The sequence below is a fragment of the Vitreimonas flagellata genome (assembly GCF_004634425.1).
GTDB lineage: Bacteria > Pseudomonadota > Alphaproteobacteria > Caulobacterales > Aquidulcibacteraceae > Vitreimonas > Vitreimonas flagellata.
Genome location: NZ_SBJL01000001.1, coordinates 481865 through 704701, shown reverse-complemented (window position 1 = coordinate 704701; position 222837 = coordinate 481865). Strand labels below are relative to the sequence as shown.

The 222837-nt window shown below is 63.1% G+C and carries 230 protein-coding genes, 7 tRNA genes, 1 pseudogene and 1 riboswitch (2 of these 239 only partly in view); of the genes and pseudogenes, 151 read left to right on the top strand and 87 right to left on the bottom strand.

Annotated elements, in window-relative coordinates:
* Positions 1-300, top strand: partial view of an endonuclease gene (locus tag EPJ54_RS03605; RefSeq protein ID WP_167755553.1) — the final stretch only. 540 nt of this gene lie to the left of the window's left edge; only the last 300 of its 840 coding nucleotides appear in the window; the start codon falls outside the window, past its left edge; the stop codon is at positions 298-300.
* A gap of 244 nt (positions 301-544) precedes the next feature.
* Here EPJ54_RS03605 and EPJ54_RS03600 read toward each other — a convergent pair whose 3' ends face one another.
* From EPJ54_RS03600 to EPJ54_RS03580, 5 genes are all read right to left on the bottom strand, one after another.
* Positions 545-1234, bottom strand: a complete 690-nt coding sequence (locus EPJ54_RS03600; protein WP_135210290.1) for a hypothetical protein — start codon at positions 1232-1234, stop codon at positions 545-547.
* Between the two features lie 93 nt (positions 1235-1327).
* Positions 1328-2704, bottom strand: a complete 1377-nt coding sequence (locus EPJ54_RS03595; RefSeq protein ID WP_135210289.1) for a hypothetical protein — start codon at positions 2702-2704, stop codon at positions 1328-1330.
* Positions 2705-2714: 10 nt separating this feature from the next.
* Entirely contained in the window at positions 2715-3437 is a 723-nt protein-coding gene (locus tag EPJ54_RS03590; RefSeq protein ID WP_135210288.1) for a hypothetical protein, read from the bottom strand.
* A gap of 238 nt (positions 3438-3675) precedes the next feature.
* Complete coding sequence (locus tag EPJ54_RS03585) at positions 3676-4644, bottom strand: hypothetical protein (protein WP_135210287.1); 969 nt, start codon at positions 4642-4644, stop codon at positions 3676-3678.
* 331 nt (positions 4645-4975) lie between these two features.
* On the bottom strand, positions 4976-8233 hold the full coding sequence (locus EPJ54_RS03580; protein WP_135210286.1) for a hypothetical protein: 3258 nt from the start codon (positions 8231-8233) through the stop codon (positions 4976-4978).
* Between the two features lie 150 nt (positions 8234-8383).
* On the opposite strand from EPJ54_RS03580, the gene EPJ54_RS03575 reads away from it, so the two are divergent.
* The gene (locus EPJ54_RS03575) at positions 8384-8608 is read left to right on the top strand and encodes a hypothetical protein (RefSeq protein WP_135210285.1); all 225 of its coding nucleotides are present in this window, start codon (positions 8384-8386) and stop codon (positions 8606-8608) included.
* 171 nt (positions 8609-8779) lie between these two features.
* Here EPJ54_RS03575 and EPJ54_RS03570 read toward each other — a convergent pair whose 3' ends face one another.
* Together EPJ54_RS03570 and EPJ54_RS03565 are read right to left on the bottom strand one after the other, a co-directional pair.
* Positions 8780-9718, bottom strand: a complete 939-nt coding sequence (locus tag EPJ54_RS03570; protein WP_135210284.1) for a nucleotidyl transferase AbiEii/AbiGii toxin family protein — start codon at positions 9716-9718, stop codon at positions 8780-8782.
* Positions 9715-10311 (bottom strand): hypothetical protein, encoded by a 597-nt coding sequence (locus tag EPJ54_RS03565; RefSeq protein WP_135210283.1) that lies wholly within the window; start codon positions 10309-10311, stop codon positions 9715-9717. The genes EPJ54_RS03570 and EPJ54_RS03565 overlap by 4 nt, the downstream gene beginning before the upstream one ends.
* Before the next feature lie 563 nt (positions 10312-10874).
* Here EPJ54_RS03565 and EPJ54_RS03560 point away from each other — a divergent pair.
* The 12 genes from EPJ54_RS03560 to EPJ54_RS03505 all read left to right on the top strand — a co-directional run bounded on the left by EPJ54_RS03560 (position 10875) and on the right by EPJ54_RS03505 (position 18278).
* The gene (locus tag EPJ54_RS03560) at positions 10875-11846 is read left to right on the top strand and encodes a 2OG-Fe(II) oxygenase (protein WP_135210282.1); all 972 of its coding nucleotides are present in this window, start codon (positions 10875-10877) and stop codon (positions 11844-11846) included.
* A 137-nt stretch (positions 11847-11983) separates the two neighbouring features.
* The gene (locus tag EPJ54_RS03555) at positions 11984-12361 is read left to right on the top strand and encodes an NADH-quinone oxidoreductase subunit A (RefSeq protein ID WP_135210281.1); all 378 of its coding nucleotides are present in this window, start codon (positions 11984-11986) and stop codon (positions 12359-12361) included.
* A complete protein-coding gene (locus EPJ54_RS03550; protein WP_135210280.1) occupies positions 12331-12915 on the top strand; it encodes a NuoB/complex I 20 kDa subunit family protein in 585 nt (194 codons plus the stop codon). Before EPJ54_RS03555 ends, EPJ54_RS03550 begins: the two co-directional genes overlap by 31 nt.
* A complete protein-coding gene (locus tag EPJ54_RS03545) occupies positions 12912-13508 on the top strand; it encodes an NADH-quinone oxidoreductase subunit C (RefSeq protein WP_135210279.1) in 597 nt (198 codons plus the stop codon). Before EPJ54_RS03550 ends, EPJ54_RS03545 begins: the two co-directional genes overlap by 4 nt.
* Positions 13501-14706: an NADH-quinone oxidoreductase subunit D gene (locus EPJ54_RS03540; RefSeq protein WP_135210278.1), complete on the top strand. Its 1206-nt coding sequence runs from the start codon at positions 13501-13503 to the stop codon at positions 14704-14706. Before EPJ54_RS03545 ends, EPJ54_RS03540 begins: the two co-directional genes overlap by 8 nt.
* Positions 14703-15137 (top strand): hypothetical protein, encoded by a 435-nt coding sequence (locus EPJ54_RS03535; protein ID WP_167755552.1) that lies wholly within the window; start codon positions 14703-14705, stop codon positions 15135-15137. The genes EPJ54_RS03540 and EPJ54_RS03535 overlap by 4 nt, the downstream gene beginning before the upstream one ends.
* Entirely contained in the window at positions 15134-15466 is a 333-nt protein-coding gene (locus EPJ54_RS03530) for a nuclear transport factor 2 family protein (protein ID WP_135210276.1), read from the top strand. Before EPJ54_RS03535 ends, EPJ54_RS03530 begins: the two co-directional genes overlap by 4 nt.
* A 7-nt stretch (positions 15467-15473) precedes the next feature.
* Complete coding sequence (gene nuoE, locus EPJ54_RS03525; RefSeq protein ID WP_135210275.1) at positions 15474-16127, top strand: NADH-quinone oxidoreductase subunit NuoE; 654 nt, start codon at positions 15474-15476, stop codon at positions 16125-16127.
* Positions 16124-16390, top strand: coding sequence for a hypothetical protein (locus EPJ54_RS03520; RefSeq protein ID WP_135210274.1), 267 nt, complete (start codon positions 16124-16126; stop codon positions 16388-16390). The genes nuoE and EPJ54_RS03520 overlap by 4 nt, the downstream gene beginning before the upstream one ends.
* A complete protein-coding gene (locus tag EPJ54_RS03515; RefSeq protein WP_135210273.1) occupies positions 16387-16662 on the top strand; it encodes a hypothetical protein in 276 nt (91 codons plus the stop codon). Before EPJ54_RS03520 ends, EPJ54_RS03515 begins: the two co-directional genes overlap by 4 nt.
* 3 nt (positions 16663-16665) lie before the next feature.
* Positions 16666-17979, top strand: coding sequence for an NADH-quinone oxidoreductase subunit NuoF (gene nuoF / locus EPJ54_RS03510; protein WP_135210272.1), 1314 nt, complete (start codon positions 16666-16668; stop codon positions 17977-17979).
* Positions 17979-18278 (top strand): YciI-like protein, encoded by a 300-nt coding sequence (locus EPJ54_RS03505; RefSeq protein WP_135210271.1) that lies wholly within the window; start codon positions 17979-17981, stop codon positions 18276-18278. The genes nuoF and EPJ54_RS03505 overlap by 1 nt, the downstream gene beginning before the upstream one ends.
* 6 nt (positions 18279-18284) lie before the next feature.
* Here EPJ54_RS03505 and EPJ54_RS03500 read toward each other — a convergent pair whose 3' ends face one another.
* Together EPJ54_RS03500 and EPJ54_RS03495 are read right to left on the bottom strand one after the other, a co-directional pair.
* Positions 18285-18776 (bottom strand): Hpt domain-containing protein, encoded by a 492-nt coding sequence (locus EPJ54_RS03500; protein ID WP_135210270.1) that lies wholly within the window; start codon positions 18774-18776, stop codon positions 18285-18287.
* A 61-nt stretch (positions 18777-18837) separates the two neighbouring features.
* A complete protein-coding gene (locus tag EPJ54_RS03495; protein ID WP_135210269.1) occupies positions 18838-19593 on the bottom strand; it encodes an NAD kinase in 756 nt (251 codons plus the stop codon).
* 125 nt (positions 19594-19718) lie between these two features.
* On the opposite strand from EPJ54_RS03495, the gene EPJ54_RS03490 reads away from it, so the two are divergent.
* The 4 genes from EPJ54_RS03490 to EPJ54_RS03475 all read left to right on the top strand — a co-directional run bounded on the left by EPJ54_RS03490 (position 19719) and on the right by EPJ54_RS03475 (position 25526).
* Entirely contained in the window at positions 19719-20483 is a 765-nt protein-coding gene (locus EPJ54_RS03490; RefSeq protein WP_135210268.1) for a class II aldolase/adducin family protein, read from the top strand.
* The gene (locus tag EPJ54_RS03485) at positions 20429-20878 is read left to right on the top strand and encodes a hypothetical protein (RefSeq protein ID WP_135210267.1); all 450 of its coding nucleotides are present in this window, start codon (positions 20429-20431) and stop codon (positions 20876-20878) included. The genes EPJ54_RS03490 and EPJ54_RS03485 overlap by 55 nt, the downstream gene beginning before the upstream one ends.
* A gap of 337 nt (positions 20879-21215) precedes the next feature.
* Entirely contained in the window at positions 21216-22373 is a 1158-nt protein-coding gene (locus EPJ54_RS03480) for an efflux RND transporter periplasmic adaptor subunit (protein WP_167755551.1), read from the top strand.
* 6 nt (positions 22374-22379) lie between these two features.
* Positions 22380-25526, top strand: a complete 3147-nt coding sequence (locus EPJ54_RS03475) for an efflux RND transporter permease subunit (RefSeq protein WP_135210265.1) — start codon at positions 22380-22382, stop codon at positions 25524-25526.
* A 14-nt stretch (positions 25527-25540) separates the two neighbouring features.
* Here EPJ54_RS03475 and EPJ54_RS03470 read toward each other — a convergent pair whose 3' ends face one another.
* Together EPJ54_RS03470 and EPJ54_RS03465 are read right to left on the bottom strand one after the other, a co-directional pair.
* Positions 25541-26038, bottom strand: coding sequence for a c-type cytochrome (locus EPJ54_RS03470; protein ID WP_135210264.1), 498 nt, complete (start codon positions 26036-26038; stop codon positions 25541-25543).
* 101 nt (positions 26039-26139) lie between these two features.
* Positions 26140-26212: transfer RNA gene (locus EPJ54_RS03465), tRNA-Thr, on the bottom strand.
* 189 nt (positions 26213-26401) lie between these two features.
* Between EPJ54_RS03465 and EPJ54_RS03460 the strand changes: the two genes are divergently transcribed.
* From EPJ54_RS03460 to EPJ54_RS03440, 5 genes are all read left to right on the top strand, one after another.
* The gene (locus tag EPJ54_RS03460) at positions 26402-27889 is read left to right on the top strand and encodes an N-acetylmuramidase family protein (RefSeq protein WP_135210263.1); all 1488 of its coding nucleotides are present in this window, start codon (positions 26402-26404) and stop codon (positions 27887-27889) included.
* A gap of 19 nt (positions 27890-27908) precedes the next feature.
* On the top strand, positions 27909-28721 hold the full coding sequence (locus tag EPJ54_RS03455) for an N-acetylmuramidase family protein (protein WP_135210262.1): 813 nt from the start codon (positions 27909-27911) through the stop codon (positions 28719-28721).
* 50 nt (positions 28722-28771) lie between these two features.
* Positions 28772-30484, top strand: a complete 1713-nt coding sequence (gene metG / locus EPJ54_RS03450) for a methionine--tRNA ligase (protein ID WP_135210261.1) — start codon at positions 28772-28774, stop codon at positions 30482-30484.
* Complete coding sequence (locus EPJ54_RS03445; protein WP_135210260.1) at positions 30481-31221, top strand: 2OG-Fe(II) oxygenase; 741 nt, start codon at positions 30481-30483, stop codon at positions 31219-31221. The genes metG and EPJ54_RS03445 overlap by 4 nt, the downstream gene beginning before the upstream one ends.
* Positions 31222-31300: 79 nt before the next feature.
* On the top strand, positions 31301-31636 hold the full coding sequence (locus EPJ54_RS03440; RefSeq protein WP_135210259.1) for a hypothetical protein: 336 nt from the start codon (positions 31301-31303) through the stop codon (positions 31634-31636).
* Here the strand turns inward: EPJ54_RS03440 and EPJ54_RS03435 are convergent.
* Positions 31633-32424: a TrmH family RNA methyltransferase gene (locus tag EPJ54_RS03435; protein ID WP_135210258.1), complete on the bottom strand. Its 792-nt coding sequence runs from the start codon at positions 32422-32424 to the stop codon at positions 31633-31635. The genes EPJ54_RS03440 and EPJ54_RS03435 overlap by 4 nt on opposite strands.
* A 120-nt stretch (positions 32425-32544) precedes the next feature.
* A tRNA-Tyr gene (locus EPJ54_RS03430) sits at positions 32545-32630 on the bottom strand.
* Positions 32631-32736: 106 nt separating this feature from the next.
* On the opposite strand from EPJ54_RS03430, the gene EPJ54_RS03425 reads away from it, so the two are divergent.
* Together EPJ54_RS03425 and EPJ54_RS03420 are read left to right on the top strand one after the other, a co-directional pair.
* Positions 32737-32810, top strand: a tRNA-Gly gene (locus EPJ54_RS03425).
* Positions 32811-32958: 148 nt separating this feature from the next.
* Positions 32959-33768, top strand: a complete 810-nt coding sequence (locus tag EPJ54_RS03420) for a hypothetical protein (RefSeq protein ID WP_167755550.1) — start codon at positions 32959-32961, stop codon at positions 33766-33768.
* Positions 33769-33798: 30 nt separating this feature from the next.
* Here the strand turns inward: EPJ54_RS03420 and EPJ54_RS03415 are convergent, their stop codons facing one another.
* Entirely contained in the window at positions 33799-35673 is a 1875-nt protein-coding gene (locus tag EPJ54_RS03415) for a TonB-dependent receptor domain-containing protein (protein WP_135210256.1), read from the bottom strand.
* 140 nt (positions 35674-35813) lie between these two features.
* A riboswitch (cobalamin riboswitch) is annotated at positions 35814-36015 on the bottom strand.
* Positions 36016-36157: 142 nt separating this feature from the next.
* Between EPJ54_RS03415 and tuf the strand changes: the two genes are divergently transcribed.
* The 26 genes from tuf to EPJ54_RS03285 all read left to right on the top strand — a co-directional run bounded on the left by tuf (position 36158) and on the right by EPJ54_RS03285 (position 50667).
* Positions 36158-37348 carry an elongation factor Tu gene (gene tuf, locus EPJ54_RS03410; RefSeq protein WP_135210255.1) on the top strand — a complete coding sequence of 397 codons (1191 nt, stop codon included), beginning with the start codon at positions 36158-36160 and terminating at the stop codon, positions 37346-37348.
* 122 nt (positions 37349-37470) lie between these two features.
* A complete protein-coding gene (locus tag EPJ54_RS03405; protein WP_135210254.1) occupies positions 37471-37701 on the top strand; it encodes a hypothetical protein in 231 nt (76 codons plus the stop codon).
* Positions 37702-37797: 96 nt separating this feature from the next.
* Positions 37798-38781: a GIN domain-containing protein gene (locus EPJ54_RS03400; RefSeq protein WP_135210253.1), complete on the top strand. Its 984-nt coding sequence runs from the start codon at positions 37798-37800 to the stop codon at positions 38779-38781.
* 301 nt (positions 38782-39082) lie between these two features.
* Positions 39083-39397, top strand: a complete 315-nt coding sequence (gene rpsJ / locus EPJ54_RS03395; protein ID WP_066774278.1) for a 30S ribosomal protein S10 — start codon at positions 39083-39085, stop codon at positions 39395-39397.
* Between the two features lie 5 nt (positions 39398-39402).
* Entirely contained in the window at positions 39403-40212 is an 810-nt protein-coding gene (gene rplC / locus EPJ54_RS03390; protein WP_239590739.1) for a 50S ribosomal protein L3, read from the top strand.
* Positions 40213-40219: 7 nt separating this feature from the next.
* Positions 40220-40870 (top strand): 50S ribosomal protein L4, encoded by a 651-nt coding sequence (rplD, locus tag EPJ54_RS03385; protein WP_135210252.1) that lies wholly within the window; start codon positions 40220-40222, stop codon positions 40868-40870.
* Positions 40867-41163, top strand: coding sequence for a 50S ribosomal protein L23 (locus EPJ54_RS03380; protein WP_135210251.1), 297 nt, complete (start codon positions 40867-40869; stop codon positions 41161-41163). Before rplD ends, EPJ54_RS03380 begins: the two co-directional genes overlap by 4 nt.
* Position 41164: 1 nt before the next feature.
* The gene (gene rplB / locus EPJ54_RS03375) at positions 41165-42001 is read left to right on the top strand and encodes a 50S ribosomal protein L2 (RefSeq protein ID WP_135210250.1); all 837 of its coding nucleotides are present in this window, start codon (positions 41165-41167) and stop codon (positions 41999-42001) included.
* A gap of 5 nt (positions 42002-42006) precedes the next feature.
* Entirely contained in the window at positions 42007-42285 is a 279-nt protein-coding gene (rpsS, locus tag EPJ54_RS03370; RefSeq protein ID WP_135210249.1) for a 30S ribosomal protein S19, read from the top strand.
* A gap of 1 nt (position 42286) precedes the next feature.
* Positions 42287-42685 carry a 50S ribosomal protein L22 gene (gene rplV / locus EPJ54_RS03365; protein ID WP_135210248.1) on the top strand — a complete coding sequence of 133 codons (399 nt, stop codon included), beginning with the start codon at positions 42287-42289 and terminating at the stop codon, positions 42683-42685.
* Positions 42685-43494: a 30S ribosomal protein S3 gene (gene rpsC, locus EPJ54_RS03360; protein WP_135210247.1), complete on the top strand. Its 810-nt coding sequence runs from the start codon at positions 42685-42687 to the stop codon at positions 43492-43494. The genes rplV and rpsC overlap by 1 nt, the downstream gene beginning before the upstream one ends.
* Before the next feature lie 6 nt (positions 43495-43500).
* Positions 43501-43917, top strand: coding sequence for a 50S ribosomal protein L16 (gene rplP, locus EPJ54_RS03355; RefSeq protein WP_135210246.1), 417 nt, complete (start codon positions 43501-43503; stop codon positions 43915-43917).
* On the top strand, positions 43917-44126 hold the full coding sequence (gene rpmC, locus EPJ54_RS03350) for a 50S ribosomal protein L29 (protein ID WP_167755549.1): 210 nt from the start codon (positions 43917-43919) through the stop codon (positions 44124-44126). The genes rplP and rpmC overlap by 1 nt, the downstream gene beginning before the upstream one ends.
* 3 nt (positions 44127-44129) lie before the next feature.
* Positions 44130-44369 carry a 30S ribosomal protein S17 gene (rpsQ, locus tag EPJ54_RS03345; protein ID WP_135210245.1) on the top strand — a complete coding sequence of 80 codons (240 nt, stop codon included), beginning with the start codon at positions 44130-44132 and terminating at the stop codon, positions 44367-44369.
* A 3-nt stretch (positions 44370-44372) separates the two neighbouring features.
* Positions 44373-44741: a 50S ribosomal protein L14 gene (gene rplN, locus EPJ54_RS03340; protein WP_135210244.1), complete on the top strand. Its 369-nt coding sequence runs from the start codon at positions 44373-44375 to the stop codon at positions 44739-44741.
* Entirely contained in the window at positions 44741-45070 is a 330-nt protein-coding gene (rplX, locus tag EPJ54_RS03335) for a 50S ribosomal protein L24 (protein ID WP_135210243.1), read from the top strand. The genes rplN and rplX overlap by 1 nt, the downstream gene beginning before the upstream one ends.
* Entirely contained in the window at positions 45063-45617 is a 555-nt protein-coding gene (rplE, locus tag EPJ54_RS03330) for a 50S ribosomal protein L5 (protein WP_135210242.1), read from the top strand. Before rplX ends, rplE begins: the two co-directional genes overlap by 8 nt.
* Positions 45618-45667: 50 nt before the next feature.
* Positions 45668-45973 (top strand): 30S ribosomal protein S14, encoded by a 306-nt coding sequence (gene rpsN / locus EPJ54_RS03325; protein WP_135210241.1) that lies wholly within the window; start codon positions 45668-45670, stop codon positions 45971-45973.
* A 12-nt stretch (positions 45974-45985) separates the two neighbouring features.
* Complete coding sequence (gene rpsH, locus EPJ54_RS03320; RefSeq protein WP_135210240.1) at positions 45986-46381, top strand: 30S ribosomal protein S8; 396 nt, start codon at positions 45986-45988, stop codon at positions 46379-46381.
* Positions 46381-46914, top strand: a complete 534-nt coding sequence (gene rplF / locus EPJ54_RS03315; RefSeq protein ID WP_135210239.1) for a 50S ribosomal protein L6 — start codon at positions 46381-46383, stop codon at positions 46912-46914. Before rpsH ends, rplF begins: the two co-directional genes overlap by 1 nt.
* A gap of 3 nt (positions 46915-46917) precedes the next feature.
* Entirely contained in the window at positions 46918-47283 is a 366-nt protein-coding gene (gene rplR, locus EPJ54_RS03310) for a 50S ribosomal protein L18 (RefSeq protein ID WP_135210238.1), read from the top strand.
* Positions 47284-47293: 10 nt separating this feature from the next.
* The gene (gene rpsE, locus EPJ54_RS03305) at positions 47294-47995 is read left to right on the top strand and encodes a 30S ribosomal protein S5 (protein WP_135210237.1); all 702 of its coding nucleotides are present in this window, start codon (positions 47294-47296) and stop codon (positions 47993-47995) included.
* A gap of 3 nt (positions 47996-47998) precedes the next feature.
* Positions 47999-48184 carry a 50S ribosomal protein L30 gene (rpmD, locus tag EPJ54_RS03300; protein WP_135210236.1) on the top strand — a complete coding sequence of 62 codons (186 nt, stop codon included), beginning with the start codon at positions 47999-48001 and terminating at the stop codon, positions 48182-48184.
* A 27-nt stretch (positions 48185-48211) separates the two neighbouring features.
* On the top strand, positions 48212-48697 hold the full coding sequence (rplO, locus tag EPJ54_RS03295) for a 50S ribosomal protein L15 (RefSeq protein ID WP_135210235.1): 486 nt from the start codon (positions 48212-48214) through the stop codon (positions 48695-48697).
* Between the two features lie 63 nt (positions 48698-48760).
* Complete coding sequence (gene secY, locus EPJ54_RS03290; RefSeq protein ID WP_135210234.1) at positions 48761-50113, top strand: preprotein translocase subunit SecY; 1353 nt, start codon at positions 48761-48763, stop codon at positions 50111-50113.
* Positions 50110-50667 carry an adenylate kinase gene (locus EPJ54_RS03285; RefSeq protein WP_135210233.1) on the top strand — a complete coding sequence of 186 codons (558 nt, stop codon included), beginning with the start codon at positions 50110-50112 and terminating at the stop codon, positions 50665-50667. The genes secY and EPJ54_RS03285 overlap by 4 nt, the downstream gene beginning before the upstream one ends.
* A 105-nt stretch (positions 50668-50772) precedes the next feature.
* On the opposite strand, the gene EPJ54_RS03280 is transcribed toward EPJ54_RS03285, so the two are convergent.
* Entirely contained in the window at positions 50773-51339 is a 567-nt protein-coding gene (locus tag EPJ54_RS03280; RefSeq protein WP_135210232.1) for an NADPH-dependent FMN reductase, read from the bottom strand.
* A gap of 75 nt (positions 51340-51414) precedes the next feature.
* Here EPJ54_RS03280 and EPJ54_RS03275 point away from each other — a divergent pair, with 75 nt between their 5' ends.
* The 10 genes from EPJ54_RS03275 (at position 51415) to EPJ54_RS03230 (ending at position 58441) form a co-directional block, all read left to right on the top strand.
* A complete protein-coding gene (locus tag EPJ54_RS03275; protein WP_135210231.1) occupies positions 51415-51831 on the top strand; it encodes a winged helix-turn-helix transcriptional regulator in 417 nt (138 codons plus the stop codon).
* A 111-nt stretch (positions 51832-51942) separates the two neighbouring features.
* Positions 51943-52323, top strand: a complete 381-nt coding sequence (gene rpsM, locus EPJ54_RS03270; RefSeq protein ID WP_135210230.1) for a 30S ribosomal protein S13 — start codon at positions 51943-51945, stop codon at positions 52321-52323.
* Positions 52324-52335: 12 nt separating this feature from the next.
* Positions 52336-52725, top strand: coding sequence for a 30S ribosomal protein S11 (rpsK, locus tag EPJ54_RS03265; RefSeq protein WP_135210229.1), 390 nt, complete (start codon positions 52336-52338; stop codon positions 52723-52725).
* Between the two features lie 65 nt (positions 52726-52790).
* A complete protein-coding gene (locus EPJ54_RS03260; protein ID WP_135211175.1) occupies positions 52791-53810 on the top strand; it encodes a DNA-directed RNA polymerase subunit alpha in 1020 nt (339 codons plus the stop codon).
* Positions 53811-53845: 35 nt separating this feature from the next.
* The gene (gene rplQ, locus EPJ54_RS03255; protein WP_135210228.1) at positions 53846-54265 is read left to right on the top strand and encodes a 50S ribosomal protein L17; all 420 of its coding nucleotides are present in this window, start codon (positions 53846-53848) and stop codon (positions 54263-54265) included.
* A gap of 43 nt (positions 54266-54308) precedes the next feature.
* Positions 54309-55550: an alkaline phosphatase family protein gene (locus tag EPJ54_RS03250; protein ID WP_135210227.1), complete on the top strand. Its 1242-nt coding sequence runs from the start codon at positions 54309-54311 to the stop codon at positions 55548-55550.
* A gap of 96 nt (positions 55551-55646) precedes the next feature.
* Positions 55647-56120, top strand: coding sequence for a VOC family protein (locus tag EPJ54_RS03245; RefSeq protein ID WP_135210226.1), 474 nt, complete (start codon positions 55647-55649; stop codon positions 56118-56120).
* Positions 56117-56455: an ArsR/SmtB family transcription factor gene (locus tag EPJ54_RS03240; protein WP_135210225.1), complete on the top strand. Its 339-nt coding sequence runs from the start codon at positions 56117-56119 to the stop codon at positions 56453-56455. Before EPJ54_RS03245 ends, EPJ54_RS03240 begins: the two co-directional genes overlap by 4 nt.
* A complete protein-coding gene (locus EPJ54_RS03235; protein ID WP_239590737.1) occupies positions 56452-56916 on the top strand; it encodes an SRPBCC domain-containing protein in 465 nt (154 codons plus the stop codon). The genes EPJ54_RS03240 and EPJ54_RS03235 overlap by 4 nt, the downstream gene beginning before the upstream one ends.
* 61 nt (positions 56917-56977) lie before the next feature.
* Positions 56978-58441, top strand: coding sequence for a Do family serine endopeptidase (locus tag EPJ54_RS03230; protein WP_239590736.1), 1464 nt, complete (start codon positions 56978-56980; stop codon positions 58439-58441).
* A 7-nt stretch (positions 58442-58448) separates the two neighbouring features.
* Here the strand turns inward: EPJ54_RS03230 and EPJ54_RS03225 are convergent, their stop codons facing one another.
* Positions 58449-58745, bottom strand: a complete 297-nt coding sequence (locus EPJ54_RS03225) for a hypothetical protein (protein ID WP_135210223.1) — start codon at positions 58743-58745, stop codon at positions 58449-58451.
* 138 nt (positions 58746-58883) lie between these two features.
* Here EPJ54_RS03225 and EPJ54_RS03220 point away from each other — a divergent pair, with 138 nt between their 5' ends.
* The 12 genes from EPJ54_RS03220 (at position 58884) to EPJ54_RS03165 (ending at position 69167) form a co-directional block, all read left to right on the top strand.
* A complete protein-coding gene (locus EPJ54_RS03220) occupies positions 58884-60188 on the top strand; it encodes a replication-associated recombination protein A (RefSeq protein WP_135210222.1) in 1305 nt (434 codons plus the stop codon).
* A complete protein-coding gene (locus EPJ54_RS03215) occupies positions 60185-60931 on the top strand; it encodes an SIR2 family NAD-dependent protein deacylase (protein WP_135210221.1) in 747 nt (248 codons plus the stop codon). Before EPJ54_RS03220 ends, EPJ54_RS03215 begins: the two co-directional genes overlap by 4 nt.
* Before the next feature lie 15 nt (positions 60932-60946).
* The gene (locus EPJ54_RS03210; protein ID WP_135210220.1) at positions 60947-61237 is read left to right on the top strand and encodes a DUF6958 family protein; all 291 of its coding nucleotides are present in this window, start codon (positions 60947-60949) and stop codon (positions 61235-61237) included.
* Complete coding sequence (locus EPJ54_RS03205) at positions 61234-61947, top strand: RluA family pseudouridine synthase (protein WP_239590735.1); 714 nt, start codon at positions 61234-61236, stop codon at positions 61945-61947. The genes EPJ54_RS03210 and EPJ54_RS03205 overlap by 4 nt, the downstream gene beginning before the upstream one ends.
* Before the next feature lie 47 nt (positions 61948-61994).
* Positions 61995-62510, top strand: a complete 516-nt coding sequence (locus EPJ54_RS03200) for a CC0125/CC1285 family lipoprotein (RefSeq protein ID WP_135210218.1) — start codon at positions 61995-61997, stop codon at positions 62508-62510.
* Positions 62507-62866 carry a fluoride efflux transporter CrcB gene (crcB, locus tag EPJ54_RS03195; RefSeq protein ID WP_135210217.1) on the top strand — a complete coding sequence of 120 codons (360 nt, stop codon included), beginning with the start codon at positions 62507-62509 and terminating at the stop codon, positions 62864-62866. The genes EPJ54_RS03200 and crcB overlap by 4 nt, the downstream gene beginning before the upstream one ends.
* Positions 62863-63858, top strand: coding sequence for an RluA family pseudouridine synthase (locus EPJ54_RS03190; RefSeq protein ID WP_135210216.1), 996 nt, complete (start codon positions 62863-62865; stop codon positions 63856-63858). Before crcB ends, EPJ54_RS03190 begins: the two co-directional genes overlap by 4 nt.
* Positions 63855-65657: a tetratricopeptide repeat protein gene (locus EPJ54_RS03185; RefSeq protein ID WP_135210215.1), complete on the top strand. Its 1803-nt coding sequence runs from the start codon at positions 63855-63857 to the stop codon at positions 65655-65657. Before EPJ54_RS03190 ends, EPJ54_RS03185 begins: the two co-directional genes overlap by 4 nt.
* 4 nt (positions 65658-65661) lie before the next feature.
* Positions 65662-66378 (top strand): ATP12 family chaperone protein, encoded by a 717-nt coding sequence (locus tag EPJ54_RS03180; protein WP_135210214.1) that lies wholly within the window; start codon positions 65662-65664, stop codon positions 66376-66378.
* Between the two features lie 82 nt (positions 66379-66460).
* The gene (locus EPJ54_RS03175; RefSeq protein ID WP_135210213.1) at positions 66461-67993 is read left to right on the top strand and encodes an acyl-CoA carboxylase subunit beta; all 1533 of its coding nucleotides are present in this window, start codon (positions 66461-66463) and stop codon (positions 67991-67993) included.
* 68 nt (positions 67994-68061) lie between these two features.
* Positions 68062-68571, top strand: coding sequence for a hypothetical protein (locus EPJ54_RS03170; protein ID WP_135210212.1), 510 nt, complete (start codon positions 68062-68064; stop codon positions 68569-68571).
* Positions 68572-68642: 71 nt separating this feature from the next.
* Positions 68643-69167 (top strand): hypothetical protein, encoded by a 525-nt coding sequence (locus EPJ54_RS03165; RefSeq protein WP_135210211.1) that lies wholly within the window; start codon positions 68643-68645, stop codon positions 69165-69167.
* Here EPJ54_RS03165 and EPJ54_RS03160 read toward each other — a convergent pair.
* A complete protein-coding gene (locus EPJ54_RS03160; RefSeq protein ID WP_135210210.1) occupies positions 69164-69655 on the bottom strand; it encodes a cupin domain-containing protein in 492 nt (163 codons plus the stop codon). The genes EPJ54_RS03165 and EPJ54_RS03160 overlap by 4 nt on opposite strands.
* Positions 69656-69690: 35 nt before the next feature.
* Positions 69691-70434, bottom strand: coding sequence for an arginyltransferase (locus tag EPJ54_RS03155; RefSeq protein WP_135210209.1), 744 nt, complete (start codon positions 70432-70434; stop codon positions 69691-69693).
* Positions 70435-70656: 222 nt separating this feature from the next.
* Here EPJ54_RS03155 and EPJ54_RS03150 point away from each other — a divergent pair, with 222 nt between their 5' ends.
* Entirely contained in the window at positions 70657-70881 is a 225-nt protein-coding gene (locus EPJ54_RS03150; RefSeq protein ID WP_135210208.1) for a hypothetical protein, read from the top strand.
* On the opposite strand, the gene msrB is transcribed toward EPJ54_RS03150, so the two are convergent.
* The 3 genes from msrB to EPJ54_RS03135 are packed head-to-tail and all read right to left on the bottom strand — an operon-like array spanning position 70878 to position 73068.
* Positions 70878-71342, bottom strand: a complete 465-nt coding sequence (gene msrB, locus EPJ54_RS03145) for a peptide-methionine (R)-S-oxide reductase MsrB (protein ID WP_135210207.1) — start codon at positions 71340-71342, stop codon at positions 70878-70880. The genes EPJ54_RS03150 and msrB overlap by 4 nt on opposite strands.
* Positions 71343-71392: 50 nt before the next feature.
* Positions 71393-71806, bottom strand: a complete 414-nt coding sequence (locus EPJ54_RS03140) for a hypothetical protein (RefSeq protein WP_135210206.1) — start codon at positions 71804-71806, stop codon at positions 71393-71395.
* Positions 71803-73068, bottom strand: a complete 1266-nt coding sequence (locus EPJ54_RS03135; protein ID WP_135210205.1) for an AAA family ATPase — start codon at positions 73066-73068, stop codon at positions 71803-71805. The genes EPJ54_RS03140 and EPJ54_RS03135 overlap by 4 nt, the downstream gene beginning before the upstream one ends.
* Positions 73069-73184: 116 nt before the next feature.
* Between EPJ54_RS03135 and EPJ54_RS03130 the strand changes: the two genes are divergently transcribed.
* From EPJ54_RS03130 to gshB, 3 genes are read left to right on the top strand one after another with little or no spacing between them, the layout of a single operon-like run.
* Entirely contained in the window at positions 73185-74477 is a 1293-nt protein-coding gene (locus EPJ54_RS03130) for an MgtC/SapB family protein (RefSeq protein WP_135210204.1), read from the top strand.
* Positions 74478-74518: 41 nt separating this feature from the next.
* Positions 74519-75898, top strand: coding sequence for a class II 3-deoxy-7-phosphoheptulonate synthase (locus EPJ54_RS03125; protein WP_420823031.1), 1380 nt, complete (start codon positions 74519-74521; stop codon positions 75896-75898).
* Positions 75898-76836, top strand: coding sequence for a glutathione synthase (gshB, locus tag EPJ54_RS03120; RefSeq protein ID WP_167755548.1), 939 nt, complete (start codon positions 75898-75900; stop codon positions 76834-76836). Before EPJ54_RS03125 ends, gshB begins: the two co-directional genes overlap by 1 nt.
* Here the strand turns inward: gshB and EPJ54_RS03115 are convergent.
* Both EPJ54_RS03115 and EPJ54_RS03110 read right to left on the bottom strand, forming a co-directional pair.
* Positions 76833-78281, bottom strand: coding sequence for an SLC13 family permease (locus EPJ54_RS03115; RefSeq protein ID WP_167755547.1), 1449 nt, complete (start codon positions 78279-78281; stop codon positions 76833-76835). The genes gshB and EPJ54_RS03115 overlap by 4 nt on opposite strands.
* 74 nt (positions 78282-78355) lie before the next feature.
* Positions 78356-78442 (bottom strand) — tRNA-Leu (locus tag EPJ54_RS03110).
* 154 nt (positions 78443-78596) lie between these two features.
* Between EPJ54_RS03110 and EPJ54_RS03105 the strand changes: the two genes are divergently transcribed.
* The 4 genes from EPJ54_RS03105 to EPJ54_RS03090 are packed head-to-tail and all read left to right on the top strand — an operon-like array spanning position 78597 to position 80965.
* A complete protein-coding gene (locus EPJ54_RS03105) occupies positions 78597-79259 on the top strand; it encodes an exopolysaccharide biosynthesis protein (RefSeq protein ID WP_135210200.1) in 663 nt (220 codons plus the stop codon).
* A 52-nt stretch (positions 79260-79311) separates the two neighbouring features.
* Positions 79312-79800: a disulfide bond formation protein B gene (locus tag EPJ54_RS03100; RefSeq protein WP_167755546.1), complete on the top strand. Its 489-nt coding sequence runs from the start codon at positions 79312-79314 to the stop codon at positions 79798-79800.
* The gene (locus tag EPJ54_RS03095; protein ID WP_135210198.1) at positions 79797-80354 is read left to right on the top strand and encodes a demethoxyubiquinone hydroxylase family protein; all 558 of its coding nucleotides are present in this window, start codon (positions 79797-79799) and stop codon (positions 80352-80354) included. The genes EPJ54_RS03100 and EPJ54_RS03095 overlap by 4 nt, the downstream gene beginning before the upstream one ends.
* Positions 80355-80362: 8 nt before the next feature.
* Positions 80363-80965 (top strand): GNAT family N-acetyltransferase, encoded by a 603-nt coding sequence (locus tag EPJ54_RS03090; RefSeq protein WP_167755545.1) that lies wholly within the window; start codon positions 80363-80365, stop codon positions 80963-80965.
* Here the strand turns inward: EPJ54_RS03090 and EPJ54_RS03085 are convergent.
* Positions 80962-81837: a methyltransferase domain-containing protein gene (locus EPJ54_RS03085; protein ID WP_135210196.1), complete on the bottom strand. Its 876-nt coding sequence runs from the start codon at positions 81835-81837 to the stop codon at positions 80962-80964. The two genes, EPJ54_RS03090 and EPJ54_RS03085, sit on opposite strands and share 4 nt — an antisense overlap.
* Here EPJ54_RS03085 and EPJ54_RS03080 point away from each other — a divergent pair.
* From EPJ54_RS03080 to lpxB, 20 genes are all read left to right on the top strand, one after another.
* Positions 81837-82595 (top strand): ComF family protein, encoded by a 759-nt coding sequence (locus EPJ54_RS03080; protein WP_239590734.1) that lies wholly within the window; start codon positions 81837-81839, stop codon positions 82593-82595. The genes EPJ54_RS03085 and EPJ54_RS03080 overlap by 1 nt on opposite strands.
* Positions 82596-82612: 17 nt before the next feature.
* Positions 82613-82870: a glutaredoxin 3 gene (gene grxC / locus EPJ54_RS03075; RefSeq protein WP_135210194.1), complete on the top strand. Its 258-nt coding sequence runs from the start codon at positions 82613-82615 to the stop codon at positions 82868-82870.
* Entirely contained in the window at positions 82870-83697 is an 828-nt protein-coding gene (locus EPJ54_RS03070; RefSeq protein WP_135210193.1) for a carbon-nitrogen hydrolase family protein, read from the top strand. The genes grxC and EPJ54_RS03070 overlap by 1 nt, the downstream gene beginning before the upstream one ends.
* A complete protein-coding gene (locus EPJ54_RS03065) occupies positions 83694-84119 on the top strand; it encodes a DUF1178 family protein (RefSeq protein WP_135210192.1) in 426 nt (141 codons plus the stop codon). The genes EPJ54_RS03070 and EPJ54_RS03065 overlap by 4 nt, the downstream gene beginning before the upstream one ends.
* 61 nt (positions 84120-84180) lie before the next feature.
* Positions 84181-85512, top strand: coding sequence for an oxygen-independent coproporphyrinogen III oxidase (gene hemN / locus EPJ54_RS03060; RefSeq protein ID WP_135210191.1), 1332 nt, complete (start codon positions 84181-84183; stop codon positions 85510-85512).
* Positions 85513-85665: 153 nt separating this feature from the next.
* Positions 85666-86478 (top strand): 30S ribosomal protein S2, encoded by an 813-nt coding sequence (gene rpsB, locus EPJ54_RS03055; RefSeq protein WP_135210190.1) that lies wholly within the window; start codon positions 85666-85668, stop codon positions 86476-86478.
* 63 nt (positions 86479-86541) lie between these two features.
* Complete coding sequence (tsf, locus tag EPJ54_RS03050) at positions 86542-87483, top strand: translation elongation factor Ts (RefSeq protein WP_135210189.1); 942 nt, start codon at positions 86542-86544, stop codon at positions 87481-87483.
* A gap of 141 nt (positions 87484-87624) precedes the next feature.
* Positions 87625-88365, top strand: coding sequence for a UMP kinase (gene pyrH, locus EPJ54_RS03045; protein WP_135210188.1), 741 nt, complete (start codon positions 87625-87627; stop codon positions 88363-88365).
* Positions 88366-88376: 11 nt separating this feature from the next.
* Entirely contained in the window at positions 88377-88943 is a 567-nt protein-coding gene (gene frr, locus EPJ54_RS03040) for a ribosome recycling factor (protein WP_135210187.1), read from the top strand.
* A gap of 17 nt (positions 88944-88960) precedes the next feature.
* Positions 88961-89701: an isoprenyl transferase gene (locus tag EPJ54_RS03035; protein WP_135210186.1), complete on the top strand. Its 741-nt coding sequence runs from the start codon at positions 88961-88963 to the stop codon at positions 89699-89701.
* Positions 89702-89756: 55 nt separating this feature from the next.
* Complete coding sequence (locus tag EPJ54_RS03030) at positions 89757-90548, top strand: phosphatidate cytidylyltransferase (RefSeq protein ID WP_167755544.1); 792 nt, start codon at positions 89757-89759, stop codon at positions 90546-90548.
* The gene (gene dxr / locus EPJ54_RS03025) at positions 90545-91732 is read left to right on the top strand and encodes a 1-deoxy-D-xylulose-5-phosphate reductoisomerase (protein ID WP_135210184.1); all 1188 of its coding nucleotides are present in this window, start codon (positions 90545-90547) and stop codon (positions 91730-91732) included. Before EPJ54_RS03030 ends, dxr begins: the two co-directional genes overlap by 4 nt.
* Before the next feature lie 48 nt (positions 91733-91780).
* Positions 91781-92968, top strand: coding sequence for an RIP metalloprotease RseP (gene rseP, locus EPJ54_RS03020; RefSeq protein WP_135210183.1), 1188 nt, complete (start codon positions 91781-91783; stop codon positions 92966-92968).
* Positions 92969-93053: 85 nt separating this feature from the next.
* Complete coding sequence (bamA, locus tag EPJ54_RS03015; protein ID WP_135210182.1) at positions 93054-95510, top strand: outer membrane protein assembly factor BamA; 2457 nt, start codon at positions 93054-93056, stop codon at positions 95508-95510.
* A gap of 14 nt (positions 95511-95524) precedes the next feature.
* Positions 95525-96157 (top strand): OmpH family outer membrane protein, encoded by a 633-nt coding sequence (locus EPJ54_RS03010; protein WP_135210181.1) that lies wholly within the window; start codon positions 95525-95527, stop codon positions 96155-96157.
* 40 nt (positions 96158-96197) lie between these two features.
* Positions 96198-97190, top strand: coding sequence for a UDP-3-O-(3-hydroxymyristoyl)glucosamine N-acyltransferase (gene lpxD / locus EPJ54_RS03005; protein ID WP_135210180.1), 993 nt, complete (start codon positions 96198-96200; stop codon positions 97188-97190).
* A gap of 1 nt (position 97191) precedes the next feature.
* Entirely contained in the window at positions 97192-97662 is a 471-nt protein-coding gene (fabZ, locus tag EPJ54_RS03000) for a 3-hydroxyacyl-ACP dehydratase FabZ (RefSeq protein ID WP_135210179.1), read from the top strand.
* Positions 97659-98450 (top strand): acyl-ACP--UDP-N-acetylglucosamine O-acyltransferase, encoded by a 792-nt coding sequence (lpxA, locus tag EPJ54_RS02995; protein ID WP_135210178.1) that lies wholly within the window; start codon positions 97659-97661, stop codon positions 98448-98450. Before fabZ ends, lpxA begins: the two co-directional genes overlap by 4 nt.
* 5 nt (positions 98451-98455) lie before the next feature.
* Positions 98456-99313, top strand: coding sequence for an LpxI family protein (locus EPJ54_RS02990; RefSeq protein WP_135210177.1), 858 nt, complete (start codon positions 98456-98458; stop codon positions 99311-99313).
* A complete protein-coding gene (lpxB, locus tag EPJ54_RS02985; RefSeq protein ID WP_135210176.1) occupies positions 99310-100449 on the top strand; it encodes a lipid-A-disaccharide synthase in 1140 nt (379 codons plus the stop codon). Before EPJ54_RS02990 ends, lpxB begins: the two co-directional genes overlap by 4 nt.
* Positions 100450-100503: 54 nt before the next feature.
* On the opposite strand, the gene gltA is transcribed toward lpxB, so the two are convergent.
* Both gltA and gltX read right to left on the bottom strand, forming a co-directional pair.
* Complete coding sequence (gltA, locus tag EPJ54_RS02980; RefSeq protein WP_135210175.1) at positions 100504-101811, bottom strand: citrate synthase; 1308 nt, start codon at positions 101809-101811, stop codon at positions 100504-100506.
* A gap of 12 nt (positions 101812-101823) precedes the next feature.
* On the bottom strand, positions 101824-103212 hold the full coding sequence (gltX, locus tag EPJ54_RS02975; protein WP_135210174.1) for a glutamate--tRNA ligase: 1389 nt from the start codon (positions 103210-103212) through the stop codon (positions 101824-101826).
* On the opposite strand from gltX, the gene EPJ54_RS02970 reads away from it, so the two are divergent.
* The 3 genes and pseudogenes from EPJ54_RS02970 to EPJ54_RS02960 all read left to right on the top strand — a co-directional run bounded on the left by EPJ54_RS02970 (position 103199) and on the right by EPJ54_RS02960 (position 104583).
* Positions 103199-103741, top strand: coding sequence for a hypothetical protein (locus tag EPJ54_RS02970; RefSeq protein WP_135210173.1), 543 nt, complete (start codon positions 103199-103201; stop codon positions 103739-103741). The genes gltX and EPJ54_RS02970 overlap by 14 nt on opposite strands.
* A gap of 286 nt (positions 103742-104027) precedes the next feature.
* Positions 104028-104378: pseudogene (locus EPJ54_RS02965) on the top strand (ComEC/Rec2 family competence protein); the annotation flags it as partial.
* On the top strand, positions 104329-104583 hold the full coding sequence (locus EPJ54_RS02960; protein ID WP_420823024.1) for a ComEC/Rec2 family competence protein: 255 nt from the start codon (positions 104329-104331) through the stop codon (positions 104581-104583). The pseudogene EPJ54_RS02965 and the gene EPJ54_RS02960, both read left to right, overlap by 50 nt.
* Here the strand turns inward: EPJ54_RS02960 and lexA are convergent.
* The 6 genes from lexA to EPJ54_RS02930 all read right to left on the bottom strand — a co-directional run bounded on the left by lexA (position 104574) and on the right by EPJ54_RS02930 (position 111291).
* Positions 104574-105245 carry a transcriptional repressor LexA gene (lexA, locus tag EPJ54_RS02955; protein ID WP_135210171.1) on the bottom strand — a complete coding sequence of 224 codons (672 nt, stop codon included), beginning with the start codon at positions 105243-105245 and terminating at the stop codon, positions 104574-104576. The genes EPJ54_RS02960 and lexA overlap by 10 nt on opposite strands.
* A 69-nt stretch (positions 105246-105314) precedes the next feature.
* Entirely contained in the window at positions 105315-106097 is a 783-nt protein-coding gene (gene trpC / locus EPJ54_RS02950; protein ID WP_135210170.1) for an indole-3-glycerol phosphate synthase TrpC, read from the bottom strand.
* On the bottom strand, positions 106094-107140 hold the full coding sequence (trpD, locus tag EPJ54_RS20010) for an anthranilate phosphoribosyltransferase (RefSeq protein WP_135210169.1): 1047 nt from the start codon (positions 107138-107140) through the stop codon (positions 106094-106096). Before trpD ends, trpC begins: the two co-directional genes overlap by 4 nt.
* Positions 107137-107712: an anthranilate synthase component II gene (locus EPJ54_RS20005; protein WP_135210168.1), complete on the bottom strand. Its 576-nt coding sequence runs from the start codon at positions 107710-107712 to the stop codon at positions 107137-107139. The genes trpD and EPJ54_RS20005 overlap by 4 nt, the downstream gene beginning before the upstream one ends.
* Before the next feature lie 127 nt (positions 107713-107839).
* Complete coding sequence (gene trpE / locus EPJ54_RS02935; protein ID WP_135211173.1) at positions 107840-109372, bottom strand: anthranilate synthase component I; 1533 nt, start codon at positions 109370-109372, stop codon at positions 107840-107842.
* Between the two features lie 11 nt (positions 109373-109383).
* The gene (locus tag EPJ54_RS02930; protein ID WP_135210167.1) at positions 109384-111291 is read right to left on the bottom strand and encodes a peptidylprolyl isomerase; all 1908 of its coding nucleotides are present in this window, start codon (positions 111289-111291) and stop codon (positions 109384-109386) included.
* A gap of 96 nt (positions 111292-111387) precedes the next feature.
* On the opposite strand from EPJ54_RS02930, the gene tpiA reads away from it, so the two are divergent.
* The 3 genes from tpiA to EPJ54_RS02915 all read left to right on the top strand — a co-directional run bounded on the left by tpiA (position 111388) and on the right by EPJ54_RS02915 (position 114651).
* Complete coding sequence (gene tpiA, locus EPJ54_RS02925) at positions 111388-112143, top strand: triose-phosphate isomerase (protein WP_135210166.1); 756 nt, start codon at positions 111388-111390, stop codon at positions 112141-112143.
* A 109-nt stretch (positions 112144-112252) separates the two neighbouring features.
* Entirely contained in the window at positions 112253-112954 is a 702-nt protein-coding gene (gene secG / locus EPJ54_RS02920) for a preprotein translocase subunit SecG (protein ID WP_135210165.1), read from the top strand.
* 62 nt (positions 112955-113016) lie between these two features.
* Positions 113017-114651 carry a CTP synthase gene (locus tag EPJ54_RS02915; RefSeq protein ID WP_135210164.1) on the top strand — a complete coding sequence of 545 codons (1635 nt, stop codon included), beginning with the start codon at positions 113017-113019 and terminating at the stop codon, positions 114649-114651.
* Between the two features lie 33 nt (positions 114652-114684).
* Here EPJ54_RS02915 and EPJ54_RS02910 read toward each other — a convergent pair whose 3' ends face one another.
* Positions 114685-115539, bottom strand: a complete 855-nt coding sequence (locus EPJ54_RS02910; RefSeq protein WP_135210163.1) for an alpha/beta hydrolase — start codon at positions 115537-115539, stop codon at positions 114685-114687.
* Positions 115540-115659: 120 nt separating this feature from the next.
* On the opposite strand from EPJ54_RS02910, the gene EPJ54_RS02905 reads away from it, so the two are divergent.
* The 17 genes from EPJ54_RS02905 (at position 115660) to EPJ54_RS02825 (ending at position 129999) form a co-directional block, all read left to right on the top strand.
* Complete coding sequence (locus tag EPJ54_RS02905; protein ID WP_135210162.1) at positions 115660-116277, top strand: head GIN domain-containing protein; 618 nt, start codon at positions 115660-115662, stop codon at positions 116275-116277.
* 88 nt (positions 116278-116365) lie between these two features.
* Entirely contained in the window at positions 116366-116977 is a 612-nt protein-coding gene (locus EPJ54_RS02900) for a GIN domain-containing protein (RefSeq protein WP_135210161.1), read from the top strand.
* A gap of 111 nt (positions 116978-117088) precedes the next feature.
* On the top strand, positions 117089-117916 hold the full coding sequence (locus tag EPJ54_RS02895) for a diacylglycerol/lipid kinase family protein (RefSeq protein WP_167755542.1): 828 nt from the start codon (positions 117089-117091) through the stop codon (positions 117914-117916).
* The gene (locus EPJ54_RS02890; protein ID WP_135210159.1) at positions 117916-118731 is read left to right on the top strand and encodes a metallophosphoesterase family protein; all 816 of its coding nucleotides are present in this window, start codon (positions 117916-117918) and stop codon (positions 118729-118731) included. The genes EPJ54_RS02895 and EPJ54_RS02890 overlap by 1 nt, the downstream gene beginning before the upstream one ends.
* Before the next feature lie 102 nt (positions 118732-118833).
* On the top strand, positions 118834-119016 hold the full coding sequence (rpmF, locus tag EPJ54_RS02885; protein ID WP_135210158.1) for a 50S ribosomal protein L32: 183 nt from the start codon (positions 118834-118836) through the stop codon (positions 119014-119016).
* A gap of 80 nt (positions 119017-119096) precedes the next feature.
* A complete protein-coding gene (gene eno / locus EPJ54_RS02880; protein ID WP_135210157.1) occupies positions 119097-120377 on the top strand; it encodes a phosphopyruvate hydratase in 1281 nt (426 codons plus the stop codon).
* A 943-nt stretch (positions 120378-121320) separates the two neighbouring features.
* Complete coding sequence (locus EPJ54_RS02875) at positions 121321-121611, top strand: hypothetical protein (RefSeq protein WP_135210156.1); 291 nt, start codon at positions 121321-121323, stop codon at positions 121609-121611.
* Between the two features lie 407 nt (positions 121612-122018).
* Complete coding sequence (locus EPJ54_RS02870) at positions 122019-122312, top strand: FtsB family cell division protein (RefSeq protein WP_135210155.1); 294 nt, start codon at positions 122019-122021, stop codon at positions 122310-122312.
* 159 nt (positions 122313-122471) lie between these two features.
* Entirely contained in the window at positions 122472-123482 is a 1011-nt protein-coding gene (gene pdhA / locus EPJ54_RS02865; protein WP_135210154.1) for a pyruvate dehydrogenase (acetyl-transferring) E1 component subunit alpha, read from the top strand.
* 27 nt (positions 123483-123509) lie between these two features.
* Complete coding sequence (locus tag EPJ54_RS02860) at positions 123510-123908, top strand: MAPEG family protein (protein WP_135210153.1); 399 nt, start codon at positions 123510-123512, stop codon at positions 123906-123908.
* Positions 123908-125269, top strand: coding sequence for a pyruvate dehydrogenase complex E1 component subunit beta (locus EPJ54_RS02855; protein ID WP_135210152.1), 1362 nt, complete (start codon positions 123908-123910; stop codon positions 125267-125269). Before EPJ54_RS02860 ends, EPJ54_RS02855 begins: the two co-directional genes overlap by 1 nt.
* On the top strand, positions 125266-125679 hold the full coding sequence (locus EPJ54_RS02850; RefSeq protein WP_135210151.1) for a GFA family protein: 414 nt from the start codon (positions 125266-125268) through the stop codon (positions 125677-125679). Before EPJ54_RS02855 ends, EPJ54_RS02850 begins: the two co-directional genes overlap by 4 nt.
* Positions 125676-126119 carry a hypothetical protein gene (locus EPJ54_RS02845; RefSeq protein ID WP_135210150.1) on the top strand — a complete coding sequence of 148 codons (444 nt, stop codon included), beginning with the start codon at positions 125676-125678 and terminating at the stop codon, positions 126117-126119. Before EPJ54_RS02850 ends, EPJ54_RS02845 begins: the two co-directional genes overlap by 4 nt.
* Complete coding sequence (locus tag EPJ54_RS02840) at positions 126116-127459, top strand: pyruvate dehydrogenase complex dihydrolipoamide acetyltransferase (protein WP_135210149.1); 1344 nt, start codon at positions 126116-126118, stop codon at positions 127457-127459. Before EPJ54_RS02845 ends, EPJ54_RS02840 begins: the two co-directional genes overlap by 4 nt.
* A 3-nt stretch (positions 127460-127462) precedes the next feature.
* Entirely contained in the window at positions 127463-128107 is a 645-nt protein-coding gene (locus EPJ54_RS20000) for a MarC family protein (RefSeq protein ID WP_135210148.1), read from the top strand.
* A complete protein-coding gene (gene lpdA, locus EPJ54_RS02830) occupies positions 128104-129513 on the top strand; it encodes a dihydrolipoyl dehydrogenase (RefSeq protein ID WP_135210147.1) in 1410 nt (469 codons plus the stop codon). Before EPJ54_RS20000 ends, lpdA begins: the two co-directional genes overlap by 4 nt.
* 9 nt (positions 129514-129522) lie before the next feature.
* Positions 129523-129999, top strand: a complete 477-nt coding sequence (locus EPJ54_RS02825) for a hypothetical protein (protein ID WP_135210146.1) — start codon at positions 129523-129525, stop codon at positions 129997-129999.
* Here the strand turns inward: EPJ54_RS02825 and EPJ54_RS02820 are convergent.
* Complete coding sequence (locus EPJ54_RS02820; RefSeq protein WP_135210145.1) at positions 129996-131564, bottom strand: AMP-binding protein; 1569 nt, start codon at positions 131562-131564, stop codon at positions 129996-129998. The two genes, EPJ54_RS02825 and EPJ54_RS02820, sit on opposite strands and share 4 nt — an antisense overlap.
* A gap of 207 nt (positions 131565-131771) precedes the next feature.
* Between EPJ54_RS02820 and lipA the strand changes: the two genes are divergently transcribed.
* Both lipA and EPJ54_RS02810 read left to right on the top strand, forming a co-directional pair.
* A complete protein-coding gene (lipA, locus tag EPJ54_RS02815) occupies positions 131772-132743 on the top strand; it encodes a lipoyl synthase (RefSeq protein ID WP_135210144.1) in 972 nt (323 codons plus the stop codon).
* Positions 132744-132888: 145 nt separating this feature from the next.
* On the top strand, positions 132889-133344 hold the full coding sequence (locus EPJ54_RS02810; RefSeq protein WP_239590731.1) for a type II toxin-antitoxin system RatA family toxin: 456 nt from the start codon (positions 132889-132891) through the stop codon (positions 133342-133344).
* Here the strand turns inward: EPJ54_RS02810 and EPJ54_RS02805 are convergent.
* Complete coding sequence (locus tag EPJ54_RS02805; RefSeq protein WP_135210143.1) at positions 133341-133826, bottom strand: CinA family protein; 486 nt, start codon at positions 133824-133826, stop codon at positions 133341-133343. The genes EPJ54_RS02810 and EPJ54_RS02805 overlap by 4 nt on opposite strands.
* A gap of 87 nt (positions 133827-133913) precedes the next feature.
* Here EPJ54_RS02805 and EPJ54_RS02800 point away from each other — a divergent pair, with 87 nt between their 5' ends.
* The gene (locus EPJ54_RS02800; protein WP_135210142.1) at positions 133914-136622 is read left to right on the top strand and encodes a fused MFS/spermidine synthase; all 2709 of its coding nucleotides are present in this window, start codon (positions 133914-133916) and stop codon (positions 136620-136622) included.
* 3 nt (positions 136623-136625) lie between these two features.
* Here the strand turns inward: EPJ54_RS02800 and EPJ54_RS02795 are convergent, their stop codons facing one another.
* On the bottom strand, positions 136626-137762 hold the full coding sequence (locus EPJ54_RS02795) for a bifunctional 2-C-methyl-D-erythritol 4-phosphate cytidylyltransferase/2-C-methyl-D-erythritol 2,4-cyclodiphosphate synthase (RefSeq protein ID WP_135210141.1): 1137 nt from the start codon (positions 137760-137762) through the stop codon (positions 136626-136628).
* Positions 137763-137964: 202 nt separating this feature from the next.
* On the opposite strand from EPJ54_RS02795, the gene EPJ54_RS02790 reads away from it, so the two are divergent.
* The 7 genes from EPJ54_RS02790 (at position 137965) to hflX (ending at position 146627) form a co-directional block, all read left to right on the top strand.
* Positions 137965-139011 (top strand): two-component system sensor histidine kinase NtrB, encoded by a 1047-nt coding sequence (locus tag EPJ54_RS02790; protein WP_167755541.1) that lies wholly within the window; start codon positions 137965-137967, stop codon positions 139009-139011.
* Positions 139008-140387 (top strand): sigma 54-interacting transcriptional regulator, encoded by a 1380-nt coding sequence (locus EPJ54_RS02785; protein ID WP_135210139.1) that lies wholly within the window; start codon positions 139008-139010, stop codon positions 140385-140387. The genes EPJ54_RS02790 and EPJ54_RS02785 overlap by 4 nt, the downstream gene beginning before the upstream one ends.
* A gap of 60 nt (positions 140388-140447) precedes the next feature.
* Positions 140448-142679 (top strand): sensor histidine kinase NtrY-like, encoded by a 2232-nt coding sequence (locus EPJ54_RS02780; protein ID WP_135210138.1) that lies wholly within the window; start codon positions 140448-140450, stop codon positions 142677-142679.
* Entirely contained in the window at positions 142679-144070 is a 1392-nt protein-coding gene (ntrX, locus tag EPJ54_RS02775; RefSeq protein WP_135210137.1) for a nitrogen assimilation response regulator NtrX, read from the top strand. The genes EPJ54_RS02780 and ntrX overlap by 1 nt, the downstream gene beginning before the upstream one ends.
* A complete protein-coding gene (locus EPJ54_RS02770) occupies positions 144067-144915 on the top strand; it encodes a D-amino-acid transaminase (protein WP_135210136.1) in 849 nt (282 codons plus the stop codon). The genes ntrX and EPJ54_RS02770 overlap by 4 nt, the downstream gene beginning before the upstream one ends.
* Positions 144916-145033: 118 nt before the next feature.
* A complete protein-coding gene (gene hfq / locus EPJ54_RS02765) occupies positions 145034-145285 on the top strand; it encodes an RNA chaperone Hfq (RefSeq protein ID WP_135210135.1) in 252 nt (83 codons plus the stop codon).
* Complete coding sequence (gene hflX, locus EPJ54_RS02760) at positions 145269-146627, top strand: GTPase HflX (protein WP_135210134.1); 1359 nt, start codon at positions 145269-145271, stop codon at positions 146625-146627. Before hfq ends, hflX begins: the two co-directional genes overlap by 17 nt.
* Positions 146628-146636: 9 nt before the next feature.
* On the opposite strand, the gene EPJ54_RS02755 is transcribed toward hflX, so the two are convergent.
* A complete protein-coding gene (locus EPJ54_RS02755) occupies positions 146637-148040 on the bottom strand; it encodes a UDP-N-acetylmuramate--L-alanine ligase (RefSeq protein WP_135210133.1) in 1404 nt (467 codons plus the stop codon).
* A gap of 54 nt (positions 148041-148094) precedes the next feature.
* On the opposite strand from EPJ54_RS02755, the gene EPJ54_RS02750 reads away from it, so the two are divergent.
* A complete protein-coding gene (locus tag EPJ54_RS02750; RefSeq protein ID WP_239590730.1) occupies positions 148095-148937 on the top strand; it encodes an LD-carboxypeptidase in 843 nt (280 codons plus the stop codon).
* Positions 148938-149074: 137 nt separating this feature from the next.
* On the opposite strand, the gene mazG is transcribed toward EPJ54_RS02750, so the two are convergent.
* From mazG to EPJ54_RS02690, 12 genes are all read right to left on the bottom strand, one after another.
* Entirely contained in the window at positions 149075-149839 is a 765-nt protein-coding gene (mazG, locus tag EPJ54_RS02745) for a nucleoside triphosphate pyrophosphohydrolase (protein WP_420823030.1), read from the bottom strand.
* Between the two features lie 135 nt (positions 149840-149974).
* Positions 149975-150793 carry an MBL fold metallo-hydrolase gene (locus tag EPJ54_RS02740; protein WP_135210131.1) on the bottom strand — a complete coding sequence of 273 codons (819 nt, stop codon included), beginning with the start codon at positions 150791-150793 and terminating at the stop codon, positions 149975-149977.
* A complete protein-coding gene (locus EPJ54_RS02735) occupies positions 150790-151581 on the bottom strand; it encodes a TatD family hydrolase (RefSeq protein ID WP_135210130.1) in 792 nt (263 codons plus the stop codon). Before EPJ54_RS02735 ends, EPJ54_RS02740 begins: the two co-directional genes overlap by 4 nt.
* A complete protein-coding gene (locus EPJ54_RS02730; RefSeq protein WP_135210129.1) occupies positions 151578-152564 on the bottom strand; it encodes a DNA polymerase III subunit delta' in 987 nt (328 codons plus the stop codon). The genes EPJ54_RS02735 and EPJ54_RS02730 overlap by 4 nt, the downstream gene beginning before the upstream one ends.
* On the bottom strand, positions 152561-153178 hold the full coding sequence (gene tmk / locus EPJ54_RS02725; RefSeq protein WP_135210128.1) for a dTMP kinase: 618 nt from the start codon (positions 153176-153178) through the stop codon (positions 152561-152563). The genes EPJ54_RS02730 and tmk overlap by 4 nt, the downstream gene beginning before the upstream one ends.
* Before the next feature lie 7 nt (positions 153179-153185).
* Positions 153186-154340 carry a D-alanyl-D-alanine carboxypeptidase family protein gene (locus EPJ54_RS02720; protein WP_135210127.1) on the bottom strand — a complete coding sequence of 385 codons (1155 nt, stop codon included), beginning with the start codon at positions 154338-154340 and terminating at the stop codon, positions 153186-153188.
* An 84-nt stretch (positions 154341-154424) separates the two neighbouring features.
* Positions 154425-155582, bottom strand: a complete 1158-nt coding sequence (locus tag EPJ54_RS02715) for a septal ring lytic transglycosylase RlpA family protein (protein ID WP_167755540.1) — start codon at positions 155580-155582, stop codon at positions 154425-154427.
* A 102-nt stretch (positions 155583-155684) separates the two neighbouring features.
* Positions 155685-156461 carry an NUDIX hydrolase gene (locus EPJ54_RS02710; protein ID WP_135210125.1) on the bottom strand — a complete coding sequence of 259 codons (777 nt, stop codon included), beginning with the start codon at positions 156459-156461 and terminating at the stop codon, positions 155685-155687.
* 57 nt (positions 156462-156518) lie between these two features.
* Positions 156519-156608: transfer RNA gene (locus EPJ54_RS02705), tRNA-Ser, on the bottom strand.
* 61 nt (positions 156609-156669) lie between these two features.
* Entirely contained in the window at positions 156670-157317 is a 648-nt protein-coding gene (locus EPJ54_RS02700) for a 3-oxoacid CoA-transferase subunit B (protein WP_135210124.1), read from the bottom strand.
* Positions 157317-158024 carry a CoA transferase subunit A gene (locus EPJ54_RS02695; protein ID WP_135210123.1) on the bottom strand — a complete coding sequence of 236 codons (708 nt, stop codon included), beginning with the start codon at positions 158022-158024 and terminating at the stop codon, positions 157317-157319. The genes EPJ54_RS02700 and EPJ54_RS02695 overlap by 1 nt, the downstream gene beginning before the upstream one ends.
* A 247-nt stretch (positions 158025-158271) precedes the next feature.
* Complete coding sequence (locus EPJ54_RS02690; protein WP_135210122.1) at positions 158272-159378, bottom strand: CaiB/BaiF CoA transferase family protein; 1107 nt, start codon at positions 159376-159378, stop codon at positions 158272-158274.
* A 98-nt stretch (positions 159379-159476) separates the two neighbouring features.
* Here EPJ54_RS02690 and EPJ54_RS02685 point away from each other — a divergent pair, with 98 nt between their 5' ends.
* Entirely contained in the window at positions 159477-160793 is a 1317-nt protein-coding gene (locus EPJ54_RS02685) for a PleD family two-component system response regulator (RefSeq protein ID WP_135210121.1), read from the top strand.
* Here the strand turns inward: EPJ54_RS02685 and mfd are convergent.
* Positions 160790-164284, bottom strand: a complete 3495-nt coding sequence (gene mfd / locus EPJ54_RS02680; protein WP_135210120.1) for a transcription-repair coupling factor — start codon at positions 164282-164284, stop codon at positions 160790-160792. The two genes, EPJ54_RS02685 and mfd, sit on opposite strands and share 4 nt — an antisense overlap.
* Complete coding sequence (locus EPJ54_RS02675; RefSeq protein ID WP_135210119.1) at positions 164277-164546, bottom strand: FAD assembly factor SdhE; 270 nt, start codon at positions 164544-164546, stop codon at positions 164277-164279. Before EPJ54_RS02675 ends, mfd begins: the two co-directional genes overlap by 8 nt.
* Before the next feature lie 97 nt (positions 164547-164643).
* On the opposite strand from EPJ54_RS02675, the gene recG reads away from it, so the two are divergent.
* The 6 genes from recG to metC all read left to right on the top strand — a co-directional run bounded on the left by recG (position 164644) and on the right by metC (position 172396).
* Complete coding sequence (recG, locus tag EPJ54_RS02670; protein WP_167755539.1) at positions 164644-166734, top strand: ATP-dependent DNA helicase RecG; 2091 nt, start codon at positions 164644-164646, stop codon at positions 166732-166734.
* A 30-nt stretch (positions 166735-166764) separates the two neighbouring features.
* Positions 166765-167553 (top strand): glycosyltransferase family 2 protein, encoded by a 789-nt coding sequence (locus EPJ54_RS02665; RefSeq protein ID WP_135210117.1) that lies wholly within the window; start codon positions 166765-166767, stop codon positions 167551-167553.
* Positions 167546-168994: a cryptochrome/photolyase family protein gene (locus EPJ54_RS02660; protein WP_135210116.1), complete on the top strand. Its 1449-nt coding sequence runs from the start codon at positions 167546-167548 to the stop codon at positions 168992-168994. The genes EPJ54_RS02665 and EPJ54_RS02660 overlap by 8 nt, the downstream gene beginning before the upstream one ends.
* A 72-nt stretch (positions 168995-169066) precedes the next feature.
* Positions 169067-170311, top strand: coding sequence for an SAM-dependent methyltransferase (locus EPJ54_RS02655; protein ID WP_135210115.1), 1245 nt, complete (start codon positions 169067-169069; stop codon positions 170309-170311).
* A 58-nt stretch (positions 170312-170369) separates the two neighbouring features.
* On the top strand, positions 170370-171221 hold the full coding sequence (gene sseA / locus EPJ54_RS02650; protein WP_135210114.1) for a 3-mercaptopyruvate sulfurtransferase: 852 nt from the start codon (positions 170370-170372) through the stop codon (positions 171219-171221).
* Complete coding sequence (gene metC / locus EPJ54_RS02645; RefSeq protein WP_135210113.1) at positions 171221-172396, top strand: cystathionine beta-lyase; 1176 nt, start codon at positions 171221-171223, stop codon at positions 172394-172396. Before sseA ends, metC begins: the two co-directional genes overlap by 1 nt.
* Here metC and EPJ54_RS02640 read toward each other — a convergent pair.
* The 10 genes from EPJ54_RS02640 to EPJ54_RS02595 form a co-directional block, all read right to left on the bottom strand.
* Positions 172397-172473: transfer RNA gene (locus EPJ54_RS02640), tRNA-Arg, on the bottom strand.
* Positions 172474-172560: 87 nt separating this feature from the next.
* On the bottom strand, positions 172561-172866 hold the full coding sequence (locus tag EPJ54_RS02635) for an ETC complex I subunit (RefSeq protein WP_135210112.1): 306 nt from the start codon (positions 172864-172866) through the stop codon (positions 172561-172563).
* 94 nt (positions 172867-172960) lie between these two features.
* The gene (locus EPJ54_RS02630) at positions 172961-173233 is read right to left on the bottom strand and encodes an HU family DNA-binding protein (RefSeq protein WP_135210111.1); all 273 of its coding nucleotides are present in this window, start codon (positions 173231-173233) and stop codon (positions 172961-172963) included.
* Positions 173234-173398: 165 nt separating this feature from the next.
* Positions 173399-175801, bottom strand: a complete 2403-nt coding sequence (gene lon, locus EPJ54_RS02625; protein WP_135210110.1) for an endopeptidase La — start codon at positions 175799-175801, stop codon at positions 173399-173401.
* A 188-nt stretch (positions 175802-175989) separates the two neighbouring features.
* Positions 175990-177258, bottom strand: coding sequence for an ATP-dependent Clp protease ATP-binding subunit ClpX (clpX, locus tag EPJ54_RS02620; RefSeq protein WP_135210109.1), 1269 nt, complete (start codon positions 177256-177258; stop codon positions 175990-175992).
* A gap of 304 nt (positions 177259-177562) precedes the next feature.
* Positions 177563-178189, bottom strand: coding sequence for an ATP-dependent Clp protease proteolytic subunit (locus tag EPJ54_RS02615; protein WP_135210108.1), 627 nt, complete (start codon positions 178187-178189; stop codon positions 177563-177565).
* 129 nt (positions 178190-178318) lie between these two features.
* Positions 178319-179686: a trigger factor gene (gene tig / locus EPJ54_RS02610; RefSeq protein WP_239590729.1), complete on the bottom strand. Its 1368-nt coding sequence runs from the start codon at positions 179684-179686 to the stop codon at positions 178319-178321.
* 132 nt (positions 179687-179818) lie between these two features.
* Positions 179819-179903, bottom strand: a tRNA-Leu gene (locus EPJ54_RS02605).
* Between the two features lie 55 nt (positions 179904-179958).
* Positions 179959-180642, bottom strand: a complete 684-nt coding sequence (locus EPJ54_RS02600; protein ID WP_135210107.1) for a hypothetical protein — start codon at positions 180640-180642, stop codon at positions 179959-179961.
* A gap of 68 nt (positions 180643-180710) precedes the next feature.
* Positions 180711-182177 carry an NAD(P)H-hydrate dehydratase gene (locus EPJ54_RS02595; protein ID WP_135210106.1) on the bottom strand — a complete coding sequence of 489 codons (1467 nt, stop codon included), beginning with the start codon at positions 182175-182177 and terminating at the stop codon, positions 180711-180713.
* 209 nt (positions 182178-182386) lie between these two features.
* On the opposite strand from EPJ54_RS02595, the gene EPJ54_RS02590 reads away from it, so the two are divergent.
* From EPJ54_RS02590 to EPJ54_RS02580, 3 genes are all read left to right on the top strand, one after another.
* Positions 182387-182725: a P-II family nitrogen regulator gene (locus tag EPJ54_RS02590; protein ID WP_135210105.1), complete on the top strand. Its 339-nt coding sequence runs from the start codon at positions 182387-182389 to the stop codon at positions 182723-182725.
* Positions 182726-182818: 93 nt separating this feature from the next.
* Positions 182819-184222, top strand: a complete 1404-nt coding sequence (gene glnA / locus EPJ54_RS02585; RefSeq protein ID WP_135210104.1) for a type I glutamate--ammonia ligase — start codon at positions 182819-182821, stop codon at positions 184220-184222.
* 299 nt (positions 184223-184521) lie between these two features.
* The gene (locus EPJ54_RS02580) at positions 184522-186282 is read left to right on the top strand and encodes a methyl-accepting chemotaxis protein (protein WP_135210103.1); all 1761 of its coding nucleotides are present in this window, start codon (positions 184522-184524) and stop codon (positions 186280-186282) included.
* Between the two features lie 48 nt (positions 186283-186330).
* Here EPJ54_RS02580 and EPJ54_RS02575 read toward each other — a convergent pair whose 3' ends face one another.
* Both EPJ54_RS02575 and EPJ54_RS02570 read right to left on the bottom strand, forming a co-directional pair.
* The gene (locus EPJ54_RS02575) at positions 186331-188997 is read right to left on the bottom strand and encodes an AAA family ATPase (RefSeq protein ID WP_135210102.1); all 2667 of its coding nucleotides are present in this window, start codon (positions 188995-188997) and stop codon (positions 186331-186333) included.
* Positions 188998-189213: 216 nt separating this feature from the next.
* Positions 189214-189687: an outer membrane beta-barrel protein gene (locus tag EPJ54_RS02570; RefSeq protein ID WP_167755538.1), complete on the bottom strand. Its 474-nt coding sequence runs from the start codon at positions 189685-189687 to the stop codon at positions 189214-189216.
* Between the two features lie 248 nt (positions 189688-189935).
* Between EPJ54_RS02570 and parE the strand changes: the two genes are divergently transcribed.
* Positions 189936-191966, top strand: coding sequence for a DNA topoisomerase IV subunit B (gene parE, locus EPJ54_RS02565; protein WP_135210100.1), 2031 nt, complete (start codon positions 189936-189938; stop codon positions 191964-191966).
* Between the two features lie 217 nt (positions 191967-192183).
* Positions 192184-193707 (top strand): DEAD/DEAH box helicase, encoded by a 1524-nt coding sequence (locus EPJ54_RS02560; RefSeq protein WP_135210099.1) that lies wholly within the window; start codon positions 192184-192186, stop codon positions 193705-193707.
* A 46-nt stretch (positions 193708-193753) separates the two neighbouring features.
* On the opposite strand, the gene EPJ54_RS02555 is transcribed toward EPJ54_RS02560, so the two are convergent.
* Entirely contained in the window at positions 193754-195205 is a 1452-nt protein-coding gene (locus tag EPJ54_RS02555; protein WP_135210098.1) for a coniferyl aldehyde dehydrogenase, read from the bottom strand.
* A gap of 176 nt (positions 195206-195381) precedes the next feature.
* On the opposite strand from EPJ54_RS02555, the gene EPJ54_RS02550 reads away from it, so the two are divergent.
* Together EPJ54_RS02550 and EPJ54_RS02545 are read left to right on the top strand one after the other, a co-directional pair.
* Positions 195382-196416 (top strand): GGDEF domain-containing protein, encoded by a 1035-nt coding sequence (locus EPJ54_RS02550; RefSeq protein ID WP_135210097.1) that lies wholly within the window; start codon positions 195382-195384, stop codon positions 196414-196416.
* A gap of 55 nt (positions 196417-196471) precedes the next feature.
* Entirely contained in the window at positions 196472-197260 is a 789-nt protein-coding gene (locus EPJ54_RS02545; RefSeq protein ID WP_135210096.1) for an enoyl-CoA hydratase/isomerase, read from the top strand.
* On the opposite strand, the gene EPJ54_RS02540 is transcribed toward EPJ54_RS02545, so the two are convergent.
* Genes EPJ54_RS02540 through EPJ54_RS02485 form a run of 12 tightly spaced genes read right to left on the bottom strand, consistent with a single transcriptional unit; the run spans position 197257 to position 205736 of the window.
* Positions 197257-197631 carry a TfoX/Sxy family protein gene (locus EPJ54_RS02540; protein ID WP_135210095.1) on the bottom strand — a complete coding sequence of 125 codons (375 nt, stop codon included), beginning with the start codon at positions 197629-197631 and terminating at the stop codon, positions 197257-197259. The genes EPJ54_RS02545 and EPJ54_RS02540 overlap by 4 nt on opposite strands.
* Before the next feature lie 6 nt (positions 197632-197637).
* On the bottom strand, positions 197638-198000 hold the full coding sequence (locus EPJ54_RS02535; protein ID WP_135210094.1) for a HesB/IscA family protein: 363 nt from the start codon (positions 197998-198000) through the stop codon (positions 197638-197640).
* A gap of 4 nt (positions 198001-198004) precedes the next feature.
* Positions 198005-198352 carry an SUF system Fe-S cluster assembly protein gene (locus EPJ54_RS02530; RefSeq protein ID WP_135210093.1) on the bottom strand — a complete coding sequence of 116 codons (348 nt, stop codon included), beginning with the start codon at positions 198350-198352 and terminating at the stop codon, positions 198005-198007.
* Between the two features lie 4 nt (positions 198353-198356).
* Positions 198357-199589 carry an aminotransferase class V-fold PLP-dependent enzyme gene (locus tag EPJ54_RS02525; protein ID WP_239590728.1) on the bottom strand — a complete coding sequence of 411 codons (1233 nt, stop codon included), beginning with the start codon at positions 199587-199589 and terminating at the stop codon, positions 198357-198359.
* Positions 199586-200461, bottom strand: coding sequence for a SufB/SufD family protein (locus EPJ54_RS02520; RefSeq protein WP_135210092.1), 876 nt, complete (start codon positions 200459-200461; stop codon positions 199586-199588). The genes EPJ54_RS02525 and EPJ54_RS02520 overlap by 4 nt, the downstream gene beginning before the upstream one ends.
* A complete protein-coding gene (gene sufC, locus EPJ54_RS02515) occupies positions 200458-201207 on the bottom strand; it encodes a Fe-S cluster assembly ATPase SufC (RefSeq protein WP_135210091.1) in 750 nt (249 codons plus the stop codon). The genes EPJ54_RS02520 and sufC overlap by 4 nt, the downstream gene beginning before the upstream one ends.
* Entirely contained in the window at positions 201200-201502 is a 303-nt protein-coding gene (locus EPJ54_RS02510; protein ID WP_135210090.1) for a hypothetical protein, read from the bottom strand. Before EPJ54_RS02510 ends, sufC begins: the two co-directional genes overlap by 8 nt.
* Entirely contained in the window at positions 201499-202179 is a 681-nt protein-coding gene (locus EPJ54_RS02505; protein ID WP_135210089.1) for an FG-GAP repeat domain-containing protein, read from the bottom strand. Before EPJ54_RS02505 ends, EPJ54_RS02510 begins: the two co-directional genes overlap by 4 nt.
* Positions 202176-202676 (bottom strand): hypothetical protein, encoded by a 501-nt coding sequence (locus EPJ54_RS02500; protein ID WP_135210088.1) that lies wholly within the window; start codon positions 202674-202676, stop codon positions 202176-202178. The genes EPJ54_RS02505 and EPJ54_RS02500 overlap by 4 nt, the downstream gene beginning before the upstream one ends.
* The gene (sufB, locus tag EPJ54_RS02495) at positions 202676-204163 is read right to left on the bottom strand and encodes a Fe-S cluster assembly protein SufB (protein ID WP_135210087.1); all 1488 of its coding nucleotides are present in this window, start codon (positions 204161-204163) and stop codon (positions 202676-202678) included. The genes EPJ54_RS02500 and sufB overlap by 1 nt, the downstream gene beginning before the upstream one ends.
* Complete coding sequence (locus EPJ54_RS02490) at positions 204163-205290, bottom strand: cysteine desulfurase family protein (protein ID WP_239590727.1); 1128 nt, start codon at positions 205288-205290, stop codon at positions 204163-204165. The genes sufB and EPJ54_RS02490 overlap by 1 nt, the downstream gene beginning before the upstream one ends.
* Positions 205291-205292: 2 nt before the next feature.
* Complete coding sequence (locus EPJ54_RS02485; RefSeq protein ID WP_135210086.1) at positions 205293-205736, bottom strand: Rrf2 family transcriptional regulator; 444 nt, start codon at positions 205734-205736, stop codon at positions 205293-205295.
* Between the two features lie 180 nt (positions 205737-205916).
* Between EPJ54_RS02485 and EPJ54_RS02480 the strand changes: the two genes are divergently transcribed.
* Positions 205917-206603 (top strand): alpha/beta hydrolase, encoded by a 687-nt coding sequence (locus EPJ54_RS02480; protein ID WP_135210085.1) that lies wholly within the window; start codon positions 205917-205919, stop codon positions 206601-206603.
* 58 nt (positions 206604-206661) lie between these two features.
* Here EPJ54_RS02480 and EPJ54_RS02475 read toward each other — a convergent pair whose 3' ends face one another.
* From EPJ54_RS02475 to EPJ54_RS02440, 8 genes are all read right to left on the bottom strand, one after another.
* Positions 206662-207459, bottom strand: coding sequence for a DUF4167 domain-containing protein (locus EPJ54_RS02475; RefSeq protein ID WP_135210084.1), 798 nt, complete (start codon positions 207457-207459; stop codon positions 206662-206664).
* A 280-nt stretch (positions 207460-207739) separates the two neighbouring features.
* A complete protein-coding gene (gene prmC / locus EPJ54_RS02470) occupies positions 207740-208591 on the bottom strand; it encodes a peptide chain release factor N(5)-glutamine methyltransferase (protein ID WP_135210083.1) in 852 nt (283 codons plus the stop codon).
* Positions 208588-209667, bottom strand: a complete 1080-nt coding sequence (prfA, locus tag EPJ54_RS02465) for a peptide chain release factor 1 (RefSeq protein ID WP_135210082.1) — start codon at positions 209665-209667, stop codon at positions 208588-208590. The genes prmC and prfA overlap by 4 nt, the downstream gene beginning before the upstream one ends.
* 9 nt (positions 209668-209676) lie before the next feature.
* Complete coding sequence (locus EPJ54_RS02460; protein WP_135210081.1) at positions 209677-210090, bottom strand: hypothetical protein; 414 nt, start codon at positions 210088-210090, stop codon at positions 209677-209679.
* Between the two features lie 3 nt (positions 210091-210093).
* On the bottom strand, positions 210094-211230 hold the full coding sequence (gene ispG, locus EPJ54_RS02455; protein ID WP_135210080.1) for a flavodoxin-dependent (E)-4-hydroxy-3-methylbut-2-enyl-diphosphate synthase: 1137 nt from the start codon (positions 211228-211230) through the stop codon (positions 210094-210096).
* 69 nt (positions 211231-211299) lie between these two features.
* The gene (locus EPJ54_RS02450) at positions 211300-212130 is read right to left on the bottom strand and encodes a helix-turn-helix domain-containing protein (protein ID WP_135210079.1); all 831 of its coding nucleotides are present in this window, start codon (positions 212128-212130) and stop codon (positions 211300-211302) included.
* A 108-nt stretch (positions 212131-212238) separates the two neighbouring features.
* Entirely contained in the window at positions 212239-214503 is a 2265-nt protein-coding gene (gene ptsP / locus EPJ54_RS02445) for a phosphoenolpyruvate--protein phosphotransferase (RefSeq protein ID WP_135210078.1), read from the bottom strand.
* 37 nt (positions 214504-214540) lie between these two features.
* Positions 214541-215803 carry an aspartate kinase gene (locus tag EPJ54_RS02440; protein ID WP_135210077.1) on the bottom strand — a complete coding sequence of 421 codons (1263 nt, stop codon included), beginning with the start codon at positions 215801-215803 and terminating at the stop codon, positions 214541-214543.
* Between the two features lie 131 nt (positions 215804-215934).
* Here EPJ54_RS02440 and ubiG point away from each other — a divergent pair, with 131 nt between their 5' ends.
* Positions 215935-216657, top strand: a complete 723-nt coding sequence (gene ubiG / locus EPJ54_RS02435) for a bifunctional 2-polyprenyl-6-hydroxyphenol methylase/3-demethylubiquinol 3-O-methyltransferase UbiG (protein ID WP_135210076.1) — start codon at positions 215935-215937, stop codon at positions 216655-216657.
* 40 nt (positions 216658-216697) lie between these two features.
* On the opposite strand, the gene EPJ54_RS02430 is transcribed toward ubiG, so the two are convergent.
* The 3 genes from EPJ54_RS02430 to dnaE all read right to left on the bottom strand — a co-directional run.
* Positions 216698-217948 (bottom strand): amidohydrolase family protein, encoded by a 1251-nt coding sequence (locus EPJ54_RS02430; RefSeq protein ID WP_135210075.1) that lies wholly within the window; start codon positions 217946-217948, stop codon positions 216698-216700.
* The gene (locus EPJ54_RS02425; protein WP_135210074.1) at positions 217945-219330 is read right to left on the bottom strand and encodes an amidohydrolase; all 1386 of its coding nucleotides are present in this window, start codon (positions 219328-219330) and stop codon (positions 217945-217947) included. Before EPJ54_RS02425 ends, EPJ54_RS02430 begins: the two co-directional genes overlap by 4 nt.
* Before the next feature lie 101 nt (positions 219331-219431).
* Positions 219432-222837 carry the 3' portion of a DNA polymerase III subunit alpha gene (dnaE, locus tag EPJ54_RS02420; protein ID WP_135210073.1) on the bottom strand. Its footprint extends 5 nt past the window's final position, so 3406 of the gene's 3411 nt are visible here — the last part of the coding sequence; its start codon lies off the right edge, out of view — the gene reads right to left on this strand; its stop codon occupies positions 219432-219434.

Here is a 222837-nt window from a genome sequence, read left to right as displayed (position 1 = left end):
GGCACGACCAATCCGAACTATTCCGACATCTGCGATGATTTCGAACGCGGCCGCATCGATGAGGAAACCTATGTCGAGCCGGCCGACAGCGCGCGCGGCGATATCGCCCGCGCCATTCTCTACATGCATTACGTCTACGGTCTGCCGTTTGAGTATGTGATCGCCGACCAAGAACTTCTTCTGCGATGGGCCAACGACGATCCGCCCGATCAGCAGGAGCTGCGCCGTGAGCAGCGCATCCGTCGTCACCAGACGGAATCTTGGAACCCGTTGGTGGCGCCGCGCGACGTCGCGTCATGAAATCCTAAGCTTGGCGCCGTCGACGACGAGGTCGCAACGACGGAGAAATGGCATCTACCCTCATTCGACGAGGCGCGTTGTCGGCTTTACACCGGCTTGAAATGACGGGTCTCGGTCTCATGTGTGGCAGCAAGAGTCGTCGCCCTCACTTCGAAGTCTTGCCAAGCTCGAAGCGGTTGATGATCGAAGCCGCTCGCCTCATCGACGACGTCGTCACTGAGGGCAGCCGAAGGCCATATCCCGTTCAATCCTTGCGCGCCCAATCGGCGTAACCTTCGCCGTCGATGACGTTGCCTGGCGCGCGGACCCGACCACGGAAACCGAAGCGCTCGAGGCGTATGCCCGCCGATGAAGGCGGCGGCGGGCTGCGCACCGGTTGATAGGCGCGCGCGATGTCATAGCGCGCCACCAACAAGCCGCGTTCGGGCATGTCCAGGTGCACATGCATGAAAGCGGCGCCTGCGGCGTCCATCAATGCCTGATCAATGGCGTGATCCTCGAAGAAGCGGCCGCTCTTGCGCAAAAAGAGGTCGTCATCGATCCGACCCGGCGCCATCACCGCGATGATGATTGTGGCGCCCAGATTGGCGAGGGCGTGCGCGACTTGGCAGCGCATCGCGCGCACATAGGTGGCGGGCGCATCCGACGCCAAGACGGGCGGTCCGAGGACATAGATGCCCTCGCTGATTTCTGCGATCAGCATGGTTGCCTTCCGGCTTGTCGTCAGCCGATCGCCACCCAACTTAAAGTGCGTGAGCGCAAACGCGGAGACAGGATAGTCGCCAAAGAACGCGTTCCAGCTGGCGTCCGCGCGCACGTCGCGGTCAAGGCGACGCTCGATGTGCAGGCGGGTTTCCAGATCGGCGCGCGCATTGTCGATATAGTCAAAGCGGTATCCGTTCTTCACGGCGGACACCGGCACCAAAGCGTTCATCTCGTCTCTCCAAGCCAAGCGGTCTGCGCCGCGTTTGAAAAAGAGACGCACGGCGACGCAGGTGCTTGAAGCTCACGATGAGATTATTTCACTTTAAGCGATTGCGATGACTTCACGCGGCAATTGCGCGTGCGCGCCGCCTTCTTCGAAGCCGAAGCCGAACACAGGTGCGTTCTCTAGCGCAGAGATCGGCGCCGTTGGCGTGCGCGCTTCCCACGCCGCGACCGCGTCGCTGAGTTTACGCAGACGCATCGAGGTCCAGATTGCACCTTCTTCGGGAATGTTGTCGTTCACACATTGCGCCGCCGCCGCTTGGCTGAGGCGCAGCAATGGTCCGAAGGCAGGCGTCCATTGCTCGTCGTCGCCGGCGAGCGTTGGGAAGAGAGCAAGATTCTGGACCATGTCGCGTGCGGCCAACGCGCCCGTGTCCATGCAATAGCTGCGATGGACGCTCAATTGCAGCAGGTTGAACAAGGAAAAGGATTTAGGAGTGCGCCGACTCTTGTCGCTCGACCAAAGCGCTTGGCACGCGTCGATGGTGCTGGGCAGGGGCGAGAGGTTAGCCAGACCCGGCAATTCACCGAGCGGCGTGCGCGAACGCAATTGATAGAAGGCGGGCTCGCACGAGAGCGGCAGCAGAAATTGTAGCCAAGGACTGGAAGGAAAGGTGCGACGGGCGCCGGAGGCCTGAAGCGCCAGACTATCGGTGCGTGCAGCGCCATCGGCGATATAGAAGACCGATTTTTTCTCGGAATAGAAATCGGCGCGTGCGATCAATTCGATCGCCCGCGTGCGGGCCTGCATGTCAAGTCGGCGCGACGACACGAACGGCGCCACAAGTCCCATGCCCTCGAAATTGTCGACCAGGTCGCCCACGACGCTCGCCCCGTGGATGGTGGCCCGGCCGAGCGGATCGAGTTTGGTGACGATGATGGCGCGGGGGCAGGAGGCGCGGCGCAGCAACGCCATGTTGATAGAGGCGCTGTCGCGATCCTGGGCGCGCGCGAAGAATGTCGCCAATTGATCGTAATCGGCAATGTGATCGTAGCGATAGACAAAGAACCGTGTCTTCGGCGTGCTCGCATACGACGCATAAGCGACACGCGACGCTGCCGAAGGCGCGGTCCTGACGCGCGGCGCGTCGGTCGACGGCATCGGCACCACGACGAGATCGTTCTCCGCCGTCAGATGCATCGCCAGCGCGCACGCCGGCTGCGGCTCAGGCTTCACGGCTGCGCGCGGCGCCCGCGAGCGCGCGCGCGCAATCGCATTTGCAGCGTCCGCGCAGATGCGCGCATCGTCGACGCCGGACGTGCTCTCAAACAGCGTCAGCGCGTCGTCCAATTGGGCGGCGATCTCTTCATCGGGCGCTTCAGGGGGGGCATCTTTGTCGAGAAAATGAGGATCCTTGCCGGCTTCTGCGTGTCGCCGCAGTCCGTCGACGAAGTCGTCGATAGGGTTCTTGCTCATGATGTGCTCTTCATTCGGATTTGCTGTTTAAGGGCGTCGGCGCGGTCATAAGCGCGGATTTAAGTTGAGAGCTGTGGCGGGCCTTTAGGCGGCGCACCAGCAGCGCCCGCAGCGTCTCTACGTCTGAATCGGAGAGCGGCGGGTCGCGGTCGGAGAAGGTGGGGTGATTGCGCAGCGTATCGCGTTCGATGCGGACGCTCTGCGATCCTTCTAGACGCCACAGATCCGCGAGTGCTGCGGCGTCTGGACGGTCGGAGATGTCGATGGAAGTCAAAAGCCCCTGAACGTCCGTAAAGGACAATTCGCGTTCTTCGGTGTGGCGCACCTGTGGCGGGTATCGGTCTTCTGCCTTCGCGGCGATATCGGCTTCTTGTGCTGCGGCGTCTTGGTATTTTTTTGCGGCGACGGCTTTTCTGCCTGCGGACTTTACGCCGCGATATCCGGACGTCCGCAAATACCCCAGCAGGGAATCTGGTGCGAACGGCGCCGCCAAATTCATACCGGGGAAACGGCGTTCGAGAAAGGTCTCGCCGATTTGCGCGGCGATAGCGTAGCGCTCGGCCGGGTCATTGCCGCACATTGTGTTGGAGTCGCCTAGATAAGTGTAGGCGAAGGCGACGACCGTCGCCCAGCAGCCAAAAGCGACGTCTTCCGATACGGGCCCTGCAGGTATCCCGCGTCGGGGATCGTGCAGAATTGTCTGAAACTCCGGATGGAGAATCATGGTGCGCAACGCCTCGCCCGGGACGTTACGGAGCGCCTTCGCGAGCGCCGCATTGATTTTATCTGACGATGAACCCATCGCACTATTCCATTTTAGCGTGACCGCCGAGAGCCCTCACCACCCCAAGGACGCGCCCCAAAGCTGCTGCTTGAAGGCGACGCAAAAAAATTGTCGGTAGGGCGGGCGCCAGTGATCGAGGTTGAGACGATCCGCGCCGCGCGCCTTAGCGCGCGACGCGGATGACGGACTATTCCTCCTTGGGATCAAGACCTTCGCGATAGCGCGCGGATGACCCCTTCAGCGAAACGTCGAACGAGCCCAAAAATGGCTTCAGCCATTTCGACACCTCGGCGGAGACGTCGAGCTGCACTTCATGGCGGCTGAACTCGCGCGGCTGCGAGAGGTTTGCGCTCTGGTCGAGCGGCGAGAGCACGGTGATCTCCTTGGCGGGATCCACCGGCGCCAGCTCGCCGCCGACGAAATCTGTCGTCGTCGGCTCCTCCGCAGGCGCAGCGTTGGCTTCCGCGGCCTCACTCATGGTCGACGCGAGCACCGAGAGAAGTGCAGCGCTCGCGGTGCGCAACGCGCGATCTGAGAGCGTCGCCGCTAGACCACTGTCATTTGCGGGCGTTGGCGTTGTCGAGGCGCGTTCGGCCTTTGTCGCCGTCGCGCGCGGCGCCATCGGTTTGGGCACAATTACGCCGGCGGTGGTATCGCGCCATTCATCGCCCGTATAAAGATATGGCGTTTCGCCAGCGGTGGCGTCGAGCAATTCGAGATAAAGGTCGCCGCCGACGAATTTGATCCGCTTCATGCGCACGCGGTTTTGCACATCGTCGGCGATGGGGCGGCGTACGCCGAGCACGCCGCGCGCTTTGTCCTGCCCGACCGTGCGGCCGTGAAAAGCGGTGCGCTCGTGCTTGCTGACTCCGTTCAACACGACGGTCAGCGCCAACAGGCGCCCTGGTGCGGATTCTGGCGTGAACAGCACGCTGGCGCCTTTGATGATTTCACGGTCGTCGCGGCGCACTTGCGCCAGGAGCTTCAGCTTCGCGGCGCCCTCGGGTGCGTAAGTCTTAAACGTGCGCTCGATCGCGCGCAGATAAGCGCGAACCTGTTCACCGTCCTCGATGAGCGCGAGGCTTTTGCGGTGATGCAGGATTTGGAATTGGTCATCGTCAGTCGATGCGCTGACGATATCACGATACGCCGTCATGTGAGCCTCCCGACAGGGTGTCCTGTGCCAGTACGAGTGCAAGCCGAAGCGCGAGATCGAGCGCTGTTGTCAGGTGCAGGTTCATTGAAGGCATCCTCGCATTGTTGTTGACGATGGAGGCAGTCTGAGACGCGTTGCGCGCATTTGAAAAGCGCACCGCTCGGAAGGCGTCGGATTTCTGCGCGGGCGCAAACGCGCGCCGTCGATCAGATCATTTTGAAATCGCGCTTATCGAAAATCGCGGTCGTTTCGCTGTCGTGCGCAAGCGTGTGCGCCGTTTGCAAAGCGCAGACGCACGCGCGTGAATCCGGGGAAAATCGGGCGCAACGTCTCAGTCGAGGATTGATTCAAGACCAGTTTTCATCAGCGCCAGACGCGGCGCCAAGAGCAGGACGCCATGCTCGTTCGTAGCGTCAATCGCCTCAAGGAGGCGCTCGTGGGCGTTTACCAAGTGCTGGCGTGATTCCGGCGAAACCGGTGCAAAGAGGCGGCTGAAAGCAATGTACGCGTTGGTCTCAGCGCTGAGCAGGATGCATTCCGCGAGTGGGGTATGCGCCAGCTTACGCAGGTGCTGCAGCGCGGTTTCGATGGCGAGGCGCATCTGAGTCGCGCGCTCGGCATCCATAATTTGTGCGTGGGTGTCGCGCATCGCCTGTTCGATCAACACCGCCAGCCGCAATTCATCGAGTTCGAGCACGGTTTCGAACGCGGCGCCGCCTTGTTCGGCGAGTTTTTCGGCGATGGCGACCGCGGCGCAGGCTGCGGAATATTTGCCGGTGTGCAAAAGGATGCGTGCGTCGTCGAGTTTGGCCAAGAGTCGATCGCGCACCGCCCCGCCGCGCGCCCGTCGTTTGTTGATTTCCGCGAAGCTGCGCACCAGCCGGAGTGTTGCGTCGTCATGTGTGGCCCCGAGCGCAGGCCAGGCGAGTTTGTCTTCAAACTCTAGCACTTCATAGGGTGTGGGACTGCGCGAAAGCAGATACCGCACTGCGGTACGGATGCCGCGCCCGGGCGTTACTTTCAACGCATCGATACCGCCGTCGCCGCCCAACGCGCGTTCAGCCCGATACCCTTCCATATAGGCCAAACCCGCGCCGCCGCGCCTGCCGAGCCAGTGACGGATTTCGCCGATGCGCATATTGAGCTTTCCGCGCGCGATGATCGAATCCACATCATCGCGGCCGCTCAAATCGTTCAGCAAAGATTGCGCAAGGCTTTCCGCCCATTCCAGCTTGTAGCGCTTAACCTCGTCGGGAAGTTTCTCCTCGCTTCTGCGCAGTGTGCGCGCCTTGATCGCGGGATCGCCGCAATGCAGCAGACTTAACGTCAAGCGTATGCGCTGGAGGCGAACCCAATCGGCGCGTTGCAGCGTATCGCGCGGCAAGCCTTCAGCCAGTTTGAGAATATTTAACAGCAGCGCAAACCGCTGCGCGCGCAACGCCGCGACCGCGATCTCGGTGAGCAGCGCCAATTGGTGCGGCGGACGCAATACAATGGCGGCCACCGGCATGCCTTGGGGATAAAGCGGTTCGCTGAACCAGGTGTCGCTTGTTTCAAACGCCGCCCAGGGTTTGTCCGGTGTCAGGAAAACAAGCAGCGCCGCCAATTGCGTCGCGGGTCCGCCATAACGTTCGTCAATGGCGCGCCCGCCGCCGCGCAATTCGTGACAATAGAGTTCGGCCCATGCGTACTGATAGGACGTGCGCGGGCAAGGGCGTTGCGTCGCCGGTGAGTCGAGTGGGGGTAATATCGCGAACGCAGGACCCGGCGCGGCCGATGGCGGTGCGTGTGCGAGGCCCGCTGGGTCGATGGAGGACAGCAGGGCGTGCAATGCCTGCAAATAGCGGCCGAACGCGGTGTCTTCAGCGTCGCCGCCGCCGCTGAATTGGTGCTGATGCGCCTGGTCCAGCGCTTCGCGGGCGATACACCAGAAACCATCGCGTGCTTGATTGGCATCTTCACGCATCCAGGTCTTCAAGACGAGACGACGGATCTGGTCGCGGAAATAGACCGAGGGGTCCTCGGCGTCGTCGTCGCGCACCCGCACAAACGAGCCGTGGCGGCGCGCCCATGCGGTCAAGGCAGCAGGACTGCAATCGAACGCGTCGATCGCGTCATGCATAGCTGTCGTGGAATCCAGCGCGCGCATTGCGGTCAGCAGCCGCACGAAGGTGGAACAGCGCAGTCCGTCATGGCTTGCAGCAATTAAGCCGAACGCCAACCGATCCATGGGGGTCAGCAAAGCCTCCCAGGCGCAATCGAAAACGTCTTGGGCGGAATTGTTGCGTAGGGCAGCGCTCAACCGACCGGCTTCGACCGCGAGCTTACCGGGCTTGCTCTGTTCAAAAATGCCGATAGCCAAGCGCATCGTCAAAGCGTCGAGAAGAAAGTCGTTCGCGCCCGGCGTGTCGGGAGAGGCAAGCTCCGCTGAGACGTGGCGGGCAAATCGCTTGGTGAGCGTGGGGCCAAGAATCTGCAGCGCGCGCAAATATTCGTCGGGCGAGGCGTGCACTTGGATAGGAACGGCCGCCGTGCGCCAGAACGCGGTCGGCAGGCTTTCCCCATTGGGCGGGTGTACGTTCTCACCTCCGGCAATCACAACGCGTGTGTCGGGATGCCCCTCGATGACGGCTTGCAGAACGTCGCCGATGCGATCACCGCGCAGGCGCCGGATCATGGCGTCAGCGTCGAACGGCTCGATATCGGCCACGATAAACAGCACCGGTGTCGCTTTGGCGCTTGCACGGATGAAGGCGATCTTGCCGTCAGTGTCGAGGCTCTCGCGCAGCGTATCGGCGGCTGGAATGTTTGCGGCGAAGAACTGAAAAACACGATCGACGAACACTTTGGTGCTGACCGCTTCGGCGGCGAGCGCCAGAGCAGGCATGCGTTTTCGATCCGAGCGCACGAGGAATCCGTCTTCCAGACCGCGCACGACAGATTTGAGGATTTCCCGCTTGGCCGAGAAGGGCGCGCCATGAATGTAGAAGATGCGTTCGGCGTCATCACGCAGCGCGGTGCGGACCCGTTCGGCCAACAATTTTGCCGGCGGTGCTGGCGTATCGTCGTCGCGCCCCTCCCAATAAGCCGGCAATGAAAGCGGCGAAGCGATCAAGGGTCGAAGCGGAACATCGGTGTCGGTGCCAAAGAAAAACGCGGCGTTGACGCATTCTTTCAGCGAAGATTGCGGCGTGCGGATCGCCGCCATTAAAGCGGGGGCGTCTTCAGTTTTGTATTTCAACGCCACGGCCGCTTCGATCAGCAAGCCGCGATGCAGCAATTGGTAATCCGGGATCTTCTGCTTGCCTTTGATCACGCTGCAGATGGTACTGGCGTTGATGATTTTGCCGCCGCGTTTGACGGGCCAAGCGCGCGCCACATCATATTGGGTGAACATTGCGCGGCCGAGGCCCTCGACGGTGGTCAAGCGTGCATTTGGCGCTGTCACGATAATGCAGCGAAGGATGTGCACAATCTCGTCGTCGCTGGGCTCCACCTTCGATCCTTGGGCCCGTTGTTCGAACTCGCGCACGAACGGACTACGCACGGAAAGTTTGGCTATGGCGTGCTTGCGATGGAGATCGGACATCGCGCGTTATCGGCGCTGCGTTGAAATCAAAGCGTGAGCGTAAGCGCTCGCAGCCCAGGTCGACCTAGCCATGCGATCCCCCCCGGAACCCGCCCCGTTGTGCAGACTTCGACCGCTTTGAGGCGTTGAAAGTCTAGGTTGCGGTCCAAAATGCGCAAGTCCTCGACCGGTTTCATCGATCGAGCCAATGGCCGAGACGCGCATCGCGGTCTCTATTGCCGCCTCAATGGCCGCGTCTTTCAGCTGGTCAAAGGCGGCGACAAGAAATTCCACATGTTCCGGCCGAAGGCGCTCGCTGGTCCGGGCGCGCTTGTCGGGCGCTACACTTCTCGTGGTGATGCGACTTCAGCGCTCGAGACGATCGCCTACGCCTGACCCAATGACAGCGAATGATCCAGCCGCAGGGTGCGCTGGCGCGAGATCGTTCCGCATACGTTCCACATGAAACACGCGCGACGGCAGCCTCAGGTGGGCGCCGCATCATCACGGGCGATCGCCGGGCGCCAGTTGTTCGCGCTCAAGAAACGCAAGCGCTAAGTCCCGCGCTTATAGGCGAGGCGCATCGCGATGAATCCGTTCAAGCAGCTCGCCAAAAGTCGGTTGCCCACGGAAATACAGCGCTGAGGTCGAAACGTAAGCGGCCTCGTACGCGCTTCGGATCGAGGTGTCGGAGAGCACGAACGCATCATTGGCGGCAATGTCCTGATTATCCGCAGCTGGAAATCGTTTGGCTTTGTGCGCCACATAGAGTGCGGTCCCGATGAAACTTTGCACGTCGCGATCGGCTAGCAAGCAATAGACGTCATAATAGTGCCGCATGAAGTTCTGCGGCATCTTCCCAGTCGCTTGGTGTTGGCGGTGCTTGGTGGAAATCGTCTGCAGCTTTTCAACGAGCGTGTAGCCTGGCTCGTAGCAGGGGACGCCCAGGGCTCTGTTATCAATGATGTCGGTGACGCCGGCACGCGACGCAGCGTCGTAGGCCCATGATGAAATGTCACGCGGACGATTGGGCGCTACCTGATCGAACCCGGCTTCTAGCAGCACGCCTTGTTTGATGCCCGCGGGCAGTGGGAAAGCGCTTTGGTAGAGGAGCCGCACGCCGCCGCTTCGATAGCGTGTGTCATCGAACGCAGTGTCGCGCTCGACCTTGCCAAACCCCGAGATGACGATGGATTGCGCCAACCCGTCATAGAAGGCGCGTCGCGCCTCAGCATGGTGTTCTTTGTCGTGATTGGCCCCAACGGGCAGGTCTGCCGGCGGCTCGATACGGATATCGATGTCTTCAGAGAAGCGATCGATAATGCCGTAGCCTTTGGAAAGCGATGTCCCGCCCTTGAGTTCAAACCGTCTGCCAAGCTGCTGTAGACCCCAAAGCGCATGCATGATCCAATAATCCTTCTCCACGAGGCTTGGATCGGTGCCGAGGCTCCGACCGGTGACGGCCAAAAGATCGGCGAAGTCCGGCTCCTCGTGGAGAAGTCTCATGCCGCGAGACCTGCGTTGTCGTCCTCGAGCACCGGCGCAAGCAATCGACGAACCCTTGCGGAGTCGTAGTCGTGAACAGCCTTCGACAAACGCGTTGCGTCCATCTCCGCAGCACGCGCCAACGCACGCTCTCGAACGGCGTCGGTGTCTTCTGCCAACCGGTCGAGGTTGTGGAGGAGGTCGACCAACAGGAATTCCGCGCTGACCGTCTTTGGGAAAGACATCCGGCGCCGGAATTCATAAGGCCGCCCATCGAGGTCGAGCCGGCCATGGCGCTTGCGATTATAGACGACCGGCGCGTTGTAGAGTTGCGTCGTACCCACCCCGAGACCGTTATAAGCATTGGGTGAGACGAGCAGATAGCGATCGTCGCCGAGGAAGGCGCCGACCAGCTCCTCATCCGCCGCGGCTGCTTTGCCAAACCGCGTTTCGCGCGGGACCATATAAAGACCGCCTGACACCTTCTCGAGCCGGCCTTCTTCGACCAGCTGCGCCAGATGGCGATCGACAGCCTTTGACCACCGCGCAAGCTCCTTGCGGCGGTAGACCTGACCTGGACGCAGGTGCTTTCGGAGAGGGTTCAGAGCGGACATGCTTTTCCTACTCGGCGAAGATAGTAAGGCCGCATCACATTGCAAGAAACGTTATTAAAATATCATGCAATAGGGACGAGGACCGTTGCAAGCGTCCCGTATTCGCTCCACGCGATGCGCATAAGGGTGTGGGGGGCCACGAAGGGCAACTTTGGGCGCCAAAAACGGCGTCACAATTTGATGGAATTTCCCATAATAGCGTTCCATCGCTTAGCGCTAAGTCATTGATTTATATAGGCGCCAGAATTCGGTCATTTGATGGAACAGTGCTTGATTTTGTTCAGTTTTTTCAGTCCTGTCACGCCGGAGGTCGCGGGTTCGAGCCCCGTCACTCGCGCCATTGCGGATTAGATCAATCCCAACTTTGGTCAACACGCTCGGCGCGTGTGCCTGCATCAACTTACCGCTCGCGCACGACGACGAATGGCGCTTGTCGAAAAGGCCGGTCAGCCATCGTACGCGAAAGCGTAATTATCGTTTCACATTAGCTTTGTCACTGCGTGAGTGGCCCTGATGCGGGAGGCCGAGCCTTTGTTTGAGCTCGGCGCATCGGGGCATTTCAGATGGTGCGGGCACTGGGCCTGGAGGCGCGCGTACGCGAGGCCGACAACGTTCTCGTTGGCGCTACTGATTGCGACCCCGATCCGCAATTGGCCGCGGCGCTTTACAAGGACGCCGCCGAGAAAGGCGCTGGCGCTGCTGCTGCGCGACTTGCAATGCTGACCGCTGTCGGCGTGGGCGGCGCCCCGCACTGGCCGGACGCACTCGACTGGTTGGCGTTGGCCGCCCAGCTGGGGGACGCGCCCGCACAATTTCAGATGGCGGTCTTGGCGCCGCGGCGCCGCGCCGTCCCGCGCGATCCATCGGGCCGAAACATTTGGCATCGGCTTCGCAACGAGATCGAGATTCGCTTCTTGTTTGCGCCGCCACGCGTGAAAGTGGTCTCGGACGAGCCGCGCGTGCTGCTGGTGGAGGGCTTCTTGACGACGCGCTGCGCCAATTGGCTCAAACGGCGCGCGCAGGGGCGGCTGGCCCGCGGCATGATCAACGACGCGATGACCGGTGAGACGCATGAACATCCGATGCGCACCGCAAAGGTCGCCGCCTTTCCAATCCTCGAACGCGATGTGGTGGTGGCGCTTTGCCAGGCGCGCGCAGAAATGGTGACGGGCGTGCCGGTGGCGCTGCACGAGCCGCCGAATGTGATCAGCTACCTACCGGGGCAACAATTCGAGCCACATTTCGACTTCTTCGACCCACTCTCGGGACATTTCGACGAGGAAGTCGCGCTTTTCGGGCAGCGCGTGCTGACCTGCGTGACCTATCTCAGCGACGATTTCGATGGCGGCGAGACCGCGTTTCCGGAATTGGGCCTCAAGGTAAAGGGACGCCCAGGCGATTGCGTCTTATTCGCAAATGTGGACGCGCGCGGCGAACCGGAGCGGCGTAGTTTGCATGCCGGCTTGCCGCCGACGCGCGGGCGTAAATGGGTGCTGTCGCAATGGCTGCGCAACAAGCCGCAGGCGCTGGTTTAAGGGCGGTAATTGCTGCCCAATTTTGCTGTCAGATCGCGCATGGACATAACGAACGGGCGCCCCTAGCTTCCGCGCGATTTCGCGGCTGCGGCGCCAATGCTCTGGCGAGGCGGCCCGACGCGGCATAGGTGGGGGACATGGGCCTCGAACTTCTAGATTATCTGCCGATCCTGATCTTCTTCGCCATCGCTCTGGTGATGGGCGCGGGCTTCCTCATCGCGGCGTGGGTGGTCGCGCCGAAGAGCCCGGACAAAGAAAAAGTGTCGGCCTACGAGTGCGGCTTCAACGCGTTCGACGACGCACGCATGAAGTTTGACGTGCGCTTCTATCTCGTGTCGATCCTCTTTATCATTTTCGACCTTGAGGTCGCGTTCCTGTTTCCGTGGGCGATCACGCTCGGTGGCATGGACCCAGCGCTCGGTCAGTTCGCATTCTGGTCGATGATGGCGTTCCTCGGCGTGTTGACCGTTGGCTTTATCTACGAATGGAAGAAGGGCGCGCTCGAATGGGAGTGATTACGCCAGCAGGCGCGGCTGCGCGCGCCGGTGTCGAAGGCGGCTTCCCGGTCAAGGAAGACGATCCGTTCTACACGGGGCTTTCGAACCAGCTTGCCGATAAGGGCTTTCTCGTTGCTGCGGCCGACGATCTCGTCACTTGGGCGCGCACGGGCTCGCTGATGTGGATGACGTTCGGCCTCGCCTGCTGCGCGGTCGAGATGATGCAGGCGTCGATGCCGCGTTACGACGTCGAGCGTTTTGGCTTTGCGCCCCGCGCTTCTCCGCGTCAGTCCGACGTCATGATCGTGGCCGGTACGCTCACGAACAAAATGGCGCCGGCTCTGCGCAAGGTTTACGACCAGATGCCGAACCCGCGTTACGTGATCTCGATGGGATCATGCGCGAATGGCGGCGGCTATTATCACTATAGCTACGCCGTGGTGCGCGGCTGCGATCGCGTCGTGCCGGTCGACATCTACATTCCTGGCTGCCCACCAACGGCGGAAGCGCTCGTGTACGGCATCCTTCAGCTGCAGCGTAAAATCCGCCGCGAAGGGAATATCGTGCGATGAGCCAATCCCTGGACGATCTCGGCGCGCACATCGCAGCGTCCATGACGAGCGCGATCACCGGCGAAACTATTGCTGCCGGTGAACTCACGCTGACGGCCAAGGCCGAGCAAATCCACCCGGTGATGATGTTCCTGCGCGATGATCCGCGCTGCCGTTTCACGACGTTGATCGACATTTGCGGCGTGGATTACCCGGAGCGCGGCAAGCGCTTCGACGTCGTCTATCATCTGCTGTCGATGCACTTGAACCAGCGCATCCGCATCAAGATCGAGACGGACGAAGAAGCCGCCGTGCCGAGCGTGGCCAGCATCTTCCCGTGCGCGGACTGGTTCGAGCGCGAAGCGTTCGACATGTACGGCATTCTGTTTTCGAATCACCCGGATCTGCGTCGTTTGCTCACCGATTACGGCTTCCAAGGCTGGCCGTTGCGCAAGGATTTCCCGCTCTCCGGTCACGTCGAGGTTCGCTACGACGCCGAACAGCAACGCGTGGTCTATGAGCCGGTGAAGCTCACGCAAGCATTCCGCAATTTCGACTTCCTCTCTCCGTGGGAAGGCATGACCCTGCCGGGTGATGAGAAGGCCAATGGCTGACGATCTCTCCAACGCGCCGAACGAAGAGAAGCGCACCTTCACGATCAATTTCGGGCCGCAGCACCCGGCTGCGCACGGCGTGTTGCGCCTTGTGCTCGAGCTAGACGGCGAAGTGGTCGAGCGCGTCGATCCGCATATCGGTCTGCTCCATCGCGGCACCGAGAAGCTGATCGAATACAAAACCTATCTGCAAGCGATCCCGTATTTCGATCGTCTCGATTACGTCGCGCCGATGAACCAAGAGCATGCGTTCTGTATGGCGATCGAGCGGCTCGCGGGCATCGAAGTGCCGCGCCGCGCCTCGATCATCCGTGTGCTCTATTCCGAAATTGGCCGCGTGCTGAACCATCTGCTGAACGTCACGACGCAGGCGATGGACGTCGGCGCACTGACGCCGCCGCTCTGGGGCTTCGAAGAGCGCGAAAAACTGATGGTGTTCTATGAGCGCGCCTCTGGCTCGCGCATGCACGCCAATTATGTGCGCCCAGGCGGCGTGCACCAAGATTTGTCGCCGCAATTGGTCGACGACATCGAGGCTTGGGCAGAGCAATTCCCGCAAAAAGTGCGCGACATCGAAACGCTGCTCACCAACAACCGCATCTTCAAGCAGCGTAACGTCGATATCGGCGTCGTCAGCCAGGAAGACGCGCTGAAGTGGGGCTTCTCGGGCGTGATGGTGCGCGGCTCGGGCATGGCCTGGGATTTGCGTCGCTCGCAGCCCTACGAAATCTACAACGAGCTCGATTTCAGAATTCCGCTCGGCAAGAACGGCGATTGCTACGATCGCTACCTCTGCCGCGTCGAGGAAATGTACGAGTCGACGAAGATCATTCAGCAATGCGTGAAGTTGCTGCGTAAAACTTCGGGGCCGGTGCTGCCGGAAAAATCCAAGTTCGCGCCGCCGCGTCGGGCGGAGATGAAGCAATCGATGGAAGCGTTGATCCATCACTTCAAGCTCTACACCGAAGGCTTCCACGTGCCCGCTGGCGAGGCTTACGCCGCCGTCGAGGCGCCGAAGGGCGAGTTCGGTGTTTATCTCGTGAGCGACGGCACCAATAAGCCTTACCGCCTGAAAATCCGCGCGCCGGGTTTCCCGCACCTCTCGGCGATGGATTATCTATGCAAGGGCCACATGTTGGCGGACGTCTCGGCTGTGCTGGGCTCGCTCGACATCGTGTTCGGGGAAGTCGATCGGTGAACCCGGAGCATGGACCGCTGATGCTGTGGATCGAGGGCATTGTCGCCCTCGTGATCGCGCTCGCGTTCGTGCTGCACGCGTTTATTGCGTTTAAGCCGGAGCATGTGGAGCACCATCCCGCACGCGTGCGCATCGGCGCTGCGATCCAGGGACTTACGATTGGCCTAATGATCGGCTTCGTCGTCGTTCCGCTGCGCATGCAATATATGGACGTGATTGATCCACGCGCCGCGCCGGGATTGTCGACGCTTTCGTTTCTGCCGGCTCTGCTGATGTTGATCGCGATCCGCCGCGGCGCCTTGCTGAAAGCGCCGGTGCTGAAAACGTATCTGCGCGCCTATCGCCGCGCCTCGCTGCTGAAGGCGCGCGACGACGCTGAGAAGGCGCTCGCGAAGCTCGACAAAATAGAAGGCCGGGGAGCGGCGGCATGAGTGCGGTAGAAGTCGTCCAACGCCAGCTTGAAGCCTACAACGCCCAAGACATGGGCGCGTTTCTCGCGACCTATGCGCCGGATTGCCAGATCTGCGATCTGAACGGCGCCGTCACGCAGAACGGCCGCGACGAAATCCGCGCGCGTTACGCGGCGATGTTCGCGCAGTTTCCTGAAAACAAAGCGCGGCTTGTGCATCGTATGAGCCTGGGTGACGTCGTCATCGATCATGAGGACGTGGTGCGCGGCCCGAGCGGTCCGCGCCTTGAAGCCATCGCGATTTACACTGTCAAAAACGGGCAGATCGCCCGCGTCGATTTCGTGAAGTGAGAAGAGCATGAGCGTCCGTCGTCTCGCAGCCGAACAACCCGCCAGCTTCGCCTTCTCTGACGCGACGATGGAGCAGGCGCGTTGGTGGATCGCCAAGTATCCGCCCGAGCGGAAGCAATCGGCTGTGATCCCGATCCTGTGGCTGGTGCAGAAGCAAGAGGGATGGGTGAGCGAGCCGGCGATCCAGGCGATTTCGCAATTGCTGGAAATGCCGCTGATCCGCGTGCTGGAAGTCGCGACCTTCTACACGATGTTCCACCTTTCGCCGGTCGGCAAGCATCACTTCCAGCTCTGCGGCACGACGCCATGCGCGCTGCGCGGCGCGGAGGATTTGAAGGACGTCTGCAAGCGCCGCATCGGCCCAAAGCACAGCGTCAGCGCAGACGGCTTGTTCTCTTGGGAAGAGGTCGAGTGTGTCGGCGCTTGCGTGAATGCGCCGGTGATCGCGATCGACGATTATTATCACGAAGACCTGACGCCCGACGCGCTGGAGGCGCTGTTCGACAAGCTCGCGCGCGGCGAGAAGATTACGCCGGGCTCAGCGATCGGCCGCGATGCGTCCGCGCCCGCTGGCGGCACGAGCGCGCTGACGGATCCCGCGATGTATGACGGCTCGCTTGGTCAAAAGATCACGCTGCCGAACTTGCCGGAGAAGGTGTGAGCGAAAGCCAACCGCCTCCGCCGTTGCCGCGCACCAAAGGCCGGTTGCCGTTCGATCCGAACGCATTTTCGCGCGCGCCGCAGAAGGGCGCTGCGGTCGCCGTCTATGGCGTGCTGACGTTGGGGCTGATCGGTTTGGCCGCGTACATGGCGCTGGTTGAGCAACGCCCGTTGGCCAGCAGCTACGTCGCCGGCCCCGCCATTGGTGCGGCGTGGTTTGCGCTGCGGCTTTTCATGTCGCTTGCGCCGCGAGGCGGGCGATGAGCGAGCCCGATCTTGAAACGCCCGAAGCGCGCGACGCCTATCGCGCTGAGCTGCGTGCGATTGCGCGCGGGCCGCGCATGATCGGATTTATCGTTGTGATCGCCGGCGCTGGCTTGCTGATCACGGCGAAGTCGGCTGAAGCGCCGGCGCCATGGCTTTTGAATTTGGGTTGGGTCGTGCTCGGGGCGGGGTGGCTTATCCTGCTCTACGCCATGATTCAGCGCACACTTTATCACCGCCGCCGTATGCGCGGCGCTGACACGCAGGACTGAGATATGCTCGCGGATAAGGATCGCATTTTCCTCAATCTCTACGGGACGCACGGCGCGGACCTGGAGAGCGCGAAGAAGCGTGGCGCCTGGAATGGCACCAAAGACATGCTCGACGCCGGGCGTGACTGGATCATTCAGCAAGTGAAGGATTCTGGTCTGCGCGGCCGCGGCGGCGCAGGTTTCCCGACGGGGTTGAAGTGGTCCTTCATGCCGAAGGAAGTGAAGGATCGTCCGCATTATCTGGTTGTGAACGCCGACGAGTCCGAGCCGGGCACGTGCAAAGACCGCGATATTATGCGCCACGATCCGCATCTGCTGATCGAAGGGTGCTTGGTCGCCTCGTTCGCTATGCAGGCGCACGCTTGCTACATCTATGTGCGCGGCGAGTACGTCGCTGAACGCGAAGCGATGGAGCGCGCGATCAAGGAAGCCTACGAGGCCAAGCTCGTGGGCAAGAACAACGTGCATGGCTGGGATTTCGACATCTACATGCACCACGGCGCAGGCGCGTACATTTGCGGCGAAGAGACTGCGTTGCTCGAAAGCCTTGAAGGCAAGAAGGGCCAGCCACGCCTGAAGCCGCCATTCCCGGCCAATGTCGGCCTCTATGGCTGTCCGACCACGGTGAACAATGTGGAATCGATCGCGGTGGCGCCGACGATCATCCGCCGCGGCGCCAAGTGGTTCGCCAGCATCGGCCGCGCCAACAACACTGGCACCAAAGTCTTCTGCGTCTCAGGCCACGTGAACAAGCCGCTCAACATCGAAGAGGCGATGAGCATTCCGCTGAAGACGCTGCTTGAGGAGCATGCCGGCGGCGTGCGCGGCGGCTGGGGTAATCTGAAAGCGGTGATCCCTGGCGGCTCGTCGGTGCGGATGCTGAAGGCAGAAGAGTGCGAGACCATGCTGATGGATTTCGACTCGCTCTCAGCCGCGCCGCATCGTTCGGGCCTCGGCACTGCGGCTGTGATCGTGATGGATCAATCGACCGACATGATCCGTGCGATCGCGCGCATCGCTTATTTCTACAAGCACGAAAGCTGCGGCCAGTGCACGCCGTGCCGTGAAGGCACCGGCTGGATGTGGCGCGTGCTGGAGCGCATGGCCAAGGGCGAAGCCGATCACAGTGAGATCGATCTGCTGCTCGACGTGGCCGGCCAGGTCGAGGGCCACACGATCTGTGCTTTGGGCGACGCCGCCGCATGGCCGATCCAAGGCCTCATCCGATGCTTCCGCAGTGAAATCGAACAGCGCATCGATCGCTATCGCGCCGCCAAGGGTATCCATCAAGTGCGCACGCCGGTGGCGGCGGAGTGATGAAACACTTCCTGCTCATCTACACCTACGCGCCGGACTATCTGGAAAAGCGCGCCGCGCATCGGGCGGTGCATTTGGAAAAGGCGCGCGCGTCGGCGGCGCGCGATGAGCTGCAACTCGGCGGCGCAGTGCCGAGCGATGAGCCGCCGTTTGGACTATTGCTGTTCAAATCAGAAACGTCGGCCGTCGCCGAAGAGTTCGCGAAGACCGATCCCTACGTCACCCAGGGCGTGGTCACGGCTTGGCGCGTGCGCGAATGGATCACCGTCGTCGGCAAGGACGCGCTGACGCAAGTGTAAGCGCGTTTAGCGCGGCGCCACGCCCAGGCGTTCGACTTGCGCTTCCAGCGCGCGTAGAAGCGCGCGGCCGACGGGGTGCTGGTCGTCCTTCACCTGGTCGCGGACGGCGGCCTTCAACGCATCCACGTGCGCGATCACCAACGTTGGGTCATGTTGTGCGAGCGCTTTGCCGCTTTCGGTTTCGATCAGACGGCACATTGAGGCGCCGATCTGGGTGACCAACGGATAGCCGTAGGTCGTACCCATGCCTTTGAGCTCGTGTGCGACGCCGGCGAGTTTCGCGAGCGCCGCAAAGCTCCATTTCGCCGCCTCGGCTTCTTGGCGCGCGGCGCTCAGGCGCTCGATATCGGCGTCGAGCCATTCTTGCATCGAACCGCTCAGCTCTTTCAGCGCGCTGTCGGCGCGCTCAACCGCTTCGGGGCTGAACACGGGCTGGCGAAGCGTCAGGCCGCGGAGGCCCTTGGTGCGCGGATCGATGAACTCGGCCGGTTTGCTCATAGCGCGGAGAGCTTCATGCGCGGTGGTGAACAGAGCGTTGACGACGCTGCCGAGACGGCCGTCAGACGTTGAATTGTTCGCGCAGGATACGTTCGTCCAGCGCATGGCCCTGGTCGAACAAAAGCGTCAGCGAGGTGCTGGAATCCTCGCGGATGTCGACGGCGCTGACATTGCGGGTTTCCAGATTGTCGGCCGAGCAGCTGACCGGACGGCGCTCGGGATCGATCACTTCGATCCGAACCTGCGCCGAGTGGGGCAGAAGCGCGCCGCGCCAGCGGCGAGGACGGAAGGCGCTGATCGGGGTCAGCGCCAGCAGGCGCGCATTGATCGGCAGGATCGGGCCGTGGGCGGAGTAATTGTAGGCGGTCGAGCCTGCAGGCGTGGCCACCATGATGCCGTCGCAGGAGAGCTCGGGCATGCGCACGGCGCCATCGACGATGATTTTGAGCCACGCCGATTGCGCCGATTGGCGCAGCAGCGAGACTTCGTTGAAAGCGCGTTCGACGACTTGCCCGTCCGTCGTTTCGCTGCGCGCGATCAGCGGCCGGATGCGGATCGGTGAGGCTTTCTCCAGCCGCTCGACCAGACCGTCCTCAGCATATTCGTTCATGAGGAAGCCGACCGTGCCGCGGTTCATGCCGTACACGGGTTTCTTGTCTTTGAGACGCTTGCGCAGCGCGTCCAACATGTGGCCGTCGCCGCCCAGCGCCACGATGACATCGGCCTCGGCTTCGCCGCTCTCGCCATAGGTGTGGCGGAGCCGGCGGAGGGCCTCTTGCGCTTCTGGACGGGCGCTGGCGGTGAAAGCGAGCTTCATTCCGACTTGATCCTACTCAGCACGGCGGCGTTCGTCTCTGGCGCAATATGGTTAGCCGAAGACGATCGTGCAGGTTGAGCGTGCGAAAAGCTGGGTCTAGGCTAGCGGGGAATTAGGAGGAACACATGGCCGACGACGCTGGTACGTCACTTAAGGGCAGGGTGAGCGCTGAAGAATGGCAGGCGCGGGTCGATCTGGCCGCGCTCTATCGGCTCGTCGCGCTGCACGGCTGGGACGATATGATTTTTACGCATATCTCGATGCGCGTGCCGGGGCCCGAGCACCACTTCCTGATCAATCCATACGGGATGTTCTTTGAAGAGATCACCGCGTCATCGTTGGTGAAGGTCGATCTCGACGGCAATATCGTCGCGCCGACGCCGTACTACATCAATCCGGCCGGCTTCACGATCCACTCGGCGATCCATGCCGCGCGCGAAGATGCGTTGTGCGTGATCCATCTGCACACGGATGCGGGCGTTGGTGTCTCGGCGCAGAAGGATGGCCTTCTGCCGCTCACACAGAATTCGCTCCTGGTGCTGCCGAACCTTGCGTACCACGGCTACGAGGGCGTCGCGCTCAACCTTGATGAACGCGAGCGTTTGGTGGCCGACATCGGCGACAAGAAACTCATGCTGCTGCGCAATCACGGCACGCTCTCCGTTGGCGTGAACGCGGCGGATGCTTTCATTGGCATCTTCTTCCTGGAGCGGGCATGCGCACAGCAGGTAAACGCGCTGAGCGCGGGGCGCGACAATGTTCTGATCGCGCCGGATGCGGCGCAGGAAGAAACCCGCGGTCAGAGCAAAGGCCTGGGCATGGTGTCAGGGCTCGCTTGGCCCGGCCTGCTGCGGAAACTGGACCGCGCATTGCCTGGTTACGATACCTAAGCGTTCTCGCCGCCTTCGCGCCGGCGCCCGCTGCGGCGGGCGCGTGGATCGCGCCCGAAGGCGGGCAAGAGATTTGGACCAATGTCGTTGGCGAACGCGACGAGGTCACGTTTTACGAGACGTCCGCCTATTGGGAATTGCCGGTCGGCGAGAACAATTCGTTCGTCGCCGCGCCCTGGTTTGAGCAGAACTTTGACACTGACGACGGCTGGCGTGGCGAAGCGATGCTCGGCTTCAAGCAAACGCTCCACCGCGGCGATAATACGGCCGTCGCTCTCCAAGGCGGCGCGCTCTGGATTTCGCACCCTGGCCTGGACGCGTGTGGTGAGGGTGGCGCGGAGGTTCGTCTGCTCGCGGGCGGCTCACTGCCCTGCGAAGGGGCGTTCGAATTTTGAACTGGCGACGCGGGCGCTGGACGGCGGCTGCGAGGGCGAGCGGCTGGACCTCACCGCGGGTTACCGGCCAAACGATGATTGGCGCCTCATCGGGCAAGTGTTCCTCGACGCGCCGCGCAACGGCGATGAGAGCCCTAAAGGCGCAATTTACGCTGGTGCGCTTCGGGGAAAGCGGGCGGGGGCTGCAGATTGGGCTGCACGCGCGCATCGATGACGGCGCACAAGAACCCGCCCTTGTGATAGGATTATGGGGCCGTCCTGGGAATTGATCGCATTTTGCAGGTCGTTCGTAGTCCCAGACACATTTCTTCAAAGATTGCCTTGTAGGGTCCGCTACATGTTGGGGTTTTTCAAACGCTACGGCTTTGCGGCGGTGGTGGCCGCAGGTCTTGCGTTGATGACGCTCGTCGTGGCGGGCAAATCTTTGTTTTCGGCGGTTGGCGAGCAGGCCAGCGCGTCCGCGCCGGGCGGGGCGAAGGGCCCTGGCGGACCGGGCGGCGGCGCGCCGTCCGTGGTGGTCGCGTCCGCTGGGATGCACACCTTTACGGACGGCCTGCAAGTCTTGGGCACCGCCCAGGCGCGCGAGAGCATCGTGCTGACGCCGAAGGTCGCCGATACGATTCGGCTCATTCGCTTTGACAGCGGCGACCGCGTGCGGCGCGGCCAGGTGCTGGTCGAGATGTCGAACGTGGAGCAAGCGGCGGATCTTGCTGAGGCGCGCGCCTCCAACGATGCGGCGCAAGAAGAGCTGCGCCGCTACCAGGAACTCTATGATCGCGGTTTCGCTTCGCAGGCGCGCCTGGACACCGTGCGTGCCGCGGCCGATGCGGCCGCTGCGCGCGTGAACGCAGGTGGTTCGCGCATTGCGGACCGCACCATCACCGCGCCGTTCTCTGGCGTCGTCGGTTTGCGCACGGCGAGCCCTGGCCAATACATGCGGCCCGGCGACCAGATCGGCACGCTCGACGATATCAGCGAAATCAAGCTCGACTTCGATGTGCCCGAGACGCGCGTCTCCAGCATCGCGCCCGGCGTCGAGATCGTCGCGCGCGCCAGTGCTTATCCGGACCGCACCTTCCAAGGCCGCATCGATACGGTCGACAGCCGCGTGGATCCGACGACACGTACCGTGCGCGTGCGCGCCATGTTGCCGAACAGCGACGAGATGCTGCGCCCCGGCATGCTGATGACTGTCGATGTACGCTCGAACCCGCGCCAAGCCCTGGCGATCCCGGAGATCGCGATCCTCGATCAAGCAGACGGCGCGTACGTCTATCGCATTTCAGCCCGCGAAGGCGGCGGCCAACAGGCCGAGTTGGTGCGCATCCAAACCGGCCAGCGCAGCGGCGGCATGGCCGAAGTGCTGGATGGCTTGGGCGCGGGTGATCGCGTTGTGACCGAAGGCGTGCAGAGCATGCGTCCTGGATTGCCAGTACAGGTCGCGGGCGATGCCCCTGCCGAAGCGGGCGCCGCCGAACTCCGGCCGCGCGGGTAAGCGCGTATGACGCTCTCCGATCTCTCCGTCCGCCGTCCGGTCCTCGCGACGGTGTTTTCGCTGATCATTATCGCCTTTGGCCTGATCGCATTCACGACGCTTCCGCTCCGCGAATTGCCGGACGTGGATCGCCCGGTGGTTTCGGTCAGCACGTCCTATCCGGGCGCGTCGGCGCAGGTCGTTGAAAATCAGATCACGCGCGTTATCGAAGATCAGCTCTCCGGCATCGATGGTATCGATGTGATCAACGCAATCAGCCGTGATGGTCGCTCGGGGATCAGTATCGAGTTTACTCTCGATCGCGACATCGAAGACGCCGCCAATGATGTCCGCAACGCCGTGAGCCGTGCGCGTGGGCAATTGCCTGCCGATGTAGACGAGCCGGTGATCCGCAAGGCGGACGCCGATGCCGATGCAATCATTTGGTATAGCCTCGAATCCACCACACTCGATCGCCTCGAATTGACGGATTACGCCGATCGCTACGTCGTCGATCGCCTTGCCGTTTTGAATGGCGTCGCCAACGTGCAAATCGGCGGCGCATATCGGCGCTCCTTGCGCATTTGGCTGGATACCAACGCGCTCGCCGCGCGCGGCCTGACCGTGCAGGACGTCGAAAGTGCGTTGCGCAGTCAGAACATCGAACTGCCGGCCGGCTACGTGCAAAGCCAGGAGCGCGACTATCAAGTCCGCGTCGCGCGCGCGTTCGAGACGCCGGAACAATTCCAGCGCCTGCCCATCAGCCGCTCTGCGACGGACGATGCTGTGGTGCGTTTGGGCGATGTCGCGCGCGTAGAGATCGCGCCGGAAGAAACGCGTAGCCTCTTCCGCGGCAATCGTGTCGAGCAGGTGGGCCTAGGCATCGTCCGGCAGTCTCAATCCAACGCGTTGGACGTCGGGCGCGAGGTGAAAGCGGAAATTGATCGGATTACGCCCACGCTTCCTGAGGGGACGCGCTTTGTCCTGTCGTACGACGCCACGCTCTTCATCGACCGCGCCATCCAGCGCGTGGGTCAAGCCTTGCTTGAATCGACCGTGCTCGTCGTCCTCGTCATCTTCCTGTTCCTCGGATCATGGCGCGCGGCGTTTATTCCGGCAGCCGTGATCCCCGTGTGCTTGATCGGCGCGTTTCTGGTGATGTCGGTGTTCGGCTTCTCCATCAATTTGCTGACCTTGCTCGCGCTCGTGCTCGCGATCGGCCTCGTCGTCGATGACTCGATTGTGGTGCTGGAAAACGTGCAGCGTCGTGTCGACACGTTGGGCGAGCCGCCTTTAGTGGCGGCCGAGCGCGGCACGCGGCAGGTGTTTTTCGCCATCGTGGCGACGTCCGCCGTGCTCGTCGCGGTGTTTGCGCCGTTGCTGTTCGTTGGCGGCTATGTCGGCAGCTTGTTCGTGGAACTTGCGGTGACGATCGCCGGCGTCGTGGTGATCTCGGCGTTTGCGGCGCTCTCGCTCTCGCCGATGATGTGCTCGAAGCTGGTCAAGCCCGTGAAGAGCGAAACGCGCCTGACAAAAATCATCGATGGCGCGCTCGACAAATTGCGCGCCTCGTATCGCGCTTCCTTGGAGGCGGCGCTGCGGGCCAAGGGCCTGGTCTTCGCAGTGTTCGGCGTTGTCGTTCTGTTGGGCGGGTTCATCTTCACCCAGCTCTCCTCGGAGCTGACACCCTCGGAAGATCGCGGCAATTTGATCGTGTTCGCGCAGGCGCCTGAGGGCGCGGGCTTCGAGTACACGAGCCGGGTCATGAGCCAGGTCGAAGACGTGCTCATGAGCTATGTGGAATCAGGCGAGGCGCAGCGCGTCCTCGTCGTTGCGCCAGGATTCGGCGACGCCGGCACGAGCCGGTTCTCGAGCGGCATCGCGCGCGTTTTTCTCGCCAATTGGGAAGATAGGCGTCGCACGGGCGCTGAGATCGAGACCGAGATCAATCAACGCCTCGCGCAAATTCCGGGCGCGACTATTCGCGCCCGGATGCAGAGTCCGTTTAGCGGTGGTGGTGGCGGTGGTGGCGGCGCCGACGGCGCCTCGGTTGTGCTGCTTGGCTCCACCTATGCCCAGGTCGCGCCGGTCGCGCAGCGCATCGTTGACCGCATGCGCGAGAGCCCGAACTTCCAGCGTCCGCGCATGAATTATGAGCCGACTTCGCCGCGCGTGCTGGTCGAGATCGACCGCGAACGTGCGGCGGCGCTTGGCGTCTCCGTGCAAGCCATTGGCCGCACGCTCGAAGCGACCATGGGTTCGCGCCGCGTGAACACGATCACGGATCGCGGCGAGGAATATTACGTCTATCTGCAGGCCGAGCGCGACGAACGCTCGAACATCGCCGATCTGTCCAACAAGTTCGTGCGCTCTGACCGCACCGGCGAACTCGTGCCCCTATCGACGTTGGTGACGACGCGCACGCAGGGTGACACAGCCGAGCGCCGGCGTATGAACCGCCAGGCTGCGATCACGGTGTCCGCGTCCATCGCGGGCGATTATGCCATCGGTGACGCCCTGAACGAGGTTGAGCAAATCGCACGCGAGGAGATCGGCGATCAACCGATCGCGATCGATTACACGGGCGCTGCGCGGCAGTTCAAACAATCGACGGGCGCGATCGTGTTTGCGTTCGGCTTTGCGCTTCTGATCGTGTTCTTGGTTTTGGCGGCGCAGTTCGAGAGCTTCGTGCACCCGCTGGTGATCATGCTTTCGGTGCCGCTGGCGCTGACCGGAGGTCTATTCGGGCTCTTCCTGTTTGACTTCACACTGAACATTTACAGCCAGATCGGCCTCATCATCCTGATCGCGCTAGCGGCGAAGAATGGGATCTTGATCGTCGAATTCGCCAACCAATTGCGCGACGAGGGCAGGTCGATCCGCGACGCCATCGTGGAAGCCTCGGATCTGCGCGTGCGGCCGGTGCTGATGACGTCGGTGGCGACCGTGGTCGGCGCTATTCCGCTAATTATGGGACACGGCGCAGGCGGCGAGAGCCGGATGACCATTGGCGTCGTCATCTTCTTCGGCCTCACGCTCGCGACCATGCTGACGCTGTTTGTGATCCCGGCGTTCTACGATCTGCTGGCGCGCTATACGAAGTCGCCAGAGGCGACCGCCAAAGAGATCGAAGCGTTTGAGCATGACGAGGCGGTCGCCCGCCCCGCCGAGTGATCAAAGCGCGATAATCAGGGCGCTGTCGCGCTTTCGACCATGAGATAGGCGATGAGATCGCGGCGTTGCGTTTCGTTGCGCACGCCGGCGAACGCCATGCGGTTGCCCGGCAGGAAGGTCTGTGGGTTGGCCAACCAATTGTCCAATTGGGCGGCGTCCCAGACGAAGTTCGCGTCCTGCACGGCCTGCGAATAATTGAAGCCCTCGAGCGAACCGATCTCGCGCCCAAACACGCCATGCAGGTTTGGGCCTACGCGGTTCGGCGCACCGGCCTCGATCGTGTGGCAGGAGCGGCATTGCGCAAACACGCGCCGGCCGGCTTCGTAGGTCGCTTCGTTGTACGGCGCGGGCAGGGCGGCGATTGCGGCTTGCAGCGCTGCCGTGTCAGGCGCGGGCGCGGCAGGCGCAGCTGCTGGCGCCGGGCTCTCGGAAGACGCAGCTGTTTGGGAAGCAGGTTGCCCGCACGCGGCGACGCACGCGGCCAGAGCGACGGAAATCAGAAGACGACGCATAAGTTCAATCCCTTCCTCAACGCGAGCGGAATGTCGTGCGCGCCGGTCCCGCCGGCAATCTTGAATTCGCGCGGCCTAGCGCCGCGTGCGGAGGGGAAACGTGCCGCCTACAGGACTCGAACCTGTGACCCCCTGATTACAAATCAGGTGCTCTACCAGCTGAGCTAAGGCGGCGCGGGCGACCTTTTGCCAGCGTCGTGTCTGTGACGGAAGTCCTGGTCCGCATTTCGTCGGAAAGGAAAATCGTCCCGGCAAACTCCCCTTTGCGGCTTGTGTCGGATATGGTTAAGGCCGGGTTCGGGGCTCGCGCCTCAGGGGACATCCGCGCAGGACGCGGCGAACACAGAAAAGTGGGGAAATAACATGAGCTTCTGGGATTCTGTGTTCCGCGCGATTTTCGGTTCACGCGGCTCGCGGCCGACCTCGCCGCCGCCCGCGCGCCCACCGGCGACCCCGCCGCGTCCGCCGGCCACGCCGCCGCCGGCGGCTCCGCCCGCATCTCCGCCTGCATCTCCGCCTGCCGCGCCGCCACCGCCGCCAATGGCCCCGCTGCCGCCGCCGGCGGCGCCGTTGCCGCCGACGCCACCCGCACCACCGTCGCCCCCAGTCAACACCTCGCCGCCGCCCGTGCTCGATCCGTCGGTTGGCTTCTCGCTCGACGCTCTGCGCGCGACGAATGCGGCGCGTCTCACCGATGCGGAGATTGCAGCGTCCGCGCAGCGTCTCGGCGTCGAAGCTAATGTGCTGAAGGCCGTGATCAAAGTTGAGAGCGCGGGTCCGGGCTTCGCCGATGGCAGGCCGTTGCTCTCGTTTGAGCCGTTCTGGTTCAGCCAAGCGACCGCAGGTCGCTTCGATGCGTCGAACCCCGGCGTCTCGCAAGCATCGAACCGCGCGTATCTTGGCGGCAATCAAGCGTCGCGCTGGATGAAGCTGACTGAAGCTTATGGCCTCGATCCGGAAGCCGCACTTGGCGCGGCCTCGTGGGGCGCGTTCCAATTGCCCGGCCGCTATTATGCGGACGCCGGTTATTCCGATGTGTTCGCATTCGTGCGCGACATGGCGCAATCGGAAGCGCGCCAGCTCGCGGCGTTCGAAGCGTATATCTCGCGCAAGGGCCTCGCGGACGAATTGCAACGCCGCGATTGGGATACGTTCGCGCGAGCCTATGAAGGCGAGAATGGCGCAGGCCAATACTCCTCCGCACTCGCGCGCGCATACGCGACGCTCGCGCCGCCCGCCACCAGTGACGGTTACATCGACAGCTTGGTCGCGGGCACGCGTGATGGGTTGACGCGCGCGAATTTCGAAGAAGTCGCCGCGATGCTCGGCTGTGAAGTCGAAGCGATCCAAGCTGTGGTGCAGGTCGAAAGCGGCTCCGCGGGCGCGTTCGCCGCCAACGGCAAGCCGATCATTTTGTACGAGCCGCACATCTTCTCGCGTCGCACCAATCGTCAATACGACGCGAGCCATCCGACGATTTCGTATCGTTCGTGGGATGCCACGAAATATCCGCGCACGCAGGACGGTCGCTGGGCGCAATTGCGCGAGGCCTATGCGCTCAATCCGCAAGAAGCGATCGCGTCGGCCAGCTATGGTCTCTTCCAAATCATGGGCTTCAATCACAACGCCTGCGGCTTCCCGGATCCGAAATCCTTCGTCACCGATATGTGCCGCAGCCAAGCGCAGCAGCTCAAAGCGTTCGCGAATTTCGTGCGCGCGAATAATCTCGCGGACGAACTCGTGCGCAAGGATTGGGAAGGCTTCGCCGCCGGTTACAATGGCTCCGGCCAAGTCGAGCGGTACGGGCGATTGATGCGTGAAGCGTATGAGCGCTTGAAGGCGACGTCGTAAGCGAGGGTAGGGGCCGGCGATGAATATCTTTGAAGCGCTATTTCGCTTGATCTTCGGCCGCCGAGGCGGCGGTACGAAAGACACATCGTCGCCGCCACCGCCGCCGCCCGTTGCGCCACCGCGGCCGCCGGTTGCTCCGCCCGCATCGCCGCCGGTCGCGCCACCGGCGCCTCCGCCCGTTGCGCCGCCACCTCCGCCACCACCACCGCCGCCCGCGGCGAGCTATCTTGAGACGCTGCGCGTGCAGGATGCGTCGCCATTGCGGCGTGCGGACTTTGAAGCGGTGGCCGCGCGCTTGAATTGCGAGTGGGAAGCCGTGGCTGCTGTGGCGGAAGTGGAGTCGGGGCCGCTCGGTGGCTTCGGTCAGGATGGCCGCCCGGTGATCTTGTTTGAGCGCCACCTCTTCTCGCGCAAAACCAACTCGCGGTTCGACGCTTCGCACCCGACGGTTTCGAACCGCACGCCGGGGGGGTATCCGCGCACGCAGGCCGAGCGCTGGGCGCAGCTTACTGAAGCTTATGCGCTCGACGCCGAAGCCGCGCTCGCGAGCGCCAGTTACGGCCGCTTCCAAGTGCTCGGCCAGAATTACCCGAACCTCTCGATGCCGAACGCGCACGAATACGTGTCGAAACTGGCTCGCTCGGAACGGGATCAGCTTGAAGCGTTTGAAGGCTTCATCCGCGCCAATAGCTTGGCCGACGAGCTGCAGCGCAAGGACTGGACGGGCTTTGCCAGCCGCTACAACGGCCCCGGCTACGCGGCGAACCAGTACGACACTAAGATGGCGCAAGCCTACGCACGCATCAAAGCCAACCCGGCCGCGATCGCCTGATCAGGCCCGCGCTTGCGTGTGAGAGGGGCGGGGCCTAGGTAGCGAGCATCATGGCTCGCTATCTGATCACGTCCGCGCTTCCTTACATCAACGGCATCAAGCACTTGGGCAACCTCGCCGGCTCGATGTTGCCGGCGGACATTCATGCGCGTTTCCGTCGTCTCCAGGGACACGAAGTTCTGTTCATTTGCGCGACCGACGAACACGGCACGCCGGCAGAGCTTGCCGCGGCCGAAGCCGGCCAGGACGTGCGCACTTATTGTGACGCGCAATACGAAGTGCAGAAGGCCGCGTGCGAGGGCTTCCGGCTCTCGTTCGACCATTTCGGCCGCTCGTCCAATCCGCCGAACCATCAGCTCACGCAGCATTTCGCCGAAGTGCTGGAGAAGAACGGGCTGATTGAAGAGCGCGTCACCAAGCAAATCTATTCGATCGACGACAAGCGCTTCCTGCCGGATCGCTACGTTGAAGGCGCCTGCCCGAATTGCGGCTTCGAACGCGCACGTGGCGACCAATGCGACAATTGCGGCACGCTGCTCGATCCGACCGAATTGAAGAACCCGCGTTCGAAGATTTCGGGCTCCTCTAATCTTGAAGCGCGGGACACGGCGCATCTCTTTTTGAAGCAGCCTTTGATGCAGGACCGCGTCCGCGCCTGGGTCGATCAGTCGACCGAATGGCCGTCGCTGGCGCGCTCGATTGCGTACAAATGGCTCGATGAAGGGTTGATCGACCGTTCGATTACGCGCGACCTCTCGTGGGGCATCAAAGTGATGAAGGACGGCAAGATCCGTCCCGGCTTTGAGAACAAGGTGTTCTACGTCTGGTTCGATGCGCCGATCCAATATATGGGCGCGAGCGTTGAGTGGTCACAGGCCAATGGCGGCGCTGATTGGGAGCGCTGGTGGCGCATTGATAAAGGCGCGCACGACGTCACCTATGTCGAATTCATGGGCAAGGATAACGTCGCCTTCCACACCGTGAGTTTCCCCGTGACGATCATGGGCTCAGGCGAGCCTTGGAAGCTGGTTGATCGCTTGAAGGCGTTCAATTGGGTCACGTGGTACGGCGGCAAATTCTCGACGTCCGAGAAGCGCGGCATCTTCATGGATCAAGCGTTGGAGCTGCTGCCGAGCGATTATTGGCGCTGGTATTTGATGGCGAATGCGCCCGAGAGCGCGGACGCAGCGTTCACGCTCGAGCAATTCCAGCAAACCATCAACGCTGACCTCGCCAACGTGTTCGGCAATTTCGTGAACCGCATCACGCGGTTCGCGGCGTCGAAGTTTGACTCGAAGGTGCCGGACGGCGGCGCATGGGGCGAGCACGAGGAAAAACTCGCCAACGAATTCGCCGAGCGTTTGGCTGCGCTGACGCAATTCCACGATCAAATGGAATTCCGCAAAGCCGCCGCCGAACTCCGCGCCATCTGGGTAGCGGGCAATGAGTATCTGCAAGTGTCGGCGCCTTGGACGGCGTTCAAAACCGATCCCGAGAAGGCAGCCGTCGGCGTCCGGACAGGCCTCAACGCCTGCGCGCTCTTCGCCATCCTCGCGCAGCCGTTCATTCCGGACGCTGCAAAGGTCGTTCTCGACGCGATTGGCGTGCCGGAGAAGACCCGCATGTGGCCGACGCCAGAAGATCGCGGCGTCTGGGACGCACTGCCGCGTGGACTGCAATTCACCCCGCCGGACGTGCTCTTCAAGAAGATTGAAGACGAAGATGTCGCCGCGTGGGCCGAACGCTTCGGGGGCGGGGCTTGAGCGTTACGGCCTCAGCTATGATCGCCAACGACTTGCTGGACGAGCGCATGCTGACGCAGGCGCGTGGCGTGCTCACCAAGACGGGGCGCTTGCACTTGCCCGGCGTGCTGCAGCCCTTGGCGGCGCAGGCGCTGTTGCAAGAAAGCGAGACGCTTGATTGGCGGCTCGTGTTTCAAGGCAAACAGGGCGGCTACGATCTAAAGAGCACGGATGTCGCCGCACTGGACGTCAGCAAGCGACACCAATTGCTGGGCCTGATCCATACGCAGGCGGCGAACGAGTTTCAGTATCTCTTCGACTCTTTCCGCGTGAGCGATGAGGTCGATGCCGGCCGCTATGTGAACGGGCAGATGGCGGATTTGTACCGCTGGCTCAATTCGGAGGCCGGCCTGCAATTTCTGCGCAAGCTCACGGGCGACGAGCGCTGTGCTTATGTGGACGCGCAAGCGACACGCTACCGGCCCGGCCACTTCCTCACGCAGCACGATGATCACGCCGAGGGCAAAGATCGCCTGTTTGCCTACGTGCTCAACCTGACACCGCAATGGATAGCCGATTGGGGCGGCCTGCTCATGTTTTTGACCGACGACGGGCACGTGGCCGAGGCTTACACCCCGCGCTGGAACGCTTTGAATATCCTCAAAGTCCCGCAGCCGCATGCTGTCAGTGTGGTGGCGCCGTTTGCGCGCGGCGCGCGGCACTCGATTACAGGTTGGATTCGGTCACGTCGGCCCTAAGGCCCGTCTGGACGACCCGGACTTTCCCTTTTACCAATTGCGAACCGGCCGATGGGGATGGCCGAGCAGGGGGCGTCGCATGGAACTTGTGGATCAGGCCGTCGCGTATCTGCGCGAGGGCTTCGCGAACATCAACAACCCGAAGGGCCTGCTGATAGCGCTCGCTGCGACGCTGTTTTTGGGCTCTTGGAAGCAATGGTTTCCGATCTCGCTTGTCGCGGTGATCGTGCACATCGCGATTGAGCAATTGGCGCCGGTGCTGGCCGGCAATGGCGGCGCGGTGGTGTTGCCAGATATCACGAGCGAGACGTTCTGGACGCGCGTGCTCGTTCTATTGCTCGGCTATTTGATTATTATCGGCGTCTTCTTCTTCGTGAAGCGCATGATCTTTCGCGGCGGTGGCGGCGGGCACTAAGCGCGGCCGCGGCGCGCTTCGTATAGGGCGACTGCAGCCGCTGCGGACACGTTCAAGCTTTCCATGACCGGCGCGATCGGAATGCGCGCGCGCTTTTCGCACGCTTCCGCAACGCCTGGGCGCAAGCCTTTGCCCTCTGCACCGAGCACGAGGGCCACGGGACGCTTGTCGTTCAGCGCCTCTTCCAGGCTGAGTTCCGCTTCGCCTTCCAGCGCCACTGTGACGTAACCAAGCGACCGCAGCGTTTCGATCGCACGGCCGAGATTCACGGCGCGCACGTGCGGCACAAGCTCTATGGCGCCGGCGGCGGCCTTGGCGAGCACGCCCGTCAGCGGCGGTGACTTACGATCTTGGAGCACGATTGCGCGCGCGCCGAAGGCGACGGCGGAACGGAAAGTCGCGCCTACGTTCTGAGGGTCGGTGACGCCGTCGAGCACCAGCACACTGCGACCGTCAGGTGGCCCGGCCGCCGCTTCCAGCGACACTGGCTCGAGCGGATGGGCGCGCACCGCCAAGCCCTGGTGCACGGCGCCTGGCGGCAACATTCCCTCGATCGCGTCGGGCTCAAGGATCTGCGGCCTGACGTTCTCGGGGAGGCGGGAAGCAGCGTTCTTGGTGGCGACGATACGCTCAATCCGGCGCGCTGGGTTCGCTATCGCCGCGAGCGAGGCGTGTACGCCCCACACCCAAGACGGGCCGCCAAACTCCTCCTCGAACTGCCGGCGCGGGAGCTTGTCTTCGGGAATGCCGTGGGCGGGACGTTGAGATGATGGAGGACGCTTGTTCACGAGCCGATACTTTCAAGACGCGGTCAGGGCGTCAGCCATCCGAAGCTCGCGAGTGGGAAACGTGATGCTCCTTCGCCGAGGCTACGGAGAGCATCCTACGCGCGGTTCGCGAGCGTAGGATGGTGGAAGGGGCTGGATTCGAACCAGCGTACGCTCGCGCGGGCAGATTTACAGTCTGCTGCCATTAACCACTCGGCCACCCTTCCAGCCGGAGCGCGGCTTCTAGCGGGCATGGCTCTGCTGTTCAAGCGCGCAAATACGGACTTTCTGACGCTGGCGCAGACGCCGCGAAGCCGCTATCTGCGGAGCCGCGCGGGTATAGCTCAATGGTAGAGCCGTAGCCTTCCAAGCTAAAGACGAGGGTTCGATTCCCTCTACCCGCTCCAACCCAACCGCCAAACGTCGCAGACGCTACGCTGACTAAATCGCGGGCGCCTACAAATCGCGACCACAAAAGTTTCATCCTGACATTGCGGTCATGGCCCCGATCACGAATAAGTGTGGCGGGGGAGCTGAGGGTCGGGGGAGGCGGTGATGCCGCTATCGAGAGCGATGCCTCGCATTTGGGTCGGCGCAGTCGCGCTGGCGGTGTTCTTGTGCGCCGCCGCGACCGCGTGGTCGCAATCCAGTACTGCGCGGATGCCGCGCGAAATCAGCAACGGCGCGCGCGAGATGGTGGTGCAGCGTGTAGAGCCGGAGATTTCGCAAGCCGAAATTTTTGCGGCGGTTCAAGCGCAGCTCGATCGCGAGACGATGTGCTTCCCGTGGCCGAGCGTCTGGCTCGATCCGGCGGAACGGCGCCGTGTCTTCATCGTGCGCTTCGACCTCATGGAGCGCGATTGGGGCGGCGAGGTCACGGCGCGCACGCGTGCGCGCCTCGCCGAATTTGTGGACATGGGCGTGCTCGTGGCGCGCGAGCAATCGGATATCGGCCCGGGTGTGATTGAATATCGCCTGACTAGATTAGGCGACGATCGCTTAGTTGGTTCACCTGCAAGCGGACGCATGTCTTTTTGTATGCCGTCCGAGCGGCGGGTGGTTGAAATTCTTGAAACGCAGTTCGGTAATTATCCGTGTGGCACGCTGCAAGTGCGCTTCCGCCACATCGCCGATGCGTGGCCGAGTTGGGCGCGGTCGCAGTCCATTCAAACGCGTGTGAACGATACCTGGGGCGCCATTGGCTCGCCCGGTGACGGCGCCGTGTCGATGAGCCGGCAATGGTTCGCTGGCGACCCAACCGACGGGCGCGAAAACGGCCAGATGCGGTCAGTGTGCTACGACACCGAAGCACGCGAAGTGCGCGGCGAAGATATGGAGCTCTATCCCGCCCTTCCCGCGCAATAGGGAGCCGCTCGAAAGCGGCTCCCATGCAGTTTACGGCGTCACGCGAATGCCGACGAACACGCTTGCCGGCGCGCCGGCGAAGCCGTTGACGGGCTCGTAGGTTTCATCGAGCACATTGTCGGCCGCGACGTAGAGTTTCACGTCGTCGCCCACAGCCCACGCCGCTGAAGCGCGCAGAATGTCGTACGCTTCTACTTCCGCTACGCCCGACCAGAAGCCGAGATCATTATAGACGGTGTCGAGACGTGAGCCGACTTGGCGCCACGAGATTTGGCCGCTGAGGGCGCCGTGTTCGGCGGCGAGTTCTGCGCTCCAAGCCTCTTCCGGGCGACGCTGCAGTGCGACATCCGTGTTTGCGTTCACCGCGTCCGTGTTGGCGTAGATCACGCGCGCCGTCAGCCAATCGGTGGGCCGCACGGCAATGCGCGCTTCGGCGTATTCGATTTCCGCTTCATCAATGTTGCCATAGGCGAAGCCGACAAAACCGATGAGATCTTCGATCTCACTGGCGCGATAGAGTGCGCCGAGTTCGAGGCCATCGCCCCGTCCAAACAAAGCAAAATGCGCGTCGCCGCCCACTTCCCATGTTTCCGCGCTTTCCGGATCGAGCGCGGCATTGCCGTAGAACGGCACGAAGCGTTCGAAGAGCGAGGGCGCGCGATACGACGTGCCGTACGACGCATAGACCCGACCGATATCGGCGAAAGGATATGCAACGCCGGCGCGCCATGTCGCCTCTTGGCCGAAGCCATCAAAATCATCCTGGCGCACAGCACCGGTGATGGCCAGCGGACCAAGCGCACCCTGTGCTGCTACATAAGCGCCCCAGTGCTCTTGCTCGCCGACAACCGATGAGCCGAAATTCACGGCGTCAATCGTCTCGTCTTCCGTTTGCGCGCCGAGCAATAGCGTCCAATCCGGCGCGATCGACCAGGTCGCAGTGAAGTCGGCGAAATCGCGATCTCCATGATATTCGTCGCCCGAGACGCCGGCATCGGTGATGACGCGATCCGTTTCCAGCGCGCCGCCGCTCAGACGCAGCGAAAGCGCATCGCTCAGCGCCCAAGTGGCGCCAAGGCGCCAGAGTGCGGTGTCGCTGGCGATCTCCGCTTCTGGGTTTTCGCCAATGTCGCCGAAGAAGCCTGGATCGAAGTCGACGTCCGCTTTGCGTTGGCGCAGCAGCAAATCAACACCAAGCGTGTCGGTGAGCGCGTAGTCGAACACGCCGGTGAGCGTGGTGATGGATGCGCCGTCTCCTTCGCCGGTGTGAACCGACATGCGCTCAGGCACGATGTCGTAGCCGTCGCTTGCATAGCCCTCAGCAGTCACAGCGTAGCGAAAATTGCCGAGTGCGCCGTCAGCGGCCGCGTTCGCGAGAAGGGTCTCGAACGAGCCGGTTGCGACTTCCAAGCGCGGGTTGAGCGCGCCCTCGCCGCCGCGGCGCGGCAGTATGTTGACGACGCCGCCGAGCGCGCCGGAGCCGTAGAGTGCCGAGAGGGGGCCCTGCACGACCTCGATGCGGCTGGCGTCGGCCAACGTGTCTTGGCCGGCGTCGAAGATGCTTTCCGGGGTAGACGGATCGTCGATGCGAACGCCATCGAACAACACAAGCGTGTGGTTCGATTCAAAGCCGCCGCTGAAGATTGAGGTTTGTTGACCAATCGGGCCAGTGCGCGGGGCTTGGACGCCAGGCACGCTGGCCAGCGCTTGGTCGAGTGCGATGTCGCCGCGTGCGCGGGCTTCGTCGGCGTCGATCACCGTGATTGCTGCCGGGAGACTTTCGATCGTGATCGGCGCTGGCGCGCCGGTGACGACGATCACGTCGTTCGAATCCTGCGCGTACGCGGGCAGGGTGGTGAGAGAAACGGCCGCCAACAGGGCAGCGCGGGTAGAATAAAGGCGCATAGGAGCGTCCCCTTTTTGCAGACACGCCTCGTCCCCAAGGGCGCGTCGAACAGCGACAAGCGGGGCGCCGGTTTAAGCGCGGGGCCGCCCGCGTCGCTGCTGCGGAGACTTCCGGTTCGACGGCTGATCCCGGCCGGGCGAACGAGCGACGTGCGGCGGCAGGTCTCCTGGCTCGCGGGTCATTGCGGCTTCGCCGCCTTCCCAGCCGTTTCGGGGCCAGTGGCGTGAGGCGAAGCGCTCACCGCTTACAGTTGCGGGCACAGCCGTGGATTGGGGGCGAACCCCGGCACCACGTTCCCTCTTAGCGTCCCGTGTGGGACGACCATCGCGGGTGCAGCAATAACCGCGTTAGAACGGCGCGCCAAGGCGTTAGAGGGCTTGACGCCCGTGTTGATGCGGCTAAAGACGCGCACCTTACGCGCGCGCTTTGGCTGGGCCTTAGCGCCCATCAGCATTTTGCACGCCGGAGAGACAGGACCTTACAATGGCCAAGGAAAAGTTTGAGCGGAACAAGCCGCACTGCAACATCGGTACGATTGGCCACGTCGATCACGGCAAGACGACGCTGACGGCCGCCATCACGATGGTTCTGGCCAAGAAGGGCGGCGCCAAGGCTATGGCGTATGCCGACATCGACGCCGCGCCGGAAGAAAAGGCCCGCGGAATCACCATCAACACCGCACACGTCGAATACGAGACGGCTGACCGTCACTATGCGCACGTCGATTGCCCCGGCCACGCCGACTACGTGAAAAACATGATCACGGGCGCCGCCCAGATGGACGGCGCGATCCTCGTCGTGTCCGCCGCTGACGGCCCGATGCCGCAAACGCGCGAGCACATCCTGCTCGCCCGTCAGGTCGGCGTGCCGGCCCTCGTGGTGTTCATGAACAAGGTCGACATGGTCGACGACGCCGAACTCCTCGACCTCGTCGAAATGGAAGTCCGCGAACTTCTCTCGTCATACGACTTCCCTGGCGACGACATTCCGATCGTGAAGGGCTCGGCCCTGGCTGCGGTCGAAGGCCGCGATCCCGCGATCGGCGAAGACGCCATCATGAACCTCATGACGGCTGTCGATACCTACATCCCGCAGCCGGAGCGTCCGGTTGACCAGCCGTTCCTGATGCCGGTCGAAGACGTGTTCTCGATCTCGGGCCGTGGTACGGTCGTCACCGGCCGCGTCGAAAAGGGCATTGTGAAGGTTGGCGATGAAATCGAGATCATCGGCATTCGCCCGACCGTGAAGTCGACCTGCACGGGCGTCGAAATGTTCCGCAAGCTGCTCGACCAGGGCCAAGCCGGCGACAACATCGGCGCGCTGCTGCGCGGTATCGACCGTGAAGGCGTTGAACGCGGCCAGGTTCTGGCCAAGCCGGGCTCGATCACGCCGCACAAGAAGTTCGAAGCGGAAATCTACGTGCTGACGAAGGAAGAAGGCGGCCGTCACACGCCGTTCTTCACGAACTATCGTCCGCAATTCTATTTCCGCACCACCGACGTGACCGGCATCGTTCAGCTGCCGAGCGGCGTCGAAATGGTCATGCCGGGCGATAACGTGAAGATCACGGTTGAGCTGATCACCCCGATCGCCATGGACCAAGGCCTCCGCTTCGCTATCCGCGAAGGCGGCCGTACGGTCGGTTCGGGCGTTGTGGCCAAGATCACCGAGTAATCTTTCCCCGCATGGGAAATACGGAAGGGCCGCTCCTCGGAGCGGCCCTTTTGCTTTTGGGCCGCATCTAAGCGGCTTTGCCGCGGCATCTTTGAAGTGCGGGTTGGATCGGAGAATGCATCATGCGTTTGATCATGACCGCCGCTTTGGCGCTTTGTCTCAGTTCGCCCAGCGTCTGGGCCGATACGTTGGACAAATCCAAGTCCGCGCCTGCGAGCGCCCGTATTGAGGCTTTGACCTCGACGCCGACGCCCGCGGCGCAAGACCCGCTCAATGTGCAGCGTCAGGTGCTGGCCGACTTCAATCGAGACATCGAAGCGCGGCTCCGGGCCCGTCGGCTAGCTGCAAACTAAGCGGGACGATAGTGTCGCCGGCGTGCATCCGACGCGCCAGCTAGGCGCATCTTTCATGACATAGGACGCACGCGCGAGAGCGCGAGGGAGAGGCTTATGGAGCGTTTCGTATTCGTCGTCGCGATCGTGATCGCGGTGTTTTTCGGTATCAAAGCGCTGGTCGGCGCCAACGATTGGGGCATCCACATCGAGACCGACGAGGGCGGCACGGCCGAAATCGCCTCGACTGAGGCCGGACGCCTGGAGCCCGAAGTGTTCGTGGGCTCTTCCCTGCGCCTTCGTCACACACTGGCCCGCGTCGTGGTAACCCCAGAGGACCGCGCGGATTTCCAGATTGAGATCACGAACCCCGGCGGTGTGCCGATGCCGACGGTCGAAGTGAACGGCGACCAGGTCACCATTAACGGCCATCTGCGCGGCCGCATCAGTAATTGCCGCGAAGACGGCGCCGCCGAGCTTCGCGGTTACGACCCGATCACCCCCGATAACCTGCCGATCATCAACATCCGCACCCCGCGCGCGCTCGTTATGGAGCGTGGCGGCGCTGGCACGACCGAGATTGCTGCAGCGGAAAGCGTCAATTTCGACCTTATGGGCTGCGGCTCGGCCAACATTGCTGATGTCTCGGGCGAGCTTGAGCTCGACCTGGCGGGCTCGGGGGCGGTAACCACTGGCGCCGCGCGGACGCTCAACCTCGACATGGCGGGTGCGGGCGATGTCACCGTCGGCGCCATCGGGGAGTACGCCCAGATCGATATCGCGGGCGCTGGGGACGTCACCGTCGCCTCGCTCACGGGCTCGCTGAACGCTGATTCTGCCGGGGCCGGAAACATCACCATCCAGGGTGGCGCCATCACGGTTGCGGAGGTCGATATGGCGGGCGCTGGCGATGTGAATATCGCCGCACCCGTGCAGACCTTGAACGTCTCCATGGTCGGCGCGGGCGATCTCGACGTGGCCAATACTGTTGGCGACATTAATGCTGATATTGCAGGCGTTGGCGTGGTTTCTGCGCGCGCGGTTACCGGCACGATCACCAAAGATGTCATGGGTCCGGGCGATGTGCGTGTGGGGCAGTGACAGAAGCGCAAAACGCGCCTTGACGCCCCCGATTCACCTCTGTAGGACACCCCCCTTCGAGCCGGCCGTAAGCACTCGTGCTTAGACGCGGTTCGCAAGCTTCGCGGCGCCAGCCCACAGCCGGAATGGCTAATTGGGAATGCGCGGGGTCCAAACCCCGCCTCGGCAGCGTTTTTTGCGATCCTCACGTCTGCGAGCGCCGTCCGGTTCGGGCGGCGTTTTTCTCGTCGGTGGGCCGAAACAGGCGCGCCGTCGTGTTTTGCGTCCGGCGAGAAGTTGGGCGCATTCGGGAATTCTGGTGATGATGCAGCAAAATATCCGGATCAGGCTGAAAGCCTTCGATCACCGCACGCTCGATCTCTCTGCAAAAGAGATCGTGTCGACGGCGAAGCGCACGGGCGCCACGGTCATCGGCCCGGTGCCGCTGCCCACGCGCATTGAGAAGTTCACGGTGAACCGCTCGCCGCACGTCGATAAGAAGAGCCGCGAGCAATTTGAAATCCGCACGTTCAAGCGCGTGCTCGATATCGTTCAACCGACGCCGCAGACGGTCGATGCGCTGATGAAGCTCGACCTCTCCGCTGGCGTTGACGTTCAAATCCAAGTGCTGGGTTGATAGCGATGGCTCAAGAGCAATCCGTTCGCACTGGCGTTATCGCGCGCAAAGTCGGCATGATGCGTGTCTTCGGTGAAGACAATTCGCACATTCCGGTCACCGTGCTCGATCTCGCCGGCTGCCAAGTCGTCGGTCGCCGTACGGTCGGCGCCGAAGAGTTCAAGAATTCGGCTGGGGAAGCCGTTGCGCTGAAGCCGAAGAAGTCGCGCAAGAACGAAAAGCGTGAAGCGCCGGCGCGTGAAGCGAAGGCTGACGGCTACAGCGCCGTTGTGCTTGGCGCGGGTGCGGCGAAAGCCAAGCGCGCGACGCAAGCCGAGCGCGGCCAGTTCGCCCGCGCTAAGGTCGAGCCGAAAGCGATCGTTCGCGAATTCCGCGTTTCCGATGACAACCTCTTGCCGGTCGGTGCTGAAATCAGCGCGGACCATTTCGTCGTCGGCCAAAAGGTCGATGTCGCTGGCATTAGCATCGGTAAGGGTTTTGCTGGCGCCATGAAGCGCTGGAATTTCGGCGGTCTGCGCGCGACGCACGGTGTCTCCGTTTCGCACCGTTCGCACGGCTCGACGGGCCAGCGCCAGGATCCGGGTAAGGTCTTCAAAGGCAAGAAGATGGCCGGCCACCTGGGCGATGAGCGCGTTACGACTCAAAATCTGCAAATCGTCCGCGTCGATGCCGATCGCGGGCTTTTGTTTGTCCGTGGTTCTGTGCCGGGCGCCGAGGGCGGCTGGGTTGAAGTGCGTGACGCTGTGAAGGCTGATCTTCCGAAGGAAGCTCCGAAGCCCGCCGGCGTTCGCCAAGCGCAAGCCGCGGCTGAGTGAGGCGGTCATGAAACTCGACGTTCAAACTCTCGACGCCAAGAAGGCCGGCTCCGTCGATCTCGACGACGCCATCTTCGGCATCAAGGAAGTCCGTGGCGACATCCTGCAGCGCATGGTGAAGTACCAGCTCGCCAAGCGCCGCGCCGGTACGCACAAGACGCAATCGCGCGGCGAAGTGTCGGTCACACACTCCAAGCTCTATAAGCAAAAGGGCACGGGTGGCGCCCGTCACGGCTCGAAGAACGCCCCGATCTTCCGTGGCGGTGGTCACGCCCACAATCGTCTGCCGCGCGATTACTCGCACGATCTGACGAAGAAGTTCCGCGCGCTCGCGCTGCGTCACGCGCTGTCGGCGAAGGCCAATGCCGGCGATATCGTCGTGCTCGATACAATCGCGGTGAAGGAGCCGAAGACGGCCGCGCTGAAGAAGCAGCTCGCCGGTCTGAAGCTGGACAAAGTTCTCATCATCGGCGGCGCCGAGGTCGATCAAAACTTCGCCCGCGCCGCGGCCAACATCCCGTACGTGGATGTGCTGCCGAACGCTGGTCTGAACGTTTACGATATCCTGCGCGCCAACAAACTGGTTCTGACGCAAGACGCCGTGAACGCCATCCACGAGCGCTTCAAGAAAACCGAAGCTAAGGGAGCTGCGGCATGAGCGCGCTCAACAAGCACTACGACACCATTCTCGCGCCGGTGATCACGGAAAAGGCCACGCTGCTTTCCGAGCAGAATAAGGTCGTCTTCCGCGTGCCGCTCAGCGCGACGAAGAAAGACATCAAGGAAGCCGTTGAAAAGCTGTTCAACGTCAAAGTGGGCGCGGTGAACACCATCGTCCGCAAAGGCAAGACCAAGTTTTTCCGTGGCGTCCCGGGCAAGCGCAGCGACCACAAGAACGCGGTCGTGACCCTGCTCGACGGTTATTCCATCGACGTGACGACGGGGCTCTGAGATGGCGCTCAAGACATTCAACCCGACCTCGCCGGGTCGCCGCCAGCTTGTGATCGTTGATCGCAGCGAGCTGCACAAAGGCAAGCCGGTTAAGGCGCTGACTGAAGGTCTGACCAAGTCAGGCGGCCGTAACAATGTCGGTCGTGTCACTGCGTTCCGTCACGGCGGCGGTCACAAGCGCACGTACCGCATGATCGACTTCAAGCGCCGCAAGTGGGGTGTGGAAGCGACGGTCGAGCGTCTTGAGTACGATCCGAACCGCACCGCGTTCATCGCGCTGATCAAGTACGCCGATGGCGAGCTTGCCTACATCATCGCGCCGCAACGCTTGAAGGTTGGCGACACCGTCGTCGCCGGCGAGAAGGTCGACGTGAAGCCGGGCAACGCGATGCCGCTGAAGGCGATCCCGGTCGGCACGATCATTCACAACATCGAGCTGAAGCCGTTGAAGGGCGCTCAAATGGCGCGTTCGGCCGGCACCTACGCTCAAGTTGTGGGCCGTGACGCTGGCTACGCTCAGATTCGTATGGCCTCGGGCGAAGTGCGCATGGTGCAGGACATCTGCATGGCTACGATCGGCGCTGTGTCGAACCCCGACAACATGAACGAAGTCTGGGGCAAAGCTGGCCGTTCGAAGTGGCTTGGCCGTAAGCCGAGCGTTCGCGGCGTCGCCATGAACCCGGTCGATCACCCGCACGGCGGCGGTGAAGGCAAGACCTCCGGCGGCCGTCACCCTGTTACGCCGTGGGGCAAGAAGACCCGCGGTCCCAAGACCCGCAAAACCAAGCCGTCGGATCGCCTGATCGTCCGTCGTCGTCACTCGAAGAAAGTGAGCTAATCCAGATGCCGCGTTCTGTTTGGAAAGGCCCGTTCGTCGACGGTTATCTGCTGCAAAAGGCCGAGAAGGCCGCTGGCAGTGCTCGTCGCGAGACCATCAAGACCTGGTCGCGCCGCTCCACCATCATGCCGCAATTCGTCGGCCTCACCTTCCAAGTTCACAACGGCAAGCAATTCACGCCGGTGCTCGTGAGCGAAGACATGGTCGGCCACAAGCTCGGCGAATTCGCGCCGACGCGGAACTATTTCGGCCACGGCGCCGATAAGAAGGCCAAGAGGAAGTAAGATGAGCAAGCCCAAGGCTCCTCCGAAGCAGGCCTCGAACGAGTCGCGCGCAGTTCTGCGCACGCTTCGTATCAGCCCGCAAAAGCTCAATCTGGTCGCCCAGTCGATCCGTGGTCTGAGCGCTGAGAAGGCGGTGAACGAACTCCGCTTCTCGCAAAAGCGCATCTCCAAGGACGTGCTGAAGTGCCTGAAGTCGGCGATCGACAACGCTGAAAACAATCACGGCCTCGACGTCGACGGCCTCGTTGTTGCGCAAGCGCATGTCGGCAAGAACATCACGATGAAGCGCATGCACGCCCGCGCTCGCGGTCGCGGCGTTCGCATCGAGAAGCACTTCTCCCAACTCACCATCGTGCTCCGTGACACCACGAAGCAGCCCGAAACTGCTGAGGCCGCATAATGGGTCAGAAAGTCAATCCGATCGGTCTGCGCCTCGGCGTCAACCGCACGTGGGATTCGCGTTGGTACGCCAACACGAAGGATTACGCGCGCCTGCTGCACGAAGACCTCAAGATCCGTCAGTTCGTGCGCGAAAAGTTGAAGGCGGCCGGCATCTCGAAGATCATCATCGAGCGCCCGCTGAAGAAGTGCCGCGTCACCGTCCACACCGCCAAACCGGGCGTCGTGATCGGCAAGAAGGGCGCGGACATCGAAAAGCTCCGCAAGGAGCTCTCGAAGATGGCGCCGGGCGCTGAGGTTCACCTGAACCTCGTCGAAGTCCGCAAGCCGGAAACGGATGCGAACCTCGTCGCTGAAGGCGTTGCTCAACAGCTTGAGCGCCGCGTTGCGTTCCGTCGCGCCATGAAGCGCGCGATGCAATCGGCCATGCGCTTGGGTGCGCAAGGCATTCGCATCAACGTCTCGGGACGTCTGGGCGGCGCGGAAATCGCGCGCATGGAATGGTACCGCGAAGGCCGCGTGCCGCTGCACACGCTGCGCGCCGATGTCGATTACGGCTTCACCGAAGCTGACACGGCCTACGGTAAGATCGGCGTGAAGGTCTGGATCTTCAAAGGTGAGATCCTCGAGCACGACCCGATGGCGCAAGACAAGCGCGCGCTGGAAACCGGCGAGAGCCGTGAGCGTCGCGATCGTGATGACCGCGGCCCGCGTGGTGCGCGTGAAGATCGTCCGGGCGCTGACCGCCCGCGTCGCGGCCGTCGTCCGCCGCGCGGCGGCGAAGAAGCCGGCTCGGATTCGGAAGGCTAACCCGTCATGATGCAGCCTAAGAAAACCAAGTTCCGCCGCGCCTTCAAAGGCCGGATCAAAGGGAACACCAAGGGCGGCGCCGCTCTGAACTTCGGCCAATTCGGCCTGAAGGCGCTTGAGCCGAACCGCGTCAATGCGCGCGAGATCGAAGCGGCCCGCCGCGCGATCACGCGTGAAATGAAGCGCCAAGGCCGCGTGTGGATTCGTATCTTCCCGGACGTTCCGGTCTCCAAGAAGCCGATCGAAGTCCGCATGGGTAAAGGTAAGGGTTCGCCGGAATTCTGGGCCGCGCGTGTCGCGCCTGGCCGGATCATGTTCGAGATCGACGGCGTGCCGGAAGCGGTCGCCCGTGAATCGCTGCGCCTCGGCGCTGCGAAGCTTTCGGTCAAGACCAAGATCATCGCGCGCGTGGAGGGTCTCTAATGGCTGAAGCTGACATCAAGACCGTCCGGGATATGGACTCCGCTCGTTTGAAAGAAGAGCTGGGCAAGCTGAAGAAGGAGCAGTTCAATCTGCGCTTCCAGCAAGCCACCGGTCAGCTCGAGAAATCCTCGCGTATCCGCGAAGTCCGCCGCGCGGTTGCACGCGTGAAGACCGCGCTCCGCGAAAAGTCACCGAAAGCGAAAGTTTAAGCCATGCCACGTCGCGTGATGCAGGGAACGATTGTGAGCGACAAGGGCGACAAGACTGTCGTCGTGCAGGTGGAACGCACCTATCTGCACCCGCTCCTCAAGAAGACGGTTCGTCGTTCGGCGAAGTTCCACGCCCATGATGAAGCCAATGCCTTCAAGGCTGGCGAAGTCGTCACCATTCAAGAATGCCCGCCCAAGTCCAAGCTGAAACGCTGGGAAGTGGTCGGACGCGTCGGAGCGTAAGCCATGATCCAGATGCAAACCAATCTGGACGTCGCCGACAACAGCGGCGCCAAGCGCGTGATGTGCATCAAGGTGCTGGGCGGCTCGAAGCGCCGCTACGCCACCGTGGGCGACATCATCGTCGTTTCCATCAAAGAAGCGATGCCGCGCGGCCGGGTGAAGAAGGGCGATGTCCGCAAGGCGATCGTCGTGCGCGTGTCGAAGGACATCAAGCGCAAGGACGGCTCGACCATCCGCTTCGACTCGAATGCTGCGGTTCTGATCAACAACCAAGGCGAGCCGATTGGCACGCGTATCTTCGGACCGGTGCCGCGCGAACTGCGCGCGAAGAACCAGATGAAGATCATCTCGCTCGCGCCGGAGGTCCTCTAATGGCCGCTCGTATTAAGAAGGACGACACCGTCGTCGTGCTCGCCGGCAAGGACAAGGGCCGCACCGGCAAGGTGCTGAAGGTTCTCACCGAAGAGCAGCGCGTGCTGGTCGAAGGCGTGAACATGGCCAAGCGCCACACCGCGCCGAACGTCGCGCATCCGCAAGGCGGCGTGATCGCTAAGGAAGCGCCGCTTCACATTTCAAACGTCGCGCTGCGTGATCCGCAGACGGGCAAGGCGACGCGCGTTGGGTTCAAGTTCGTGGGCGAGGGCGCTCAGCGCCGCAAGGTCCGCGTCGCGAAGGGTTCTGGAGTGCAGATCGATGTCTGAGGCTTACGAGCCGCGGCTGAAGACTCGTTACAAGAACGAGATCAAGAAGAGCCTGCGCGAACAGTTCAATTACACGAACGAGATGCAGATCCCGCGTCTCGACAAGATCGTGATCAATATGGGCGTGGGCGAAGCCACGGCCGACTCCAAGAAGCTCACTTCCGCCATCGCGGCGCTGACGGCGATCTCGGGTCAGAAGCCGGTGGCGACGAAGGCGCGCAAGTCGATCGCGGCGTTCAAGCTGCGTGAAGGCATGAGCGTCGGTGCGAAGGTCACGCTTCGTAAGGACCGCATGTACGAATTCCTCGACCGCCTGGTGACGATCGCGTTGCCGCGCGTGAAGGACTTCCGTGGTCTGAACGGCAGAAGCTTCGACGGTCGCGGCAATTACGCCATGGGCGTCAAGGAACACATCGTGTTCCCGGAAATCAACTACGACCAGATCGATCAAATCTGGGGCATGGACATCATCGTCTGCACCACCGCGCGCACCGACGATGAGGCCAAGGCCCTTCTGAAAGAATTCGATTTCCCGTTCCGGAACTGATCGGCGCGAGCTGATCCACCCCAGAACGCATCGGGAGAGAGTGAAAGAGTATGGCGAAGACAAGCTCTATCGAACGCAACAAGAAGCGGGAACGTCTGGCGAAAAAGTACGCCGCGCGCCGCGCCAAGCTGCGTGCGGCCGCGCTAAACGAGGATCTTCCTTTGGAAGAACGCTTCGACGCGCGCCTGAAGCTGGCGCAGCTGCCGCGCAATTCCGCGCCGACGCGCGTGCGCAATCGTTGCGAACTGACGGGCCGTCCGCGTGCGTTCTATCGCAAGCTGAAACTGTCGCGTATCGCGCTCCGTGAACTGGCCTCGAGCGGCCAGATCCCGGGCATGGTCAAGTCGAGCTGGTAAGGGAGGGATCACATGAATCTGAACGATCCCGTCGGCGATCTCATCACCCGTATCCGCAACGCGCAGATGCGTGGCCGCTCCAAGCTGGTGTCGCCTGCGTCGACGCTACGCGTCCGCGTGCTCAACGTGCTGAAGGACGAAGGCTACATTCGCGATTTCCGTGAAGTCGAAAACGACGGTCACAAGGAACTCGAGATCGAGCTGAAGTATTTCGAAGGCGCGCCGGCGATCCATGAGATCCAGCGCGTGTCGAAGCCCGGCCGCCGTGTCTATTCCTCGATCAAGGACCTGCGCCTGGTGCGTAACGGTCTTGGCATTTCGATACTCTCCACGCCGAAGGGCGTGATGAGCGACAACGCTGCGCGCGACGCAAATGTCGGCGGCGAAATCCTCTGCGAGGTTTACTGATGTCTCGCCTCGGCAAAAAACCGATCCCCGCTCCGAACGGCGTCACCATCACGGTAAAGGGCCAGGACGTGAACGTGAAGGGTCCGAAGGGCACGCTGAACTTCCGTGCGCACGACGATGTCGAAGTCGCGTACGGCAATGGCGAGCTCTCGGTGAAGCCGCGTCACGAAACTCCGCGCGCTCGCGCGCTCTGGGGCACGACGCGCGCTGTGTTGGCCGCCAACGTGAAGGGCGTTTCCGAAGGTTTCGAAAAGAACCTCGAAATGACCGGCGTTGGCTATCGTGCGGCGATGCAAGGTAAGAACTTGCAGATGCAGCTGGGCTACAGCCACGAGATCGTTTACGTGGCGCCGGAAGGCATCACTTTGGCCACTCCGAAACCGACTGAAATCAAGGTCAGCGGCATCGATCCGCAAGCCGTCGGCCAAGCCGCCGCCGAAATCCGTTCCTACCGTCCGCCGGAGCCCTACAAGGGCAAGGGCGTGCGCTATGCCGGCGAACGTATTCGCCGCAAGGAAGGCAAGAAGAAGTAAGCCATGGTCCGCAAGCTTAATCCCACTGAGCACCGCGCCCGTCGCAACCGCACCCGGCTTAAGAAGCTGGCTGGCGAAGGCCGTTTGCGTCTTTCCGTGTTTCGCTCGTCGAAGCACATCTCGGCTCAGCTCATCGATGATGAGAAGGGCGTGACTGTCGCAGCTGCGTCGACGCTTGACGAAGCCTTCAAGAAGTCCGGCAAGAAGAGCTCGGACAAAGAGGGCGCCGCCACCATCGGCAAGCTGATCGCCGAACGCGCTCTTGCCGCTGGCAAGAAGAGCGTCGTGTTCGATCGCGGCCGCTTTGTATTCCATGGCCGCGTGAAAGCGCTGGCCGACGCCGCCCGTGAGGGCGGTCTCGAGTTCTGAGGTAGAATCGATGACCGACGAAACCGCAGGCGGCCCGCCGGCCGACGCCACAGGTTCCGAGCAACGCCCGCGCGGCCCGCGCCGCGGCGGCGCTGGCGGTGGCCGTGGACCTGGTGGCCCGGGCGGCAATCGTGGCCCGCGCCGCGATGACCGCAACCGCAACGCAGCTCCCGAAGAGCGCGCTGAGGGCGAGCTGGTCGATAAGCTGGTCGCCATCAACCGCGTCGCCAAGGTCGTGAAGGGTGGTAAGAACTTCGCGTTCGCAGCTCTCGTCGTCGTTGGCGACAAGAAGGGCCGCGTTGGCTTTGGTCACGGTAAGGCGCGCGAAGTGCCGGAAGCCATCCGCAAGGCGACCGAAGAGGCCAAGAAGACGATGATCCGCGTGCCGCTGCGCGAAGGCCGCACGCTGCACCATGACGGCGATGGCCGTTGGGGTGCGGGCAAAGTCATGCTGCGCTCGGCGCCGGCCGGTAAGGGCCTCATCGCGGGCGGCCCGATGCGCGCCGTTCTCGAAGTGCTGGGCGTTTCGGACGTCGTCGCCAAGTCGAAGGGTTCGTCGAACCCGTACAACATGGTGCGCGCCACGATCGACGCGCTGAAGAACCAAACCTCGCCGCGTCAGGTTGCAAACCGCCGTGGCCTGAAGGTGTCCGACCTTGTTGCCCGTCGTAAGGACGGCGCGAGCCTCGGCGACGTGCCGGCGGAGGGCTAAGAGATGGCCGCGAAGAAAACCATCAAAGTGCGCCGTGTCGGAAGCCCGATCCGCCGCGACAACGTGCAACGCACCACGCTTCTAGGCCTTGGCCTGAAGCGCGCCAACCAAGTGGTTGAGCTTGAGGATACGCCGTCGATCCACGGCATGATCCGCAAAGTTCACCACCTGGTCGAAATCGTGAAATAAGACGGCGCAGCCGTCGGAGTACGTACGATGAAACTGAACGAACTGGCCGATAATCCGGGCTCCACCAAGAAGCTGATGCGCGTCGGTCGCGGCGTCGGCTCGGGTAAGGGCAAGACGGGTGGTCGCGGCGTGAAGGGCCAAAAGTCCCGTCGCGGCGTGTCGATCAATGGCTTCGAAGGCGGCCAGATGCCGCTCCACATGCGTATGCCGAAGCGCGGGTTCAACGCGCTCAACAGCAAGAACACGCAGTGGATCAATCTGACCACGCTGCAAAACGCGATTGATAACAAGAAGATCGACGCGAAGAGCGAAATTACCGAAGACACGCTGGTCGAGGCCGGTGTGCTGCGCCGTAAGAAAGACGGCGTGCGCCTCCTTGCGCGCGGCGAGCTGAAAGCCAAAGTGAACATCACCGTTTCAGGCGCTTCGGCGGCGGCGATTGCTGCTGTCGAAAAAGCCGGCGGTAAGGTGACGTTGCTGAACCCGCCCAAGGCGGAAGCAGCAACCGCCTAAGGTTCGCTCTCCGGACGGGGAGTATGCCGGCCTCGCCGGTAAGATTCGGAGCAGCGCGACCACATGGCCTCAGCCGCAGAGCAGCTTGCCGCAAACATCAACTTCGCGGCGTTCGCGAAGGCTACAGATCTACAAAAGCGCATCTGGTTCACCCTGATCGCGCTCGTTGTTTATCGCATCGGCACTTTCATCCCTATCCCGGGCATTGACCCGACCGCTTTCGCCAATGCGTTCCAGCAGCAGGCGGGCGGCATTCTAGGCATGTTCAACACGTTCTCCGGCGGCGCCGTGGAACGGATGGCGATCTTCGCCTTGAACGTGATGCCGTATATTTCGGCGTCGATCATCATTCAGCTGATGGCCACTTCAGTGCCGTCTCTTGAGCGTTTGAAAAAAGAAGGCGAAGTCGGCCGCAAGCAGCTCAATCAATACACGCGCTATCTCACGCTCGTGTTGGCGCTGGTGCAATCGTACGGCATCGCCATCGGTCTTTCTTCGAGCCCTGGCGTGGTCAGCAATCCAGGCCTCTTCTTTATCGCGTCCACCGTGATCACGCTTACGGGCGGCACGATGTTCTTGATGTGGCTGGGCGAGCAGGTGACTGCGCGCGGCGTCGGCAACGGCATTTCGCTCATCATCTTCACCGGCATCGTTGCGGAATTCCCGCGCGTGATTTTGCAATCGCTCGAATTGGCCCGCACCGGCGACATCAATCCGTTCGCGATCTTCGCGATCGCGGCCGTGATGCTTGCAGTGATCGTGTTCATCGTTTTCATCGAACGCTCGCTGCGTCGTCTCGTCGTCCAATATCCGAAGCGCCAGCAGGGCAATCGCATGTTCATGGGCGAAAGCTCGTTCCTGCCGCTCAAGATCAACACCGCTGGCGTCATTCCGCCGATCTTCGCCTCATCGCTTCTGTTGTTGCCGACGACGGTCGCGAGTTTCGCCGGTATGGGCGCTAATGCGCCGGAATGGCTGACGACGTTCGAAGCCTATTTCGGCTACGGCAAAGTGGGCCATATGGCGCTCTACGCCGTGGGCATCATTTTCTTCTGCTTCTTCTACACGTCGATCGTGTTCAATCCGGAAGAGACGGCCGACAATCTGCGCAAGTACGGCGGCTTCTTGCCGGGCATTCGCCCGGGCAAGAAAACGGCCGAATATCTCGACTACGTGTTGACGCGCCTCACCGTTATTGGCGCCGGCTACATCACGCTCGTCTGTTTGCTGCCTGAAATTCTGATCTCGTATTACGCCGTGCCATTCTATCTGGGGGGCACGTCGGTTCTGATCGTCATCTCGGTAACGCTCGACACTGTCGCACAGATCCAATCGCACCTGGTCGCCCACCAATATGAGGGGCTGATTAAACGGTCGAAGCTACGCGGCAGCGGGGGGGGAGTGCTCAAGAAATGAACCTGATCCTGTTCGGCCCGCCTGCAGCCGGTAAGGGCACGCAGGCGAAGCGGCTCACGGCTGAGCGGGGCTTCGTTCAACTTTCGACCGGCGACATGCTGCGCGCGGCGCGCAAGTCCGGTTCGGAGCTTGGGACCAAAGTTGCAGCGATCATGGATTCGGGTTCGCTCGTGTCCGACGAGATCGTGATTGCGCTGATCGAAGAAGCGCTCGCCAACAACAAGGGCGCGCCAGGTTTCATCTTTGACGGCTTCCCGCGCACGGTTGCGCAGGCCGAAGCGCTCGACGCGATGCTCGCCAAGCATGGCAAGCAAATCGATCGCGTCATTCGTCTTGAAGTGGATTCACAGCAACTGATGGCGCGCATCGCCAAGCGCTTCGCTGAGGAAGGCCGCGCCGACGACAATCCCGAGGCTTACAAAGTGCGCCTCGATGCGTACTTTGCGCAAACCGCGCCGCTCGTGCCGTATTACGAAAAGAGCGGGAAGTTGAAAGGCGTGGACGGCATGGCCGACGTCGAAACCGTTGCCGCCGCGATCGCGAAGGCGCTCTAAATTTTTACTCTCATCGCAAAGAAAAAGCCCTCCTCGCTCCGGGGGTAGCGAGAAGGGCTTGCGCGCATCCGTACGAGGGTGCGGGTGGGACGCGCGGCTTAAGCGTTAAGCGGCGGCGCGCACGGGGCCGGTGAGACGGCCGATCCAACCGGCAAAGCCATCGACCCAGCCATTCAGCAGCTGCTTCAAGCCGCCGTCAGCGATCTCGCCATTCACGACCTGGCCTTCCTGGAAGCTGATGTAGATTTCGGGGTTGGCGATCACGTGCAGGCCAATGGCGCCGGCGACACTGCGAAGTTGCGATTGCGCCGCGGCCGTACCAACAGCGCCCAAAGTCGCGCCGATGATGGCGGCGGGTTTGCCGGCCCAGGAATTCTTGCCCCACGGACGGCTGCCCCATTCGATTGCGTTCTTCAGTGCGGCCGAGAAGGTGCGGTTGAATTCCGGCGTGACGAGTAGGACGGCGTCGGCGGCTTCGATCTCGCGCTTGAAGCGTTGGACAGGGGCCGGAAGGTCGCCTTCCAGGTCCTGGTTATAGAGCGGCAGGTCGCCGATCTCGACGAAATGGAACTCGAGCTTCGGGCGGGCCAGCTTGCCCAGCGCCTCGGCGAAGATACGATTGACGGAGTCCTTACGGAGGCTACCGACGACGACTGCTACTTTGGTGGTCATTGTTTGATCCCCTGGTATAAGAAGGTGACCAGGGCTATATGAGTGCCCACAAGGACCCCACAAGAAGGCACGGAAATGTCACTCGGTAACACTCATGTCCCTGATCCCGCGTCCGCCGATTGCCGGTTGGTGAGTGAGATCCTTTCGCGGGTAGGGGATAAATGGACCGTGCTGATCATCATGATGCTCGGCCACGGCCCGAAAAGGTTTAACGAAATCAAGCGCGGCATTAACGGCATCTCGCAGCGTATGCTGACGCTCACATTGCGTGGTTTGGAGCGCGACGGTATCGTGCGCCGCACAGTGACGCCGAGCATCCCGCCGCGGGTCGATTATGAGCTCACGGACCTCGGAAAAGACCTGCTGATCCCCGTCGCTGCGCTCGGCGATTGGGCCATGCGCCACCAGCCTTGTATTATGGCGGCACGCACCCGATTTGACGCTGCTGCGGATGCCGATCCGCCGCAGGAAAAGCGTGTTTCGGCTGGTTGACGCGGCATTTCGCCCCGCTATAACCACGCCCTTCGCGAACACTGAACCGCGATGTCCCCGGATCAAACGATCCGGCGGCGTCGCGCCTATTGCGTTTTGGAGCCCTGCCACATGGCACGTATCGCCGGCGTAAACATTCCGACCCAGAAGCGCGTGGTTATCGCGCTCCAATACATCCATGGGATCGGTGGTCACTACGCCAAGGAAATCTGCGACAAGGTCGGCATCACGCCGGAACGTCGCGTCAGCGAATTGACGGACGCAGAAGTGCTCCAAATCCGCGAAACCATTGACCGCGACTACACGGTGGAGGGTGACCTTCGCCGCGAGACCGCGACCAACATTAAGCGCTTGATGGACCTGGCCTGCTATCGCGGCCTGCGTCATCGCCGCGGCCTCCCGGTCCGTGGTCAGCGCACGCACACGAACGCGCGCACGCGCAAAGGCCCGGCGAAACCGATCGCCGGCAAGAAGCAAGCGACCAAGAAGTAAGGACACGCCGCAATGGCTAAGGAAGCAACACGCGTTAAGAAGCGTGAGCGTAAGAACATCGTCACTGGCGTTGCGCACGTGAATGCGTCGTTCAACAACACGATGATCACGATCGCCGACGCGCAAGGCAACACGATCTCGTGGTCGAGCGCCGGCACGATGGGCTTCAAAGGCTCGCGCAAGTCGACGCCGTACGCCGCGCAGGTCGCCGCTGAAGATGCGGGCCGCAAGGCGATGGAGCACGGCATGCGCACGCTCGAAGTGAACGTGTCTGGTCCGGGTTCGGGTCGCGAAAGCGCACTGCGCGCGCTGCAAGCTGTCGGCTTCACCGTGACGTCGATCCGCGACGTGACGCCGATCCCGCACAATGGCTGCCGTCCGCCGAAGCGTCGTCGCGTCTAATTTAAGTTCAGTCGGGCTGCGCGCGTCGTTCGCGAGCGCCTGTTGATTGGAAAACCATGAGCATGATGTCGATTGAAAAGAATTGGCTCGAGCTGATCCGGCCGAAAAAGCCGGTGATCGAGCATTCGTATGACGCTGCGCGCCGTGCGATTCTTATCGCTGAGCCGCTGGAGCGCGGTTTCGGCATGACGTTGGGCAACGCGCTGCGCCGCGTGCTGCTGTCGTCGCTGCAGGGCGCTGCGATTACGTCGGTGCAAATCGACGGCGTCGTGCACGAGTTCAGCTCGATCCAAGGCGTGCGCGAAGACGTCACCGACATCGTGCTCAACCTGAAGCAAACCGCGATCCGTATGCGCGGCGAAGGCCCCAAGCGCGTCATGCTGACGAAGACGGGCCCTGGCGAAGTGAAGGCCGGCGACATTCAGACGGTTTCCGATATGGAAATCCTGAACCCCGACCACGTCATTTGCACGCTCGATGACGGCGCTTCGATCCGCATGGAACTGACGATCAACAACGGCAAGGGTTACGTCCCGGCCGAGAAGAATCGTCCCGATGACGCCCCGATCGGCCTCATCGCCATCGACTCGATCTACTCGCCGGTGAAGCGCGTCGCCTATCGCGTAGAAAACACCCGCGAAGGCCAAGTGCTCGACTACGACAAGTTGATCATCGAAGTCGAAACCAACGGCGCCATTCGTCCGGAAGATGCGATCGCGTACGCTGCGCGCATCCTGCAGGACCAGTTGCAGGTCTTCATCACCTTCGAGGAGCCGAAGGCGAAGAAGGAAGGCGGTGAGAAGCCGGATCTGCCGTTCAACCCGGCGCTGCTCAAGAAGGTCGACGAACTCGAACTTTCGGTGCGCTCGGCGAATTGCTTGAAGAACGACAACATCGTTTACATCGGCGACCTGATTCAGAAGTCCGAAGCGGAAATGCTCCGCCCCCCGAACTTCGGCCGCAAGTCGCTGAACGAGATCAAGGAAGTGCTGGCGTCGATGGGCCTGCACCTCGGTATGGCGGTTGAGAATTGGCCGCCGGACAATATTGAAGATCTCGCCAAGAAGTACGAAGACCAAATCTAACGGAGAGCCGGGGCCCACCCGGCGAGGAAAAGACAATGCGTCACGGTACAGGACATAAGAAGCTCGGCCGCACGGCCAGCCACCGTCAGGCGATGTTCGCCAACATGGCGGCCGCTCTGGTGAAGCACGAGCAGATCGTGACGACGCTGCCGAAGGCGAAGGCGCTTCGCCCGGTGGTCGAGCGTCTGGTCACGCTGGCGAAGAAGGGCGATCTGGGCGCGCGTCGCTTGGTGCTCTCGCGCATGCGCGACGAAACGCAAACCAAGAAGCTGTTTGAGACGCTCGCGCCGCGCTACAGCGCCCGCGCCGGCGGCTATACGCGCGTGCTGAAGGCGGGCTTCCGCTATGGCGACAACGCCCCGCTCGCGGTGATCGAATTCGTGGATCGTGATGAAAGCGCGCGCGGCCAAGACAGCGGCCCGCGTCCGGAAGCGATCTACACCGACGAAGGCTGATTGCGTATCGCATCTGTCACGCGTTGAGATTAAGAGCGGAGCCATGAACTGGCTCCGCTCTTTTGTTTTTGCGCTCAGCGTCGTCGCTCTCGCGGCCTGCGCGACGGCTTCCTCGCCTCCGACCAACGGCGCAGCGCCTGAAGAGATCACCATCCTCATCGGTATCGACGGCTTTCGCGCCGATTATCTGGATCGCGGCGAGACGCCCGTGATGTCGCAGTTGGCGGCCGAGGGCGTGCGCGGCTCGATGTCGCCGAGCTTTCCGTCCGTCACCTTCCCGAACCATTACACGTTGGTGACGGGCCGGACGCCCGATCATCACGGCCTGATCAACAATCGCATGGAGGATCCAGAGCGTCCGGGCGTTGTCTTCACGCTCAGCGATCGCGCGGTCGCGAGTGACCCGATCTGGTGGAACGACGCCGCGCCGATCTGGGTGAGCGCCGAGCGCCAGGGCGTGCGCGCGGGCACGATGTTCTGGCCGGGCAGCGAGTATGAAATTCAGGGGCAACGCCCTAGCCAGTATCGCGTGTTCGATCAGTCCATGCCGAGCTTCTCGCGCGTGGATGTTTTGCTCTCGTGGCTCGATCTGCCGGCAGAGCAACGCCCACGCTTCTTCACGCTCTATTTCGACATCGTCGACACGGCGGGCCATCGTTGGGGACCGGACGCGATCGAGACCAGCGCCGCCGCTGCTGAGGTGGACGCAGCGCTCGGCCGTTTGCTCGCCGGCCTGCGCGCGCGTGGTTACGCCGATCGCGCCAATCTTGTGATCGCCGCAGATCACGGCATGGCGCGACTCGAGCCGAATGCGATCATCGACGTCGATGCGCTCATCACGCCGGCGCAAGCGCGCGTGATCTTTGACGGCCAAATTCTTGGCGTGACGCCGCTGACAGGACAGGAAGCGCAAGTCGCGCAAGCTTTGGTGGGCCGCGGCGCCCATGGCGAGTGCTGGCGCAAAGGCGAATTGCCGGCGCGTTTCGATTTCGGCGCCCATCGTCGTGTGCCCGCGATCATGTGCATGGCCGATATCGGCTGGCGTTATCGCAGCACGCAGCTCTCGCAATACGGCGGCTCATCCCTCGGCGCGCACGGCTACGACCCAGACGCGCCCGAGATGGCGGCGATCTTCCTGGCGCATGGCCCCGCGTTCGCGGACGGCGTGACGCTGGCGAAGTTCCCTAACGTGTCTGTCTATCCACTGTTAGCGCGCCTCGCAGGCGTGGCGCCCGAAGCGAACCAAGGCGACATGGCTGATTTCAACGGCGCGTTGGCGCACTAAGCTCAAGCGGGCCGCCACAGGCAGGCGGTCCGTTTTCGTTTGACTCGATATTTATCAAATAGTAGAAATATTATCGCTGGGCTTAAGGAGGTCGTCATGTCGGACCTATATCGTCCCAAGGGTCTTTCGAGCGCTGTCTGCTACGTCGATCCGAAGGCCGCATTTCACTGGCTGGAGGAGGCGTTCGGCTTCGAGCCGTTGATGGTCATTCTCGATGAAAACGAGAACCTCGTGCATTCCGAGATGAGGTACGGCGAGAGCGTCGTCATGATCGGCAACGAATGGAGCGCCGATCACAAGAGCCCAAAATCGATGGGCGGCAAGAATACGCAGACTGTGCATGTGCAATTGGCGCGCGGCGAAGACGTGGATGCGCATTGCGAATGCGCGCGCAAAGCTGGCGCAGAAATTCTCCAGGCCCCAGACACGCAATTCTACGGCGATCGCACCTATCGCGCGCGTGATCCGGAAGGCCACATCTGGACGTTCGGCGTCACGCTGCAGGAAATGTCGCCCGACGAATGGGACAAGGCCGCTGGCGGCGGCATGAAGACCCAAACGCGCTTATGAGCGCCAAGCCGCGCACTGTGGATACGACCCTCGCCGCGCTGGCCGATCCGGCGCGGCGGCGCGTGGTCGAGCTCCTAGGTGAGCGCCCGCGCCGCGCTGGCGAGTTGGCGGATGCGCTGAGACTCCCGGCGCCGGCGATGAGCCGTCATCTGCGCGCGCTGAAGCAAAGCGGTTTGGTCGAAGAAACCCATCCTGAGTTCGATGCGCGCGTGCGCATCTACACGTTGAAGGCGGGGGCCATGAGCGACCTCAAGACATGGCTGGCCGAAACGGAGCGCCTATGGGCGCAGCAACTCGGCGCATTCAAAGCGCACATCGAAAAGAAGCGGAAGTGAGCGCCGTCATCGTCTCGTTGCGTGTGAAGGCGACGCCAGATGAAGCGTTTGAGGTTTTCACGCAGGAGATCGCCGCCTGGTGGCGGCCCAAGGGGCTTTTTCAGATTACGCCGCGCGGCGATGGCGTTCTGAGTTTCGAAGGTCAACAGCGCCTGATCACGACGCTGCCCAACGGCAAGGTCTTCGAGATCGGCAAGGTCACCGCATGGGCGCCCGGTGAGCGACTCTCCTTCACCTGGCGCCAAGCGACGTTCAGGCCCGAGCAGCAGACCGACGTCACAGTGCGGTTCGAGCCCGTGGGGGATGAGACGCGAGTCACCGTCGAGCACCGCGGCTGGGACGCGATTCCGCAGGCGCACGTGGCTCGGCATGGCTTCCCTTTAATGGTGTTTCAGCAGCGCCAGGCCGAACATTGGCGCACGCTTCTGGCGCGCTTCGGCGAACGTCTGCCCGCGGTCTGAACTTCGCCACGTTTCGGCCATGCGGCGGGGCATGATCCGGCCCGCAAAACGAGGCTGAGTCATGAAAATCACCCGGGCGGGTTTGCTCAAAGCGTCTCCCTTTATCGCGCTGGTCGCGGGCTTTGCCGGCGGCGCACTGGCTATCGCGCCGATCGCCGACACCATCCAAGCGCCAGCGCAGCAGCAAGCGAGCGGCGAGCCGATGCTGCAATTGGTGCAGGCTGAGCCGCTGGTGCGCGCAGCGCCCAGCAATCGCGGCGAGGTGCAGCTTTCGTTTGCGCCGGTGGTCACACGCGCAAGCCCCGCAGTCGTGAACGTCTATGCGCAGCGTGTCACCCGCGCTATGTCGCGCGATCCGTTCTTTGGCCGCTTCAGCGCCCCGCGCGTCGAGCAATCGCTGGGCTCCGGCGTCATCGTTCGCAATGACGGCATCATCGTCACCAACAACCACGTCATCGAAGGCGCGCAATCGCTGAAGGTCGTCATGGCCGACCGCACCGAATTCGACGCCGAATTGCTGCTCGCCGACCCACGCGTGGATCTCGCTGTGCTGCGCATCAACACCGGCGGCGCGCGTCTGCCGACGCTGCCGTTCGCGGACACGCAGAACAATCTGCAAGTCGGCGATCTCGTGCTTGCCATCGGCAATCCGTATGGCCTCGAACAGACAGTCACGAGCGGCATCATCTCGGCGCTTGCGCGCACTGATGTCGGCATCTCCGATTATGCGTTCTTCATCCAGACCGACGCCGCCATCAATCGCGGCAATTCCGGCGGCGCGCTGGTGGACATGAGCGGCTCGCTCGTCGGCATCAATAGCGCGATCTTCTCCGAGAGCGGCGGCTCCAGCGGCATCGGCTTCGCCATTCCGGCGGAGATGGTGCGCCGTGTGGTGGAATCTGCGGTTTCTGGCGGCACCAGCGTGGTGCGCCCTTGGCTCGGCGCTCGATTGCAGAACATGACCCAAGAATTGGCGCGCTCGATGGGGCTGCCGCGGCCCGAAGGCGTGCTGGTCACGGACCTCTACCCGCGCTCCGCTGGCGAGCGTGCCGGCTTGCGCAACGGTGACGTCATACTTTCTGTCGCGGGCGCCTCGGTTCGCGACGACGCTGCTGTTCGTTATCAGTTCGCGACCCAGCGCCCGGGATCGCGGGTGCCGCTCACGGTGCTGCGCGACGGACGGCAAGTGACGCTCACCGCCAATGCCGAAGCGCCTCCAGGCGGCTCCCCGGAAGCGCGCGAGCTGCAGGGACGCCACCCGTTAGCTGGCGCGCGGGTGGTCACGCTCACACCGGCGACGGCTGAGGCCTCGGGCCTCGACCCATTCGCGGACGGTGTCTTCATCCAAGCACTCGATCGCCGCGGCGTCGCCGCCCGTATCGGCTTCCGTCCGGGCGACATCATCGACGAGATCAACGGCCAGCCGATCCGCGACGCCGCCCAACTCGACCGCGCGATGACGCAAGGCCGATCATGGGTGATTGGCGTGGAACGCAACGGCCAGCGCGCTACGATCCGATTCTAAAGACGACTTAATTGCCGCCGAGCATTCCGGCGCCGCTTGAAGTGCGGGTTCCGAAATTCCGCACCGTGTCCCGGGTGGCCTCCTCGCGTTCGTCATCGATTGGCGTGCAAATCCGACGCGCCAGGCGCTGACCCGTCGGCGCGCGACGCTCGCAACGATATTGCGGGGCGTCATTGGTGGTTTCCGCAGCCGGAGCCGTCGCGTCCGCGGGCGCTTCGGCTGCAGCAGGCTCAGCCGGGGCGGTCGGTGGCGCGATCGGTTCGGCGAGAACGGCCTGCATCAAAAGTATGGCGAGGATGTGCATCGGAGGCTCCACGAGAAGACGTTGAGCGGAACCGTAATCACCGCTTCGCGGCTCGCCAAGTGGTTGTGTTGGCCGCCTGAGCGAAAGCGCTTCATTGTGACCCGGGCGAACCAGCGGATTGATGCTATCTAAGGCGGAATGTCTGATTTGTTCGCCGCCGCCGGCCTGGACCAGGGCGCGCCCACGCCTTTGGCAGAGCGCTTGCGCCCGCGCAAACTCGGCGAAGTCGTCGGCCAGGACCATTTGCTGAAACCGGAAGGGCCGATCGGGCGGATGGTCGGCCAGAAGCGGCTCGCGTCCATGATCCTCTGGGGACCGCCCGGCGTCGGTAAGACCACGATCGCACGGCTGCTGGCGGAAGAAACGGGGCTGGAGTTCCAGCAGATTAGCGCCGTGTTCTCGGGCGTCGCCGACCTGAAAAAGGCGTTCGAGACCGCGCGGGGACGCCGCGCCTCAGGCAAATCGACATTGCTGTTCGTGGATGAAATCCACCGCTTCAATCGCGCCCAGCAGGACGGCTTCTTGCCGTACGTGGAGCAGGGCGTGGTGACGTTGGTGGGCGCGACCACCGAGAACCCAAGCTTCGAGATCAACGCTGCTTTGCTCTCGCGCGCGCAGGTGTTTGTGCTGAAGCGCTTGGATAGCGACGCACTGGAAATGCTGTTGCAGCGCGCCGAGGAATTGCTCGGAAAAAAACTGCCGCTCACAGACGACGCGCGCATCGCCTTCACAAATCTCGCCGATGGCGATGGCCGGTACATGCTGACGCTGGCGGAGGAATTATTTGCGCTGAAGGCGGTGCAATCGCTCGACCCGAAAGCGTTGGGCGAATTGCTGCAGAAGCGCGCGCCGGCTTACGACAAGGATCGCGAGGAGCACTACAATCTCATCTCAGCGCTGCACAAAAGCATACGCGGCTCCGATCCGGATGCGGCGCTCTATTGGCTGGCGCGCATGGTCGACGGCGGCGAGGATTTGCTCTTCATCGCGCGGCGCCTGGTTCGCGCCGCGGCGGAGGACATTGGTCTCGCCGATCCCACCGCGCTGTTGATTGCCAACGCCGCCAAGGACGCTGTGCATTTCATTGGCCCGCCGGAAGCGGAGTTGCACCTGGCGCAAGCTGTGATCCATCTGGCGACCGCGCCAAAATCGAACGCGGCCTACACCGCTTGGAAGCAAGCCAAAGCCGCAGCCCAAGACACTGGCGCGTTGGGCCCGCCCATGCACATCCGCAACGCGCCGACAAAGCTCATGAAGGAGCTGGGCTACGGCGCGGGCTACACTTACGACCATGACGCCGAGGGCGGCTTCTCCGGTCAGAATTATTTCCCCGATGAGATGAAGCGCCGCGCGTTCTACAAACCGGAAGGCCGAGGCCGCGAGGGCGCGATCAGGGAACGCCTCGAGCATTGGGCGAAGATCCGCGCGGAGCGTAAGGAATGAGGGCCGCGGCAGCGCTGGCGCGCAAGATCAATGATGCGAGTTACATCGTCGTCTTCACCGGCGCCGGTATCTCGACGGAAAGCGGCATTCCCGATTTCCGCAGTCCGGGCGGCGTGTGGAGCAAGATGAAGCCGATCATGTTTCAGGACTTCGTGCGCTCGCGTGATGCGCGCCGCGAGGCCTGGACGCGCGTATTCAACCGCACGGCTGGTTGGACCGGCGCGCAGCCCAACGCCGGCCATCACGCCGTCACCACGCTGCTCAAAGGCGGCAAGGTCAAATCCATCATCACGCAGAACGTCGACAATCTGCATCAGGATTCCGGTGCGCCCGAGGACGATGTCATCGAGGTGCATGGCAACGCCTCTTACGCCAAGTGCTTGGAGTGCGGGCAGCGTTATGAGCTCGCCGAGCTGGAGCCGCGCTGGCGCGCAGCCGAAGAAATCACCTGTACGCTATGCAACGGTCTGCTCAAAACCGCGACCATCTCCTTCGGCCAACCCATGCCCGAAGAGCAAATGGCGCGCGCGACGTGGCATGCTGAGCGTTGCGATCTCTTCCTTGTGCTTGGCTCATCTCTGGTGGTTTTTCCCGCAGCAGGGCTACCGCTGATCGCCAAGGAGGCTGGCGCGCGCCTTGCGATCGTGAACCGCGATCCGACCGATTTCGATCGTATCGCCGACCTGTCGCTGCAAGAGGAGATCGGACCGCTGCTCACTGAGACATTGGCGTTGCTGAAATGAGTAAGGAGGGGTGAAATGTCGCGCCAGATGACGCTGGTTGAGAACGTCAATCACCCCGGCAAGACCGAGCGTGTGGACGCCGTAAAATACGCCGCTGCGCGCACCGCCATGCTCAAAGCGCTACCGAAGAAGCCGCCGGGTATGACGCAGCACGAAATGATGACGGCCATGCGCGATGCGCTCTCCTTGGAAACATTCCCGGGAACCACCACGACGTGGTGGACGAAGACTGTACAACTCGATTTGGAAGCCAAAGGGCTTGTGGTGCGCGAAGCGACGAAACCATTGCGATGGCGCCGCGCGTGACTCTCTCCTCGGCAGACTTTGAGTACGCACGGTCGCTTCTGATCCATGAAGACGCGCACGTGCTCGTCTTCAACAAACCCGCTGGCCTCGCGGTGCAGGGCGGCTCCGGTGTCACGCGCAGCCTAGAAGACTTGCTTGGCGCCTTCGCCAAATCGAATGGCAAGCGGCCGCATTTGGCGCATCGCCTCGACCGCGAGACCTCCGGCGTGATCGTCGCTGCGCGCACGAAGCCGGCAGCAGCCTTTCTGTCGGAAGCCTTCGCGAGCCGCGATGCGCGCAAAACCTATCTCGCGATCGTCTGTGGCGGCGCGCCGGAGCCGGCTGCCGGTGAGATCAATGTCGCGCTCAAAAAATCCTCACGCCGCGGCCTCGACATCATGGAGGTCGCCCGTGACGGCCAAAGCGCGCTGACGCGCTATCAAACGATAAGCGCCATCACTGCCGCCGCGCTGGTGGAACTTCACCCCGAATCCGGCCGTATGCACCAGCTTCGCGCACATCTGGCGGCGATCGGCCGCCCCATCGCCGCTGACGGCAAATATGGCGGACTCTTCAGCCTCGGCGGCGTCGAAATCCCAAGCCTGATGCTGCATGCGGCTGCGCTCGATCTCCCGCATCCGACGGGCGGACGGCGCACGTTCGAAGCGCCGCCGCCGCCTGCCTTCCAGAATGCGCTCCAATCACTTGGCCTTGAGCAGGCGCGCGCCTGATCTACCTGCTAGGATGTCCCCGAGGGATTCCAGCAAGGAGCGCTCCCATGCTTAGACACGTCCTGATTGTCGCCGCCGCGCTGGCGCTGACCGCGTGCGCCTCGACGCCCACGTACACGCCCGCCACGCGCGCAGGCGCTGCCGGCTATTCCGAAACCGCGATCGAGTCGAACCGCTATTTCGTGACCTATCGCGCGCCGGGCGCAGCGGACGCAGCGCTCGTGCAGGACTACGCGTTGCTGCGCGCCGCTGATCTCACATTGCAGAATGGGCGCGACTGGTTCTGGGTCGATCGCCGCACGCTCGATGAAGACACCGCTGCGCGGCGCTCCGGACCGAGTGTCGGTGTGGGTATTGGTGCTGGTTCGTGGGGCGGGCGTAGCGGTGGTGGCGTAAGCGTTGGCGTCAATTTGCCGATCGGCGTTGGTTCGTCACAACAACGCGCGCAATCGGCGACGCTTGAAGTGCGGTTTGGCGAGGGCGTGAAGCCGGACGATCCGAATGCGTATGATGCGCGGTCGGTCGCCGCGAACATTCGCGCAAGGCTCGCGCCCGCTCAATGATGCAGGTGTTGCTTGTGGCCCTTGGCGGGGCGTTGGGTTCGGTCGCGCGCTACGGCGTGGGCTTTGCCGCGGCCCGCTGGCTCGGACTCGGTTTTCCGTGGGGGACGTTGACGGTTAACATCGTTGGCGGTCTCGCCATGGGGCTCCTGGCTGCGCGCATCGGACCCGGGCAGGAAGAACTGCGTCTGCTCCTTGGCGTAGGCATTCTGGGCGGCTTCACCACGTTTTCGGCGTTTTCGCTGGAGACGGTGCGGCTTATGGAGCAGGGACCAGCGCAAGCCATGCTCTACGTGTTGGCCTCGCTCATCCTGAGCGTGGGCGCGTGCTGGTTGGGTTATAGTTTGGGGCGCATATGAGGTCGGTCGAGACCGTCGAAGTGGGCGAAGACGATGGCGTGGCGCGGATCGACCGCTGGCTGCGCCGCCGCTACCCGCATCTGACACAAGGCCAGGTCGAGAAGATGATCCGCACTGGCCAAGTGCGGGTCGATGGCGCGCGCGTGAAGGCGTCCGATCGCGTGTCGCCCGGCCAGAGCGTTCGCATTCCTCCGATCCCGGAAGCGGCCGAACGAGCGCCGCCGAGCGGGCTCTCGCGCAAGGACGAGGACTTCATCCGCTCGCTCGTGCTGCACAAGGACGACGACGTCATCGTGCTGAACAAGCCGCACGGCATCGCCGTGCAAGGCGGCGCGAAGACGCTGCGCCATATCGACGGCATGCTCGATGGCCTGAAGTTCGAGAACGAGAAGCGCCCCAAGCTCGTGCATCGCTTGGACCGCGACACGTCCGGCTGCCTCGTGCTCGCCCGCCATCCGCGCGCGGCGGCGTTTCTGGGTGAAGCGTTCCGCGATCGCGATACGGATAAGATCTATTGGGCAATCGTCGTCGGCAGCCCGCGGCCTAAGATTGGCGAGTTGCGCTCATGGATGCGTAAAGCGCCCGGCGCACACGATGCGGATCGCGAGATGATGCAGCGCGCCGTGCAATGGGACGAAGGCGCGGTGCACGCGATCACGCAATACGTCGTGCTCTCCGAGGCGGCGGGCCGCGCGTCGTGGGTGGCGCTGCGGCCGGTGACGGGGCGGACGCACCAATTGCGCTTCCACATGGCCGAGATGGGCCACGCCATTGCCGGCGACCCGAAATACAAATGCGATCGGCCGACCCCGAACGATCTGACCGGCGCGCTTTTGCTGCATGCCCGCGCGCTGCGCTTGCCGCACCCATCCGGCGGTGAGCTGAAGGTCATCGCGCCGCTTGCGCCGCACATGGAAGCGATCTTCGATCTGCTGGGCTTTGACGAGCGCGACGCCAAAGACCCGTTTGAACCCTTCGAGGGCGCTCGATGAATACGGCGGAGGCCTCCGCCATCGCCTTGGCCAGTCGCGAATTGCTGACCCAAGGCGACGCGGAGGGCGCGGAGCGTTTGCTCGCGCCGGTGCTGAAGACGCTGAAGACCGACGCTGAAGCGCTGCATCTGATGGGACTGATCAAGAAGGCGCGCAATCAGCTCGAAGAAGCCGAACGCCATTTCCGCAGCGCCGTGGCCCACGCGCTAGGCGAGGGCGCCTACTACAATGATCTGGGCGTCGTCCTCCAGGCGCGCGGCAATTATGCCGAGGCCGTGCGCATTTATCGCGCCGCCATCGCGCTGCGACCGGAAGTGACGATGGTGCGCATCAATCTGGTGCAGTGCCTGTTGGCGTCTGGCGAAATCGCGGAAGCGGAGCGCGAAGCGCGCACGTGCGTGCACGCCGAGCCGAATGCTGAAACCTGGACGCTGCTTTCTCAGGTGCATCGTCGCCAGGAGAAGTTCGAAGAATCGCTGAACGACGCGCTGGCCGCATTGCAGTGTGGGCCGAAGTTCAGGGGCCTCCGCTACAATTACGCCAACGCCCTGGAGCGCATCGGACGCATCAAAGAAGCGCTCGATATTTATGAGAGCCTGGCCAAGAAGGATCTGGATTCCGCCGATCTCGCGCACAATTACGCGCGCACGCTCTATGCCGAGGGTCGCAAGAAAGAAGCCGAGGCGGTGATCGAGCAGGCGCTGGAGCTCTGGCCTGCGTCGCACCCGCTCTACAGCACGCTTGCGCGGATGCGTTTCCTGCGCGGCGAAGGCGAAAACAGCACCGCACCCTTGGAAGACGCGTGGGCCAACCGGCCGAGCGACATAGGTCTGCGCTTGGTGATCGCGGATTCGCTGCATCGCGCCGGCTTGCGCGAACGCGCGCGCGACACGTTAGAGCACGCCATCCGCATGGCGCCCGATACGCCGGCCTTGCTGAGCGCCTATGGCATTGTGATGGATGAGCTCAACCAGCCGGAAGAGGGGCTGAAGGCGCTCCGCCGCGTGGCCGAGCTCGCGCCGCAATCGCGCAGCGCCCAGCGCAATCTGCTTTCGACATTGCTGCGCGCTGGGCGTCCCGACGAAGCGTTGCACATCGTCGGTGCGCTGCGCCAAGAGGATCAGGACGAGCAATATCTGATCGCCTGCGAAGCCGTCGCGCTGCGCATGACCGGCGACGCCTTCTATCCGACGATCTGCGACTACGATCGCTTTGTGCGCACGTACGAGATCGCGCCGCCGCGCGGCTATTTCACCGCTGAGAATTTCAACACGTCTCTGGCGGACGTGCTGCGCGCGCAGCATCGCGGCGTGAACCCGCTCGATTATCAAATCCCGAACGGCTCGCAGACCAACCGCAATCTGCTTCACTCGCCGGACCCCGCCATCAAAGGCTTCCTGAATGCCGTCGAAGGTGCGGTGCGCGATTACATTTCGCGCCTCAAGGCCGAGCCGCACCATCCGTTCCTGCGTCGCACGCGGGAGCGTTTCCGTTTTCAGGGCCTTTGGTCGGCACGCGTGCAGAAAGACGGCTATTTACCCAATCACGTCCACGATAGGGGCTGGATCAGTTCCGCGTACTACGTCGCCATCATGCCGCCAGAGCGGCCGAAAGACGTGCGCAATGGTTGGCTCAAATTTGGCGAGCCGAACAAGGCGCCGTCCAATTGCGGTCCGGAGAAATGGTTGGAGCCCAAGCTGGGGCAATTGGTGCTCTTTCCTTCCTATATGTGGCACGGCACGTCTGCGTTCGAAGGTCCAGAGCGCCTGAGCGCGGCCTTCGACATCGTCCCGAGCTGAGATCATGGAAACACCTGTCATCACGTACCCGCGCAAATTCTACGAGCACGCCTGCGTCATCGAAGCGGACGGCGGCTTTGCGCTGAAGCTGGATGAGCGCCGCCTGAAGACGCCGAAGGGCGCGGCGTTCGTCGCGCCCACGCGCGCGCTGGCCGACGCGATGGTCGATGAATGGAACGCGCAAGGCGAACACATCATCCCCACGCGCATGCCGCTCACGCAATTCGCCTTCGCCGCGATCGATGCGACGGCGTCCAAGCGTGAGGAGGTGGCCGACTACATTGCCAAATTCGGTGAAACCGATCTCTGTTGCCATCGCGCCGCGTCGCCAGTTGAACTCGTCGCGCACCAGGACGCGCATTGGTCGTCGCTGCGCGATTGGCTGCATGCGTATGTCGGCGCCGATCTGCCCGTCGTCACCGGCATTCTGCCCGCTGACGTGCCGCAAGGTGAGCTGGCGAAACTGCGCGCCGCCGCACTCGCGCTGGACGATTTCCACCTCACCGCACTCGCGCAAGCTACGGGCCTTGGCGGCTCCGCCATCATTGGTTTCGCGGTGCTGCATCAGAAAGTGACGCCTACGGCAGCTTTCGAAGCGGCAGCACTCGACCATCTCTGGTCGCAACAAAAGTGGGGCGCCGATGCGGAAGCTCAGGCGCGTTTGGCGCGACAGAGGGCCGAGTTCGAGGCCCTTGCGCGCTTCGTGGCGGCTTTGGCCTAAACCGCGTCAGGGCGCGGGCTTGCGGCAGCGCAACATGGGCGTTACCCCGATGCCGAATGCATCTGCGGGAGCGCCAACGCCCATGAAAGACATCATCGAAACCCTTGAAGCCAAGCGTGAAGCCGCGCGTGCGGGCGGGGGCGAGAAGCGCATGGCGGCGCAGCACGCCAAAGGCAAGCTCACCGCGCGCGAACGCATCGAACTCCTGATGGACGAAGGCTCGTTCGAAGAATTTGACATGTTCGTCGAGCCGCGGCCCAACGATTTCAGCAAAGCCGATCAGAACATCCCTGGTGACGGCGTCGTCACCGGCTGGGGCACGATCAACGGCCGTATCGTCTATGTATTCTCGAAAGACTTCACCGTTCTCGGCGGTTCGCTCTCGGCCACGCACGCGGCGAAGATCGTCAAAGTGCAGGACATGGCGATCAAGAACGGTGCGCCGATCATCGGCATTTTCGACGCCGGCGGCGCCCGCATTCAGGAAGGCGTGGAATCTCTAGCCGGCTACGCCGACATTTTCATGCGCAATATTTTGGGCTCGGGCGTGGTGCCACAGATCAGCGTCATCATGGGGCCATGTGCTGGCGGCGACGTCTATTCGCCGGCGATGACCGACTTCATCTTCATGGTGAAGGACACGAGCTACATGTACGTCACTGGCCCCGAGGTCGTGAAAACGGTGACGAACGAAATCGTCACGCACGAAGAACTCGGCGGCGCGCGCGTGCATGCGTCGAAATCCGGCGTGGTCGATGGCGCGTTTGAAAACGATTTCGAGACGCTGACGCAGATGCGCCGTCTGATCGACTTCCTGCCGCTGTCGAACCGCGAAAAGCCGCCCACGCGTCCGCACTATGACGACGTGACGCGAGAGGATACCTCGCTCGATCGCTTGATCCCGGATAATCCGAACAAGCCCTATGACATGAAGGAGCTGATCGAGAAGGTCGCCGACGAAGGCGATTATTTCGAGATCGGCCCTGAGTTTGGCAAAAACATCATCACCGCGTTCGCGCGTCTCGACGGCTCCACCGTCGGCATTGTCGCCAACCAGCCGATGACGCTGGCCGGCGTGCTCGATATCGACGCCAGCCGTAAAGCCGCGCGCTTCGTGCGGTTCTGCGACGCCTTCAACATTCCAATCGTCACCTTCGTGGACGTGCCGGGCTTCCTGCCGGGCACGCGCCAAGAACTCGGCGGCCTGATCAAGCACGGCGCCAAGCTCTTGTTCGCCTATGGCGAAGCGACGGTGCCGAAAGTCACGGTCATCACGCGCAAAGCTTATGGCGGCGCCTATGACGTGATGAGCTCCAAGCATTTGCGCGGCGACGTGAATTACGCCTGGCCGTCAGCTGAAATCGCGGTGATGGGCGCCAAGGGCGCGGTCGAGATCATTTTCCGCGCCGACATCGGCGATCCCGACAAGATCGCGGCGCGTACCAAGGAATATTCCGACCGCTTCGCCAACCCGTTCGTGGCCGCCTCGCGCGGCTTCATCGACGACGTGATCATGCCCCGCGAAACCCGCAAACGCATCGTCCGCGCCCTGATGACGCTCAAGAACAAGAGGCTCGAGAACCCCTGGAAGAAGCACGACAATATTCCGTTGTGAGGGTGATTGAGCGTGGCGTTTAGACGCCGTTCGCAGTCGCGCGTACGTGCCTGCATGAAGGAACCCTGATGAAGCGCTTGATCCTGGCCCTTGGCTTCGCACTCGCCGCCTGCGGCCAAACGGCGACGCCGCCGACGGAGAGCGCGCCGCGTGCGGCGGCGCCTGCTCCCTCGATCACGGGCACGTTCACGGCGGTCTCGACGACGGCGATGTCGATCACCGGCGATCTGGACGTGACGGCAGACGTGCTGAGCTTTGGTCGCGGCTTCCGCATCGAGGGCGCGCGCGTGGACGCAGCACTTGGCCCGACGAGCGAACTCGCGGCCGGTCAGGGCTCCTTCGCCGACGCCACCGGCAATCAATCGATCGAGACGATGGAATTGCGCCAGATCGCGCTGGTGCGCGTCGCTGCTGACGCGGCCGCGCCGCAATTGTGCGGCGACCAGACGCCGACCTTCGTTGTGCTGGCGCGTGGCGGGGATGCGCTCTCGGTGCTGGTGTTCTCTGGGATCGAACCACCGGGCGCGGGCGCCGCGGCGACGTCGCTGTGTGGTATCTTCAATTTTGTGCCGGGGTGACGCGACGAGCCGTGCTGACAAAGCGACGGGGCGGGGTCGGCATGGGCGCGCGGGACGCATAAATTCCGCTCATGCGCTTTGCATTCGCCGCTCTTTGTCTCGTTGTCGCCGCGTGCGGCGAAACGCGCGCTGTGCGCGACGAACCGCAGGCGGCGCGCGAACTCAGCGGCCGCTATGTCGCCGCGTCCGATACCGCGCGCTATTATACGGGTGATCTCTCGATCGAACGCGCGGGCTTGATGTTCAGCAAAGGCGCGATCCTTTACACGCGCACGCTTGAGCCACGCCGTGGCTACGATTTGACGGCGCAAGCCGGAGACTCATACGCCGCCATTGCAGTTGGCACAGCCGATCTGCACGTCGAATTGCGCCGCGTCACGGACGTCACGCTACGCGAAGGCGCGCCCAGTTTGTGCGGTGATGATCGGCCGGAATATGCGGCGCTGGTTTATGAAGAGCGCGCGACGCGTGTGACAGTGCTGGTGTTCACCGGCGAGGAGCCGCCCAGCTCTGCGGCAACGCAAAGCCGCCTCTGCGCCACGTTCGGCTTCAACGCGCCGCACGGCGCGCGCACGCAAGAAGGTGTGGTGCTCTAGTCCTGCGCTTTGCCGTACGGATTGGTCGGCTCGCCAAGCTCGTAAAACTCGGCGCCCTTCACCGTCTGCATTTGCAAATAGCGTTTGCCGATCTCGGGGTAGTCGACAACGTCGATCGGTTTGTCTTCGCCGCCCATCAGATAGATGCATTCTTCGTCAAACGTGTTGCGCAAGAGATGCGGCACGGACGGCGTGGCGAAGCCCATGAAGTCGCCGGGGCCGACCTCGGTTTCCTTGCCGTCGATCACCGCGATGGCGCGACCCGAGATCATGTAGATCCATTCCTCTTCGAGCATGTGCGCATGATAGGCGAAGCTATCCTTGCCAGGCGGCAGCTTCACGAGGCTCACATGTGCGCGGCTCATGCCGGCGAGGCGCGATAGGCCAGCTGCGCGGAAGAGCGAATTGGGATTGAGCTTTTGTGTGAAGGGCCGCAGCGCCGGTTGGATTTCGCCTGCGCGCCAGAGCGCTTTTTTCGACTCAGCCATGCTTCACCTCGTGGGCGGAGCATAGCGCGTTGCGATCAGAACTCGACTGGCTCGAATGTGCGCCATTCGCCGGCGAGCAGCAGCTCAAGCGGGCGGAATTGGGCTTTGTATTCCATCTTGTCGGAGCCTGGGATCCAATAGCCGAGATAGACGTGGCCGAAGCCCGCCGCGTGCGCCTGCTGGATGTGATCGAGGATCGTATAGACGCCCAACGAGCGGCGCGGCTCTTCGGGATCGAAAAACGAATAGACCATCGACAGCCCATCGCCGAGCACGTCGATCAGGGCCGCAGCCGCAAGGTCGCCCTTCTTGGGGCCGTCGCTGTAACGATATTCGACGATGTGCGTATGCACCGCCGTTTCTTCCACCATCGAGGCATAGTCGGAGAAGGTCATGTCCGCCATGCCGCCCTCGGCGTGACGCGAGGTGAGGTAGCGGCGCAGCAGCCAGAATTGTTCGTGCGTGGCTTCCGCTGGTTTCAGCGCGCGCGTGAGATCGGCGTTGCGCGTCATGATCTTGCGCCAGCGGCGATTGAACTCGAACCGCTCCACCGGCACGCGCGCCGAGATGCATGCGTCACAACTTTCGCATGAGGGGCGATAAGCAATGTTCTGCGAGCGACGGAAACCTGAATTGGTCAGCACGTCGTGCAGGCCCTCGGCATCGTAGCCATCAAGCGCGGTGAAGACTTTGCGCTCACGCTTGCCCGGCAGATACGGGCACGGCGATGGCGCTGTCAGAAAGAACCTGAGGTTCTTGGTCGGAAACGGCTTGGTCACGCGATATCCATCGTCGCCGAACCTTGCAGATCGTCAAGATAGCGCACGCATTGCGCCGCACCGTGCTTAACAAAGCCTTGCATCGTAAGCTTCATTTCTGTTCCGCGCTTAAAATGTGGTGAGACACGCGGTTTACATCTCCAAACTGGGGAAAAGTCTGCTACGGTAAGTCATCTGCCGTTCGGTTGGGGGAACGTCCGGCCCGAAACAGAGGAGGGCGCCATGGCGCAACCTGTGACGGCCATACTCGCGCGCCAGGAAGAGCTGGAGCGGAGAGCACGCCAATTCACTGGCGACGCCAACGAGTCTGCGTTGCTCGTTGGCCGCATTGTCGGCCGAGCCTTTGACGAGTTCCACGACGGCGTGCCCGAAGAGGTCGTCGCCCGCGCCATGCAGCGCGAGCTCGACCGCATGATCGAGCAGCTACGGATTTCCGCGCGCGCTTAGAGGTGCTCGCCGCGTCCGAGTGGATCGGGCAGGGGCTCGCCGTCGGCGACGAAGTTCAGCGACGCTGAGTTGATACAATAGCGTAGGCCGGTGGGGCGAGGGCCGTCTGGGAAGACGTGGCCCTGGTGGCTATCGCAACGCGCGCAGCGGGTCTCGACGCGGCGCATGCCGTAGGAATTGTCCTCGATGCCGACCACGTGCGCCGGATCGACCGGCCCCGTGAAGCTCGGCCAGCCCGTGCCGCTCTCGAACTTAGTGTCCTGGCGGAACAGCGGCAGCCCGCAGAGGCGGCAGCAATACACACCGGACTTCTTCTGATTGAGCAGGCCGCCGCAGAATGGCGCCTCGGTGCCGTGATGCAGCAGAACACGGCGTTCTTCGTCGTTGAGATCAGCTTCCAAGCGCAGGCGGTCGCTGTCGCTGGGGGGCGTGAGATCGAAACCGGATTGGGAAAGGGTCATGGGATTTATCCTGGGGAGCGGACCCCAATTCGTCCAGACCAGGGCGCCGGTTACACCACCGTCTCGCGGTCGCCGTAGAGCTTGGCCAGATGCGCCATCAGGCTTTGGGCCCCTGCGCGGATTTGCTCGTCCGTAAACTTGCTGGCGCGCAGGCGCTTGGCGGCGTCGGCGATACCCTTCGGCTCGATGCCGAGCTTGCGGCGATGCTTCTTGGCGATGTGCTCGATCAGCATGTCGGCCTTCTCGACCGACGGCCCCATGATCGGCTTCAGCGTTTGCTCCAACTCACGCACCAGCGGGTCGCCCTTGCGCTTCGGCGCGACCTTCTTCTTCGGGAGAGCGGCGGCGAGGAGCGCGCGGTCCTCGCTGGTGCGGATGAGAGCGAAGAGCTTCTTCAGTTCAGCGCGCGATCGGCCTTTGAAGGCGGTGCGCAGCAATTTGGTTTGGGTCGCGTCGAGCTTCATTGCGCGCGCCTCAGAATGGCGGCGGCGGCGTTGGTCAGCGCTTCCTTTGCGGGCCGGCCGCCGACGCGCATCATGGCGGTGACATTGATCGGGTTGGCAGCCAGGCGATCGCTCGGCGCCGATTTGAGCACGGCCGAATAGGGGATTTCCTCAGCCAGCAACGCACCGCTGAAGAAGGGCGCAGCGCTAATCTCGCCGCGCGTCAGCGCGTCGGCGTCGCCAGTTTCGCCAGATCGGGTGCGGTCGTTCACCCCGTTCAGCAGCACTGAAAACTCCGACGACCGCAAGGCCCTGCCTCTTACTTCGCGAACCACGTGCTCGAGCATGTTCAAACCGGTGAGCGAATATTTCTCCGGCCTGACAGGGGCGATGATGTGATCGGCCGTGGTGATGGCCAGGCGCGTTAAGAACGTGGCGCAGGGGTTGGAATCGATGATCACGGCGTCATTGCGCGCGCGTAGCGCCGCCACCAACGCACGGAAACGCAAGAAGGCGGCAGCCTTATCCTGGTCCGAACGTGTATCCAGGGTGAACTCAAACAGACGCTCGTCGCCGGCGACCAGTTCGAAATTGATGTCCTTGTCTTTGCCCTTGCGCGCCCGGTTGAGCGGAATGGCGATGCCGCCCAAATCCTGCGCCGGCACGCTATGATCTCCGCGGGCATTCAGCACGCCATAAATGGTGTGATTGCGATCGCGGATTCGGTGGCGTTCGCCGGGCGACAAGAAATACTGTGTCAGATTGTGCTGCGGATCGAGATCGATGAACGCGATCGAGCGCTTATTCGCCAAGTGCGCCGCCGCAAACAGATTGGCCGCCAGCACGGTCTTGCCGACGCCGCCCTTGATGTTGAGCATCGTCAGCACGCGACCGCCGCTTTTTGCCGTGCGCGCGGCGTCGGCGATCTTGGCGAGCGCCTCGACGCCCTGGCCCAGCAGAACGGCGTGGCTAGTGTCGAGTGTGGCGTGAATCCAGGACTCATTGGGCAGATCGTCCGTCTGCGCGATGACGATCGGGCGACCATTGTTGAGGGCGGCGGCGACCTCGCGCTGCAGCCACTGGCTCTCAGCGCTCGCGCGCGACGCGAGCACCACGAACAAATTGGATTCACCAATTGTCTGCACCAAAGCGGGCAGCTTCTCGGCTTGTCGCAGATCGCCACTCGACGGCGTCACCGTCCAACCATTGCGTTCGAGTTCGGCGGCGATGGCGCGCGCCTGGTCCTCGTCGGCCTGTTCGAAGGCGAGATACGCATTCGCCATAAGAATTTAACCACCCCTGTTGGCGACCCTAAGCGGGCGCATTACGCCTTGTCCATGCGACCCCACAACCGGGGGTGCACAGGGGAACCCCGCCCCAACGCAAGAATTGCCGAGACATGCCTGAGCCGCTCCTGATCGAAATGTTCCAGCGCCTGGCGATGGCGCTCGGCATTGGCTTCATGGTCGGGATCGAGCGCGGCTGGCGTCATCGCGACGCGCCAGACGGTTCGCGCGCGGCTGGTTTGCGGACGCATGCGGTCATCGGCCTCAGCGGGGGCATGGCCGGGGCCATGCTGCCCGCGCTCGGAGAGATCGGCTTCGCTGCGCTGACTTTGGCGTTCGCGGCGGCGTTCATCGTGTTCAAGGTCCGCGAGAGCCTGAAAGACGACGACCTCTCCGTGACGGGGACGATCGCTGGCCTACTGGTCTTCGCTCTAGGCGCCTATTCGATGTGGGGCGATCTGCGTATCGCCGCCGCCGTCGGCGTGACGCTCGTGGCGCTGCTCGCGTTCAAGGACGCCCTGCACGGTTGGCTCGACAAGATCACCTGGAAAGAGCTGCGCTCGGCGCTGATCATTTTGGCGGCCACGGCAATCGCTCTTCCATTGCTGCCCGACCGGACGGTCGATCCATGGCAGGCCATCAATCCGCGCGAGCTTTGGTTGCTCACCATTCTCGTCGCGGGGGCATCGTTCGCGGGCTACGTGGCTGTGCGCGTGCTGGGCAGCGACGTTGGCGTGCTTGCCGGTGCGGCGGCCGGTTCGCTTGTCTCGTCGACTGTGGTGACGGCGGAGCTCGGCCGCCAAGTGCGCAAGGGCGAGACGCACGCGTCAGTCGGCGGCGCCGCCGCTTCAATCGCGGCTGCGATCAGCGTGAGCCGTGTCATCATCCTCCTCGCGATCACGGCGCCGCCGCTACTGCGGGAGGCCGGGCCCGCGCTCGGCGCCGCTGTTTTGGCCTTTGCTGGCGCGGCTTTCCTGATGCGCGGGCTCAAGAAAAATGGGACTGGCGGCGGCTCGATGGAGAAGCTTCGCAGCCCGCTCGATCTCGTCTCTGTCGCGCAATTCGCGGTCTTCTTGGGCGCGGTGATTATCGTTGGCCGCATCGTGGCTGAGACCTTCGGTGAAGCTGGCTTGTTGCCGTTCGCGGCCACAGCTGGCGTGGCGGATGTCGATGCCGTGACGCTCGCGGCGGGAAGCCTCGTGCGCGGCGGGCTCGAAGCAAGCGTCGGCGCACACGCCGTGATGATCGCCGTGTTGATGAACACGTCGGCCAAGGGCGGCATCGCTTTGGTTACCGGCGGCTGGCGTTACGGAGTGCTCTATTTTGGCGCAGCCTTTGCAGCGACTGCCGCTGCTGCGGCGGTGTGGTTCCTTGTGACGCCGCTTTTGGCGCCCATGTTCGGGTGAAGGGCCTCGCGCGGGCGGGCTGTCTTCGGTAGATTGCGAGCATTATGCAGAAATGGACCCCCGCCGGCTGGCGCTCAAAACCCGCCAAGCACATCCCGACCGATTACCCGGACGCCGACGCGCTCACGCGCGTTGAGCAGACGCTGCGCTCTTATCCGCCGCTCGTGTTTGCGGGCGAGGCGCGCAATTTGAAGGCGCAGCTTGGGCAGGTGGCCGAGGGCAAGGCGTTCCTGCTGCAGGGCGGCGATTGCGCCGAGAGCTTCAAGGAATTCCACCCCGACAATATCCGCGACACCTTCCGCACGCTGATGGCGATGAGCGTCGTGCTGACGTTCGCGGCGTCGCGCCCAGTGGTGAAGGTTGGTCGTATCGCCGGCCAATTCGGTAAGCCGCGTTCTGAGCCGATTGAGACCATCGATGGCGTGACGCTGCCATCCTATCGCGGCGACAACATCAACGGCATGGAATTCACGCCGGAGGCGCGCATTCCCGATCCGGAGCGTCTGCTGAAGGCTTACGGCCAATCGGCATCGACGCTGAACCTGATCCGCGCCTTCGCGAACGGCGGCTACGCTGATCTGCACAATGTGCATCGCTGGATGGTCGGCTTCGTCGCCGATAGCCCACAAGGCAAACGCTATCAGGAAATCGCCGATCGCATCTCCGAAGCGGTGGCGTTTATGGGCGCCTGTGGGATCACGCCGGAAAGCGTGCCGCAGATGAAGCACGTCGACGTCTATACAAGCCACGAAGCGTTGCTGCTTGGCTACGAAGAGGCGATGACGCGCGTCGATTCCACGAGCGGCGATTATTACGACACCAGCGCGCACATGCTCTGGATCGGCGACCGCACCCGCCAACTCGACGGCGCGCACGTCGAATTCATGCGCGGCATCAAGAACCCGATCGGCATGAAGTGCGGCCCGTCGCTTGAGCCGGACGATCTCTTGCGTTTGATCGATGCGCTGAATCCGGCGAACGAGCCGGGCCGCCTCACGCTCATCGCGCGCTTTGGTTCAGACAAGGTCGAAGCCGGCCTGCCGAAACTCGTGCGCGCGGTGGTGAAGGAAGGCCGTAGCGTCGTGTGGTCGTGCGACCCGATGCACGGCAACACGCTGAAGACGGACGGCGGCTACAAAACCCGCCCGTTCGATCGCATTCTCTCCGAAGTGCGTTCGTTCACGGACGTGCTTCCGGCCGAAGGCGCCTATCCGGGCGGCGTGCACGTTGAGATGACGGGCCAGCAGGTGACGGAATGCTTGGGCGGCGCGGCCGCTGTGACGGAAGGCGATCTCTCCAGCCGCTATCACACCCATTGCGATCCACGCCTCAACGGCACGCAAGCACTCGATCTGGCGTTCTTGATCGCCGAGCAGCTGCGCGGCGCCCGGACCAACGGGAAGCAGGCGAAAGCCGGGTGATGAAGTCGCTCCGTATCGCCGTGCAAATGGACCCCATCGAAACGATGGTGGTGCAGCGTGACACTTCGCTTGCGCTGATGATCGAGGCGCAGAACCGTGGCCACGAGACCTGGTGGTTCACGCCGAACGACGTGTTCTTCGATGCCGGCGTGGTGAAGGCGCGGGCGCGGCGCGCGTCGGTTAGTCTCAACGAAGCCAAGCACTACGAAAATCTCGAGACCGCGATCCGCGCGCTTGATGATTTCGACGTGATCCTGATCCGTCAGGATCCGCCCTTCGACATGGGTTACGTGTCGAACACCTATTTCTTGGAGCTGACCAAAGCGCGCGTGCTCAATCCGCCGCGCGCGGTGCGTAACATCTCCGAGAAGATGTCGATCATGTATTTCCCCGAACTCACGCCGAAGACGTGGGTGGGACGCGATCTCGATGCTTTGGTGGATTTCGCCAAGCGCTTCGATCAGGTGGTGCTGAAAGTGCTCTACCTGATGGGCGGCGACGGCGTGATCAAACTCAAGTCCAGCGATCCGGATTTCCGTGCGCGTGCTGGAAAATTCATGGACGCGGCGGGCCGCGAGCCGATCCTGGCGCAAGAATTCATGCCAGCCGTCAGCGGCGGCGATAAGCGCCTGTTCGTGCTCGACGGCGAACCATTCGGCGCCATCCGCCGCATGCCGCAAGGCGGCGATTTCCGCGCCAATCTGCACGCCGGCGGCATCGCCGAACCGGCTGAGGTCGATGAAAACGATCGTCGCATCGCCGCTGCCGTCGCGCCGCTGTTGAAGCAAGAAGGCATTCTCTTCGCCGGTCTCGACGTGATCGCCGGCAAGCTCATCGAGATCAACGTGACCTCGCCGACGCTGGTGCAAGAGCTGAAGCGCTTCACCGGTCTCGACCTGCCCAAAGCGTTTTGGGACAAGGTCGAAGGGCTCGCCTAAGCCGCCGCCGCGAACGCGATGATCAGCACCGCCGCCGCGATGTTGAGACCAAGGCCAACCGTGAGCATGCGCTTGAGCGTCAACAACCCTGACGAATAAGCGATCGCATTCGGCGCTGTCGCCACCGGCAGCATGAAGGCAAAGCTTGCGGCGATCGCCACTGGAAACGCCAAGGGCTGCAACGGCGTATCGGTCGCGCTGGCGACCGCAGCCACGACCGGCAACATCGATGTCAGCGTGGCGACGTTGCTGGCGAGTTCCGAGATCAGAATGGTCGCCACGACCAACACGGCGACGAGCCCAAGCGCGGAGACCCCGTCGAGCCCCGCGATCCAATCGCCGATCCAGCCGGCCAGTCCCGTGCTTTCCATGGCGCCCGCGAGCGAGAGCCCGCCGCCGAACAGCACGGCGATGCCCCAGGGAATGCGTTCGGCCGTCTTCCAATCCAAAAGCTTCTCTTCACGCGCGCGACCAGACGGAATGAAGAACAGCGCAAGCGCGCCAATGATGGCGATCCCGGTGTCCGTGAGCGCGCTAAGCCCTGGCAGTTCAACCAACAAGGTGCGGGTCATCCAAGCGAGCGCAACGAGCGCGAAAACAATGCCGATACGCAGCTCCGGCTGAGTCATGGGGCCAAGCGCTTTGAGCGCGTCTTTCACCACCGCGCCGATGGCGTCGAACTTGGCGTGCGCGGTGCGGCCAAACAGCGGCCAGCACAGGAAGAACCAGGCCAGCACCAGCATCGGCAAAACGAGCGGCAGCGCTTTCGCCATCCAGTCGATGAAGGCGATCGGCTCACCGGCGCGTTCGAAGAACGCGATGCCGATCAGATTGGTTGGCGAGCCCACCGGTGTGCCGACGCCGCCAATACTTGCCGCATGCGCGACACCGAGCGTCAGCGCCCCACCGAGCGCCATATCGGGCTTGCCATCGATGGAAAGCGCGCGCGCTGCGCCGATGGCGATGGGCGCGAGCATTAAGGTGGTCGCCGTGTTTGAGATCCACATCGAGATCAGCGCAGACGCGATCATAAAGCCCGCGACCAGCGCAATCGGGCGCCCGCCGGCTACAGAGGCAATCGAAAGTGCGATGCGCTCGTGCAGTCGCCAGCGTTCGACGCAGGCGGCCAAGATGAAGCCGCCGATGAAGAGATAGACGATCGGATCAGCGTAGGGCGCGGCGGCATCCTTCATGCTGCTTGCGCCAAGGAGGGGTAGCGCCGCCAGCGGCAGCATGGCGGTGGCGGCGATCGGAATCGCTTCCGTCACCCACCAGATCACCATGAGCGCCGCGAGCGAAACGACGCGCCAAGCTTCCACCGAGAGCCCTTCCGGCGGCGGCACGAGTTGAAGACCGATGGCGACGGCAGGGCCGAGGATGAGGCCGACCCAACGCCCGATCCGGCCGAATCCGGTTTCTTCGACTGCGATGTCAGTCTGGCTCACGAAATCCCCCCGCCGGCGTGACTCGCCGATCGCGGGCATCCTGCCCGCGGCGGGGGCGGCGTCAAAATGAGAAATGGTGCCCCAGGCCCGACTCGAACGGGCACGTAGTTGCCTACGGCAGATTTTGAGTCTGCTGCGTCTACCGATTCCGCCACTGGGGCATTGGGCCAACGGCGCGGGGCAGGAGCGTTAGAGCCCGCTGGCCAGACTGTCAATTTGGCAGGCTGGCTTTAACGCCTCGGCGGTAGGCGGAAGCTGACGGTCAGGTCCGCGCCGTGCTAGGGCGGGGCCCAGACGGTCCTCCGGAAGGCAAGCATGACATCCACGCCAGACACCGTTCGGGACGACCCGAGCCGAAGCTTCATCAGCGTGCTGCAAGCCATTGATGCGGGCGCTGGAGACGATGGCGTGCAGGTTTCGGGCATCGTCGATCGGCTCGACGAGCGCGCGTTTGGCCTTTTGATCCTGCTGCTGACCCTCCCGTGTCTGGTGCCGGGGCTGCCGGGGGCGCAGATCATCGCGATTGGCGTCTTCTTGTTGGCGCTCCAGGTCGTCATAGGCCGCAGCGAGCCCTGGTTGCCCGGCTGGTTCATGCGCGCGCACGTCAAGAAGAGCTGGATTTCCGCCATCGCCGGATTTGCAGACAAACGTCTGCGCTGGACCGAACAAGTGGCGCGACCGCGCTTGAGTTTTCTCACGACAGGACTTGGCGAGCGCCTCGCGGCCTTGATCATGGCGCTGGCCGCTGTGACCGTCATGCTGCCGATTACCAACACGATCCCGTCAATCGCCCTCACCTTGTTGTCGCTTGGCCTCATTCAACGCGACGGCCTGTTCACTCTGGCGGGCGCGGCTGTGGCGCTGGGTTGGATCACGCTGCTCAGCGCGCTCGTCGCAGGCCTGTTTTTCGGCGCCGGCTTTGCGGTCACCTTCGTTGGCGAGCATGCGCCTTGGCTGCTCGATTGGTTGGGCCGTTGAGTGCGGCTCGGCGCCACGGCGGCGCATGCCTGGTGGCAGGGTAGGGTTACGCATGGCTCTGATTGACCGTCTGCGCCCGATCTGGCCCGTGCTGGCCTTGCTGGCTTCCGCGGCCATGCTGGCGACGGCGCATGCCTTCCAGCGCTTTGGCGGCTTGCAGCCGTGCCCCATGTGCCTGGATCAGCGCAATTGGCATTGGGCCGTCGTTGGCGTGAGCGCGCTGTCATTCGCGGTGCTGCGTTTCCAACCGGGCCTCGCGCGCTGGCTCGCCGCGCTCATCGGTCTCGTCTTCATCGGCAGCATGGGTATGGCGCTCTACCACGTCGCCGTGGAGCAGCATTGGGTCGCCGCGACTTGTGACGCGCGCATCGATGTCAATGATCTCTCGTTCGATCTCGATGCGGAGGTCGTCGTGCCGAAATGCGATGAGATCGCGTGGCAGATGTTTGGGATTTCGATGGCCGGCTACAACGCGATCGTCTCCGGCCTCTTGGCGCTGGCGTCGTTCGCCATAGCTTTCCTGCCGGAGCGCAAGGCATGAGACCACATCCGCCAATGCCGGGCGAAAACGCCCGCGACCGCGAACTGGCTTCGATGATCCGCGTCGATCACGCGGGTGAATTTGGCGCCGTGCAAATTTATCGCGGCCAACGCGCCGTGTTCGAACGCATCCAAGGCAAACAACACGCCGCGCGTCTGATCGCGGAGATGGAAGCCGGCGAACAGGAACACCTGGCGACGTTCGATCGTTTGATCGCCGAACGCAATGTCCGCCCTACGATCATGGCGCCGATCTGGCGCGTCGCGGGCTTCGGCCTAGGCGCGGCCACAGCTTTGCTCGGCGAAGAAGCTGCGCACGCCTGCACGGAAGCCGTTGAGGACGTGATCGAAGAGCATTACGGGCGCCAAAGTGCAACACTCGACGGCGTCGATGATGAGTTGAAAGTTGTCGTCGATAAATTCCGCGAAGACGAAATGGCGCATCGCGACACCGCGATCGAGCAGGGCGCGCGTAACGCGCCGGCCTATCCGGTGCTCTCTGCGCTGATCAAAATCGGCTGCCGTGCGGCAATCCGCATCTCCGAAAAAATATGAGCGCGCCTGTGAGCGTGCGCCGCGCGCGCGATGCGGAAAATCAGCAAGTCGCGGCAATCTTAACCGACGCCTTCGTGGACGAAGACGGCCTGAATTATTGGCTGCGGCAGGGCGCGGTGAAGGATCGCGTGCGCAAACGCTTCTTCGATGCAGCTGTGCGCGATGTCGTCCATCCGAAACGCGAATTGTGGATCGCTGAAGCGGATGGCCGGCAACTCGGCGCAGCACTTTGGCTGCCGCCCGGTGCGAAGGCGTTTGACTACAGCTTCATCGAAGAAGTGATGATGACGCCGCTATTGCTGTCGATCGCAGGCATCAAAGGCATGTCGCGCGCGCTCGATCTCGGCAAACGGCTTTCAGGCCACCACCCGCATGCGCCGCACGCGCATCTGAGCTTTCTCGGCGTGCATTCAAGCGCGCAAGGCCGTGGCGTGGGTTCTGCGATCTTGAAGCAAACACTGGCGCTCGTGGATGAGAAGGGGCTGCCTGCCTATCTGGAAGCGTCGACCCCGCGTAATGTCGCGCTCTATCAGCGCCACGGCTTTGAAATCACGGCGGAGTTCGAACTGCCGAGTTTGCATTTCTGGTGCATGACGCGCCTGCCGCGCTAGTCGCCCGGCTTCTCGCCAGCGGATTGCTCCTTTGTGCCGAGTGCATCGGCGAGACGTGTTTTCGCCGAGCCTGGGCGTAACGCCTTCTGTTGGCTCTCGTGCGGCGCCCACCCGGTGGCGGTGAGAATCTCAAACGTCGCGCGCACGCGGCGATCGTCATCGCTGAAGCGCGCGCGATAAATCTCGAACGCGCGCGCCAATATACGCCGGCTCAGGCCGCGCGGGCTGCGTTCGCTAAGCGCCGCCGTTTCGCCCATCGCACGCAGATCAGCCAACAAGCGCATGGGCTCACCATAGCTCACCACAACGACATCTCGATCCGCCGCCGGCAGCGCATAACCGGCACGCTGCAACAGGCCCGCAATGTCGTGTAAGTCCGCGAACGGCGCCACGCGCGGGCCGGCGCCGCCGGTGAGTTCAGATTCTGCTTCGATCAGCGCGAGCCGCAATTCCTGCAGCGTCTCGCCGCCAAACAGCGACGCCAGCAACAGGCCGTCCGGTTTCAAAGCCAGGCGCAATTGAATTAGCGCACCCGGCAGATCGTTGACCCAATGCAGCGCCAGCGGCGAGACGATTAGATCGAACGATTGCGCCGCATACGGCAGCTGCTCAGGATCGATTTCCGCCAAATCGGCCTCGATCACATGCCCAATCCGCGCCGCCAGCTCCGGCCGCGTGGCGATCGCTTCCGAGAATAGTCCGCCGCCGCCGAGCGCCAGCACGCGCGGGAACGGTCGCGGAACGGCTTCCAGCCGATCAGCCAAATCCGCCGCCACACGTTCGTGCAAAAACGAAGCATCGCGCAAGGTCGCGCGCGCGCGGCGCTTGCGCTGGCGGACAAGCCGTGGCTCGAATGGGCGGGGGGAGTTCATTGCGCGCATCCTATCGCCCAAGCGCTGTTTTCCGGAAACGCGGCGCGATCTCGCGGCTGTCGGACCTGATCTGGCCGCCGCGCTCGCTTTTGTCCGAGGACATCGTCGATCGCCCCGGCGTGATCGCGCCCGCGCTCTGGGGTGCGCTGCAATTCCTCGGCGATCGCCGCAACCGCTGCGGCTTCCCTTTTCCCGACGATCCCGGCCCGAATGGCGTTTGCGGCGCCCGCGCTGGTCGCGAGGTGGCTTACGACACGGCCCGCGCCGCGCTGGCTTATGACGATAACGCCCGCCGATTGGTGCTCGATCTCAAGAGCTTCGGCCGCCGCGACGGCCTGCCTGTCTTCGCCCGCTGGATGAGCGCGGCGGCCGGCGATGCGCTCCAGCGCGCCGATTTCATCGCGCCGACACCCATGCATTGGACCCGCCTCGCCGTGCGCAGCTTCAATCAAGCCGCCTGGCTCGCCCAGGCGCTTTCCCGCGCAAGCGGTAAGCCGTGGAAACCCGGCGCATTAGCGCGGGTGAAGCGGCGGAAGAGCCAAGCCGGGCTTTCCGCCTCGGAACGGCGCCGCCATGTGGGCGGCGCGATCAAGGCGCGGGGGCGCTATGCCGGAAAGGTAGTGCTTCTGGTGGATGACGTTTTCACCAAAGGGGCGACATTTGAGGCGTGCGCGCGGGCGCTGCGTAAATCTGGAGCTGCGGAAGTGCATGCCGTCACCCTGGCGCGTGTGGTCCGGCCAACAGATATTACCCTCTAGGAGGTGTTGAGTCGGTCATGCGGCCAGTCGTCGTTTATACCCGCGCCTATTGCGGTTATTGCGCCCGCGCCCTGGACCTGCTGCGCCGGAAGGGTGCGGCCGTTACGGAGATCGACGCAACGGGCGATCCCGACAAGCGCCAGGAAATGATCCAACGCTCCGGCCGCTTCACTTTCCCGCAAATCTTCGTCGGCGACACGCATGTGGGCGGTTGTGACGAATTGCACGCCCTGGAGCGTGACGGCGGGCTCGATGGGCTGCTAACAGGCGCTTGATGCGTAAACTCCGAACCGCCGTTGTCCAATTGCGCTCAGGGATTGAGCCGGCCGCTAACCGCGCCGCCGCGATGCCATTGCTGCGCGAGGCCGCGTCCGCTGGTGCGCGTTTCATTGCGACGCCGGAAAACACGACGCGCATGGATCGCAATCGCGAGCGCATGTTCGCGGCTGTAGGCCCGGAGAAGGGCGATCCGGACCTGCTGGCGTGGGGTCGCGCGGCGCAAGAACTCGGCGTGTGGTTGTTGATGGGGTCGGGCCCGATCGCGACGGGCGACGGCAAAGTGTTCAACCGTTCATTCTTCTTCGATCCCGACGGCAAAATCGTCGCGCGCTATGACAAGATCAATTTGTTCGACGTGACGCTCGGCGGCACGGAGAATTATCGCGAGAGCGACACCGTGCAGGGTGGGGACCAAGCTGTCGTCGTTGACGGCCCGATGGGCGCAAAGCTCGGCCTCACCATCTGCTACGACGTGCGCTTTGCGCCGCTTTACGCATCGCTTGCGCGGGCGGGCGCGGAGATTATCGCCGTGCCGGCGGCGTTCACGGTGCCAACTGGCCAAGCGCATTGGGAGATTTTGCTCCGCGCGCGCGCAATCGAAACTGGCTCGTTCGTGATCGCGCCCGCGCAAGGCGGACATCACGAAGATGGCCGCGCCACCTGGGGGCATTCGATGATCATCGATCCCTGGGGCAAGGTGCTGGCGCAGATCGACCATGACGAGCCGGGCATGATTATCGCTGATCTCGATCTCGACGAGGTCGCCGCCGCGCGTGCAAAAATTCCGGCGTGGCAAGGCGGGCGGGACTTCAGAACGCCATGATCCGCTACGATTTGCGGTGCGCGAACGGCGACGCGTTCGAAGCGTGGTTTGGCTCGATCGCTGATTACGACAAGCAAGCTGCGTCCGGCTTGGTCGAGTGCCCGCATTGCGGTTCCAAGCATGTCGAGAAAGCGCCAATGGCGCCGTCCGTGGTGACCGGCCGCAAGAAAGAGGCGCGTCAGGAGCGCGCCATCGCCATGGCGATGGCCGCTAAAGTGCGCGCGCACATCAAGGACAATTTCGACTATGTCGGCGACAAGTTCGCCGACGAAGCGCGGAAGATTCACACCGGCGAAAGCGACGAACGCGCGATCTGGGGTGAAGCGACGCTCAAGCAGGCGCAGGAGCTGGCCGAAGAGGGCATCGCAGCAGCCCCCCTACCAGCCGAACTCGCGCCGACGCCGCCGAAGAAGCTGAACTGACGTAGCCGGCCGTTGAGGGCGATCAATGCCGGTTGGGCGGCGTTAAGGCCATGTCCAGCGTGTGGATCCGAAGTTTCTCAAATACGCAGAGCAAAGCGCGCCGCGCTACACAAGTTACCCGACCGCGCCACACTTCAACGCGTCCGTCGATGGTGAAGTTTACCGTGACTGGCTTGGCGCGTTGCCGACGGAGGCTTCGCTCTCGTTCTACCTGCACACGCCGTATTGTCGTGAGATGTGCTGGTATTGCGGGTGCCACGCCTTCGCGGTGAAGCGCGACGAGCCGGTAGCGCAATTCGTGGAGGCGATCCAAGCCGAGATCGATGCCGTCGCCGCCGCAACGTCGGCGCGGCGCGTCGCGGAGATTCATTGGGGTGGCGGAACGCCGAATTCGCTGAGCCCCGAGCGCTTCGAGGCAATCGCAGCCCGGCTCGCGCAGCGCTTTGATCTAAGAGGCTGCGAACGTCATGCCGTTGAGATCGACCCGCGCTTGCTTACGTCGGCGCACGTCGCCACGATGGCGCGTATCCGCGTGAACCGCGCCTCGCTCGGCGTGCAGGATTTTGATGAGAGTGTGCAGCGCGTCATCGGCCGCGTGCAGCCGTTTGAGCAAGTGCGTGACGCGGTGGCGATGCTGCGGAATGCGGGCATCGAAGCGCTGAGCTTCGATCTAATGTACGGCTTGCCGCATCAAACGCTTGAAAGTGTGCGCCGCACAGCGGAGTTGGCGCTCTCGCTCAACCCAGCGCGCTTTTCCGTCTTCGGCTACGCCCACGTGCCGTGGTTCAAGACCCGCCAACGTTTGATCGACAGCGCATCGCTGCCGGGCGCCAGCGCGCGACATACGCTAGCGGAGACGATCCGCGAAACGCTAGCCGCCGCCGGCTATGTCGAGATCGGCTACGACCATTACGCGCGGCCGCAGGACCCAATCGCCGTCGCGGCGCGGGGCGGGAGGCTGGAGCGGAATTTCCAAGGCTTCGTGGAAACCGCCTGCGAGGCGCTCATCGGCCTTGGCCCCTCGGCCATTTCCACATTGCCCCAAGGTTACGCCCAGAACGAAGCCGAGGTCGGGGCCTGGCGGGCAGGCGTCATGGACAGCGGGTTCGCGACGAAGCGGGGCAAGGCGCTCACCGATGATGATCGCCGCCGGCGCGACTTGATCATGCGCCTGCTGTGTGACTTCAAACTCGATCTGGCCGAGCAGGGTGGGCTCGCAGCATACCCCGAGGCCGAGCCCGAACTTCTGCTGCTGGCGGCCGATGGGCTCGTCGAACTATCCAGAGATCGCATCACTATTCCCAAGCCCGGTCGCGCCTTCGCCCGCCTGGCGGCCCAAGCCTTCGACGCTTATCGGGATACCGGCGCGGCGCGGCATTCGCGGGCGGTGTAGGGCTGCGCTTGCCAGTCGCCCCCCGCCTCTCTATATCCCCCGCTCACTTCGCACGCGGGAGCGGCGGGGCGGTCTGAAAGCGGCCGTTTCCTCCATCCGGTCCAGGGGAACCTGGTCTCTCCCACGGCGGCAAACCGGAAAAGGAACGAACCTATGGCGCTGCCTGAATTCAGCATGCGTCAGCTCTTGGAAGCTGGCGCGCACTTTGGACACCAGACCCACCGCTGGAACCCGAAGATGGACCGCTACATCTTTGGCGAAAAGTCCAACATCCACATCCTCGATCTGTCGCAGACGGTGCCGTTGCTGCACCAAGCGCTGCTGAAGGTGCGTGAAGTCGCCGCGAAGGGCGGCCGCGTGCTGTTTGTCGGCACCAAGCGCCAAGCTGCGGAGCAGATCAAAGCCGCGGCACAACGCTCGGCCCAGTATTTCGTGAACTCGCGCTGGCTGGGCGGCACGCTGACGAATTGGCAAACGGTCTCGAAGTCGATCGCGCGCCTGCGCGAACTGCAAGCCATCATCGACGGCGGCGGCGTCGGCCTCACCAAGCGTGAAGTGCTGAACCTCACGCGTGAACGCGACAAGCTCGATCGTTCGCTCGGTGGTATCGCGCTGATGGGCGGCGTGCCGGATCTGATGTTCGTCATCGACACGAACAAGGAAGCGATCGCCATTCAGGAAGCCAAGAAGCTTGGCATCCCAGTGGTCGCGATCGTCGACAGCAATTGCGATCCCGACGAAGTCACGTTCCCGATTCCGGGCAATGACGACGCCGCGCGCGCGATCCAGCTCTATTGCGACCTGATCGCCGACGCGATCCTCGATGGTCTCACGGAGAACCAAGTCCGTGGCGGTCGTGACATCGGCGCTTCGGAACGTCCGCCGGTCGAGGCTGCCGTTCGCGAAGAGCGTCCGCCCGTCCCGGTCGAAAGCCCGATGGATGGCCCGACCGGCGCGAATTACTGACACGCACGCAAGCTCATTTGAGCGCGCGTCGAATGAGCCCGCTCGAAATTTAGGAGTGATAAAATGGCGGAAATTACCGCTGCGCTGGTCAAAGACCTGCGCGAAAAGACCGGCGTCGGCATGATGGATTGCAAGAAGGCGCTGTCGGAAACCAACGGCGATTTGGAAGCCGCTGTCGATTGGCTGCGCGCCAAGGGCTTGTCGAAAGCCGCGAAGAAAGCCGATCGCGCCGCTGCCGAAGGCATCGTCGCGATCGCAATCGCCGCCGACCACGGCACGGTGATCGAGCTCAACTCGGAAACCGATTTCGTCGCGCGCAACGCGGACTTCCAAAAGGCGGCTGGCGATTTTGCCAAACTGGCCTTGAAGGCGGCTGACCACGATGCGCTGCTGAACAGTGTGCACGAAGGCCAGAAGGTGTCGGAAGCGGTGACGCAACTCATCGCCACGATCGGCGAGAACATCACGCTTCGCCGTTCGGCGAAGCTGCAGGTCGAAAACGGCGTCATTGCCGCTTACGTCCACGCCAAAGTCGACGGCCAGGATCACCTTGGCCGCATTGCCGTGCTGGTGGCGCTTGAGTCCACGGGCAAGAAGGATGAGCTGGAAAGCTTTGGTAAGAAGCTCGCCATGCACATCGCTTCGGCCAACCCTTTGGCGCTCAGCGAAGCCGACATTCCGGCTGACCGGATCGAGCGCGAGAAGGCGGTTCTGCTCGAGCAGCTGAAGGAAGACCCGAAGGCCGCTGGCAAGCCGCAGCAAGTGCTGGACAAGATGATCGAAGGGCGTATGCGCAAATTCTTCGAGGAATCTGTGCTGACCAAGCAGGCGTTCATTCTGAACCCGGACCAGACGGTGGAGGCCGCTGTCGCCGACGCCGCTAAGGCGGCTGGCGCCCCGGTTGCGATCAAGGCGTTCGTCCGTTTCGGCGTTGGCGAAGGCGTCGAGAAGAAGGCGGACGATTTCGCGGCCGAAGTGGCGGCGATGTCGGGCCAAAAGAACTGAACCGGAAACTTATCGGCTAAGCTTTGAGGGCGCGGGATTGATCCCCGCGCCCTCTTTGCGTTGTGGATATGTTCCTCAACGCTACAACCCTATGAACTTGCGGCTGACTTTAGCGCCGCGCCTGGTCTATAGATTCTGTTCATGAGCCTCGCTGAACACCAAAGCCCCGCGCCGCGCATCTACAAGCGCGTGCTGTTGAAGATCTCCGGCGAAGCGCTGATGGGCGACGGCCAATACGGCATTGACCAAGCGACGTGCGAACGCATGGCGCACGAGGTCGTCGACGCCGTGAACGCCGGCACCGAGATGTGCCTTGTCATCGGCGGCGGCAATATTTTTCGTGGCATGCAGGGCGCGGCCAAAGGCATGGAGCGCGCAAGCGCCGATTATATGGGCATGCTGGCGACCGTGATGAACGCGCTCGCGATGCAGAACGCGATCGAAGCGATCGGCGGCCGCGCGCGTGTGCTCTCCGCGATCCCGATGGTGACGGTGTGCGAGCCGTACATTCGTCGCCGCGCCATGCGCCACATGGAGAAGGGCCGGATCGTGATCTTCGCCGCCGGCACCGGCAATCCGTTCTTCACGACAGATACGGCCGCTGCACTGCGCGCAGCGGAAATGGGTTGCGACGCGCTCTTTAAAGGCACGCAAGTCGATGGCGTCTATTCCGCCGATCCGAAAAAGGTGAAGGATGCGACGCGTTACGATCGTCTGACCTATCACGAAGTCATCGCGCGTGATCTGCGTGTGATGGACACGTCAGCGATCTCGCTCATGCGCGACAACGGCATTCCGATTGTCGTGTTCTCAATTCACACGCGCGGCGGCTTGGCGGATGTGCTCGCCGGCCGCGGCGTCTGCACCACCATTAGCGACTAAGGACCAAGAACATGGCCGCGCCTGCTCCTTTCAAACTCGACGACTACAAGAAGCGCATGGATGGCGCTTTGACCGCGCTTCAGGGCGAATTCGCCGGCTTGCGCACCGGCCGGGCGTCGCCGCAGCTGCTCGATCCCATCACGGTTGAAGTCTATGGTGCGGTGTCGCCGCTCAATCAGGTCGCCAGCGTCACCGTGCCGGAACCGCGCATGATCTCGGTGCAAGTGTGGGACAAGAGCGCCGTCAGCGCCGTCGATAAGGCGATCCGTTCATCGAGCCTTGGCCTCAATCCCATCATGGATGGCCAGACGCTGCGTATTCCGATCCCGCCGCTGACGGGCGAACGCCGCGCTGAGCTTGCGAAGGTCGCTGGCAAATATGCTGAGAGTGCGCGCGTTGCCGTGCGCAACGTCCGCCGTGATGCGATGGACCATTTGAAGAAGCTTGAGAAGGACCACGCGATCAGCGAGGACGAGCACAAGAAGCTTGGCGCTGATGTGCAGAAGGCCACCGATGAGATCATCAAGAAGATCGACGACGCCACGCGTCACAAGGAAGAGGAAATTACGCAGGTCTAGAACTGCGAATTAAGGTGATGGCGCCCGCCCCAAATCCAGCATCGGCTAAAGCGCCCCGCCACGTCGCCATTATCATGGACGGGAATGGTCGTTGGGCGAAGCAACGCGGACGGCCGCGCACGTTTGGTCACGCGGAGGGTGTCGAGGCATTGCGTCGTACGGTGGAGGCCGCAGGCGAACTCGGCGTGCAATATCTCACCGTGTTCGGCTTCTCGACCGAGAATTGGCGCCGCCCCGCCGAAGAAGTGAGTGCGCTGTTCGATCTCTTGCGCCTCTACGTGGCGCGCGATCTCGATAAGCTGGTGAAGGAAGGCGTGCGCGTCCGTGTCATTGGGGAACGCGAAGGCCTGCAGGCCGATATCGGCCAGATCATTGAAAACGCCGAAGCCAAGACGCGCTTCAACGACAAGCTCAATCTCATAATCGCGTTCAATTATGGCGGCCAGGATGAAATCGCGCGCGCGACGCGCCGTGTCGTCGCCGATGTGGCTGCGGGCAAGATCAAGGCGGACGACATCAATCCCGATACATTCGGCGCCTATTTGGACACGGCCGAATGGCCCGCGCCAGATCTCTTGATCCGCACGTCCTGTGAATATCGCTTGTCCAATTTCATGCTGTGGCAAGCGGCCTACACTGAGCTCGTGTTCACCGACACGTTGTGGCCGGACTTCGACAAACGCGCGCTGGAAAACGCGATCGCTGAGTACAATAAGCGCGAGCGCCGCTTCGGAGGGACAGAAGCTGTCGCCACCTGAAGCCGTCGATGCGCATCCCGCGCGGGGCGATTGGTCCGACTTGGGCGCGCGAATTGTGTCTGGCCTGGTGCTGGCGTCGGTAGGCGCAACGGCGGCATGGTTCGGGGGGCCGTGGCTGGCGGCGGCATGCGGCGCGGCTGTTGTGGCGATGAGCTACGAATGGGCGCGCATGAGCGAGCCCGAGCAATTGATCCCGGCCTTTCTGTTTTCGCTCGCGGGTTCGCTGGGCGCCGTGCTGTTCGCAAGCTGGCAACATCTACACTTCGCCGCGATTTGGCTGGTCGTGTGTTCGCTCGCGTCGGGTTTACGTCGGCGCACGCTGACGCATTTCATCGAAACCGCCGGCGGCGCGATCTATATCGGCTTTCCTGCCGCGATCTTTCTTTGGCTGCGCAATCGTGGGCCGGAAGGGCTGGAGACGATCCTCGCACTCTTCGCAATCATCTGGGCGGCGGACATCTTCGCGTATTTCGGCGGCAAGCTGCTTGGCGGGCCAAAGGTCGCGACCGGTCTTTCGCCGAACAAGACGTGGTCCGGCATCGTCGCCGGCATCTTGGCTGGGGCCGCCGCTGGCCTTGGCTGCGGCCTTCTGTTTCAAGCTGATCCCGAATTGCGCATGGCGTGGTTCATCGTCGGCGCCATCATCGGATTTACGGGGCTCATGGGCGATCTGTTCGAGTCATTTTTGAAACGCCGCTTCGGCGTGAAGGACGCCAGCCGTCTGATCCCCGGTCACGGTGGCGTGCTGGATCGCATCGATAGTCTGATGGCCGCATCGCTTCTCGTTGGCGCCGCGCTGGCGTTTGGACCGCGTGCGACCGCGCTCCTGTTTGGGAGCGGTCTGTGAAGCGCGCCATCTCAATCCTTGGCGTCACGGGCTCGATCGGCCAATCAACGATCGCCGTGGTCGATGAGCTGCGCGCGCAAGGGCAGGAGATTGAGGTAGAGGCTGTGACGGCTGGCCAAAACCTTGTGGGCCTGGTCGAAGCCTGTCGCGCGCTGAAGCCCAAATTCGCCGCTGTTTCAGAGCCGTCGATGCTGACAGAGGCGCGCGAGGCGCTGGCGGGATTGAGCGTCGAGGTCGGGGCGGGGGAATCAGCGTTGCAGGAAGCCGGCGCTCGGCCCGCCGAATGGGTGATGTCCGCCATCGTGGGCGCGGCCGGTTTGGCCCCAACGATGGCTGCCGTCCGCCGCGGAGCCACCGTTGCACTGGCGAACAAGGAATGCCTGGTCTGCGCCGGCCCGCTCTTTATCGAGGCCGCCAGGGCGCATGGTGCGCGGCTGTTGCCGGTCGATTCCGAGCACAACGCCATCTTCCAGGTGCTCACTCACCCAGAGCGGGTGGAGAAGCTGACGCTTACCGCGTCCGGCGGGCCGTTCCGAACCGCCAGCCACGAGACCATGGCCGTCGCGACGCCTGAACAAGCCTGCGCCCACCCCAAATGGAGCATGGGCCGAAAAATATCCGTCGATAGCGCCACCCTCATGAATAAAGGGCTGGAGCTGATCGAGGCGTCCTATCTCTTTGGTTTTGGCTCGGATTCCATTGACGTCATCGTGCACCCGCAAAGCACGATCCATAGCCTTGTGCATTATGTAGATGGCTCGGTGCTGGCCCAGATGGCCACGCCGGACATGCGCATTCCGATCGCCTACGCCCTGGCCTGGCCGGACCGGGCGAGGGTCTCCACGGCCCGGCTGGACCTCTCGACCATCGGTTCGCTCACTTTTGAAGCGCCCGACGCCGCCCGTTTTCCCGCGCTGGGCCTCTGCCGGGCCGCGCTCAACGCCGGCGCGGCCGCCACCACAGCCCTCAGCGCCGCCAATGAGGTGGCTGTGGAGGCGTTCCTGGCCCGTCGCATCGGCTTTCTCGACATTTGCCGCACGGTCGAAGAGGCTCTGACTGAGCTGGAGGGGGCTGAGTCAGGGCTTATCGCAAATTCGCCCACATCGTTCGATCAGGTGGCGGCGGTGGATCGAGCCGCGCGGGATGCTGCGCGGCGGATTGCGGGAAGCCTGGCGGCAGCCTAAACGGCTGACAGCGCTCCAAGAAACAGAGGCGCGGAGGAACCCGGGCGAATGGACGTATTGCAGAACATCCTGACCTACGCCGGCTCGTTCGTGCTGGTGCTGAGCGTCGTCGTGTTCGTCCATGAGTTCGGCCATTTCCAAGTCGCCCGCTGGCGCGGCGTCGCCATCGACACGTTCTCGATCGGTTTCGGCAAAACCCTCGTCAGCTGGCGCGACAAGCAGGGCGTCGAATGGAAGATCGGCGCGCTGCCGCTCGGCGGCTATGTGAAGTTCGCCGACGACGCCGATGCGATGTCCACCGCCCCGCGCGAGAAGATCGAAACTCCCGAGGCGCTCGCCGCTGCGCGCGCCAAGGGTCTCTTCCACGCGCAGCCACTGTCCACGCGCTCAATGGTGGTCGCCGCTGGCCCGTTCACGAATTTCGTCTTCTCCATTCTCGCGTTCGCGCTGCTCGCACTCATTATGGGCCGCGAGACGACTGACCCGAATTCCATTCCTGCACGCATAGCGACAGTCGCGGCAAACTCAGCGGCGCAGAGCGCGGGCCTTCAACCCGGCGACGTGATTGTCAGCATCGATGGCGTCACAGTGCGCAATTTCTCTGAGCTGCAGGCGCAAGTCGCGCCCGCTGCCGGCCGCGAACTCGCCGTGGTGATCGAGCGCGATGGTTCACAACAACAATTGCAGATGACGCCGACCCGCGCCGACAATGGCCGCGCCATCCTCGGCGTGAGCGGTCCGCTGCCGCTTGAGTCCGAGCGCGTCATCGAACGCTTCGGCCCGCTTGAAGCGATCGGCCAAGGCGCAGCGAACACCTGGGGCATCATCGCTCAAACTGGCGAATATATCGGCGCGATTTTCTCGGGCCGTGAGTCGGGCGATCAGATCGCGGGCCCGCTCGGCATTATCAACGTGTCGGGCCAAGTTGCATCATCTGCGCTGAGCGCAGGTTCGGATGACACTACGATCGGCGATCGGCTCGGCATGCTTGCGCTCTCGCTGCTCAATCTTGCCGCCGTGCTATCGGTGGCGGTGGGCTTTGTGAACTTGCTGCCGATTCCGATCCTGGATGGCGGCCATTTGCTTTTCTACGGCATCGAGGCGCTGCGCGGTGGGAAGCCGCTGCCGCCGTCGGCGCAGGAATGGGCCTATCGGGCCGGATTCGCCGTGATGGCGAGTTTGTTTTTGTTTGCCACCTGGAACGACATCACCAGACTCTTTCCAGGGGTGCAGTAACAGCGCCTCGTCCTTGTGTTTCGGCACGGGATGGGGTCTTACAAAACGTGGCGCTGGGGAGCGCCACGAAGCGTCGAGGGCGTGAATGAAGCGGGTTCTGCGGGATGTCGTTCTCGGCGCTATGAGCGTCGCCACGGTGGGCGCCGGTACGGTGCTTGCCGCATCAGGCGATGCGTACGCGCAAGAGGGGACGCAAGGCGCTGCGCCAGCGGCGCAGCAATCGGGCGTCGCCATTCGCCGTGTTTTGGTTGAAGGCAACCAACGCATCGAGCCGGCGACGATCACGTCGTACCTACTCGTGCGCCCGGGCGACACGTTCGACGCTGAGCGCATCGACTTGTCGCTGAAGACATTGTTCGCCACCGGCCTGTTCGCCGACGTGCAGATCGAGCAGCGCGGCGGCGATCTCGTTGTGTCCGTCATCGAAAACCCGGTCATCAACCGCGTCATCTTCGAGGGCATGCGCACGCTCGACGAAGAAGACCTCGAAGACGAAGTGCAGGCGCGTCCGCGTTCGGTGTTCACGCCGGCGCGTGCGCAGGGCGACGTGCAGCGCATCATTGAAGTGTATCGCCGCGCCGGCCGTTTCGCCGCGCAAGTGACGCCTCAAGTGCGCGAACTCGACCAGAACCGCGTCGATCTGATCTTCGAGGTCGATGAAGGTCCGGTCACGGGCATTCGCAGCGTCAACTTCATCGGCAACGAAGCCTTTTCGGATCGCCGCCTGCGCGACGCGATCGTGACCGCTGAATCGAGCTGGTGGAACTTCTTCAGCAATAACGACAATTACGATCCGGATCGTCTCGAATACGACCGCGAGCAGCTACGCCAGTATTACAACAATCGCGGTTACGCGGACTTCCGCGTTGTGTCGGCCGTCGCCGAACTCACGCCGGATCAGAAGGACTTCTTCGTTACTTTCACGGTGGAAGAGGGGCCCCGCTACGAGTTTGGTGAAGTGCGTGTTCAGACCGAACTCAATCGCTTGTCGGAGGGCCTGCTGCGTGCAGCGATCCCGATCCGCACGGGCACCGAATTCCGCGGCGACATGATCGAAGATTCGATCGACGCCATGACCTACGTGGCCGGCACGGTCGGTTATGCGAACGTCGATATCGTGCCCATGGTCGAGCGCGATCCGGTGACGCGTCGTGTGAACATCACGTTCGAAGTCGATGAGGGCCCGCGCGTCTTCATCGAACGTATCGATATTGTCGGCAATACGCGCACTATCGATCCCGTCATCCGCCGCGAACTGATGGTGAGCGAAGGCGACGCCTTCAACCGCGTGCTGCTCGATCGCTCACGTCAGCGCATTCGTGCGCTTGGCTTTTTCGGCGACGTCACCATTGAAGATACGGATGGTTCGCAGCCGGATCGCTCGGTTGTCACGGTCACCGTGGAAGAACAATCGACGGGCGAACTGGCGTTTGCGGCCGGCTATTCGTCCACTGAAAGTCTGCTGTTCGATGTGTCGGTCACAGAGCGAAATCTGCGCGGTCGCGGGCAATTCCTGCGTCTTCGCGCGTCGTCGAGTTCGCAGCGCCAGCAGGTCGACATTCGCTTCACCGAGCCGCGCTTCCTCGGCCGCGAAATTGCTGCAGGCATCGACATTTATTCGCTGCGCACGGACTTCCGTTCGCAATCGTCGTTCGAGAACCAGTCGACGGGCGTCGGCTTGCGCACGAGCTTCCCGGTTTCTGATCGCACGAGCCTTGGCCTCACCTATTCGCTTATCCAAGACGAGACTGAGATCGCGAACATCTTTGTCGACCACGACGATGACGATCTGACCCCAGTGATCAATCAGTGCGATACCGCCAACCCGGCGCGGCCGTATCTTTGCGATCAAGAGGGAACGTTCATCACGTCCGTGCTGGGCGCGACCATCAACATGGATCGCCGCAACGATCCCGTGCGCGCGACGCGCGGCTATGACCTTCAGCTCAGCCAAGACATCGCGGGTCTAGGCGGCGAGGTGAACTACCTCCGCACTGAGCTCGAAGGCGGCCTCTATTACGGTCTTTGGGGCGGCTTCCGCGCTACGTTCCGTGGTTCGGCCGGCTTCATCGACGGCTGGGGTGGGGACGACATTCGCATCAACGACCGCTTCTTCAAGGGTGGCTCGTCTTTCCGCGGCTTCGACGTCGCCGGCATCGGTCCACGCCAGCTCATCGTCGACGACACGACTGGCGAGATCGTGCAGGAAGGCGATGCGCTGGGCGGTAACGTCTATGCAATCGGCACCTTCCAGCTGGATGTGCCGCTCCCGCTACCGGAATCGTTCTCTCTTGGCAGCGCATTGTTCGTCGATTTCGGTACTTTGGGCGTGTTGGACTCGGCGAGCCGGCAGTCAATTTCACTCGGAACCGGCGAGAGCCTTATTGTTGACGATAGTGCGAGCTTGAGAGTGTCTGCGGGTGTGTCGGTGTTCTGGGATTCCCCGTTTGGCCCAGTACAGTTTGACTTCGCCCAACCCCTCGAACACGAGGAATACGACCAGACAGAAGAATTCCGGTTTTCAACCCGGACCAATTTCTGAGGAGAAGGCGCGATATGCGTTTGTTGAGCATTGTTTCTGCGGCCGCTATTGCGGTGGCCGCCCTCGCCGCCACGCCTGACGCATTCGCGCAGCGCGGTCGCAACAACCAGTCCACGACGGCGGTTGCCATCAATTACCAGCGCGTTCTGGCGGAATCAGCCCTTGGCCGCGACATCCAAGCTAAATTGGGTCAAGTGCGCCAACAGATCGGCGCGGAAGCGCAAACTCTGCAGCCGGAGGGCCAAGCCATCGAGCAAGAAGCGCAACGCCTTCAGGGGACCCTGCGCAATCGCTCGGCTGAGCAAATCCGTAATGACCCGGCAGCCCAAGCGCTCGCGCAGCGTCAGCAGCAATTCCAGGCGCGCGCGGCTGGCCTGCAGGGCGATATGGAATGCACGCAGCTGCTGACACTCCGCGAATTCGACCGCGTGGTGACGCCGGTCGTGCGCAGCGTCATGGAATCCCGCGGCGCCGGCATCGTTCTAGACGCCAACAGCGCCCAATTGGTGCTGCCCGAATACGATATCACCACCGCAGTCATTCAGGCGTTGGACCAAAACCAAGCCACCCGGTCCGCGAACGTGACGCGCCACCCGGTTGCGCAATGCACGCAGCAAGCCCCGGCGCAAACGCCGCCGGCGCAATAAGCTGCCGTGACTTTGGGCCTCGACGGCGCCAGATAGGCGTATGATCGATCCCCGCTTTTACGAGGCGCTCGGACCGGTGACGGTCCGGGCGCTTTCGCCTTCTGGCGACATCGGCGGCAATGCCGAACACAAGCTTCTGAGCGCCGCACCCGCCGATCGCGCTGGCCCAGATGACCTTTGCTATTACGAGGGCAAGAAGGCCGCCGTGCTCGCGAGCGCGCCTGGCGCCTGCATCATTTCGCCAGCCCAAGCGCACCTCGCGCCGAAGGCGGCAGCGCTCATCTTCTCGGAGCGCCCGCGCTCATTGTTTTCACGTCTCGTCGCCGGTCTCGTGCGTGCACGGACATTTGCCGCAAACGCGCCAGCGATTGATCCGAGCGCGAAGCTGGAAGACGGCGTCCGCTTAGGACCCGGCGTCGTGATTGGCGCCGGCGTGCAGATTGGAACAGGGGCGGAGATCGGACCCAATAGCGTGATTGGCCCAGGCGTCACCATCGGCCGCCGCACGCGCATCGGCGCGCGCGTATCGGTCGGCTTCTCTTTGATCGGCGATGACGTGAACATCCTCGCCGGCGCTGTGATTGGAGAGCAGGGTTTTGGTGTTGCGGGCGACGCCTCCGGCCCCATCGACGTGCCGCACCTGGGCCGCGTCATTGTTCAGGACCGCGTCACCATCGGCGCAAACTCCACCATCGATCGTGCTGTCTTTGACGACACCATCATTGGCGAAGGCGCCAAGATCGATAATCTCTGCCACGTGGCCCATAATTGCGTCATCGGTCGTGGGGTGCTGATTGCTGCCTTCGGCGGCATTTCGGGCTCCACCACGATCGGTGACAATTCCACGCTCGGCGGTCGCGTCGGCGTCGCCGACCATCGTGTCATAGGCGCAGGCGCCACCCTTGCCGGGGGCGCGGCCGTGTTCCAAGACGTGCCCGCAGGCGAGGTCTGGAGCGGCTATCCAGCCAAGCCGTTGCGTAAATGGCTGCGTGAAGCAGCGTGGCTGAGCCGCCGCGTATCAGAGGGCAAGTAAGTTGAGCGAGCAACAAACGACCTCGGGCGAAAGCATCGAAATCGCGGAAGTGCTGCAACGTCTGCCGCACCGCTATCCGTTCCTGCTGATCGACCGCGCCACCGACTACATCGCGAACACGAGCATTCGCGGCATCAAGAACGTCACCATTAACGAGCCGTTCTTTCCGGGGCATTTTCCCGGCGCGCCGGTGATGCCAGGCGTGTTGCAGATCGAGGCCTTGGCGCAGACGGGCGCGCTGCTCATGTCCAAGACGCTTGAGGCGGACATCTCAAAGCACTTGATCCTTTTCATGTCGGTTGAGTCCGCGCGTTTCAAACGGCCGGTGATGCCGGGGGACGTGATGGAGATGCCGGTCGAAGTGCTCTTCCAGCGCCGCAACATTTTCAAATTCCGCGGCCGTGTCGAAGTGCGCGGCGAACTGGCGACTGAATGCGAATTCGCGGCGATGAAAGCGGACCGTCCAGCATGAGCGCGAAAATCCATCCCACTGCTGTCGTCGATTCCAGCGCTGAATTCGGCGCAGACGTTGAAGTCGGTCCGGGCTGCGTCATCGGCCCGAACGTAAAGCTCGGCGATCGCACGCGCCTCGTCGCGCATGTCTTCATCGAGAGTCACACCTCGCTCGGTAAAAACAATGTCGTGTTTCCGTTCGCAGCCCTTGGCGGCGCGCCACAAGACTTGTCGTATCGTGGCGAAGCCACGCGGCTTGAGATCGGCGACAACAACGTCATCCGCGAACACGCCACACTCTCACGCGGCACCGCGCGTGGGCGTTCAGTTACGTCCATCGGCAATGATTGCCTGATCATGGGCAATTGCCACGTCGCGCACGATTGCGATGTCGGCAACAACGTGATCATGGCGCAAACGGCGACGATCGGCGGCCACGTCAAAGTCGGCGACTTCGCGTTCCTCGGCGGACTAGCCGGCGTCCACCAGCATGGCCGCATCGGCCGCTATTCCTTCGTAGGCGCCTCGGCGCTGATGACGACGGACCTGATCCCGTTCGGCTCCGCCATTGGCAATCATGCACACCTCGGCGGCCTCAATGTCGTAGGCCTAAAACGCCGTGGCTTTTCGCGCGAGCAAATCCACGATTTGCGCGCCGCCTATCGCTTGCTGTTTGCGGAAGAGGGTACGTTCCAAGAGCGCTTGGAAGATTGCGCCGAGCTCTACGCCAACAATCCGCACGTCATGGAAATCGTGTCGTTCATTCGCGTCGATGCGGCGCGTCCGCTTTGCATGCCGCGAGACTGACGCGCATGCCGTCCTGGTCCAAGCTCGGCATTATTGCGGGCGGCGGTGAATTGCCTGTCGTCTTGGCTGAGCATTGTGCAGCCACGAACCGCCCGTATTTCGTCGCGCGCGTCACGCCGTATGCGGACGCGGCGCTCGATGCGCATCCAGGCAGCAGTAACAGCCTCGGCCACATGGGCGCACGCATGGATGCGATGCGCGCTGCCGGCTGCGACGCTGTGGTATTGATCGGCCAAGTGCCGCGCCAAGATCCGCGCAATCTCAATCTCGACGCCGGCGGCATGGCGATGGCGCCGGCTTTGTTGGCAGCCGCGCCGCAAGGAGACGACGCGTTGCTCCGAGCGCTGCTCTCTGAGCATGAGCGCGCCGGGTTCCGCGTTGTCGGCGCCGATGAAGCCATGGTCGATTTGTTGGCGCAGCCTGGCGCCTGGGGCGCTGTGGCGCCATCACCCCAACAGCAGAAAGACATCGCCCGTGCTGCGAAGATCGCGGCCGCGATTGGCTCATATGATGTGGGTCAAGGTGTGGTCGTGTGCGACGGCATAGTTCTCGCTGTCGAAGCACAAGAGGGAACGGACGCCATGCTCGGCCGTGTGAGTGAACTTCCGTTGACCGTGCGTGGCGCGCCCGAGGCGCGCCGTGGCGTGCTCGTGAAGCGGCCTAAGCCCATTCAAGAACGCCGCATCGATCTCCCCACAATGGGTGTGCGTACGATTGAAGGCGCCGCCAAAGCGGGACTCGCTGGCATCGCGGTGGAGGCGGGCGGCGCGCTTGTCGTGCGCCGTGATGAGGTAATTGCCGCCGCTGATCGTGCTGGCATCTTTGTTGTCGGCTTCACGCCGGCGGATGTCGGCGAAGCGTGAGCGGCAAGATATTCCTCGTCGCTGCGGAATCATCCGGCGACGCGCTCGGCGCCGATCTCGCGCGTGTGTTGAAGCAGCGCGATCCGTCGCTCGACCTTGCCGGCATCGGCGGCGCATTGATGGAGGCCGAGGGGCTGAAGAGCCAGGTCGATATTTCCGGCCTTGCCGTGCTTGGCTTCATTGATGGTTTGCTCGCCTACAAGCGCGTGAAGATCGCTGTTGAAGCGGCGGTCGCTACAATCCTGGTCGCGAAGCCCGACGTCGTTGTGTTGATCGATTCTTGGGGCTTCACTCTGCGCGTGGCGCATGGCGTGCGTGCCGCCGCGCCCGAGATCAAACTCGTCAAATATGTCGGCCCGCAAGTGTGGGCGAGCAGACCAGGCCGCGCGAAGACACTCGCCGCCGCCGTCGACCACTTGATCTGTATCCACGATTTCGAAGTTCCGTTTTACGCGCCATATAATCTGCCGTGCACTGTGTGTGGCCATCCCGCACTCGGCCGTTTCAAGCAGGGCGACGGCGCTGCCTTCCGCGCTCGACATGGCATCGGGCGCGACGAGAAACTTCTCCTCGTGCTTCCAGGTAGTCGCCCTAGCGAAATCCGTCGCATTGGCCCGACTTTATGGCGTGGCGCTGAAGTACTGAAACGCGATCATCCGGCGCTGCGTTTTCTTGTCGTGGCCGCGAGCGCAGTGCGTGACTCCGTCGTAGCGCAAGCGCCCGCATCGGCTCTGATCGTGGACGAGGCCGAGAAGGAGGATGCATTCGCCGCCGCAGATGCATCGATCGCCGCCTCCGGCACGGTGACCACCGAAGTCGCGCTCCAGGGCACGCCTCTTGTCGTTGGTTACAAGCTAGGCTGGATCACGTGGGCGCTCGCGCGTGCCTTTTTGTTCAAGGGCAAATACTCGACACTCATGAACGTTGCCGCGGATGCAGAGGTCGCGCCCGAACTCATCCAGACCCGGTTGACGCCAGCAAACATCGCCAAAGCGGCGGCGCCGCTTCTCGACGATTCTGCCAAGCGCGAGGCGCAGGTGCACGCGCAAAATAATGCGCTCGACAAAATGGGCCGGGGCGGCCGCCAAGCGGGTGAGATCGCGGCCGACGCTGTGCTCGGCGTGATGCGCGCTTAAAACAAAAACGCGGACCCGAAGGCCCGCGTTGGTGTCGTTAAAATTGAGCGAAGCTTAGCCGCGTTGGCTGACGTCCGCGTAATCACGCTTCGGCGCGCCGGTGTAGATCTGACGCGGACGGCCGATCTTCTGGCTCGCGTCTTCCATCATCTCGGTCCATTGCGCGATCCAGCCGACCGTGCGAGCGACAGCGAATAGCACCGTGAACATGGAGGTCGGGAAGCCCATCGCGCGTAGCGTGATGCCCGAATAGAAATCGATGTTCGGGTAGAGCTTCCGCTTTACGAAATACTCGTCGCTCAGGGCGATCTTTTCGAGCTCCATCGCGACCTTCAGGATTGGATTGTCCTCGGCGCCGACTTCCTTGAGCACGAGGTGGCAGAGCTTCTGCATCGCCTTCGCGCGCGGGTCGTAATTCTTGTAGACGCGGTGGCCGAAGCCCATCAGGCGGACTTCGGAATTCGGGTCTTTCACCTTGGCGATGAATTCCGGAATCTTATCAACCGTGCCGATTTCTTCGAGCATGTTGAGCGCCGCCTCGTTGGCGCCGCCGTGCGCAGGCCCCCAGAGGCAAGCGATGCCTGAGGAAATGCACGCAAACGGATTGGCGCCCGATGAACCAGCGAGGCGCACCGTCGAGGTCGAAGCGTTCTGCTCGTGGTCGGCGTGCAGGATGAAGAACACGTCCATCGCGCGCGCGAGCACAGGATTGACCTTGTACTCCTCGGCCGGCACCGCAAAGCACATGCGCAGGAAGTTCGATGCGTAATCGAGTTCGTTGCGTGGGCTGACGAACGGTTGGCCCACCGAATATTTGAATGCACGCGCCGCGATCGTCGGCATCTTCGCGATCAGGCGATGGCTCGCAATCAGGCGCTGCTTGGGATCGTTGATGTCGGTGCTGTCGTGATAGAATGCAGCCAGCGCGCCGACCGTGCCGACCATGATCGCCATCGGATGCGCGTCGCGCCGGAAGCCTTCGAAGAAGCGATCGAACTGCGCGTGCAGCATTGTGTGATAGGTGATGTCGCGCGTGAACTTATCGAGCTGGGTCTTGTTCGGCAGTTCGCCGTGCAGCAGCAGATAACAGCTCTCGATGAAGGTGGATTTGTCGGCGAGCTGATCGATTGGGTAGCCGCGATAGAGCAGCGTGCCTTCGTCGCCATCGATATACGTGATTTGACTTTCGCACGAGGCCGTGGAGGTGAAGCCCGGATCGTAGGTGAAGACGTTGGTTTCGGCGTAGAGCTTTCGGATGTCGATCACGTCCGGACCGACCGATCCTCCATACACGGGCAATTCAAGCTGCTTGTTATTGACCGAAATGGTGGCGGTCGGTTTTTTCGTCAGCTTGCTTTCCATGTGTGATCTTCCTCAAACTTGATCCGCGATGCGCGCCAGCGCTTCCTCGCGGCCCAACAATTCCAATGTCTGGCCCAGATCGGGCGATGGGCTGCCGCCCGTCAAAGCCGCGCGCAAGCCCGGCCCGATTTGCCCCAACCCAACACCTTCGTCGGTAGCGAAAGCCTTAAGCGCGCTGCCGAGCGCGGCATTGTCCCAGACGGGCTCAGCCGCGAGCTTAGTGTGCAGGCGCCGCAAACGCTCCTTGAAGTCGTCTTTCATCAAGGATTTAGCCTTCTCGTCAAGCGTGAGCGGACGATTGGCCAGCAGAAAGGCTGATTGATCGGCCAAATCCGGCAAAGTCTTTGCACGTTTTTTCAGCACCGGAACCGCACGCGCCAACGCATCGCGTGCGCTTGACGAAAGCGGCGCGCCGTCACGCGTCTCGATCGTGTCGACCAGCAGGTACGCGAGCCGCGCATCGTCGGCCAGCGTCATGAAGTGTGCATTGACCGAGTCGAGCTTCTTGAAATCGAGCCGCGACGGCGCTTTGCCGATCTGGCCGATCTCGAACTGCGCGACCGCTTCCTCTTTCGTCAAAATGTCATCGTGGCCAGGGCTCCAACCCAGACGCATGAGGTACGCGTTCATCGCTTCGGGCAGATAGCCCATGTCGCGCCACTCATGCACGGCCTGCGCGCCGTGGCGCTTGGAAAGCTTCTTGCCGTCTTCGCCGTGGATCAAGGGCAGGTGCGCAAACAGCGGCGGCGTCCAGCCCATGGCTTGAAAGATTGGAATCTGGCGGGCCGCGTTGGTCAGGTGGTCGTCGCCGCGGATCACGTGCGTCACGCCCATGTCGTGGTCGTCCACTACCACCGACAGCATATAAGTGGGATTGCCATCGGCGCGCAGCAAGACGAGATCGTCGATGTCGCGCGCCTTGATACGCACGTCACCCTGGATCAGGTCGGCATTCAGCACCTCGCCCTCATCCGGGGCGCGCAGGCGAACCACGAACGGCGCATCCGGCGAAGGCGGCGCTTTGCCATCGCGATAGGGCGAACGGATCGCGCGGCCTTCGGCGTGCGCCGCATTGCGCAGCACTTCGACCTCTTCCGGCGTCGCATAGCAGCGGAACGCGGTGCCGCGTTGGATCATCTCTTCAACGACTTCGCGGTGCCGCGGCGCGCGGGCGAATTGGTAGGTGATCTCGCCATCGTGCTCTAGGTCGAGCCAATCGAGGCCATCCAGAATAGCCGCGATCGCTGCGTCCGTGGAGCGGGCGCGGTCGGTGTCCTCGATGCGCAGCAGGTATTTGCCGCCCATCCGGCGCGCGAACAGCCAGTTAAAAAGCGCCGTGCGCGCGCCCCCAATATGGAGGTAGCCTGTGGGGGAGGGGGCGAAGCGTGTGACGACGCTCATGGGTGGCAACACGACCTTTCAAAAGCGGGCGCGTGGTAGCACGCGCACGGCGTTTTCTCCTAGCTGGGCGCTGGGCGAAGTCGTCGCACGTCAGCGCGACCGCTGGATCCTTTGGCTGGCGGCGGCGCTAATCGTCGGCGCCGCGCTTTGGCTGCTCGCGCAGACCGACCCTCCCTGGTGGCTGGGGCTTGCCGTGTTTGTACCGAGCGCTGCGGCCGCCATCGGCTTGGCGATTTGGCCGAGCGAGACCGCCGATGGCTGGGACGCGCGCCTCCGCACGGTGCCCGCCGCTCTGTTCGCTCTGCTGGCCTTCGCCGGCCTCGGCGCCGGCGCTGCCCAGCTTCGCACCTCAGTCGTGACGCAAGCCCCTTCGAAGGCCGACAGCAGCCGTTCGCCGCCGAAGGATGGGTCGTCGCCAACGACGCCAACGAGAACGGTCCTCGATTGCGGCTGCTGGCGCGTTCAATCGAAGGCGTCGCCGAGCCGCCGCGCTACGTCCGCTTCGCCGTCGCCGAAGCTGGCACGCTGAGGCCTGGTCGCGTCGCGCGCTGCTATGGCGTGCTGGGCCCGCCAGCCGCGGCGATGGCGCCGGGCGGCTACGATTTCGCCCGTCGCGCTTTCTTTGAACGCTTGGGTGCAACCGGCTTTGCCTACGGTCGCTGCCGGCCCATCGCGTTGGAACCGCCGCCAAGCTGGTGTGATCGTCAGCGGCTGACGCTCGCGGCGATGCGCTCCGATCTTTCCGCTGTGATTCAAGCCGCTGCACCCGGACGCGGCGGCGCCATCGCGGCAGCACTTGTGACGGCGACCGCTCATCAATCGATGAAGCTACGAATATCGCGCTGCGCGAGTCCGGGCTTGGGCGTTTGCTTTCGGTGTCCGGCATTCATATGGGCGTTGTCGGCGGTCTTGTGTTCGCGATGGTGCTCTGGACGTTGTCGCTGATCCCGCCGATCGCGTTGCGCTGCCCGGTCAAGAAGATTGCAGCCGTTGTCGCGCTCATCGTGCGCGCCGCATACCTTGTCGTCTCCGGCTCAAGCGTGCCGGCGTTGGGTTCGTTCGTGTTGGCTTTGCGTTGCGTTCGGTGCGATTCTGCTCGACCGGCCAGCGATTTCGATGCGCGGCTTGGCGCTCGCGGCGTTGATCGTAACGCTGCTATTCCCTGAAGCCGTCCTCGAACCCGGCTATCAAATGTCGTTCGCGGCGACGATGGCGTTGGTGGCGTTGTTCGAGATGATGAAACGCGCGCGGCATGAACCGGCGCCGCCGACGCCAGGCCCGCTGATCGGCGCGCTACGTATCGAACGCGGCTGGCCAAGCGGCGTGCGCAGAGTTTGGACGCCGCGCACGCCCGCAGGCGATCAGGAATAGCGGCGGATCATCGCCACGAGTTTGCCCTGGATGCGCACACGATCCGGCCCAAAGATACGCGTCTCGTAGGCCGGGTTCGCCGCTTCAAGTGCGATCGAATTGCCGCGCTTACGCAAGCGCTTCAGCGTGGCTTCTTCCGCATCCACCAACGCCACGACGATGTCGCCGCTATCGGCGGTTTCGGTGCGTTTGATGATGACCACGTCGCCATCAAGGATGCCGGCCTGGATCATGGAATCGCCCTTCACTTCGAGCGCGAAGTGATCGCCATTGCCGAGCAAATCCGGCGGCGGCTGGACGCGGCCAATCTCGTTCTGCAGCGCCTCGATCGGCACGCCGGCGGCGATCTGGCCAAGGATCGGAATGCCCGCAGCGCTGTCGCGATCCTCAGACACAACGCTCGGGCGGAACGTGCCGCGTCCACGCGGCGGGGCGGCGGTGGCCGCCGAATCCGGCAGCTTCAGCACCTCAAGCGCGCGCGCCCGGTGGGGTAGGCGGCGCAGAAAACCGCGCTCTTCGAGCGCCGTAATCAAACGGTGGATGCCGGACTTCGACGCCAGGTCGAGCGCCTCCTTCATCTCGTCGAAGGAGGGCGAAACGCCGGTCTCTTTGATCCGCTCGTGAATGTAGAGCAGCAATTCTTTTTGTTTCGCTGTCAGCATGGCCTGGGACCAAAGGGTGAACGATAAGGTGTTCTATATCCGTTCCTTATGCCGGTCAACCCAGGCGCGTTAAGCCTGAAGCAGGGCGCGCGTAGCGGCGGTGACGTCGGCTTGGCGCATCAGACTTTCGCCGACCAAGAACGCCCGCGCGCCAGCGCCTTGCAGGCGCGCGACATCCTCGGGCGTGAAGATCCCGGACTCTGCCACGAGCAGGGCGTCCTTTGGCATCTGCTTCGCTAGCCGCTCCGTAATGCCGAGATCGGTTTCGAAGGTCGCCAGCGAGCGATTGTTCACGCCAATCAGCTTCGCGCCCAGCCAAAGCGCGCGCTCCAGCTCGGCTTCGTCGTGCACTTCGACCAGCGCATCCATGCCATAAGCATGCGCGGCATCCTGCAGATCGGAGGCGAGCGCATTGTCGACTGCCGCCATGATGATCAGGATGGCGTCGGCGCCGATCGCGCGGCTTTCCGCGATCTGCCATTCATCGACCATGAAGTCTTTGCGCAGCACCGGCAGCGCACATGCCGCGCGCGCAGCGACAAGAAAATCTTCGTGGCCTTGAAAACTCGGCGCATCGGTCAGCACCGATAGGCACACCGCGCCGCCGGCTTCGTACGCTTTCGCAAGCGCAGGCGGATCGAAATCCTCGCGAATAAGCCCCTTCGACGGGCTCGCTTTCTTGATCTCGGCAATCAGCGCTTTGCCGTCAGTACGTTCACGTAGCGCCTTGCCGAAGCCGCGCGGTTGCGTCTGTTTGCGGATGGCTGCGTTGATATCGTCCGATGCGCGCGCTTTCCTACGCGCTGCAACTTCGTCGCGCTTATAAGCAATGATCCGATCCAAAACGCTCACGGCGCGCTCCGGGTAATTTCGATCAACCGATCCAGCGCTTCGAGCGCACGTCCGTTGGCAATGCTCTCGTGCGCCATACGCCAGCCTTCAAGTTCGGATTCGGCCGGGATGGCGCCGGCTGCAACCAGCGCCGCCGTCGCGTTGAGCAACACCGTCGCCTCGTAAGCTGAGCCTTGCATCCGACCTTCAAGTAGAGCGCGCAGGGCGTTCGCATTGTACGCCGCGTCGCCGCCGCGCAGCGCCTCGCTAGAATTCGGTGGGATTTCAAACTCTCGCGACAGCGCGTGCACATCGATGTTGTTGAGCGGGCGTAGACCACCATTGGCGCTCAAGAAGACCGCACGATTGTCGCCGTTCGCGTCGACAAACGTCAGCTCATCGATTCCGCCGGCGCCATGCACGACCACGGCTTGCTCGCCACCGAGCTGCTTCAGCGCCGCCGCGATCGGTTCGACGAACTCAGCATTGAAGACGCCCACCAATTGCCGCTTCACGCCAGCCGGATTGGAGAGGGGGCCGAGCAAATTGAAGATCGTACGATGCCCCAACTCACGACGCGGGCCAGCGACGTGGCGCATCGCCGGGTGATGGTTCTGCGCAAAAAGAAACGCCACGCCCGCCTCGCGCAGCGCGCGCTCCAGCGTTGGCACATCCCCCGTCAACTTCACCCCGAGCGCTTCCAACACATCCGCGGCGCCGGATTTCGAACTCATCGCCCGATTGCCGTGCTTGGCCGCCGGCACCCCGCAGCCTGCGACCACGAACGTCACCGCCGTTGAGATGTTCAGCGTGTGCGCGCCATCGCCGCCCGTACCGCATACGTCGATCGCGTCGGCGGGCGCTTCCACTCGCACCATCCGCCCCCGTAGCGCGCGCGCACCTGCCGCGATCCAAGCCGGATCGCGCATGTGCTGGACGGTGAGCGCCAAGAAGCGCTTGATCTCGTTGGGATCAGCTTCGCCATTCATGATGGTCGCGAACGCGGCGTCGATATCGATCGCGCCACCGCGTTCCAGCTCGTCGAGCAATGCAACGAAGCTCATTTCAAATTCGCCGCGGCAAGGAAGTTCGCGATCATTGCGTGGCCGTGCTCGGAGGCGATCGATTCAGGGTGGAATTGCACGCCAAACAACGGCCGCGTCTTGTGCGACATGCCCATCACTTCGCCGTCCGCTGTTTCGGCGTCGATCGTGAAATCGGCGGGGAAGGTGTCGCGCTTCACGGCCAGCGAGTGATAGCGCGTGGCTTTGAAGGGCGAGGGCAGGCCGCGGAAGACTCCGCCGCCGCGATGCGTCACGTCCGAGACTTTGCCGTGCATGATTTCTTTGGCGCTGACGACATCGCCGCCAAAGGCTTGCCCCATCGCCTGGTGCCCCAAGCAGACGCCAAAGATCGGCAGATCGGCGGGCGCCTTGTTCAAGAGCTCAAGGCAGATGCCGGCTTCGTTCGGCGTACAGGGGCCAGGCGAGAGGATCACGGCGCGCGGCTTGCGCCTCAGCACGTCGGCGACGCTCAGCGCATCGTTGCGATGCACTTCCGTGGGCACGCCGAAATCGGCGACGTAATGGACGAGATTATAGACGAAGCTGTCGTAATTATCGATGACGAGGATCATGGGAGGCGCCTCAAAGGCTTGCACTGACGAGCGGGTTTGCAATCGTCAGCGGCGCCATCGCGGGGAGGTGTGCTGCTTCATCGGGGTACAATCTAACCAGAAAATTCGTTCGCGTAACGCCATTCGCTCAGGAATAGCGCCACGCGTCGGCCGCGGCCCGAAATAGGGCGCGCGATTTATGCAGCGTCTCCTGCAATTCGGCTTCCGGATCGCTGTCGAGCACCACGCCGCCGCCAGCCTGCACGTGGAGCATGCCGTCCTTCACAATGCCCGTGCGGAGCGCGATACAGGTGTCCATGTCGCCGCCCGCGCCGAAATAGCCGACGCCGCCGGCATAGATGCCGCGCTTGTGCTTTTCGACCTCGTTGATGATCTCCATCGCGCGCACCTTCGGCGCGCCAGAGACCGTGCCGTGCGGGAAGCCCGCCATCAGCGCGTCGAGGGCGGTGAGGCCGTCGCGGATCTCGCCTTCGACGTTGGAGACGATGTGCATCACGTGGCTGTAGCGCTCGATGGTGAAGCTCTCGGTCACGCGCACGTGCGCCGAGCCGGCTTGCGCCGCAGCCGTGTTCGAGCCTGCCGGCGAGCCGCGCTTGGCGACGCGGCCCAGATCGTTGCGCGCCAGATCGACCAGCATCAGATGCTCGGCGCGCTCTTTGGGATCGGCCAGCAAATCTTCTTCAAGCGCGTGATCTTCTGCCGGCGTTGCACCACGCGGGCGCGTGCCGGCGATCGGACGGATCGTCACCGTGTCGCCGCGCAGGCGCACCAGGATTTCCGGGCTTGAGCCGACGACGCTGAAATCGGCGAAGTTGAGATAATACAGGAACGGCGAGGGGTTCAGCCGGCGCAGCGAGCGATAGAGTGCAAAAGCGCTCGGCTTAAACGGCGCGGAGAAACGCTGGCTCGGCACGACCTGAAACACATCGCCGGCGCGTGCGTAGCTTTTGCACGTCTCGACCAGCGCGCGGTATTCTTCCGGCGTGGTGTTCGAGCGGGGCTCGACCGGCGCGCCCGGCTCTTTCAACGGCGCCTGCTTTGGCAAGCCGCGATCAAGTGTGCGCAAAATGCGCTGCAAGCGCTCTTCGGCGGCCTTGTACGCTTGCGCCGCATTTTGGCCTGCGCGCTTGCGCGCCGGCGTCACCAAAGTGATCTCGCTCGTCACGTTATCGAACACAGCGATGATCGTGGGGCGCACGAGGAGGGCGGTGGGCGAGCCGATCGGATCGTCCGCCTTCTCGGGCAGTCGCTCCATGAAGCGCACCATGTCGTAGCTCAAATAGCCGAACAGACCAGCGGCCATCGGCGGCAGCGGTGCAGGCAGTTCCAGCGCAGATTTATCGAGCAGCTTGCGCAGGCTTTTCAGCGGCGCATCGCGCTGGACGCGGAAACGGCTGTCGCCGAAGCCGCCACGGCTGGTTTCAGCCTTGCTGTCCCTCACGCGCCAGACGAGATCGGGCTTTAATCCGATGATCGAATAGCGGCCGCGGAAATCCCCGCCTTGGACACTCTCCAGGAGGAACGTGCCGGGTTTGCCCGGATCGAGCTTCAGCAGCGCGGAAACCGGCGTCTCAAGATCGCTGACCCGGCGCGTCCACACGACACCGCCGCCTTTTGCATAGGCGGCGGTGAAGGTTTCAAGATCGGGCGACAGTGCGATCGCCGGTTGGCTCATTGCGCGGCATCTTCTGCTTGTGCGCTTGAGCTGCGGAATTGTTGCTCAAGCAGGCGCTCGTTGCGGCGCGGATTGGCGTTGTCCGTGATCTCTTGCTGTACCGCTTCGCCGACACTTTGCATCACTTGCTGCTGCATCTGCACGCGCGCCTGCTCCACGAGTTGCGGATTGGCGGCGAGATCAACGCGATTGATGCTCTCGATCGAAGCCACAAGAATGCCGGCGCCGGGGCCAGCGATATCACTCACCACCGAGCCTTCGGCCTGTGTGAAGATCTGGGTCGACAGACCACGCGATGGGATTTGCTCCGCTTCTTCACGCGAGAAAGGACGCGAGGTCACAGCCATGCGGAAGCCGCGCGCCCGCGCCGCCTCCGCCAGCGTTTGGCCGCCTTGCACAGCCGCAACCATTTCCGCGCCCAACGCGCGCATGCGCGTGATGCGCTCGCGGTTGGTCCATTCACGCACCAATTCTTCACGCACCTCGGCGAGCGGGCGCACGGTCGAGGGAATGATGCGATCCACGGCGACCACCATGTCCACATCGCCGTAAGGCAAGAAGTCGCTGGCTTCGCCTTCCGGCGTTTCGAAAGCTGTCGCCAGCAATTCCTCCGGGACGCCTTCCACGGGCGCGCCCGTTTGGTCACGGCCGCCCTGTTCGACAGCGGCGATTGTGGTCGTTGGCAGCCCGGCGGTGCGGGCGGCCTCGGTAATGCTTGCGCCGCCCGCGCGGGCGTCTTCGAAGGCGCCGATGGCGGCGCTCAACAATTCGCCGGCCTCGTCTTGGGCGATGGCTTGGCGCAATTCATCACGCAGAGCCGCAAAGTTCGGCGCTTGCGCCGCCGTGACCGATTGAACGCGCACCACCACGAACGGTGTGAGTTGGCCGCGCACGACGCGTGGCGCAGCGTTCGCTTGCATCTCGAACACCGCGGCCGCGACAGCTGAATCCGTCACTTCGTTGCGCTGTTGGTTTTCACCGCGCAGCACTTGCGCGCCGACGGCCTGGGCGACGGCTTCCGGCGCTTCGCCACGGCTGAGGCGGGCCACGATGTCGTTCGCTTGCGCTTCGTTCGCTGCGCTAATGCGGAAATAGGTGCGGCGCTCAGGTTGCGTGAGCGCGGGGGCGCGCGCATCGAATTCTTCGCGCAAACGCGCTTCCGGCACATCCACACGCGAGACGAAATCTTCCACGCTGGCGCGCACAAGCGTCAGGCCGCGGAATTCGGGCAGCCGCAATTGCTCTTGGTTCTCTTCGTAGAAGGTCTGAACCTGCGCATCGGTCGGTGCGGGGATCGCGCCCACAACAGACGCCGGCGCCTCGGCCACGCTAATCGTGCGCGTTTCGCCTTGGAACGCCACCAGTAGCGCGCCGTAGCTTGACGGCGCGCGCGTGCCGTTGACCAGCGCATTCATCAGCATTTCCGTGGTCATATCGCCACGAATGACTTCTTCGAACTCGGGGCCGGTGAACCCCAATTGCTGCAGCAGGCTATTGTAGGCGGTCTGGTCAAAGCCGCCTGTCACCGGGTTCTGCGCTGGCGGGATGGCGCGAATGTAGTTCGCCACGGCCGTGTCGCTGACGCTTACGCCAAGCTTGTCGGCGTACGAGTAGAGCGCGTTGCGCGCGATGAGCCGTTCAAGCAGGCGCTCGTGGAAGCCCGCGTCAATCGCATCTTGCCGCGTGACGTTGGCGCCTTGGTTGCGCCGGTTGCGCAATTCGATGTCCAGCTCGCGCGACAATTGGAGCGGCGTGATCTTGCGACCGCCGACCTCGGCGATGCTGTTTGAGCCCACGCCATTGAACGCGTCGTTGATGCCCCAGATGGCGAATGCAACCACGAGCAGGAACAGCAGGATGTAGGCAACCCAGCCGCGCGTGAGGCTTCGCATTTGTGTGAGCATGGCATCTTCCGGTAAGCGTGAGGCCGCGGACCATAGAGATGGCCCCGAACCGGGGCAATCGCCGCAGACTGCCGCATGGGGCTAAGGGGAGAAGGAATGGGCGTGCGTAAGCCGTTGATCGCCGGAAACTGGAAAATGTATGGCCGGCGCGCCGCCTTAAGCGAAATTGCCGCCCTGCACGCGCAGGTTGGCCACGTTTCGGGGGCGATCGACGCCCTGATCTGTCCGCCGTTCCCTTACATTGCCGCGGCGGCCGAGACGGCGCGTGGCGGCTCGGTTCTGGTTGGGGCCGAGGATTGCAGCCCGGTGGCGGAAGATTCTGCCCGTACCGGCGAGGTTTCGGCCGCCATGCTGGCCGATGTGGGCGCCCGCTACGTGATCGTCGGCCATTCCGAGCGCCGCTCGAACCACGGCGAGAGCAACGACCTTGTGCGGCGCAAGGCCGAAGCGGCGTTGGCCGCGGGCCTGACGCCCATCGTTTGCGTCGGCGAAACCCAGGCTGAGCGCGAAGCGGGCAGGGTGGCCGAGATTGTCGGCGGCCAAGTTCGCGACAGCGTGCCGGCCGGCGGCGCGTTCGTGGTGGCGTATGAGCCGGTCTGGGCGATCGGCGGCAACAGCACGCCGACAATCCCCGAGATCGCCGACGTCCATCGCCTGATCCGCGAAACCCTCCAGACCAAATTCGGCGACAAGGCGAACCGCACCCGCATTCTTTACGGCGGCTCGGTCGGTCCGAAGAACGCGGCAGAGATCTTCTCCGCTGGGGGCGTGGACGGCGCCCTGGTGGGCCGCGCCAGCCTCAAAGCCTCTGACTTTGCTGCGATTATTCTTGCGCACCCGGCTGCTGTGTAGGGGTGCTTTCGAGCGGGCTGGCGTTTAAGATCAGGCTCAGCTATTGAGCGCCCTTTCGCGCGCGCCCATCTGGGCGAAGCGATAAGGCTGCGCGGGAGACGGTGGGTCTATGGAAGTCGTCGTTCTCAGCATTCATTTGCTGGTCTGCATCTGCTTGATTGGCTTGGTTTTGTTGCAGCGCTCCGAGGGCGGTGCGCTCGGCATGGGCGGTGGCGGCGGCGGCTCGCTGATGAGCGGCCGAGGCGCTGCTGACGCGCTCGCGAAGATGACCCAGGTCGCGGGCGGCTTCTTTCTCGTCACGTCTCTGACGCTAACATTCCTATCCAGTTCGGGTACGGCCAATGCCGGCCGCTCGGTGTTCGACAACGCGCCGGCCGAGCAATCCGCACCGGCGATTCCGACGCTGCCGCCGGCGTCGACCACGCCCGACCCGACCGAGAGCAGCGCCCCGCAAGCTGCTGAAACACAATTGGCTTCGGCGGTAACGCCAGGTCCGGCGCCCGCTAGCGCGACCCCGCCGGCGACAACGCCGAGCATTGCTGCACGCGCAGCGCCGATCGCGACGCCGCCGGCGACGGCGAATCGTCCGGCCACGACGCAGCCGGCCAGCACCCGTCCGGCCGCGACGCAGCGCACGACACCGCCGACGACTACGGCGGCGAACCAGCCAGCGACGCGTCCGCTGACGATCCCGAATACGTCAGGTGCGGCGCTGACGCTCGACCCCGCGCAAATCGCCCCCGAATCGGGCGAAGCTGCTTCGAATGGTGTGGAAGCGGTCCGGCGCGAGCGGGCTGGCCCGGACCAATAAGAGCGAAGCTCGACGAAAACGAGCTGGGGTTAGAACGACTTCCGGGCTGATCGGAAAGGTCAATGGCGCGTTACGTGTTTATTACCGGTGGGGTGGTCTCTTCCTTGGGGAAAGGCATCGCCTCCGCCGCCCTCGGCGCGTTGCTTCAAGCCCGCGGATACCGGGTCCGACTCCGCAAACTTGATCCCTACCTCAACGTCGATCCGGGCACGATGAGCCCGTACCAGCACGGCGAAGTTTTCGTCACTGACGACGGCGCCGAGACCGACCTCGATCTGGGTCATTACGAGCGCTTCACCGGCGTGTCGGCCACGCAAGGCGACAACATCACCACCGGCCGCATCTATCAGGAGATCATCGCGAAGGAACGCCGCGGAGACTATCTCGGCGCGACCGTGCAGGTGATCCCGCACGTCACCAACGCGATCAAAGATTTCGTGCTCTCCGACAATGGCGGCGCGGATTTCGTGCTGTGCGAAATCGGCGGCACGGTGGGCGACATCGAAGGTCTGCCGTTCTTCGAAGCCATTCGCCAACTCGGCCAAGAACTCGATCCCGGCCAAGCCGCGTTCGTGCATCTGACGCTGCTGCCCTACATCCCGTCAGCCGGCGAGATGAAGACGAAGCCGACGCAGCACTCCGTGAAGGAGCTGCGCTCGATCGGCATTCAACCGAACATTCTGCTCTGCCGCTGCGATCGACCGATCCCAGAAGACGAGAAGCGCAAGATCGCGCTGTTCTGCAATGTGCGCGAAAGCGCTGTGGTCGAAGCGCGCGATCTGCAAACCATCTACGAAGCGCCAATCGCTTATCACCTGGCTGGCCTCGACACAGAATTGCTCAAGCATTTCGGAGTGACCGTCGCGCCGCAGCCGGATCTCACCAAGTGGGAGACGATCGTAAAGCGTCTCAAATCGCCGGACGGCGAAGTCACGATCGGCGTCGTCGGCAAATATACCGAACTCAAGGACGCCTATAAGTCGCTGATCGAAGCGCTGCATCACGGCGGCGTCGCCAACAACGTCAAAGTGAACATCCGCTGGATCGAGAGCGAGAAGTTCGAAGAGCGCGGTGAAGCCTGGCACGAAGACCTGCACGGCGTGCACGGCATCCTGGTGCCCGGGGGCTTCGGCGAACGCGGCAGCGAAGGCAAGATCGCAGCCGTCACCTTCGCGCGCGAACACAACGCGCCGTTCTTCGGCATTTGCTTCGGCATGCAGATGGCCTGCATCGAGGCGGCGCGTAATCAGGCCGGCATGAAGGGCGCGAGTTCCAGCGAGTTTGGCCAATCAAAATATCCGATCGTGGGCCTGATGACCGAATGGCTCAAAGGCAACGAATTGGAGAAGCGCTCGAAGGCTGGCGATCTCGGCGGCACGATGCGCCTGGGCGCTTATACGGCCGCACTCGAGCCTGGCAGCAAGGTCGCGGAAATCTACGGCGACACGGCGATCTCGGAGCGCCATCGCCACCGCTACGAGGTCAACACTAAGTATCGAGAGAAACTCGAAGCCGCCGGCCTCATCTTCTCCGGCATGAGCCCGGACGGCCTGCTGCCCGAGATCGTCGAGCGTCGCGATCATCCCTGGTTCATCGGCGTGCAATACCACCCCGAACTCAAAAGCCGCCCCTTCGAACCGCACCCGCTGTTTGCCAGCTTCATCGCCGCGGCGGTGGAGCAGAGCCGTCTCGTCTAAGCACATCCGTCAAAGCAAGCGGCTGAGCGCCGGCTAAACTGTTACGCGATGGGCGAACGCGCTCACATCGGTGAGCACAGGCGCACGACCGCGGAAGGGGCGTGAGAGTGCGAGCAGGATGTCGATATGATCAACGTCCTGGTAAACCTTGCTTTCGACCGCGCCGCCAACCCCGCGCATCGCCGCGCTTAGTCCCTCAAGATTTCGCGGTCCAACGGTGCGGTCATCGGCGCCCCAAAGCAACAGAAGCGGCGGCGCATCCGCGCGCGCGAATTGAACTGGCTGCGTTTGCGCGGGATCGGGCGCGGCGCCAAACGCATTGCGTGTCGCATCCACGTCGAAGGGCAGAAAATCGTACGGACCCGCAAGGCCTACGGCGCCGCGTATTCGTGATGCGTCCACGCCAGCGTTGCGCAGGAAGCGCGCGTCTAGCGCCAGCATGATGGCGTTGTAGGCGCCCGCGGAATGGCCGGCGAGAACGATACGATTTGGATTGCCCCCATGTACGGCGGCATTGTCGGCGACCCACCGCGCAGCTTGCGCGCAATCGTCCAGAAATGTCGGAAAGCGGACCTCTGGGACCAAACGATAATTGGGGATAACAGTGAGGAAACCCTGCGCGGCGAGGGCGGCGCCGAGGAAGTTGTAGTCGTCCTTCTCCCCAGAACGCCAAGAGCCGCCGTAGAAAAAAATCAGAACAGGCGAGGCTCCGTTCGTCTCTGTCGGCGCGTAGACGTCAAGCCGCTGACGTGGGCTCTGGCCGTAAGGGGCGTCGTGGACGACCTGGCGTGCGCCTGCATCGCGTGGCGCGATCGTGTCGAATGTTCCCAGCGAGGGGGTGCATGCGGCCAGGGTGGGGAGTGCGGCGAGCAATGTGCGACGATGCATACCGCATGTACGAGCCCCAGTCGGCGACGGATGTCCAGACCGCGCATCCAAACCGCGTCCGCTGCGCATCTCCTAGTCAAAGGACGCCCCAATTGCGTCCGGTTGGCTTAGGGGAATGTCATGCGATTGATTTTGGCGGGCTGTGCTTTGGCGATCGTAGCTGTAGGGCCGGCGTCCGCCGAGCCGCGCCAGCATTCTGGCTTCACCCGCGTCAACGCGAGCGCTGGCACGGATGTGACCGTCACTGCGGGCGCGCCTTTCAGTGTGGATGTCAGCGGTCCGGGTGCTGACCGCGTGATCACGCGCGTTTCCGGCGACACCTTGATCGTTGAGCGCCGCAACAGCTGGTTCTCCTGGGGGCCGTCTCCGCGCGCCGAAGTGCGCGTGAGCATGCCGCGCGTGGAAGGGCTCTCCTCATCGAGCGGCGCTGATCTCGTTGCGAGCAACGTCACCGCCGACGCCATCGCGCTCTCCACGTCCTCCGGCGCCGATCTGCGCGTGAGCGGCCGTTGCGCCAGTTTCACCGCCGATGCGTCAAGCGGCAGCGACCTCAACGCGGAAGCGCTGCGCTGCGAGAACGGCAGCGTCGATGTGTCCTCGGGCGCCGATGCGCGCGTGTTCGCGCGCGGTCGGCTCAATGTCGAAGCGTCGAGCGGCGCCGACGTGGTGGTCTTTGGCGAGCCGGGGCTGGGCGAGGTCTCGATGTCCTCCGGCGGCTCGATGCGCCGCGCGAATTGAGCGTTTGCATCCAAACCGCCGCAAGCACGCATCTCAACACACAGGGAAAGCATTGCGCCACGGGCGCGGCTGAATTCTGGAGGGAAATATGAAGCGCCTTATCGCCGTGTCCGCTCTCGCTCTGGCGCTCGCCGCACCAGCGTCGGCTGAAACGCGTAATCTGCGTGGCTTCACGGCCATCAACGTCTCTGACGGCATCGATCTCGATATCACCGCCAGTTCGCCGTACGCGGTGGAAATCACAGGGCGGGACGCGGCGCGCGTCGAGACCGTGGTGGAGGACGGCACACTCCGCATTCGCCAGCGCAATCGTTCGTGGTTCGGCCGCAATGATCTCGACGCCAATGTGCGCGTGAACCTGCCGCAATTGAACGCGCTCGCGGCGTCGCGCGGCGTCTCCGTAACGGCGACGGGCATCGAAGCCGAGACGTTCGATCTTTCGGCGGCGATGGGTGCGGACGTGCGCGTCGCCGGCACGTGTGGCGCGCTCGACCTTTCGGCCGCCATGGGCGCGAGCGTCCGTGCGGGCGATTTGCGCTGCCGCACGGCGGACGTCTCCGCCGCGATGGGCGCGGATGCGCGTATCTTCGTGACCGAGACTTATGAAGGCTCGGCCGCCATGGGCGCCTCGATCAATGTCGATGGCGATGGCGCGAGCCGCGGTCGCTCCACCGCCATGGGCGGCTCCATCACCGACTAGGGAACCGGCGGTTCCCATCGGCGTTTCTGCGCTATGACCTCCATAGCTGCGGACACAATCGAGGCTCCCACGCGCCGGCCCATACCTGAGGCCGGCGCGAAAGCGCTTGTCTTGTTTAACGAGAAGGCGGGCAGTGTTTCCGCTGGCGATGGCGAAAAGCTGGTGGAAGCCGTGCGTCAGGCCGGCATTGAGCATATTGCTGTGATCGGGCCGGAGAAGCTCTCACGCAAACTGCTCGAACGCTCGAAGACGTTCGATGTGCTGATCGTGCTCGGCGGCGACGGCACAGCGCGTACGGTCGCCGAACTCGCGCCGCGCGATGGGCCGCCTCTGGTGCTGCTGCCAGGCGGCACGTTGAACATTCTCCCGAAAGCGCTTTACGGCGAACTCGGTTGGCCGGAAGCCTTGAACGCCGCGCTCGAACGCGGCGTGGTGAAGCGGCTGACGTTTGGCCGCGCGAATGGCGAACCATTCTACGTGGCGGCGCTCTTCGGCCCATCGACATTGTTGGCGCGCGCGCGCGAGGCGATGCGCGAGGGCAAGCCACTCTCGGCTTGGCGTCGTTTTCTACATGCTTGGAAGCGTTCGTTCACGCGCAGCATTCGTGCGCGCGTGGGGCGTGAGCCGATGCGCAAGGCGGAGGCGGTCGGCGTTTTGTGCCCGGCATTCTCCGGCGGCATCGAGGCGGACACCCTTGAATGGGTGAAGCTCGACGCGCGGCACCTGCTGGATTTCGCACGCGTGAGCCTGCGTGCGCTGACGGCGGATTGGCGTAATGATTCAAGCGTCGAAATCGCGCCGTGCAAGTCGAGCGACATCGTTTCGCTCGGCATGATCCCGGCCACGTTAGACGGAGAGCCGCGCATCTTCATGCAGCGCGTGCGCGTCACCTATGATCCCAAAGGGCCGCGGGTGATCGCGCTTGAGGAACGCCTCTAGTGCAATTGGTGCATCTGACCGACTTGCACTTCGGCTGTGAGGACAAGGCGGCGTTACACGCGGCGAAGAAATACATCGCCGAAACCAAGCCGGACGCCGTGATCGTCACGGGAGATATTTCCAAAGACGGTTTGGAAAGCGAGCTGATGGCCGCCGGCGATTGGATGCGCGGGCTTGAGGCGCCAGTGATGCTGACGCCCGGCAATCACGACGTGCCGTACTACGAAATGCTCGGCCGGTTGCTTTACCCGTGGGATCGGTTTGAGCGAGCGGCGGTCGGAATTCAGACTGAAGCTTGGCACACGCCGCTTTGGAGCATCGTGCCGATCAACACCGCGCGAGCTTGGCAGTTCAGATTTAACTGGGCGCAGGGCGAAATCTCGCGTGGCCAAACCGCGATCGCCGGCGCCGAATTGCAACGCGCGCAGGAAGGCGCGCTGCGGATCGTGATCACGCATCACCCGCTGGATTGGCCGAATGATGCGCCGATCAAGGGGCTGACGCGCGGTGGGTTGCGCGGGTTGGAGAAGCTGATCGATTCCGGGGCCGAGCTCTTCCTCAGCGGCCATCTCCATTTTGCCTCGGCGCGGCTGGTGGGGACCAGGGCGCTTTCGGTGACGAGCGGGACGCTCTCACAGCGTGTGCGCCATGAGCCGTGCGCCTTTAGCGTCATCCGCCGGCCGGAACCCCAGGTGATTGAGACCGAGGTTATTCACATCGTCCAGGGCGTGTGCCAGAGCGCCAGCACCCGGCGGTTTACCCTGGCCGGGCTGCCGCACCTGGACCAGCCGGCTGAAATTCACGCCCAGGTCTGAGCTTTCAGGGGCGGGCGGCCTTGCCGGGCGGCTCCGTTTAGACTATCAGCCCCGCTTTCCCGCATTACCGGGTCCAGAGACTTTTACCGGAGTTCACCGGCTATGGCCGTTCCGAAGCGAAAAACTACGCCGTCCCGCCGGGGCATGCGCCGCGCCCACGATGCGCTGGGCAAGAACACCTATGTCGAAGACAAGGAATCCGGCGAGCTGCGCCGCCCGCACCATATCGACCTGAAGACCGGCCGCTACCGCGGCAAGCAAGTGCTTCAGCCGAAGGAAGACTGAGGCATCCTGCTTTCTTGCGTTTTCAAGACGCCCGGCTCAAAAGGCCGGGCGTTTTTATTTTCCATCCAGCGAGATCTGACATGACCGGCATCGCCGACGTTCTTGGCCGTGAAATCCTTGATAGCCGCGGCAATCCCACCGTCGAAGTCGATGTCTATCTGGAAGACGGTTCGTTCGGCCGCGCGGCTGTGCCGTCGGGCGCTTCGACCGGCGCACACGAGGCAGTTGAGAAGCGCGATGGCGAGCCGGATCGTTATCTGGGCAAAGGCGTGCGTGATGCGGTTGAAGCGGTGAACGGCGAGATCGCCAACGCGATCCTGGGCCTCGACGCTGAAGAGCAACGCCGCATCGATCGCACCTTGATTGAACTCGACGGCACTGAGAACAAGGCGCGCCTCGGCGCGAACTCGATCCTTGGCGTTTCGCTGGCGGTGGCGAAAGCTGCGGCGAACAGCAATGCGATGCCGCTCTATCGTTATCTCGGCGGCGTGCAGGCGCGCGTGCTGCCGACGCCGATGATGAACATCATCAATGGCGGCGCGCACGCCGATAACCCGATCGACGTTCAAGAATTCATGATCATGCCGATCGGCGCGACCAATGTCGCTGACGCCGTGCGCATGGGCGCGGAAGTGTTCCACACGCTGAAGAAGCAATTGAAGGAAGCCGGTCACGCGACGAACGTGGGCGACGAAGGCGGCTTCGCGCCGAACCTCGCCAGCGCCGATGACGCGATCAGCTTCATTCTGAAATCGATCGAGAAGGCGGGCTACACGCCAGGCGAAGACATCGCGCTCGCGCTCGATTGCGCCTCGACCGAGTATTTCAAGAACGGCAAGTATGAGCTCGAAGGCGAGGGCAAGTCGCTGTCGCCGGAAGCGCATGCGAAATATCTGGCCGATCTTGTCGATCGCTATCCGATCATCTCGATCGAAGACGGCATGTCGGAAGACGATTTCGAAGGCTGGCGCGCGCTGACGGATCTGATCGGCGATAAGTGCCAATTGGTCGGCGACGACTTGTTCGTGACCAACATGTCGCGTCTGGCGCTGGGCTTTGAAAAAGGCCTCGGCAATTCGATCCTGATCAAGGTCAACCAGATCGGCACGCTGACGGAGACCTTGGACGTGGTCGATATGGCCCAACGCGCGGGCTATTCGGCGGTGATGAGCCATCGTTCGGGCGAAACGGAAGATTCCACCATCGCCGATCTCGCGGTGGCCACCAATTGCGGCCAGATCAAAACCGGCTCGCTGGCGCGCTCGGATCGGACGGCGAAATACAATCAGCTGATCCGCATTGCGGAGATGCTGGATGATAGCGCTGAGTACGCGGGCGCGACGACGATTATTGGGCGCTGACGCATACGCCATCGTCCTCCCCCGTGAGGGGGAGGTGGTGCGTGCCGAGCACGCGATGGAGGGGCGGGTGCGAAATTCTGCGGGCAGCGGCGCCGTCCCCTCAGTCACGCTGACGCCTGACAGCTCCCCTATCGGGTGAGCACGAAACTCAGCTCAACTTGAAACAGCGCGACGCTCGTATTCCGCGCGCGTCGCAGGCCAGACGTGGAGTTCGGCGTCGCGTTGCATGCGCGGGTCGATGTAGGGCGAGCGCGGTTGGCGCTTGAACGCGATGTGGGCGAGAAACTTCTTTGGCGCGCGGCGCATAGCGTGCGAGGCGTTGCGCGTAGGACAGCGGCTTCTCCAGCACGCGGCTCAGCGCATTGATGCGACGGATCATACGCTGCACCGGCGGCAACGAACGGCGCAGGCGCGCTTAAGGTTTTCAAGTTGCGCTTGATAGAGGCTGTCGCGTTCGAGCCCGGCGCGGGTTTGTGGTTTGCCGGGCAGGCGGATGCGCGCGGGATGTGGTTTCGCGCGCGGCCAGAGGCGAAAGGCGTGGCCGCGCTCAGTGCTGCGTTCGCGCGGCGGCGCGGGCTGTTTTATCGTCGTGTAGATTAAGGGCAGCTGGATTGGGCGCGGCTTTGGCAGCGGCGGCGCGAGCGCCAGGGCCAACCATCAACTCATGATCCTGGACGATCCCAGAGCCAAGCCGGTTTTCGAGCGCGCCCTAGATGACGACAATACTGAAGTTCGCAGCGCGGCAGCCGCTGGCCTTGAGAGATTGGCACGCGCCACGGGATGACCGGATTGGGCCAGACGCGGACGATCAGCATGAAGGTTTCACCAAAATCGACCGGACAGGGAAGGCCTGCTGGAAGCCGGCGGTCCGATGGGGCGAACTCGGCGCCGCGTTTGCATTGATCGGGCGAAAGCGGCGCTGGGGCCGCTGGCGGGATTATTCATGAAGCTGCCTGCGCATAAATCGGGACACTTCGTCGGCTGGTTGAGCCTCTCCGAGAAACAATCGTTTGCCTGGGCGCTTCGGATCGAAGTGTCGAACAGGGCGGCGGTGATGGTGCCGGTGCGGGTCGAGAACCGCGACCGCGGCTGGACCCATTATCATTACGCCGACCTGACGGCCGTGCCCGCTTACCAGATCAATCAACTCATCTATTCGGGCCACCTGACCGAGATGGCCGCGAACGAGGGTGATTCCGATAGGCGTGACGAACGTCACGGCGCAGCGGCCTAGGCCGGTTTAGGCTCCCTTCATCGCCAGAGGGCGATGAGGAAAGGAGCCTGACCATGTTGATCCGCTTTAGCTGCCTGATGCTTGCTTTGATGGCCTTCGTGCCGGGCGCCTTTGCGACGCTCAACCAAGCTGCGCACATCATCGCCTGAGGCGGCCTCCAAGCCGAACCTCAGCTTCACGGACGCGATCCCCAGGTCGCGTCCGTTTTTCTGTCTGCACGCTGCAAATTTTTCCTAGCGTTCAAACGCAGCCCGTTGCGAGAACAGAACAAGACCGCACCACTATAACTGGTGAGGCGCGCTTAAGCTTATGATTTTACACGAATAGAACAAACACAGAATATTTTTGAGTCTTTACGATTCCTTTACCAACGCGACTCAAGGTCCGCCCGAATCGGGGTTTGAGGCATGGGTAAGCAAGGGTCGGCGATCGTCAGCATCGGTCTCGGTGCGGCAATTCTATACCTCGGCGCGCACGCCGTGACGGGCCACCAAGGGCTCATGGCCTATGTCGATCTGCAGGCGCAGGAGCATGCGCTGGAGCAGCGTGTGGACGCTCTCGAGGAAGAGCACGCGGCGCTCGAAGCGCGGGCGGCGCGGATGCGCCCTGAGACCTTGGACCTCGATTATCTCGATGAGCGCGCGCGGCTGACGCTGGCGGCCGGCGACAGCGAAGAGATCGTGTTCGCGCTGGACCGCTAAGGTGCTCTAGAGAGTTTCTTGGCTCTGACCAATTTTGCTGCATTGCAGCAACGCAAAGCTCGGTAGCGAGCTATATCAATTCCGCATATGAGGAGCGCGCGGGCGTCTGTGGACACCGATCGCAATGCACGGCGTTAGTCAGCGCCGGAGGAGCACCACATGGCGGAAGCTGGCGCCAAGCGCGCAAACGGATCGCATTCGGCTGAGGCCAGCGGCGCGGAGCTGCTTCAATACTACAAGGACATGCTGCTGATCCGGCGCTTCGAGGAGCGCGCGGGCCAGCTTTACGGCATGGGTCTGATTGGCGGCTTCTGCCACCTGTATATCGGCCAGGAAGCGGTCGTCGTCGGCATGCAAGCGGCGTTGAAGGATGGCGACCAAGTCATCACCGCCTATCGCGATCACGGCCACATGCTGGCGGCCGGCATGGACGCGAACGGCGTCATGGCGGAGCTGACCGGGCGTCGCGACGGCTATTCCAAAGGCAAGGGCGGCTCGATGCATATGTTCAGCATCGAGAAGGCGTTCTATGGCGGCCACGGCATTGTCGGCGCGCAGGTGTCGCTCGGCACCGGGCTCGCGTTCGCGAACAAGTATCGCAAGGACGGCAAGGTCTGCCTCACCTATTTTGGCGACGGCGCGGCGAACCAAGGCCAAGTCTACGAGAGCTTTAATATGGCGGCGCTCTGGAAGCTGCCGGTCGTCTATATCGTTGAGAACAATCAATACGCGATGGGCACGGCGATCACGCGCTCCAGCTCGGAAACGCATCTCTATAAGCGCGGCGTCTCGTTCAATATTCCGGGCGAAGAAGTGGACGGCATGGATGTCGTCGCGGTGCGCGAAGCGGGCAAGCGCGCGGTGGAGCGCGCGCGCGCGGGCGAGGGGCCGTATCTGTTGGAGATGAAGACCTATCGCTATCGCGGCCACTCGATGTCGGACCCGGCGAAATATCGCACCAAGGAAGAGGTCGACGACATCAAGGCCAAGAGCGATCCGATTGAGCTGGTGAAGAAAATGCTGATCGATGGCGGTCACGCTGATGAGGCGGCGTTGAAAGAGATCGATCGCGAGATCCGTGGCGTGGTCAGCGAAAGCGCGACGTTCGCGCAAGAGAGCCCGGAGCCCGATCCGAGCGAGCTGATGACGGACATTTATATCGATGCGTAAGACATCGACCAAAGAGGGGGGAATTGCATGAGCGTTGAACTTACATATCTCGCGTACTCGATCGCGTTGTTTTTCGTGGTCGTGTTTGTGCAGGCTGGCGCGGGCGTCCGCAACAATGGCGGGCTCGCGATGATGAACAATCGCGATAATCTGAAGCCGCCGACCGTGTTTCAGGCGCGCATGAAGCGCTTGGTCGACAATTTCCGCGAGAACCTTTGGTTCTTCGCGCCGCTCATTCTGATCGCGGCGATCTCCGGCATTTCCAATCAATGGACCGTGCTGGGCGCTCAAATCTTCTTCTTCTCGCGTATTCTGCACGCGGTTTGGTACGCGTTCGGCTGGCCGATCCTGCGTGCATTCTTCTGGCTCGCCGGCGTGATCGCCTGCGTGCTCATCTTCCTGGCTCTGTTCGGGGTTCTCGCCTGATGACGCAAATCCTCATGCCCGCGCTGTCTCCGACTATGGAGGAGGGCAATCTCGCGAAATGGCTGGTGAAGGTCGGCGATAGAATCGAGCCGGGCCAAGTCATTGCCGAGATCGAAACCGACAAGGCGACGATGGAAGTCGAGGCCGTCGACGAAGGCGTGATCTCGAAACTGCTCGTCGACGAAGGCGCGCAGGGCGTGAAGGTGAATACGCCGATCGCTGTGTTGGATGGCGAAGGCGAAGCGGCTGCGTCTGCGAAGCAAGAAGCCAAGCAGACGCCGGCCCCCCTCAGTCAGCCCGCTGCGCGCGCTGACAGCGCCTCCGCGCGCGGGGGAGCATCGCTGAGCGTCGCCGATCCAGAACTCACGCCAGGCACGCAAATGGTGAAGGTCACACTGCGCGATGCGCTGCGGGACGCGATGGCGGAAGAAATGCGCCGCGATCCGAGCGTGTTTTTGATGGGCGAAGAGGTCGCGCAATATCAGGGCGCGTACAAGGTTTCGCGCGGGCTGCTCGATGAGTTCGGACCCGAGCGCGTGGTCGATACCCCGATCACCGAACATGGCTTTGCCGGCCTCGGCGTGGGCGCGGCGATGGCGGGTTTGAAGCCGATCGTCGAATTCATGACCTGGAATTTCGGCATGCAGGCCATCGACCAGATCATCAATTCGGCCGCGAAGACGCTCTATATGTCGGGCGGCCAGATCAAATCGTCGATTGTGTTTCGTGGGCCGAACGGCGCGGCCTCTCGCGTCGCGGCGCAGCACAGCCAGGATTATTCGTCTTGGTACTCGCACATTCCAGGCCTCATCGTGATCGCGCCGTATGATGCGGCCGATGCGAAGGGCTTGTTGAAAGCCGCGATCCGCAATCCGAACCCGGTCGTCTTTCTGGAGCACGAGATGCTCTATGGCGTCGAGTTCGAGGTGCCGGACGTCGCCGATTGGATCGTGCCGATCGGCAAGGCGAAGATTCGCCGCGTCGGCGCTGACGTCACCATCACGGCGCATTCGCGCATGGTGGGCTTGGCGTTGAAGGCGGCCGAGCAATTGGCGGACGAAGGCATCGACGCCGAAGTGATCGATCTGCGCACGCTGCGTCCGTTGGATACCGGTACGATTATCGAAAGCGTGAAGAAGACGAACCGCATCGTCACGGTCGAGGAAGGCTGGGGCCAATCGGGCGTCGGCGCCGAGATCGCCGCGCGCGTGACGTCTGAGGCGTTCGACTATCTCGATGCGCCGCCGACGCGTGTGCACCAAGTCGATGCGCCACTCGCGTACGCAGCCAATCTCGAAGCGCTCGCGCTGCCGAGCGTGGATAAGATCGTCGATGCGGTGAAAGCGGTGACGTATCGGTGATCTATCACGGCGCATGTCATTGCGGCGCGGTGCGCGCGGTTTATGAGACGGAGACGCCGGTGCGCCTGCGCCATGACGGCTGCTCGTTCTGCGCGTCGCGCGGCGTGAAATCGGCGTCCGATCCGGACGGCAAGCTTGCGCTGACGAGTGACGCGAAGCTGACGCGCTATCGCTTTGGTCAGAAGAGCGCGGATTTTCTCATCTGCCCGACATGCGGAGCCTATGTCGCCACATACATGGAAGGCCCGCACGGCCCTGTCGGCGTGATCAATGTCGTTGGTCTGGCCATCCCCGAGCTCAAAGACGAACCCGTAACCAATGCTAGCCTCGACGGCGAAAGCGAAGCCGAACGCATCGCACGCCGCCTCGCGCGCTGGACGCCGATGCAGCTCACGGAGGCCGCGGCATGAGTGAAGGCGAAGTTGTCGAGCAATTGATCGGCTATATGAGCCTCTTGCTGCTGGGCGTGTCGATCATCTTCACGGTGGTGTCCGCCTACATCGTGGCGCTCAATTATTTTGTCGGCGAAGCCATGTTCGTCGCGCGCCTTGGCGCTTTCTCGTTCGTGTCGCTGATCCTCGCGCTCCTCTTGGTGCTGATGGTCGGCGCGCAGACCGCGCATGACGGGCTCATTCAACGCCTGCATGAATTGGCGGCGGCGGGCGAACTCACGGCCCCGGGCCAAGCCGCATTGCTGAACGCCTCAAGCGGCATCGATAGCGCCGTGCGCTTGTTGCTGTGGGCGGGCATGATCGCCGTCTATGCCGCCCTTGGCTACATGACCTTTATCCATCGCTGGAAGCCCGACGTCGTGAACGTCTCGCTGCAATCGAAAAGAGCTTCGGAATGACGACGCAAATCACCATGCCCGCGCTTTCTCCGACGATGGAGGAGGGCAATCTCGCGAAATGGCACGTGAAGGTCGGCGATACGATCGAGCCGGGTCAGGTCATCGCCGAGATCGAGACGGATAAGGCGACGATGGAAGTCGAGGCCGTCGATGAAGGCGTGATCGCTGAGATTTTGGTCGCTGAGGGTACGCAAGGCGTGAAGGTGAATACGCCGATCGCAACGCTCGCGGGCGAAGGCGAAGCGGCGAAGCCGGTTGCGAAAACTCCTCCCCCGCAAGCGGGGGAGGTCCGAGCGCAGCGAGGGGAGGGGGAAGTGCGCAACGCCCCCCTCAGTCAGCCCGCTGCGCGCGCTGACAGCTCCCCCGTGCGCGGGGGAGCATCCGAACCGCGCGTACTCGCGTCGCCATTGGCGCGTCGGCTCGCAGAGCAAGGTGGGATTGATCTTTCGGGGCTTGCGGGTTCGGGGCCGCATGGGCGCGTGGTGAAGGCGGATGTGGAAGCGGCGTTGAAGGCGCCGCCGGCTGCGAAGAAGCCAGCGCCGCGCAGGGATGAGCCCCCGCGTTTGGAATCGCGTGCGCTGGCGACGCAAGCGCCAGCTACGCAAACGCCCGTGCAACACAAAACGCTGGAGCAGCAAGGCATTCGCGCGGGCTCATACGATCTCGTGCCGCTTGATCTGATGCGCAAAACGATCGCCAAGCGCATGACCGAAAGCTTCCGCGATGTGCCGCATTTTCCGCTGAACATCGATATCGAGATCGACACGCTGTTGAAGGCGCGGGCCGAGATCAACAAGCGCTTCGGCGATAAGGGCGTGAAGATTTCGGTCAACGACATGTGCATCAAGGCGGCGGCCTTGGCGCTGAAGCTCGTCCCGGAAGCCAACGCGTCATACACGCCGGACGGCATCGCGGTTCACCACCACGCCGACGTCGCCGTGGCCGTGGCGATACCGGGCGGCTTGATCACGCCGATCATCTGGGCGGCGGAGACGAAGGGCCTCGCGCAAATCTCGCACGAGATGGCCGATCTGGCCGAACGCGCGCGCACCAAGAAGCTGAAACCGGAAGAGTTTCAGGGCGGCACGTTCTCGATCTCCAACATGGGCATGATGGGAATCAAGAGTTTCGCCTCGATCATCAACGAACCGCACGGCATGATCATGTCGATCGGCGCCGGCGAAAAGCGACCGGTCGTGAAGAACGACGCGCTGGCGATCGCGACAATGATGAGCGTGACCGTGACGTGCGATCACCGCGTCGTCGATGGCGCGCTGGGCGCGGCCTTCCTGAAAGCGTTCCGCGGCTTCCTGGAAGACCCGATGGCGATGTTGCTCTGATCCATGCTGTCTCTTCTGCTTGCTTCGTTCGTGACGTTCTTCGTCGCTATCGACCCTGTGGCGATGGCGCCCATGTTTACGACCATGACATCGGGCATGACGCCGGAATGGCGTCGCAAGATGGCGATCAAGTCGGTGGCGATTGCGAGCGGCATTTTGTTGGCGTTTGCGTTTGGCGGCGCCTGGCTGCTGGAACAGATCCATGTGTCGATGGATGCATTCCGGATCGCCGGCGGTTTGCTGTTGTTCCTGATCGCGGTCGACATGCTGTTCGAGAAGCGCGCGGAGCGACGTGATGAGCGGGCCGAGAAGGTGGCGCAGCATCAGGCCGAGCACCCAGAGCATCAGGACGACATTTCGGTGTTTCCGCTGGCGATTCCGCTGATTGCGGGCCCGGGCGCGATCGCTTCGATCATGCTTTTCTTCGCGCAATATGAAGGCGCGCTGGAGCGGACGATGGTTCTGCTCGGCGTCGGGATCAATTTGGCGCTGTGCTTGGGGGCCTTCCTGTTGGCTGGCCCGATCTCGAAAGTGATGGGGCCGACGGTGGGCTCGATGCTGACGCGCGTGTTTGGGATTTTGCTTGCGGCCCTGGCGGCGCAATTCGTTGTTGATGGCGTACGCAACGCCTTTGGGATCGGCGCATGAGCAACTCGTTTGATCTGATCGTGATTGGTTCGGGCCCTGGCGGCTATGTGACCGCCATCCGCGCGTCGCAGCTGGGGATGAAGGTGGCGATCGTGGAGCGCGATCGTCTGGGCGGCATTTGCCTCAACTGGGGCTGCATCCCGACCAAGGCGCTGCTGCGCTCGGCCGAAGTGTATCGCAATTTCAAACATGCGGGCGAGTTCGGGCTTTCGGCCGAGGGCGTGAAGTTTGATCCCGCGGCGGTGGTGAAGCGCTCGCGCGGCGTGGCCGGACGCATGGAGAAGGGCGTCCAGTTCTTGATGAAGAAGAACAAGATCACAGTCGTGGAAGGCGAAGCGCGCTTGGAGAAGGGCAGTGCGGCGCCGAAAGTGGTCGTGAAGGGCAAGGACGGCAAAGACGCGTCGTATGATGCGAAGCACGTGATCCTCGCCACCGGTGCGCGGGCGCGTGAGATTCCGGCCGCAGGCTTGAAGAGCGACGGCAAGAGGATTTGGACTTATCGCGATGCGATGATTCCGCCGGAATGGCCGGAGAGTTTGCTGGTGTTCGGCTCGGGCGCGATCGGGATTGAGTTTGCTTCTTTCTATGCGGCGTTCGGCGTGAAGGTGACGGTGGTCGAATTGCTCGACCGCGTGTTGCCGGTCGAAGACGAGGAAATCTCCGCGTTCGCGAAGAAGCGCTTCGAGAAGGAAGGGCTGAAGATTTTGACATCCACCGAAGCGAAGTCGCTGAAGGCGACGGCGAACGGTGTTGAGGCCGTGGTGGCGGCGAACGGCAAGCAAGAGACCCTGGCGGCGTCGCATGCGATCGTGGCTGTGGGCATCACGGGCAACATTGAAAATCTGGGGCTTGAAACGCTCGGTGTGAAAACGGAGCGCGGGCACATCGTCACGGATGGCTACGGCAAGACGAACGTGGCCGGGCTCTATGCGATTGGCGATGTAACCGGCGCGCCGTGGTTGGCGCACAAGGCGTCGCACGAAGGCATGATCTGCGTCGAGGCGATTGCGGGGCAGAAGCCGCACGCGATGATCAAGGAGCGCATCGCCGGTTGCACCTATTCGCATCCGCAAGTCGCAAGCGTTGGCCTCACCGAAGCCAAGGCAAAAGCGGCGGGGCGTGAGGTGCGGGTGGGGCGCTTCCCATTCGTCGGCAACGGGAAGGCGATTGCGCTGGGCGAGGACCAGGGCATGGTCAAAGTGGTGTTCGACGCAAAGACCGGCGAATTGCTCGGCGCGCATATGGTGGGCGCTGAAGTGACGGAGCTGATTCAGGGCTATGTCGTCGCCATGAACGCCGAAGTGACGGAGCAGGAGCTGATGGAAACAGTGTTCCCGCATCCGACGCTCTCGGAAATGATGCACGAAGCGGTGCTCGATGCGTATGGGCGCGTGCTGCACGTCTAGGAGAGTGCGTTGAGCGAGTGGCCGGAGCCTGTACGCGAGCCTGGTGAGACACCGCGCTGGCTTGGCTGGACCATCGCTGCGTTGGTGTTTGGCGCGTTGCTGTGGGCTGTGCGCGACGACAACGCGCTTCGTATGCCGGAGTTTGCGTTGCCCGAGATTGAGATGCCGGAGATTCAGTGGCCGGATTTCGCGGAGAACGCGCCGACAAATGATGTGTCCGTCGCGCCGACGACGAGCGCGGACAATCTTGGCGACGCCTCACCCGTGGTAGAAGGCCCGACTTCGGATTTCGAGGCGCCGGTGGTGGAGGGCGCATCGTTCGAGATGTGCGTGGGCGCCATTGACCAAGCCGCCGCCACGCTTGGACCCGCGACCGTGATCGAGAACAGCGCCGACCGTCGCGTTGTACGCTTCAAGACGCTGCAAGGCGATCTGACGATGAGCTGCATCGACGGGACGATGCGGATGGAGCAGCGCGGCGGTTAAGCCGCTTTCGCTTCCGCGAAGCGCTCCGCCGCCATGCGTTGCAGCACGACGTAATCGGTTTTGCCGCTGCCGAGCACCGGGATGCTTTCGATGACGACGATGCGTTTCGGGATCGCGAGCTCGCTGGCGCCGTTTTCTTTGCACCAGGCCTGCAGGTCTTCGACTTTGGCGTCAGCGTTATCCGTGAAGAGGATGATGCGTTCGCCTTTGCGGGAATCCGGCAAGGCCACGGCGGCGTGGAGGTGGTCGGGCCACACGGTTTGGGCGTAGCTCTCGACGGCGTTGAGCGAGACCATCTCGCCGCCGACTTTGGCGAAGCGCTTCACGCGGCCGAGGATACGGATGAAGCCGTCTTCGTCGACATCCACCACGTCGCCCGTGTCGTGCCAGCCTTGCGGCAAGAGATCGATGCCGAACGGCTTCGTGGGATCGAGATAGCCGCGCATCACGTTGGGGCCGCGCACGAAGAGCTTCTGGCCGCCTTCGATGCCCGGCACCGGCTCCAGGCGCCACTCAATGCCAGGCAGGAATTGGCCGACGGTGCCGTGCTTGTTGGCGCCGGGGATATTCACGGCGATGACGGGCGAGGCCTCGGTCGCGCCATAGCCTTCGAGCAATTCGACGTCGAAGCGGGTCTTGTAGAGTTCGCGGGTCTCCGGTTTCACGCGTTCAGCGCCGCAGACCATGAGCTTGATGCAATTGAGATCGCCGTCCTTGGCGTTGCGCGCATATTGCTGCGCGAACGTGTCGGTGGCGAAGAAGACGTTGGCGCCGGTTTCCTTCACCAACTTCGGAATTTCCTTCACCTGCAGCGGCGACGGGAAGAGAAACACTTTGTGGCCGGTGAAGAGCGGCAGCATCGCCCCACCCGTCAGGCCGAAGCAATGGAACATCGGCAGCGGGTTGAAGAACACCCATTCCGGATCGAACGGCACGTGCGCGTGTGCTTGTTCGACATTGCCGACAATGTTGGCGTGGCTCAGCACAGCGCCGCGCGGTGTGCCGTACGAGCCCGATGTGAAGAGGATGACGCCGGTGTCGTCCGGATTGGCTTTCGCGGCGAATACGCGGGGGAAAGAGCCCTTCAGCAAGGCGACGAGCTTGTCGCCGATGTCGATCGTTTTGCGGACGTCTTCGAGATAGATGAGCTTAGCGTGCTTGGAGAGTTCCTTCTCCAACGCTTCGAGACCGCCGAGCTTGATGAAGGCGCGGGATGTCAGAATCTTTTTGACGTTCGCGGCTTCGCACGCGGCGCGGAGATTCATCGCACCGGCCGTGAAGTTGAGCATAGCCGGTGTGCGGCCAATGGCTTGCAGCGCAAAGAACGTGACCACACAGCCCGCGCCTGTTGGCAGCAGGATGCCCGCGGTTTCGCGGCGCTTGATCAACATGTCGAGCTTGCCGCCGAGCGCGAACGCGGCGCGGACGATGTCGTCGTAGGAGAGCGGCTTACGCTCGTGATCCTCAAGAATCTTGTACTTGCCGCCGCGACCATCACGCGCCCGAAGAAGGGCTTCGAACAAGGAGACGCGCGTACGCGCCAACTCGAACGGTTTCTGCGCCATGAGCCTGATGCCTCCGTACTGACCCGCCCAAAGCGCCCGCAAGGAAGTGGTGGACGCTTGTCCCGTGATTATTGTTTCACGGCTGTAACAGAGACTATCGGCGTGGCCAGACTTGGGCAAGACGTCGCACGTTAACCCCTTGGCGGCGCGGAGCAGAAATGTCGTCCAGGCGTTGCGGGACAAGGCGCGGAGGCTCATGTTCCGGGGATGCCGACGCTGATTGATTTGCGCTCAGAAGGCGAAAAGCCGGGCGAAGCCCGCCCCCGCCACCCCGAAAAGGAGCGGCGGCCGGATAATGCGTCGCCGCGTAAGCCGGACTGGATCCGGGTGAAGGCGCCGACGAGCTTGGGCTACCACCAGACCAAAGAGCTCGTGCGCGATCTGAAGCTGCACACGGTCTGCGAAGAAGCCGGCTGCCCGAACATCGGCGAGTGCTGGAGCCAAAAGCACGCGACCTTCATGATCCTGGGGGGCATCTGCACGCGCGCCTGCAGCTTCTGCAACGTGTCGACGGGCAAGCCGTCGCCGCTGGATGAGTCTGAGCCGGAGAATGTCGCGCACGCCACCGCGAAGATGGGCTTGAAGCATGTCGTGGTGACGTCAGTCGATCGCGACGATCTGGACGACGGCGGCGCCGATCATTTCGTGCGGACGATCCGCGCTATTCGTGAGGCTGCGCCTGAGACGACGATTGAAATTTTGACGCCGGACTTTTTGCGTAAGCCGGGTGCTGCGGAATTGGTGATCGACGCGGCGCCGGATGTGTTCAACCACAATCTGGAAACCGTGCCGCGGCTCTATCATTCGATCCGGCCGGGCGCGCGTTATTATCAATCGCTGCGCTTGCTGGATTCGGTGAAGCAGCGCGATCCGAACCAATTCACGAAGTCTGGGCTGATGGTGGGCCTCGGTGAGACGAAAGACGAAGTGCTGCAGGTCATGGATGATCTGCGCGTCGCTAACGTGGATTTTCTCACCATCGGCCAATATTTGCAGCCGACGAAGAAGCACGCGGCGATCGATCGGTTCTGGACGCCGGAAGAGTTCAAGGCGCTGGAGACGATCGCGTACGCCAAGGGCTTTCTCATGGTGTCGGCCTCGCCGCTGACGCGCTCTTCGCATCACGCGGGCGAAGATTTTGCGCGGCTGAAAGCGGCGCGTTTGGCGCAGCAAGCTTGAGGCGGCGCATGCCAACTCCTCCCCCGCTAGCGGGGGAGGTGGCGAGCGTAGCGAGCTGGAGGGGGAAACTCCGCCAATTGCGTGCGCCGCGCCCCCTCAGTCACGCTGTGCGTGACAGCTCCCCCGTAAACGGGGGAGCAGTTTAGTGACCCGCACCACGATCGAAGCAGAGCGCATCTTGCCGTATGCGCCGGCGGATTTGTGCCGGTTGGTCGGCGATGTGCGCGCGTATCCGGAATTTGTTCCGTGGCTGCAGAGCTTGCGCGTGGTGAAGGAAGAGCCGCGCGATGAAGGCGGCTGGGAAGGTGTCGCCACGGCGATCGTGGGCTGGAAGGCGATCACCGAGCGCTTCTCGACCACGGTGCGCTGCGAGCCTGCGAAGGGCGAAGTGGACGTGGCGCTGGTGAGCGGGCCCTTTCATGCGCTCGACAATCGCTGGCGCTTCGAGCCGCACGAGAAAGGCGCGAAGGTGCGCTTCTGGATTTCGTATCAGTTCAAGAACCCGTTGCTGAATGCGGTCGTGAGCGCCAACAAGGACAAGGTCGCCGCGCGGGTGATGGGCGCGTTTGAGCGCGAAGCGAAGAAGCGGCTCGGCCGCTAATCCATCACGCGCTTCAGCAGATCGAACGCGGCGAGCACGGTCGCAAGTTGGATTTCGTGCCGCCCTAAATCGCCGAAGCGTTGCTCTTCGTGGATGGTCGCGCCATTGCGGCCTGCGGCGGCCAGGTGGACGAGGCCGACGGGTTTTTCAGGCGTGCCGCCGTCGGGGCCGGCTATGCCGGTGACCGCGACACTTATGTCGGCGCGGCTTTTGGCGATCGCGCCTTCGGCCATCGCAATGGCGACGTCGCGGCTGACGGCGCCGAGGCGCTGGATAAGATCGGCGGGCACGCCGAGCATTTCGGTTTTGGCTTCGTTCGAATAGGTGACGAAGCCGCGCTCCAAGCTGGCGGAAGCGCCGGGCACGGCCGCGAGCGAAGCGGCGATCAGACCGCCGGTGCAGCTCTCAGCGGTGGCGATCATCAGGCCGCGCGATTTTGTTTCGGCCAGCAGCTTTTGGGCGTTCTTATAGGTGGCGGTCATTCGTCGTGGATAGCGCCGCGATGTGGAGAAAGTCCATTCCCAGGGCTCGGGGGCGATGGCAGAAGCGCCCTGTCTAGGGGAGGGAATATGCAATCTCTTGCGCGCCGCGCCGCTGCGCCGATTTTCGCGCTGGCGCTGTTTTCCAGCGCTGCGCTGATCTTCGTGCTGCAGCCGCTGTTCGGGCGGATGGTGACGCCACTCTTGGGCGGATCGCCGGCGGTGTGGAACACGTCGATGGCGTTTTTCCAGGCGGCGTTGCTGGTGGGCTACCTCTATGCGCACTTGCTGGCGCGCGTGCGCGATTTGCGGGTGCAGGCCGTGGTGCATGGCGTGGTTCTGTTGGCGGCGTGGCTGGTGCTGCCCGTGCACGTGACGAACGCGCTGGGCGCGCCGAGTTCTGAGCATCCGGCATTGTGGCTTGTTGGTGTGCTCGCGCTTTCGGTGGGCGCGCCGTTCGCCGCGGCATCAGCGACCGCGCCTTTGCTGCAAGCCTGGTATTCGCGCACCGGACGCGCAGACGCACACGATCCGTATTATCTCTACGCGGCGAGCAATTTGGGTTCGTTCATCGGCCTGCTCGGGTATCCGGCCTTGATCGAACCGCTCTTGGGCGCGCAGGCGCAGAGTAGCGCGTGGACAGCGGGTTATGTGCTGGTGGCGGCGCTGGTGGTGCTGTGCGCGGGCATGGCGGTGTCGGCCAATGACGGCGCGCCTGCGCCGGTGAAATCGGAAGCTGCGCCGGATGCGGCGGCGGTGACGTGGCGCGAGCGTCTGTATTGGATCGCGGCGGCGGCGGCGCCGTCCGCACTTTCGCTCGGCGTGACGCAGCACATTTCGACGGATGTGGCCTCGGCGCCGATGCTGTGGGTGATCCCGCTGGCGCTTTATCTCGCGACGTTCGTGATCGCATTCGCGAAGGGCAGCGAGAAGCTGATTGCGTCGACGCTCTTCATTCATCCCTTCGCAATCGCGTTTTTGCTGGCGTCCTATTACGCGTCCGGCAATTGGGTGTTCTCGGTCACCGGGATTGTGACTGGCTTCTTCTTCAGCGCGCTCGTGTGCCACCTGACGCTCGCTAAGGCGCGGCCGGATGCGAGCCGGCTGACGGAGTTTTATCTTTACGTGTCGCTGGGCGGCGTGCTCGGCGGCGCGTTCGCGGCGCTATTGGCGCCGGTGATCTTCAACAACGTCTATGAATATCCGTTGGCCTTGGCGGCGGCGTGCTTGTTCAGACCGCGCCAACAGAACGACATGCCGCGTTTGATGGATGCTTCAATAGGCGCGGCCGTGATGATCGCGGTGCTGTTCGTGATCTTGAACGTGCGCGCGGCGACGATCGATGCGGTGATCATTGTCGGCGCGCTGGGTGCAGCGTGCGCGATGGTGGCGGCGGGGTGGGGCGATGAACGCCGACCGGCGCCGTTCCGCTATGCGTTCCTCGGTGCGGCGGCCGTGCATGCGGGCATTGTGATTTGGATCGCCTTCCATCTGGAGACGATCTTCGTCCGCTCCATCATCGAAGGCGCCGCGCATCTGGAAATTCAGCAGCCTTGGGGCTTGGTGCTAATCGCGTCGAGCATGCTGGTGTTGATGTTTGTGGTACACGGCACGACGCAGAACCGACGCGACGGGGATTCGCCCGTCGCGGATTTTGCGTGCGGCGTGGCGCTGCCGAGTTTGTTGTTTCTCATTATGCAGGTGCTCGTCGGCGCGCGGCTGACGCCGCAATTGCTGGTGACGGTCGGCATTCTGCTCTGTGCGTTTGGCGTGTTCTTCAATCGCGGGCGGCCATTTGTGTTGGCGGCTGTGGTGCTGGTATCGTTTGTTGTGATCTTCTTGGAAGACGCACGCGGTGCGCGGATTATCACGCAAGAGCGCAGCTTCTTCGGCGTGCTGCGTACGCGCGTGATGGACGATCCGAGCGATCCGAGCGTGCCGCCGTTGCGTATTCTTTTGCACGGCACCACGATCCACGGCGCCCAGCTCGCAGCCCCCGGCCTCACCCGCCTGCCCCTCACCTATTATCATCCGCGCACCGCGCTAGGGGAGGCGATCCTCGCGGGCCTTTCGACCGGCGAAAGCTCAAATATGGCGCTGATCGGTTTGGGCGCTGGTTCGTCGGCGTGCCTGACGCGTCCGAGCGATAGTTTGACGATTTTCGAGATCGATCCAGCTGTTGTGCGCTTGGCAGTAGAACCCGGCGGCGACTTTACCTACGTGCCGGAATGTCAGCCGAACGCGCGCGTCGTGATCGGCGATGCGCGGCTGCGGATCGCTGAAGAGCCGGATGGCGAGTTCGATGTGATCGTCGTCGATGCGTTCTCGTCCGACGCGATCCCGGCGCACTTGCTGACGGCGGAAGCGATCCGCACGTACCTCAACAAGACCTCGGATCGCGGCATCGTGGTGTTGCACCTATCGAACCGCAATCTGGCGCTGGTGTCGGAAGCGGCGCGCGTGGCGCGTGATCTGGGCGCCTACACGCAATACCGGATCAGCGATCGCTTCGAGCAGCCATATGTGTCGTATTATGGCGGCTTGGCCGCGAGCGTGATGATCGTGGCGAAATCGCCGGAGCTCATGAGCCATCTCGCGCTGCCGAGCGGCGGTTGGCGGGAGTTTCCGGCGCCGGATGGGCCCGGTTGGACGGACGATTACATCAATCTGCCGCGTGCGCTCTGGGAAGGGCTCTCAGGCGCGGAAGAGTGCCGCATCTATCCTTGGATGCGCAGATGTGGCGGCGAATTGCCGGCGCAGGAAACGCCGACGGCGCCGACTGATCCGACGCAGCAATAGCGGCTAGCGGCGCAGCAGCGTTGCTGTCGCGTACGCGGCCAGGCCTTCTTCGCGGCCGAGGAAGCCCATGCGTTCGGTCGTGGTGGCTTTCACGCTGACGCGTTCGATCGGCAGATCGAGAACGGCGGCGGTGCGCGCTCGCATGGCGTCACGGTGCGGGCCGATCTTCGGGCGTTCGCAGACGAGCGTGACATCGACGTGCGTGATCGTGGCGCCGGCGGAATCGGCGAGTTGCAGCGCGTGGCGCAGAAATTTTTCCGAGTCCGCGCCTTTCCATTGTGGATCGCTGGGCGGGAAGTGCGCGCCGATATCGCCTTCGCCGAGTGCGCCGAGAATGGCGTCGACGAGCGCGTGCCAGCCGGCGTCGGCGTCGGAATGACCGAGCAATCCTTTTTCATGCGGAATGCGCACGCCGCAAAGCGTGACGTGATCGCCTTCGCCGAAGCGATGCGCGTCAATGCCGTTGCCGACGCTGACGAAGCGCTCATCGAGCAGGCGGGCGAGCATTTCCAAATCTCCGGGATAGGTGATCTTCATCAGGCGCGGATCGCCGGCGATGAGTTTCGTTTCGGCGCCGTACGCACGAATCACGGCGAGGTCATCGGCGAAGCTTGCCTCGCCAGCGGCGGCGTAGGCGGCGCGCAGGGCGGCGGCATTGAAGGCTTGCGGCGTCTGCACGCGCATCAAATTCTCGCGTGAAATCTCAGCGACGACGACATTGTCGGCGCCGACGCGCTGGAGTGCATCCGCAGCGGGCAAAGCCGGCGCTACAGCAGGCGCGCCGTCGCACACCGCTTCGATCAGAGCGCGGATCGTGGTCTCAGAAAGGCCCGGGCGTGCAGCGTCGTGAATGAGAATGACATCGGTGTCGGAAATCGCGTTCAGCGCCGCTCGTACGGATTCCGTGCGCGTCGCCCCGCCTCGCACCGCGCGAGCGGGGAGGGACGCAATTGCGGTATTGAAGAGGTCGTCCTGGTCGAGGCCGATGGCGACCACGACCTCCTCCACGTCGGCGCCCAGGAACGCCTCTATCGACCAACGCAGCACCGGCTTACCCAGAAGACGATTGTATTGTTTGGGTAATTCGCCGCCGGCGCGGCTGCCGACGCCTGCGGCGACGATGATGGCGGAGACTTTCATCGGATGGAGAATTCTTCGCGCTCGTGTTGCATCGCAGCATAAAACCCTTGGCGCCCGCTTTTTAGGCGCCATACTCGACGCCGAGGACGGGGCCAAGGATGCTCGATTTGAACGAAAATCGCCGGCTTGTCTCGCGCCTCGCGCTGGGGGTGCGGTCATGGTCGGTTCTAGATTGAGCGAGGTGCGGCCTCTCGCGGGACGGATGTCCACGCCGGATGCCGAGCGTTGGCTGGAGGCGCTGCCGGCGCCGGTGATTGGCCTGGATTCCGGTGAACGCATTCGGTTCGTGAACGCTGCCGCCGCTGAATTGCTCGCCGCTGTCGGACGCGGTCTGCTGGGCCGCCGGCTCGACGAGATATTCGGAAATGATGCGCCGATCCTTGGGCTCGCGCGGCGCGCCGCGAATGGCGTAGCGGTGGCTGAGGCCGATGTGACGCTCGCAGGCCCCGGCTTTGCTTTGGGCCGCGCGACGGTGTCGGCGGGGCAGGTGGGTGATAACGGCTACGTGGCGCTGGTGATTACGCATGCGCCGCGCGCGCGTGTGGCGCCGCTGGCCACCGCGATGAATTCCGCGACGCGCACGCTGGCGCATGAAGTGCGCAATCCGCTCGCCGGCATTCGCGCAGCCGCACAACTCATCTCGCGTGGCGCTGATGACGAAGCGTCAGCGCTTGCGACCTTGATTTGCGATGAAGTGGATCGGATTCACCGACTGACTGACCGGATCGACCCGTTGGGTTCGTTCCATCCGCCGCGCTTTGAGCCGTTCAACATTCACGAAGCGCTCGATCGCGTGCGCAAACTTATTGGGTCGAGTTCGCCGGATGTGATGATCCGCGAACGCTACGACCCGAGCTTGCCGCCGGTGCGCGGCGATCTGGACCAATTGATCCAAGCCTTCTTGAACATCGCCAAGAACGCCGTCGAAGCTTTGGGCGAGCAGCAAGACGGCGAGATCGCGATCATCACGGCGTACCGGCCTGGCGTGCGTTTCCGCTCAGCCGCCAGCGGCGCAGCGCGTGCGCAGCTTGAAGTGCAGATTGTCGACAATGGCCCGGGTTTGCATCCTGACGTCGCCGATCGCTTGTTTGAAGCGTTCGCGAGCACGAAATCCGGCGGCATGGGGCTTGGCCTCACGGTCTCAGCTGACATCGTCGCGCGGCACGACGGGCGCATCGAGGTCGATAGCGTGCCTGGCCGCACCGCATTCAAAATTCTTCTCCCTATTGATCCGGAGGATCACCCATGAGCGCACGCATTCTGCTGGCGGATGACGACGCCTCATTGCGTTTCGTGCTGTCGCAAGCGCTCGGCAAAGAGGGGTACAATGTGCGCGCGACGGGCAATGTCGCGACATTGTCGAAATGGGTGCGCGAGGGGGAGGGCGACCTCGTGCTGAGCGACGTTTACATGGGCGACGAATGCGTGTTCGACGCACTGCCCTCAATGCGGATGGCGCGCCCTAACCTGCCCGTGATCGTGATGAGCGCGCAGTCGACGGTATCGACCGCGCTCTCCGCGGCTGGCGCCGGCGCTTATGATTATGTGCCTAAGCCGTTTGATCTCGATGATCTGATGGCGGCTGTGCGCCGCGCGCTGACCGGCGGGCCGGATGCGAAGACGCGCGCGCAGGGCGCAAAGGCCGAGAAGGAAGAGAAGCTGCCGTTGATCGGCCGCGCGCCGGCGATGCAGGAAGTTTATCGCGTAATGGCGCGTGTGGCGGGCACGGATCTGACCGTGCTGGTCGAAGGCGAAAGCGGCACGGGCAAGGAGCGCGTGGCGCGGGCGATCCACGATCATAGTCGCCGTGCTAGCGGGCCGTTCGTGATTGTGAGCCTCGCGGGCGCGGCGCCCGCGCAGATCGATCAGGATCTGTTTGGCCCAGAGGGTAAATTCCATCAGGCGCGCAATGGCACGCTGTTTTTGGAAGATGTTGATGAGCTGCCGAGCGACGCGCAGACGCGTTTGGCCGGCTTGCTGCATTCAGACGATCCAAACGAACGGCCGAATGTACGCTTAATCGCGGCGGCGCAACGCCCGCTGGCGTCACTCGCGCGCCAAGGCTCGTTCCGCCAGGATTTGTTCTATCGCTTGAACGTGGTGGCGATCCGTCTGCCGCCGCTGCGCGAGCGCTTGGAAGACGTCGGCGATCTGGCGCGAGCGTTTCTCGTGCGCGCCAAGCGTGAGGGGCTGCCGGATAAGCAATTGGACAGCTCGGCGATCGAGCGGCTGAAGGCGTACGATTTCCCTGGCAACGTCCGTGAGCTCGAGAATTTGCTGCGCCGCGCGGCCGCCTTGAGCCCTGCTTCGGTGATCACGGCCCGCGAGATCGGCAATGAGTTGGGCGTCGCCGCGAAGGAGCAGGCAGCGGAGGAGAGCGGGGAGGGCTTTGAAGCGGCCGTCTCGCGCCGTCTCGCCTCGGAATTCGCCGCAGCCAGCCCCGACCTGCCCGACGCCGGGCTTTACGATCGGCTTTTGGCCGAGGTGGAGCGTCCGCTGATCGAGCAAGCGCTCCAGGCCACCCGCGGCAACCAGATCCGGGCTGCGGCCGTGCTGGGCATCAACCGCAATACTTTGCGGAAGAAAATCCAAACCTTAGGCATCAAGACTGGGCGCGGCGATTGACGCTGGCGTGATCTTGGTTCAACACCATGTTGCTATATGGCAACATGAGTTCCCCCGGTCATGGTGCAAATCACGGCGAATGAGCCTGCGTCTGACGCGGCGGTTCTAAGCGACCGTCCGCAAGGTAAGAGCGCGCTCGCGTTCGCCATAGGGTTTGGCGTCGCCGCCCTCCTCACCTCGATCGCGACCATCGCCCTCCTCCTCGGCGAAGGTCTGGCAGGGGAGGCCAATACGGCGATCGGCGGGATGCTCTTCGCCAGCATCGCCATCTCTGTGGTGCTCACCGGCATTTTCGCGCATCGCATGCTGCGCATCGCCAAGGCTTGGCGCTCGGCCGCCACCGGCGCGCGTTTGCATTTGCGCTTCGTGACGTTGTTTGCGCTGGCCGCGCTCGCGCCGGCGATCATCGTCGCGGCGTTTCTGGGCTTCACCTTCAGCCAGGGCGTCGATCGTTGGTTCAGCCAGCGCGTGGAGAGCACGATCGAGAACGCGGCTGACGTTGGCCGCGCTTACGTCGACCTCGCGTCCGGCGGGCTCAGCAATGAAGTCGAAGCGATGAGCGTCGATTTGAATGCGGCGCGCCAGGGACTGCTGACCGAGCCGCAGCGTTATCTGGCGTTCCTCGATGCGCAGACAGAGCGCCGCGCTCTGTCGGCCGCGTACGTGGTCGATAGCGCCGGCCGCATTTTGGCGCGGAGCGAGATGCCGGGTGGGGGCGCCTATAGTGCGCCATCAGCCAACGCCTACGTGGCGGCGAATGCCGGCGAAGTGTCTGTGCGATTCGACGAGCCGACCAATAGCGTTCGCGCGCTCAATCGGCTGAGTGAGTATCAGGACGCGTATCTGCTCGTGACGCGCCCGGTTGCACCGGGATTGGTGACGCAATTGCGCGCATTCGAATCCTCGGTTGAAGACTATCGCAGCGCGCGCGAACAACAGGGCGCGCTACGCAGCTTGTTTGGCTTGGCCTATCTCTCAACCGCGCTGCTTGTGTTGTTGGCGGCAGGCTGGGTTGGGTTGAACAGCGCCACGCGCGTGGCCGAGCCGATTGGCCGGCTGGTCGGCGCTGCGCGGCGCGTGGAAAGCGGTGATCTCAAAGCGCGCGTCAGCGTCGGCGAGGAACGCGACGAGATCGACGCGCTGGCGACGGCGTTCAATCGCATGACGGCGCAGCTGGATGCGCAGCGTCGCGATCTGATTGCCGCACAGGAAGAAGCGCAGGACCGCAGCCAATTCATCGAGACCGTTCTCGCGGGCGTCAGCGCAGGCGTGGTCGGTCTCGACAAGAATGGGCGCATCTCGGCCGCCAATCGCTCGGCGGTGCAGCTCTTGGGCGAAGAGAATTTGGTCGGCCGGCGCATAATCGATGTCGCGCCCGAATTCGCGGAATTGCTCAATCGCGCTTCACCAATGGGCGAGACGCCGGCGATGCGCGTCGATCTCATGCGCGACGGTGGCTCGCTCAATTTGAGTGTCCGCATGAGCCCGGAGGCGGACGGCGGCTTGGTGCTCACGTTCGACGACATGACCAAGCTCATCTCGGCCCAGCGCCAGGAGGCTTGGAAGGACGTGGCGCGTCGCATCGCGCACGAGATCAAAAATCCACTGACGCCGATCCAACTCTCGGCGGAACGTCTGCGTCGCAAATACACGGACGAAATCACATCGGATCAGGACACGTTCCTGAAATGCACCGACACGATCCTGCGTCAAGTCGCCGATATCGGCCGCATGGTGGATGAGTTTTCGTCGTTCGCGCGGATGCCGACGCCGCGTATGGCGTTTGCCGACATGAGCGAGATCGCGCGTCAGACTGTGTTTGGTCAGCGCCTAGCGTTCGCGGACATGCGCATCGAAGTCGAAGGCGTCGATAAGCCGATTGGACTGGTCAGCGACGAGCGCTTGATCTCGCAGGCGTTGCTGAACCTTATCAAGAATGCCGCAGAAAGCGTGCAGGCGCGTCGCGCGCGCGACGGTGAGCCGAAGGATGGGTTCGTGTTGCTGCGGCTGCGCGATCTGGATTTTGGCGTGCAGTTTGAAGTGATCGACAACGGCTTGGGTTTTCCCGAAAAGGATCGCCACCGCCTGATCGAACCGTACGTGACGACGCGGGTGAAAGGCTCGGGGCTGGGCCTGGCGATCGTTGCGCGCATTGTTGAAGACCACGGGGGGCTGATTGAGTTGGACGACGCGCCGGGGCAAAGCCCAGGCGCTGTCGTCCGTTTTGTTCTCCCCAAGCGGGCCGATGACACGGTCGAAACGGCCGCAGAACACGGCGCAGGAGCAGCCTGATGGCGTCTGACATCCTCATTATCGACGACGAAGCTGACATTCGCGATCTCGTCTCGGGCATTCTCGAAGACGACGGCCACCAGGTGCGCACAGCACGCGACTCTGACGAAGCGCTCGATGCGCTGCGTCGACGCACGCCATCGCTGATCGTGTTGGATATTTGGCTGCAAGGCAGCCGGATGGATGGCCTTGAGCTCTTGGCGACGTTCAAGGAGATCGATCCCGATATGCCGGTGATCGTGATCTCCGGTCACGGTACGATCGAGACCGCCGTCTCGGCGATCCGCAAAGGTGCGTATGACTTCGTCGAGAAGCCGTTCACGGCTGACCGTCTGCTGCTCGTGGTGGAGCGCGCGTTGGAGACAACGCGTCTGAAGCGCGAAAATATGGCGCTGAAGGCGCGCTCGGCGGCGAGTGATGATCTGATCGGTTCTTCGGCGGTGATGGCGGCGTTGCGCAGCGCGATCGACCGGGTGTCGCAAACGAATTCGCGCGTCTTGATCAGTGGCCCGGCAGGCTCGGGCAAGGAATTGATTGCGCGACTGCTACATGAGCGCAGCGCCCGCAATGGCGGACCTTTCGTGGCGATCAATGCGGCGTCGATCGCGCCAGATCGCATGGAAAGCGAAATCTTCGGCGAAGAAGGCCCAGACGGCCGCGCGCGTAAGATCGGCGTGTTCGAGCAAGCGCACGCCGGGACGCTCTTCTTGGATGAGGTCGGCGACATGCCGATAGAGACGCAATCGAAAATCCTGCGCGTGCTCGTGGAGCAACGTTTCCGGCGCTTGGGTGGCTCGACGGATGTGCAGGTGAACGTGCGCGTGGTGTCGTCGTCGTCGCGCGATCTGAGCGGCGATATCGAGCAAGGCCGTTTCCGCCAGGATTTGTATCATCGCTTGAATGTGGTGCCGTTGCGCGCGCCGGCATTGGCTGAGCGGCGTGAGGATATTCCGGAGTTGGCGGGTTATTTTGTCGGTCGTCTCGCGGGCATGACGGGCGTGCCGGCGCGCCAGATTGGCGAAGATGCGTTGGCGGCGCTGCAAGCCGCGGAATGGCCGGGCAATGTGCGCCAGCTGCGCAACGTGATCGAACGCATTCTGATCTTGGCGACAGGTGATTTGGCGACGCCGGTGACGGTGGATTCGCTGCCGCCGGAGGCTTGGCCGTCAGCCGGCGCCAAGCACGATGGGATGCAGGAAGTGATCGGTCTGCCGTTGCGCGACGCGCGCGAGCGGTTTGAACGCGAATACCTGAACGTGCAGATCACGCGCTTTGGCGGCAATATCTCGCGAACGGCCGCGTTCATCGGCATGGAGCGGTCGGCGTTGCACCGGAAGCTGAAATCACTTGGCGTGGAAGCGCCGGGGCGGGCTGGGCAAGAAGCTGAATGAGCCAGATCGCGTATGTGAATGGCGCATACGTGCCGATGCGCTATGCGGCGATCTCAATCAACGATCGCGGCTTTCAGTTTGGCGATTCAATCTATGAGGTCTGGCCCGTGCGCGGCGGTCAGCTGCGCGATTCTGACGGCCATTTTGCGCGCATGCGACGCTCGTTGAACGAAATCCGCGCGCCAGCGCCGATGGATGACCGTGCGCTGCATCTGGTGATCAAGGAGACGATGCGGCGCAACAAGGTGCGTGAAGGCATCGTCTATATCCAAGTGAGCCGTGGCGTGGCCCCGCGCGATCACACGTTTCCGAGCAAGCCGATCAAGCCGACTTTGATCATCACGGCGAAGAATTTGGATCAGGCGGGGATGCGCAAGCGTGGCGCCGAAGGCGTGAAAGTGATCACGACGCCGGAAATTCGCTGGGCGCGGCGCGACATCAAATCGGTCAATCTGCTGCCGAACATATTGCAGCGTCAGGCGGCGAAGGAAGCTGGCGCGTTCGAGGCGTGGTTCGTGGACGAGGACGGCTTCATCACCGAGGGCACGTCCTCGAATGCATGGATCGTGGATGCGCAAGGGCGCCTCCGCACGCGGCCGCTCTCAAATGATATCCTGCATGGCGTGACGCGCGCGTCCGTGATGCGCGTGGCGCAGGAGCGGCAGATGCAGGTTATCGAAGAGCCGTTCACGCTGGCTGAAGCCAAAGCCGCGCGTGAGGCGTTCGTGACCGGCGCTGGCAGCCCAATCTTTCCGGTGATCGCCATCGACAATGTTCCGGTTGGCGAAGGAAAGCCCGGCCCGGTGACCCAGGCCCTGCGCGCCGCATATTTGGGCGCCGAGTAGTCATTACAGTTCTTCGCGTGCGGTAGAGTTGGCGCCGGCGCCGGATCGCGCCTATAGCAGCCCCATCAAGCCGCGCGTTTCGTCGCGGCGTCATAAAACTCAAGCATGGGGCTACACCATGGATAAGAAACAAAACCTCCAGGACACGTTCCTGAACGCCGTCCGCAAGGCCAAGACGCCACTCACGATTTTCCTCGTCAACGGCGTGAAACTGCAGGGCGTTGTCACCTGGTTCGACAATTTCTGTGTGTTGCTGCGCCGCGATGGGCAGGTGCAGCTCGTTTACAAGCACGCGATTTCGACGATCATGCCGGGCGCGCCCGTGCAATTGTACGATATCGACAAGGCCGCTGATGAAGCCGACGGCTGATACGCCGCTCAAAGATTTCAATCGCGCGATCGTGCTGCGCCCGCTGGCGACGGCGGGCGAGAGCATTCGCGACGGAGAAGCGCGCCTGCTGGAAGCCGTAGGGCTGGCGCAGGCGCTTGGGCTCGACGTGACGCACGCGGAGGCCCCGCCGCTGCGCCAGATCAGCCCGCGCACCTATCTGGGCGGCGGGCGCGTGGAGCGTTTGAAAGAGCGCGCCGAAGAAACTGGCGCGGGCGTTGTCGTGATCGATGCGCCGCTCTCGCCTGTGCAGCAGCGCAATCTGGAAACGGATATTGGCGCGAAGGTCGTGGATCGCACGGGGCTGATCTTGGAGATCTTCGGCCTGCGTGCGCGCACCAAGGAAGGCAAGCTGCAGGTCGAGCTGGCGCGGCAAGGCTATGAGCGCTCGCGCCTGGTGCGGACATGGACGCACTTGGAGCGTCAGCGTGGCGGCCTAGGCAAAACCGGCGGCCCTGGCGAAACGCAGATCGAGCTCGATCGCCGGATCATCGCCGATCGGATTTTGAAGCTGAAGCGCGAACTGGAGGATGTGCGGCGCACGCGCGGCCTGCAGCGTCGCGCGCGCTCGCGTGCGGGGCTGCCGGCTGTGGTGTTGGTGGGCTATACGAACGCGGGCAAGTCCACGCTGTTCAATCGGCTGACGCAGGCCGGCGTGCTGGCGAAAGACATGCTGTTCGCCACACTCGATCCAACGGCGCGGCAAGTGAAGCTGCCGAGCCATCGCGCCGTGATCATGAGCGACACGGTGGGCTTCATCTCCGATCTGCCGCACGAGCTGGTGGAGGCGTTTCGCGCCACTTTGGAAGCTGTGACGGAAGCGGATTTGCTCGTGCACGTGCGCGACATCGCGCATCCGGAGACGGACAAGCAGAAGGCCGATGTGCTGGGCGTGCTGGCGCAATTGGCGAAAGATGCGGGCGGGAAAACGCCGCGCGTGATCGAGGCTTGGAATAAGATCGATCTGCTGGACGATGCGACGCGCGAAGGCCGCTTGCGGCGCGCGCACACGGCGGCCGAGCAGGGGCAGGGCGAGGCCCTACCCCCTGTTGCGATTTCGGCGGAGACGGGGGAGGGCGTGGACGCCCTGCTCGCGGCGATCGATCGCGCGGCCTTCTCAGCCACGCGCGTGGTCACCCTCACCTTGTCGCCGGATGATGCCGGACGCGCGCGCGCACAGATCGCGGCGGCGGGCAAAATTCTTGAAGAGCAAACCGACGATGACGGCGTGATCACGTTGCGCGCGGAGTTGCTGGTGGAAGATGCCGCGCGGTTTGCGCCGCTGGAGCCCCTGCCCGAAGAACCGAAGCAGGCGGCGGAGTAGGGGAGCGCCCTACTTCCGATCAAGGCGTTGCACCAGCTCAGCGGCGAATGTGCTCAGCGTGTCGTCGCGTGCGCCCATAACGATGATGCGGTCACCGGGTTCGGCGAGTTCGATCAGTTTATCGCCGCACGCATTGCGTTCGGCGAACGCGAGCGCTTGGTGACCACGCGCGCGAACGCCGGCGACGATGTGTTCGCTGGTGACGCTGCGATCGACGGTGCCGCCGAAATAGACGGGATCGGGCATGATCAGTACGTCGTCGTCGGCCATGGTCTTGGCGAAGCACTCGATGAATTCGTTTTTCATGAGCTTCAGCGGGCCGTAGCCGTGTGGCTGAAACATGATGAGCAGACGACCGGGAAAGGCGTGCAGGGTCGCCAGCGTGGCGGTGATTTTGTCGGGGTTGTGCCCGAAATCATCGATGACGGTGACGTTGTTGGCTTTGCCGACGACCTCGAGGCGGCGCTTGGTGCCGGAGAAGCCTTCGAGTGCGGCTGCCGCCTCTTTCAGCGAAAGCCCGTACGCACGTGCGGCGGAGAGTGCGGCGAGTGCGTTGGCGACGTTGTGCTCGCCCGGCACGTTGAGCTTCACGCTGGCGGCGGCGCTGCCTTCGCGCTCCAGCACTTCGAAAGCGATGCTGTCCGGCGCGGGCGCGATCGAGACGCAGTGGAGATCGGCGAGGCCAGAGCGCAGCGCATAGGTGCGGGTGCGGACTGATGTATTGATGACGAGCTTGGCGGTTTCGTCATTGTCGAGATTGAGCACGGCGACGTCCGCCTTGCTGACGAAGCCGGAGAACAGCGCGCGGAGTTCGTCCATGCTCTTGTGGTCGAGCGCGATATTGTTCACGACGGCGATTGTCGGCTGATAGCGCGCGATCGAGCCGTCGCTTTCGTCGACCTCGGAGACGAACGCATCGCCCTTGCCTACGAGCGCGCTAGCGAAGAGCGCGTCGGGCGTAACGAAGTTTTTCATCACAGCGCCGTTCATCACCGTGGGATCGCGGCCGGCGCGGTGGAGCATCCAGGCGATCATCGCTGTGGTGGTGGATTTGCCGCTAGTGCCGGCGACACCGATGCGTACCGGCGCTGCGTTGAAGAGTTCGGCCAGCAACTCGGGGCGCTTCATGTCGCGCGCGCCGAGACGCTTGGCGGCGACAACATCGCCCACGGTGTCTTCAACGGCGGCGGAGCGGACGAGGATCTGCTCGGCGCTGGTGAGGCCCGAGCCGTCCTGCGGGAAGAGGGCGATGCCTTGGGCTTTCAAATACTCGAATTTAGCGCCCAGGCGGCCTTGATCGAGCGAACGGTCGGAGCCGGCGACAGTGACGCCCTTGCCGCGCAATATGAGCGCCAGCGGCAGCATGCCGGAGCCGCCGACGCCGCTGAAGAAATAGGATTTGGCCTGACTCATGGCCCACGGTTATGACGAGAAAGCCCGGCTCCCGGCAAGGACGCGAACACAGAGATGGCTCCACCGATCCGCATTGGCGTTGTAGCGCCCGGCACGCGCATCGAGCCTGAATTGGCGGAGCGGGTTAAGGCGCTGGCGGCTGACCTTTATCTCGATCAGGCGCCGGAGATTGTTGTTCACCCGCAATGTTTTCTGAGCGCTGGGCATTTCGCGGGCGACGATGCGGCGCGGCTGAAGGCGTTTGTGGAGTACGCGAACGATCCATCGCTCGATGCGATTTGGTTTGCGCGCGGCGGCTACGGCGCGTGCCGGATTGCGGAAGCGGCGATCGCGCAATTGAACGAGCACGCGGGCAAGAAAACCTATCTCGGTTACAGCGATGGCGGTGTGCTGCTGGGCGGCTTGTACGCGCACGGTATTGGCCACGTCGCGCATGGGCCGATGCCGGTGGACATTATCAGGGCAGGCGGGGATGCGGCGGTGCGGCGTTCGCTCGCGTATCTAATCGAGCGCGCCAATGAATCGCTTGAGCTCACGGTGATGTTCGAGGGCAAGACCGTCGCCTTCAACATCATGATCCTGCAATCGATCCTCGGCACGTCGCTGGAGCCGGATCTTACAGGCCACGTGTTGATGCTCGAAGACGTGGGCGAGTATCTTTATCGGCTAGACCGCGCCCTCTTCCACATCACCTCGTCCGCCAATGTGCGCCGGGTGAGGGGGATTAAGTTGGGTCGCATCTCCGACGTGCCGGAGAACGACAAGCCGTTCGGCGCGACCGAAGAAGAAATGGTGCGCTATTGGTGCGAGCGCGCTGGGATTGCGTATCTCGGGCGCGCGGACATTGGGCACGATGTCGATAATCGCGTGGTGCCGTTCGGAGCGCTCAATCGCTAAAATCTAACTCAGTCATTCCGGACGCGCGGAGCGCGATCCGGAACCCAGGGCAAACGACGCAGCGGTGGCCCTGGGGTTCCGGCTCTACGGCGCTAACGCGCCTCCGGCCGGAATGACGGAGTGAAATTTGGGCGCCGTTATTTGCGTTCAGCCGCCTTCGCCTCAAGCCACAGCTTTTCCATATCGTCCAGCGGCTGGGGGCCGGTGCGGTTTTGTTCGGCGAGTTTGGCTTCGATGTATTGGAAGCGGCGGGTGAATTTCGCGTTGGCGCGGCGGAGCGCTTCTTCGGGATCGACTTTGAGTTTGCGGGCGAGGTTCGCCATCACGAAGAGGATGTCGCCCATCTCTTCGGCGATGTGATCCTGGTCGCCCGCCGCTTGCGCGTCTTTCAGTTCGGCCAATTCCTCGTCGAGCTTGGCCAGAACCTCGTCGGAGGTCGGCCAATCGAAATTGATGCGCGCGGCGCGCTTGGTGAGCTTCTCGGCGCGCATGAGGGCGGGGAGGGCCATCGGCACGTCGTGCAGCAGGGAGGGCGCGCCCTTCGCGGCGCGTTTCTCGGCCTTGAGCGTTTCCCACGCGACGGTTTGCTGCGCGGCCGTACGGCCGTCGCCCGCATCGGCGAACACGTGCGGATGGCGTTCGATCATTTTGTCGGCGAGCGCCTGGGCGACGTCGGCGAAATCGAACGCGCCTTGCTCTTCGGCCATGCGGCTATGGAACGCGACTTGGAAGAGGAGGTCGCCCAGCTCTTCCTTGAGCGCTGGCATGTCGGCGCGCTCGATGGCGTCGGCGACCTCGTAGGCTTCCTCGATCGTGTAGGGCGCGATGGTCGCGAAATTCTGCTCGATGTCCCAAGGGCAGCCGCGCTGCGGATCGCGCAGCCGCGCCATCACATCGAGCATGGCCTGGGTGGAGGCGGCGTTGCGCGCGGCCTTGGTGGCGTCCTTTTCTTCTATCTTTTCAGCGTATTGAGCTGACATACGTTTCTCGCATAAGATAGATTATGGGAAGTAATTGCTGGCTTTGGCTGAGCCGACTCAAAGGGCGAAATCGGCCTGCCAGCCATCGTAGGCTGGTTCGACCCCGGCTGGCAGCTTTGCTTTCAGCGTCTGGTAGTCGAGGTCGATGTGCATGTTGGTGAGCACAGCTTGCTTGGGCGCCAAGCGCTCGATCCATTCGAGGCTGCGGCCGACGTGCGCGTGTGTCGGATGCGGCGTCTCGCGCAGCGCATCGACAATCCAGAGATCGAGACCGGCCAATTCATCGAACGTGCGATCCGGCATGGCGACAACGTCGTTGGAATAGCCGATTGGGCCGGCGCGGAAGCCGAGCGAGAGGGAGAAGCCGTGGTCCTGCTCCAGCGGCAGGATTTCGAGCTTGCCCCCTGGCCCGTCGATGACAACCGGCACGAGCGGCGCCATGTGGCCGGCGTCGCGCACGATGGCGGGATAACCGCCCAGAGTTTCGAACGCGTAGCCGAAGCGACGCAGGAAGGTCTTGCGCGTCGGTTCGTCGATCCAGATCGGAATTTGCCGACGCGCCTTGATGGCGAAGGCGCGGACGTCGTCGAAGCCGTTGGTTTGGTCGGCGTGGTCATGGCTGATGAGCACGGCGTCGAGATGCGCCGGCTTCACCTCCGCAAGCTGCGTGCGCAGATCCGGCGGCGTGTCGATCAACACCGTGGTCGCCTCGCCCGCCTCGCCTGGCGCCCCGCTCCATTTCTGCAGCAAGAGCCCGCAGCGCGTGCGGCGGTTCTTCGGCTCGTTGGGATCGCACACGCCCCAATCGCCGGTGGCGCGCGGGACGCCGCCGGATGAGCCGCAGCCAAGAATGGTGACGCGGAGTGTGCCGCTCATGCCGGCCTCGCGACGTGTGGGAAGATGCGGAAGAAGTTCTCGGCGAGCAGGGCGCTCCCCTCCTCTTCTCCTAGCCCCCTCAACTTGAGCAACGCGGCCTGCACGTCCGCCACGTGGTGCGGTTCGCAGCGTTGGCCGCGATGCGGCACGGGCGTGAGATATGGGCAATCGGTTTCAACGATGATGCGATCGAGCGGCGTTTCCAGCGCGATCGCACGCACGTCGTTGGCGTTCTTGAACGTCATGATGCCGGAGAATGAAATATAGGCGCCGAGCTTGATGGCGCGGCGCGCGAGTTCGGCGCCGGACGTGTAGCAATGCATCAGGATGCGAAGAGGGCCCTTCCCCGCCTCCTCTTCCAGCAAATCCCCCATCGCTTGGTCCGCTTCGCGCGTGTGGATGATGAGGGTTTTGTCGAGCGCGCGGGCGGCGGCGGCGTGGACGCGAAACACCTGCACCTGCTCTTCGAACGGACTGAAGCCGTAATGCTGATCGAGGCCAGTTTCGCCGATGCCGACGATTTTGGGATGGCGGCCGAGTTCGATTAGAGTCTCTGCCGTCAGACCGAGGTGATCCTTGGCGTAGTGCGGGTGCGCGCCGACGCTGGCGTAAATGTCGGCGTGCGCTTCGGCGATGGCGATGACTTGTGGGAAGCTTTCGACCTTGTCGCAGATCGTGATCATGCGGCTGACGCCCGCCTCACGCGCGCGCGCGATCACCGCTTCGCGATCTTGCGCGTAGCTCGGGTGGTGCAGGTTCACGTGGCTGTCGATCAGCATGGCGCTCATCTACGTGCGCCTGCGGCGCGATCAAGTATGCCCACCGCACGCGCGAGTGCGTGGCGCGGGTCCATGTCGAGGCCTTCGGCTTCGGAGCGGAGTGTTTCGAGTTGCGACCAGGCTTCGGCCCAGTGCTCGCCGCCCTCTTCGACGCCTTTGCCGTGCACCCAATCTTCCGCGATTTCGATGACGGATGCGAGGCGCTCGAACGGTTCGCCGCCGAGCTTTTCGTAGAGCTCCGGGATCGATGCGCCGATGCCGCCGCGGCTGGTGGCGAGAAGCGACGCGATTTCACGGCCGCCTTGCGCTTTGAGCGCGATGGCGCGGCCGGGGCGGCCTTTGGCGAGTTGGAAGATGACGCCGTCTGTGTCTGTGCCGGCCGCTTGCTTCATCTGCGGCTCCGTCAGCGTGCGCAGTGTGAGACGACGGCAGCGTGAGCGGATCGTCGGCAGGATCGCGCCTGGTGCGTGACAGACGAGCAGCAACACGGAGCGCGCGGGCGGTTCTTCGAGCGTTTTAAGAATGGCGTTGGCGGCGTTGCGATTGAGATCGTCCACAGCGTCGATGATGGCGACGCGCATGCCGCCTTCTGAGGGCGCGAGCGAGAAGAATTGGCCGAGCTCGCGCGCTTCATCGACGGTGATTTCGCGACGCGGCTTGCCGCGATCGTTCAGGCCGCGGCGCAGGATGAAGAGGTCCGGGTGTGATTGCGCGATGACGCGCCGCGCGATGGGATCTTCGGGATGTGTGTCGAATGGGCGTGCGCCACCGGTTTTGGCGCCAAGCGCTGCGCGCGCGAAGCGATACGCGAGCGTAGCTTTGCCCATGCCCTTGGCCCCGGTGAGCAGCCAAGCGTGATGCATGCGCCCGCCGCGCAGGCCTTCGGCGAGCGCTTGTTCTTCTGCGTTGTGGCCGACGTAGAAGAAGGTTTCGCGCGGGTGTGCCGCGTTGGGCTCTTTGTCGGTCTCGGGGGCGGCTTTTTCCGCTTTCACAACCGCGCCTCTATTTCGCGAAGCGCTGACGCAAGCACCGCGTCGGCCGGTTGGCTTGCATCAAGCACGGCGCAGCGTCTTGGTTCGCGTTCGGCGATGGCGAGAAATTCCGCGCGCACGCGCGCATGGAAATCCGCGCCCTTTTTTTCGAAGCGATCTTCGCCAACGCTTGCGCCGCGCGAGCGGTCAACGCCGGCCGTCGGATCAAGATCGAGCACGAGCGTGAGATCAGGCGCCGGCGCTTGGATCATGGTGTTGAGCGCGTTGAGCGTTGCCGCATCAAGACCGCCCGCGGCGACTTGGTAAGCGCGGGTTGAATCGTAATAGCGATCGCAGATCACCCAAGCGCCGCGCGCGAGTGCTGGTTTGATAGTTTGCGTCAAATGGTTCAATCGCGCCGCGGCGAGCAGCAGCGCTTCTTCCATCGCACTCCAGCGATTGGAATCGCCTTGCACCAGCAGCGCGCGGATCGCGTCGGCGCCAGGCGCGCCGCCGGGTTCGCGTGTGAGCACGATTTCGGCGCGTGCGCTGAGCGCCGCTTGCAAACCACGCGCGAGCGTCGACTTGCCGACGCCTTCGCCGCCTTCGAGGGTGATGAACCGGCCCTGCGCCATGGGTCCATCAACCGCCGAATAGGGTCAGGCGCAAGCCCTCCCAGGCGCGTGAGAACCAATTGGCCTTGCCGATGCGGCGGCCAGCGGCGAGTGGAAACTCTTGGGTCTGGAAGTTCGGCCCTTCCACGACGAGGCGCGCCACCACTTGGCCTTCCGCGATCGGCGGCTGCAGCGGGCCGTCATAGACGATGCTTGCCGTGAGCGCGCTTTGCACACCACGAGGCCCGCCGATGATGATGTTGTTCTGCGCCACCAGCGGCACAGTGCGACGGGAGCCCAGGCGCACTTGTGCTTCGCCAACCTCTTCGCCTTGCGCAGCAATCTGCGCGACGGAGAAATCGTTGAACGCCGCGCTCATGATGCGGAGCGCTTCGGTGCGGCGTGCGGCCATCGTGTCTAGACCGTTGAAAACGATGATGCGACGTTGGCCGTTGACGAGCGCAGAGCCGACGAGGCCGTAGCCCGCGTCGTCAGTGTGGCCGGTCTTTACCCCGTCCGCCCCTGTATAGGCGCCGAGCAGCGGATTGCGGTTTTGCTGGGTGCGGTTGTTATGCGTGAACTCGCGCTCGGAATAGATGCGATAGAGCTCGGGATAGGTGTTGATCAGGTGGCGCGTGAGGCGCGCGAGATCGCTTGAGCTGATGACGTGATCGGGATCGGGTAGCCCCGTGACATTGCGGAAGCGGGCGCTGGTGAGACCCAACGCTTGCGCGCGTTCGTTCATTTGCGTGACGAAAGCTTGCTCAGAGCCGGCGATGCCTTCGGCGAGCACGATGCAGGCGTCGTTGGCGGAGACGACGATGGCGCCACGCAACAGATCGCGGACGCTCACCTCGGAATTCAGCTCCAAGAACATGTGCGAGCCATCCGACATGGCGCCGTTGCGCCACGCGTTTTCGCTCACCGGGAAGCGGGTATCGAGTGTGATTTGACCGGATTGCAGACGCTCGGCGACGAGCAGCACCGTCATCAGCTTCGACATCGAAGCCGGCGGCATGGGCGTGTTGCAATCATCGCAGAAGAGGATCGCGCCGCTGGCGCCATCCATGATGGTGACGTGGCGCGCGGGCGTGGTGAGGCCGTTTGTTTGGGCGTGCGCCAAAGGCGCGGCCGCAACCGCACCAAGCAAAGTTAGAGCGCTGAGTGCGCGTCGCAGCATCATGTTTCCGCCGAATCGTCCGCCCGCTTCTGGGCCATGGGCTTGGATCAAACCGAGGCGGCGGGATTACGTCAACAAACCGAGGACTTAGCGGGAAGCGATGACCGTCTCGCCATAGCCGAGCGAGGCCAGGGTGCGGCGTGCGGCATCCGCCTCTTCGCGGCTAGTCCACGGACCGACGCGGACGCGGAACAATTCGCCACCCGAGGCCGTGGTGCGCACATCCACTACGACCGGGCCAGCCTGGCCGACGGCGTCACGGACGCGATGGGCGTTGCCGAGGTCCGAGAACGCACCGACTTGGACGAAGAAATTGCTTTGCGTTGCAGCGGCGTAAGATGGTGCGGTCGGACGGCGGACCGGTTCGCCCATAGGCGCGCCGGCGAGGGCGTCATCCCCACTCCCCTGCTCCGGGGTGAGCGAGAGGGGGCCGTCATTGGCGGCGCGGGCGCTGCGGGCAGGGGCCGGCGGCGCGACTGGAGCAGGGCGGGCGCCCTCCTCCGCATCGACGCGGCGCGGCGCTGGGCCCAGATACCGCACATGGACGCGGGCATGGCCGGCTTGGTCAAAGCCCAGCACTTCAGCTGCGCCACGCGACATGTCGATCAGGCGCTCGCCCACGAACGGGCCGCGATCATTCACGCGCACGATCACTTCGCGGCCGTTTTCGAGATTGGTGACTTGCACGAGGCTGGGGATCGGCAGCGTCGGGTGTGCGGCGGTGAGCGCGGCTTGGTCGAAGGTCTCGCCGCTCGCGGTGCGCTGACCTTGGAAATCGGCGCCGTACCAGGACGCCGTGCCGGTTTGTTCGTAGCCCGGCTCGGGCGTTGGCACGTACCAGCGGCCATTGGCTTCGTAGGGCGGGCCTACCCGCTCCTGCTCCAACCATTCCGGGCGCTGCGCGGGCGCAGCTTGCGCGAGCGTGCGTTGTGGCGCCGCGCTTTGTGCGGGCGCTTCGTCTTCATCGTCGGCGTCTTGCGCGACGTTGATTTCGAACGGGGCGCGTTGGGCGCGTGGGGTGTCGCCTTCACTGCGACGAATGTCGATGGTCGCGCCTGAACGGCGGCGCTCGGCGCCGTAACCGTACGAATTGTCGCCGCCGCCGGCGAGCGATGCGGTTTGCACCGGCGCGGAGGCGCCCTGCCCGGCGAACGTGATCGGCGCGGGATCGGCGTGGGCGGCGGCTGCAATGGCGAATGCGAAGAGGCCGCTCAAAGCAACGCGACCGATCGAGTTCGAGAACATCAACGACGACCCCAAAAGGAATTGGAGGCCGTTTTTACGCGTGCGCCTATTTAGGTGACGTAAGGATTTATGCTTTTTTCCGATTAACTACAGCGCAACGCTCTAGCCAGCGATGCTGGTCAGCGGTTCAACGATGTCGCCGTAGCCGGCATTGGGCGGAAGAACCAGGACGGGTTTGCCGTCGCGTTGCTCGACTTGCGGCAACACGGTGACGAGGTCGCGCGCTTCGGCGCGGGCAATGCAATCGGCGGCGCTTTGCGCTTCGGCGAGCAGTTTCAGATTCATCAAGGTTGGAAAGATGATCGTGCGTTGGCCGTCGGCGGCGAGGCGTACGGCTTCGCTCGGCGCGATCCACTCGGCATCCACAGTCTCGCGGCCATCGTAGGCGGCGACTTGTTGAGGCGGCGCGTGCATCACGTAGAACCATGTGTCGAACCGCTTCGGCATCATGGTCGGCGTGACCCAGCGCGCGAAGACAGAGAGGCCGTCGAGACGCAAGCGTACACCCAGATCGCGCACGACATCGAGAAACGGCGTCTCGCCACGATCGACCGACGCGCGCACGTCAACATCGCACACAGTGGCGAATGGCGTCCCATCGCGATTGTCGGCTGCGAGAATGCCCGCTTCTTCGAAGGATTCGCGGATCGCGCCGATGCGCAACGCGCGTTGTACGGCGTCAAAGCTTTCCCAACCGACGACATGCTCGGCCCAGGCCTCGTCATCGTCGCCGCGCGCGATTTTGCCGCCCGGAAACACGAGCGCGCCTGAGGCGAAGTCGATTTGGTGGTGGCGCTTGACCATCAGCACCTGAAATTCAGGCGCGTCGCGCAGCAACAAGATGGTTGCGGCGGGCTTGGGTTCGCTGGGCTCAGCCATTCGGGTCTCCGTTGGCCGCTAGCTGATAGATAAATGCGATGGCGCGCAACGTGACGCTGGCGGAAGGAGTGGGATTCGAACCCACGGTGGGCTTGCACCCACGGCGGTTTTCAAGACCGCTGCCTTAAACCACTCGGCCATCCTTCCAGAAGGCGCGGGGCGTACCAGCGCCCGCGCCTTTCTGCAATCCGCCACGCTGATCTGGGGCTCAACCCAGGCCGTTCTCGAAGGCGGCTTCGGTCTTGGCGGTGATTTCGTCCAGGCTGACGCCGTCGGCGAGCTGGATGAGGCGCATCGGCTTGTCGCCATGCTTATCGATCTCGAACACACCCAGGTCTGAGATGACGAGATCGACCACGCGCACGCCAGTCAGCGGCAGCGTGCAGGCCTTCAGGAGCTTGGAGGCGCCCTCTTTCGAGGTGTGCTCCATGACGACCACGACGCGCTTAACGCCAGCGACGAGGTCCATCGCGCCGCCCATGCCTTTGACCATCTTGCCCGGCACCATCCAGTTCGCCAGGTCGCCATTTTGGCTGACTTCCATCGCGCCAAGGATCGAAAGATCGATGTGACCGCCGCGGATCATCGCGAACGAATCCGCCGATGAGAAATACGAGGTCTTCTTCAGTTCGGTGATGGTTTGCTTGCCGGCGTTGATGAGATCGGCGTCGACGTCCTCATCGTACGGGAACGGGCCCATGCCGAGCATGCCGTTCTCCGATTGCAGCGTCACTTCCACGCCGTCAGGAATGTAGTTCGCCACCAGCGTTGGAATGCCGATGCCGAGGTTCACATAGAAGCCGTCGCGCAATTCTTTGGCGGCGCGCTGGGCGAGTTGATCGCGGGACCAGGCCATTATGCGTTCTCCCGCTTGCGGACGGTGCGTTGTTCGATGCGCTTTTCGAAGGTGGCTTGCACGATGCGGTCGACATAGATGCCGGGCGTGTGGATCGCGTCGGGATCGAGTTCACCTGCTTCAACAAGGATTTCCACTTCGGCGACACACTTCTTGCCGGCGGTGGCCATCATCGGATTGAAGTTCCGCGCGGTCTTGCGGAAGATCAGATTGCCTTCCTTGTCGCCCTTCCAGGCTTTGACGATCGAGAGATCGGCGACGAGGCCCGTTTCCAGCACATAGGTCTCGCCGTTGAAGACCTTCGTCTCCTTGCCGTCAGCCACCAGCGTGCCGACGCCCGTCTTGGTGTAGAAGCCCGCGATGCCTGCGCCTCCAGCGCGGCAGCGTTCGGCCAGCGTGCCTTGGGGATTGAATTCGAGTTCGAGTTCGCCAGAGAGATATTGGCGGGCGAATTCCTTGTTCTCACCCACGTAGGACGAGATCATTTTTTTGATCTGCTTGGTTTCGAGCAGCAGGCCCAAACCCCAAGAATCGACGCCGCAATTGTTCGAGATCACGGTGATGCCGTTCACGCCCGTATCGCGCAGCGCGATGATCAGGTTTTCGGGAATACCGCAGAGGCCGAAGCCCCCGCTCATGACCGTCATGCCGTCGAAGGCGAAGCCTTCCAGCGCGGATTTTGCGTCCTTGTAGACCTTGTTGACCATGCGGCGCCCTTATCTTGAGCGCCTCTGTTAGGGAGGCTTTCGCTGCGGCGCAACATTCCCGAGCGGAAATGCAAGTTTCAGATTGCCACAGACAAATTGCGCCGGCGGCTGAGCCGGCCGCCGGCGCTTTGTTTCACCCCCGGGAGGGGATGAGAACTTGGTCCTGGTACGAGCGAGGGACGAAAAATCGTCCAGAACCGAGGATGATGAAACACCAGTCCGGTTGAACCGCCGCTGAATCCAAAAATCAGCTTGGGCGCGCCTCGATGTTCCAGGCGGCGAGCACTTCATCGGTGTGTGCGCCGAGCTTCGCTGGGGGCCCCTGCACTTCCCCAGGCGTGCGCGAAAAGCGGGGGGCGGGGGCAGGTTGGACCACGCCGTCGATTTCGAGGAAGGCTTTGCGCGCGACATTGTGTGGATGGTTTGGCGCTTCAGCCATGTTGAGCACCGGGCCGAAGCACACGTCTGTGCCTTCCATGATGGACGCCCATTCGTCGCGCGTTTTGGTTTTGATGAGCGCGGTGAGCTTCGCTTCCATCGCGGGCCATTGGTTCCGATCCATTTGCGCTGAGAAAGCTGGATCGTCTTTGAGGCCGGTCTTTTCGAGCAACAGTGCATAGAATTGCGGCTCGAGCGAACCGATCGTCACGTATTTGCCGTCGCTGGTTTCATAGACGTCGTAGAACGGCGCGCCACCGTCGAGCAGGTTGGAATCGCGGTTGTCGGTCCACATGCCAGCGGCGCGAAAGCCGTACATCATCGCCATCAGTGACGCCGTGCAATCGGTGATCGCGGCGTCGATAACTTGGCCTTTGCCGGAGGTCTTCGCTTCAACCAGTGCGGCGCAAATGCCCATCGCGAGATAAAGCGCGCCGCCACCGAAATCGCCGACGAGATTGAGTGGTACGGACGGATTGGCGCCTGTGCGCCCCATCGCGCCAAGCGCGCCGGTGATGGAGATGTAGTTCGCATCGTGGCCGGCGGCTTGCGCGAGCGGGCCATCCTGGCCCCATCCGGTCATGCGGCCATAGACGAGCTTGGGATTGCGCTTCAGCGCTTCATCGGGGCCGAGGCCCAGGCGTTCCATCACGCCGGGGCGGAAGCCTTCCACCAGCGCATCCGCCTTGGAGATGAGTTCCAGCGCCACAATCATGTCGGCCGGGTTCTTCAGGTCAAGCGCCACCGAACGGCGGCCGCGGGCGAGCACGTCGAACTTAGAGCCCCCGGCTCCGCCCTTACGGTCGATGCGGACGACGTCAGCGCCCATGTCGGACAGCAGCATGCAAGCGAAGGGTCCAGGGCCGATGCCCTGAAATTCAACGACTTTCACGCCCGAAAGCGGACCCTTTCCCATGATTGTCTCCGTTTACCCTCTGGATTTCGACCAGAGCTATATTGGGCTAAGTATCTCCCATCCTTTGCCCGCCGTCTCCGGCGCCGGAGCGTCAAGTCTTGCGGATTGTTGTGCGAGCCCATGACGCGCGCGTGGCGCGTGAGGCGCAAGCGTTGCTTGCCGCTGCGGAGATTGAAGCCGCAGCAATGCCGGGCGCGTATCGTGCTGCGCCCGATGGTGAGGACATCGCGGTATTTGCGGCGCTCGATGGCGATGTTGCGCGCGCAGTGGAACTCGCTGAGGCGGCGCAACGCGCGGAGCGTAAGCCGCTGGCATCGTTGTTAGCGCTGAAAAGCGATCGGCCTTTGCCGGCTGGCTTGGAGGCGCCAGCCCCGTTCGCGGGCGCGATCGCGATCGATGCGCCGGCCAAGCTGATCAATGCGCAGATCGAAGCGTGCGTGCGCGTAGCGCTTGCCGAAGAGGAACGCGCCCGCCGCATGGCGACGGCGGTTGAGATGAATGCGGCGATGCCCACGCCGGCGGAGCTGCGTCGTTTGAAGGCGCTCTATATCGGCGCGCCGAGTGCGGTGTTCTTGGCGCTGGAGCGTGCGCTTTCAGAGCATGGCGGCTTGGTCGCGGCGGCGTTCTCTTCGTATGCAGGCTTTGACCATTTGCACGACGAGCCGTTTGACGCGGTGGTGCTGAATGGCGCGCAAGATCCAGCGACCGCGATTTCGCTCTGCGCGGCGCTGCGGCGGAACGCAAGTCTCTATCATATGCCGACAATGGTGGTGACGGCCCCGCAGGATGGCGCGACGCGCAAAGCGGTGATCGATCGCGGCGCGAGTGCGGTTGTCGACACCAATGCGCAATATGGCCCGAGCTTGGGTTGGCTGTTTGAAGCTGTGCGGCGTGAGCGTCGTCGACGCGCGGCGGAGCATGATGTGCGCGGTCTGCGCGATGTGATGGGCGAAGCGCGGACGGGCTTGTTCAAACGCGCGGCGTTCGAGGCGCATTTGAAGCGCTTAGCGTCCGACCATCAACACAGCGGCCGACCGTTTGCGCTTTCAGTGATGCGCGTGCTTCCGGCGCCGGGCAGCAATGATCCGTCGGATGACGCATGGAAACGCGGCTTCAACGAGATTGCGAGTTTGGCGGCGCGTTTAATGCGTGAAACCGATGCGGGCGCCACGATTGGGCGCGATGTGATCGCGGTGGGGCTGAGCGCGACGGATATGAAGGGCGCTAAGCGCACAGGTGAAAGAATTGCCTCAGTCGCGGAATGTACGGCGTTTGCGGCTGGCGACAACGGCACGGGGCCGTTGGTGTTCGAGCAGAGCGCGGCGGAGCTGCAGCCCGGCGAAAGCGGCGCGAGCTTGCTCGCGCGCGCCATGCGAGCGCTCGATATGGACTTCGTGCCGGCTGAAACGGCCTAAGCCGCTTTCTTCGTGGCCATGCGTGAGAGTGCGTCCAGCACGCCGCGGAGCGCTTTGAGGCGCGCGGTGGCTTCGGGCCAGCCGCCGGTGACGACGAGTTTGCCGTCAGGCCGCATTCTGAAATCGTCCGGGCGTTCTTGGACGTAGCGCACGAGCGCGAGCGGATCGGGGAAGCCGATCTCGCGGAACGTGAGCACCGCGCCCTTGGGGCCGGCGTCGAGCTTCGAGATTTGGCAACGACGGCAGAGCGATTTGAGTGCAGCCACGGCGATGAGCTGTTCGGCTTCCGCGGGCAGCGGGCCGAAGCGATCGATCAATTCAGCGGCGAAGGCTTCGCGCTCCTGATCGGTTTCGAGGTCGGCCAAGCGGCGATAGAGCGCCAAGCGCACGGTGAGATCGGCGACGTAATCTTCCGGGATCAGCACCGAGGCGCCGACATTAATTTGCGGCGACCACGACTTTTCGGAGAATTCCTCCTCGTCCCTGCCCTCGCGCAGCGCCTGAACGGCCTCTTCGAGCATGCTCTGATAGAGCTCGACGCCGACTTCGCGGATGTGGCCGGATTGCTCTTCGCCGAGCAAATTGCCGCCGCCGCGCATGTCGAGATCGTGGCTGGCGAGCGTGAAACCGGCGCCCAGATTGTCGAGCGAGGAAAGAATTTTGAGGCGCTTTTCGGCGCTGACGGTGAGCGCTTGTTCAGCGGCGGTGGTGAGATAGGCGTAGCCACGCAATTTCGAGCGGCCGACGCGACCACGCAATTGATATAGCTGCGCTAGGCCAAACATATCAGCGCGATAGACGATGAGCGTGTTGGCGCGCGGGATATCGAGGCCGGATTCCACGATTGAGGTGGAGAGCAGCACGTCGAAGGCGCCGTCATAGAATTGCGTCATGATCTCGTCGAGCGCGTTCGGCGGCATCTGGCCGTGGGCGACGGCGAACGTCACTTCCGGCACGTTGCGGCGGAGAAAATCCGAGACTTCATCGAGATCGGAGATGCGCGGCGCGACGAAGAAGCTTTGGCCGCCCCGGTATTTCTCGCGCAGCAGAGCTTCGCGGACGGTGACGTTGTCGAACGCCGTGACGTAAGTGCGCACCGCCAAGCGATCGATCGGCGGCGTGGTGATGAGGCTCATTTCGCGCACGCCGGCGAGCGCGAGTTGCAGCGTGCGCGGGATTGGCGTGGCCGACAGCGTGAGCGCGTGCACTTCGGCGCGGAGATCCTTCATGCGCTCTTTGTGCTTCACGCCGAAATGCTGCTCTTCGTCGATGATCATCAAACCGAGATCGGCGAATTTAATGGTCTTTGACAGCAGCGCGTGCGTGCCGACGACGATTTCGATCGTGCCGGCTTCGAGGCCCGCCTTGGTTTCGCTGGCTTCCTTGGTCGACACAAGACGCGAGAGTTGGCGCACGCGAACGGGAAGGCCCCGGAAGCGCTCGCTGAAGGTGCGGAAATGCTGGCGACAGAGCAACGTGGTTGGCGCCATGACGGCGACTTGCTTGCCGGTCATCGCCACCAGGAACGCAGCGCGCAGCGCAACTTCGGTTTTGCCGAAGCCGACATCGCCGCAGATGAGGCGATCCATAGGTTTGCCGGCGGCGAGATCGCCGACGACATCATCGATGGCGCTGAGCTGATCGTCGGTTTCTTCGTACGGAAAGCGTGCGCAGAATTCGTCCCACAGCCCTTCTGGCGGCGCGAGCGGTTCGGCTGTGCGCGTGGCGCGCATGGCCGCGATGCGCAGCAATTCTTCCGCCATATCGCGCAGGCGCTGTTTGGCGCGCGCTTTGCGGCTCTGCCAGGCGACGCCGCCCAGCTTGTCGAGCTGCGCCTCAGCATCCTCTGCGCCGTAACGGCTGACGAGTTCGATGTTTTCGACCGGCAGGTAGAGCTTGTCCCCTCCCGCGTAGGTCAGATCCAAGCAATCGTGCGGGGCGCCGGCGACATCGAGCGTTTTGAGGCCCTCGTAGCGGCCAACGCCGTGATCTTGGTGGACGATGAGATCGCCTTGGCTCATGGCCGCGGCTTCCGCGATGACTGACGAGGCTTTGCGGCGCTTGCGTGGGCGCGCGAGACGATCGCCGAGGATGTCTTGCTCGGAGAGGAACGCGAGTGTGTCGGTCTCGAAGCCGTGTTCGAGGGGCAGCACGGCCAGCGCATGGGCGCCGCGCGGCAGCGACGACGCATGCGGCCAGGATTCCGAACGGATCACAGTATCGACGCCGTGATCGGTCAGCACACCACCCAGACGCTCAGCTGAGCCCTCCGACCATGCGGCCACCACCACGCGCTTATGCGCTTTCGTCAGCGCGCCAACGTGTTTGGCCGCGGCCTCGAAAATGTTGGTGTCGGCGGTTTGGCGCTCAGCAGCGAAATCACGACCGGGTCGGCCGCCGAGGTCGAGCTTGTTCTTCGCGTCCGTGTCGAAATGGGTGAAGCGGCGCACAGCGCGGGCGCCCAGGGCGACGCTGAGCGCGTCGTCGAACAGATAGAGCAATTCCGGATTGGGCGCGCGGAAGGCCGTGCCGCCGCGCGATACCGGCGCGCCTTTACGGGATTCGAAATGATCGCGTGCGGTCTCGACGCGCTCTTTGAGCGCTTCCTCGGCAAGAGCGTCAAACGCCACCAGCGCGTCGAAACCGACATAATCAAACACGGTTTCGAGGATGTCGTAGAAGAAGGGCAGCCATTGCTCGACGCCTTGGCGGCGGATGCGGGCGCTGATGCTGTCATAGAGCGGGTCGCTGACAGCGCCGAAGCTCTGGCCGAAGCGCTTGCGGAAATGCAGCACGGATTGATCATCGAGCAGCACTTCGCTGACGGGCGTGAGCAGCGCCGCTTTAAGCTTCGTCTTCGAGATTTGCGTTTCGGGATCGAAGCTGCGGATGGCTTCCAGTTCGTCGCCAAAGAAATCGAAGCGCAGCGGTTCGGCCGCGCCCGGCGGAAACACGTCCATCAGGCCGCCCCGAACGGCGAACTCGCCGGGCGCGCGGACCGTGGAGGAACGTGAGTAGCCGTTGACGACGAGATAATTCTCGAGGTCTGCCATTGAGGTTTCAGAGCCGGCCGCGGCGGCGAACGTCGCTGCGTTGAGGCGCGCGCGCGGCGGCACACGCTGCGCAATCGCGGAAGCCGTGGCGATGACGAGCAGCGGCGGTTCGCTCTGCTTGCGGCGCGCGAGTGCGGCCAGCGCGGCGCAGCGTTGTGCGGCGACGGAAGCGGCAGGCGAAATGCGATCGTAAGGCAGCGTGTCCCAGGCTGGCAGACGCAACGTGGCAAGGTCGGGCGTGAAGAAGCGCACGGCGGCTTCGAACGACGAGGCGCGGGTTTCATCGCGGGCGACAAAGAGCGTCACGCCGCCACGCAGGCGCGCAGCTTCGCCGAGGGCGGCCGCATCGATGCCCTCGGGCGCGCCGGAGACCACCAACGCCTCCTTGGCCTTGGCGAGCGTCTCAACAAGGCGTGGGTTTAGGGCGGTCTCAGGCATCGTGGCGCGGAATGATCTCGGATCGGAACGCGCAAACCAGCGCGAGGGTTTGGGTGTCGTATTCGCTGGGCGCCCGGGCCTGATCTGTGATCCAGGCATAGACGTCCTGATCGGGCGCATCGAGCAGGCGCTCGAACTCGTCCACTTGCGTCTCGGTCAAAGTCGCCAGATGACGGTCGGCAAAATTGCCTAGAATCAAGTCAATCTCGCGGAAGCCTCGACGCCAGGCGCGGAATTTCAGCTTCTTGCGGCGGTCATCCATAGGGCGTCTGGGGCGGAGAAAAGAAGGCGGCTAAACCGGAGGGGGCCGCGCTATAACCCATATGGGCGGCCATGTCAGCGCCGTCGAGCTAAGGCGTATGAGCGACGTTTCACCCCCAGCCCTGGTAGCGCTTTTGGCGCCGGCGCGTTTGCCCAAGGGTGCGCGCAAGGACGCGCTTGGCCTAATCGCTAAAGTTGCGGGTGGCGGGCTGGTGCGCGACCTCGTGTTCCTGCCGCCAAACAGCGCGATCGACCGGCGCCTGCGTGTGCCGATCGCGGAGACGCAGGACGGCGACATCGCGACGATCGAAGCCGAGGTCGACGGCTATGCGCCGGCTTACAAGAATCTGCCGCATCGCATTCGGCTGCGTGATGAGACGGGCTTTCTCTCGGTCGCGTATTTTCGCGGCAACAAGGAGATGTTCGAGCGCATGTGGCCCGTCGGCCAGAAGCGTTTGGTCAGCGGCACGGTGACATTTTACGACGGTATGCGGCAGATGCTGCATCCAGATCATGTGGTCGATCCAGATCGCGGCGAAGCGCCGCCGCCGGTGGAGCCGGTTTATCCGCTCACACAAGGGCTCGCGGGACGGACGTTGTCGCGAACTATCCTGGGCGCGCTCGATACCGTGCCGGAAGCGCCGGAATGGTTGGAGCCTTCCACGGTGAAGGCGCACGACTGGCCGGATTTTCGCACGGCGCTGGAGCACATGCATCGGCCGACGTCGCCGGAAGATGTGGCGCCGGAAAGCGCGTTCCGTATGCGCTTGGCTTATGACGAATTGTTCGCGCGGCAATGTGCGTTGCGGCTGAGGCGCCAGCATCGTCGCAAAGAGCCTGGGCGCGCGGTGACGGGCGATGGCGCTCTGGCGGACAAGATCCTCGCCAGCCTCCCCTTCGCGCCGACGGGCGCGCAAACGCGTTCGGTGAAGGAGATTTACGCCGATATGGCCGAGCCTGCGCCGATGCTGCGCTTACTGCAGGGCGATGTGGGTTCGGGCAAGACTTTGGTGGCGGCGTTGGCGATGGCGCGTGCGGCTGAAGCTGGGCTGCAAAGTACGATGATGGCGCCTACGGATTTGTTGGCGCGTCAGCATGGCGTGACGTTGCAGCCCTTGCTGGAAGCGGCCGGCATCTCGATGGCGGTGCTGACGGGGCGCGACAAGCCGAAGGATCGGCGCGCGATCATGGAGAAAATGGCGTCCGGCGAGATCGCGGTCGTCGTCGGCACGCATGCGCTGTTTCAGGACGATGTGAGTTTCAAGGATTTGGGGCTGATCGTGATCGACGAACAGCATCGCTTTGGCGTGTCCGATCGCATGCGTATGGTGGCCAAGGGTTTTGCGCCGCACGTGCTGGTGATGAGCGCCACACCGATTCCGCGCACGCTGGCGCTTTCCATTCATGGCGACATGGACATTTCAATCTTGGACGAGAAGCCGCCGGGGCGCCAGCCGATCCGCACGGTGGCGATGCCGTCCACACGTGCGCACGAGATCATGGATGCAATCCGCGAAGCGACGGCGCGCGGTGAGCGTGCGTATTGGGTGTGCCCGCTGATCGAGGAGAGCGAGGCGGTCGATCTGGCGGCGGTCGAGGATCGTTACGAGGAATTGAAGGCGCTGTTCGGCAAGGGCGTGGAGATCGTGCACGGGCGCATCTCCCCTGCTGCGCGCGAGCAGGCGATGGAGCGGTTTCGCTCGGGCGAATCCACCGTAATGGTGGCGACGACGGTGATCGAAGTCGGCGTCAACGTGCCGGAAGCGACGATCATGGTGATCGAGCACGCCGAGCGCTTCGGCTTGGCGCAATTGCACCAATTGCGCGGCCGCGTTGGCCGCGGCGACAAGCGTGGATCGTGCATTTTGCTTTGGAAGCCGCCGATTGGGCCGGCGGCGAAAGAGCGACTGGATACGATTCGGCAGAACGATGATGGCTTCGCGATCGCCGAGACGGATTTCAAAATGCGCGGCGCCGGCGACGTGCTGGGCACGCAGCAATCAGGGCTGCCGCCGTTCCGGCTGGTCTCGCCCGAGGCGCATGCGGACATGCTCGGCGCGGCCGACAAGGAAGCGCGGCTCGCCATTGAGCGCGATCCGGACCTGAAAACGCCGCGCGGCCAAGCCGTGCGTCTGGTGCTCAACATCTTTGGCTACGCCGACGCCGCCGAATTGGCGCGTTCTGGTTGATTTTTGCGCGCGCCCAGGCTTGATCCGCCCATGAGCCAGAACCCGCCCATCTCCGCCTATATCCGCACCAAGAACGAGGAGCGGATGATTGGCGATGTGATCCGCGCCGCACAACAGGTCGTATCCGAGGTCGTGCTCGTAGATTCCGGCTCAACCGACAAGACGATCGAGATCGCCGAAGGCTTAGGTGCGCGCGTGGTGCGCAGCGCGTGGCTGGGCGGCGGCAAACAGAAGCGGACCGGCGAAGACGCTTGCGTGCACGATTGGCTGCTCGATCTCGACGCCGACGAAATCGTGACCCCGGAGCTGGCGGCGGAAATTCGCAACGTATTCGCCAAGGGTGCGCCGAATGTGGGCGCGTTCGAGATGATGATGGCGACGGCGCCGCCGATCAGTGGCGATTGGCGCGATTTCTATCTGGTGGATCGGCGCAAGCTTTATGACCGCCGCGTCGTGCGTCAGCCGGATCATCCGAATTGGGATCAATTCAAGGTTCCGGATGGCGTCGCTGTGGGGAAGCTTGACGGCCGCCTGCTGCACTATTCGTTCCGCGACCTCGCGCAACTGGAAGAGAAGTTCAATCGCAATTCGTCCGGCCGCGCGCGCGACACGAAGCTGAAGCCGTTCTGGCAGTGCGCGTTGCGTATGGTGCTGGCGCGGCCGTTTTATTTTTTGAACCATTATGTCTTGCGCGGCATGTGGCGCGCGGGCTGGTACGGCTTTGCGATGGCCTCGATTGCGGCGCACGGGCGCTGGCTGAAAGACGCGAAGATGGTGGAAATCCATCTGCGCAATCGCGACGCGGCGAAGGATGACTGACGCGCCGGCGATTGTCTGGTTGCGGCAGGATTTGCGGCTGGGCGACAATCCCGCGCTGCGGGCCGCGATCGAGACCGAGCGGCCCCTGGTTTTGCTTTATGTGCTGGATGACGAGACGCCGGGGCCGTGGCGCTTGGGCGGCGCGTCGCGTTGGTGGTTGCACAAAAGCTTAAGCGCGCTGAGCGCTGACATTGAGAAGCGCGGCGCGCGCTTGGTGTTGCGCAAGGGCGCGGCGGCGAAGGTTTTGCCGAAGCTGGTGAAAGACATTGGCGCGGGGGCGGTGTTTTGGAACCGTTGTTATGAGCCGTACGCGATCGCGCGCGATAAGGCGCTGAAAGAGAAGTTAAGCGCAGCTGGTGCGGAGGTGCAGAGCTTTAACGGTGCTCTTCTGAATGAGCCGTGGGTGGTGAAAACCAAGACCGGTGAGCCGTTCAAGGTGTTCACGCCCTATTGGCGCGCGGCGCAGCAAATACCTGAGCGGCGCGCGCCGGCGCCTACGCCCAAGAAACTCAATGGCCTTGCTGGCGATGTCGCGAGCGATCGAGTGGCGGATTGGAAGCTGCTCCCGACTAAGCCGAACTGGGCGACGGGGTTCGATCCGGAATGGAATCCGGGCGAAGCCGGTGCGCTTGCAGCCCTACGACTATTCATTGAGTTGCGCTTGAGCGGTTACGCGGAAGCGCGCGACCAGATGGGCGCGCACACGACCTCGCGCCTCTCCCCGCATTTGCACTTTGGTGAAATCTCGCCGGTGCAAATTCGCGCGGCGATCGAGAGGGCTGCTCACGAGGCGCCGGCGCTGCAGCGTGGCGCAGACAAATTCATGTCCGAGATTGGCTGGCGCGAGTTTTCGACCAATCTGCTCTTCCATTGGCCGACGCTGCCGCAAGCAAATTGGCGCGACACTTTCGATGCCTTTCCGTGGCGCGACGACAAGGAGGCGCTGCGCGCCTGGCAGCGCGGGCAAACGGGTTATCCAATCGTCGATGCGGCGATGCGTGAGCTCTGGGTCACGGGCACGATGCACAATCGCGCGCGCATGATCGCGGCGTCGTTTCTGATCAAGCATTTGCTGATCGATTGGCGGCGCGGCGAAGAATGGTTCTGGGATACGTTGCTGGACGCGGACCTCGCGAACAATGCTGCGTCCTGGCAATGGGTGGCCGGTTCGGGCGCCGATGCTTCGCCTTATTTCCGCATCTTCAATCCGGTCACGCAGGGCGAGCGCTATGACGCTGATGGCGAATATGTGCGCCGCTGGGTCCCTGAATTGGCGAAACTGCCGAATGATGTGCTGCACAAGCCTTGGGAAGCTGACCCTGTCACGTTGAAGGCCGCTGGCGTGGAATTGGGCCGGACGTATCCGCGTCCCCTGGTGGATCATGCCGCCGCCCGCGCTCGCGCTTTAGAAGCCTTCGCCAGCCTCAAATCCGAGGCCTGAGCCCGCGCGTAAGAGTTCGAGCGGCTGTCGCAGAACTTTTATCCACAGACGGGATCACCTACATTGAAGCCTATGGACCATCTGCCTGCCTCTGCGCCGGCTCAACCGGCCCGCGCCACCGCCGCCGCGATCCATCGCTTGAAGGCGCCCGCGCGCGCCAAGGCCGTGTTGTTGGCGCTGCTCAACATCAAAGGTGGCGCGATCGACATTTCGACGCCCACCGGCGAAACGCTGCGCTTCGGCGACGATGATCGCGCGCCGATCGCGCTCATCGTGAAAGACTATCGCTTCGCCAATCGCGTCTTGAAGAATGGCGATATCGGCTTCGCGGAAAGTTGGATGTCGCACGAATGGGAAACGTCCGATCTCTCCGCCCTGCTCACTTTGCTCGCTGACAATATCGAGCGCTTCAAGCGCGTGTTCGAAGGAAGTTTCTTCGGCAAGGCGATGAATTGGGTGCGTCACCTGTCGCGCGATAACACGCGCGAGGGATCGCGGCGCAACATTCATGAGCATTACGATCTGGGCAATCGCTTTTACGAAGCCTGGCTCGATCCTTCCATGACGTATTCGTCTGCCCGCTTTGATGCGACTGTGGCCGATCTGGAAGCCGGTCAACGCGCGAAATACAAGGCGCTGGCCGAGCATTTGGATTTGAAGCCCGGCGATCATGTTCTGGAGATTGGCTGTGGCTGGGGTGGTTTTGCCGAATTCGCGGCGCGCGAGTACGGCGCGCGGGTGACGGGCATCACCATCAGTGAGGAGCAGCTCGCTTACGCCAAGGCGCGGATCGAGCGCGCGGGTTTGTCCGATCGCGTTGATATTCGCATCCAGGATTATCGCGATGTCGAAGGCCAATTCGACAAGGTCGCGTCGATCGAGATGTTCGAGGCCGTGGGCGAACGGCACTGGTCGACCTATTTCGGCAAAATCGCCGATGTGCTCAAACCTGGCGGTCGCGCGGCGCTGCAAATCATCACGATCAAGCACGACCTGTTCGAGGCGTACCGTACGCGTGCGGATTTCATTCAGCGCTACGTGTTTCCCGGCGGCATGTTGGCGAGCGTCGAGCGGCTGAAGGAAGAGACCGCGAAGGCGGGGCTTGCCTGGCGCAAGGCCGAAGCGTTCGGCCAATCCTATGCGGTGACCTTGGCGGAATGGTCGCGGCGCTTCCAAGCCAAGTGGAACGATATTCGCGCCATGGGCTTCGACGAACGGTTCAAGCAGCTTTGGCTGTTTTACCTCTCCTATTGCGAGGCCGGCTTCCGGACCGGACGCACGGACGTGGTCCAATTGCAATTGGCCAAGCCCGCTTAAGCGTTCCTAATGGGCGGCTGTAGTTGAAGCGCGCGGCCGGGCGGCATAGCGTCCGGCCATGAGCAAAGCCCCCGATCCGATTGTCTCCCCCACCTGGTTGGCGGAGCGCCTTGAGGCGCCCGATATGCGCGTCGTGGACGCGACCTGGTTCCTGCCGGGCGATGAGCGCAACGCGAAGGCCCTCTACGAAGAGCGGCGGATCCCGGGCGCTGTGTTCTTCGACATCGATGAGATCGCCGATACGGACTCGCACCTGCCGCACATGCTGCCCTCGCCGGAGAAGTTCGCCTCGCGCATGCGCAAGCTTGGCATCGGCGATGGCGCGCGCGTTGTCGTGTACGACAATCAGGGACTGTTCTCGGCGGCGCGCGTGTGGTGGACGTTCCGCGTGATGGGGCACGAGGATGTCTCAGTGCTCGACGGCGGCTTTCCGGCTTGGGAGCGCGGCGGCTTTCCGATTGACGGCCATCCGCCGGCGACGCGGGCGGAGCGGCATTTCACGGCGCGCTATCGCGGCGATCTGGTGCGCAATGCATCCGATGTGCGCAAAGCGATCGCCGACGCCAAGACCATTCTAGATGCGCGCCCCGCACCACGCTTTCGCGGCGAGACGCCCGAACCGCGCGCGGGTTTGAAGAGCGGGCATATGCCTGGCGCACGTTCGTTGCCGGCCGGGAGCTTGATCAACGAGAACGGTTCGCTCCGCTCCAAGGAAGAATTGGAGGAGCTGTTTGCCGCCGCCGGCGCTGATCCATCGCAACCGGCGATCTGCTCGTGCGGCTCGGGCGTGACAGCGGCGATCATCGCGTTGGCGCTCGCGCGGCTTGGGCATTGGGACGCTGCGATCTATGACGGCGCGTGGGCGGAATGGGGCGCGCTGCCCGACGCGCCGATCGCGACGGGTGCGTAATGGCTGGGAAAGATTTGGACTTGTCGAAGCTACGCGTTGAAACGCGCCTCGCGCTCGCGGGGCGCGATCCGGCGCGGCACGACGGCGGCGTGAACCCCGCGATCCACCGCGCGACCACGCTCGTGATCGAAGACACGGGCGATCTCTACAACACGCCCCAAAAGACCTACGCGCTTGAAGGCATGGCGGTGCAGGACGCGTTGAAGGTTGCGCTGCTGGCGATCGAGGGCGGCGCGGCAGTCACGCTGGCGCCTTCGGGCTTGGGCGCGTGCACGCTGGCGCTGATGACGATCGCGCGGGCGGGCGGCGAATTGCTGGTGGTGGATTCCGTCTATGGGCCGACAAGGCGCTTCTGCAACACGGTGCTGCATCGCTTGGGTGTGCGCACAACGTATTTCGCTCCTCACATTGGCGGCGACATCGCTGGGTTGATCAACGAGAACACGTGCGGCGTGTTTCTGGAATCGCCGGGCTCGATCACGTTTGAGGTGCAGGACGTGCCGGCGATCGCGGCGGCGGCAAAGGCGCGTGGCGTGCCGACGATCCTCGATAATACGTGGTCTGCGGGGCTTTACTTCAAACCGTTCGAGCACGGTGTCGATCTCTCCGTGCAGGCGCTGACCAAGTATCAAGCCGGCCACGCTGACGCGTTCATGGGCGCGGTGCTCTCGGCGACGCCACAGATGGGCGAGCGCGTGAAGGCGACCTACAAGCAGCTGGGCTTGGGCGCTTCGCCCGATGATGCGTATCTGGTGTTGCGCGGCATGCGTTCGCTGAGCGTGCGGCTGGAGCGGCAAGCAGCGTCCGGTTTGCAGATTGCGCGCTGGCTGGAGACGCGGCCCGAAGTGGCGCGTGTGATCCACCCTGCTCTACCGTCGCATCCCGATCACGCGATCTGGAAGCGCGATTTCACCGGTGCGGCAGGCGTGTTCGGCGCGGTGCTGAAACCGGTCGCTGCGGCGAAGCTCAAAGTGATGCTAGAGACCTATGCGCTCTTCTCGATGGGGTTCTCATGGGGCGGCTATGAGAGTTTGATCATCCCGTGCGACGACAATATCACGCGCACGGCCAAGCCGTGGAAGGCCGAAGGGCCGTTGGTGCGCTTGTCGATTGGCCTGGAGCATCCGGGCGATCTGATCGCGGATCTTGCGCAAGGCTTCGCGCGCCTCGCGTGATGGCGACCCCGGCGTGACTCGAACACGCAACCGTCCGCTTAGAAGGCGGATGCTCTATCCAGTTGAGCTACGGGGCCATCGGAGGCGAATAGGGAGGAGCGAAGGGCGAATAGTCAAGCGCGCGCGGCGTGCCGTATTCGCTACGCACCATTCGCTATTCGCTTTCAGTGTGACCAGGGTTCGCGTCTTTTGAACGCGAAATTGTCGCCGTAGGCGCGCGGTTGGCGCTTGGTTTCTTCGGGTTCGATCACTTGGTGCGGGATCGCGTGCGCGCGTGCGAATTCGATCGCGGCTTCCTTGGTGTCGAACGACATGCGGACTTGGCCGTTCGGATCGGCGCCGCTGATCCAGCCCATGAGCGCATCCGGACGCGGCGCGTCGGCGAGCACGAATTCGAGCCGCCACTTTTTGGTGGTCGCCTTGCCAGATTGCATCGCGTTCTTCGCGGGCCGGTAAATCTTCGCCAGCATGTCTGCCCTCTTCTCAGCCGTGGCTACACAAACCGCCCTAAATTGAAAAGGGCGGCCCCTGCGAGCCGCCCTTCAAAGCCTATGGCGTCTTGCCTCAGGCCATTGCGTCCTTGAGCGCTTTGCCTGGCTTAAAGCGGGCTTTGCGGCCGGCCGGCACTTTCACCTCTTCACCGGTTTGCGGGTTACGTGCGGTGCGGGCGGCAGTCTCTTTCACGTCGAACACGCCGAACGCGGGCAGACGCACTTCGTCGCCCTTCTTCAAGGCGTTGGTGAGGGCGTCGAACACGGCGTTGACAGCCTCTTCGGCCTTCAGCTTGGACTCGCCCATACGCTCGGCCACATCGGCGACCAATTCTGCTTTGTTCATTTTGAACCCCCTCGCGACCGAGAAAATTTGAACCGCGTTCGCTAAGCCGATTCTGCTTGCGGCGCGCGCTATAGTTGGACGCTAGGGGTAATTCGCTGCCGTGTGCAAGCTTGCTGCAGTGCGAAAATGCCGTGAAAACACTGCAAATCGCGCGCTACGCGCCCCCTAATGGGGGCGCGCGCCTTCACGGCCTTCGCTGGAACCATCAGCGCGACGGTTCTCGGCGAGTTCGTCCTCTTCCGACCATTCGACCGGCGTCAGCGGGCGCGTGAGCGCGCGCTGGAGCACTTCATCGACAGTGGAGACAGGCACGATTTCGAGGCCCTGCTTCACGTTCTCTGGGATGTCGGCCAGATCCTTCTCGTTGTCCTTCGGGATCAGCACGAGCTTCACGCCGCCACGTAGCGCCGCGAGCAGCTTTTCCTTCAGGCCACCGATCGGCAGCACACGACCGCGCAGCGTGATCTCGCCGGTCATGGCGATATCCTTGCGGATCGGCACGCCAGTGAGCACCGAGACGATCGCTGTCGCCATCGCCACACCTGCCGATGGACCATCCTTCGGCGTCGCACCCTCCGGTACGTGCACGTGGATGTCGCGCGAACGGAAGACGGGCGGCTTCACACCGAAGGCGATCGAACGCGAGCGGACGTAGGACGCCGCGGCCGAGATCGATTCTTTCATCACGTCGCGCAAATTGCCGGTGACCGTCATCGCACCTTTGCCAGGCATGGCGACGGCTTCGATCGTCAGAAGATCGCCGCCGACTTCCGTCCAGGCAAGGCCCGTGACGACGCCGACTTGGTCTTCAAGATCGGTTTCACCGAAGCGATATTTCCAGACGCCGGCGTAATCTGGCAGGTTCGCCGCCGTGATGTCGACCTTGTCCGTCTGCTTCTGCTCAAGCTGACGCACCGCCTTGCGCGCGAGGTTGCCGATTTCGCGTTCGAGCGATCGCACGCCGGCTTCGCGCGTGTAGCGACGGATCAGATCGCGCAGCGCATCTTCGCTGACCGTGAACTCCGCCTTCTTCAAGCCGTTGTTCTCGTATTGCTTCGGCAGCAAGTGCTTCTTGGCGATCTCGAGCTTTTCATCCTCGGTGTAGCCCGGGATGCGGATGATCTCCATGCGGTCCAGCAAGGGCTGGGGCATGTTGAGACTGTTGGCCGTGGTGATGAACAACACGTCCGAGAGATCGTAATCTACTTCGAGATAGTGGTCGTTGAACGTCGAGTTTTGCTCCGGGTCTAACACTTCGAGCAGAGCCGCCGCCGGATCGCCGCGATAATCGGCGCCAAGCTTGTCGATTTCATCGAGCAGGAAGAGCGGATTGGAGCTCTTGGCCTTCTTCATCGATTGGATCACGCGACCTGGCATCGAGCCGATGTATGTGCGGCGGTGACCACGGATTTCCGCTTCATCGCGCACGCCGCCGAGCGACAGACGCACGAAGTCGCGACCCGTTGCCTTGGCGATCGAACGGCCAAGCGAGGTCTTACCCACGCCAGGCGGGCCGACGAGGCAGAGGATCGGGCCACGCAGTTTGTTGGTGCGCGCTTGCACGGCGAGATATTCGAGGATGCGGTCTTTGACCTTCTCCAAGCCGTAGTGATCTTCATCGAGCACGTTTTGCGCGGCTTCGATATCCTTCTTGACCTTCTTCTTCACGCCCCAAGGGAGCGAGAGCAGCCAGTCGAGATAATTGCGCACGACGGTCGATTCCGCCGACATCGGCGACATCTGACGAAGCTTCTTCATTTCCGCTTCGGCCTTCGCCTTGGCTTCCTTGGAGAGCTTTGTGTTCTTGATGCGCGCTTCGAGCTCGGCGATGTCTTCGCGGCCGTCCTCGCCGTCGCCCAGCTCGCGCTGGATCGCCTTCATCTGCTCGTTCAAATAATATTCGCGCTGCGTTTTCTCCATCTGACGCTTCACGCGGTTGCGGATCTTCCGCTCCACTTGAAGCATGCCGATCTCACCTTCGATGAGCTGCAAGATGCGCTCGAGGCGTTGCGGCACGTCGGAGAGTTCGAGCAGCGCTTGTTTGTCCGGGATCTTCACGCTGAGGTGGCCCGCTATCGAGTCCGCCAAACGCGCGGGCTCCGTGATCGAGGTGATCGCCTGTGTGACTTCCGGTTGGACCTTACGCGAGAGCTTCACGTAATTGTCCCATTGGTCGGTCACGGCGCGTGCGATCGCGCGCGCTTCCGGCGTGTCCTCGTTGGTTTCTTCGAGCGGTTCGATCTCGGCTTCGAAGAACTCGTCGTTGCTTTCAAAGCGCGTGATGCGCGCGCGTTGACCGCCTTCGACCAGCACGCGCACCGTGCCGTCAGGCAGCTTCAGCAATTGCACGACGGTCGCGACCGTACCCACCATGAAGATGCGGTCGGTCGAGGGCTCGTCCTCTGACGCGTCCATTTGCGCGGCAAGCAGGATTTGCTTGTCCTTGCGCATGACCTCGTCGAGCGCGCGCACGGATTTCTCGCGGCCTACGAAAAGCGGCGCGGCCATCTTTGGATAGACCACGATGTCGCGCAGCGGCAGGACGGGAAGAACGCGGCTGTCAGCCATGATTTTCTCCTTTGGGAGCGCCGCAGTCTGAACTCAGCCCCACGACGCGCCCAGCGTTAACGAATGAAAAGGTGGAGCCGTTCGCGCGCACCTTCAAGGGCGCCGAATGGCCTAGTGTGTGGATGTGCGTGATCATTCCGCGTCCGAGTGCGGAACCTTTCGCGTTACACGTTCAGATGGGCTTCAGTTCAGCCAGCCGACTGGGCGCCCGCAGGACGCTCCGAGTGGATTTGTAACGGCTTGGCGCGGCCTTCGACCACGTCAGCCGAGACCACCACCTCCTCGACGGAAGTCATCGTCGGCAGCTCGAACATGGTGTCGAGCAGCAGGCCTTCGAGAATTGAACGCAAGCCACGTGCGCCCGTCTTGCGCTGGATCGCCTTCTTCGCGATCGCCGAGAGCGCTTCGTTCGGGAACGTGAGCTTCACGTTCTCCATTTCGAACATGCGCTGATATTGTTTCACCAGCGCGTTCTTCGGCTCGGTGAGGATGGTGATGAGCGCCGGCTCATCGAGATCCTCAAGCGTTGCCAGCACAGGCAGACGGCCGACGAATTCTGGAATCAGGCCGAACTTCAAAAGATCGTCCGGCTCGATTTCGCGCAGGATTTCGCCTGTGCGGCGATCTTCTTCGCTGCGCACCTTGGCGCCAAAGCCCATCGCCGAGCCCTTGCCGCGCGCGCTGATGATCTTGTCGAGACCAGCGAAAGCGCCGCCGCAGATGAACAGGATGTTCGTCGTGTCGACTTGCAGGAATTCTTGCTGTGGATGCTTGCGACCACCCTGCGGAGGAACGGACGCCACCGTGCCTTCCATGATCTTCAGCAGCGCTTGCTGCACGCCCTCGCCCGACACGTCGCGCGTGATGCTCGGGTTGTCGGACTTGCGCGAAATCTTGTCGACTTCGTCGATGTAAACGATGCCGCGTTGCGCGCGTTCGACGTTGTAATCGGCGGCCTGCAGCAACTTCAGAATGATGTTCTCGACGTCTTCACCGACATAACCGGCTTCGGTGAGCGTCGTGGCGTCAGCCATCGTGAACGGCACGTCGATGATACGCGCGAGCGTTTGCGCGAGCAGTGTCTTGCCGCAGCCCGTCGGGCCGATCAGCAGGATGTTCGACTTCGCAAGTTCTACGTCGGAATTCTTCGAAGCGTGATTGAGACGCTTATAATGGTTGTGGACGGCGACGGAGAGCACGCGCTTGGCGTGATCTTGGCCGACGACGTAATCGTCCAGAACGCCTTTGATCTCTTTCGGAGAAGGCACGCCTTCCTTCGACTTCACAAGCGAGGTTTTGTGCTCCTCGCGGATGATGTCCATGCAGAGCTCGACGCATTCATCGCAAATGAACACCGTCGGGCCCGCAATAAGCTTGCGAACCTCGTGCTGGCTCTTGCCACAGAACGAGCAATAGAGAGTGTTCTTGGACTCTCCGCTGGCTGCGCCTTTGCTCATGCACGATCCTCTACGGGCGGGGTTAGCCCAATCTGTATATAGGAAAGCGGCAGCCTGATGGCTCCTATCCCCCTGTCACAGATGGTTGACCACGATCCCTTTCAAAAAGGTTCACCAAACCCAGCCGCCCTGGCCGGGCTATACGACCATAGCAAGGATGGGGCCGCAAGCGGGCCCGGCGCCAGCTATAGTCCGGATTCTACTGCGAAATGCCATGTATTGGGGCTGATTTCGCAGACTGACGGCAGCGCTGGGTGCGCCAGCCTAGTCCGAAACGAGAACGGCCGCCGTCTCTAAACGCGACTCAGCCGCCTTCCGGCAGCTCGCGGCGTTCGTAAACGCGATCCACGATGCCCCACGCCTTGGCCTCCTCGGCGGTCAGGAAGTGGTCGCGATCGAGCGTCTTTTCCACCACGTCGTACGGCTGGCCCGTGTGCTTGACGTAAATCTCGTTCAAGCGGCGCTTGGTATAGAGGATGTCCTCGGCATGGCGCTCGATGTCCGAAGCCGGACCGCGGAAGCCGCCGGACGGCTGGTGCAGCATCACGCGCGCGTTCGGCAGGCAGATGCGGAGATCCTTCTCCCCGGCCGCTAGCAGCAACGAACCCATCGAAGCGGCCAAGCCCATGCAGACAGTCGAAACCGGGCTGCGGATGTATTGCATGGTGTCGTAGATCGCGAGACCGGCGGTGACGTAGCCGCCTGGGCTGTTGATATACATAGCGATTTCACGCTTCGGGTTCTCGGATTCCAAGAATAGAAGCTGTGCCGTGATCAACGCCGCTTGGACGTCGTCGATGCCGCCGCTGACGAAGATGATCCGCTCTTTGAGAAGGCGGGAGAAAATGTCGTAGCGCGACGAGCCACGGCTGGTGGTCTCCTCCACGCTCGGAATCACAATTCCCGTCATTCGTTCGATCGGATCGTACATGCTGTTCCTCGTGCGGGCATGGAGCCCCGGCGCGCAGCCGACTCATGCCGGTTGCGTTGGCCTCATATTTGACGCTCGAACGCGGGCCGCAAGCCCTCCCAACTGCGCGAGGCGTTAGGATGCTGGCGCTTAACCCTTTTTCGTAACCGGCGCTTCGTCGTCAGCGAAGAGTTCTTCGCGGCTGACGGTCTCTTTCTTCACGTCGACCAGCTCGAGCACGTAATCCACAACCTTCTCTTCGTAGAGCGGCGCGCGGACTTGGGCGACCAGCTGCGGATTGCGCTGATACGCTTGGAAGATTTGTTGCTCTTGGCCCGGGAATTGGCGGGCTTGGGCGGAGATGGCCTGCGCCACTTCCTGGTCGCTCACTTCTACCTTGTGGCGCTCGCCGATTTTGGCCAGCAGCAGGCCCAGGCGCACGCGGCGCTCGGCGATGGCGCGGTATTCGCCCTTCAGCTCGTCGTCGCTCTTGCCTTCATCGGTCGGGTCAAGACGGCCAGCCTTCTTGTCGGCTTCGACCTGGCGCCAGATTTGGTTGAACTCTGCTTCCACCATGCGCGGCGGCAGATCGAAGCTGTGCGCGGCGTCGAGCTTGTCGAACAAAGCGCGCTTGGCCTTCGCACGTGATTGCTGATTGTGCTCGCTCTCGATGCGCTCGCGGAGCGCGGCCTTCAGCGAGTTCAGGCTGTCAAAGCCGAGTTGCGTCGCCCAAGCGTCGTCCGGGGCGCCCTCTTTGGGCGCGCGCACGGTCTTCACCTTGGTTTCGAATTCGGCGGCTTTGCCCTTCAGATTTTCAGCCGGATAATCATCCGGGAAATTGACCTTCAGCGTGCGCTCGTCACCGGCCTTCGCGCCGATGAGTTGCTCTTCGAAACCCGGAATGAATTGCTTCGAGCCGATCACGACTTGCGCGTCGTTGGCGGCGCCGCCGTCAAACGCTTCGCCGTCGATGCGGCCGAGGAAATCGATCACCACCGCGTCGCCGTCCGCGGCCGCGCCGTCCTTATCTTCAAAGCCGCGATTGGCTTTGGCGATGATGTCGAGTTGCTCTTCGACTTGCTCGTCGGCGACAGCGGTCGTCGGGCGCACAATCGAGATCGTTTTCAGATCGACCGGCTCAAAGTCCGGCATGATTTCGAGCGAGAGTTCGAATTGAAGGTCGGCCTTGCCGGCGACGACTTCATTGATGTCGCTCTTCAGGTCGAGCGACGGCTCGGAGGCCGGCTTTGCGTTGACCTTCTCAAGGCCTTCGCGCGTCGAGTTCTGAACCGTCTCGTTGATGATGTCCTGCATCATCGACGGGCCGTACATCTTGCGGATATGGGACGGCGGCACCTTGCCCGGACGGAAGCCATTCAGGCGCACACGCGGCTGCACTTCCGCAATCTTGGCGTTGAGCTTTTGCTGCAATTCAGCCGCCGGAACGACGACATCATAAACGCGCAGGAGACCTTCGGAACGGCGCTCGGTGAGCTGCATGATCTGGGCTTTCGACATTATGCTTGGACCGCTGCAAATCCTTTGCCGACGGCCGGGGTGTTCAGGAAAGCGGGGCTTATTGCACGCTCGATTTGGCCTGTCCACGCGGCCCAATGCGCTAACCAATATTGGTCTTACCAGCGCGAAGGCTGGTGCGGACGGCGGGAGTCGAACCCGCACGCCTTGCGGCGCTGGAACCTAAATCCAGTGCGTCTGCCAGTTCCGCCACGTCCGCACGAAGCGGCGTCTTTAGGGGCAAGGCCGGCGGGCGTCTATGGCCCGCCCTCTCCTTAATTCCAGCCGCTCGAGGCAGCTTCGGCGGCGACCTCGTTGGTCGGGCGCGCGATCAGGCCGTTTTGGGTGATGCGCACCTCGTAACGGCCGCCATCCGACATCGGCATGTAAGCGCCTGAGCCATAGAGCGTGTCGACGACCGGCAATTGCTGGCTGTATTCACGCGCAACCGGCCACAAATCGATGCCGCTTTGGCGTTCCGGGCGAATGTCGAACGCGCTCCGCTCAGACGAAAGCTCCTGTTGGGTATCGATATACCGCCCCGAGAAACGATCCAAGCGATATTGCGCGTTCAGGCCCAGCACGTTGGCCCACGGCTTCCATTTTAGAACCCGTGCTTCCAAGCGCCATTCGTCGCCGTGAACTTGGAAGGTGCGTGTAATGCCTTGCGGCGCTTCCTCAGTCGGCGGCTCGACGACTGTCGCTTCGAAGAGCTGCGGCCCGAGCTGGCGCGTCTCGATAGTGGCGACCGGGCGATCCCAGGTCAGGCGCTGATAGGTCTGAATGTTGAGGCCCAGAAGGCCAACGATCGCGCCGATCCCGAGGAAGACCGCGCCGCCGAGAACGCCGCGCCCGCCTTTGAACGGCCGGCCGCGGAACATCCAACCCAGGCCGCTGAGCGCGATCGCTAAACCGATCACGGCTACGAAGCCCGGGATAATCCACCACCACCAAACCATGCTCGTCCCCTTTTGGCGCTGTCCCGCGCACAGGGTTAACCGAAAAACTGGGGCGGAAATAGCTCAGATCAACGAACGTCGTCAGCGGCGCCCGTCTCTTTTGCCAATGCCTTCAAAATAGACGGCAAAATCTCGGGCAAGTCCTCCGCAATCAGCCCTGGACCAAGCGCCTCGCCGCATTTGCCGTGGAGCCAGGCCCCTGCTGCTGCGGCGGCGAAGGACCCCATGCCCTGCCCGATCAGGCCGGCGATCAGGCCTGCGAGCACATCGCCTGAACCTGCGGTTGCGAGATAGGGCGAACCCGTCGTGTTGATGACCGCGCGCCCATCGGGATGCGCAATCAACGTGTCCGGCCCTTTGAGAAGCACGATCGCACCAGCGCGCACCGATGCAGCGCGCGCGGCGGCGATGCGATCTTCGGCGCTGATGTCCGGGAAGAGACGCTTGAACTCGCCCAGGTGCGGCGTGAGCACGTCGCGCGGATCAAGCTTGTATGTCATCGGCGCGAGCAGTGTTAGCGCATCGGCGTCGAGCACAATCGGAAAGCGCTTCGGCGCGTTCAGCGCAGCATCCAGATGTGTCTTGTACAAATCACCCAAGCCGAACGCTGGGCCGATCACGAGGCAATGCGCTTCGCTAGCGGCGCGTGCGTAGTCTTCACCGCCTTTGGCTTCGCGCAACATGATCGCCGTAAGCTGCGCGGCATTCTCCGACATCGCGTCGCTTGGACTGAGCACAGTCGAGAGCCCAGCGCCTACGCGCAGAGCGGCCCGCGCAGAGAGACGTGCGGCGCCGGTGCGCCCGTGGCCGCCGCTGGCGCTGATGACGTGACCGCGTGCGTGCTTGTGTGCGTCGACGCGCGGCCAAGGAAAGCGCCACAAAGCGGAAGAGTTTTCGAAAATGCTCGTGTTTTGCGCTGAAACCACGCGATCCGGCACGCCGATATCAGCAACGACGATTTCACCGCAAAGCGCGCGACCGGCTGCGAAGACGTGCGCCGGCTTCTTGCGCACAAAGGTGATGGTGAGCGCGGCTTGAAAAGCGACGTCGTCAAGGGCGCGGCCGGTGTCGCCCTCAAGGCCGCTCGGCGTATCGACAGCAATAACGCGTTCGCGCGGCAAGCTGAGCGCCAGGCGCTTGGCCACGCCGTCCAGCGGACGCGTGAGGCCGGCGCCGAATAACGCGTCGACATAGAGCGCTGCGTCCGGCGTTTCGCCAGTGAGCGGATAGGTGTCGCCAAGCCAACGCGCGGCGGCGAGTGCGGCGTCGCCATGCAGTGCTTCGCGTGGCACGAGCGAATGCACGGTCGCGGGCCAGCCAGCCTCATGCAGCACGCGCGCGGCAACCCAACCGTCGCCGCCATTGTTGCCGGGGCCGCAGAGCACGGCGACGGGACGCGGACTGAAGCGCGCCATGATGGCATGCGCCACCGCGGCGCCTGCGTTCTCCATCAGGGTCAGCGTGGGCACACCGGCGGCCGCAGCGGCGGCGTCGATCGCGCGCATCTGGGCGACGGAGATGATTTCGCTGCTCAAGGCGCTGGTCTCGTTCCTGTGAATATTTCGGTGTAGTGCCGGATTTCCTTCGCCTGCCATACCCTATCGCCTGTTACGTGGGCGCCGGCGCCTTTCTGGCGGGCGCCACTGTCGCGCCAAGGCCAGGAGGCTGTGTGTCACCTTTCCGAGTCAGGCCCGGGAGTCCAAGAGGAACCGTACTTGAAGCGCGCGGAGTTGGGAGCGCCCACATGAAAAAGATCGAAGCCATTATCAAACCGTTCAAATTGGACGACGTCAAAGAAGCGCTGCAAGGCATCGGCCTGCAGGGCATGACCGTCGTGGAAGCCAAGGGCTTCGGTCGCCAGAAGGGCCACACTGAACTCTATCGCGGCGCTGAATACGTCGTCGATTTTCTGCCGAAGCTGAAGATCGAACTCGTGGTCGGCGACGATCAGGTCGATGCGGCATTGGAGGCCATTCAAACCGCCGCCAAAACCGGCAAGATCGGCGACGGCAAGATTTTCGTGCTCGACGTGCTAAACGTCGTCCGCATCCGCACCGGCGAAACCGGGGCCGCGGCCGTCTAAGGCGCTTCTCACACGATCCAGTTTGAGGGCCGCGCCGGACCGAGCCGCGCGCGGCCCGCTTTGCGACAACAATAACACTCGGTGGAGTATCCGATGTCTGACGAAATTCTGAAGCTGATCAAGGACAAGGAAGTCCAATACGTTGATCTGCGCTTCAACGACCTTCGCGGGAAAATGCAACACGTCACCTTCGACGTCAGCATGATCGACAAAGACATCTTCACCGAAGGCACGATGTTCGACGGGTCTTCGATCGCCGGTTGGAAGGCGATCAATGAATCGGACATGGTCATGCGCCCTGACCCAAAAGGCGCGCACATCGATCCCTTCTACCAGCAAACCACGCTCGCACTGTTCTGCGACATTCTCGAGCCAGGCACGCTGCAGCCCTATTCGCGTTGCCCGCGCGGTATTGCCAAGAAGGCGGAAGCGTATGTGAAGTCGTCGGGCGTCGGCGACGTGGCTTATTTCGGCCCGGAAGCCGAGTTCTTTGTGTTCGACGACGTGCGTTGGTCAACCGATCCAAACAACACGGGCTATTCGTTCGACTCCACCGAATTGCCGTACAATACGGGCCGCGCTTATGAGGGCGGCAATCTCGGCCATCGTCCTGGCCCGAAGGGCGGCTATTTCCCGGTGCCGCCGATCGACTCGCTGCAAGACATGCGCGGCGAGATGCTCGAAATCATGGGCCAGCTCGGCCTGAATCCAGAAAAGCATCACCACGAAGTCGCGCCCGCGCAGCACGAACTTGGTCTCAAGTTCAACACGCTGACGACGATGGCCGACAACATGAACTTGTATAAGTACATCATCCACCAAGTGGCTGCTTCGTACGGCAAGTCCGCGACGTTTATGCCGAAGCCCTATTTCAAGGACAACGGCTCGGGCATGCACGTGCACATGTCGATCTGGAAGGGCGGCAACAACACGTTCGCCGGCGATCGCTACGCCGATCTGAGCGAGAATTGCCTGTATTATATCGGCGGCGTGATCAAACACGCGAAGGCGATCAACGCGTTCGCGAACTCGACGACGAACTCGTACAAGCGTCTCGTACCCGGCTATGAAGCGCCGGTGTTGCTCGCCTACTCGGCGCGCAACCGCTCGGCGTCGTGCCGCATTCCGCACGGTACGGGCGCGAAGGCCAAGCGGGTGGAAGTCCGCTTCCCCGATCCGGCTGGCAACATGTACTTGACGTACGTCGCGCTGCTGATGGCCGGCCTCGACGGCATTCAAAACAAGATCCATCCAGGCGACCCGCTCGACAAGAACCTATACGACCTACCGCCCGAAGAGCTGAAGGAAGTGCCGCACGTGGCGAGTTCGCTGCGTGAAGCCCTCGCCGCGCTCGATCGCGACCGCGATTTCCTGCTGAAGGGCGGGGTCATGAGCGACGATCTGATCGACGCCTACATCGACCTGAAGAAGGAAGAACTCGACCGCTTCGAAACCCACCCGCACCCGGTGGAATTCGACATGTACTACAAGGCGTAATCGAGCCGACTACGAGGAATCGCGACGGGCCGGAGAGCAATCTCGGGCCCGTTTGCTTTTGCGGCCCGCGTACGCCAGCGGCCAGGCCAATGGCTATCCATTCTCAACTATAGGTATAAGCACACTGACAGTATATCTAGCCTCCTGGATGGAGCCGGATAAGTGCTGGACAGTATTGTCCATATATTTCGGCTGCCTATGCCAATAGTAAGACTCGATTAAGCACGCCCAATCACTTTCCCCACGGCGTTCACATACCGCAAGAACGCGATTGATCTAGATCATCTTTGGGGGGCACAATGCTGGGTCTGCAGAATGGCGGCGCCGCTGCTGATATACTTAAGGCGCTCGACCGCTCGCTCGCTGTGATCGAATTCGATGCGTCGGGTCACGTGCTCACCGCCAACGTCAATTTCTGCAAGGCGATGGGCTACGACCTTTCGGAGATCAAAGGCCGACATCACTCGATGTTCGTCGATCCGGATTACGCGCGTAGCAACGAGTACAACACGTTCTGGCAACGCCTTGGTCGCGGCGAGTTCGACGCGCGCGAATACCGCCGCATCGGCAAAGGCGGCAAGGATGTGTGGATCCAGGCGTCGTATAATCCGGTCTTGAACGCTAAAGGTGTTGTCACGCGCGTCGTCAAAGTGGCGACCGACATCACTGCCGAGAAGCTGAAGAACGCCGAATTCGAAGCCAAGCTCAACGCCATTAGTCGCGTCCAGGCCGTGATCGAGTTCACGCCGAGCGGCGAAGTGATCTTCGCCAACCAAAATTTCTGCGACACGCTGGGCTATCGCCTCGAAGAGATCAAAGGCCAGCACCACCGCCTGTTCGTTGATCCGACCTACGCGAATTCCGGCGAGTATCGCGAATTCTGGATGACGCTGAACCGCGGTGAATACATGGCCGCCGAATACAAGCGCTTCGGCAGGGGCGGCAAAGAGGTTTGGATTCAGGCCTCGTACAATCCGGTGTTCGACTTGAAGGGCAAGGTGATGAAAGTGGTGAAGTTCGCCACAGACATCACGGGCCGCGTGCGCGCGGTGAACGATGTGGGTTCGGCATTGGCGCGCTTGGCCGAGAATGATCTCGCCCAACGCATCGATGGCGCCTTCTCGCCCGAGTTTGAGAAATTGCGCACCGACTTCAACGCAGCGCTCGAACAATTGCAGCAGACCATGCGTGACATCACGATGGGCACGCAGGTGATCCAGTCGAGCGCCAGCGAAGTCGCGAGCGCCGCGGAAGACCTAGCGCGCCGGACCGAGCAACAAGCCGCGAGCCTCGAAGAGACCGCTGCCGCGGTTGAAGAGATCACCTCCACGGTGAAGAAGGCCGCCGAGGGTGCGGCACACGCCCAACGCATCGCCTCCGCCGCCGATGATGGTGCGCGCGCGGCGTCCAAGGTCGTCAATGGCGCGGTGGAAACGATGGGCGCTATTGCAACCTCCGCCCAGCAGATCAGTCAGATCACGGGCGTGATCGATGAGATCGCCTTCCAAACCAATTTGCTCGCACTGAACGCCGGCGTCGAAGCGGCGCGCGCTGGTGAGGCCGGGCGCGGCTTCGCCGTGGTCGCGCAGGAAGTGCGCGCGCTTGCGCAACGCTCAGCAGAGGCGGCGAAGGAGATCAAATCGTTGATCGCCACCTCTTCGGACCTGGTGGAAAGCGGCGTGCAGCGTGTTGGCGAGACGGGCCATTCACTGGAACGCATCGTCGGACAAGTGAGCGAGATCGCTAATCTCGTGACTGAGATCGCCGCCGGCGCCTCGCAGCAATCGACGGCGCTGCAGGAAGTCAACGAGGCGGTCTCCGGGATGGATCGGATGACGCAGCAGAATTCAGCGATGGTGGAGGAATCCACGGCGGCGGCGCATTCGCTCTCAAACGAAGCGACGCGGGTTGCGGAAGTCGTTGGCCAGTTCAAGATTGGCGAACCACCGCGTGCGAATGGCCGGCCCACAATCGTCGCCGAACGCGGCGAACGCGACGCACATCGCCCTGCGCCGCGTAAAGTCGCGAACGGCGGCGCTACCGAGTGGCAGGAATTCTGATCACCGATAGCAAGTCATAAGTGGGCTGGAGAGGAATCTCCGGCCCATTTATTGTGCATGGCTCGGGCGAAACGCGAGGGCGCGGGCATGCGCTTGATCGACGAACATCGGCGCTAGACGCACTTCAAGCGCGTTGGCGCGTTGGATCGCGTGCAGATCGCCGGCGCGGCCGGCAGTGAGAAACCAGAACAACGCCTCGGCCTCATTCTGCGCGACCCCACGCCCCTCCTCGTAGAGAACCGCAAGATTGTATTGGCTATCGACCACGCCTTGTTCGGCGGCTTGGCGAAACCAGCGGAACGCAGCGGCATCGTCGGCGGAGACGCCTTCGCCGCGCGCATAATAGACGCCGAGATCGTGCATAGCGCGACTATCGCCGGCGCTGGCGGCGCGCTCGGTCCATTCGCGCGCAAGCGTGAGATCGGTGGCGACGCCTTCGCCGTGCTCGTAGAGCTTGGCGAGCTGATATTGGGCTGGTGCGAAGCCGCTCTCTGCCACAGCGCGCAATTGGCTGACGCCCGTCTCCACGTCGCCGCGCGCGAGCGTTTGCAGCGCGGCTTCGAATTGATGTGCGGGCGAAAGCGGCGTGCGCGTGGCAGGCGCCATCGGCGCTAATGTGGGCGTGGCGATTTCGGGCGCAGGTATTGGCGCAGCGGCGGCAGCTTCGCGTTGCGCCTGCGCGTACCAAACGCCGAACGCAGCAAGCATCAGCACGCAGGCGACGGCGCGGATCAGGCCAGGACGACCGCGGCGCACATGCTTCGCTTGTACGCGCGCGACGTCGGAGATCGCGGCCTCGCGCGCTTTTGCCAGCGCCTCCTCTTCTTCGGACGGCGCAAGTTGCACGAGTTCAAGCGGCGCGGCCTCGGCGCGGAACGTGAATGGGCGCGGGCCTTCAAGTGAGGCGGCTTCGCACGTCGGTTTCGGCGCCTCGAACGGCGCGATCTCGATGGGCGACAGCGCGCCCACGTCGGCCCTTGCTTCGGGTGCGGCCGTCGTCACGTCCGGCGCGACCGGCGCAGGCGGATCGGCGTCGGCGGGGACGGGGACGGGCGATTTCGCACTGCGCGACAGCGCTTGGAGCGGTTGCTTCTTGCGATCAGCCGTTTCGCGCCCGGTCAGCATCGTCGCGAGTGTGTCGATCGTGGTCGCCGCTTTGGAGCGCGGCGCGCTTTGGCCGAGCGCCTGGCGTGCGACTTCGGCGACGCCGAACACCTCCGGTTCGAAAGCGAACGTGGCGACGGGACTGGTCTTCAGCGTTTCCGTGAAATCCTTGGCTGCGATTTCCGGGCGCTTGGCGACGCCCGTCATCGACAGGACAACGAATGGATCGGCATCGGCGGGACGTGCAGCGCGGAGCGCGTGCATGATGTGCTCGGCATTGCGGAGACTGGCGAGATCTGGGCTTGCGACGATGAGCACGTCATCGGCCGCTACAAGCGCTTGCTTCACCCACGGGCTCCAGGCGTGCGGCACGTCGAGCACGATGACGGGGCTGGTGCGCCGCACGCGAGCGATGAGATCGGTGGCGGCGTCGGCCGATGGCTCGAACAGACGCCGCAAGGTGGCCGGCGCGGTCAGCATGTTGAGTTTGCCGGCGAGCGCCGCGTCTTCGAGCTGAGATGGGGCCTCAAGGATATCGACCGCCGAGAGCGCGTTTTCCGTCGCGCTGTTGAAGGCGGCGGAGCCAAAGGCGACGTCGAGATCGAGCAGCGCCGTACCGACCTGTTGGCGCTCCGCGATCGTCCACGCGAGATTGTAGGCCAGCGTCGACGCGCCGACGCCGCCGCGTGCGCCGACGACGGCGATCACGCGCGCGTTGTCCCTTTCGGCGTAAAGCGCGCAAATCCCGCGCACGACTTCTTCGTCGCCGATCGGCGCCACGATGTATTGGCTGACGCCGCGGACCGCGAGATCACGCAACAGAGAGATGTCGTTCTCAGCGCCCAGCACGATGACGCGCGCGCCCTGCCCTAAGCATGGCGCCAGGCGATCGAGAGCGGCCAAAAGCGGATCGCGCTTCAAAGTGCTTTCGATGATCACGAGATCGGGCAGGCACACGCCGGCGTAACGGATCGCGGAGTCAACGCCGCCGGGTTCTGAATAAATCTCCGCTCGCGCCAAGCGGCGGTCCGTGGCGATGCGCGTGAGCATGTCGCCGGTTTCGACCCGATCCCAGCATGCGAGCACGGTGATGGCGGGCGCCGCGCGGACGGCCGCCTCATCTTCCGTGCGGGGCGTGCGCGGGAATGATTGCGCGGCGCGCGAATCGGCGAGCGGCCGCTCGTTCCTCGTGAGCAGCAATTCTGCGCGCTCGGGTGCGCGTTCTTCGTTCAGAACCGGCAGCGCGAGCGGCGGCTGGAAGCATTCGTCGCTTTCATCGGGCGCGTCGAACGGAGGCTCTTCCTCCTCGACTTCGAGTAAGATCACCTCGTCTTCAACGATGAGCTCAACACTCTCATCGCGCTCCGGCGCGGCGCCTGGCGCTTCAACGCTGGGCGCTGGCGCGGCGAAGACCGTCCCGTCTTCGTCGTCAAACTCGGGCGGTGCGTCGAAATCGCTGATATCTGGCGGATCGAAGGGCGGTTCGAAATCTTCGATCGCCTCAAGTGCAAACGCGGCGTTCACCAAGTCGTTTGCGTCCACGCACGACGGCGCCTCATCGAGCGGCGCACAGGTCGCGTCATTCGCGATCTCGACTGCGCCCTGGCGCATCAAACGGGCGCGTGTACGCGCCTTCTGTATGTGAGCTGTTCTTGCCAATGCCGCCCGCGCCCAATCGACAAGCTCCGCACGTCAAACGAGCGGAGCGCAGGGAACATTAAGCACTGTGTCTTTGCAATCGCGTTAGGAAACGGGGCTAACGCGCGTTCACCAACAGAACGGGCCGGAGATCGCTCTCCGGCCCGAAATGCGGTGCGTACAGTGGTCTTAGAAGTTCACCGTGCCGCCAAGCGAGATCGCGTCGACGTCTTCATCGGCTTCGGTGCGCGTGTAATCGGCGCGCAGGCCAAAGCCGCCACCGAGGCGCCAACCGACGCCCGCGCCGTACGAGAAGCCGCCGTCATCGACGGACGTTCCGCCGATATCGATCTGCTGATAGCCGGCGCGGCCGAGAACTTCGAAACCAGACGTGCCGACTGGCAACACGCCGACGGCGTACGCGCCGTAAGCGCTATCGAGCTCAGCGCCAGCGTCGTCATCGACGCCCAACGTGCCCTCGCCTTCAATCGCGAAGTTCGGATTGACGCGATAGCCCAAGCGACCCGTTACACCGCCGACTTCTGCGTCATCCGCGTCGTATTGGGTGTAGGCTGCGCCCGCGTACCATTCTGCGTGCGCAACGGCCGGCAAGGCCATCATCGACGCCGCTGCGACCGCGGCCATTAGTGCAAATTTCTTCATGCTCGCTGCTCCTTTGCTGAGCGGCCCCCGCATGCCGTTGACCGGGAGCGAACAATCGGAATGGGGCATGGTTTCGCCGGGAACTGCCATTTCCCGAATGAAATGAGGGGGCGTGACCCATATGCCACTTAATCCCCAGATGGGCGCGGCCCGCTGCCGTTTACCTCTCGGATACCAAACCCCTATTGGGTGTAAGCCCACAGCCCAAGCATTGATGAACTGGCGCGAAGCGCCTTAAAGCGGACCTCATGGCGCAAACACAGAAGAAATCTGGCGGCGGCCCCGACGACCTTTGGGGCTCAGAATTGTTCGGCGGCAGCGAGGCCCCGCCCGCAGCGGCCGGCGGCTATACCGCTAAGGACATCGAAGTCCTCGAGGGGCTTGAGCCAGTTCGAAAACGCCCGGGTATGTATATCGGCGGCGTCGATGAACGCGCGCTGCATCACCTCTTCGCCGAAGTGCTCGATAACTCGATGGACGAAGCGGTCGCGGGGTTCGCGGATCGTATTGAAGTTGAGTTGGAAGCCGATGGCACATTGCGCGTGACGGATAACGGGCGCGGCATGCCTGTCGATCCGCACCCGAAGTTTCCCAAGAAGTCCGCGCTTGAGATCATCATGACCGTGCTGCACGCGGGCGGCAAATTTTCCGGCAAGGTCTATCACACGTCGGGCGGCCTGCACGGCGTTGGCGTTTCGGTGGTGAACGCGCTTTCGGATAAGGTTGAAGTTGAAGTTGCGCGCGAGCGTAAGCTTTATCGCCAGACCTTTTCGCGCGGCACGCCGACATCGAAGCTGGTTGAGGTTGGTCCCGCACACAATCGGCGCGGCACCACCGTGCGTTTCCATCCGGATGCGGAAATCTTCGGCAAGGGCGCGGCCTTCAAGCCGGCGCGTCTCTTCCAGATGGCGCGCTCGAAGGCGTATCTGCAGCGTGGCACGCAAATCCGTTGGAAGTGCGCGCCCGAACTGATCAAGGACGACACGCCGGCCGAGACGATCCTGCACTTCCCGAATGGCTTGGCGGACTTTTTGGCCGAGCTGACGAAATCGAAGCGCGCCGTTGTGAACGAGGCGTTCTCGGGGCGTACGGATAAGGACAGCCCGCACGGTCGCGTCGAATGGGCGATTACGTGGGTGAGCGACGGCTTCGGCGAAGCCGACGGCTTCATCCGCTCCTACTGCAACACCGTCTACACGCCCGACGGCGGTTTCCACGAAGCCGGCTTCCGCGCTGCGATCACCAAGGGCCTGCGCGCTTACGCTGAACTGCGCAACAACAAGAAAGCCGGCCTCATCACGCAGGAAGACGTGATGAACACGGGCGCGGGCCTTGTCTCCGTCTTCATTCGCGAGCCGCAATTCGAGGGCCAAACCAAAGGACGCCTCGTTTCCACGGAAGCGGCGAAGATCGTTGAGCAAGCGGTGCGCGATCCGTTCGATCACTGGCTGGCGGCGAACACGCAAGACGCCAATCGCTTGATCGAATGGGCGATCCAGCAAGCTGAAGACCGCATGCGCCGGCGCAAGGAGAAGGAAGTCTCCCGCCAAAGTGCTACGCGTAAGCTGCGCCTGCCCGGCAAGCTCGCCGATTGCTCGCGCGCGGGTGAAAAGGACACCGAGATCTTCCTGGTCGAAGGTGACTCGGCCGGCGGTTCGGCCAAGCAAGCGCGCAATCGCGAGACGCAAGCGATCCTGCCGTTGCGCGGCAAGATTCTGAACGTCGCCTCCGCGGGCGCCGAGAAGATGAGCGGCAACCAGGAGCTGGCCGATCTGGCGCTGGCGCTCGGCGTGCAGATGGGCGCCAAATTCAAGGTCGATGATCTGCGTTACGAGCGCATTGTCATTATGACCGACGCCGACGTGGACGGCGCGCACATCGCCTCGCTGCTGATTACGTTCTTCCACAAGCAAATGCCGGCGCTCATTCGCGAAGGGCGGCTCTATCTGGCGATGCCGCCGCTCTATCGCGTGACGGCCAGCAAAGAGAGCATCTATGCGCGCGACGACGCGCATAAAGAAGCGCTGCTCAATGGCGAGTTCAAAGGCCGCAAGGTCGAGATCAGCCGCTTCAAAGGCCTCGGCGAAATGATGCCGGCGGATCTGAAAGATACGACCATGAACCCGGAAACGCGCACGCTCGCGCGCGTGATCCTGGACGAAAACGGCCTGCCGGATTTCGAGAATTTGGTCGAAACGCTAATGGGCAAAAAGGCTGAGAAGCGCTTCGATTATATCCAAGCGAACGCGAAGTTCGTGGCGGAAGAGATCGACGTCTGACGCCCGACCGGTGGCCTAGCACCTGTGGAAATGTTGACTTCTAAGTCAAATAGATCCATCTCCCGACTGTCCGTTGTGCGCGCCTCTAGGGCGTGCTCGCCCTAGCTCGACGCCCCCGCCTGATCCGCAGGCGATGCCGGCCGAAAGCGCCAATTGGAAATGGCCCCTGCTCTTTCGCTTCGCAAGCGTAAGACGCCGGCGCCCTTAGTGAGATTGAATGAATTCTGAAAATACCGCGCCCGTAAGCGCAGAAGCTGAAGCACAAGCCCCTTCTATCACCTTCGATGATCTCGGCCTTTCGGCCGAGACGCTGCGCGCGGTGAAGGAAGGCGGCTACAACACGCCGACGCCGATCCAGGCGGCGGCCATACCCGAAGTGCTGAAAGGTCGCGATGTACTCGGCATCGCCCAGACCGGCACCGGCAAGACCGCCAGCTTCACGCTGCCGATGATCGACATTCTGGCCTCTGGCCGTTCGCGCGCACGCATGCCGCGCACGTTGATCTTGGAGCCGACGCGCGAACTCGCAGCCCAGGTGGCCGAGAGCTTCGACAAATACGGCAAATATCAAAAGCTGACGAAGGCGCTGCTGATTGGCGGCGTGTCGTTCGGCGATCAGGACGCCCTGCTCGCGCGCGGCGTCGATGTGCTGATCGCCACGCCCGGCCGGCTGCTCGACCATTTCGAGCGCGGCAAGCTCTTGCTGACTGGCGTGCAAGTGATGGTGGTCGATGAAGCCGACCGCATGCTCGACATGGGCTTCATCCCGGACATCGAGCGCATCTTCAAACTGACGCCTTTCACGCGGCAGACGCTGTTCTTCTCGGCGACGATGCCGCCGGAAATCACGCGCATCACCGAAGCCTTCCTCTCCAACCCGAAGCGTATCGAAGCGTCGCGTCCGGCGACAACGGCTAACACGATCACGCAGCGCGTCGTCATGTTGCCGGGCAACGATCCGCGTACGCGCCGCGCCGCTTTGCGCGCCGTGATCAATTCGGTGGAAGTGAAGAACGGGATCATCTTTTGCAATCGCAAGACCGATGTGGACGTGGTCGCGCTCTCGCTGAAGCGCCACGGCTATGATGCCGCGCCGATTCACGGCGATCTGGATCAAAGCTTGCGCACCAAGACGCTGGATCGTTTCCGGTCGGGCGATCTGAAAATTCTGGTGGCGTCGGATGTCGCTGCGCGCGGCCTCGACGTGCCGGACGTCAGCCACGTGTTCAATTACGAGCCGCCGCGCAGCCCTGACGATTACGTCCACCGCATCGGCCGTACTGGCCGCGCTGGCCGCCAAGGCGCTTCGTTCACGCTCGTTGGCCCCGGCGACAAGAAGAGCCTCGATCTGATCGAAAAGCTCACCGGCAAGGAAATCGAGAAAGCGCAGATCGAAGGTATGCCGGAAGCGGCGATCGGCGATCCGAGCGATCGCGGCGGCCGCGGTCGTCGCGCCGAGGAATTGAAGAAAGAGCATTCGAAGCGTCTGTCGGAGAAAAAGCAGCGTTTCGTGAAGCGCGACGCTGAGCGGCCGACGGCTTCGATGGAGCCCATCGAGCAAAGCGAAGCGTCGGCGCCGCCCGAGCGTAGCGAACGCAAACCGCGCAACGAGCCGCGTGGCGAAAAGCGTGCAGCTGCGCCACCGCGTCGCGAACAAGAGCGCCGCCCGCCCCGCGAAGAGCGTGGCGGCGACGTCCAAGGCTTCGGCGATAATCTGCCGGCGTTTTTGAAGAAGAAATAAGAAAAGCGCGGACCGTGAGGCCCGCGCTTTTTGCTTGTTGGTGGCGTTACGCCTTGATCCGCCCTTCGACCTGCTTTTTGAACGTCGCGCCATAGGGCGGACGCATCATGGCGAGCAGTTCGCCGGAGATTTGGCGATAGACCGCCTTCTCGTGGCTGAACTCCAAGAAGCCGCGATGGCCGTGGTAAGCGCCCATGCCTGATGGGCCGACACCGCCGAACGGCAAATCCTGCATCGTTACGTGGAAGATCACGTCATTGATGGTGACGCCGCCCGAGTGCGTGTTGTTGAGCAGCGCTTCGCTCTCGGTCGCGTCCTCGCCGAAATAATAGAGCGCCAGCGGACGCGGACGCGCGTTGATTTCGGCAATGGCGTCGTCGAGCCCGGCATAGGTGCGGACGGGCAGCACCGGGCCGAAGATTTCTTCCTGCATCACGTTCATCTCGTCGGTGGCGCCGAGAATGAGCGTGGGCGGGATTTTGCGGTGCTCTTGCTGCGTGAAATCCTCACCGGCCGGATTGATCTCGACGATCTCGGCGCCTTTGGCTTTCGCGTCCTCGATCAGCCCACGCACACGGTCGTAATGGCGCTGATTGATCATGGACGTGTAGTCCGCATTGTCCTTGATGCTCGGATACATCTTGGCGACGGCGCGCTTTGTCTCGTCTACGAAACCGGCGACGCTTTCGCTGGGGGCGATCACGTAGTCGGGCGCCAGGCAGATTTGGCCGGCGTTCATGGTCTTGCCGGTCATTACGCGCGCGGCCGTCTTGGCGAGGTCAGCGCTACGCCCGATCACGACTGGCGACTTGCCGCCGAGTTCGAGCGTTACTGGGACAAGGTTTTCGGCCGCAGCGCGCATGACGTGCTTGGCCACCGACGTTGCGCCGGTGAAAATCAGATGGTCGAACGGCAGGCTGGAAAACGCCGCCCCTACTTCGGCGCCGCCGACGATCACCGCGATTTCGTCTTCATCGAAATAAAGATCGAGCGTGCGCGCCATCAGCGCGGATGTGACGGGCGTGAACTCGGACGGCTTCAGCATGACGCGATTGCCCGCCGCGAACGCGCCGGCGATGGCGTCGAATGAAAGCTGCACTGGGAAGTTCCAGGGCGAGATGATGCCGACGACGCCCTTCGGCTGGTAACGCACTTCGGCCTTGGCGCCGAACAGAGCAAGCGCGGACGGCGTCACTTTGCGTTTTTGCGTCTTCATCCACTTTTCGAGACTGTCGCGCGCTTCCTTTAGGGGGCCGATGGCGCCGGCGATGTCGGTCAGCCGCGTCATATCGCGCGAGCGATTGCCGAAATCGGCGTTCATTGCCTCGACGAAATCATTCTGATGCGTGATCAGAAGATCAATACAACGCGTCAGGCGATCCTTTCGTAGACGCGCGTCAGGCGGCCCTTTGCTGATCACGAGCCGCTTTTGCAGCTCAAGCACGGCCTGCATCCGCGCTTTGCTTTCCTCAATGGACGGATCGACTGGCTTATTCACGCGAACCTCCCGGACAACTTTCCGACCACTTTACCGGTACGCCGTTGCGTAAGGGCAATTACCAATTTTAACAAAACACACGGCGGCGTTTACCACTCGCTCATACCCTGCCTCGTAGCGTCCCACAGTGACAGCAGATTCTCGGAACGGCCCGCGTGACTGACCAAAGCATATTGATGCAAGGGCCCGGAGGCCAAGCTGTCGCCCAAGAGACGCTCGATCTTATGCGTCTGCATGGCGTGCCGGCTACCGGTCAAAATTACGAGGTTTGGCTGGGCTATCGCCTGGGCGCTAATCGTCAGCTGCGCGAAGCAATTGATGCGCGCATCGCCTCCGGCGAGGGATTCAACCCCGAATTCAATACCGATATTCACGATCGCTTTTTCACCGGCGCCGGCGCCTCGGCGCAGATCGTTTTGGCTGGCGAGAAGATCGCGCGCGATCTCAACCAGGTCGTCGATTTCCTGAAGCAGTCCGAGGAAAAGAGCGGCGATTATGGGCGCACGCTTGAAACCGCTGCGAGCGATCTGACGCGCGGGCTTGGGCCAGAACAAGTGCGCCAATTGGTGTCGAGCCTAGCGGCCGCCACGGTCGATATGGCCAACCACAACAAGATTCTGACTGATCAATTGCAGCGGTCGTCGCGCGAGATCGACACGCTGCGCACGAGCCTGGAATCGGTGCGCGTTGAATCGCTGACCGACAGCCTCACCGGCCTCGCCAACCGCCGCATGTTCGATGAGACGCTGCGGATGCGTTTGGAAGAAGCGCGCGCGCAACGCACCGAGCTTTGCCTGCTGCTCTGCGATATCGACCATTTCAAGCGCTTCAACGACACGTGGGGCCACCACACGGGCGACCAGATCCTACGCTTCCTCGCCAGCGCGCTGCAGGCGCATGCGCGCCCCGACTTCCTCGTGGCGCGTCATGGCGGCGAAGAATTCGCGGTGGTGATGCCGCGCGTGAGCCCGCGTGTCGCCGCGCAAACCGCCGAAGCCTTGCGCGCAGCCATCCAAGCCAAGCGTTTACGCCGTCGCTCGACCAATGAAGACCTGGGGCAAGTGACGGTGTCGCTGGGCATCGCACGCTTGCAGCCGGGCGATACGCCGCAAGGCTTGATTGAGCGCGCTGACGCGTGCCTCTACGCCTCCAAGCGCAATGGCCGCAATCAGGTCACCACAGACGCGACGCCCGTCCTTTACGTTGCGTAGCGCTTTTCAAGCCGAGATTAGCCACTAGCATCGCCTCCAAACGAGGAGGAATGCGATGGCGTACGCCCAGGTCAAATACGCGCTCGAAGGCAGCGTTGCAGTCATCACGCTGAATGATCCCGCGACTTTGAACGCCGCGAGCACAGCGTTGGTGTCGGAGCTTGCGGAAGCGGTGAAGCAGGCCGAAGGCGAAGCACGCGCTGTCGTGCTCACGGGCGAAGGCCGTGGCTTTTCGTCGGGCGCGAAACTCGGCGGCGATCGCCCGCCGGTCGGCGACGATGGCAAGATCGACATCGGGATGGCGCTGACCGACGTCTATAACCCCTTCATGACGCAGCTACGCAATTTGCCGATGCCGTTGGTGACGGCGGTGAATGGTGCAGCGGCTGGCGTTGGCTGCTCAATCGCCTTGATGGGCGACATGATCCTCGCGGGCGAAAGCGCCTATTTCCTGCAAGCCTTCCGCCGCATCGGGCTCGTGCCCGATGGCGGCGCCACCTATCAGCTCCCACGCATGATTGGGCGTGCGCGCGCGATGGAGATGATGTTGCTGGGCGAGAAATTGCCCGCGGCGAAAGCGCTCGAATGGGGCTTGATCAATCGCGTGCTGCCGGATGCTGAGCTAGTGCCTGCGGCGCTCAAGCTGGCAACGGAGCTTGCCGAGGGGCCGACCAAGACGCTGGCGGCGATCCGCAAGCTTGCCTGGCAATCTCTTGACCAGGATTGGGAAGAACAATTAGCGGCGGAGCGCTGGGCGCAACGCGATATGGGTCGCAACAGCGATTTCACCGAAGGTGTGACCGCGTTCCTGCAAAAGCGACCGGCGAAATTCACCGGCTCCTAGGCGTTCCGCTTCTTCTTCGGTTTGGCTTTGGCCGTCGCCTTTGACTTGGCGGCGGCCAATGCTTTTGCGGCCCATTCGGACGCAAGTTCTGGATCATCGAGCGCCGCCTCGGGCAAACGCCAATAGCTCATCTCGACGCTTTCGCCCGCGCGTGAGCCCTTGTTCGGCGTCCAGACGAACGGACCACTGCCCTCTTCCGCGAGCGCGGCTTTGAGAGCGGCATCGGTCTTGATGTAGATCGTGTCGTCGGCGAGCAGCGCAAACATGAGGCCACCAACGTAAACGCCAGCGCCGCCAAACATGCGCTTGATCTGGACTTCGCCCAAGCCAGCGAACAGCTCCCGCACGAAATCGTTGAAGCTGGCGCTCATCGGCGCTTAAGCTTCTTCCGTCGCCGGCACGATCGTGACGCTCTCCCCGCAGCCACAGGCGTCGGTCTGGTTCGGATTGCGGAAGACGAATTTTGAGGCGAGCCGCGTCGTCTCGTAATCGATCACAGAGCCCAGCAGAAAGAGCACAGCGTCGGCCTTCACAAGAATGCGCACGCCTTTGTCTTCAACAAGCTCGTCGAATTGCTCAGGCGCTTCGGCGTAGTCGAGTTTGTATTCCATGCCGGCGCAACCGCCATTGACGACGCCGACACGCAGATACGGCTTATCGCCTTTGGCGATGATCTCTTGCACGCGCGTCGCTGCGGCGTCGGTCAGAGTTACGATCTTGGGGCGGGGTCTGCGGCTCATCGGATCACAACATATTCAGTTCGAGTTTGGCTTCGTCGCTCATGCGCGCGGGCGTCCACGGCGGATCGAACACAAGGTTCACGCGCGCCGATTTCACACCAGCAACTTTGCGCGCCGCCGACTCTACCCAGCCCGGCATTTCCCCAGCGACCGGGCAGCCCGGCGCGGTCAGCGTCATCTCGATATCGACATGCGCGTCGTCGTTGATATCGACTTTGTAGATCAGGCCGAGCTCGTAAATGTCGACCGGGATTTCCGGGTCGAACACGGTTTTGAACTGCGCCACCAGATCATCGGTGATGCGGTCCAATTCTGCCTGCGGCAGCGCCGTGGTGGAGGTTTCGCCGTCCATCGTCCTAACCCAGAAGCTTGCGCGCTTTGTGCAGCGCTCCGATTAACGCATCGACCTCTTCGAGCCGATTGTAGCATGCAAAACTCGCCCGCGCGGTCGCGGTGACGCCAAGACGCTTCATGAGCGGCTGCGCGCAATGGTGGCCAGCGCGCACCGCAACACCCTGGCGGTCGAGGATCTGCGCCACATCATGTGGGTGCGCGCCCTCGACGGAAAAAGCCACTATGGCGCCTTTGTCAGCCGCCGAGCCGTGCAATTTTATCCAATTGAGTTCCCGTAGGCCCGCCATCGCGCGGTCGCGGAGTGCGGCCTCGTGCGCTTCGATGGCGGCGCGGTCTTGCGCTTCCCACCATTCGATCGCCGCTTTCAGGCCAATGGCTTCAAGGATCGGCGGCGTGCCGGCTTCGAAGCGATGTGGCGGCTCGTTGTAGGTGATGCGGCCCTGCTCAACGATATCGATCATCTCGCCCCCACCCTCGAACGGCGGCAGCGCTTCGAGCCGCTCTATCTTGCCGTAGAGCGCGCCGATGCCGGTGGGGCCATAAAGTTTGTGGCCGGTGAACGCGTAAAAATCGACGTCGAGCGCTTGCACATCGACGCTTCCGTGCACGACCGCTTGGCAGCCATCGAGCAGCACCGGCGCGCCCTTGGCGCGCGCGACGCGGACAATGTCCGCCGCTGGCGTCTTGGCGCCGAGCACGTTCGACATATGGGTGATCGCGACCATCTTGGTGCGCGGGCCGATCAGCGCGTCGAGTGCGGCCAGATCGATGCCGCCGTCGTTGTCGATATCGAGCCATTTGAGCACCGCGCCTTTGCGCTCGCGCAGGAAATGCCACGGCACGATGTTGGCGTGGTGCTCCATGACGGAGACGATGATCTCATCGCCGGCTTCGATATCTAGCCCAGCGGCGACGATGTTGATCGCATGCGTGCCGCTCTTGGTGAAGACGATGTTCTGCGGGCTCGGCGCATTGAGCAGGCGCGCGATCGCCGCGCGCGCTGCTTCGAACGCTTCCGTGGTTTCGTTGGCGAGCGCGTGCAAGCCGCGATGAACGTTGGCGTACGAACCGCGCATAGCGGCCGCCATCGCTTCAATCACCGCTTCCGGCTTCTGCGCGCTGGCGGCGTTGTCGAGATAGACGAGCGGCCGGCCGTTTATTTCCCGAGCGAGGATCGGGAATTCGGCACGGATTGCGTCAATGTTGAACGGGCGTTTGATCATTGGTGCGTTCATGTAGCGCCTCCAGCGAGCCAGGCGCGGATGCGATCGACCAATTCGTTGTGCAACTCTTCCGGCAACCCGGTTGGAATCGCTTCCACCAGAAAACTCTCAATCAACAGCGCGCGCGCTTCCATTTCGGGCACGCCGCGCGAGCGCATGTAGAAGAGCGCACGTTCATCGAGGCCGCCAGCGGTGTTGCCATGCGCGCATTGCACGTCGTCGGCATGGATCATGAGTTCCGGCTTGGCGAAGATCTCTGCGCCCTCTTGCAGCAACATGCCGTGATGATACTGGCGCGCGTCCGTCTTCTGCGCGCCCTTGGCGACGACAATCTTGCCCTGAAACACGCCGCGTCCGCCTTTGTGCGCGACGCCTTTGATCAGCTGGCGCGTTTCGCAATTGGCCACGTGGTGATTGATGATTGAGGTAAGATCGGCGTGACGACCAGCGCCCGTCATATAGACGCCATTCAGTTCGACATGAGCGCTCTCGCCTTCGACGTCGACGTGCGTCTCAAGCCGAGCGAGTTTCCCGCCTTCGGCGAGTATGAACTGGCGCAAGGTCGCGCGTTTCGCCAACCGCACGCGCGCAATGGCAAGCGGTGTCGCTGCGCCCGATTGGATCAAGACGCGGGTCAATGTCGCGCCTTCCGATACCGAGAACTCGAAGGCCCGTGCGTCGAGATGGCTGGCGTCGTCCATGCGTTCAACGACCAGCCGTTCTTCGCCGGCAGGCACGTCGAGGCGCTGCGTTCCTGGCGCCAATTGCTCGATGATGTCGCGGCCTTCGCGCAGCACGAGTTGTTGGTGGCCCAGCGCCGCGCGCAGGTCGGAATATTTCCACGCCTCAACGCGGCGCGTGGGGAGCAGCGCAGCCACGCTCACGCCGCTGCCTTCAGATATTTGTCGTAGCCTTCGCGCTCCAATGTGAGCGCCAGCTCCGGGCCGCCGCTGTCGACGATGCGGCCGCGTGCGAGCACGTGGACGCGATCGGGTTTGATGTAGTCGAGCAGGCGCTGATAGTGCGTGATCACAAGCAAGCCGCGATCGGGCGCGCGCAGTGCGTTCACATTCTCCGAGACGATGCGCAGCGCATCGATGTCGAGGCCGGAATCGGTTTCATCCAGAATGGCAAAGCGCGGCTGCAGCACCGCCATTTGCAGCGCCTCGAAGCGCTTCTTTTCGCCGCCGGAAAAGCCGACATTCAGCGGCCGCTTGAGCATCTCCTGGTCGATCTTCAACGCCTCGGCCTTCGCGCGCATCAGCTTCAGCAGCTCCGGCGCAGGCATTGGGTCGAGACCCTTGGCCTTGCGCTGCGCGTTGAGCGCGGCCTTAAGGAACGCGATCACCGAGAGGCCGGGGATTTCGACTGGATACTGGAACGAGAGGAAGAGACCGGCCGCGGCGCGTTCTTCCGGCTCCAACGCGAGCAAGTCCGCACCGTCCAGCGTGGCCGTGCCGCTCTTCACCTCGTAGCCATCGCGGCCAGAGAGCGCGTAAGCGAGCGTGGATTTGCCGGCGCCGTTCGGGCCCATGATGGCGTGCGTTTGCCCGGCCGGGACGCTCAGCGTGAGCCCCTTAATGATCTCGGCGCCGCCGACATCGACGTGCAGATCTTTCACTTCAAACACGCGTCTTCTCTCTTTTGTAGTCTTCGACCGTATGAATGCGATCCGCGTTCGCTTGCGATACGAGGATGAACCAGCCGCCGCCGACGATGGCCAGAACGGCAAAGATGGCCACGCCATGCGGGAATTCATCGCGCATCGCGAAATAGGCAAAGAAACCTGCGCCGAGGAGCATCACCCCGACGAAGATGAGGCTGCACATCCAGCCTTTCCAGTGCACCGGCGCGAGACCAGAGCGTGGATTGCCGATCGGAAAGCGGCGGGCAAACCAATATTGTTTGGCTTTGGCCTTCGTCATTGCGCAAACACCTGAGCGGCCGGTTCGGCGCAGAATTTGGCTTCGGCCTCGGCGGCGCCGAGATTGATGCGGGCAATGCCGGGCGCATCGAGCAGCGAGCAGGTCGAGCGGATTTGGCCGCCGGCAAGCTCTTCGCCCTCCACATTGACGCTGGCCAGCATATGCAAGCCATCCGCGTCGAGTTGGTAGAAGGCGACGTTCCAGGCGGCAGCGCTCGAACGCGCGGGCACGGCGACGTAGCCGTCGGCGGTGTTGGCGATTTCGACGCCGCTGATCTCGCCGACGCGGCGATAGGCGCCAGCGTCGCCGTTAAAGATCCAGACGCCGCTCGCCGTATTCACGTTGCCGCGTTCACGGGCGAGCAAGATGTCGCCGCGACCGTCGCCGTCCACGTCCTGCACGCTCGGCGGCAGATATTGGGAGACGTCGCTTTCCAGCATGGTTTGCAGCACGGCGCCGTTCTCGCCGAGCACATCGACGGACACTGCGCCACCTGCCGCGCCTGCGGTGACTGGCGAGTAGCGCACGAGCAATGTCTCATCGTTGGCCACGATGGTGCAGCTCTGCTCCACGTATTCGCCGGTGAATTCAAGATCGGCGCAGGCTTGCGTCGTCTCCACTGGCGCATTCTGCGCACAGGCGGCGAGAGCGATCGTCAGGACCAGTGCGCGCATCATTCGCACAGCTCCTTACTCCATTGATTGGCGTGTGAGCCACGGCGGCACATCCAGCGGCGATAGGCGTTGGTCGGGAACCAGCCTTCTGGCTCGCGGCGAAACTCGACGCGGACGTGGCCGGCGGCGACGGAATCCTCCGGGATATTGTCGCGCACGATATCGACGACTGCGATGTCGCCCTCCTCGCGGATGGTGAGGCTGACGGACGCTTCGCCTTCCAGCGCTTCGCCGGATACCAGGTCGTGGATGGAATCCATGATCGTTGGCGCACCGAAGACACCGACTTCGCTCGGCTCGATAGCAACGAAATCTTCAGGCGGCGCGGCGACCAACAGTGGATCGACTGGTTCGAGTTCGACGCTCTGATCAGCATCGTTTTCAGCATCAAGGATCGGTGCGCTGGAGCCGGTTTCATAGCCAGCCTCATCTTGTGTCGGCTGACCGCACGCGGCGAGCGCCAGCACACACAGCGCCAAAGCCAAATCACGCACCCGCATCAGCCCACGCTCCCCTCAAGGCTCACTTCCAGCAGCTTCTGTGCCTCAACCGCGAATTCCATCGGCAGCTTTTGCAGCACATCGCGGACGAAACCGTTCACGAGCAGCGCGACAGCCTCCTCCTCCGGAATACCGCGCGCGCGGAGGTAGAAGAGCTGATCGTCCGAGAGTTTCGTCGTCGTCGCTTCGTGCTCGAATTGCGCGTCGGGCGTGCGCGTCTCGACATAGGGCACCGTGTGCGCGGCGCATTGATCGCCGATCAGCAGCGAGTCGCATTGCGTGAAATTGCGCGCGCCTTTGGCTTTGGCGTGTGCGCTGACAAGCCCGCGATAGGCGTTGGACGAGCGCCCGGCGCTGATACCTTTGGAGATGATGCGCGAGCGCGTGTTCCGGCCTAGGTGCACCATCTTGGTGCCGGTGTCGGCTTGTTGGCGGCCGTTGGTAACGGCAATCGAATAGAACTCGCCGACGCTGTCGTCGCCGCGCAGAATGCAGCTTGGATATTTCCAGGTGATCGCGGAGCCAGTCTCCACTTGCGTCCAGCTGATCTTGGAGCGTGGGCCGCGGCAATCGCCACGCTTGGTGACGAAATTGTAGATGCCGCCTTTGCCGTCTGAATCGCCCGGCCACCAATTCTGTACGGTGGAATATTTGATCTCGGCGTCGTCCATCGCGACGAGTTCGACCACGGCGGCGTGCAGCTGGTTTTCATCGCGCATCGGTGCGGTGCAGCCTTCAAGATACGAGACGTAAGCGCCCTTGTCGGCGATGATCAGCGTGCGCTCGAACTGGCCAGTGCCTTCCGCGTTCATGCGGAAATAGGTGCTGAGCTCCATCGGGCAGCGCACACCGGGCGGCACATAGACGAACGAGCCGTCGGAGAAGACGGCGCTGTTCAAGGTGGCGAAGAAATTGTCGGTCGTCGGCACCACCGAGCCCAGATACTTCTTAACCAGTTCCGGATGCTCGCGCACCGCTTCGCTCATCGGGCAGAAGATGACGCCAGCCTTGGCAAGTTCATCTTTGAAGGTGGTGACCACGGAGACGCTGTCGAATACGGCGTCCACGGCCACGCGCGGCGCGCCTTCGACACCGAGGAGCACCTCGGCTTCCTTCAACGGAATGCCGAGTTTCTTGTAGGTCTCGAGAATTTCGGGATCGATGTCGTCGAGGCTCTTGTATTTCGCGCCGCTTTTCGGCGCCGCGTAATAGCGCGCGGCTTGGTAGTCGATTGGCGGATAATTTACGAGCGCCCAGTTCGGCTCTTCCATCGTTTGCCAACGCTGGAAGGCTTCGAGGCGCCATTGCAGCATCCAGTCCGGCTCGGCTTTCTTGGCCGAGATGTAGCGGACGATCTCTTCGTTAAGGCCGGGCGGCGCGAGTTCCTGCTCAAGCTCAGTGACAAAGCCGTGCTTGTATTTCTCGGATTCGAGTGCGCGCGCGGCTTCGACCGTACCCTTGTCGATGCTTTCCTTCACAGCACTCATCACGCCGCTCCCTTGAGCGCGCGACGGGCGGCGATCTTATTTAGCGCATGCAGCGCTTCGTCCACGTCGGTTTCCTTTGATTCATGGCCGAAGCTGACGCGCAGCGCGGCTTTGGCGAGATCGGGCGGCGCACCCATCGCCGCAAGCACGCGGCTGGAGCGCACTTTGCCGGAGGAGCATGCAGCGCCAGAGCTGATCGCGATGCCTTCCAGATCCATGGCGATAACTGCGGTTTCGGCAGCCAAACCTGGCAAAGCGAAATTGGAGGTGTTCGGCAAACGCGGCGCGCTCTTGCCGAAGATCACGGCGTCGGTCGGCAAGCCAGCTTCAAAACGATCGCGCATGGCGGCGAGGCGCGGCGCTTCACTCGCGCGTTCGCGCTCGGCCCATTCAACGGCGACGCCGAAGCCGACGAGTGCTGCGCTGTTTTCCGTACCAGGACGACGACCACGCTCCTGCCCACCGCCAAAGCGCGTGGTGACGAACGGCGCGCCCGGCGCAAGCACAAGCGCGCCGGCGCCGGTGGGTCCGCCGAGCTTGTGACTAGAGATCACGAGATAGGTGGCGTCGAGATCGGCGATGCTGAGGGGAATGCGGCCCAGACCCTGGGCGGCGTCCACCAACAGAAGCGCACCGTGTTCGCGTGCGAGTGTTGCGATCTTGGCGATCGGCTGAATCACGCCGGTTTCATTGTTCGCGAGTTGGATCGCGAGCAACGTGGGCTTCGGCGCATCGGCCAAGAGCGTCGCGAACGCGTCGAGATCGATGACGCCATTTACGTTCACGGGTGCGATACATTGAGTTTGCAATGCGCGCGTCGCGTGCTCGAAGACGGCATCGTGCTCAACGGCCGAGATGATCAGCGCAGCTGCGCCGGCGCTAGTCAGCGCCAAGTGTAGGGCGTCCGTGGCGCCCGACGTGAACACGACATTCTCGGCACGCGCTTCAACCGCGTTCGCAATCTTCTCGCGCGCATCTTCCACCAGCGCCTTTGCGCGGCGGCCGAAGCTGTGCACCGATGACGGATTGCCGCCCTGCGCCAACGCGCGCGACATCGCGACCGCCGCTTCAGCGCGCACAGGCGCACCGGCGTTGTAATCGCAATAGATCGGCGTCTTCGTCATCATGGCTATTCCGCGGCCACGCGTGCGTCGCCGTCGAAGCGTTGCTCCAACACGTCCGCCAACGTCACCGCGGCGAGGAAGTGTTGAATGCGCGCGCCCATCTCGGCCCATAGGCCGTGCGCGATGCAGCGGCCCTGCCGACCGAGGCAGCTTTTTGTCGAAGCTTCGTCGCAGCGCGTGGCTTTGATCGGTTCGTTCACCGCCTCGATGATCGCCGCGACCGTCGTTTCATTGGCGGCCTTGGCCAAGCGATAGCCGCCGCCCGGACCGCGCACGCCGGACACCAAGCCAGCCTTGCGCATGCGCGCGAACAATTGCTCAAGGTAGGAGAGCGAAATCTCTTGGCGGCGCGCCACTTCCTGCAGCGGCACGGCGCGGTCGGAGCCGCCGTGAAGCGCCAGATCGGCCATCGCCATGACCGCGTACCGACCTTTTGAGGTTAAACGCATAGCAATCCCTTCCCGCGCCCTCGCACGTCCCCAAATTCATGTGCTAGAAGGCGCCCCCTTGCGGGGTCGGACCCAAGATGTGCTTCCGGGTCCTTGTCCTAGTGCATAGCTAGGATACCTGAGTATTTTGGTCAAGAATTTGCCGCTGATTCCGTTGGGGTCTGCAGGCTGGGGTCGTGAATGCCAGAAGTGATTTTCCCGGGCGCCGCAGGGCGTGTTGAAGGCCGCTACCAGGAACCCCCGAAGGAAGGCGCGCCGATCGCGCTCATCCTACACGGCCACCCCCGCGCCGGCGGTTCGATGCAGGATCGGGTTACCGTCCAGCTCTATAAGCTCTTTGCCGATAAGGGCTTTGGCGTTCTGCGCTTCAATTTCCGCGGCATTGGCCGTTCGCAGGGCGTGTTCGACAACGGCATGGGCGAGCTTTCCGACGCCGCCTCCGCGCTCGATTATCTGCAGAGCATGAATCCCAACGCCGAGCAGTGCTGGGTGGGCGGCTATTCGTTTGGCGCGTGGATCGGTCTGCAATTGTTGATGCGCCGGCCGGAGATCGACGGCTTCATCGCGGTCGCGCCGCCGGCGAACCATTACGACCTCTCATTCCTCGCGCCCTGCCCGGCGTCGGGCGTCATGATTTACGGCACGCGCGACAGCGTCACGACGGCGCCGGATATGGAGCGCGTGATCAGCCGCATCCGTACGCAGAAGAACATCAAGGTCGACGCCGCGATCGTTGAAGGCGCCGACCACTTCTTCCGTGGGCGCGAGCCGGGCCAGGATCACTTGGCCGACGTCGAGAAGCACGCGCGCGAATATCTCGAACGCCGCTTGGCTGGGCCGCCACGGCCGCCGAGCTCAAAGCGATAAAAGCAAAAGCGCGGGCCTTTCGGACCCGCGCTTTTCATTTGTGCCTTAGGCGCTCGCTCTATTCCGAACGCAAGAACGCCGGACGCGGGCCGTTGGAGAAACCCTCCGGGCCGGCTTGCTCACCGCCATTGTCAGCGCGCGGTTCGCGCGGCTGGCGCTCGCGGCGCGGCGGACGTTCGCTACGTTCTTGGCGTTCGGCGCGCTCTGGACGCTCGCCGCCTTCGCTGCGCTCTGAACGCATTTCGCCGCCATCCTCGCGTGGTTCACGAGGCTCGCGCGGTTCGCGGGCTTCACGCGGCTCGCGGCCTTCGTGGTGCTCGCCGCCGCCTTCACCGCCTTCAGAGCGGAAGCGGTTGCGACGGTTGCGATTGTTGCGGCCACGACGGAAGTCGCCGTCTCCGCCGCGCTCGCCACTGCGATCACCCCGATCGAAGTGTTGCTGGCGTTCGCCTTGCGGGAAGTCTGCGTCTGGCTGTTCGCCGCCGCCCTCAGCTGCGTGAGCTTCGCCCTCGCCGCCGGCTTCACCGCCGTCTTCATCGCTTTCGTAATCGTTCTCGAAGCGATCGTTGTTCACTTGCTGCACCGGCACCGCGGGCTGCATCTGGCGCACAAGCCGGAAATAGTGATCGGCGTGCTGCATATAATTTTCGCTGAGCACGCGGTCGCCCGAAGACGCCGCGTCACGCGCAAGCTGTAAATAGCGCTCCAGGATCAAAGACGCGTTGCCACGCACCTTTCCGCCCTCGGGGCCGTTGCTCTCCATCGACCGATTGGGATGGAAATTTCCGCCACCACCGCCGCCGCCGTGGTGATGACCGCCGCCGGGTTTACGACCGCGGCCTCGCTGACGCTTCATCAAAAGTGCACCATCGTTATTGTGGTCCGTTGTTATCGCTGTCGGCGCCTGGCTCCATGAGCCTGCGCCCGCCTGTGTCGCTATTCGCCTAGCTTTGGGTATCTCGCCCGGCGATCGCGCCGCGTCCTTTTCTGACCTCTTGCTGAGGAAGCTGCGGCGTCTGCGCGCCTGCCTGAAATCGCTACCGGTTCAGCCCCCTGAACCCCGCTGGCAATCGATTCCGAGAGCAAACGTAATGCCTGATCCGGAACGTTCCAAGGCCTTTTTCAGTGTCTGCCTCTCATGCCGCACGTTTGCCCGCGACAACGCGCGGGATGCCGGCAAGGTCCAGACGGGGTGTGCTTGTGGTTAAGCCTTGCGCCTCGGCCAGGGCGCGGACCGCCTCCGCCTGCCCTTTCCCCACCTCGAAGGCGAACGCGCCGGTGGGGGCCAGGAGGCGCGGCAGGTCGGCGATGATACGGCGGTACGGGTCGAGCCCGTCCGGCCCGCCATCGAGCGCCAGGCGGGGCTCCCACTTGGCCACCTCGGGATCGAGGCCTTCGATGTCGGCGCTAGGGATATAGGGCGGGTTGGAGAGGATCAGGTCGAACGGGCCTTCGAGGCCCTCGCTCCAATCGCCGCTTTGTATGGTCGCGCGATCGCTGAGTCCGAGACGCTGGGCGTTGGCGCGGGCGACCGCGAGTGCAGCCTCGCTGGTGTCGATTCCGATCCCGGTGGATTCCGGGCGCTCGGAAAGCACAGACAGCAAGATGGCGCCTGAGCCGACGCCGAGATCAAGGATGCGCGCCGGCCAACCTTTCGGCAGCGTCTCCATCGCCACTTCGACGAGATGCTCAGTTTCAGGCCGTGGCGAGAGCACGTCGGCATTGACGGTGAAATCAAGCGTCCAGAAGCCCTTGTGGCCAAGGATATGCCCGATTGGCTCGCGTGCTTCGCGCCGACGCACCAGCGCTTCGACGGCGGCGGCTTGCGCGGCGCTCACCGGCCGGCGCGGATCGGTGACGATATCAACACGACCGACGCCAGCGCCTGCTTCGAGCAACAAACGCGCATCGATGACGGGCGAATCTACGCCGGCCGCTTCAAGGCGACGGCGCGCGTCGGTCCAGAGTGAGACCAGCGTTTCGCTCATTCGTCGCCCTCCAGCGCTGCGAGCTTCTGCGCCTGATGCTCGGCGGCGAGCGCATCGAGAATGGGATCAAGCGCGCCTTCGATCACTTCGGGCAAATTGTAGAGCGTCAGATTGATCCGATGGTCGGTCACACGGCCTTGCGGAAAATTGTAGGTGCGGATGCGCTCAGAGCGATCGCCCGAACCGATTTGGCCTTTGCGTTCGGCCGCACGCGTGGCGTCGCGCATTTCACGTTCGCGGTCGTAGAGTTTCGTTTTCAACATCATCATGCCCTGCGCGCGGTTTTGATGCTGCGACTTCAATTGGCTGATGACGACGATGCCTGTGGGCAAGTGCGTGATGCGGACGGCGGAATCGGTTTTGTTCACGTGCTGACCGCCAGCGCCCGACGAGCGCATCGTATCGATGCGAAGGTCTTTATCGTCGATGACGATATCGATGTCGCCCTCTGGCTGCGGCAACACGGCGACGGTCGCGGCTGAGGTGTGGATGCGCCCGCCGGCTTCGGTTTCCGGCACGCGCTGCACACGATGCACACCGCTCTCAAAGCGCAAACGGCCGAATACGCCTTTGCCGGTGACGCTGGCGACGGCTTCTTTCACGCCGCCAATACCGGTGTCGGAAATGTCCTCAAGCTCGAAGCGCCAACCACGGCGGCTGGCGTAGCGCTGATACATGCGCAGCAAATCGCCGGCGAAGAGCGCGGCTTCTTCGCCGCCCGTGCCGGCGCGAATCTCGAGCACGGCGGAGGCGCTTTCGTCCTTGTCCTTCGGCGCGAGCAGAAGCAGCGCCGCGCGCTCCAGCTCCGGCAACGCTTCGCGCACGGCGTTGAGCTCTTCAGCCACGACGTCGGCGAGATCACCGCCGTCCTTGGCCATCTCTTCAAGGTCGGCAAATTCCTTGCGCTTGGCCTTCACGGCCGCGATAGCTTCGATCAGCGGCTTGAGCTCGGCGTGTTCTTGGCCCAGCTTGACGATCTCGGCGCCGTCGGTGGCAGCACCTAGACGCGCCTCGATACGCTCGAAGCGGTCGACCGCCTGATCGAGGCGGCGTTCCAAACGCGCATAATCAGACATTGAACTGAGCTACATCACGTCGGTGAAAATTTCGGCGTGCACCGCCGTGATTTGTGGTTCCGCGAAAGCGATCGCGCCTTCGGCGCGCTGGTACGGCACGATCACCTCAACCGCGCTGCCGTTGGCCGCTTCGATATGGAAGCAGAGTGCCGCCGCATCATCGCTGCGGGCGCGCCCGTCGAACACGAGGCCGGCGGCGATCAGGCCATTCTCTTCCTCATCCTTACGGAAGCCCGCAATGAGGCCGGAGATGTGATCTGACGGCGCGGACTTCTCGATCGGCAGATCGACATTGGTATGGATTTGCTCGCCAGTCTTGCGAATGCCGGCGCCGAACGGCGCGAATGAGCCGCCCGCCTTCAGCGCATTATGCGCTGTATCGAACAAATATTCGTACGTATCCTGCAGGTGGCGCTGCAGCATCGCTCAATCCTTCGCCGGCGCGTTCGCGCGCATCGTCTGGGCCCGATCTTCGACCAAGCCAACGATATGGTCGATCATCTCGACATTGTCGACCTTATGGTCCGGCTTGCCGGCGACATAGACCATGCCGGCGCCCTTGCCGCCGCCGGTGAAGCCGAGATCGGTCATCAGCGCCTCGCCCGGCCCGTTCACGACGCAGCCGATGATCGAGAGCGTGATCGGCTCGGCGATATGCGCCAGACGCGCCTCAAGTTCGTCCACCGTCTTGATGACGTTGAAGCCCTGACGCGCGCACGAAGGGCACGCGATGATGGTGACGCCGCGCTGGCGCAGGCCCATGGATTTGAGCAGGTCGTGGCCGACCTTGATCTCTTCCACCGGATCAGCGGCGAGCGAGACGCGGATCGTGTCGCCGATGCCGGCCCAGAGCAGTGAGCCCATAGCGACAGAAGACTTCACCGTCCCGCTGCGCAATGCGCCCGCTTCAGTGACGCCGAGATGCAGCGGCGCATCCGTGGCCTCGGCCAGCGCTTGATACGCGGCGACGGTGAGAAACACGTCCGACGCTTTCACGCTGATTTTGTACTCGCGGAAGTCGTGCTCTTCGAGCAGAGCGGCGTGATAAAGCGCGCTTTCGACCATCGCCTCCGGGCACGGCTCGCCGTACTTTTCCAAGAGGTGTTGTTCGAGTGAGCCGGCGTTCACGCCGATGCGGATCGAACAGCCGTGATCTTTCGCGGCTTGCACGACGTCCTTCACGCGCTGGGCGTTGCCGATATTGCCGGGATTGATACGCAAGCACGCAGCGCCAGCAGCAGCCGCTTCGATGCCCCGGCGATAGTGGAAGTGGATATCCGCGACCAACGGCACTTTGGCTTCGCGTGCGATCTTGGCGAACGCGGCGGTGGAATCTTCATCGGGGCACGAGACGCGGACGATGTCGGCGCCGGCTTCTTCAAGTTGGCGTATCTGATCGATCGTCGCCGCCGCATCCGAGGTCAGCGTGTTCGTCATCGACTGGACCGCGATCGGGGCGTCGCCGCCGATCTCAACGCTACCCACGCGGATTTTGCGCGAGCGGCGGCGCTCGATCCGCCGCCAGGGGCGGATGTGGTGCAGGTCGCCGGCTGCGCCGTCCATGAGAGCTGATCCTTTCCAGCCGGAGATAGCGCGCCCGGGGGCGCTCTAACAGTCCCGCCGGCTGCGGCTTTAGCTGCGCGGGGTGGCCAATTGCGCCTGCGCCAACGGCTGAATTTCATCGATCGAGCGGCCGAGCACCGGCATGCCGGCGGTTCCCAGCAGGCCGGCCGACGCGCCGTTTACGTAGAGCTCGAAGGCGCCGCCGTCGCGGGCGTGGAGCGTCCAGCCTGGGCTTGCATCAGGACGATACACGTCGCCTGGCTGCAGGGTTCGGGAAAGGAACACGGTTCCGTCCGGGCCGCGCGCTTCCAGCCAAGCCTCGGATACCGCACGAATTTCAACCACGCGGGCGGTTATCGCGCCCGTAGAGGCTGGCGTGGCGGCGACGCTCGGTGCGCCAACGGTCGGCGCTTCCGCCGCCTGGTCTGCGCCGCCCTGCTCCAGAGCGCGCCAACCGACGAAGAGCGCGGCGACGACGACGAGGCCTGCAGCAGCCATCCAGGGGCGTTCGCGGCGCGGTTTCGATGTCGGGTTGCGGACCTGCTTTTGGGCGTCCTCGCGCGTCAGCGCGGATTCGTCCTGGAATTGGTCAATAATGGCCTTTTCGTCGATGCCGAGTTCGCGCGCATAGGAGCGCAAGAACGCCAGCGCATAGGCTTTGCCCGGCAGCAATTTGACGTTCATGTCCTCGAGCGCCTCGAGGAATTCACGACGAATGCGGATGCGGTCGGCGACCTCGTCCAGCGACCAGCCACGTTGACGGCGCGCTTCCGAAAGCTTGCGGCCTGCGCGCCAAGCCGGATCGAGCTGCGGCGGCGGCCCGACTGGCGTCTGGCGCTGCGCACGGCCTTCGACCGTTTCGGTCGCGGATTGCGGATCGGTGGGCGTTGGCTGGAGCATTATGTCGACGGCCCCTCCTCGGAGACCACACGTCGTAGAAGGCAAATTTTGAGCCAGTGTTAAAGCTAATCGCGAATCGTACACGGCTCAACGGCGTTAAGCGCCAGATCACAGCGCCCAGGCGTGCGCCGCTGCAATAGATGTGAGTTCAGCACGCACCGACGGCACGTCAGAGTGCAACAAGGGCGACACCGCCTCCGCTGCTTCGCGCGCGTTAAGCGAAAGCACCAAGCGCTTCACAGGACCGACGCCGGACGCGGGCATCGACAAACGCCGATAGCCCAACGCGGTAAACGCCAAAGCTTCGAGCGGGCGGCCCGCGGCTTCGCCGCAGATCGAGATTTGCAGATTGGCCGCGTCGGCGTCTTCGCGGATTTGCTTGAGCAAACGCAGCGCGGGCGGGCTCAAGATGTCGTAGCGATCCGAAACGCGCGCATTGCCGCGATCGGCGGCGAAAAAATACTGCATAAGATCGTTGGTGCCGATCGACAGGAAGTCTGCGCGGCCTTTGAGCGCGGGTATGCTCCAGGCCAGAGCCGGCGCTTCCACCATCACGCCGACTTCGATCTGCGCTGGCAGCTCGCGGCCATGCTTGCGCGCCCATTCGAGTTCGCGATCGACCAAGGCGCGCGCCGCGTCGAATTCGGCGATCAGTGTGACGAGTGGAAACATGACCCGAAGACGACGGCCGGCGGCGGCGCTGATCAGGGCGCGGAGCTGGTAGCGCAGCAAAGCTGGCCGATCGAGGCCGATGCGGACGGCGCGCCAGCCGAGGGCCGGGTTCTCTTCGCGCTCGGCGGTGACGTATGGCAACACCTTGTCGCCGCCGAGATCGAGCGTGCGAAAAGTGACGGGGCGCTGGTCGGCGGTTTCGAGCACGTCGCGGTAGAGCAAAGTCTGGCTCTCAAGCCGCGGCAGCGTCTCGGAGACCATGAATTGAAATTCGGTCCGGAAAAGACCGATGCCTTCGGCGCCGACTTCGTCGAGATGGTGCACGTCGAGGGCGAGACCGGCGTTGAGCAGCAGCGTGATTTGCGCGCCGTCCTGCGTGATGGCGGGCGTATCTTTGATGCGGGCGAATTCGGCGGCGCGGGCGGTGCGGAACTGAATGCGCTCTTGGTAGGCCGAGACCACCGCCTCTTCGGGGCGCAGGCGCACCTCGCCGCGCTCACCGTCGAGGATGATGGCGTCGCCAGCTTCCACGCGTGAGAGTAACCCCGGCAGCAGGCCAACCATCGGAATACCAAGCGCGCGCGCCACGATAGCGGCGTGGGCGGTTGCGCCGCCCTCCTCCAGCGCCAAGCCCTTTAAACGCTCAGCGCCATAATCCAGCAATTCGGCGGGGCCCAGTTCGCGGGCCACCAACACGGCGTCGGCGGGCATTTCCTGCTTGGGCGCGCCATCGACCCCCGCGAGCGCGCGGAGCAGCCGGTTATCGAGGTCTTCGAGGTCGTGCAGGCGCTCGCGCAGGTAGGGATCGCGGGTTTTGTTGAACTTGGCGCGGTGTTCGCCCCGGATACGTTCAACCGCCGCATCCGCCGAGAGGCCAGCGCGGACGCCGTGCTTCAGCTTGGTCTCCCAGCTCGGATCGTTGGCGAGCATGAGAAACATTTCCAGCACTTCGCGGGACACGCCCGAGATCCGGCCTGGATCGCCGTCGAGCATTTCCTGCAGCGTGGTGCGGACTTGGATGAGCGCTGCATCGAGGCGCTGCTCTTCTTTGACGGGATCGTCGGCGATCACACGGCCGAGTGGTGCGTGTGGCTCGTGCAGGACAACGGTGCCAATCGCCAAACCATCGGAGAATGCACGGCCGTTGAGCAATTCCGGACGGCTGGCGCGCGCTTCGACGTCGGCGAGCCCGGAGAGATCGCCGAAGGCGCCAGAGGCGACCATTTCCGCGAGCACCATGGCGATGGTTTGCAACGCCTCGACTTCGTCTTCGCCGTAAATGCGCGAGGCGCGGTTTTGCACGACGAGCACACCGAACGTGCGCTCGGAGCGGACGATCGGCACACCGAGGAAGGCGTTGTAGGGGTCTTCGCCGGTTTCGGGGCGATACGAGAAGCGCTCGTGATGCGGTGCGTCAGCGATGTTGAGCGGTTGCGCGGTTTCAGCCACCAAGCCGACCAGACCTTCGCCGTGCTTCAGTCGGGTGCGGTGCACAGCTTCTGGCTTCAGACCTTCCGTGGCGAAGAGTTCGTGGACCGCGCCGCGTGTCAGGTAGATCGAGCACACGTCCGCTACCATGGTCGATGCAATCATCGCCACGAGGCGGTCGAGGCGTTCTTGCGCCACACCGCCGGTCTCCATGATCTCCCGCAGCTTGCGCAGCAGGATCCGGGACCCGCCGACATTTGCCGGACCAACCATCGCGATCCGCGCTTCCTCCGCTTTTCATGGTCGCCGCTTACGCAGCGTCCAGACCATAGGCCGTGTGCAGCGCCCTGACTGCAAGTTCCGTATACGCAGCGTCAATCAGCACGGAGATTTTGATCTCCGAAGTGGCGATCGCCTCGATATTGATGCCCTTTTGCGCAAGCGCGGCGAACATGGTTTTCGCCACCCCCACCTGAGAGCGCATGCCGATGCCTATAACGGAGACTTTGGCCACATCGCGACGAATATGGATTTCGTCCACGCCAATCTTGCCTTTAATGGCTTCGATTGTTTCGGCTGCGCGAGCAGCTTCACGTTCCGGGCACGTGAACAGGATGTTCTGACGGCCTTCCTGGCGCGCTTCACTTTGGACGATCATATCGACATTGATGTTGGCGTTCGCGAGCGCGTCGAAAATCTCGGCGGCGACGCCAGGGTGGTCTTCCACGCCCAGCAACGTGACCTTCGCTTCATCGCGCGAATAGGCGACACCGGAAACAACCTGCTTTTCCACGATCTCTTCCTCGGGGCAAACCAACGTGCCGGGGTTCGGTTCGCCCGGCTCAACAAAACTCGACAGCACACGCACCGGCACACGATGCGCGAAGGCCAATTCAACGGAGCGCGTCTGCAGCACCTTGGCGCCAAGCGAGGCCATCTCCAGCATTTCTTCGTAGGAGATTTTCTCCAAGCGCTGCGCCTTTGGCACGATGCGCGGATCGGTCGTGTAGACGCCGTCGACGTCTGTGTAGATGTCGCAGCGCTCCGCCTTCAGTGCCGCCGCCACCGCCACAGCTGACGTATCCGACCCCCCACGGCCAAGTGTGGTGATGCGGCGATCGTCCGTGACGCCCTGGAAGCCTGGGATCACCGCGACGACACCCGCATCCATCGATGCGCCCAGTTCGCTTTCTTCGATTTCAAAGATGCGCGCTTTGGAGTGCGCGTCGTCGGTGCGGAATGGAATTTGCCAATTCTGCCACGAGCGCGCGGGGATGCCGATGCGGCGTAGTGCGAGTGCGAGCAAGCCGGTCGTCACCTGCTCGCCGGTCGAGACTATGACGTCATACTCGTCGTTGAAGTCTTTCGCCGGCAGACCGCCGCCGTTTGGCGTCTCGCCAGCGGATGCGCGCGCCAGGCCGACCAGACGGTCAGTCTCGCCCGACATCGCCGAGACAACGACGGCCAGCCCACGTCCCGGTTTTCGTTCGGCGGCGACAATACGCGCAACACGCGCGATGCGCTCCACGTCGCCTACGGACGTGCCGCCAAACTTCATCACCAAACGAGACATACGAGCTTTGCCGGTTCGAAAATTAAAGCCTGTGCGAGTCGGCCGGCGGCCGTTCGCGGCCGGGCATTAGCATGCTCCGCTGCGACGCGATACCGCTTGACCGCCGCAGGCGCGGGGCCGATTTCAAGCGCATGGCTTCGACAACGCTAGACCCAGCGGAAATCGCGAAATTCGGCGCTTTAGCTGCCGAGTGGTGGAATCCGAAGGGGCCGTTCGGGGCGCTACATCGGCTCAATCCGGTGCGGCTTCAATTCATCCGCGATACCGTCACGCGGCATTTCGGGACGAAGGGCGTTAGACCCCTCACCGGCCTTTCCGTGCTCGATCTTGGCTGTGGCGGCGGCCTGGTTTCGGCGCCGCTCGCGCGCATGGGCGGCGCGGTGACTGGCGTGGACGCGGCGCCCGAGGCAATCGGTGCGGCGCGGGCTTACGCCGAGGGCGCTTCACTTGACATCGATTTTCAGAACACGAGCGCGGAAGCCTTGGTCGAGGCGGGCGCCCAATTCGATCTGGTGACGGCGCTGGAGATCGTTGAACACGTCGCGGACGTGCATCTGTTTCTCGCTGCCGCCGAAGCGCTTGTGAAGCCGGGCGGGCTGCTGATCCTGTCCACGATCAATCGCACGCCGAAAGCGCGCGCGCTCGCGATCGTCGGCGCCGAGCGCATTCTGCAATGGGCGCCGGAAGGCGCGCATGAATACGATAAGTTGGTCAAGCCCGATGAAATTCGCGCGGGCGCTGCGTGCATTCGCTGGAATGAGCCCGTCGGCATAACCTATCAGCCGCTCGGCGCGGGGTGGGCGCTGTCCAGCGACACCGACGTCAATTACATGATGGCCGGCGCGAAGCCCTGATGTGAAGAGCCCCGGACTTGCGGTCCGGGGCTTTGTCGTTTCAGCGATTGGCCGTTGGCCGGTAGCGATCACGAAGACGCGTTTGGCGTGACACAAGCGGTTGCTCCACGCCTTCGATAAACACGGCGGTGGGCGCCGAGGTCACTTGCAGCGGATCACCGTCCCAGATCACGACGTCGGCGAGAAAATTGCGTTCCAAGCGGCCAAGCTGACCACCCACACCAAAGATCTCAGCCGGCGTGCGCGAGATTGCGGCAAACGCCGCATCCCACGGCAAGCCATGAGCGACGGCGTTGCCGGCCAATTGCAGCGCAAGCCGTGCTTGGTGTGCATCCACCGAACCCGGCGCAGGCGCGATCGCAACGGTGACGCCGGCAGCGTTAAGCAACGCCGCGTTATCTAGACGCGCCGAGAGACGCTCGAAGCTCGACGGGAGATTCACCAGCGGATCGACGATCACCGGGATGCGTGCGGCCGCGAGCTCGTCGGCGACTTGCCAAGCTTCCGCGCCGCCATGAATGACGAAGCGAAGGCTTGGATTGGCGCGCTGATAGCGAATGATGCGGCGAATGTCGGCCGCACTCTCGACGTGGACGAGGAACATGCCCTGCCCGCGTGCGAACGGCTGCAACGCTTGGGCATCGATTTCGTTCAGCACCGCGCCGCCCTGGCCGCTGCGATAGCGGGTCGGGTATTCGCGGGCGTCACGCAGCGCGGCTTCAAACGCCGGCCACATCGCAGCACGCGAGCCGCCAACGCGGGCAGCGCCCGTTTCACCGAGTTCGACGATCATGAACGCGTTCGCGCGCATGACGCTGTCCGGTTGGCCGTCGAGCGAGACGAGCGCGCCGCGACCGCCGAACATGCTGTTCGTGGACGACGGCGCGATCGCGGCGCGGGTGACGCCTTCGATGCGTGTGACGGCGACGGCGGTGACCGTGGGATTGAAGGCGGCGGCGGAATCCATTGCGGCGGCGACGAGGTCGCCATCCACGTCTGCGTCATTGGGCGCGCCGGAGCCGGAAATTTCCGACAGGCCGAGCTCGCTCATGGCCGCGAACGCGCCGGGCGTAACGAACGCGCCTCGCGCTTCAACAACGCGCGCGCCGCGCGGCGCGGCGATATTGGCGCCGACGGCGCTGATGCGGCCATCGACGATCAGAACGTCGCCGTTTTCGATGATGCCGGCGGCGCCATTGGTGACGACGCGCCCGTCATTGATGAGCACGGTCTCAGCGGCAGCCGGTGTTGCGACGGCCAGCGCCATCAAGAGTGCGGACAACAATTTCATTGCGCGCGCTCCGTGTAGGCTTGGCCAAGTTCGAAGTCGGAGGGCGGATCAATTTCAGCGCCCCGCTCATAGATCAACGCGCCGTCCATATAGACGCGCTCAGCCACGGCGTAACTGGAGAGCGGATCGGCCGACCACACAACGACGTCGGCACGACGGCCGGCGGCGAGCGTGCCAGTTTCGTCTTCAATGCCGAGCGCGCGCGCTGGATTGCGCGAGAGCCAGGTCCAGGCTTCGGCGCGGGTGATGTCGAGACCGGCGCGGTTGCCGTCCGCCATCGCCTTCGCGGCTTCTTGGTTCAGGCGTTGGATGCCGACTTCGCTATCCGAGTGCACGATGGCGCAGGCGCCGGCTTCGTGCACGAACGGGATGTTCTCGCGAATGCCGTCATAGGCTTCGATCTTGAATCCCCACCAATCGGCCCACATCGCCGAGCAGATGCCCTCTTCGCGGAGCATGTCGGCGATCTTGTAGGATTCCACGGCATGGTGGAACGCGGCGATCTCGAAGCCAAACTCGTGCGAAATCTCGATGGCGTTGGCCATTTCGTCGGCGCGGTAGCAATGCCATTGCAGGCGAATGTCTCCATTCAACACGCCCGCCAAGGTTTCCAGTTCAAGATCGCGATCTGGTGGCTCGCCGTCGCCATTGTCCGCAGCCTCCAAGCGGCGCGCATAACGCTGCGCGTTGGCCCACGCTTGGCGATAGCCGGCGACGTTGCCCATGCCCGTGGCGGGTGAAGAATTGCGGCCGCCATAGACGCGAGATGGGTTCTCGCCACAGGCCATCTTCAAGGTTTGCGGCGCATCTGGGAACTTCATCTCTTGCACCGTGACCGCGTCGAGCACGGGACGTAGCGTGACGCCGCGACCACCGAACAGGTTGGCCGAGCCCGGCAGAATGTGCAGCGTGGTGATGCCGCCAGCAACGGCGCGCAGGAATCCTGGATCTTGCGGCCACACCGAATGTTCGACCCAGACTTCAGCCGTATTGGGTTGGGTGGCCTCGTTGCCATCGGATGTTGCGTTGATGCTCGGCGACGGATAGGCGCCCAAGTGCGAGTGCGCGTCGATGATCCCGGGCGTCACGAAGCGACCAGCGCCGTCGATGATCGCAGCCCCCTCGGGCGCCGCGAGATTGTTCCCGACGGCGGAAATGCGCCCGTCTTGCATCAGCACATCCGCGTTCGCGAGTTCAGCGCCTTCGCCGTCAAATACCGTCGCGCCCCGGATTAAGGTCGGCACAGAGGCCGCTGGTTGATAGGTCGATGCAAACGCTGCCCGGCGCGTTGTATCAGTGGTGTCTGTGCTTGGTGTCGTCGCGCAGGCCGCAAGCCCAAGGCCCGCCGCCAACGCGATGATCGGATGTGCTCGCAACCGCATTCGCTCCCCCGAAAAGTCAGGCGCTCATGTGAAGCGGTTCGCGCCGGCCAGACAAGGCCATGCACGCCTTTCGGGAGAATTCTGCGACGAATTACGCGGGCTTAGATCACCCGCTCCACACCTTTGGCCGCTTTAAGCGCCGCCCGCGCTGCAGCATTGGCCGGCACCAAGGTCTTGGTCTCGACATCCACCTCGCGCCCATCTTGCAGGCGCAAGATGAGCCGCAGCGCACGCGCTTCGCCCGCATTGGCCTTCGGCAGTGCTGAAATGGTCTGTGCGAGCAATTCGATCGGCGCGCCTTCTTTCATGATGATGCGCAGATCTTCGTTCGTACGCGCTTCGGCGGCTTCGACGGGCTCGAAGGAATCCGCGGAGAGCTTCAGATCGCCGTCGCGCCAGCGCACACGGCCGCGGAAGACGAAGGCTTTGCCCACTTCGAGCACGTCACGCAGCGTCGCTGTGTGCTCGGGCATCACGATCGGTTCGAAATCACCGGTGGGATCGGACATCGAGACGAATGCGAGCGTACCGCCCGACATCGCTGGGCGATATTGAACACGGCGTACGACGCCTGCCATCGGATAGGTGCGCGGCTCGGTCTCGCCTTCTTCGACGAGGTCCGCATAGGTGAAATAGCGTTCGCCAACGTCGGTGAAGAATTCCGAGAGTGGATGGCCCGAGAGATAGAAACCCACACTCTCGCGCTCGGCGTCCAGCCGATCCTGCGCGGACCAAGCCGGCGCTTTCGGGAAAGTCGGTCGTGCGCTCGGCTCTTCGGCGCCGAACAAGCTTGTCTGCGCACTGGCGCGCTCCTCGGCGACGCGTTGCGCGTGCGCGGAGATCACTTCGCAGGCGGCGTGCGCACGCGCGCGATCTGGTTCGATGGAATCGAACGCGCCGGACTTGGCCAAGTTTTCCAATTGGCGCTTGTTAATCGATTTCGGATCAATGCGCTCGGCGAAATCATAGAGCGCCTTGAACGGGCCGCCTTTGTTCCGCTCCGCCACAACGGTTTCCATCGCCGTGACGCCGACATTGCGAATCGCCCCGATGGCATAGCGCACCGCGACATTCCCATCTTCCATCGCTTCGACGCTGAAATCCGGATGCGACTTGTTGAGGTCCGGCGGCAGGACGGTGACGCCAACACGGCGCGCGTCTTGGTGGAAGCTCGCGAGCTTTTCGGAGTTTGAAATATCGAGACTCATCGAGGCGGCGAGGAAGTCGACCGGATAATGCGCCTTCAAATAAGCGGTCTGATACGCGACCACGGCGTAGGCGGCGGCGTGGGATTTGTTGAAGCCGTAGCCGGCGAATTCTTCAACGAGATCGAAGATGTGCGAGGCAAGGTTCTCGCCGACGCCCTTCTCCTTGGCGCCGTCGATGAAGCGCGTCTTTTGCTTGGCCATTTCGGCCGGCTGCTTCTTACCCATGGCGCGGCGCAGCAAATCGGCTTCGCCGAGGCTGTAGCCTGACAGCACCTGAGCGATCTGCATGACCTGTTCTTGATAGACGATGACGCCATAGGTCTCTTCCAGGATCGGCTTCAATGTTTCGTGCAGATAGTCCGGCTTCTCGCGGCCATGCTTCACATTGGCGAAGCGGTCGATGTTTTTCATCGGACCCGGGCGATAGAGCGAAATGAGCGCGATGACGTCTTCAAGGCACGTCGGCTTCACCTTGCGGAGCGTGTCGCGCATGCCCTGACCTTCAAGCTGGAAGACACCGAAGGTCAGACCCGATTGGAGCAGCTTGTAAGTGGCTTCGTCGTCATAACCGGGATCATCCAGATTCACATCGATGCCACGCGCACGCAGGAATTTGACGGCGCGGTCGATAACGTCGAGCGTTTTTAGACCAAGGAAGTCGAACTTCACCAAGCCCGCCTGCTCAACCCATTTCATGTTGAATTGGGTGGCCGGCAGATTGCCGCGCGGATCACGATAAAGCGCCACGAGTTCGATCAGGGGTCGATCGCCGATGACGACGCCGGCGGCGTGGGTCGAAGCGTTGCGGTAAAGACCTTCAAGCTGAAGCGACGTATCGATCAGCTGGCGAACGTCGGCTTCGTTGGCGCGCGCTTCTTTCAGCTTGGGCTCGATCTCCATCGCTTCGGCGAGCGTCACCGGGTTTGCCGGGTTTGCTGGCACGAGCTTGGCGAGCTTGTCGACCTGGCCAAACGGCAATTGCATGACCCGACCGACGTCGCGCAACACGGCGCGCGCTTGCAGCGTGCCGAACGTGATAATCTGGGCGACGCGATCTTCGCCGTATTTGTTCTTCACGTAATCGATGACCTCGCCGCGCCGCTCTTGGCAGAAGTCGATATCGAAGTCCGGCATCGAAACCCGTTCTGGGTTAAGGAAGCGCTCGAACAGCAAGCCCCACCGGAGTGGATCGAGATCGGTGATGGTCAGCGCCCAGGCGACCAGCGAGCCAGCGCCCGAACCACGGCCTGGGCCGACGGGAATGTCATTCGCCTTTGCCCATTTGATGAAGTCGGCAACGATCAGGAAGTAGCCGGGAAACTGCATGTGCGTGATGACGCCCAGCTCGAAGTCCAGCCGCTTCCAATATTCTTCTTCTGGCGCTGCGAGCTTGTCGCCGAGCGCTTTCAGACGCGCTTTGAGACCCGCCTCTGCTTGCGCCTTCAATTCCGCCGGCTCATCGCGGCCGGCTTTGGAGTCGAAGCGCGGCAAGATCGGTTTGCGCTTCTCGACGCGATATGCGCAGCGGCGTGCGATCTCGGTCGTGTTGTCGATCGCCTCGGGCAGATCGGCGAACAGTGCGCGCATTTCGTCGGCGCTTTTGAAATAATGCTGTTGGGAAACCCGCGGGCGATCCTCTTCGCCCAGATAGGACGACGCCGCGATGCACATCAGCGCGTCGTGGGCGCCGTGATCGCTGCGCTTTTCGAAGCGAATGTCGTTGGCCGCGACGAGAGGCAGGCCGAGCTTGTAGGCAAGATCGATCAGCGCGCCTTCGGTCTCGGCTTCGGCGCGCTCCTGGTGACGGTGGAGTTCAACATAGAGCCGATCGCCAAACGCGCCGCCGAGTTGCTTTAGTGCGGATTCGACGACATCGTTCTTGTGCTCGAGCAGAAGCGGCGTGAACGCGCCCTCACCACCGCCCGTGAGCGCGACCAGGCCCTCTGCTTCCTGCAACACGCGCTCAAATGCGACATGCGGCACGTCGTGCTCATCGAGGAACGCGGCGCTCGAAAGGCGCATAAGATTGGCGTAGCCGGTCGCATTTTGGGCGAAGAGCGTGAGCGATCCATCGATGCCGACATCACTCTTCACCGATAGCGAAAGACCAACGATCGGCTGCACGCCGGCGTCCGCCGCCGCTTCGGAAAATTCGAGCGCGCCGAAAAGATTGTTGGAATCCGTTAGCCCAAGCGCCGGCATGTCGTGCTTGGCGGCGAGCTTCACCAACGACTTCGCCTGCACCGCGCTCTGCAGCAGCGAGTAAGCCGAACGGGCGCGTAAATGGATAAAGGGCTGG

Excerpts from the sequence above, each read along its gene's own strand:
- EPJ54_RS03600 (WP_135210290.1), bottom strand. The coding sequence starts at position 1,234 with ATGAACGCTTTGGTGCCGGTGTCCGCCGTGAAGAACGGATACCGCTTT.
- EPJ54_RS03595 (WP_135210289.1), bottom strand. The coding sequence starts at position 2,704 with ATGAGCAAGAACCCTATCGACGACTTCGTCGACGGACTGCGGCGACAC.
- EPJ54_RS03585 (WP_135210287.1), bottom strand. The coding sequence starts at position 4,644 with ATGACGGCGTATCGTGATATCGTCAGCGCATCGACTGACGATGACCAA.
- EPJ54_RS03580 (WP_135210286.1), bottom strand. The coding sequence starts at position 8,233 with ATGTCCGATCTCCATCGCAAGCACGCCATAGCCAAACTTTCCGTGCGT.
- EPJ54_RS03575 (WP_135210285.1), top strand. The coding sequence starts at position 8,384 with ATGCGCAAGTCCTCGACCGGTTTCATCGATCGAGCCAATGGCCGAGAC.
- EPJ54_RS03570 (WP_135210284.1), bottom strand. The coding sequence starts at position 9,718 with ATGAGACTTCTCCACGAGGAGCCGGACTTCGCCGATCTTTTGGCCGTC.
- EPJ54_RS03565 (WP_135210283.1), bottom strand. The coding sequence starts at position 10,311 with ATGTCCGCTCTGAACCCTCTCCGAAAGCACCTGCGTCCAGGTCAGGTC.
- EPJ54_RS03560 (WP_135210282.1), top strand. The coding sequence starts at position 10,875 with ATGGTGCGGGCACTGGGCCTGGAGGCGCGCGTACGCGAGGCCGACAAC.
- EPJ54_RS03555 (WP_135210281.1), top strand. The coding sequence starts at position 11,984 with ATGGGCCTCGAACTTCTAGATTATCTGCCGATCCTGATCTTCTTCGCC.
- EPJ54_RS03550 (WP_135210280.1), top strand. The coding sequence starts at position 12,331 with ATGGAAGAAGGGCGCGCTCGAATGGGAGTGATTACGCCAGCAGGCGCG.
- EPJ54_RS03545 (WP_135210279.1), top strand. The coding sequence starts at position 12,912 with ATGAGCCAATCCCTGGACGATCTCGGCGCGCACATCGCAGCGTCCATG.
- EPJ54_RS03540 (WP_135210278.1), top strand. The coding sequence starts at position 13,501 with ATGGCTGACGATCTCTCCAACGCGCCGAACGAAGAGAAGCGCACCTTC.
- EPJ54_RS03530 (WP_135210276.1), top strand. The coding sequence starts at position 15,134 with ATGAGTGCGGTAGAAGTCGTCCAACGCCAGCTTGAAGCCTACAACGCC.
- nuoE (WP_135210275.1), top strand. The coding sequence starts at position 15,474 with ATGAGCGTCCGTCGTCTCGCAGCCGAACAACCCGCCAGCTTCGCCTTC.
- EPJ54_RS03515 (WP_135210273.1), top strand. The coding sequence starts at position 16,387 with ATGAGCGAGCCCGATCTTGAAACGCCCGAAGCGCGCGACGCCTATCGC.
- nuoF (WP_135210272.1), top strand. The coding sequence starts at position 16,666 with ATGCTCGCGGATAAGGATCGCATTTTCCTCAATCTCTACGGGACGCAC.
- EPJ54_RS03505 (WP_135210271.1), top strand. The coding sequence starts at position 17,979 with ATGAAACACTTCCTGCTCATCTACACCTACGCGCCGGACTATCTGGAA.
- EPJ54_RS03500 (WP_135210270.1), bottom strand. The coding sequence starts at position 18,776 with ATGAGCAAACCGGCCGAGTTCATCGATCCGCGCACCAAGGGCCTCCGC.
- EPJ54_RS03495 (WP_135210269.1), bottom strand. The coding sequence starts at position 19,593 with ATGAAGCTCGCTTTCACCGCCAGCGCCCGTCCAGAAGCGCAAGAGGCC.
- EPJ54_RS03490 (WP_135210268.1), top strand. The coding sequence starts at position 19,719 with ATGGCCGACGACGCTGGTACGTCACTTAAGGGCAGGGTGAGCGCTGAA.
- EPJ54_RS03480 (WP_167755551.1), top strand. The coding sequence starts at position 21,216 with ATGTTGGGGTTTTTCAAACGCTACGGCTTTGCGGCGGTGGTGGCCGCA.
- EPJ54_RS03475 (WP_135210265.1), top strand. The coding sequence starts at position 22,380 with ATGACGCTCTCCGATCTCTCCGTCCGCCGTCCGGTCCTCGCGACGGTG.
- EPJ54_RS03470 (WP_135210264.1), bottom strand. The coding sequence starts at position 26,038 with ATGCGTCGTCTTCTGATTTCCGTCGCTCTGGCCGCGTGCGTCGCCGCG.
- EPJ54_RS03460 (WP_135210263.1), top strand. The coding sequence starts at position 26,402 with ATGAGCTTCTGGGATTCTGTGTTCCGCGCGATTTTCGGTTCACGCGGC.
- EPJ54_RS03455 (WP_135210262.1), top strand. The coding sequence starts at position 27,909 with ATGAATATCTTTGAAGCGCTATTTCGCTTGATCTTCGGCCGCCGAGGC.
- metG (WP_135210261.1), top strand. The coding sequence starts at position 28,772 with ATGGCTCGCTATCTGATCACGTCCGCGCTTCCTTACATCAACGGCATC.
- EPJ54_RS03440 (WP_135210259.1), top strand. The coding sequence starts at position 31,301 with ATGGAACTTGTGGATCAGGCCGTCGCGTATCTGCGCGAGGGCTTCGCG.
- EPJ54_RS03420 (WP_167755550.1), top strand. The coding sequence starts at position 32,959 with ATGCCGCTATCGAGAGCGATGCCTCGCATTTGGGTCGGCGCAGTCGCG.
- EPJ54_RS03415 (WP_135210256.1), bottom strand. The coding sequence starts at position 35,673 with ATGCGCCTTTATTCTACCCGCGCTGCCCTGTTGGCGGCCGTTTCTCTC.
- tuf (WP_135210255.1), top strand. The coding sequence starts at position 36,158 with ATGGCCAAGGAAAAGTTTGAGCGGAACAAGCCGCACTGCAACATCGGT.
- EPJ54_RS03405 (WP_135210254.1), top strand. The coding sequence starts at position 37,471 with ATGCGTTTGATCATGACCGCCGCTTTGGCGCTTTGTCTCAGTTCGCCC.
- EPJ54_RS03400 (WP_135210253.1), top strand. The coding sequence starts at position 37,798 with ATGGAGCGTTTCGTATTCGTCGTCGCGATCGTGATCGCGGTGTTTTTC.
- rpsJ (WP_066774278.1), top strand. The coding sequence starts at position 39,083 with ATGATGCAGCAAAATATCCGGATCAGGCTGAAAGCCTTCGATCACCGC.
- rplC (WP_239590739.1), top strand. The coding sequence starts at position 39,403 with ATGGCTCAAGAGCAATCCGTTCGCACTGGCGTTATCGCGCGCAAAGTC.
- rplD (WP_135210252.1), top strand. The coding sequence starts at position 40,220 with ATGAAACTCGACGTTCAAACTCTCGACGCCAAGAAGGCCGGCTCCGTC.
- EPJ54_RS03380 (WP_135210251.1), top strand. The coding sequence starts at position 40,867 with ATGAGCGCGCTCAACAAGCACTACGACACCATTCTCGCGCCGGTGATC.
- rplB (WP_135210250.1), top strand. The coding sequence starts at position 41,165 with ATGGCGCTCAAGACATTCAACCCGACCTCGCCGGGTCGCCGCCAGCTT.
- rpsS (WP_135210249.1), top strand. The coding sequence starts at position 42,007 with ATGCCGCGTTCTGTTTGGAAAGGCCCGTTCGTCGACGGTTATCTGCTG.
- rplV (WP_135210248.1), top strand. The coding sequence starts at position 42,287 with ATGAGCAAGCCCAAGGCTCCTCCGAAGCAGGCCTCGAACGAGTCGCGC.
- rpsC (WP_135210247.1), top strand. The coding sequence starts at position 42,685 with ATGGGTCAGAAAGTCAATCCGATCGGTCTGCGCCTCGGCGTCAACCGC.
- rplP (WP_135210246.1), top strand. The coding sequence starts at position 43,501 with ATGATGCAGCCTAAGAAAACCAAGTTCCGCCGCGCCTTCAAAGGCCGG.
- rpmC (WP_167755549.1), top strand. The coding sequence starts at position 43,917 with ATGGCTGAAGCTGACATCAAGACCGTCCGGGATATGGACTCCGCTCGT.
- rpsQ (WP_135210245.1), top strand. The coding sequence starts at position 44,130 with ATGCCACGTCGCGTGATGCAGGGAACGATTGTGAGCGACAAGGGCGAC.
- rplN (WP_135210244.1), top strand. The coding sequence starts at position 44,373 with ATGATCCAGATGCAAACCAATCTGGACGTCGCCGACAACAGCGGCGCC.
- rplX (WP_135210243.1), top strand. The coding sequence starts at position 44,741 with ATGGCCGCTCGTATTAAGAAGGACGACACCGTCGTCGTGCTCGCCGGC.
- rplE (WP_135210242.1), top strand. The coding sequence starts at position 45,063 with ATGTCTGAGGCTTACGAGCCGCGGCTGAAGACTCGTTACAAGAACGAG.
- rpsN (WP_135210241.1), top strand. The coding sequence starts at position 45,668 with ATGGCGAAGACAAGCTCTATCGAACGCAACAAGAAGCGGGAACGTCTG.
- rpsH (WP_135210240.1), top strand. The coding sequence starts at position 45,986 with ATGAATCTGAACGATCCCGTCGGCGATCTCATCACCCGTATCCGCAAC.
- rplF (WP_135210239.1), top strand. The coding sequence starts at position 46,381 with ATGTCTCGCCTCGGCAAAAAACCGATCCCCGCTCCGAACGGCGTCACC.
- rplR (WP_135210238.1), top strand. The coding sequence starts at position 46,918 with ATGGTCCGCAAGCTTAATCCCACTGAGCACCGCGCCCGTCGCAACCGC.
- rpsE (WP_135210237.1), top strand. The coding sequence starts at position 47,294 with ATGACCGACGAAACCGCAGGCGGCCCGCCGGCCGACGCCACAGGTTCC.
- rpmD (WP_135210236.1), top strand. The coding sequence starts at position 47,999 with ATGGCCGCGAAGAAAACCATCAAAGTGCGCCGTGTCGGAAGCCCGATC.
- rplO (WP_135210235.1), top strand. The coding sequence starts at position 48,212 with ATGAAACTGAACGAACTGGCCGATAATCCGGGCTCCACCAAGAAGCTG.
- secY (WP_135210234.1), top strand. The coding sequence starts at position 48,761 with ATGGCCTCAGCCGCAGAGCAGCTTGCCGCAAACATCAACTTCGCGGCG.
- EPJ54_RS03285 (WP_135210233.1), top strand. The coding sequence starts at position 50,110 with ATGAACCTGATCCTGTTCGGCCCGCCTGCAGCCGGTAAGGGCACGCAG.
- EPJ54_RS03280 (WP_135210232.1), bottom strand. The coding sequence starts at position 51,339 with ATGACCACCAAAGTAGCAGTCGTCGTCGGTAGCCTCCGTAAGGACTCC.
- EPJ54_RS03275 (WP_135210231.1), top strand. The coding sequence starts at position 51,415 with ATGTCACTCGGTAACACTCATGTCCCTGATCCCGCGTCCGCCGATTGC.
- rpsM (WP_135210230.1), top strand. The coding sequence starts at position 51,943 with ATGGCACGTATCGCCGGCGTAAACATTCCGACCCAGAAGCGCGTGGTT.
- rpsK (WP_135210229.1), top strand. The coding sequence starts at position 52,336 with ATGGCTAAGGAAGCAACACGCGTTAAGAAGCGTGAGCGTAAGAACATC.
- EPJ54_RS03260 (WP_135211175.1), top strand. The coding sequence starts at position 52,791 with ATGTCGATTGAAAAGAATTGGCTCGAGCTGATCCGGCCGAAAAAGCCG.
- rplQ (WP_135210228.1), top strand. The coding sequence starts at position 53,846 with ATGCGTCACGGTACAGGACATAAGAAGCTCGGCCGCACGGCCAGCCAC.
- EPJ54_RS03250 (WP_135210227.1), top strand. The coding sequence starts at position 54,309 with ATGAACTGGCTCCGCTCTTTTGTTTTTGCGCTCAGCGTCGTCGCTCTC.
- EPJ54_RS03245 (WP_135210226.1), top strand. The coding sequence starts at position 55,647 with ATGTCGGACCTATATCGTCCCAAGGGTCTTTCGAGCGCTGTCTGCTAC.
- EPJ54_RS03240 (WP_135210225.1), top strand. The coding sequence starts at position 56,117 with ATGAGCGCCAAGCCGCGCACTGTGGATACGACCCTCGCCGCGCTGGCC.
- EPJ54_RS03230 (WP_239590736.1), top strand. The coding sequence starts at position 56,978 with ATGAAAATCACCCGGGCGGGTTTGCTCAAAGCGTCTCCCTTTATCGCG.
- EPJ54_RS03225 (WP_135210223.1), bottom strand. The coding sequence starts at position 58,745 with ATGCACATCCTCGCCATACTTTTGATGCAGGCCGTTCTCGCCGAACCG.
- EPJ54_RS03220 (WP_135210222.1), top strand. The coding sequence starts at position 58,884 with ATGTCTGATTTGTTCGCCGCCGCCGGCCTGGACCAGGGCGCGCCCACG.
- EPJ54_RS03215 (WP_135210221.1), top strand. The coding sequence starts at position 60,185 with ATGAGGGCCGCGGCAGCGCTGGCGCGCAAGATCAATGATGCGAGTTAC.
- EPJ54_RS03210 (WP_135210220.1), top strand. The coding sequence starts at position 60,947 with ATGTCGCGCCAGATGACGCTGGTTGAGAACGTCAATCACCCCGGCAAG.
- EPJ54_RS03200 (WP_135210218.1), top strand. The coding sequence starts at position 61,995 with ATGCTTAGACACGTCCTGATTGTCGCCGCCGCGCTGGCGCTGACCGCG.
- crcB (WP_135210217.1), top strand. The coding sequence starts at position 62,507 with ATGATGCAGGTGTTGCTTGTGGCCCTTGGCGGGGCGTTGGGTTCGGTC.
- EPJ54_RS03190 (WP_135210216.1), top strand. The coding sequence starts at position 62,863 with ATGAGGTCGGTCGAGACCGTCGAAGTGGGCGAAGACGATGGCGTGGCG.
- EPJ54_RS03185 (WP_135210215.1), top strand. The coding sequence starts at position 63,855 with ATGAATACGGCGGAGGCCTCCGCCATCGCCTTGGCCAGTCGCGAATTG.
- EPJ54_RS03180 (WP_135210214.1), top strand. The coding sequence starts at position 65,662 with ATGGAAACACCTGTCATCACGTACCCGCGCAAATTCTACGAGCACGCC.
- EPJ54_RS03175 (WP_135210213.1), top strand. The coding sequence starts at position 66,461 with ATGAAAGACATCATCGAAACCCTTGAAGCCAAGCGTGAAGCCGCGCGT.
- EPJ54_RS03170 (WP_135210212.1), top strand. The coding sequence starts at position 68,062 with ATGAAGCGCTTGATCCTGGCCCTTGGCTTCGCACTCGCCGCCTGCGGC.
- EPJ54_RS03165 (WP_135210211.1), top strand. The coding sequence starts at position 68,643 with ATGCGCTTTGCATTCGCCGCTCTTTGTCTCGTTGTCGCCGCGTGCGGC.
- EPJ54_RS03160 (WP_135210210.1), bottom strand. The coding sequence starts at position 69,655 with ATGGCTGAGTCGAAAAAAGCGCTCTGGCGCGCAGGCGAAATCCAACCG.
- EPJ54_RS03150 (WP_135210208.1), top strand. The coding sequence starts at position 70,657 with ATGGCGCAACCTGTGACGGCCATACTCGCGCGCCAGGAAGAGCTGGAG.
- msrB (WP_135210207.1), bottom strand. The coding sequence starts at position 71,342 with ATGACCCTTTCCCAATCCGGTTTCGATCTCACGCCCCCCAGCGACAGC.
- EPJ54_RS03140 (WP_135210206.1), bottom strand. The coding sequence starts at position 71,806 with ATGAAGCTCGACGCGACCCAAACCAAATTGCTGCGCACCGCCTTCAAA.
- EPJ54_RS03135 (WP_135210205.1), bottom strand. The coding sequence starts at position 73,068 with ATGGCGAATGCGTATCTCGCCTTCGAACAGGCCGACGAGGACCAGGCG.
- EPJ54_RS03130 (WP_135210204.1), top strand. The coding sequence starts at position 73,185 with ATGCCTGAGCCGCTCCTGATCGAAATGTTCCAGCGCCTGGCGATGGCG.
- gshB (WP_167755548.1), top strand. The coding sequence starts at position 75,898 with ATGAAGTCGCTCCGTATCGCCGTGCAAATGGACCCCATCGAAACGATG.
- EPJ54_RS03105 (WP_135210200.1), top strand. The coding sequence starts at position 78,597 with ATGACATCCACGCCAGACACCGTTCGGGACGACCCGAGCCGAAGCTTC.
- EPJ54_RS03100 (WP_167755546.1), top strand. The coding sequence starts at position 79,312 with ATGGCTCTGATTGACCGTCTGCGCCCGATCTGGCCCGTGCTGGCCTTG.
- EPJ54_RS03095 (WP_135210198.1), top strand. The coding sequence starts at position 79,797 with ATGAGACCACATCCGCCAATGCCGGGCGAAAACGCCCGCGACCGCGAA.
- EPJ54_RS03085 (WP_135210196.1), bottom strand. The coding sequence starts at position 81,837 with ATGAACTCCCCCCGCCCATTCGAGCCACGGCTTGTCCGCCAGCGCAAG.
- grxC (WP_135210194.1), top strand. The coding sequence starts at position 82,613 with ATGCGGCCAGTCGTCGTTTATACCCGCGCCTATTGCGGTTATTGCGCC.
- EPJ54_RS03070 (WP_135210193.1), top strand. The coding sequence starts at position 82,870 with ATGCGTAAACTCCGAACCGCCGTTGTCCAATTGCGCTCAGGGATTGAG.
- EPJ54_RS03065 (WP_135210192.1), top strand. The coding sequence starts at position 83,694 with ATGATCCGCTACGATTTGCGGTGCGCGAACGGCGACGCGTTCGAAGCG.
- rpsB (WP_135210190.1), top strand. The coding sequence starts at position 85,666 with ATGGCGCTGCCTGAATTCAGCATGCGTCAGCTCTTGGAAGCTGGCGCG.
- tsf (WP_135210189.1), top strand. The coding sequence starts at position 86,542 with ATGGCGGAAATTACCGCTGCGCTGGTCAAAGACCTGCGCGAAAAGACC.
- pyrH (WP_135210188.1), top strand. The coding sequence starts at position 87,625 with ATGAGCCTCGCTGAACACCAAAGCCCCGCGCCGCGCATCTACAAGCGC.
- frr (WP_135210187.1), top strand. The coding sequence starts at position 88,377 with ATGGCCGCGCCTGCTCCTTTCAAACTCGACGACTACAAGAAGCGCATG.
- EPJ54_RS03035 (WP_135210186.1), top strand. The coding sequence starts at position 88,961 with ATGGCGCCCGCCCCAAATCCAGCATCGGCTAAAGCGCCCCGCCACGTC.
- rseP (WP_135210183.1), top strand. The coding sequence starts at position 91,781 with ATGGACGTATTGCAGAACATCCTGACCTACGCCGGCTCGTTCGTGCTG.
- bamA (WP_135210182.1), top strand. The coding sequence starts at position 93,054 with ATGAAGCGGGTTCTGCGGGATGTCGTTCTCGGCGCTATGAGCGTCGCC.
- EPJ54_RS03010 (WP_135210181.1), top strand. The coding sequence starts at position 95,525 with ATGCGTTTGTTGAGCATTGTTTCTGCGGCCGCTATTGCGGTGGCCGCC.
- lpxD (WP_135210180.1), top strand. The coding sequence starts at position 96,198 with ATGATCGATCCCCGCTTTTACGAGGCGCTCGGACCGGTGACGGTCCGG.
- lpxA (WP_135210178.1), top strand. The coding sequence starts at position 97,659 with ATGAGCGCGAAAATCCATCCCACTGCTGTCGTCGATTCCAGCGCTGAA.
- EPJ54_RS02990 (WP_135210177.1), top strand. The coding sequence starts at position 98,456 with ATGCCGTCCTGGTCCAAGCTCGGCATTATTGCGGGCGGCGGTGAATTG.
- gltA (WP_135210175.1), bottom strand. The coding sequence starts at position 101,811 with ATGGAAAGCAAGCTGACGAAAAAACCGACCGCCACCATTTCGGTCAAT.
- gltX (WP_135210174.1), bottom strand. The coding sequence starts at position 103,212 with ATGAGCGTCGTCACACGCTTCGCCCCCTCCCCCACAGGCTACCTCCAT.
- EPJ54_RS02960 (WP_420823024.1), top strand. The coding sequence starts at position 104,329 with ATGCGCGGCTTGGCGCTCGCGGCGTTGATCGTAACGCTGCTATTCCCT.
- lexA (WP_135210171.1), bottom strand. The coding sequence starts at position 105,245 with ATGCTGACAGCGAAACAAAAAGAATTGCTGCTCTACATTCACGAGCGG.
- trpD (WP_135210169.1), bottom strand. The coding sequence starts at position 107,140 with ATGAGCTTCGTTGCATTGCTCGACGAGCTGGAACGCGGTGGCGCGATC.
- EPJ54_RS20005 (WP_135210168.1), bottom strand. The coding sequence starts at position 107,712 with ATGATCCTCGTCATCGATAATTACGACAGCTTCGTCTATAATCTCGTC.
- EPJ54_RS02930 (WP_135210167.1), bottom strand. The coding sequence starts at position 111,291 with ATGCTCACACAAATGCGAAGCCTCACGCGCGGCTGGGTTGCCTACATC.
- tpiA (WP_135210166.1), top strand. The coding sequence starts at position 111,388 with ATGGGCGTGCGTAAGCCGTTGATCGCCGGAAACTGGAAAATGTATGGC.
- secG (WP_135210165.1), top strand. The coding sequence starts at position 112,253 with ATGGAAGTCGTCGTTCTCAGCATTCATTTGCTGGTCTGCATCTGCTTG.
- EPJ54_RS02915 (WP_135210164.1), top strand. The coding sequence starts at position 113,017 with ATGGCGCGTTACGTGTTTATTACCGGTGGGGTGGTCTCTTCCTTGGGG.
- EPJ54_RS02910 (WP_135210163.1), bottom strand. The coding sequence starts at position 115,539 with ATGCATCGTCGCACATTGCTCGCCGCACTCCCCACCCTGGCCGCATGC.
- EPJ54_RS02905 (WP_135210162.1), top strand. The coding sequence starts at position 115,660 with ATGCGATTGATTTTGGCGGGCTGTGCTTTGGCGATCGTAGCTGTAGGG.
- EPJ54_RS02900 (WP_135210161.1), top strand. The coding sequence starts at position 116,366 with ATGAAGCGCCTTATCGCCGTGTCCGCTCTCGCTCTGGCGCTCGCCGCA.
- rpmF (WP_135210158.1), top strand. The coding sequence starts at position 118,834 with ATGGCCGTTCCGAAGCGAAAAACTACGCCGTCCCGCCGGGGCATGCGC.
- eno (WP_135210157.1), top strand. The coding sequence starts at position 119,097 with ATGACCGGCATCGCCGACGTTCTTGGCCGTGAAATCCTTGATAGCCGC.
- EPJ54_RS02875 (WP_135210156.1), top strand. The coding sequence starts at position 121,321 with ATGAAGCTGCCTGCGCATAAATCGGGACACTTCGTCGGCTGGTTGAGC.
- EPJ54_RS02870 (WP_135210155.1), top strand. The coding sequence starts at position 122,019 with ATGGGTAAGCAAGGGTCGGCGATCGTCAGCATCGGTCTCGGTGCGGCA.
- pdhA (WP_135210154.1), top strand. The coding sequence starts at position 122,472 with ATGGCGGAAGCTGGCGCCAAGCGCGCAAACGGATCGCATTCGGCTGAG.
- EPJ54_RS02860 (WP_135210153.1), top strand. The coding sequence starts at position 123,510 with ATGAGCGTTGAACTTACATATCTCGCGTACTCGATCGCGTTGTTTTTC.
- EPJ54_RS02855 (WP_135210152.1), top strand. The coding sequence starts at position 123,908 with ATGACGCAAATCCTCATGCCCGCGCTGTCTCCGACTATGGAGGAGGGC.
- EPJ54_RS02845 (WP_135210150.1), top strand. The coding sequence starts at position 125,676 with ATGAGTGAAGGCGAAGTTGTCGAGCAATTGATCGGCTATATGAGCCTC.
- EPJ54_RS02840 (WP_135210149.1), top strand. The coding sequence starts at position 126,116 with ATGACGACGCAAATCACCATGCCCGCGCTTTCTCCGACGATGGAGGAG.
- EPJ54_RS20000 (WP_135210148.1), top strand. The coding sequence starts at position 127,463 with ATGCTGTCTCTTCTGCTTGCTTCGTTCGTGACGTTCTTCGTCGCTATC.
- lpdA (WP_135210147.1), top strand. The coding sequence starts at position 128,104 with ATGAGCAACTCGTTTGATCTGATCGTGATTGGTTCGGGCCCTGGCGGC.
- EPJ54_RS02820 (WP_135210145.1), bottom strand. The coding sequence starts at position 131,564 with ATGGCGCAGAAACCGTTCGAGTTGGCGCGTACGCGCGTCTCCTTGTTC.
- lipA (WP_135210144.1), top strand. The coding sequence starts at position 131,772 with ATGCCGACGCTGATTGATTTGCGCTCAGAAGGCGAAAAGCCGGGCGAA.
- EPJ54_RS02805 (WP_135210143.1), bottom strand. The coding sequence starts at position 133,826 with ATGACCGCCACCTATAAGAACGCCCAAAAGCTGCTGGCCGAAACAAAA.
- EPJ54_RS02800 (WP_135210142.1), top strand. The coding sequence starts at position 133,914 with ATGCAATCTCTTGCGCGCCGCGCCGCTGCGCCGATTTTCGCGCTGGCG.
- EPJ54_RS02795 (WP_135210141.1), bottom strand. The coding sequence starts at position 137,762 with ATGAAAGTCTCCGCCATCATCGTCGCCGCAGGCGTCGGCAGCCGCGCC.
- EPJ54_RS02790 (WP_167755541.1), top strand. The coding sequence starts at position 137,965 with ATGTCCACGCCGGATGCCGAGCGTTGGCTGGAGGCGCTGCCGGCGCCG.
- EPJ54_RS02785 (WP_135210139.1), top strand. The coding sequence starts at position 139,008 with ATGAGCGCACGCATTCTGCTGGCGGATGACGACGCCTCATTGCGTTTC.
- EPJ54_RS02780 (WP_135210138.1), top strand. The coding sequence starts at position 140,448 with ATGGTGCAAATCACGGCGAATGAGCCTGCGTCTGACGCGGCGGTTCTA.
- ntrX (WP_135210137.1), top strand. The coding sequence starts at position 142,679 with ATGGCGTCTGACATCCTCATTATCGACGACGAAGCTGACATTCGCGAT.
- EPJ54_RS02770 (WP_135210136.1), top strand. The coding sequence starts at position 144,067 with ATGAGCCAGATCGCGTATGTGAATGGCGCATACGTGCCGATGCGCTAT.
- hfq (WP_135210135.1), top strand. The coding sequence starts at position 145,034 with ATGGATAAGAAACAAAACCTCCAGGACACGTTCCTGAACGCCGTCCGC.
- hflX (WP_135210134.1), top strand. The coding sequence starts at position 145,269 with ATGAAGCCGACGGCTGATACGCCGCTCAAAGATTTCAATCGCGCGATC.
- EPJ54_RS02755 (WP_135210133.1), bottom strand. The coding sequence starts at position 148,040 with ATGAGTCAGGCCAAATCCTATTTCTTCAGCGGCGTCGGCGGCTCCGGC.
- EPJ54_RS02750 (WP_239590730.1), top strand. The coding sequence starts at position 148,095 with ATGGCTCCACCGATCCGCATTGGCGTTGTAGCGCCCGGCACGCGCATC.
- mazG (WP_420823030.1), bottom strand. The coding sequence starts at position 149,839 with ATGCTCGATGTGATGGCGCGGCTGCGCGATCCGCAGCGCGGCTGCCCT.
- EPJ54_RS02740 (WP_135210131.1), bottom strand. The coding sequence starts at position 150,793 with ATGAGCGGCACACTCCGCGTCACCATTCTTGGCTGCGGCTCATCCGGC.
- EPJ54_RS02735 (WP_135210130.1), bottom strand. The coding sequence starts at position 151,581 with ATGAGCGCCATGCTGATCGACAGCCACGTGAACCTGCACCACCCGAGC.
- tmk (WP_135210128.1), bottom strand. The coding sequence starts at position 153,178 with ATGGCGCAGGGCCGGTTCATCACCCTCGAAGGCGGCGAAGGCGTCGGC.
- EPJ54_RS02720 (WP_135210127.1), bottom strand. The coding sequence starts at position 154,340 with ATGATGCTGCGACGCGCACTCAGCGCTCTAACTTTGCTTGGTGCGGTT.
- EPJ54_RS02715 (WP_167755540.1), bottom strand. The coding sequence starts at position 155,582 with ATGTTCTCGAACTCGATCGGTCGCGTTGCTTTGAGCGGCCTCTTCGCA.
- EPJ54_RS02710 (WP_135210125.1), bottom strand. The coding sequence starts at position 156,461 with ATGGCTGAGCCCAGCGAACCCAAGCCCGCCGCAACCATCTTGTTGCTG.
- EPJ54_RS02700 (WP_135210124.1), bottom strand. The coding sequence starts at position 157,317 with ATGGCCTGGTCCCGCGATCAACTCGCCCAGCGCGCCGCCAAAGAATTG.
- EPJ54_RS02695 (WP_135210123.1), bottom strand. The coding sequence starts at position 158,024 with ATGGTCAACAAGGTCTACAAGGACGCAAAATCCGCGCTGGAAGGCTTC.
- EPJ54_RS02690 (WP_135210122.1), bottom strand. The coding sequence starts at position 159,378 with ATGGGAAAGGGTCCGCTTTCGGGCGTGAAAGTCGTTGAATTTCAGGGC.
- mfd (WP_135210120.1), bottom strand. The coding sequence starts at position 164,284 with ATGCCTGAGACCGCCCTAAACCCACGCCTTGTTGAGACGCTCGCCAAG.
- EPJ54_RS02675 (WP_135210119.1), bottom strand. The coding sequence starts at position 164,546 with ATGGATGACCGCCGCAAGAAGCTGAAATTCCGCGCCTGGCGTCGAGGC.
- recG (WP_167755539.1), top strand. The coding sequence starts at position 164,644 with ATGAGCGACGTTTCACCCCCAGCCCTGGTAGCGCTTTTGGCGCCGGCG.
- EPJ54_RS02665 (WP_135210117.1), top strand. The coding sequence starts at position 166,765 with ATGAGCCAGAACCCGCCCATCTCCGCCTATATCCGCACCAAGAACGAG.
- EPJ54_RS02660 (WP_135210116.1), top strand. The coding sequence starts at position 167,546 with ATGACTGACGCGCCGGCGATTGTCTGGTTGCGGCAGGATTTGCGGCTG.
- EPJ54_RS02655 (WP_135210115.1), top strand. The coding sequence starts at position 169,067 with ATGGACCATCTGCCTGCCTCTGCGCCGGCTCAACCGGCCCGCGCCACC.
- sseA (WP_135210114.1), top strand. The coding sequence starts at position 170,370 with ATGAGCAAAGCCCCCGATCCGATTGTCTCCCCCACCTGGTTGGCGGAG.
- metC (WP_135210113.1), top strand. The coding sequence starts at position 171,221 with ATGGCTGGGAAAGATTTGGACTTGTCGAAGCTACGCGTTGAAACGCGC.
- EPJ54_RS02635 (WP_135210112.1), bottom strand. The coding sequence starts at position 172,866 with ATGCTGGCGAAGATTTACCGGCCCGCGAAGAACGCGATGCAATCTGGC.
- EPJ54_RS02630 (WP_135210111.1), bottom strand. The coding sequence starts at position 173,233 with ATGAACAAAGCAGAATTGGTCGCCGATGTGGCCGAGCGTATGGGCGAG.
- lon (WP_135210110.1), bottom strand. The coding sequence starts at position 175,801 with ATGGCTGACAGCCGCGTTCTTCCCGTCCTGCCGCTGCGCGACATCGTG.
- clpX (WP_135210109.1), bottom strand. The coding sequence starts at position 177,258 with ATGAGCAAAGGCGCAGCCAGCGGAGAGTCCAAGAACACTCTCTATTGC.
- EPJ54_RS02615 (WP_135210108.1), bottom strand. The coding sequence starts at position 178,189 with ATGTACGATCCGATCGAACGAATGACGGGAATTGTGATTCCGAGCGTG.
- tig (WP_239590729.1), bottom strand. The coding sequence starts at position 179,686 with ATGTCGAAAGCCCAGATCATGCAGCTCACCGAGCGCCGTTCCGAAGGT.
- EPJ54_RS02600 (WP_135210107.1), bottom strand. The coding sequence starts at position 180,642 with ATGGTTTGGTGGTGGTGGATTATCCCGGGCTTCGTAGCCGTGATCGGT.
- EPJ54_RS02590 (WP_135210105.1), top strand. The coding sequence starts at position 182,387 with ATGAAAAAGATCGAAGCCATTATCAAACCGTTCAAATTGGACGACGTC.
- glnA (WP_135210104.1), top strand. The coding sequence starts at position 182,819 with ATGTCTGACGAAATTCTGAAGCTGATCAAGGACAAGGAAGTCCAATAC.
- EPJ54_RS02580 (WP_135210103.1), top strand. The coding sequence starts at position 184,522 with ATGCTGGGTCTGCAGAATGGCGGCGCCGCTGCTGATATACTTAAGGCG.
- EPJ54_RS02575 (WP_135210102.1), bottom strand. The coding sequence starts at position 188,997 with ATGCGCCAGGGCGCAGTCGAGATCGCGAATGACGCGACCTGTGCGCCG.
- EPJ54_RS02570 (WP_167755538.1), bottom strand. The coding sequence starts at position 189,687 with ATGAAGAAATTTGCACTAATGGCCGCGGTCGCAGCGGCGTCGATGATG.
- parE (WP_135210100.1), top strand. The coding sequence starts at position 189,936 with ATGGCGCAAACACAGAAGAAATCTGGCGGCGGCCCCGACGACCTTTGG.
- EPJ54_RS02560 (WP_135210099.1), top strand. The coding sequence starts at position 192,184 with ATGAATTCTGAAAATACCGCGCCCGTAAGCGCAGAAGCTGAAGCACAA.
- EPJ54_RS02550 (WP_135210097.1), top strand. The coding sequence starts at position 195,382 with ATGCAAGGGCCCGGAGGCCAAGCTGTCGCCCAAGAGACGCTCGATCTT.
- EPJ54_RS02545 (WP_135210096.1), top strand. The coding sequence starts at position 196,472 with ATGGCGTACGCCCAGGTCAAATACGCGCTCGAAGGCAGCGTTGCAGTC.
- EPJ54_RS02540 (WP_135210095.1), bottom strand. The coding sequence starts at position 197,631 with ATGAGCGCCAGCTTCAACGATTTCGTGCGGGAGCTGTTCGCTGGCTTG.
- EPJ54_RS02535 (WP_135210094.1), bottom strand. The coding sequence starts at position 198,000 with ATGAGCCGCAGACCCCGCCCCAAGATCGTAACTCTGACCGACGCCGCA.
- EPJ54_RS02530 (WP_135210093.1), bottom strand. The coding sequence starts at position 198,352 with ATGGACGGCGAAACCTCCACCACGGCGCTGCCGCAGGCAGAATTGGAC.
- EPJ54_RS02525 (WP_239590728.1), bottom strand. The coding sequence starts at position 199,589 with ATGAACGCACCAATGATCAAACGCCCGTTCAACATTGACGCAATCCGT.
- EPJ54_RS02510 (WP_135210090.1), bottom strand. The coding sequence starts at position 201,502 with ATGACGAAGGCCAAAGCCAAACAATATTGGTTTGCCCGCCGCTTTCCG.
- EPJ54_RS02505 (WP_135210089.1), bottom strand. The coding sequence starts at position 202,179 with ATGATGCGCGCACTGGTCCTGACGATCGCTCTCGCCGCCTGTGCGCAG.
- EPJ54_RS02500 (WP_135210088.1), bottom strand. The coding sequence starts at position 202,676 with ATGCGGGTGCGTGATTTGGCTTTGGCGCTGTGTGTGCTGGCGCTCGCC.
- sufB (WP_135210087.1), bottom strand. The coding sequence starts at position 204,163 with ATGAGTGCTGTGAAGGAAAGCATCGACAAGGGTACGGTCGAAGCCGCG.
- EPJ54_RS02490 (WP_239590727.1), bottom strand. The coding sequence starts at position 205,290 with ATGATGACGAAGACGCCGATCTATTGCGATTACAACGCCGGTGCGCCT.
- EPJ54_RS02485 (WP_135210086.1), bottom strand. The coding sequence starts at position 205,736 with ATGCGTTTAACCTCAAAAGGTCGGTACGCGGTCATGGCGATGGCCGAT.
- EPJ54_RS02480 (WP_135210085.1), top strand. The coding sequence starts at position 205,917 with ATGCCAGAAGTGATTTTCCCGGGCGCCGCAGGGCGTGTTGAAGGCCGC.
- EPJ54_RS02475 (WP_135210084.1), bottom strand. The coding sequence starts at position 207,459 with ATGAAGCGTCAGCGAGGCCGCGGTCGTAAACCCGGCGGCGGTCATCAC.
- prmC (WP_135210083.1), bottom strand. The coding sequence starts at position 208,591 with ATGAGCGAAACGCTGGTCTCACTCTGGACCGACGCGCGCCGTCGCCTT.
- prfA (WP_135210082.1), bottom strand. The coding sequence starts at position 209,667 with ATGTCTGATTATGCGCGTTTGGAACGCCGCCTCGATCAGGCGGTCGAC.
- EPJ54_RS02460 (WP_135210081.1), bottom strand. The coding sequence starts at position 210,090 with ATGCTGCAGCGCCACCTGCAGGATACGTACGAATATTTGTTCGATACA.
- ispG (WP_135210080.1), bottom strand. The coding sequence starts at position 211,230 with ATGGACGGCGCAGCCGGCGACCTGCACCACATCCGCCCCTGGCGGCGG.
- EPJ54_RS02450 (WP_135210079.1), bottom strand. The coding sequence starts at position 212,130 with ATGCTCCAGCCAACGCCCACCGATCCGCAATCCGCGACCGAAACGGTC.
- ptsP (WP_135210078.1), bottom strand. The coding sequence starts at position 214,503 with ATGGTTGGTCCGGCAAATGTCGGCGGGTCCCGGATCCTGCTGCGCAAG.
- EPJ54_RS02440 (WP_135210077.1), bottom strand. The coding sequence starts at position 215,803 with ATGTCTCGTTTGGTGATGAAGTTTGGCGGCACGTCCGTAGGCGACGTG.
- ubiG (WP_135210076.1), top strand. The coding sequence starts at position 215,935 with ATGGCTTCGACAACGCTAGACCCAGCGGAAATCGCGAAATTCGGCGCT.
- EPJ54_RS02430 (WP_135210075.1), bottom strand. The coding sequence starts at position 217,948 with ATGAAATTGTTGTCCGCACTCTTGATGGCGCTGGCCGTCGCAACACCG.
- EPJ54_RS02425 (WP_135210074.1), bottom strand. The coding sequence starts at position 219,330 with ATGCGGTTGCGAGCACATCCGATCATCGCGTTGGCGGCGGGCCTTGGG.